Annotated in this window: 194 protein-coding genes, 2 tRNA genes, 2 pseudogenes and 1 riboswitch (1 of these 199 running past the window's edge); of the genes and pseudogenes, 56 read left to right on the top strand and 142 right to left on the bottom strand. The window is 71.9% G+C overall.

The annotated features are described in order from the left end of the window. From ACZ4WQ_RS34395 to ACZ4WQ_RS34385, 3 genes are all read left to right on the top strand, one after another. Positions 1–1529, top strand: partial view of a transketolase family protein gene (locus ACZ4WQ_RS34395; protein ID WP_468022709.1) — the 3' portion only. The gene continues 553 nt to the left of window position 1, outside the view; the window shows 1529 of its 2082 coding nt (coding positions 554–2082); the start codon falls outside the window, past its left edge; its stop codon occupies positions 1527–1529. Positions 1530–1629: 100 nt separating this feature from the next. Further along, positions 1630–1908 carry an HPr family phosphocarrier protein gene (locus ACZ4WQ_RS34390; RefSeq protein ID WP_358848737.1) on the top strand — a complete coding sequence of 93 codons (279 nt, stop codon included), beginning with the start codon at positions 1630–1632 and terminating at the stop codon, positions 1906–1908. A gap of 95 nt (positions 1909–2003) precedes the next feature. Next, positions 2004–2681 carry an HAD family hydrolase gene (locus ACZ4WQ_RS34385; protein WP_385345907.1) on the top strand — a complete coding sequence of 226 codons (678 nt, stop codon included), beginning with the start codon at positions 2004–2006 and terminating at the stop codon, positions 2679–2681. Positions 2682–2726: 45 nt separating this feature from the next. Here the strand turns inward: ACZ4WQ_RS34385 and ACZ4WQ_RS34380 are convergent. From ACZ4WQ_RS34380 to ACZ4WQ_RS34360, 5 genes and pseudogenes are all read right to left on the bottom strand, one after another. Beyond that, positions 2727–2861: pseudogene (locus tag ACZ4WQ_RS34380) on the bottom strand (3-oxoadipyl-CoA thiolase); the annotation flags it as partial. A gap of 35 nt (positions 2862–2896) precedes the next feature. After that, complete coding sequence (locus tag ACZ4WQ_RS34375) at positions 2897–3325, bottom strand: universal stress protein (protein ID WP_311730525.1); 429 nt, start codon at positions 3323–3325, stop codon at positions 2897–2899. Positions 3326–3399: 74 nt separating this feature from the next. After that, positions 3400–4437 carry a TIGR03571 family LLM class oxidoreductase gene (locus tag ACZ4WQ_RS34370; RefSeq protein ID WP_311730526.1) on the bottom strand — a complete coding sequence of 346 codons (1038 nt, stop codon included), beginning with the start codon at positions 4435–4437 and terminating at the stop codon, positions 3400–3402. Between the two features lie 68 nt (positions 4438–4505). Next, positions 4506–5330 (bottom strand): aldo/keto reductase, encoded by an 825-nt coding sequence (locus ACZ4WQ_RS34365; RefSeq protein ID WP_468022690.1) that lies wholly within the window; start codon positions 5328–5330, stop codon positions 4506–4508. Between the two features lie 60 nt (positions 5331–5390). Further along, positions 5391–6608: an MFS transporter gene (locus tag ACZ4WQ_RS34360; RefSeq protein ID WP_311730528.1), complete on the bottom strand. Its 1218-nt coding sequence runs from the start codon at positions 6606–6608 to the stop codon at positions 5391–5393. Positions 6609–6768: 160 nt separating this feature from the next. On the opposite strand from ACZ4WQ_RS34360, the gene ACZ4WQ_RS34355 reads away from it, so the two are divergent. From ACZ4WQ_RS34355 to ACZ4WQ_RS34345, 3 genes and pseudogenes are all read left to right on the top strand, one after another. Next, positions 6769–7239: a MarR family winged helix-turn-helix transcriptional regulator gene (locus tag ACZ4WQ_RS34355; RefSeq protein ID WP_398375580.1), complete on the top strand. Its 471-nt coding sequence runs from the start codon at positions 6769–6771 to the stop codon at positions 7237–7239. A 203-nt stretch (positions 7240–7442) separates the two neighbouring features. Then, entirely contained in the window at positions 7443–7871 is a 429-nt protein-coding gene (locus tag ACZ4WQ_RS34350) for a hypothetical protein (protein WP_398375578.1), read from the top strand. Positions 7872–7938: 67 nt separating this feature from the next. Continuing rightward, positions 7939–8225 (top strand): annotated as a pseudogene (locus tag ACZ4WQ_RS34345) (transposase family protein); the annotation flags it as partial. 14 nt (positions 8226–8239) lie between these two features. On the opposite strand, the gene ACZ4WQ_RS34340 reads toward ACZ4WQ_RS34345, so the two are convergent. The 4 genes from ACZ4WQ_RS34340 to ACZ4WQ_RS34325 all read right to left on the bottom strand — a co-directional run bounded on the left by ACZ4WQ_RS34340 (position 8240) and on the right by ACZ4WQ_RS34325 (position 13005). Continuing rightward, on the bottom strand, positions 8240–8482 hold the full coding sequence (locus ACZ4WQ_RS34340; RefSeq protein WP_398375576.1) for a DUF5302 domain-containing protein: 243 nt from the start codon (positions 8480–8482) through the stop codon (positions 8240–8242). A gap of 159 nt (positions 8483–8641) precedes the next feature. Next, the gene (locus ACZ4WQ_RS34335) at positions 8642–10057 is read right to left on the bottom strand and encodes a DEAD/DEAH box helicase (protein WP_398375574.1); all 1416 of its coding nucleotides are present in this window, start codon (positions 10055–10057) and stop codon (positions 8642–8644) included. Positions 10058–10268: 211 nt separating this feature from the next. Beyond that, on the bottom strand, positions 10269–11381 hold the full coding sequence (locus tag ACZ4WQ_RS34330; protein WP_398375572.1) for a hypothetical protein: 1113 nt from the start codon (positions 11379–11381) through the stop codon (positions 10269–10271). 112 nt (positions 11382–11493) lie between these two features. Beyond that, positions 11494–13005: a hypothetical protein gene (locus tag ACZ4WQ_RS34325; protein WP_398375570.1), complete on the bottom strand. Its 1512-nt coding sequence runs from the start codon at positions 13003–13005 to the stop codon at positions 11494–11496. On the opposite strand from ACZ4WQ_RS34325, the gene ACZ4WQ_RS34320 reads away from it, so the two are divergent. After that, complete coding sequence (locus ACZ4WQ_RS34320) at positions 13000–13248, top strand: hypothetical protein (RefSeq protein ID WP_398375569.1); 249 nt, start codon at positions 13000–13002, stop codon at positions 13246–13248. The genes ACZ4WQ_RS34325 and ACZ4WQ_RS34320 overlap by 6 nt on opposite strands. A 7-nt stretch (positions 13249–13255) precedes the next feature. On the opposite strand, the gene ACZ4WQ_RS34315 is transcribed toward ACZ4WQ_RS34320, so the two are convergent. From ACZ4WQ_RS34315 to ACZ4WQ_RS34260, 12 genes are all read right to left on the bottom strand, one after another. Beyond that, positions 13256–13459 carry a hypothetical protein gene (locus tag ACZ4WQ_RS34315; protein WP_398375634.1) on the bottom strand — a complete coding sequence of 68 codons (204 nt, stop codon included), beginning with the start codon at positions 13457–13459 and terminating at the stop codon, positions 13256–13258. 264 nt (positions 13460–13723) lie between these two features. Beyond that, positions 13724–13897: a transposase gene (locus tag ACZ4WQ_RS34310; protein ID WP_385345927.1), complete on the bottom strand. Its 174-nt coding sequence runs from the start codon at positions 13895–13897 to the stop codon at positions 13724–13726. 165 nt (positions 13898–14062) lie between these two features. Then, positions 14063–14320, bottom strand: coding sequence for a hypothetical protein (locus tag ACZ4WQ_RS34305; RefSeq protein ID WP_385345928.1), 258 nt, complete (start codon positions 14318–14320; stop codon positions 14063–14065). Beyond that, on the bottom strand, positions 14317–19530 hold the full coding sequence (locus ACZ4WQ_RS34300) for a DUF6531 domain-containing protein (RefSeq protein WP_398375566.1): 5214 nt from the start codon (positions 19528–19530) through the stop codon (positions 14317–14319). The genes ACZ4WQ_RS34305 and ACZ4WQ_RS34300 overlap by 4 nt, the downstream gene beginning before the upstream one ends. 1004 nt (positions 19531–20534) lie before the next feature. After that, entirely contained in the window at positions 20535–21611 is a 1077-nt protein-coding gene (locus tag ACZ4WQ_RS34295; RefSeq protein WP_398375564.1) for a class I SAM-dependent methyltransferase, read from the bottom strand. A gap of 224 nt (positions 21612–21835) precedes the next feature. Continuing rightward, positions 21836–23098: a glycosyltransferase gene (locus ACZ4WQ_RS34290; RefSeq protein ID WP_398375633.1), complete on the bottom strand. Its 1263-nt coding sequence runs from the start codon at positions 23096–23098 to the stop codon at positions 21836–21838. A gap of 41 nt (positions 23099–23139) precedes the next feature. Beyond that, complete coding sequence (locus tag ACZ4WQ_RS34285) at positions 23140–23997, bottom strand: alpha/beta fold hydrolase (RefSeq protein WP_398375562.1); 858 nt, start codon at positions 23995–23997, stop codon at positions 23140–23142. A 3-nt stretch (positions 23998–24000) separates the two neighbouring features. Then, positions 24001–24321: an acyl carrier protein gene (locus ACZ4WQ_RS34280; RefSeq protein WP_398375561.1), complete on the bottom strand. Its 321-nt coding sequence runs from the start codon at positions 24319–24321 to the stop codon at positions 24001–24003. A 28-nt stretch (positions 24322–24349) separates the two neighbouring features. Continuing rightward, positions 24350–29164: a beta-ketoacyl synthase N-terminal-like domain-containing protein gene (locus ACZ4WQ_RS34275; RefSeq protein WP_398375559.1), complete on the bottom strand. Its 4815-nt coding sequence runs from the start codon at positions 29162–29164 to the stop codon at positions 24350–24352. 3 nt (positions 29165–29167) lie between these two features. Then, positions 29168–36664, bottom strand: a complete 7497-nt coding sequence (locus ACZ4WQ_RS34270; protein ID WP_398375557.1) for an SDR family oxidoreductase — start codon at positions 36662–36664, stop codon at positions 29168–29170. 226 nt (positions 36665–36890) lie between these two features. Further along, positions 36891–37262 (bottom strand): recombinase family protein, encoded by a 372-nt coding sequence (locus tag ACZ4WQ_RS34265; protein ID WP_398375555.1) that lies wholly within the window; start codon positions 37260–37262, stop codon positions 36891–36893. 78 nt (positions 37263–37340) lie between these two features. After that, positions 37341–37763 carry a secondary thiamine-phosphate synthase enzyme YjbQ gene (locus ACZ4WQ_RS34260; protein ID WP_361193353.1) on the bottom strand — a complete coding sequence of 141 codons (423 nt, stop codon included), beginning with the start codon at positions 37761–37763 and terminating at the stop codon, positions 37341–37343. 101 nt (positions 37764–37864) lie between these two features. Between ACZ4WQ_RS34260 and ACZ4WQ_RS34255 the strand changes: the two genes are divergently transcribed. The 4 genes from ACZ4WQ_RS34255 to ACZ4WQ_RS34240 all read left to right on the top strand — a co-directional run bounded on the left by ACZ4WQ_RS34255 (position 37865) and on the right by ACZ4WQ_RS34240 (position 40732). After that, complete coding sequence (locus tag ACZ4WQ_RS34255; protein WP_352135045.1) at positions 37865–37948, top strand: putative leader peptide; 84 nt, start codon at positions 37865–37867, stop codon at positions 37946–37948. A 107-nt stretch (positions 37949–38055) separates the two neighbouring features. Beyond that, a complete protein-coding gene (locus tag ACZ4WQ_RS34250; RefSeq protein ID WP_358848964.1) occupies positions 38056–38865 on the top strand; it encodes an ABC transporter permease in 810 nt (269 codons plus the stop codon). Next, positions 38838–39629: an ABC transporter ATP-binding protein gene (locus ACZ4WQ_RS34245; RefSeq protein WP_398375552.1), complete on the top strand. Its 792-nt coding sequence runs from the start codon at positions 38838–38840 to the stop codon at positions 39627–39629. Before ACZ4WQ_RS34250 ends, ACZ4WQ_RS34245 begins: the two co-directional genes overlap by 28 nt. A gap of 68 nt (positions 39630–39697) precedes the next feature. Next, positions 39698–40732 carry an ABC transporter substrate-binding protein gene (locus tag ACZ4WQ_RS34240; RefSeq protein WP_398375550.1) on the top strand — a complete coding sequence of 345 codons (1035 nt, stop codon included), beginning with the start codon at positions 39698–39700 and terminating at the stop codon, positions 40730–40732. 363 nt (positions 40733–41095) lie between these two features. Here the strand turns inward: ACZ4WQ_RS34240 and ACZ4WQ_RS34235 are convergent, their stop codons facing one another. The 6 genes from ACZ4WQ_RS34235 to ACZ4WQ_RS34210 all read right to left on the bottom strand — a co-directional run bounded on the left by ACZ4WQ_RS34235 (position 41096) and on the right by ACZ4WQ_RS34210 (position 45070). Beyond that, the gene (locus ACZ4WQ_RS34235) at positions 41096–41386 is read right to left on the bottom strand and encodes a hypothetical protein (protein WP_398375548.1); all 291 of its coding nucleotides are present in this window, start codon (positions 41384–41386) and stop codon (positions 41096–41098) included. A gap of 64 nt (positions 41387–41450) precedes the next feature. Further along, positions 41451–42116, bottom strand: a complete 666-nt coding sequence (locus tag ACZ4WQ_RS34230) for a response regulator (protein WP_014174854.1) — start codon at positions 42114–42116, stop codon at positions 41451–41453. Then, complete coding sequence (locus ACZ4WQ_RS34225; RefSeq protein WP_398375546.1) at positions 42113–43285, bottom strand: sensor histidine kinase; 1173 nt, start codon at positions 43283–43285, stop codon at positions 42113–42115. Before ACZ4WQ_RS34225 ends, ACZ4WQ_RS34230 begins: the two co-directional genes overlap by 4 nt. Before the next feature lie 38 nt (positions 43286–43323). Then, the gene (locus tag ACZ4WQ_RS34220) at positions 43324–43914 is read right to left on the bottom strand and encodes a hypothetical protein (RefSeq protein ID WP_398375544.1); all 591 of its coding nucleotides are present in this window, start codon (positions 43912–43914) and stop codon (positions 43324–43326) included. Between the two features lie 75 nt (positions 43915–43989). Then, positions 43990–44205, bottom strand: coding sequence for a DUF397 domain-containing protein (locus tag ACZ4WQ_RS34215; RefSeq protein ID WP_398375542.1), 216 nt, complete (start codon positions 44203–44205; stop codon positions 43990–43992). Between the two features lies 1 nt (position 44206). Then, complete coding sequence (locus tag ACZ4WQ_RS34210; RefSeq protein ID WP_398375540.1) at positions 44207–45070, bottom strand: helix-turn-helix domain-containing protein; 864 nt, start codon at positions 45068–45070, stop codon at positions 44207–44209. A 236-nt stretch (positions 45071–45306) separates the two neighbouring features. Here ACZ4WQ_RS34210 and ACZ4WQ_RS34205 point away from each other — a divergent pair, with 236 nt between their 5' ends. Together ACZ4WQ_RS34205 and ACZ4WQ_RS34200 are read left to right on the top strand one after the other, a co-directional pair. Further along, positions 45307–45630 (top strand): hypothetical protein, encoded by a 324-nt coding sequence (locus ACZ4WQ_RS34205; RefSeq protein ID WP_398375538.1) that lies wholly within the window; start codon positions 45307–45309, stop codon positions 45628–45630. Between the two features lie 301 nt (positions 45631–45931). Next, positions 45932–48082 (top strand): ATP-binding protein, encoded by a 2151-nt coding sequence (locus tag ACZ4WQ_RS34200; RefSeq protein WP_398375536.1) that lies wholly within the window; start codon positions 45932–45934, stop codon positions 48080–48082. Here the strand turns inward: ACZ4WQ_RS34200 and ACZ4WQ_RS34195 are convergent. Together ACZ4WQ_RS34195 and ACZ4WQ_RS34190 are read right to left on the bottom strand one after the other, a co-directional pair. Then, positions 47977–48510: a transcriptional regulator gene (locus ACZ4WQ_RS34195; RefSeq protein ID WP_398375534.1), complete on the bottom strand. Its 534-nt coding sequence runs from the start codon at positions 48508–48510 to the stop codon at positions 47977–47979. The two genes, ACZ4WQ_RS34200 and ACZ4WQ_RS34195, sit on opposite strands and share 106 nt — an antisense overlap. Beyond that, positions 48507–49760, bottom strand: a complete 1254-nt coding sequence (locus tag ACZ4WQ_RS34190) for a hypothetical protein (protein WP_311730682.1) — start codon at positions 49758–49760, stop codon at positions 48507–48509. The genes ACZ4WQ_RS34195 and ACZ4WQ_RS34190 overlap by 4 nt, the downstream gene beginning before the upstream one ends. A gap of 283 nt (positions 49761–50043) precedes the next feature. Between ACZ4WQ_RS34190 and ACZ4WQ_RS34185 the strand changes: the two genes are divergently transcribed. Continuing rightward, positions 50044–53184: an AfsR/SARP family transcriptional regulator gene (locus tag ACZ4WQ_RS34185; RefSeq protein ID WP_398375532.1), complete on the top strand. Its 3141-nt coding sequence runs from the start codon at positions 50044–50046 to the stop codon at positions 53182–53184. 320 nt (positions 53185–53504) lie between these two features. Here the strand turns inward: ACZ4WQ_RS34185 and ACZ4WQ_RS34180 are convergent, their stop codons facing one another. Continuing rightward, positions 53505–54437: a hypothetical protein gene (locus ACZ4WQ_RS34180; RefSeq protein ID WP_398375531.1), complete on the bottom strand. Its 933-nt coding sequence runs from the start codon at positions 54435–54437 to the stop codon at positions 53505–53507. Between the two features lie 96 nt (positions 54438–54533). Between ACZ4WQ_RS34180 and ACZ4WQ_RS34175 the strand changes: the two genes are divergently transcribed. Beyond that, the gene (locus ACZ4WQ_RS34175; protein WP_398375631.1) at positions 54534–55670 is read left to right on the top strand and encodes an NAD(P)-binding domain-containing protein; all 1137 of its coding nucleotides are present in this window, start codon (positions 54534–54536) and stop codon (positions 55668–55670) included. A gap of 9 nt (positions 55671–55679) precedes the next feature. Here ACZ4WQ_RS34175 and ACZ4WQ_RS34170 read toward each other — a convergent pair whose 3' ends face one another. The 11 genes from ACZ4WQ_RS34170 to ACZ4WQ_RS34120 all read right to left on the bottom strand — a co-directional run bounded on the left by ACZ4WQ_RS34170 (position 55680) and on the right by ACZ4WQ_RS34120 (position 68063). Beyond that, positions 55680–56711, bottom strand: coding sequence for a LacI family DNA-binding transcriptional regulator (locus tag ACZ4WQ_RS34170; protein ID WP_358848967.1), 1032 nt, complete (start codon positions 56709–56711; stop codon positions 55680–55682). Positions 56712–56858: 147 nt separating this feature from the next. Then, complete coding sequence (locus tag ACZ4WQ_RS34165; protein WP_385346371.1) at positions 56859–57746, bottom strand: oxygenase MpaB family protein; 888 nt, start codon at positions 57744–57746, stop codon at positions 56859–56861. A 24-nt stretch (positions 57747–57770) separates the two neighbouring features. Then, positions 57771–58715 (bottom strand): 4-hydroxybenzoate octaprenyltransferase, encoded by a 945-nt coding sequence (locus tag ACZ4WQ_RS34160; RefSeq protein WP_398375529.1) that lies wholly within the window; start codon positions 58713–58715, stop codon positions 57771–57773. Positions 58716–58763: 48 nt separating this feature from the next. Next, positions 58764–60338 (bottom strand): glycoside hydrolase family 28 protein, encoded by a 1575-nt coding sequence (locus tag ACZ4WQ_RS34155; protein ID WP_398375528.1) that lies wholly within the window; start codon positions 60336–60338, stop codon positions 58764–58766. A gap of 190 nt (positions 60339–60528) precedes the next feature. Continuing rightward, positions 60529–61551, bottom strand: coding sequence for a LacI family DNA-binding transcriptional regulator (locus ACZ4WQ_RS34150; protein WP_361193315.1), 1023 nt, complete (start codon positions 61549–61551; stop codon positions 60529–60531). After that, positions 61551–62975, bottom strand: a complete 1425-nt coding sequence (locus tag ACZ4WQ_RS34145) for an L-fucose/L-arabinose isomerase family protein (RefSeq protein ID WP_361193313.1) — start codon at positions 62973–62975, stop codon at positions 61551–61553. Before ACZ4WQ_RS34145 ends, ACZ4WQ_RS34150 begins: the two co-directional genes overlap by 1 nt. Before the next feature lie 80 nt (positions 62976–63055). Continuing rightward, a complete protein-coding gene (locus ACZ4WQ_RS34140) occupies positions 63056–63376 on the bottom strand; it encodes an L-rhamnose mutarotase (protein ID WP_311730673.1) in 321 nt (106 codons plus the stop codon). An 11-nt stretch (positions 63377–63387) separates the two neighbouring features. After that, on the bottom strand, positions 63388–64479 hold the full coding sequence (rhaS, locus tag ACZ4WQ_RS34135) for a rhamnose ABC transporter substrate-binding protein (RefSeq protein WP_311730672.1): 1092 nt from the start codon (positions 64477–64479) through the stop codon (positions 63388–63390). A gap of 37 nt (positions 64480–64516) precedes the next feature. After that, the gene (locus ACZ4WQ_RS34130) at positions 64517–65506 is read right to left on the bottom strand and encodes an ABC transporter permease (RefSeq protein ID WP_311730671.1); all 990 of its coding nucleotides are present in this window, start codon (positions 65504–65506) and stop codon (positions 64517–64519) included. Continuing rightward, on the bottom strand, positions 65503–66537 hold the full coding sequence (locus ACZ4WQ_RS34125) for an ABC transporter permease (protein ID WP_358847401.1): 1035 nt from the start codon (positions 66535–66537) through the stop codon (positions 65503–65505). Before ACZ4WQ_RS34125 ends, ACZ4WQ_RS34130 begins: the two co-directional genes overlap by 4 nt. Further along, positions 66534–68063, bottom strand: coding sequence for a sugar ABC transporter ATP-binding protein (locus ACZ4WQ_RS34120; RefSeq protein ID WP_468022689.1), 1530 nt, complete (start codon positions 68061–68063; stop codon positions 66534–66536). The genes ACZ4WQ_RS34125 and ACZ4WQ_RS34120 overlap by 4 nt, the downstream gene beginning before the upstream one ends. Positions 68064–68375: 312 nt before the next feature. On the opposite strand from ACZ4WQ_RS34120, the gene rhaI reads away from it, so the two are divergent. From rhaI to ACZ4WQ_RS34070, 10 genes are all read left to right on the top strand, one after another. Then, complete coding sequence (rhaI, locus tag ACZ4WQ_RS34115; protein WP_311730668.1) at positions 68376–69536, top strand: L-rhamnose isomerase; 1161 nt, start codon at positions 68376–68378, stop codon at positions 69534–69536. Positions 69537–70257: 721 nt separating this feature from the next. Then, positions 70258–72303, top strand: a complete 2046-nt coding sequence (locus ACZ4WQ_RS34110; RefSeq protein WP_468022688.1) for a bifunctional aldolase/short-chain dehydrogenase — start codon at positions 70258–70260, stop codon at positions 72301–72303. A gap of 190 nt (positions 72304–72493) precedes the next feature. Continuing rightward, complete coding sequence (locus ACZ4WQ_RS34105; RefSeq protein WP_385346382.1) at positions 72494–74029, top strand: rhamnulokinase; 1536 nt, start codon at positions 72494–72496, stop codon at positions 74027–74029. Continuing rightward, positions 74020–74772: a (Fe-S)-binding protein gene (locus ACZ4WQ_RS34100; protein WP_311730664.1), complete on the top strand. Its 753-nt coding sequence runs from the start codon at positions 74020–74022 to the stop codon at positions 74770–74772. Before ACZ4WQ_RS34105 ends, ACZ4WQ_RS34100 begins: the two co-directional genes overlap by 10 nt. Beyond that, the gene (locus ACZ4WQ_RS34095; RefSeq protein WP_468022687.1) at positions 74769–76265 is read left to right on the top strand and encodes a lactate utilization protein B; all 1497 of its coding nucleotides are present in this window, start codon (positions 74769–74771) and stop codon (positions 76263–76265) included. The genes ACZ4WQ_RS34100 and ACZ4WQ_RS34095 overlap by 4 nt, the downstream gene beginning before the upstream one ends. Then, on the top strand, positions 76262–76915 hold the full coding sequence (locus ACZ4WQ_RS34090; RefSeq protein WP_468022686.1) for a LutC/YkgG family protein: 654 nt from the start codon (positions 76262–76264) through the stop codon (positions 76913–76915). The genes ACZ4WQ_RS34095 and ACZ4WQ_RS34090 overlap by 4 nt, the downstream gene beginning before the upstream one ends. A 152-nt stretch (positions 76916–77067) precedes the next feature. Continuing rightward, the gene (locus tag ACZ4WQ_RS34085; RefSeq protein ID WP_311730661.1) at positions 77068–77259 is read left to right on the top strand and encodes a hypothetical protein; all 192 of its coding nucleotides are present in this window, start codon (positions 77068–77070) and stop codon (positions 77257–77259) included. 206 nt (positions 77260–77465) lie between these two features. Next, a complete protein-coding gene (locus ACZ4WQ_RS34080; RefSeq protein WP_468022685.1) occupies positions 77466–79052 on the top strand; it encodes a penicillin-binding transpeptidase domain-containing protein in 1587 nt (528 codons plus the stop codon). Between the two features lie 256 nt (positions 79053–79308). Next, positions 79309–80520, top strand: a complete 1212-nt coding sequence (locus ACZ4WQ_RS34075) for an ROK family transcriptional regulator (RefSeq protein WP_311730659.1) — start codon at positions 79309–79311, stop codon at positions 80518–80520. Positions 80521–80722: 202 nt separating this feature from the next. Then, complete coding sequence (locus ACZ4WQ_RS34070) at positions 80723–83638, top strand: glycoside hydrolase family 2 TIM barrel-domain containing protein (RefSeq protein WP_398375515.1); 2916 nt, start codon at positions 80723–80725, stop codon at positions 83636–83638. Between the two features lie 141 nt (positions 83639–83779). On the opposite strand, the gene ACZ4WQ_RS34065 is transcribed toward ACZ4WQ_RS34070, so the two are convergent. The 5 genes from ACZ4WQ_RS34065 to ACZ4WQ_RS34045 form a co-directional block, all read right to left on the bottom strand. Continuing rightward, a complete protein-coding gene (locus ACZ4WQ_RS34065) occupies positions 83780–84235 on the bottom strand; it encodes a peroxiredoxin (protein WP_311730657.1) in 456 nt (151 codons plus the stop codon). Positions 84236–84263: 28 nt separating this feature from the next. Then, complete coding sequence (locus ACZ4WQ_RS34060; RefSeq protein WP_398375514.1) at positions 84264–86489, bottom strand: hypothetical protein; 2226 nt, start codon at positions 86487–86489, stop codon at positions 84264–84266. 57 nt (positions 86490–86546) lie between these two features. Further along, entirely contained in the window at positions 86547–87374 is an 828-nt protein-coding gene (locus ACZ4WQ_RS34055; protein WP_385346395.1) for a MerR family transcriptional regulator, read from the bottom strand. Positions 87375–87526: 152 nt separating this feature from the next. Next, a complete protein-coding gene (locus ACZ4WQ_RS34050; protein WP_358847484.1) occupies positions 87527–88372 on the bottom strand; it encodes a glycoside hydrolase family 16 protein in 846 nt (281 codons plus the stop codon). A gap of 209 nt (positions 88373–88581) precedes the next feature. Further along, a complete protein-coding gene (locus ACZ4WQ_RS34045; protein WP_398375512.1) occupies positions 88582–88998 on the bottom strand; it encodes an ankyrin repeat domain-containing protein in 417 nt (138 codons plus the stop codon). A 152-nt stretch (positions 88999–89150) separates the two neighbouring features. Here ACZ4WQ_RS34045 and ACZ4WQ_RS34040 point away from each other — a divergent pair, with 152 nt between their 5' ends. Further along, positions 89151–89345: a hypothetical protein gene (locus ACZ4WQ_RS34040; protein WP_311725888.1), complete on the top strand. Its 195-nt coding sequence runs from the start codon at positions 89151–89153 to the stop codon at positions 89343–89345. A gap of 1 nt (position 89346) precedes the next feature. Next, the gene (locus tag ACZ4WQ_RS34035; RefSeq protein WP_398375511.1) at positions 89347–91092 is read left to right on the top strand and encodes a hypothetical protein; all 1746 of its coding nucleotides are present in this window, start codon (positions 89347–89349) and stop codon (positions 91090–91092) included. Here ACZ4WQ_RS34035 and ACZ4WQ_RS34030 read toward each other — a convergent pair. Beyond that, positions 91080–92600, bottom strand: coding sequence for an SCO1417 family PLP biosynthesis transcription factor (locus ACZ4WQ_RS34030; RefSeq protein ID WP_385346400.1), 1521 nt, complete (start codon positions 92598–92600; stop codon positions 91080–91082). The genes ACZ4WQ_RS34035 and ACZ4WQ_RS34030 overlap by 13 nt on opposite strands. Positions 92601–92720: 120 nt before the next feature. Between ACZ4WQ_RS34030 and yczE the strand changes: the two genes are divergently transcribed. Both yczE and ACZ4WQ_RS34020 read left to right on the top strand, forming a co-directional pair. Then, a complete protein-coding gene (yczE, locus tag ACZ4WQ_RS34025) occupies positions 92721–93455 on the top strand; it encodes a membrane protein YczE (RefSeq protein ID WP_468022684.1) in 735 nt (244 codons plus the stop codon). Between the two features lie 256 nt (positions 93456–93711). Continuing rightward, the gene (locus tag ACZ4WQ_RS34020; RefSeq protein ID WP_065966324.1) at positions 93712–94086 is read left to right on the top strand and encodes an RNA polymerase-binding protein RbpA; all 375 of its coding nucleotides are present in this window, start codon (positions 93712–93714) and stop codon (positions 94084–94086) included. A gap of 136 nt (positions 94087–94222) precedes the next feature. Here the strand turns inward: ACZ4WQ_RS34020 and fxsA are convergent, their stop codons facing one another. The 5 genes from fxsA to ACZ4WQ_RS33995 all read right to left on the bottom strand — a co-directional run bounded on the left by fxsA (position 94223) and on the right by ACZ4WQ_RS33995 (position 100487). Continuing rightward, on the bottom strand, positions 94223–94771 hold the full coding sequence (gene fxsA, locus ACZ4WQ_RS34015) for an FxsA family membrane protein (protein WP_358847482.1): 549 nt from the start codon (positions 94769–94771) through the stop codon (positions 94223–94225). Between the two features lie 80 nt (positions 94772–94851). Then, the gene (locus ACZ4WQ_RS34010) at positions 94852–95622 is read right to left on the bottom strand and encodes a polyprenol monophosphomannose synthase (RefSeq protein WP_352134926.1); all 771 of its coding nucleotides are present in this window, start codon (positions 95620–95622) and stop codon (positions 94852–94854) included. Between the two features lie 274 nt (positions 95623–95896). Further along, positions 95897–97684, bottom strand: coding sequence for an apolipoprotein N-acyltransferase (gene lnt / locus ACZ4WQ_RS34005; RefSeq protein WP_398375509.1), 1788 nt, complete (start codon positions 97682–97684; stop codon positions 95897–95899). Positions 97685–98243: 559 nt separating this feature from the next. Further along, positions 98244–99896: an amidohydrolase gene (locus ACZ4WQ_RS34000; protein WP_311725884.1), complete on the bottom strand. Its 1653-nt coding sequence runs from the start codon at positions 99894–99896 to the stop codon at positions 98244–98246. Positions 99897–100046: 150 nt separating this feature from the next. Further along, complete coding sequence (locus ACZ4WQ_RS33995; protein ID WP_311725883.1) at positions 100047–100487, bottom strand: Lrp/AsnC family transcriptional regulator; 441 nt, start codon at positions 100485–100487, stop codon at positions 100047–100049. A 334-nt stretch (positions 100488–100821) separates the two neighbouring features. On the opposite strand from ACZ4WQ_RS33995, the gene ACZ4WQ_RS33990 reads away from it, so the two are divergent. Next, entirely contained in the window at positions 100822–101199 is a 378-nt protein-coding gene (locus ACZ4WQ_RS33990; protein ID WP_311725882.1) for a hypothetical protein, read from the top strand. Between the two features lie 143 nt (positions 101200–101342). Here ACZ4WQ_RS33990 and ACZ4WQ_RS33985 read toward each other — a convergent pair whose 3' ends face one another. Beyond that, positions 101343–102515, bottom strand: coding sequence for an acyl-CoA dehydrogenase family protein (locus ACZ4WQ_RS33985; RefSeq protein ID WP_311725880.1), 1173 nt, complete (start codon positions 102513–102515; stop codon positions 101343–101345). Between the two features lie 360 nt (positions 102516–102875). Between ACZ4WQ_RS33985 and ACZ4WQ_RS33980 the strand changes: the two genes are divergently transcribed. Continuing rightward, the gene (locus ACZ4WQ_RS33980; RefSeq protein ID WP_358847479.1) at positions 102876–104138 is read left to right on the top strand and encodes a glycoside hydrolase family 18 protein; all 1263 of its coding nucleotides are present in this window, start codon (positions 102876–102878) and stop codon (positions 104136–104138) included. 171 nt (positions 104139–104309) lie between these two features. Then, entirely contained in the window at positions 104310–105470 is a 1161-nt protein-coding gene (locus ACZ4WQ_RS33975; RefSeq protein WP_398898384.1) for a PP2C family protein-serine/threonine phosphatase, read from the top strand. On the opposite strand, the gene ACZ4WQ_RS33970 is transcribed toward ACZ4WQ_RS33975, so the two are convergent. Beyond that, positions 105467–106060, bottom strand: a complete 594-nt coding sequence (locus ACZ4WQ_RS33970; protein ID WP_311725877.1) for a sigma-70 family RNA polymerase sigma factor — start codon at positions 106058–106060, stop codon at positions 105467–105469. The two genes, ACZ4WQ_RS33975 and ACZ4WQ_RS33970, sit on opposite strands and share 4 nt — an antisense overlap. 34 nt (positions 106061–106094) lie before the next feature. Here ACZ4WQ_RS33970 and ACZ4WQ_RS33965 point away from each other — a divergent pair, with 34 nt between their 5' ends. Then, positions 106095–106271: a zf-HC2 domain-containing protein gene (locus ACZ4WQ_RS33965; protein WP_311725876.1), complete on the top strand. Its 177-nt coding sequence runs from the start codon at positions 106095–106097 to the stop codon at positions 106269–106271. Positions 106272–106436: 165 nt separating this feature from the next. Here ACZ4WQ_RS33965 and ACZ4WQ_RS33960 read toward each other — a convergent pair whose 3' ends face one another. Continuing rightward, complete coding sequence (locus tag ACZ4WQ_RS33960) at positions 106437–107108, bottom strand: hypothetical protein (RefSeq protein WP_311725875.1); 672 nt, start codon at positions 107106–107108, stop codon at positions 106437–106439. A 173-nt stretch (positions 107109–107281) separates the two neighbouring features. Here ACZ4WQ_RS33960 and ACZ4WQ_RS33955 point away from each other — a divergent pair, with 173 nt between their 5' ends. The 3 genes from ACZ4WQ_RS33955 to ACZ4WQ_RS33945 all read left to right on the top strand — a co-directional run bounded on the left by ACZ4WQ_RS33955 (position 107282) and on the right by ACZ4WQ_RS33945 (position 110570). After that, positions 107282–108592 carry a GAF domain-containing protein gene (locus ACZ4WQ_RS33955; protein ID WP_311725874.1) on the top strand — a complete coding sequence of 437 codons (1311 nt, stop codon included), beginning with the start codon at positions 107282–107284 and terminating at the stop codon, positions 108590–108592. Positions 108593–108672: 80 nt separating this feature from the next. Further along, a complete protein-coding gene (gene adh / locus ACZ4WQ_RS33950; protein ID WP_361193032.1) occupies positions 108673–110196 on the top strand; it encodes an aldehyde dehydrogenase in 1524 nt (507 codons plus the stop codon). Next, positions 110196–110570: a DUF779 domain-containing protein gene (locus tag ACZ4WQ_RS33945; protein ID WP_311725872.1), complete on the top strand. Its 375-nt coding sequence runs from the start codon at positions 110196–110198 to the stop codon at positions 110568–110570. Before adh ends, ACZ4WQ_RS33945 begins: the two co-directional genes overlap by 1 nt. Positions 110571–110617: 47 nt before the next feature. Here the strand turns inward: ACZ4WQ_RS33945 and ACZ4WQ_RS33940 are convergent, their stop codons facing one another. The 4 genes from ACZ4WQ_RS33940 to ACZ4WQ_RS33925 form a co-directional block, all read right to left on the bottom strand. Then, positions 110618–112828: a putative bifunctional diguanylate cyclase/phosphodiesterase gene (locus ACZ4WQ_RS33940; protein ID WP_311725871.1), complete on the bottom strand. Its 2211-nt coding sequence runs from the start codon at positions 112826–112828 to the stop codon at positions 110618–110620. 314 nt (positions 112829–113142) lie between these two features. Beyond that, a complete protein-coding gene (locus tag ACZ4WQ_RS33935; protein WP_311725870.1) occupies positions 113143–113571 on the bottom strand; it encodes a DUF2267 domain-containing protein in 429 nt (142 codons plus the stop codon). 91 nt (positions 113572–113662) lie between these two features. Beyond that, positions 113663–114163, bottom strand: a complete 501-nt coding sequence (locus ACZ4WQ_RS33930; RefSeq protein WP_311725869.1) for an Hsp20/alpha crystallin family protein — start codon at positions 114161–114163, stop codon at positions 113663–113665. A 176-nt stretch (positions 114164–114339) separates the two neighbouring features. After that, positions 114340–115728, bottom strand: a complete 1389-nt coding sequence (locus ACZ4WQ_RS33925; protein WP_361193027.1) for a peptidase C39 family protein — start codon at positions 115726–115728, stop codon at positions 114340–114342. A 229-nt stretch (positions 115729–115957) separates the two neighbouring features. On the opposite strand from ACZ4WQ_RS33925, the gene ACZ4WQ_RS33920 reads away from it, so the two are divergent. Both ACZ4WQ_RS33920 and ACZ4WQ_RS33915 read left to right on the top strand, forming a co-directional pair. Continuing rightward, a complete protein-coding gene (locus ACZ4WQ_RS33920) occupies positions 115958–116608 on the top strand; it encodes a uridine kinase family protein (protein ID WP_311725867.1) in 651 nt (216 codons plus the stop codon). A gap of 450 nt (positions 116609–117058) precedes the next feature. Beyond that, positions 117059–118957, top strand: a complete 1899-nt coding sequence (locus ACZ4WQ_RS33915) for an AAA family ATPase (RefSeq protein ID WP_311725866.1) — start codon at positions 117059–117061, stop codon at positions 118955–118957. A gap of 162 nt (positions 118958–119119) precedes the next feature. Here the strand turns inward: ACZ4WQ_RS33915 and ACZ4WQ_RS33910 are convergent, their stop codons facing one another. From ACZ4WQ_RS33910 to ACZ4WQ_RS33860, 11 genes are all read right to left on the bottom strand, one after another. After that, positions 119120–120238 (bottom strand): hemolysin family protein, encoded by a 1119-nt coding sequence (locus ACZ4WQ_RS33910; protein ID WP_468022683.1) that lies wholly within the window; start codon positions 120236–120238, stop codon positions 119120–119122. Beyond that, complete coding sequence (locus ACZ4WQ_RS33905) at positions 120235–121632, bottom strand: hemolysin family protein (RefSeq protein ID WP_358847486.1); 1398 nt, start codon at positions 121630–121632, stop codon at positions 120235–120237. Before ACZ4WQ_RS33905 ends, ACZ4WQ_RS33910 begins: the two co-directional genes overlap by 4 nt. A 228-nt stretch (positions 121633–121860) precedes the next feature. Beyond that, complete coding sequence (locus ACZ4WQ_RS33900; protein ID WP_385351649.1) at positions 121861–122361, bottom strand: PH domain-containing protein; 501 nt, start codon at positions 122359–122361, stop codon at positions 121861–121863. Between the two features lie 74 nt (positions 122362–122435). After that, positions 122436–123284: an ATP phosphoribosyltransferase gene (gene hisG / locus ACZ4WQ_RS33895; RefSeq protein WP_311725863.1), complete on the bottom strand. Its 849-nt coding sequence runs from the start codon at positions 123282–123284 to the stop codon at positions 122436–122438. A gap of 59 nt (positions 123285–123343) precedes the next feature. Next, positions 123344–123616: a phosphoribosyl-ATP diphosphatase gene (locus ACZ4WQ_RS33890; RefSeq protein ID WP_311725862.1), complete on the bottom strand. Its 273-nt coding sequence runs from the start codon at positions 123614–123616 to the stop codon at positions 123344–123346. Positions 123617–123856: 240 nt separating this feature from the next. Next, complete coding sequence (ribH, locus tag ACZ4WQ_RS33885) at positions 123857–124330, bottom strand: 6,7-dimethyl-8-ribityllumazine synthase (protein ID WP_352129088.1); 474 nt, start codon at positions 124328–124330, stop codon at positions 123857–123859. Positions 124331–124402: 72 nt separating this feature from the next. Continuing rightward, the gene (locus ACZ4WQ_RS33880) at positions 124403–125722 is read right to left on the bottom strand and encodes a bifunctional 3,4-dihydroxy-2-butanone-4-phosphate synthase/GTP cyclohydrolase II (protein WP_311725913.1); all 1320 of its coding nucleotides are present in this window, start codon (positions 125720–125722) and stop codon (positions 124403–124405) included. Positions 125723–125784: 62 nt separating this feature from the next. Then, positions 125785–126414: a riboflavin synthase gene (locus ACZ4WQ_RS33875; RefSeq protein ID WP_358847467.1), complete on the bottom strand. Its 630-nt coding sequence runs from the start codon at positions 126412–126414 to the stop codon at positions 125785–125787. Beyond that, positions 126415–127524 (bottom strand): bifunctional diaminohydroxyphosphoribosylaminopyrimidine deaminase/5-amino-6-(5-phosphoribosylamino)uracil reductase RibD, encoded by a 1110-nt coding sequence (ribD, locus tag ACZ4WQ_RS33870; RefSeq protein ID WP_398375495.1) that lies wholly within the window; start codon positions 127522–127524, stop codon positions 126415–126417. 146 nt (positions 127525–127670) lie between these two features. Next, a riboswitch (FMN riboswitch) is annotated at positions 127671–127801 on the bottom strand. An 81-nt stretch (positions 127802–127882) separates the two neighbouring features. Then, complete coding sequence (locus ACZ4WQ_RS33865) at positions 127883–129202, bottom strand: alginate lyase family protein (RefSeq protein WP_311725858.1); 1320 nt, start codon at positions 129200–129202, stop codon at positions 127883–127885. Between the two features lie 198 nt (positions 129203–129400). After that, positions 129401–130606, bottom strand: a complete 1206-nt coding sequence (locus tag ACZ4WQ_RS33860; protein ID WP_398375493.1) for an ROK family transcriptional regulator — start codon at positions 130604–130606, stop codon at positions 129401–129403. Between the two features lie 108 nt (positions 130607–130714). On the opposite strand from ACZ4WQ_RS33860, the gene ACZ4WQ_RS33855 reads away from it, so the two are divergent. The 3 genes from ACZ4WQ_RS33855 to ACZ4WQ_RS33845 all read left to right on the top strand — a co-directional run bounded on the left by ACZ4WQ_RS33855 (position 130715) and on the right by ACZ4WQ_RS33845 (position 134511). After that, a complete protein-coding gene (locus ACZ4WQ_RS33855; protein ID WP_398375491.1) occupies positions 130715–131944 on the top strand; it encodes an MFS transporter in 1230 nt (409 codons plus the stop codon). Positions 131945–132175: 231 nt separating this feature from the next. Further along, positions 132176–132880: an ArsR/SmtB family transcription factor gene (locus tag ACZ4WQ_RS33850; protein ID WP_385346549.1), complete on the top strand. Its 705-nt coding sequence runs from the start codon at positions 132176–132178 to the stop codon at positions 132878–132880. 227 nt (positions 132881–133107) lie between these two features. Continuing rightward, complete coding sequence (locus tag ACZ4WQ_RS33845) at positions 133108–134511, top strand: uracil-xanthine permease family protein (protein ID WP_311725853.1); 1404 nt, start codon at positions 133108–133110, stop codon at positions 134509–134511. Between the two features lies 1 nt (position 134512). Here the strand turns inward: ACZ4WQ_RS33845 and ACZ4WQ_RS33840 are convergent, their stop codons facing one another. After that, positions 134513–135358 (bottom strand): helix-turn-helix transcriptional regulator, encoded by an 846-nt coding sequence (locus tag ACZ4WQ_RS33840; protein WP_358847455.1) that lies wholly within the window; start codon positions 135356–135358, stop codon positions 134513–134515. A 130-nt stretch (positions 135359–135488) separates the two neighbouring features. Here ACZ4WQ_RS33840 and ACZ4WQ_RS33835 point away from each other — a divergent pair, with 130 nt between their 5' ends. Continuing rightward, a complete protein-coding gene (locus tag ACZ4WQ_RS33835) occupies positions 135489–136352 on the top strand; it encodes an NAD-dependent epimerase/dehydratase family protein (protein WP_311725851.1) in 864 nt (287 codons plus the stop codon). 80 nt (positions 136353–136432) lie between these two features. Then, complete coding sequence (locus tag ACZ4WQ_RS33830; protein ID WP_398375488.1) at positions 136433–137182, top strand: DUF5995 family protein; 750 nt, start codon at positions 136433–136435, stop codon at positions 137180–137182. Here the strand turns inward: ACZ4WQ_RS33830 and ACZ4WQ_RS33825 are convergent. Next, positions 137143–138846, bottom strand: a complete 1704-nt coding sequence (locus ACZ4WQ_RS33825; RefSeq protein WP_385346552.1) for a flavin monoamine oxidase family protein — start codon at positions 138844–138846, stop codon at positions 137143–137145. The genes ACZ4WQ_RS33830 and ACZ4WQ_RS33825 overlap by 40 nt on opposite strands. 76 nt (positions 138847–138922) lie before the next feature. Further along, complete coding sequence (locus ACZ4WQ_RS33820; RefSeq protein WP_398375485.1) at positions 138923–139732, bottom strand: carbon-nitrogen hydrolase family protein; 810 nt, start codon at positions 139730–139732, stop codon at positions 138923–138925. Positions 139733–139985: 253 nt separating this feature from the next. Here ACZ4WQ_RS33820 and ACZ4WQ_RS33815 point away from each other — a divergent pair, with 253 nt between their 5' ends. Continuing rightward, the gene (locus tag ACZ4WQ_RS33815) at positions 139986–140495 is read left to right on the top strand and encodes a hypothetical protein (RefSeq protein ID WP_311725846.1); all 510 of its coding nucleotides are present in this window, start codon (positions 139986–139988) and stop codon (positions 140493–140495) included. Here the strand turns inward: ACZ4WQ_RS33815 and ACZ4WQ_RS33810 are convergent. Further along, on the bottom strand, positions 140492–140947 hold the full coding sequence (locus ACZ4WQ_RS33810) for an Lrp/AsnC family transcriptional regulator (RefSeq protein WP_311725845.1): 456 nt from the start codon (positions 140945–140947) through the stop codon (positions 140492–140494). The genes ACZ4WQ_RS33815 and ACZ4WQ_RS33810 overlap by 4 nt on opposite strands. A gap of 10 nt (positions 140948–140957) precedes the next feature. Continuing rightward, positions 140958–142445: an amino acid permease gene (locus ACZ4WQ_RS33805; protein ID WP_398375483.1), complete on the bottom strand. Its 1488-nt coding sequence runs from the start codon at positions 142443–142445 to the stop codon at positions 140958–140960. A gap of 262 nt (positions 142446–142707) precedes the next feature. Between ACZ4WQ_RS33805 and ACZ4WQ_RS33800 the strand changes: the two genes are divergently transcribed. Further along, positions 142708–142914: a hypothetical protein gene (locus tag ACZ4WQ_RS33800; RefSeq protein WP_311725843.1), complete on the top strand. Its 207-nt coding sequence runs from the start codon at positions 142708–142710 to the stop codon at positions 142912–142914. Then, on the top strand, positions 142911–143744 hold the full coding sequence (locus ACZ4WQ_RS33795) for a DUF2637 domain-containing protein (protein ID WP_398375481.1): 834 nt from the start codon (positions 142911–142913) through the stop codon (positions 143742–143744). Before ACZ4WQ_RS33800 ends, ACZ4WQ_RS33795 begins: the two co-directional genes overlap by 4 nt. Positions 143745–143823: 79 nt before the next feature. Here ACZ4WQ_RS33795 and ACZ4WQ_RS33790 read toward each other — a convergent pair whose 3' ends face one another. The 3 genes from ACZ4WQ_RS33790 to rpe all read right to left on the bottom strand — a co-directional run bounded on the left by ACZ4WQ_RS33790 (position 143824) and on the right by rpe (position 147251). After that, a complete protein-coding gene (locus tag ACZ4WQ_RS33790) occupies positions 143824–145263 on the bottom strand; it encodes a GuaB1 family IMP dehydrogenase-related protein (protein ID WP_311725841.1) in 1440 nt (479 codons plus the stop codon). Between the two features lie 182 nt (positions 145264–145445). Continuing rightward, positions 145446–146435: a sugar-binding transcriptional regulator gene (locus ACZ4WQ_RS33785; protein ID WP_311725840.1), complete on the bottom strand. Its 990-nt coding sequence runs from the start codon at positions 146433–146435 to the stop codon at positions 145446–145448. Between the two features lie 114 nt (positions 146436–146549). Further along, positions 146550–147251, bottom strand: a complete 702-nt coding sequence (gene rpe, locus ACZ4WQ_RS33780) for a ribulose-phosphate 3-epimerase (protein ID WP_358846292.1) — start codon at positions 147249–147251, stop codon at positions 146550–146552. A gap of 124 nt (positions 147252–147375) precedes the next feature. Here rpe and ACZ4WQ_RS33775 point away from each other — a divergent pair, with 124 nt between their 5' ends. After that, positions 147376–148266: a serine hydrolase gene (locus ACZ4WQ_RS33775; protein WP_398375478.1), complete on the top strand. Its 891-nt coding sequence runs from the start codon at positions 147376–147378 to the stop codon at positions 148264–148266. A gap of 17 nt (positions 148267–148283) precedes the next feature. Here ACZ4WQ_RS33775 and ACZ4WQ_RS33770 read toward each other — a convergent pair whose 3' ends face one another. The 3 genes from ACZ4WQ_RS33770 to fmt form a co-directional block, all read right to left on the bottom strand. Then, the gene (locus ACZ4WQ_RS33770; protein WP_398375476.1) at positions 148284–149741 is read right to left on the bottom strand and encodes an RsmB/NOP family class I SAM-dependent RNA methyltransferase; all 1458 of its coding nucleotides are present in this window, start codon (positions 149739–149741) and stop codon (positions 148284–148286) included. Positions 149742–149809: 68 nt separating this feature from the next. Then, the gene (locus ACZ4WQ_RS33765) at positions 149810–151738 is read right to left on the bottom strand and encodes an ABC transporter ATP-binding protein (RefSeq protein WP_398375474.1); all 1929 of its coding nucleotides are present in this window, start codon (positions 151736–151738) and stop codon (positions 149810–149812) included. A gap of 294 nt (positions 151739–152032) precedes the next feature. Beyond that, a complete protein-coding gene (gene fmt, locus ACZ4WQ_RS33760) occupies positions 152033–152965 on the bottom strand; it encodes a methionyl-tRNA formyltransferase (RefSeq protein ID WP_398375473.1) in 933 nt (310 codons plus the stop codon). 240 nt (positions 152966–153205) lie between these two features. Here fmt and ACZ4WQ_RS33755 point away from each other — a divergent pair, with 240 nt between their 5' ends. Then, a complete protein-coding gene (locus ACZ4WQ_RS33755) occupies positions 153206–153739 on the top strand; it encodes a hypothetical protein (protein WP_398375471.1) in 534 nt (177 codons plus the stop codon). A gap of 18 nt (positions 153740–153757) precedes the next feature. On the opposite strand, the gene ACZ4WQ_RS33750 is transcribed toward ACZ4WQ_RS33755, so the two are convergent. The 14 genes from ACZ4WQ_RS33750 to pyrR form a co-directional block, all read right to left on the bottom strand. Beyond that, positions 153758–155926: a primosomal protein N' gene (locus ACZ4WQ_RS33750; protein ID WP_311725833.1), complete on the bottom strand. Its 2169-nt coding sequence runs from the start codon at positions 155924–155926 to the stop codon at positions 153758–153760. 87 nt (positions 155927–156013) lie between these two features. Further along, positions 156014–157237: a methionine adenosyltransferase gene (metK, locus tag ACZ4WQ_RS33745; protein ID WP_358846298.1), complete on the bottom strand. Its 1224-nt coding sequence runs from the start codon at positions 157235–157237 to the stop codon at positions 156014–156016. Between the two features lie 251 nt (positions 157238–157488). Further along, positions 157489–158697, bottom strand: coding sequence for a bifunctional phosphopantothenoylcysteine decarboxylase/phosphopantothenate--cysteine ligase CoaBC (gene coaBC, locus ACZ4WQ_RS33740; RefSeq protein WP_385346571.1), 1209 nt, complete (start codon positions 158695–158697; stop codon positions 157489–157491). Between the two features lie 112 nt (positions 158698–158809). Then, positions 158810–159082, bottom strand: a complete 273-nt coding sequence (gene rpoZ, locus ACZ4WQ_RS33735; protein ID WP_005319902.1) for a DNA-directed RNA polymerase subunit omega — start codon at positions 159080–159082, stop codon at positions 158810–158812. Positions 159083–159169: 87 nt separating this feature from the next. Beyond that, positions 159170–159763, bottom strand: coding sequence for a guanylate kinase (gene gmk, locus ACZ4WQ_RS33730; RefSeq protein ID WP_385346573.1), 594 nt, complete (start codon positions 159761–159763; stop codon positions 159170–159172). Positions 159764–159801: 38 nt separating this feature from the next. Then, positions 159802–160125 carry an integration host factor gene (locus ACZ4WQ_RS33725; protein WP_065966208.1) on the bottom strand — a complete coding sequence of 108 codons (324 nt, stop codon included), beginning with the start codon at positions 160123–160125 and terminating at the stop codon, positions 159802–159804. Positions 160126–160329: 204 nt separating this feature from the next. Further along, positions 160330–161178, bottom strand: a complete 849-nt coding sequence (gene pyrF / locus ACZ4WQ_RS33720) for an orotidine-5'-phosphate decarboxylase (protein WP_311725829.1) — start codon at positions 161176–161178, stop codon at positions 160330–160332. Next, the gene (locus ACZ4WQ_RS33715; RefSeq protein WP_398375467.1) at positions 161175–162320 is read right to left on the bottom strand and encodes a quinone-dependent dihydroorotate dehydrogenase; all 1146 of its coding nucleotides are present in this window, start codon (positions 162318–162320) and stop codon (positions 161175–161177) included. Before ACZ4WQ_RS33715 ends, pyrF begins: the two co-directional genes overlap by 4 nt. An 83-nt stretch (positions 162321–162403) precedes the next feature. Next, a complete protein-coding gene (carB, locus tag ACZ4WQ_RS33710) occupies positions 162404–165715 on the bottom strand; it encodes a carbamoyl-phosphate synthase large subunit (protein ID WP_385346578.1) in 3312 nt (1103 codons plus the stop codon). Then, positions 165708–166847 carry a glutamine-hydrolyzing carbamoyl-phosphate synthase small subunit gene (gene carA / locus ACZ4WQ_RS33705; RefSeq protein WP_385346580.1) on the bottom strand — a complete coding sequence of 380 codons (1140 nt, stop codon included), beginning with the start codon at positions 166845–166847 and terminating at the stop codon, positions 165708–165710. Before carA ends, carB begins: the two co-directional genes overlap by 8 nt. Further along, complete coding sequence (locus ACZ4WQ_RS33700) at positions 166844–167473, bottom strand: PH-like domain-containing protein (protein WP_398375463.1); 630 nt, start codon at positions 167471–167473, stop codon at positions 166844–166846. Before ACZ4WQ_RS33700 ends, carA begins: the two co-directional genes overlap by 4 nt. Continuing rightward, on the bottom strand, positions 167470–168765 hold the full coding sequence (locus ACZ4WQ_RS33695; RefSeq protein WP_385346584.1) for a dihydroorotase: 1296 nt from the start codon (positions 168763–168765) through the stop codon (positions 167470–167472). The genes ACZ4WQ_RS33700 and ACZ4WQ_RS33695 overlap by 4 nt, the downstream gene beginning before the upstream one ends. 2 nt (positions 168766–168767) lie before the next feature. Next, complete coding sequence (locus ACZ4WQ_RS33690) at positions 168768–169745, bottom strand: aspartate carbamoyltransferase catalytic subunit (protein ID WP_311725822.1); 978 nt, start codon at positions 169743–169745, stop codon at positions 168768–168770. 167 nt (positions 169746–169912) lie between these two features. Beyond that, the gene (gene pyrR / locus ACZ4WQ_RS33685) at positions 169913–170506 is read right to left on the bottom strand and encodes a bifunctional pyr operon transcriptional regulator/uracil phosphoribosyltransferase PyrR (RefSeq protein WP_352129130.1); all 594 of its coding nucleotides are present in this window, start codon (positions 170504–170506) and stop codon (positions 169913–169915) included. Positions 170507–170702: 196 nt separating this feature from the next. On the opposite strand from pyrR, the gene bldD reads away from it, so the two are divergent. Beyond that, entirely contained in the window at positions 170703–171203 is a 501-nt protein-coding gene (gene bldD / locus ACZ4WQ_RS33680) for a transcriptional regulator BldD (RefSeq protein WP_014056259.1), read from the top strand. 138 nt (positions 171204–171341) lie between these two features. Here the strand turns inward: bldD and nusB are convergent, their stop codons facing one another. From nusB to rpsD, 15 genes are all read right to left on the bottom strand, one after another. After that, entirely contained in the window at positions 171342–171794 is a 453-nt protein-coding gene (nusB, locus tag ACZ4WQ_RS33675) for a transcription antitermination factor NusB (RefSeq protein ID WP_311725819.1), read from the bottom strand. A gap of 2 nt (positions 171795–171796) precedes the next feature. Then, positions 171797–172363 (bottom strand): elongation factor P, encoded by a 567-nt coding sequence (efp, locus tag ACZ4WQ_RS33670; protein WP_311725818.1) that lies wholly within the window; start codon positions 172361–172363, stop codon positions 171797–171799. Positions 172364–172422: 59 nt separating this feature from the next. Beyond that, the gene (locus ACZ4WQ_RS33665; protein WP_311725817.1) at positions 172423–173538 is read right to left on the bottom strand and encodes an aminopeptidase P family protein; all 1116 of its coding nucleotides are present in this window, start codon (positions 173536–173538) and stop codon (positions 172423–172425) included. A 91-nt stretch (positions 173539–173629) separates the two neighbouring features. Further along, the gene (locus ACZ4WQ_RS33660) at positions 173630–174562 is read right to left on the bottom strand and encodes a Pro-rich N-terminal domain-containing protein (protein WP_398375461.1); all 933 of its coding nucleotides are present in this window, start codon (positions 174560–174562) and stop codon (positions 173630–173632) included. Positions 174563–174712: 150 nt separating this feature from the next. Beyond that, positions 174713–175153 carry a type II 3-dehydroquinate dehydratase gene (gene aroQ, locus ACZ4WQ_RS33655; protein WP_311725815.1) on the bottom strand — a complete coding sequence of 147 codons (441 nt, stop codon included), beginning with the start codon at positions 175151–175153 and terminating at the stop codon, positions 174713–174715. Next, positions 175150–176244 (bottom strand): 3-dehydroquinate synthase, encoded by a 1095-nt coding sequence (aroB, locus tag ACZ4WQ_RS33650; RefSeq protein WP_398375459.1) that lies wholly within the window; start codon positions 176242–176244, stop codon positions 175150–175152. Before aroB ends, aroQ begins: the two co-directional genes overlap by 4 nt. Continuing rightward, positions 176241–176723: a shikimate kinase gene (locus ACZ4WQ_RS33645; protein WP_358846311.1), complete on the bottom strand. Its 483-nt coding sequence runs from the start codon at positions 176721–176723 to the stop codon at positions 176241–176243. The genes aroB and ACZ4WQ_RS33645 overlap by 4 nt, the downstream gene beginning before the upstream one ends. 44 nt (positions 176724–176767) lie before the next feature. Next, the gene (gene aroC, locus ACZ4WQ_RS33640) at positions 176768–177952 is read right to left on the bottom strand and encodes a chorismate synthase (RefSeq protein WP_311725812.1); all 1185 of its coding nucleotides are present in this window, start codon (positions 177950–177952) and stop codon (positions 176768–176770) included. 128 nt (positions 177953–178080) lie between these two features. Further along, a complete protein-coding gene (locus tag ACZ4WQ_RS33635; protein ID WP_398375457.1) occupies positions 178081–178929 on the bottom strand; it encodes a shikimate dehydrogenase in 849 nt (282 codons plus the stop codon). Positions 178930–178935: 6 nt separating this feature from the next. After that, on the bottom strand, positions 178936–180804 hold the full coding sequence (gene mltG, locus ACZ4WQ_RS33630; protein WP_398375455.1) for an endolytic transglycosylase MltG: 1869 nt from the start codon (positions 180802–180804) through the stop codon (positions 178936–178938). Between the two features lie 96 nt (positions 180805–180900). Beyond that, positions 180901–181374 carry a Holliday junction resolvase RuvX gene (ruvX, locus tag ACZ4WQ_RS33625; RefSeq protein WP_311725910.1) on the bottom strand — a complete coding sequence of 158 codons (474 nt, stop codon included), beginning with the start codon at positions 181372–181374 and terminating at the stop codon, positions 180901–180903. Beyond that, positions 181371–184055, bottom strand: coding sequence for an alanine--tRNA ligase (alaS, locus tag ACZ4WQ_RS33620; protein ID WP_398375454.1), 2685 nt, complete (start codon positions 184053–184055; stop codon positions 181371–181373). Before alaS ends, ruvX begins: the two co-directional genes overlap by 4 nt. Further along, positions 184055–184384 carry a DUF6167 family protein gene (locus tag ACZ4WQ_RS33615; protein WP_398375452.1) on the bottom strand — a complete coding sequence of 110 codons (330 nt, stop codon included), beginning with the start codon at positions 184382–184384 and terminating at the stop codon, positions 184055–184057. The genes alaS and ACZ4WQ_RS33615 overlap by 1 nt, the downstream gene beginning before the upstream one ends. A gap of 9 nt (positions 184385–184393) precedes the next feature. Continuing rightward, positions 184394–184825: a DUF948 domain-containing protein gene (locus tag ACZ4WQ_RS33610; RefSeq protein ID WP_311725909.1), complete on the bottom strand. Its 432-nt coding sequence runs from the start codon at positions 184823–184825 to the stop codon at positions 184394–184396. A gap of 241 nt (positions 184826–185066) precedes the next feature. Then, complete coding sequence (gene rpsD / locus ACZ4WQ_RS33605) at positions 185067–185681, bottom strand: 30S ribosomal protein S4 (protein WP_311725807.1); 615 nt, start codon at positions 185679–185681, stop codon at positions 185067–185069. Positions 185682–185737: 56 nt separating this feature from the next. On the opposite strand from rpsD, the gene ACZ4WQ_RS33600 reads away from it, so the two are divergent. Further along, positions 185738–186610, top strand: a complete 873-nt coding sequence (locus tag ACZ4WQ_RS33600) for a DUF2470 domain-containing protein (protein WP_398375451.1) — start codon at positions 185738–185740, stop codon at positions 186608–186610. Positions 186611–186619: 9 nt separating this feature from the next. Here ACZ4WQ_RS33600 and ACZ4WQ_RS33595 read toward each other — a convergent pair whose 3' ends face one another. From ACZ4WQ_RS33595 to ACZ4WQ_RS33580, 4 genes are all read right to left on the bottom strand, one after another. Then, positions 186620–188059 (bottom strand): replication-associated recombination protein A, encoded by a 1440-nt coding sequence (locus ACZ4WQ_RS33595; RefSeq protein WP_385346604.1) that lies wholly within the window; start codon positions 188057–188059, stop codon positions 186620–186622. A gap of 56 nt (positions 188060–188115) precedes the next feature. Beyond that, on the bottom strand, positions 188116–188778 hold the full coding sequence (locus tag ACZ4WQ_RS33590; protein ID WP_398375450.1) for a vitamin K epoxide reductase family protein: 663 nt from the start codon (positions 188776–188778) through the stop codon (positions 188116–188118). Between the two features lie 312 nt (positions 188779–189090). Further along, a complete protein-coding gene (hisS, locus tag ACZ4WQ_RS33585; protein WP_311725803.1) occupies positions 189091–190353 on the bottom strand; it encodes a histidine--tRNA ligase in 1263 nt (420 codons plus the stop codon). Positions 190354–190366: 13 nt separating this feature from the next. Next, positions 190367–191083 (bottom strand): MBL fold metallo-hydrolase, encoded by a 717-nt coding sequence (locus tag ACZ4WQ_RS33580; RefSeq protein ID WP_311725802.1) that lies wholly within the window; start codon positions 191081–191083, stop codon positions 190367–190369. A gap of 146 nt (positions 191084–191229) precedes the next feature. On the opposite strand from ACZ4WQ_RS33580, the gene ACZ4WQ_RS33575 reads away from it, so the two are divergent. Next, positions 191230–192105, top strand: coding sequence for a peptidylprolyl isomerase (locus ACZ4WQ_RS33575; protein WP_385346610.1), 876 nt, complete (start codon positions 191230–191232; stop codon positions 192103–192105). Positions 192106–192313: 208 nt separating this feature from the next. Further along, positions 192314–193543 carry a DUF349 domain-containing protein gene (locus ACZ4WQ_RS33570; protein ID WP_385346612.1) on the top strand — a complete coding sequence of 410 codons (1230 nt, stop codon included), beginning with the start codon at positions 192314–192316 and terminating at the stop codon, positions 193541–193543. Positions 193544–193680: 137 nt separating this feature from the next. Here ACZ4WQ_RS33570 and ACZ4WQ_RS33565 read toward each other — a convergent pair whose 3' ends face one another. From ACZ4WQ_RS33565 to pgsA, 15 genes are all read right to left on the bottom strand, one after another. After that, positions 193681–196182: a RelA/SpoT family protein gene (locus ACZ4WQ_RS33565; RefSeq protein ID WP_385345616.1), complete on the bottom strand. Its 2502-nt coding sequence runs from the start codon at positions 196180–196182 to the stop codon at positions 193681–193683. A 165-nt stretch (positions 196183–196347) separates the two neighbouring features. Beyond that, positions 196348–196929, bottom strand: coding sequence for an adenine phosphoribosyltransferase (locus tag ACZ4WQ_RS33560; RefSeq protein ID WP_352129150.1), 582 nt, complete (start codon positions 196927–196929; stop codon positions 196348–196350). After that, on the bottom strand, positions 196926–198059 hold the full coding sequence (gene secF / locus ACZ4WQ_RS33555) for a protein translocase subunit SecF (RefSeq protein ID WP_385345614.1): 1134 nt from the start codon (positions 198057–198059) through the stop codon (positions 196926–196928). The genes ACZ4WQ_RS33560 and secF overlap by 4 nt, the downstream gene beginning before the upstream one ends. A 1-nt stretch (position 198060) precedes the next feature. After that, entirely contained in the window at positions 198061–199875 is a 1815-nt protein-coding gene (secD, locus tag ACZ4WQ_RS33550; RefSeq protein WP_468022682.1) for a protein translocase subunit SecD, read from the bottom strand. A gap of 148 nt (positions 199876–200023) precedes the next feature. Beyond that, complete coding sequence (gene yajC / locus ACZ4WQ_RS33545) at positions 200024–200503, bottom strand: preprotein translocase subunit YajC (protein WP_311725908.1); 480 nt, start codon at positions 200501–200503, stop codon at positions 200024–200026. Positions 200504–200694: 191 nt separating this feature from the next. After that, a complete protein-coding gene (gene ruvB, locus ACZ4WQ_RS33540) occupies positions 200695–201771 on the bottom strand; it encodes a Holliday junction branch migration DNA helicase RuvB (RefSeq protein ID WP_311725795.1) in 1077 nt (358 codons plus the stop codon). Positions 201772–201850: 79 nt separating this feature from the next. Continuing rightward, positions 201851–202462, bottom strand: coding sequence for a Holliday junction branch migration protein RuvA (gene ruvA, locus ACZ4WQ_RS33535; protein ID WP_398375449.1), 612 nt, complete (start codon positions 202460–202462; stop codon positions 201851–201853). Further along, positions 202459–202992 (bottom strand): crossover junction endodeoxyribonuclease RuvC, encoded by a 534-nt coding sequence (gene ruvC / locus ACZ4WQ_RS33530; protein ID WP_311725906.1) that lies wholly within the window; start codon positions 202990–202992, stop codon positions 202459–202461. Before ruvC ends, ruvA begins: the two co-directional genes overlap by 4 nt. A 130-nt stretch (positions 202993–203122) precedes the next feature. Beyond that, positions 203123–203875 (bottom strand): YebC/PmpR family DNA-binding transcriptional regulator, encoded by a 753-nt coding sequence (locus tag ACZ4WQ_RS33525; RefSeq protein WP_311725793.1) that lies wholly within the window; start codon positions 203873–203875, stop codon positions 203123–203125. Between the two features lie 62 nt (positions 203876–203937). Beyond that, on the bottom strand, positions 203938–204519 hold the full coding sequence (pdxT, locus tag ACZ4WQ_RS33520; protein ID WP_311725792.1) for a pyridoxal 5'-phosphate synthase glutaminase subunit PdxT: 582 nt from the start codon (positions 204517–204519) through the stop codon (positions 203938–203940). Between the two features lie 89 nt (positions 204520–204608). Further along, a complete protein-coding gene (gene pdxS, locus ACZ4WQ_RS33515; RefSeq protein ID WP_311725791.1) occupies positions 204609–205523 on the bottom strand; it encodes a pyridoxal 5'-phosphate synthase lyase subunit PdxS in 915 nt (304 codons plus the stop codon). A 111-nt stretch (positions 205524–205634) separates the two neighbouring features. After that, positions 205635–206174 (bottom strand): hypothetical protein, encoded by a 540-nt coding sequence (locus ACZ4WQ_RS33510; RefSeq protein WP_311725790.1) that lies wholly within the window; start codon positions 206172–206174, stop codon positions 205635–205637. Between the two features lie 63 nt (positions 206175–206237). Continuing rightward, complete coding sequence (locus ACZ4WQ_RS33505; RefSeq protein ID WP_385345608.1) at positions 206238–207398, bottom strand: glycosyltransferase family 4 protein; 1161 nt, start codon at positions 207396–207398, stop codon at positions 206238–206240. Continuing rightward, a complete protein-coding gene (locus ACZ4WQ_RS33500; protein WP_398375447.1) occupies positions 207395–208333 on the bottom strand; it encodes a phosphatidylinositol mannoside acyltransferase in 939 nt (312 codons plus the stop codon). The genes ACZ4WQ_RS33505 and ACZ4WQ_RS33500 overlap by 4 nt, the downstream gene beginning before the upstream one ends. Continuing rightward, a complete protein-coding gene (gene pgsA, locus ACZ4WQ_RS33495) occupies positions 208330–208998 on the bottom strand; it encodes a phosphatidylinositol phosphate synthase (protein WP_311725787.1) in 669 nt (222 codons plus the stop codon). The genes ACZ4WQ_RS33500 and pgsA overlap by 4 nt, the downstream gene beginning before the upstream one ends. Positions 208999–209201: 203 nt before the next feature. Between pgsA and ACZ4WQ_RS33490 the strand changes: the two genes are divergently transcribed. Continuing rightward, the gene (locus tag ACZ4WQ_RS33490) at positions 209202–211403 is read left to right on the top strand and encodes an elongation factor G-like protein EF-G2 (protein WP_398375445.1); all 2202 of its coding nucleotides are present in this window, start codon (positions 209202–209204) and stop codon (positions 211401–211403) included. Positions 211404–211552: 149 nt separating this feature from the next. Beyond that, a complete protein-coding gene (locus ACZ4WQ_RS33485) occupies positions 211553–213208 on the top strand; it encodes a hypothetical protein (RefSeq protein WP_311725785.1) in 1656 nt (551 codons plus the stop codon). A gap of 67 nt (positions 213209–213275) precedes the next feature. Here ACZ4WQ_RS33485 and ACZ4WQ_RS33480 read toward each other — a convergent pair whose 3' ends face one another. From ACZ4WQ_RS33480 to ACZ4WQ_RS33465, 4 genes are all read right to left on the bottom strand, one after another. Further along, the gene (locus tag ACZ4WQ_RS33480; protein ID WP_311725784.1) at positions 213276–213836 is read right to left on the bottom strand and encodes an HIT family protein; all 561 of its coding nucleotides are present in this window, start codon (positions 213834–213836) and stop codon (positions 213276–213278) included. Between the two features lie 90 nt (positions 213837–213926). Then, complete coding sequence (thrS, locus tag ACZ4WQ_RS33475; protein WP_398375443.1) at positions 213927–215906, bottom strand: threonine--tRNA ligase; 1980 nt, start codon at positions 215904–215906, stop codon at positions 213927–213929. A gap of 164 nt (positions 215907–216070) precedes the next feature. After that, positions 216071–217315: a hypothetical protein gene (locus tag ACZ4WQ_RS33470; protein WP_311725782.1), complete on the bottom strand. Its 1245-nt coding sequence runs from the start codon at positions 217313–217315 to the stop codon at positions 216071–216073. Further along, on the bottom strand, positions 217315–217893 hold the full coding sequence (locus ACZ4WQ_RS33465) for a DUF4365 domain-containing protein (RefSeq protein ID WP_311725781.1): 579 nt from the start codon (positions 217891–217893) through the stop codon (positions 217315–217317). The genes ACZ4WQ_RS33470 and ACZ4WQ_RS33465 overlap by 1 nt, the downstream gene beginning before the upstream one ends. A gap of 210 nt (positions 217894–218103) precedes the next feature. Between ACZ4WQ_RS33465 and ACZ4WQ_RS33460 the strand changes: the two genes are divergently transcribed. After that, positions 218104–218829: a 3'-5' exonuclease gene (locus ACZ4WQ_RS33460; RefSeq protein WP_311725780.1), complete on the top strand. Its 726-nt coding sequence runs from the start codon at positions 218104–218106 to the stop codon at positions 218827–218829. Positions 218830–218903: 74 nt separating this feature from the next. On the opposite strand, the gene ACZ4WQ_RS33455 is transcribed toward ACZ4WQ_RS33460, so the two are convergent. The 9 genes from ACZ4WQ_RS33455 to ACZ4WQ_RS33415 all read right to left on the bottom strand — a co-directional run bounded on the left by ACZ4WQ_RS33455 (position 218904) and on the right by ACZ4WQ_RS33415 (position 226975). Continuing rightward, a tRNA-Val gene (locus tag ACZ4WQ_RS33455) sits at positions 218904–218975 on the bottom strand. A gap of 65 nt (positions 218976–219040) precedes the next feature. Continuing rightward, a complete protein-coding gene (locus tag ACZ4WQ_RS33450; RefSeq protein WP_398375440.1) occupies positions 219041–219508 on the bottom strand; it encodes an SRPBCC family protein in 468 nt (155 codons plus the stop codon). Between the two features lie 67 nt (positions 219509–219575). Further along, on the bottom strand, positions 219576–222308 hold the full coding sequence (locus ACZ4WQ_RS33445; protein ID WP_398375438.1) for an exo-rhamnogalacturonan lyase family protein: 2733 nt from the start codon (positions 222306–222308) through the stop codon (positions 219576–219578). 71 nt (positions 222309–222379) lie between these two features. Next, positions 222380–222997 carry a DUF624 domain-containing protein gene (locus ACZ4WQ_RS33440; RefSeq protein ID WP_311725777.1) on the bottom strand — a complete coding sequence of 206 codons (618 nt, stop codon included), beginning with the start codon at positions 222995–222997 and terminating at the stop codon, positions 222380–222382. An 11-nt stretch (positions 222998–223008) separates the two neighbouring features. Beyond that, positions 223009–223866 (bottom strand): carbohydrate ABC transporter permease, encoded by an 858-nt coding sequence (locus ACZ4WQ_RS33435; RefSeq protein WP_311725776.1) that lies wholly within the window; start codon positions 223864–223866, stop codon positions 223009–223011. Next, entirely contained in the window at positions 223863–224864 is a 1002-nt protein-coding gene (locus ACZ4WQ_RS33430) for a carbohydrate ABC transporter permease (RefSeq protein WP_311725775.1), read from the bottom strand. The genes ACZ4WQ_RS33435 and ACZ4WQ_RS33430 overlap by 4 nt, the downstream gene beginning before the upstream one ends. A gap of 11 nt (positions 224865–224875) precedes the next feature. Further along, positions 224876–226153 carry an ABC transporter substrate-binding protein gene (locus ACZ4WQ_RS33425; protein ID WP_311725774.1) on the bottom strand — a complete coding sequence of 426 codons (1278 nt, stop codon included), beginning with the start codon at positions 226151–226153 and terminating at the stop codon, positions 224876–224878. Positions 226154–226375: 222 nt separating this feature from the next. Further along, positions 226376–226447: transfer RNA gene (locus ACZ4WQ_RS33420), tRNA-Val, on the bottom strand. Positions 226448–226519: 72 nt separating this feature from the next. Beyond that, the gene (locus tag ACZ4WQ_RS33415) at positions 226520–226975 is read right to left on the bottom strand and encodes a TIGR02611 family protein (RefSeq protein WP_311725773.1); all 456 of its coding nucleotides are present in this window, start codon (positions 226973–226975) and stop codon (positions 226520–226522) included. A 190-nt stretch (positions 226976–227165) separates the two neighbouring features. Here ACZ4WQ_RS33415 and ACZ4WQ_RS33410 point away from each other — a divergent pair, with 190 nt between their 5' ends. Beyond that, the gene (locus ACZ4WQ_RS33410) at positions 227166–227579 is read left to right on the top strand and encodes an SsgA family sporulation/cell division regulator (RefSeq protein ID WP_003959770.1); all 414 of its coding nucleotides are present in this window, start codon (positions 227166–227168) and stop codon (positions 227577–227579) included. Positions 227580–227792: the final 213 nt, after the last annotated feature.

The following is a 227792-nucleotide window of genomic DNA, read 5'->3' as shown; positions in this document are numbered from 1 at the left end:
GCCGCCACCGCCTGGACAACCTGGTGGTGATCTGGGACGACAACAGCATCCAGATCGAGGGTTCCACGGGCCTGACCACCCGGGAGGACACCGTCGCCCGCTTCACCGCCCAGGGCTGGTTCGTACAGACGGTGGGTCTCGCCGCCGACGGTGACATCGACACCGACGCCCTCGACACCGCGCTGACCATGGCCCGCGCGCACACCGGCCGGCCCAGCCTCATCGCCCTGAAGTCGCAGATCGCCTTCCCCGCCCCGAACGCGACCAACACAGCCGCGTCGCACGGCGCCCCCCTGGGCGTGGCCGAAGTGGCCGCGCTCAAGGCGCTGTTGGGCATCGTCGACGATCCGTTCACCGTTCCGGCGGAGGTGTTGCGGCACACCAGGCGTGCCGTCTCCCGAGGGGCCGAACTGCACCGCGCCTGGAACACGGCGCTCGCCGAGTGGGCGGCCGCGCACCCCGAGCGTGCCCGGGCACGCGCACACGCCATCCGGCCCATCGACACCGCCGGGGCCGCCGACGCCCTCCCCGTGTTCGAGCCGGGAACCCTCGTCGCACCGCGGGACGCCTCCGGCAAAGTCATCCAGTCCCTGGCCGACGCGCTGCCACGGCTGTGGGGCGGTTCGGCCGACCTCGGCGACAGCAACCGCACGACCATCACCTCCGGTGGTTCGTTCCTGCCGGCCGACGAGCCGACCGACGAGGGCAGCGGGCGGGGCCTCCACGGCCGCAATATCCACTGGGGCGTTCGCGAGCACGCGATGGCCGCCGCGCTGAACGGCATCTCCCTCGTCGGCTACGACACCCCGTTCGCCGGCACCTTCCTGGTGTTCAGCGACTACCAGCGGCCCTCCTTGCGGCTTGCCGCCCTCATGAGCCTCCCGGTGGTCCACATCTGGACGCATGACTCCGTGGCCCTCGGCGCGGACGGCCCCACCCATCAGCCGGTGGAACACCTCGCCGGGCTGCGGGCCATGCCCGGTCTGTCGGTGGTCCGCCCGGCCGATGCCACCGAGACCGCGGCCGCCTGGCTGAGCGCACTCGGCCGCCCCGGGCCGGTCGGACTGGTACTGGCCCGTCAGGCGCTGCCCGTACTGCCGACACCGGCCGACGAGGTGCGCGAGGGAGTGGCCCGCGGTGCCTATGTGGTGGCCGACACCGACGGCGCCGTGGATGTGGTGCTCCTGGCCAGCGGCAGTGAGGTGCCACTCGCCCTGGAGGCCCGGAACGCGCTCGCCCAGCGGGACGTGGCGGCGAGGGTCGTTTCCGTTCCGTGCAAGGAATGGTTCACCGAACAGGACGCCGCCTACCGTGACGCGGTACTCCCACCGTCCGTCCGGGCCCGTGTCGTCGTCCAGGCCGCGTGTGCCTTCGGCTGGCACGACCTGCTCGGCGAGTACGGCCGCACCGTGACCGTCGACGGCTTCGGAACCTCCGCACCCGCGGCACAGGCGATGGCCGCGGTCGGCATGACCGAAGGCGCCGTCGTAGCGGCCGCCCTGGAATCCCTCTCCGCCGCGAGGTCCTGAAACGCCGTCGGCGTCCAAGGCCCGAGCGGTAAGGGTGGCCGCCCTGCGCGCGGCCACGCCCAGCAGTCCGACTCCCCCCCCAGACAAAGGAGCACTCACGATGCCCCAGCGTGTCGTCACCATCGGTTCCCGCAGCGGGCTGCACGCCCGACCCGCGACCGCGTTCGTCCAAACCGCCGCCAAGCAGCCGGTCAAGGTGACCATCGCCCGCGACGGCCGGGACCCCGTCGACGCGCGCAGTCTCCTGTCCGTACTGGCACTGGGAGCCGCCCACGGCGACTCGGTGGTGCTGGCCGCCGAGGGGGACGGCGCGGAGGCGGCCCTGGAGGAGCTGGCCGTCCTGCTCACCCGTGACCACGACGCCCAGAAGGAGGGCTGACACCCGATCCCGTCGCCCACTGCCCCCGCCCCGCAGCCGCCGACAGCGACAGCAGGGCGGGGCACCGTCGATATCCCCCGCGAAGCGAGGTCATCGTGAACACGCGCCCACGCCGTGCCCTGCGTGACACCCGGCTCGTCATCTTCGACTGCGACGGAGTTCTGGTGGACACCGAACGCATAGGCCCCGCGATTGTGGCGGAGATGGCCACAGAGGCCGGCTGGCCCCTCACACCCGCGCAGGTACGGCGGCGGTTCCTCGGCAGGCCCGAGTCGTATCTGTACGAGCAGGTCCGCGCCCACGCCACCGTCCCCCTCGGTCCCGACTGGCTCGGCGTCTACCGGAACCGGGTCCGCGACGCGTTCGCCGCCCGACCGCACACCATGCCCGGTGTCCGAGAACTGCTGGACTACCTCGACCTGCGCCAACTCCCCTACTGCGTGGCTTCCAGCGGCAGCCACGAGCGCATCGAACACTCCCTGACGGCCACCGGCCTCATCGAACGGTTCACCGGCAAGGTGTTCAGCGCCGATGACGTCCCCCGCGGCAAACCCGCCCCGGACCTCTTCCTCCACGCGGCCCGCAGCCTGGGCTGCCCCCCTGCCCACTGCCTCGTCGTCGAGGACAGCCCGGCCGGCGTGGACGCCGCGCTCGCGGCAGGCATGCCCGCCGTCGGCTACAGCGGCGGTCCCACCGAACCCGGCGTCCTCTCACACGCCACGCTCGGCGTCATCCCGGACCTCACGCACCTCATGGTCACCGCGGCCGGCTGACGAGCAATCGCCTCAACGCAAGCGTTCCACCGACACCCTTCAGGCTCAGCGTTCCAGGACCAGCGCCATGCCCTGGCCCACCCCGATACACAGCGAGGCGAGACCGATACCCGAACCGGCGGCCGCGAGCTGATGGGCCACCGCGCCGGCGAGGCGGGCACCCGAGGCGCCGAGGGGGTGTGGTGCCGAGGGGTGCGCACCCGGCGCTGAGCCCGCTACTCCTTGACGCCGTCGGGCACCAGGAGAACAGGGATGTCGCTGATGTGTGTCACCGCGTCGCTCACCCGCGGTGTGAACCAAGCGGTGAACATGTTCCGCCGATGAGGGGCGATCACCAGCAGGTCCGCCCCGACCTGCCGCACGGTCTCGGTGATGATGCCGGGCACCTCACTGACCGTGCCGGCCGCGAGGTGGCCTTCGGAGCGGAGGCCGGCGTCGACAACCGACGCGACCGCGGTGTCGAGCACCTGCTGCGCCACGTCGGTGTCCTCCAAACGCACAGCGGCGTAGCGCTCGATGTCCATGACGGCGATGTGGAGAACGTGCACGACGCCACCTGAGGCCTGCGCCAGGCGAGTCGCTGTGCGCAGGGCGACGGCACCGCCTGTGCTGGAATCGAAGGCAACCACGATGTTCTGGAACATGAGTCAGTCCTTTGAAGGCTGAGATCTTTTCGGTGTGGGACAAGGGGACGCGACGGCGCCTCCCGGATGGCCGGTCAAAGCGTGGCGACAGCGTCCGAACCGGTCGCGGCCGACACCCCGGCGGAAGGGAAGTGAGGCAGTACCGTTTCGGCGAGTTCCTGGAGAATCTCCTCGACGGGACGGTCACCGGGGCGCAGGTTGAAGGAGACGTGGCTGACACCGAGCCCGCCCATCTCCCGCAGGTGGTCGACCAGAGCCTCGGATCCGGTACGCAAGCCGAGCCGGATCGGGGTCGCGGCGACGGCCGGATCCTCGGCGAGGTCCAGTTGCATCGGGGTGAGGTACGGCTTGGGGGCCCCGGCGGTGAGCTGCTGCCACTCGCGGGTCTTCAGTCGCAACGCGCCCAAAGGCCGGGGGTAGTTGAGGGACGCGTCCGCGTTCCGCGAGATCCACTCCGCGGACTGCTGGGCGTGCCCGGCGATGGCGATGGGGATGGACCGACCCGTCGGCTTGGGCAGCACCTCGAGGTTGCGATCGGCGCCGAGCCCGATGTCGGGCAGGCTGATGCCCTGCCCGCTCGGCCGGGTGGCCCAGGCAGCGCGCAGGATCTCCACGTTCTTGCGGAACGTGGCACCGCGGGCCGCGAAGTCCGCACCGAACAGGGGATACTCCACCGGCCGGTCGCCGCTGGCCAGCCCAAGGATGAACCGACCGCCGGAGAGGACATCGACCGTGGCCGCCGCCTTCGCGACGAGCAGCGGCTGCCTCAGCGGCAGCACGATGGCGGCGGTCCCGAGCACGGCCCGCTCGGTGACTGCCGCCAGATGCCCCAGATGCGTGAACGCCTCGAAGACGGAGCCGGCGTCGCCGAACTGCTCGGGGTCGTACAAGGGAACATCCCGGACCCACAGGCTCGCAAAGCCCAAGGTGTCGGCGAGGCGGGCGAGTTCGGCGTGACGGGTCAGGTCAGGGACACCGAACGGGCGGCCGGCAGCCCGGTCGGCACGCAGGCGCGTGTTGCCCCAGTCGTTGTCGAGGGGGAGCTCAAGTCCCAGAGTCGGCAGACCCGCGGGGTTCACGAGCCGCTCCAGGGCCGTGGGAGTGGGAGACATCAGAGGGACTCCTTTCAACGTCGGTAAGGACGGTGCGGATCCGTCCCGCACGGGTCGGTCGGGACGGGCTAGTTGAGGGTGTCCGGGTCCGGACCGGTGCGCAGACCACGGTCGAGGGCGTTGATGGCGGCCATCTCGTCGTCCGACAGAGCGAAGTCGTAGACGTCGAGGTTTTCGCGAATGCGGGCGGGCGTCACAGACTTGGGGATGACGATGGAGCCGAGCTGCAGGTGCCAGCGCAGCACGACCTGTGCGGGCGACTTGCCGTGCCGGGCGGCGATGGTGGTGATCGGCTCATCGCCCAGGACGGCGCCCTGCGCGAGCGGACTCCACGCCTCCGTGGCGATGCCGAGTTCCGCGTGCAGGGCGCGCAGCTCGTTCTGCTGGAGGCCGGGGTGCAGCTCGATCTGGTTGACGACCGGCACCAGGTCGGCGCCTTCCAGCAGGCGCCTCAGGTGCGCCGGCTGGAAGTTGGACACGCCCGCGGCCCTGATCCGTCCGTCGGCAGCCAGCTTCTCGATGGCCTTCCACGACTCCCGGTACAGGTCACGGGCCGGGGTCGGCCAGTGGATCAGGTAGAGGTCGACGTAGTCCAGGCCCAGCTTGTCCAGGCTGGCGTCGAAGGCCTTGAGCGTGGCGTCGTATCCCTGGTCGGCGTTCCACAGCTTGGTGGTGACGAACAGGTCTTCGCGAGCGATGCCGGAGCCGGCGAGGGCCTTGCCGACTCCCGATTCGTTGCCGTAGATCGAGGCGGTGTCGACGGAGCGGTAGCCGGCCTCGAGGGCGGTCGTGACGGCTGCGGCCGTCTCGGCGTCGGGGACCTGGAAGACGCCGAAGCCGAGCTGGGGGATCTCGACGCCGTTGTTGAGGGTGACGGTGCTGGGGGTGCTCATGGTGTGTTGCTCACTCGGTTCGTGGTGTTCGGGTTCTGGTCAGGCCGGGCCGACCCGGGGTCAGTGGCCGATCGGGACGCTGGTCTGCCGAGCCGGTGTGGAGCCGGCCACGACGTTGCCGGCGGCCGGGCGCCGCCTGCGACGGTCGAGGAAGGCGGCGAGGAAGGACAGCAGCAGGGCGCTGCCGGAGAGCAGGGCGCCGACCCAGTTCGGCGAGGTGTAGCCGAGCCCTGCCGAGATCACCACGCCACCGAGCCAGGCGGCCAGTGCGTTGCCCAGGTTGAAGGCGCCGATGTTGGCGGCGGAGGCCAGGGTCGGGGCGGCCGAGGCCTGGTCGAGGACCCACTTCTGGAGCGGCGGCACCGTGGCGAACCCGAGCGCGCCGATCAGGGTGAGGGTGATCGCGGCGAGGACCTTGTTGTGGGCGGTGGCGGTGAACAGCAGCAGCACTGCGGCCAGGGCCGCCAAGGTGGTGAAGAGCATCGGCATCAGGGCACGGTCGGCGAACTTGCCGCCGAGCAGGTTGCCGAGGAACATGCCGACGCCGAACAGGACGAGCAGCCAGGTCACAGCGGCCTCGGGGTAGCCGGCCACCTGGGTCATCATCGGGGTGATGTAGGTGATCGCCGCGAAGACACCGCCGTAGCCGAGGACGGTCATCGCCATGGCGAGCCAGACCTGCACGTTCTTGAAGGCCGCGAATTCGGCGCGGACGTTTCCGGCCTTGGGTCTGCCCTGCTCGGGGACGAGCTTGGCGACGCCGAGGAGGCCGATGATGCCGAGGGCGGCGACGACGGTGAAGGTGACGCGCCAGCCGACGACCTGCCCGATGTAGGTGCCGCCGGGGACGCCGATGACGTTGGCCACCGTCAGGCCCATGAACATCAGGGAGATTGCGGAGGCCTTCTTCTCGGGAGCCACCAGGTCGGCGGCGACCACGGAGCCGATGCCGAAGAACGCTCCGTGGGCGAGCGAGGCGACGATCCGGCCGATCAGCATGACTCCGAAGCTGGGCGCGAGGGCCGAGAGGGCATTGCCCACGACGAACAGGCCCATGAGGAACATGAGCATCTTCCGGCGGGACACCCTGGTGCCGAGCACGGTGAGCAGCGGGGCACCGATGACGACGCCGAGGGCGTAGCCGGACACCAGCAGGCCGGCGGTGGGGATGCTGACGCCGAAGTCGTGTGCGACCTGGGGCAGCACGCCCATGATCACGAATTCGGTGGTGCCGATCCCGAAGGCCCCGATGGCCAGGGCCAGGAGCGCGAGAGGCATGGGGAGAGATACCTTCCAAGCGATTGCATTAGACGCTTACAGTCGCCCACAATAGTTGCAGACGCGGGATACATGCAAACGATGGATGATGTAGATTGAATTTGCCATCGTGTGCAACTATTGATAGCGCGAGGCAGGCCCGCCGACGAAGGAGGCTCCCGTGACTGCCACCGACCCAGCCCTTTCCGCTCTGGCCCAGGGCTGGTACGCCCTCTCCCTGCTGCACGGCAAGATCGAGACGCACCTCGAACGCGCCCTGGGAACCGATCACGGCCTGAGCGCCCGCGAGTACTCGCTACTCGACGTGCTCAGCCGACAGCACGACGGAGACGGCGGGCATCTGCAGATGAAACAGGTCGCCGACGCCGTCGTCCTCAGCCAGAGCGCCACCACCCGCCTGGTCACCCGCCTCGAGGACCGCGGACTGCTGTCCCGCTACCTGTGCCCCACCGACCGCCGCGGGATCTACACCAACGTCACCGACGCCGGTATGGAGCTGCTGGAGGCGGCCCGTCCCGCACACGACACCGCCCTGCGTGCGGCACTCGCGGAGGCAGCCCGGGATGCAAGGCTGGAGCCGCTGGTCCGGGCGGTGCGGTCACTGCCCACGCGGGTCGCCGTCGCCGCCTGAAAGGGGCGCGTCCCGCGTCACCGGCCGGAGGCTCGTCGGGACGAATCCTCCCGAAGCGGACCGCATCGACGAGCGTTGCGGTGTTTCAAGGGCAGTCACGTACTCCGAGGCCGGCGCGGGCAGCCAAGCCCGCCTGAGCGGAGGGATTTCCCACGGAGTTCATCTTCAAGGACGAGGCCTTCACGTTCGAGACGCTCCGTGCCGTGGGATTCGCCGGGGACGCCGGTGCCGACATCGGCGAGGTCATCGTGACCACGGCACAGATCCCCGAGGGGGATGAGGACGCCTGGACCGCCGTCTGGAAGTCGACCGCCGAGCGCACTGCGAAGCGGGGTGAGGATTCGCTTGCGGCCGGCGACCCGGTCAGCGCGCGCGAAGCGTTCCTGCGCGCGTCGAGCTACTACCGGTCGGCCGAGTTCTACCGCCGTCAGGATCCACTCCATGACCCCCTGTTCGTGTCCGCCAACCTCCGCAAAGACAGCCCTCAGCGTAGACGCACACTTGCCGGGCGAGAGGGGCCACTGACCAGCCGGGCGGGCGAGACACGGCCCACGGCTTCTTCATCCGGGACGAAGATGTCGTGGGTTCAAACCCCGCCACCCCGACAGTGCAGTACCAGGTCAGGGGCCTGATCCGCTCAGCGGGTCGGGCTCCTGAGTGGTTTCTGGGGGGCTGTTAACACCGTGCCCACAAGCTCGTTACAAGCACCGCCGACACGGAGTAAACGTGCAGATGGTGACCGACCCGGTCGGGCGGCTGCTGTGGATCTCGCCGACGATACCCGGCCGCGCGCACGATCTCACTGCGGCCCGCGCCCACCGGATCATCCGGATCTGCGAACGCCAGGGCGTTCCCATCCTCGCCGACCACGCCTACATGGGAGCTGGCCCGCGGGTGACGACACCCCTGACCGCAGGTCCCGGTGCAGTCCGAATCGAATGTCGTCAATCTCCGCGGCCGTGCTCACTCTGGAGCGGCAATGCTGAAAGAGCTCATTGACTCAGCCGCCGCTCTTGCGCCGGAACGACCGCTGGCTCGCAGCCGGGCCGTTCGCCCTACGGACCTTCGACGCCTCAACGTTCGCAGTGAGGTCAGCGGCGTCCGCCTGCGCACCGCGCTTGCGCGCCAGGGCCTCCCGGAACTTGCGTTTCAGGTCGTAGTGGCCGTCGCTGTCGGGCACCAGAGCGGACGTCTCGGGGTCGGTCGGCTCCGAACCTTCTTTGGATTCAGACTCTGCGGTCATGGCGACCTCCTGGGTTCGGGCAGTGGGAAGCACAGCTTGTCATGCCGGGCACACCACGAGGGCGTTCATCTCGTAGGAGTACGCGCAGGAGGGTTTCGGGCCGGGCTGGGGGTTCTCCGTTCCGGGGTCGGATGTATTCGATGATCAGGGCAGCGGCTCTCAGCCGCCGCGACGCACCCGGGCCGCCTTGCGGGCTTCGGCGAGCTTGCGGGCCTCGCCCGCCTTTCGGGACTTGCCGCCGGCGCCGCGGGAGGTGTCCTTGCTGGTGCCCAGGCCGCGGAAGGGAGCGTTGGTGTTCTTGGGCCGGGGCGCGGCGGGCCCGCCGTCGAGCGGGGTGCCGGAGGGGGCCTTGGCCCCGGTGATCCGGCTCAGCTCCGCCTCGCCCGAGCGCACCTTGGTGATGGTCGGCTCGATGCCGGCCTCTGCCATCAGCCGGCTCATCTCGCGGCGCTGGCCCGCCAGCACCAACGTGACGACGCTGCCGGACTCACCGGCCCGGGCGGTACGGCCCGCGCGGTGCACATAGTCCTTGGGGTCGGTGGGCGGGTCGACGTTGACCACGAGATCGAGGTCGTCGACGTGCAGGCCACGGGCCGCGACATTGGTCGCCACCAGGACGGTGATCTGGCCGTTCTTGAACTGCGCCAGGGTCCGTGTGCGCTGCGGCTGGGACTTGCCGCTGTGCAGGGCCGCGGCGGGCACTCCGCTGGCTCGCAGATGCCGGGTGAGCTGGTCGACCGCGTGCTTGGTGTCCAGGAACAGCAGTACGCGGCCGTCACGGGCGGCGATCTCCGTGGTGACGGCGTACCGGTCGGGGCCGTGGACGACCAGAACATGGTGGTCCATCGTCGTGACTGCGCCCGCGGACGGGTCGACCGAGTGGACGACGGGGTCGTGGAGGTAGCGGCGGACCAGGTGGTCGACGTCGCGGTCCAAAGTGGCCGAGAACAGCATCCGCTGACCGTCGGGGTGTACCTGGTCGAGCACCTCGGTCACCTGCGGCAGGAAGCCCATGTCGCACATCTGGTCAGCCTCGTCGAGGACGGTGATCCCTACCCGTCCCAGGCGGCAGGCCCTGCGCTCGATGAGGTCGTGCAGACGGCCGGGGGTGGCGACGACCACCTCGGCTCCATGGCGCAGCGCAGCGGCCTGCCGGCCGATCGACATGCCGCCGACGACCGTGGCCATCCGCAGCCGCAGTGCCTCCGCGTACGGCGCAAGCGCCTCGGTGACCTGTTGGGCCAGCTCTCGGGTTGGCACCAGGATCAGAGCCAGGGGCTGCTTCGGTTCCGCGCGCCGCCCAGCCGTCCGTGCGAGCAGCGGTAGGCCGAAAGCGAGCGTCTTGCCCGATCCGGTGCGCCCGCGCCCCAGGACATCGCGTCCCGCGAGGGCGTTGGGCAGCGTGGCTGCTTGGATCGGGAAGGGCTCGCGCACACCGAGTTCGCTGAGCGTTCGCAGCACCTCGGCTGGTAGTTCCAGGGCGGCGAAGGAAGCGACCGGGGGCACCGCTGGCGCAGTGGCCATGAGCGGGGCGAGATCGCTGTGCGAGGTGCCGGGGAGGTCAGGGTGATTCATGAAGAGCCTTCCGCATGCGAACGTACCGAGGAAGGCCCGGTAGGAATGAGCAGTCGATGAAACAAGAGGAACCGGACAAGCAGGATCGCCAACCGTCTCGAGCACGCAAAAGCATCAGGCTAACACGAAGTGACAGCCTCGCGTCCCGAGATCGCGGCCCGGCGGTCTCGGCCTCAGCCGGGTGCCGTCTGCCCGCTGCTTCCCCCGGCTGTCAGCCTCTGCGGGGTTGCGCCCTCGACAGCCGCCTTGTCGTCTCTTCCAGAAGGCCGAGTGAGATCTTCTCGCCGGATCCACGTACGGTGAACGGTGGCTCTTCGGGATTCTTGCCGGGCAGTTCGACGGAACGCTTCTGATCCCGTTCCAGCCAGAGCTTGATCAGGTTGATGACGCCGCTTCCGGCACCGCGTGTGCTCAGGATGAGCACCCATTCCGTCAATGCACCCTTCTGCTCGGCAAGAGGTACGGCGCGTTCTTCGGTGACCAGTCCCGCGACAGCGTCCGTATCCTCCATGAACTCTTCGCAAGGCACGCAAAGCTCAGCAAGTTGGCTCCGCAGTCGCTGAGCTTCGGCTTCCGCATGCCGGAGCCTTCGTTCCAGGCCAGCGCGGGACGCCGTCGTCTGTGACTGCTGTCGCTTCGGCTCCGTCGCGCGTGGGATCAGCCATCCGATGCGCTGGTAGGCCACAATCCACCGGACGTAGGGACAGGTGTAGCAGAGGCACTCGGGTTCTGGGCTCGGCCAGCCCTGTGAGAGCATCCGCCGCATGTGGCCCTGTTCGCGGTGATCAAGAGCAGTCGGGGTCGACGCGCAGTACTCCTCGAACTCCTTGGTCATCTCCTCAACTCGCTCGGCGCGGCACAGGCGAGGTCCGCCTTCAGGTTTCCACTGCAACTCGGGAGCGATGACATCGGTGATGTGGCCACAGGCCAGAGTCACCTTCCAGAACGCACTGGCATGCGGCTCGTCATGGCGGATCAAGGCCCACGTATGAGGATCCATCCCTCCGCGAGGCTCCACAGGGTCCGCGGGAAAAGTAACTTCCCTGCGCTCGCCCCACTCCACGATGTCCCGGTACTGCGCGGGCGGAGCGTCATCATGGACGCAGAGCATCTGCCTCTTCTGCAGCCGCTCGTACTCGGGGCCGCGCCATTGCCGGTCAATCGGCAAGCTCTCCTCGCCGAGTGTCAGGACTTCGTCGATGCACCCGCAGTCCAACTGGACACGCCACCGGTAGCACTGCCCCGCCTCTGGCACCAACAGTGCGCCCAACGTCGGCGGAAGTCGTTCACGTAACTTGGCGTTGGACTCCTCGAACTCGCGCAAGGCTTGCTTGCGCGGCCTCGCCCTTCCTGGCAACGACCGCCTCACCGCGACAGTCGCCGAGCCAGAGATCGCTTCGGGACTATCGTCGCCCCCAGTTGGGTGAATGGGCATGTCAGAAGTCCCCCCAGCCTGAGTGGGACTCCGGCCCGTACGGGCTCCATCCCGTCAGGTACAGCCTCAAATCATCCGGTTTCGGCTCACGTGGAGTTGGCATCCCAGGAAGCCGCAGCAGCGGATCGATCGCTTCAATATGGCTCCGTGCCCAGGCCAGCCACTCCCTCGCCGAGGCGACTTCCGACTCCTCGGACCCCACCGCCTTGGCGATGCGCCTTTCCAGCGCCTCGCAGTACTGGTGCAAGACCGCGACTTCCCGCAACTGTGCAGCCTGTTCGCCGAGTACACGAGCCAGCTGGGCCTGAACGGCTCGCTGTTTCGCCGCAGCCATGGCTTCTTGCCAGCGGGCCTTGCGCTCCTCTTTCGCCCGCTCCTCGTCCACCTTGCGCTGCGCGTCCTCGACCGCGCGAGACTCGACCTCCTGGAGTACCGCGCCAAGGACGTCTTCAAGCGCCCAGCGCTTGCGGTCGGCCCATTGCCTCCGGCGAGCGGAACGGCTATAGCCGAGTTCGAGCATCAGCTTCTCGCTGCGCTCCGGATCCATAGCCTGTGGACTCTCCTGCTTAATCGTCACGGTGTACGTGAAGCCGTCGACGACCAGGTCCAGTTCGCCTTCGCGGCGCGAATAGCTCGGGGGCACGTAACGCCCGTTGTAGGAGTATCCGCGGCTGCGGTAGCGATCAGGAACGGGGCGCTCCTCCACCCTGTGTCCCCGCCGTACGGCTTCAGCAGCAAGCCCCTGGAGCACCCGGAGGGCACGGCGGCGCGGTTCCGTCGGCATCACGAGCCGACCCTCATCATCGCGCATTGCGGCCACGACCCGGTGCGGTGAGCGCAACTCAACGGGTACCGGGACCTGGGGCGTGTCTTCCGGCATCTGCCGACCGGAGTTGGGATGGAGGCCGTCGAGAAGCGAGATCTGCAGGTCCCGGGTGCAGTTGAACATGCGGGACTTCTCGACGCGCTTGCCGGACGGGACGAGTCCGTGTCGCTTCGCGAAATCGATGACGCGTCGCCACTCCACCACCTGGGCTTCGTCGGGTGCGTGGATGATGACCTGCCGCTCCGCGACAAGCTGTGCGATGAGCTGAGTCGCCTTCGCCCGCCGCGCTACGGGGATGGGCCTCTCGACGTACGACGCCACGCCCTTCGCCGTCTTCTTGGCGCCCTTGCGCGTGCCGCGTCTGGTCGCTGCAGCCCGCTGCTCGGTCTCACGCTTCACCTTCGTGGTACGACTCTGCGACTCCCGAGTCGACGACGTGGTCTGCTTATCCTCAGCCGTGTGCCCTGGATGGTCCGGGTGGTGACCGTGCTTGAGGTAGAACTTCCCAGCCTCGGTCACCTCTGCCGACGAACCTCCACGGCTACGGCGTACCACCAGCAGTCCGCGGTCGCGCAGCGCGTAGGCAGAGCGCCTGTCGCTCAGCTCCTGCGCGCTCAGCTTCTCGCCTGCGGCCAGGCGACCGAGAAGCGCTCGTTGCCGATCATTCAAAGGGGACCAGCGATGCATGGCATCAGCTCACACGCTCCCGCCCAGGCAGGCAATCACTCGTTCGGGTCAAGCCACCTCAACGGCAAGCCATCGCATTGCCTCACCGATGCCCTGGCCATCGACGAGGACGTGGTGTGGGCGGTCGATGTCACCGACGGCATCGCCGCTTTGCTGGTCAACCTGCTACTCAACCACGGACCGCGGCTGATCCGTCGCACTGGCAGCCCGAGATCCTTCCGGACACCCGTTCAGGAGTCGTAGCGCTCGGTTACCACAATCGTCGTCCCCGCGAGCACCGTTCCGACTGGCGTCTCGGCCCAAAGTCCCGGTCGACCAGGTCCGGCGGGCGGGGCGCCGACGGATTGGGCACCGTGGTACGGCGCCGCTGGCCCCGGATGACGCCTTCCAGGCCCAGCTCGCGCATCAGCCGCTCCACCGTGCCGCGGGCCACCACCACACCCTTGCACCGCAGGGCCCGGGAGATCCCGCCGGACCTCGTAGGTGCCGCCCGATTCGGTGTGGATCTCCTCGATCAGCGGCATGAGCTGCTCGTCGCGCAGCCGGCGGGCCGGCTTCGGCCGCTTCTTGCGGGCGTAGTGAGCAGACTCGGACAGTTCCAGCATCCGGCAGGTGAACCCGACCCGAGGCCCTTGTCCCGAAGGTGTTCGATCACCTGGTCGGCCTCGTCCGGGGACGGTCTTGCGGAGTTGTTTCAGTTCCTCCAGCTCGGCGGTGGTCAGCCGGTCATCACGTTCCCCGGCGTCGGCCTCGGCCTGGTCCTCCAGCCACGCAGGGCTTCCTTGTGGATGCCGAGGTCCTTCGCGACATGCGCGATGGGGCGGCCGGTGGCGCGGACCTCGCGGACGGGCCGCTCGCGCAGCTCGTCCGGATATTTACGTGGTGCTGGCACAGCTCGTGGTTCTCCGTACACGCAACCGGGGTCAGCTCATTCCGCTCTGCGGGAGCGGACAGGCGTCGAAGACATCGAGAAGGCCCACAATGGAGTTCGGGGGCTGGCTGTCTCGACCAGCCCGAGCGCGACCTATACAGGATGCATGAAGTGCTGGTGCACGACTCATTCGTTTCCGTCAGTGTTATCCAACAAAGCTCTCCGTGCTTCCTCTAGAGACTCCGCCATCTCTTCTTCGTCCACATACGGGAGCCCCTCCCCTGGACGGTACAGGGCCAGGGGTTCACTCAAGATCTCGTAGACGTCTGAGTCCAGGAAGTAGTCGATTGCGACCGCTTCGATCCGACTCACGACCTGCATCGACCTGTCCTGGCCGGACAGAAATACATTGATCAGCTCTAGGAGAGATTCCCGTGGATTCACGGCAAAGTTACCTGCTTCGGGATCATCACTGTGACGACATGATGGGGGTTGTTCGCGCTGACGACGACGAATGGTTTTCCTGGAAGTGAGGGGGCTCTCACCTGAATGGTACCCCTTATCGGATCGAACTTGATCTTTGTCCCCTTGTTCAGAATGTGGTCCACCACATCCAACGTCGTCGGTGGACGGCCAGGCCCACTTCCGGCGACACGTTCGGAAGCATGTGCTGAGAGCGTTCGGCCACCCGGAGTGGTCAGTCTTGGGACGTGGAGGCCGATTTCCTGCCGGTGGGAGAAGACGCGGTCATAGGGAACCAACTCCCCCCGAGGCGCCGAAGGCGAGGGCTCCGGAACCATGTATGGAGGCTTCTTGGGTGCGAGGCCGTCTGGATCTACCCAGTTGTGGGGGTTGTGGACGTAGGTGGTGGGGTTGGGCGCGGGTGCCAGACCGAGGGGGTCGGGGGTGAGGTAGCGGGCGGTTTCGGGGTCGTAGTGGCGGTGGAGGTTGTAGTGGTGGCCGGTTTCCAGGTCGTGGTACTGGCCGGGAAAGCGGAGGGGGGTGTAGGCGGTGGCGTCGGGGTTCCAGGTGGTGGTGCCCCAGAGCGTGGTGCGGGACTGCCAGGCGATGTGGCCGGTGTCGTCGAGGAGGTGGGTGGGGGCGCCGATCAGGTCGGTGATGATCGCGTAGAAGCGGGTGTCGATCTCTTCCTGTGGAGTCTCGGCGCCGGGGGCGTACTGGGTGGTCTGCGTGAGAGGGGTCAGCCCGCTTTCGTCGTGGTCCCAGGTGAGCGTCTGGGTGCCGGGCCAGTTTGTTGAGGTGGTGGTCTGCTCGATGAGGGTGGTTTCGTGCCAGGCGAATCTGACTTCCTCAGCCACCGAGCCGTCTGGGGCGAAACGTTGTTTCGCTGTGCGGCGGCCGAGGGGGTCGTAGTGGTAGCACCAGGTGGTGCCGTCGGGTGTGACCACGTGGGTGAGGTGGTCTTGGGAGTCCCAGATGTAGCGCCAGGTGTCGGGCTTCCTCGACAGGCGGGGCTTCTGGCGCAGCGTGATGCGCCCGGCGGCGTCGTGTTCGTAGCGGGTGGTGCCCGCGGTCCGGATGCGGGTACCGGTGTAGGTGCGAGCGCCGGTCGAGGCCGCGCCGGGGTGGGTTTCGGGCCAGGTGGCGTGGGTCTGGTTGCCCGCGGGGTCGTAGGAGTAGAACTCCTGCCAGGTGGCGGCTTGTACATGCGTGACGCGGCCGGCCGGGTCCAGGGTGTAGCGGCTGGGGCCGGTGGTGGTGTCCTCGCAGGCGGTGAGGTAGCCGTCTTGGCGCCAGGTGTAGGTGCGCCGCAACAGGGGCGCCTCATGCGGGCCTGCGGTGCAGGACTGGCCGATGAGGCGGTTGGCCGGGTCCCATGCCTGGGTCAGGGACAGCCCCCCGGTCCACCTCCGTTGGGTGACGCGTCCTGATCCGTCGTGGGTGGCGGTCAGTCCCCTGCCCGCGGTGGTCAAGGTGGTGCGGTTGCCTGCCCCGTCGTAGGTGTACGTGGTTCGGGCGCCTGCCGGTGAGCGGCGGGAGGCCGGCTGCCCCGCTGCGTCGTAGGTCAGATGCAAGGTGTGGCCGTCCACGGTTTCGGACAGCATGCGGCCCGCAGGATCGTAGGTGCGGGAGAGACTCGTGCCGGGGCCGGTGGCTCGGAGAAGTTCCCCGGCCGGGCCCCAGCGAAAGTTCGAGACCCTCCCAGCCACGTCCTGGGCCACCATGCGGCCCAGCGCGTCGTAGGTGTAGCCGGTGGCGTGGCCCAGCGGGTCGGTACGCGAGATGAGTTGGCCCGCCGTGTCGTGCTGGTAGGCCACCGTACGGCCGTCGAAATCTGTCTCCGATAGCAGCCGTCCGGCCGGGTCGTAGGCGTAATCCCACGTCAGGCCCTGGGGGTTGGTGACCTGGGTCAGTCGGGCCTCGGCGTCGTAGGTGAAGGTATAGCGGGCCCCGTCCGGGTCGGTGCGAGCGGTGAGCAGGTCGAGATGGGTGTACTCACAGCGCGTCACCCCACCGATCGGGTCCGTATGGGACAGGCAGTTGCCCTCGCCGTCATATGTCCAGGACTCCGCAGCCCCGTCCGGGCCGGTGCGGCGCAGGAGTTTGCCTTCCGGACTCCATATGTAGTGGGTCACCGCGCCCAGTGGGTCGGTCTCGGCCACGATGCGGCCGAACGCGTCCCGCTGGTAGAAGGTGGTGGCTCCCAGCGGGTCGGTGATTTCGATGGGGAGCCCGGCCCCGTCGCAGCGCACCCGGGTCGTCGCGTCCAGCGGGTCGGTGACGGCGAGCAGGCCCCCGCGCGCGTCGTAGAGGTAGCGGGTGGTGGCGGTGAGCGGGTCGGTGAGCGTGGTTCGGTTGCCCGCCGCGTCGAAGGTCTGCCGCCACACCGCGCCGCCCGGATCGGTGATCTGTACCGGGTTGCCCTGTGCGTCGAGCACCGCGCTGATCTCGCTGCCGTCCGGGCGGAGCACGGCCGTCAGATGCCCGCGCTCGTCGTAGCGCCAGCCGGTGGTGCGGCCCAGCGGATCGGTCTCGGCGACCGTACGGCCGTCCTGGTCGTACACGGTGCGGCTGACCGCGCCGACTGCGTCGATCTCCCCGACGACCTGGTGCGCCTGGTCGATCAGATAGCGGGTGACCGCACCGTCCGGCGAGGTCAGGGTGGTGACCTTCAGGCCGGGGAAGTCCGGGTCCACTCCGTCGTAGCCGATGCGGAAGGTGAAGTGGCCGCCCTCGCCGCCCTCGGCGATGACCCGGTCCTGCTGGTCGTAGGTGTAGGAATACCAGCAGTTGTTGGTGTCGGTCCAGGACGTGACCCGTCCGGCCTGGTCGTAGGTGAAACGCAACGGTAAGCCCGAGGGGCCCGTGGTTTCGGTGAGATGGCCGTCGGTGTAGCCGTAGTCCATCACCCGGACCTCACCGGCGTGCAGGCCGGTGATCCGCTCGCCGTCCGACGTCAGCCGCACCCGATAACCACCGCTGTGGCGGATCTCGGCGGGTGTGCCGGAAGCGTCGTAGGTGAAGGTGATGCGGTTGCCGTTGCGGTCGGCGATCTCCCGCAGAAGCGCCAGTGCCTCATTGCGGTACGGGGTGAAGGTGCGGACGAGCCCGGCCTCTGGGTCGCTGACGGTGTACGTACCGCCGTCCGCCGTCCGTGCCAGCGGCCACCGCGGCCCCTCCGCGGGCATGACCTCGGTGCCGCCCGGCACCGGATGCGGATAGGCCAGCAGCAGACCGTCCTCGGTGAAGAACACCACGCCCTGCTCGTCGAACTCCAGTCGCTGGTCGGCCGTTGAGGCCCAGGTCGGGCCGAACCACCGCCCGGCGCGGTATCCGGAGTCGACCCGGCGGGAGAACACCAGCGGCAGCACACCCGGCAGCGCCACATCCGTCTGCGGCAGGAACATTCGCCCAGTCGCCAGATCCACCGGATCCGTACGGCCATGCCGCACCCGGTCCCACGTACGCGAGAACAGACCCCGGCCACGGCCCCGGAGGGCGCCGCGCGCCCACTGCATCGCCTCACGCGCCGCCAGCCTGGCGCCGATACGTGAGGCGATCGGGGCCACGGCGCGCGGGGCGAGGCTCATCAGCAGGGTCTCTGCCAGCCCCCCGCCCATGGCGAGTTCCAGCGGCAGCGCGTACGGCAGGGCGAACAGCGCGATGGTGAGGAGGAGGGGAAGGCCGACCTCAAGGAGCTTTTCCAGGAGGAAGTCGTCGGTGCCGAGGATGCGGTAGCGCGTCAGGGGGGCCTCGCCGTCGGCGATCGCCGACCAGCGGGACAGCAGCAGGATGCCGACGACGAGGGAGCCCGCGCACAAGGCGATGCGGAACTGGACCTGGGCGAGGGCCTCGCCCAGGGGCGAGGCGCCCGCAGTCCGGTAGCCGCCTACGGCCGAGATCAGGCGCCACAGGGCCAGGGCCAGCCCGGCCAGGCCAACACCGATCAGGATGTGCAGCCCGGCGCCTTTGGTGAAGTACTCCTGCAGACCCTTGGCGGACGGGAAGGAGCCCACCGCCAGATACATCAGGGAGGGGACGGCCAGCAGCAGGCTGAGCACCAGAAGTGCCTTCTCGCGCCGCGGCCAGCGGGGGCGCTGCGCCCGGGCCCGGCGCCACAGCTGCCATAAGGTCACACCACGCCATGCCTCCGGGCTGTTTGTCGCGTCCATACGTCGGGTCTGCCGGGCGACCGACTCGCGCAGCGGGTCCAGCTTCTCCGCGCGGGTACGGGGGTGGGCCGTGGCGTACAGCAGCGCTCTGCGCTGTCGGGCGTAGCCCAGGGCGATGATCCACGTAGCCGGGAGGTGCAGCAGGGCGTACCCGAAGAGAGCTTCGGGGGCGGTCCGGCCCTGGCATTCGGTGGCCAGGGCGACATCGGGCTCGCGCCGCCGGCCCAGGCGGGACCGGTGCAGATCCCAAATCCACGCGAGGGCAAGGCAACCCAGGATGATCCACAGGCCCCAGTCCGCGGCCAGCCTCTCGCGCCACTCCATCGCGGTGTGGTTGCGCGGGAAAGCCGCGGCGTAATTGTTCACCCAGTGGATCGCCACCGCCCCGGCCATCGGCACCAGCGCCGCGGCCCGGGTCAGTGCGCGGGCACCACACCACAACAAGCCCACCGCCAGCCCGCCGAGCACGCTGGTGAAGATGTGTACCTCGTAGGGGAGTACCGGCCCACCGACGCCGGTGGTGCCGGTCGGTGAGGGAAACCAGCTGCCGACGATCTGTCCGGGACCGGGAACGTACGGGTGGTCGGTCAAGCCCTTCGCGATCAGCCAGCCCCCCTCGTCCAAGGGAAGGGCCTTACCCCCGGCCTCGGCATACATCAGAAGCTGTTCCAGCAGACCGAACCCCGCTCCGGCAGCGCCGCCCAGCACCACGAAGTCCGCCAGCCCCCACTGCATCCGCCCGCGCAGCGCCCACCCCGCGACCACCAGCGGTGCGACCTTGATCAGCTCCTCCACCACCGGAGCCGTCGTCCATGACACCACATCCATGACGCCCGCCAGCGAACTCTCCCTCGCGGTCGCCAACTGACGTGCCACCACGAGTTCCAGCAGCATCGAGAGCACACCGCAGCCATACACACCCACCCCGAAGACGAGCAGCACCGTCGGCCACCGCACCGTCCGCACCGGCCAGGACAGCAACAACAGCTGCAACACAGCCCATACCGACGCAGCAGCCATCCAGAACGCCACGCCCCGCAACCCCCTCCAACGCCGCTGCAGACCCGTCACGCTAAGTCGAACCGCCGTCACGCACAAGAGGCTTTTGGGTGCGCCGCACACGGACCCTCGATTTTCGTGTTCGACAGGGCAGGCGAGACGGCCTTTCCGTCGCAGCAGGCAGCCAGGACTCGGCGGTCCGACCCAACCCGGCACACCCACCGAGGACAGCCCCACAGCGCTCAGTTCAGCCAAGTAGCGCGCTCAACCGCTCGGGGCGGTGAAGACGAGGCCGCTGTCCAGCCAGTCTGTTTCCGGTGTTTGGGATCGAGTGTTCATCGCTGAAACTCATGCGGCGCACAGGGACTCGTTGACCATGCCATGCAGGATCCGTGTGCGCACGGCGTGGACGCGTTGCAGCGTCTTGTGAGGCAGCCGGCCGGCACGCCGACTCCGCGGCCGCACGGCCAGGCTGCGGCTCCCCCAAGTCGACGGCCGCGGAGGACGTGGCCACGCTCATCGAGTCGGCCTCCGCGTCCTACCGGGCTCTCGAAGCCTGGCAGGACCCGCGCGTGCTGCCGCTGGTCCGGACGACTGTCGCCGAGATCGCCTCGGCTGCTGCACAGTTGGCGGCCGCCGAAGAGGCGGCACACGGCACCTTCCTGCCCGAAGTCGTCTCCACGCCCGCACTTCCCGAGTGCCATCGACCGTCTCATACAAAGCCGTCGGGGAATCGACGGCATGCTGTCCAGCGGCCTCCGCGCCGACCGGAAACTGATCGCCCGGCTCACCCACGCGGGCTCATGGCGCGGCGGCCTGTACGAAAGCTGGCGTTGGCCCTCGCCTGGTACGCCGCGTACCAGGAGTCGGCCGTACAGTCGTGGCCGCATCAGGGCTATCCGAGAAACGACAAGCGAACCTGACGGTTGGGATTATCCCTATTCGTATCCGCCAACCTCCGCAACCTGACGCCGCCCCCGCCGCGCCGTCGTTCTCGACGGCCCGGCGGGGCCTTCCGGCCCTTGTCAGTCGCGCCGGGCGACCACTCGGTAGGCGTTGGACAGATGGCGCCGGCCGGCCAGTGGCCTGATCAGGAAGTGGTCCAGCGCGGCGGTCGCCAGCAGGGCGGGGACGCCCGCCAGCACGATGGCCGTGCGCAGCAGCCGACGTGCCCGCCCCGGTGGGCGCGCCAGCCAGGGCTGGTCCTCGGGTGGGGCGATGGCGTTGAGCAGCAGCCATACCGCGCCGAGGAGATCGACCGGGTCGTGCGGCCGGGCGTGTTCCTCGGCGACGACGGTGAAGCCGAGCCCGGTCAGTTCCTTGCGCAGGTTGGCCACCGGCACGAAGTGGAGGTGCTGTGGCTGGAGCCATGGCAGCCACCAGCGGCCCAGCAGCCGGGAGAAGCGGCTCTCCGGGTCGGGCACGTCGATCAGCAGATGTCCGCCCGGGCGCAGCGCGCACCGCGCCGCGCGCAGCTCGCCCCGGGGGTCCGTGCTGTGCTCGAGATAGTGGAACATGCTCACCACGTCGTAGCCGTCGGCCAGTTCCGCCGCCTGCTCGACGAAGCTGCCCCGGATGCCCCGCGTCACCCGGCCCGCCCGCTCGGCCAGTTCCACCCCGGCGCTCAGGTCAAGCCCGTCGAAGAGGGTGCCGGGGAACACCGCGCGGGCCGTCTCGCAGAAGTGGCCGTGGCCGGTGCCGACGTCCAGCCATTTCCCTGGCGCCTTCGCGAACGGGCGCAGCGCCTCGGCGCGCCTGAGGTACGTCTTCGGTCGGCCGGCGAAGAGGCCCGCCATGTCCTTCTCGCCCAGGCCGTCGTAGAAGTCCCGGTAGTAGAACTCCAGGCCCTCGCCGCTCAGCCGCGGGTTCTGGAACACATGGCCGCACTCCCTGCACCGGTCCAGGCGGAAGTCGCCCGGCTTGTGCTGCATGAGGTCGGTGGTGCGCAGCCGCTCCTCGAGCCGGGCCGAGCCGCACCACGGGCAGTCGGCCCGGCGCGGTTCGAAGAAGCGGCCGGTGCCCCGCGCGAGATCCGCCGCATAGCGCGGGCGCAGCGCGGCAACGGCCGCGGCGCGGTCGTCATTCTTCAGGGGCTCGGTCATCCCCCGGCCACCGATGGTGGGAGTCCCCCCAGCGGTGGCCGGGGAATCCCCTGTCGGGGCGCCTGAGTCCCTGTCAACGGCGGCGCCCCCCTTCGGCTCCGCCCCGGCTGCCTCTCCGGGGGTACCTGCCAGCGGTAGCTGGGGACGCCCGCGGCCGGGGCCGGGCGCGTCGCTCGCCGGGCCTGGCGCGGTGGGTGGTTCGGCGCCGCTGTTCATCTCTCCTCCTATGGGGGTTGCGAAGGTGGCCGGGCGGCAGCCCGTGCCGCCAGTTGTTCGAGGTGGTCGGCGGCCGCCGCGGCGCCGCCGGCCGCGCGGAAGGACGCCTTGACACGCTCGGCCGCCGTGCGATGGCCCGGTTCGTACAGGACGGTGTCCAGCGCCTCGCCGAGCCCGGCGGCCGTGACCCGGCCGAACCGCACCCGCACGCCCGCCCCGGCGGCCACCACCTGCCCGGCGACGACGGGCTGGTCGTCGCGGATGGGCGCCATCACGAGCGGTACGCCGTGCCACAGCGCCTCGCACACGGTGTTGTGCCCGGCATGGCACACCACGGCGGCGACCCGCGCCAGCAGCGGAAGCTGAGGTACCCCGCGCACCACCAGCACATCGTCGTCCCGCGGTGCGCCGGGCGCGGTGTCCAGCGCGCCCACGGGGTCGACGAGCACCGTCTGGAGGCGGCCGGCGCGGGCGCGCACGGCCTCCCGGCAGACGGCGAGGAAGCGCGCCCCGGCGTTGGCGCTGACGGTGCCCAGGGTGACCAGGACCGCCGGGCGGGCCGGGTCCAGCCAGTCCCAGGGGAACGCCGGCGCGCCTGGGCGGGCGGCGATCGACGGGCCCACGAAGCGGATCCGCTCCGCGGCCCTCACGGGTCGGCCCGCCAGCTCCTCGGTGGTGAAGGCCAGCACGAGATGCGGCGAGAAGCGGGGATCCGCGGTGCCGGCCGGGTCGCCGATCCGGACCCGCAACTCCTCCAGCAGCCCCTCCAGCCACGCGCCGACCCTCGGCATGCCGTCCAGCGCGCCGGCGAACTCGGCCGAGGTGGTGGCGGAGGTGGCCCACCGTACGCCCAACTGCTCGGCGACCAGCCCACCCGCGACGGCCTGCTGGTCGGCGACCACCACATCCGGCCGGAACTCCTCGACCGCCGCGCGCACCCCCGGGGCCATCGCCTCGGCGAGCGGCACCAGAAAGCGCTCCCACAGGAACTTCAGCGCGCCGGGCCCCCGCACATCCGCGGGGCGTGCGGCGCCGCCTTCGCCCAGTGACGGCCCGGCGCAGCGGAAGACCGTCGCCCCGTCCACGGCCGACCGCCCTATGGCCTCCGGCGTCCCGGCCCAGGCCACCTGGTGGCCGCGGGCGGTGAGTTCGGCCCCGACGCCGAGCGTGGGGTTGATGTGTCCGGTGAGCGGCGGTACGACGAACAGGAAGCGGCGCCCGGCGCGCGGCTCGTCGCATTCGCGGGCGCCGCCCGCAGAGCGGTCGCTCATGGGGCCGTTGATCATGGGGCTGTCGCTCATGGGGCCGTCGCTCATGGGGCGGCCTCCACCCGGCGAGAGCCGCTACCGGAGGCCGCCCTCCCGGGATCGTGGATCCAGCCCAGGACGTGATCGAGCACCAGGGCGGGCACCTCGACCAGGACGGAGTGCTCATGGCCGGGCACGATGACGGTCCGGCAGCCGGGCAGCAGCGACTCCAGCCACGGCGCCTGGGCGGCCATATCCGAATCGGCGCCGTAGAGCGCGAGCACCGGACCGGACACGGCACGGATCCGGTCCTCGTCCAGCACCGCGCTCGACGGGATGTCCCGGCCGATGGTGGTGGTCCGCGCCAGGCGGGCCGCCGATCGCGCCAGCCACGCGGTGTGCCTGCCGCGGTGGGCGTCGATCCAGGCCAGGGCGTCGGCCTCGTGCTCCGACAGCTGGGTCTCGGTGTCGCCGAGCATCCTGTCGAGTTTGGCCGCCCACGCGGGGGTGGCCGGTTCGGACTCGATCAGCGACAGGCCGGCCACCCGTTCCGGGTGGCGGACCGCGTACTGGAAGGCGACCGTTCCGCCGAAGCAGTTGCCGACCAGGTGCACCGGGCCGTGGATCCCCAGCCGGTCCAGCAGCCGCTCCAGGTCTCCCACGAAGGTGTCCAGCCGGTAGCCGCGGGCCGGGCGCTCGCTGCGGCCGTGGCCCCGCTGGTCGTACATGACCACGTCGATCCCGGCCGCGGCCAGCCCGGGGCCCACGGTGAAGTAGTAGGAGGCCAGACTGTCGGTGAGCAGGCCGTGCAGCAGCACGGCAGTGGGCGCCGCGCGGCCGCCACCGGGCCCGGCGCGTCCGGGGCCGAGCCGCTGCACATGGAGCCTGACGCCGTCCGGCCCGCCGGTGTGGACCATGGCCATCGGTCAGCTCCCCTCGGCGGTTTTCAAGCAGCCGACGACGTACTCGACCAGGTGGCCCACGCGGAGGTCGATGATCTCGTCGAGCTCAAGACCGGCCACGAACTCGGCGAGGTTGACCTGCGGTCCGTACCGGTCCTGCAGACTTCCCGCCAGGGTGACCAGGTCGATGCTCTCCAGGTCGAGATCCTCCATGAACCGGCTCTCCGAGGCGATCTCGAGATCATCCAGGCCGTACTCGTCAAGCATGTTCTTGAGCATTCCGGAGATGTCCGTGAGGACGGTCTTCTCGTCGTCCGCCGCAGTGGTGTGCTTGGCGGTGCTCATCGTGTCTCCTCGGCCATGGTTGATCTCCTCACTCGTCGTCCGCCGGGCCGGTGGTCCAGGCCACGACGTAGTCCCTGGGCGGCAGCCCGGGCGGGTTGGCCGTACGCGCGCTGTGCACCCGGTAGCGGCGCGGCCGCCCGGCGGCCGTGGCCACCTCGACCAGGAGCCGCTCCGGGTCCGCCGCGTCGAGCACGGCGACGTCCGGCGCGCGGACGGCGCCCTCCGCGCCCTCCGCCTTGGTGACGGCACACTTGACGGCCCGGAGGGTGGTGGCTTCCCATCCGGTGGTCGGTTGTCCGGTGGTCGGTTGTCCGGCGATCTCCTGTCCGGTGATCTCCTCGATATGGATGCCGGGGCCCGGCCCGGAGTCCTCGCGTCCTGGCGGGCGCGGCACGACCAGGGCCACCCCGGCCTCGGCCCGGCTCGCCAGCGTGACGTCCAGCGCGGGCAGCGTCCGGCCGTGCGCCCCGAGGACGTACGGGCGGCCGCGTGCGTCCTCGTGCACCTGGATCTCGGCCGGGAAGACCGGCCCCTCTCCGCGCGCCCAGAGCCACTGCCGCACCGCGTCCTTGGCGGCGATCCGGCCCAGCAGCCACTGCCTGCGGCTGCGCGGGGCCTGTCGCTCGTACGCCCTGCGCTCGGCGCCGCCCAGGTGGTTGCGCATGATCAGGTCACGGGACGCCAGGTCGGGCCAGCGCTCGTGGAGCAGCACCCAGCCGCCGGGACGCGGCTGGGAGAGCGCGTTGAGTTCCGGGAAGCGCTCCACCGGCCGGGTGCTCGGATGGTTGTCGAAGCGGCGGTCCTGCCAGCCGTCGATCCGGGCCCACACCTGTCCGTCGACGAGCAGCTGGACATCCGCCTCGAGCATGGTGTCGGTGACCGAGACGACTTCGATCGCGCACTCCACCGGGGTGCCGGGACGCGGATGTGGTCCGAAGAGGCGGATGTGCCGCATGCCGACGGGGAAGACCATGGTCCGCTCGGTGCGGGTCGTCGTGAGCCAGTAGCCGAGGAGCTGGCCCACATTGTCCAGCAGCGCGCCGGGTGCGGCCGGTGTGGTGATCGTGCCGCGTACGCGCGAGGCGCCGATCGCGGTGATCTCGCTGACGCCCTGGAACGCCGGGCCGTGGAACATCAAGCGCTCGCTGTAGAGCTCGGCCGCGGTGTGTGCGGGGGCGTGTTCGGCGGCCGGGTCGGCGGGCCAGGAGGCGGGGCGGGGGCGGGGATGGCGGGGCGCGAGCTCCACCGTGCCCTGGGCGCTGCGGCCGAAGTCCACGGCGAGCCGGTCCGGGCCGTCGGGCGACGGGGTCACGGTGATGGGCACCTCGACGGGCGGCGCAGCGGTCACCCACCGGCCGAACCGGGCGCCGTGCACCGCGACCGCCCGCCGGCCGGGGGCCGCCTGCTCCGCCGCGTCCATGAGGTGGCCGACGATCGTGGTCGCCGGGACGACCGGCCACCGGTCCGACTCGTCGGGCCAACCGGGCCGTTGCCGGAAGAAGAAGTGGTCGCGCAGGTACGGCATGGTCTCGGTGGACACATGCAGCACGGTGCGCCAGGTTTCCGGCGGGGGTGGGGTGGCGGACCGCGACGGCTGAGGCGCCGCTGGCAACGGTGGTGGTGTCGGGGTCGGCGGGCCGCCCGCGCGGCCCGCGACGGCGATCAGCTCGGTGGCGGCACCGGCCGTCTCCCGCAGCAGCGCGCCGAGCTCCGCCGCCACCGGAAATCGCCCCGCCACCGTGTCCAGCGCGGACACGGCGTCCGCCCGGACGGACCGCTGCGGACCGGCGGCGTCGGAGGCCAACTCGCGGCGCAGCTCGGCGAGGTGGCGCTCGTCCAGGGAGATCAGCGCCCCGCCGAGGTCGAGCCGTACCGGCTTCGGCGCGGTGGCGGGCGGTGCGGTGGCGCAGGGCGCGGTGGCGCAGGGCGCGGTGGCGGGGCGTGGCAGGGACGGGTCCACCTGGGCCCCGTTCACCCACAGGGCGGTGGCCACCCGGCGCAGTTGGGCGACGCCGTCGCGGTGCGGCGAGTCGGCCGCCACCGCGAGGTGTTCCGCCCCTTGGAGCGTGTCGCCGATGAGCGAGGCCAGCTGCCCCGGGCCGACCTGTACAAAAGCCCGGAAGCCCGCCTCGTGGAGCGCCTTGGTCAGCAGCCGGAATCGGACCGGCTCCAGCAGATGCCGGACGAACAGCTCACGCACCCCGGCCGCGTCGGGCGGATACGGTGCCGCGGTCGTCCCCGACCAGATGGGCACGCTCGGCGGGAACAGTTCGAACCGCTCCGCGGCCGCTCTGATCGGCCCCAGGTACGGCGCCAGCATCGGGGTGTGGAAGCCCGACTGGAACGGAAGGACGTTCCCGATCACCCCCTCGCCACGCAACCGCCGTACGAACGCCTCGACGTCGGCCCGCGGCCCGCACACCATCGACTGGCTCGGCGCGTTGTCGTGCGAGAGCACGACCCGGCCGTCCGTGCCGCCCATGCCCTCCGCGAGCGCGGCCAGCACCCGCCCGGTGGAGGCGCCCAGCACGCCGAAGGCCAGCCCGGGCACGCGCAGCGCGTCGGGGTCGAACGAGCCCAGGAACTCGTCGGCCGCGGCGCCGGAGTGCAGACCGGCCGAGACCATCGCGGTCCACTCGCCGACGCTGTGCCCGGCCACCGCGTCCGGCACCACCCCCATCCGCCGCAACGCCCGGTCCAGCAGCCGGCCGACGGCGAAGACACCGACACTGTGCCGGCCGATGTCACCGACCAGGGCCCGGCCGTCGGCCACCGCGGCGGGGGACAGCCCGAAGTACTCGGCCACGCCGTCCACCCGTGGCGCGAACTCGGCCTCCAGCCCCGGAAAGACGAAGACGATCCGGCCAGCCCCGTCCACTGCGTGCTCGCCCAGCAGCGGAGCGGGGGCGAACCAGACGTCGCCGCGGCCACGCCACGGACAGCCTTTGGCCACGACGCGTCGCGCCAGCGCCAGCCGCTTGGCGGTCGGCCCGACGATCCCGAGCCTCGCCCGGCCCGCCGCGGGCGCGGTGGCCCGCAACGCCGAGTCATCCGCCGCCAGCAACGCGGCCAGCTGCTCCGGCGTCTCGGCCCCCAGCGCGAGCACCCGCTCCGGCTCGGTGACCTGGACCCCGGACGCGGTGGGGGCGGCGGGTGCCGCGGTGCTTGGCGCGTGAGGTCCGGTGGGCGTGGCCGCCCCCGGTACGGCGGAGTACGTGAACGCAGGCTGCGCGGCCGTGGCGTCCGGCATACCGGCGACGGCGCCGGACGTGGCCGCGCCCGTGCGCGCGGCGGGGCCGACGGCGTCGGGCGCGTCGACACCCGGTCCGGCGGCCACCGCCAGGGCCGTGGTCGGCGGCCGGGGCCGTGGGCCTGCCGGAAGCGGCTGAGCGGCCCCCAAGGGGGCCTGCTCCAGCACCACGTGTGCGTTGATTCCGCCGAACCCGAACGCGTTGACCGCCGCGCGGCGCACCTCCGTGTTGCGCCTGGTCTCCCATGGCTCGGCTGTGGCGATGGGTCGGAAGCGGGTTGTGGCCAGGGCTGGGTGGGGGTTGTCGCAGTGCAGGGTGGGTGGCAGCAGTCCGTGGTGGATGGCCAGGGCGGCCTTGACCAGGCCTGCCACGCCGGCTGCCGGCATGGTGTGGCCGATCATCGACTTCACCGACCCGATCACGGCGCGGTCGGCGGTGGCGTCGCCGGTCGGGGGGCCGAAGACGTCTGCCACCGTGGCCAGTTCGGCTGTGTCTCCGGCGGGCGTGGCGGTGCCGTGTGCTTCCAGCAGTCCGAGCGAGCCGGGCGCGCGCGGATCGAGCCCGGCCGCCCGCCATGCCTGTCGTACCGCACGTGTCTGGCCGCCCGGGTCCGGGGCGGCCAGGCCTGCTGCGCGGCCGTCGCTGGCCACGCCGGTGCCTTTGATGACGGCGTACACCCGGTCGCCGTCCCGTCGCGCGTCGGCCAGCCGTTTGAGCATCACGACGCCGGTGCCCTCGCCGATCAGGATGCCGTCGGCCTCGCGGTGGAAGGGGCGGATGCGTTCGCTCGGCGAGAGCGCGCGCAGTTGCGCGAAGACGCTCCACAGGGTGATGTCGTGGCAGTGGTGCACCCCGCCGGCCAGCACCGCGTCGCACCGGCCGGAGGCCAGTTCACCCACCGCTTGGTCGATGGCGACGAGCGAGGACGCGCAGGCGGCGTCCACGGTGTAGGCGGGGCCGCGCAGATCGAGCCGGTTGGCGACCCGTGAGGCGGCGAGGTTGGGCACCAGGCCGATGGCGGCCTCGGGGCGGTCGGGGCCCAGGCGCTCGGTGAACGCGGTCCGTACTCGCTCCAACTGGTCGGCGCCGAGGCCGGGCAGCAGCTCGCCGAGCGTGCGCACCAGCTGGTGGGCGGTGCGTACCCGCTGATCGAGACGGACCAGACCCGGCGTGGAATAGCCGCCGCGGCCCAGCACCACCCCGACCCGCCCCCGGTCGGGCAGCCGCTCCTCGCCCCCCGCGTCGGCGACGGCCGCGGCCGCGACATGCAGCGCGATCAGCTGATCGGGCTCAGTGCCCGCAACGGAGGCGGGCATGATCCCGAAACGAGTGACCTCCACCTCCGCGAGCTCGTCGACGAACCCGCCACGGCGGCAGTACACCCGGTCGGCAGCCGCCGGGCCGCGCCCGCTCCCGGGGGCGTAGAACTCGGCGTCCCACCGCTGCGCCGGGACCTCGGTGATCGCGTTTACGCCGGTCACGAGGTTGCGCCAGTACGTCTCCAGATCCGGCGCGCCGGGCAGCAGTACGGCCATCCCGACGATCGCCACGGGCGGCCTGCGGCCGCCGCCTTCGCCGCCGTCATATGTCATGGGTCACCAGCCCGACGCCGTGTAGACGACGGCCCGGTCGGACTCCTCGCCCCAGGCGAGTTCGCGCAGCAGCGCCAGCGCTCCTTCGTCGGGGTCGATGAGTTCGACGCCACGCCGCGCGTATTCGCGGGCGAGCGCGGGGCTGACCATCCCGGCGTGTGCGCCGGTGGGCGCCCAGGGGCCCCAGTGGACGGTCAGGGCCCGGCGGCCGGTGCGGGCCGCCCACCGCGCGCCGATGGCCTCCAGCGCGTCGTTGGCCGCCGCGTAGTCGGCCTGGCCCCGGTTACCGAGGACGGCGGAGACGCTGCCGAAGAGCACCACGAAGGACGGCTCTGCGTGTCCTCCCTGTCCTGTCCGCCCTCCGAGTCCCCCGCCGTCCCCGCGCTCGCCCGCCGGCCCGGCCGTCGACAGCTTCTCCAGTGCGTCCAGGAGCGTACGCGCGCCGCCCGCCTTGGTGTCGAACACCCGCTGGAAGGACTCGGCGGACTTCTCCTCGATCAGCCGGTCCTCGATCACCCCCGCCGCGTAGACGACACCGTCCAGCCGGCCGTGGTCGGCGTGGATCTCCTTGACAGCCTGGCGCACCGCGTCGGGGTCCCGGAAGTCGACCGACCGGTAGCGGGCCCGGGCCCCGAGATCGGTCAGCTCCCGCAGCGTGGCGGCCACTTCACGCCGCGCCAGGATCCCGGCCGCCTCCCGCTGGATCTCGGCGGGCCCGCGGCCGCCCCGGGCGGCGAGCGCCGCACGCAGGGCGGCCTCGTCCCGGGCTCCGGCGGTGGCCGGGTCCTCAGGCCCGGCGGGTACGGGGGTGCGGCCGAGCAGTTCGATACGGCAGCCGGTGGCGACCGCGAGAGCCGCCGCGCACCGCGCGGTGATCCCCCGCGCCCCGCCGACCAGCACGATCACCGAATCGCGGCCCAGCCCGAGGGCCGCCGCCTCGGCCGCCCCGTCCCCGGCGGGCCCCGCGCCCGAGGCGCCGAGGACGCCCAAGTCGCTCTCCACGAGCTCCAACCCATCGCGTCCGTCGGCGGTGCGCAGCACGACGGGCGGGTGGTCGGGGGCGAACACCTCGTCCAACAGCGCGTCGGCGACGGCGTCGGGAGAGGCCGCGGCGGGGAGGTCCACGACCGTGGCGGCCGTCTGCGGATACTCCCTGGCGACGGTGCGGAACAGGCCGTGGAGTCCGGCCGTTCCGACGTCGAGCGGCTCCGCTCGCCGCGCGGCCAGCAGCCACCGCGGCCCGCCCGCCAGCGCTGCCCGCAGTACGGGGAACGCCGCGGGCAGCACGGGCGCGCCGGACCCGGCGGACGGCGGGAGCAGGATCACCCCGTCAGGGGGCACCTCGTCGCGGTAGCCGGGGGACGGTCCGTCGCCCTCGGTGAGAAGCGGGTCGCCCGCGAGGGCCACGGCCTCGGCCCCGTACGTCCGCAGCCGCCCGCCGACCGCCTCGGCCACGGCCTCGTCACCGCCCAGCAGCACGAACCGCTTGCCGGACAGGACACCCGAGGGCTCGCCGACCGCCCCACCCGGGGCGAGCGGTACGGCCCGCATCCGCATCCGCTTCGGCGCCACGCCCCTGACGGAGTCCGTGGTCCCGGCTGTGCGGCCGATGGACCTCGGAGCGGTGTCCACGGGCGGCTCGCCGAACGAGGCCGTGGCGGCGGCCGGTTCGGCGGTCTCATCGCGCGCGGTGCCGGGGGCACCGGTCGCCGCCGGGCTCCCCGGCGCCGCTCCGGCGGTCAGCCGGGGGGTGAGCCAGGCGGTGACCGCGGCGGTGGTACGGGCCTTCGTCAGCTCCTCCAGCTCCTCGTCCGCGAGCGCGGCGGCGCCGTCGCCGCCGGTGCCGCCCACACCCAGGCGCCCCGCCAACTCGCCCGCGATCTCGGCCCGTTTGATCGAGTCGATGCTCAGATCGGCCTCAAGGTCGAGATCCGGCTCGATCATGTCGACCGGGTATCCGGTGCGTTCGCTGATGATCTGCGCGACCATCCGCGCCACCTCCGCCTCGGTGACCGCCACCGGCTCGGTGAGTCGGGGCGTCGGCATCCGTGTCGGCGTCGGTTCGCCCGCCGGTGGCGGCGGAAGGGCCGCGGTCGCCTCCACGGCCCCGGGCGCCACGGCCGTCACAGGCGTGCCTGTCACCGTCGCGATTGGGCCCGCAGGCGCGGCAGGCCTGGCGTCCGGCGTGGCTCCGAGGTGGGTGAGGAGCACATCGCGCTGGGCCGCGACCATCTCCCGGCTGGTTCTCAGGAATTCCAGGATCAGTGCGTCCCGGTCCGTTTGGGTCACCGTCGTCTCCTTGACACGTCGGGCCGGTGCCAGCGCGCCGGGCAGGAGTTCACCTGTGGCGGTGCGGACCAGGTGTCCGTCCACCGTCCAGCCGGGCCGCTTCGGCGGCGTGGCGCGGCCGGCGTCCATGGCGTCACGGCCGCGGAACATCCAGCCGGTGCGCACCGGCAGTCCGGCGACGGCGAGTTGGGCCAGGGTGTCAAGGAAGCCGTACAGTCCGCGCGGACCGGCGCCGCCGACGTGGCCGCCGGTGCGGCGTCCTTCGAAGGCGATGGCGTGGTGCGGGCGGTCGCCGAGGATCTCCGAGACCAGGTGGGTGAGGACGGTGCCGGGCCCTGCTTCGACGAAGATCCTGGCCCCTGCCTCGTACATGGCTTCGATCTGCTCGGCGAAGCGGACCGGCGCGCCGATCTGGGCGCTCAGTTCCGCGCGGATGGCGTCCGGCTCTGCGGGGTGTGGGGCGGCGGTGCGGTTCGCCCAGACCGGGTACTCGGGCGGACGTATCGGCTGCCGGGCGAGCGCGGTGGCGAACCGGTGGCCGGCGGTGGCCACCAGCGGGCTGTGGAAGGCACAGGCCACCGGGAGTCGCTTCACCCGATACCCGGCCTCCCGCAGCAGTCCGACCGCGGTGTCCACCTCCCGCCGTGGCCCCGAGATCGCGGTCTGGCGGGGGGCGTTGTGGTTGGCGGCCACCACCTGGCCGGCGAGACCGGCGCGCCGCAGGACGTGCTCGACGTCCTCGTGGCCGGCGGTCACCGCCGCCATGGTGCCCGGCTCCGGCCCAGAGGCCTGCGCGGCGTCCCAGATCGCGGACGCCCGCTCGGCGCTCAAGTCCAGCAGCGCGGGCGGATCGAGCACGCCCGCCGCGCACAGCGCGACCAACTCCCCGTAGCTGTGCCCGGCGGCCATGTCGGGGCGGACTCCGGCCGCGGTGAGCAGCGAGTGCGCGGCCAGGCCGACGACGCCCAGCGCCGGCTGGGCCACCCGGGTGTCGGTGATCCTGGCCCGCTGCGCGTCCCGTTCCGGCTCGTCGAACGCGGCCGGCGGATGGAGCACGGCGGCGTGGGACCGGGCCAGCCGCGCGTGACCGTGGAGTTCAGGGAAAGCGACAAACAGGTCCGCGAACATGCCAGGCCGCTGACTGCCCTGCCCCGGGAAGAGAAACGCAACCTTGCCAGAACCAGAACCAGAACCAGAACCAGGACCGGGGACGGAGCCGGGGACGGGACCGGGGCCGGGGGCGGGGCCTCGCCCCGCGCCGCCGTCAGTGGATGGGACATCACCGTCCTGCGTGTCGGCGCCACTGGCCGGGCCGCCACCGCCGTCCACGCCCCCAGGGCCACCACCGCCCTCCGCGTCGGCCGGCCCGGCTGGGCCGTCACCGTCCTCGGGATCGCCTGGATTCTCCTGGCTGGTCAGACCCTCCCGGTCTGCCGCGTACCGACCTGCTGGGCCGTCACCGCCCTGCGGATCGGCTGGACTCTCCAGACCGGTCGCGTCGGCCGGCCCGGCCAGGTAGATCCCCGTGGCCGGGTCGTGTTCCCCCGCCAGCACCCGGCGCAGCAGCGCCGCCGGTCCGGTCGGCCCGTCCGGGGCCGTGGCCACCACGGCGGCCCACACCGGGCCCTGACTGGTGTCGGAGCGGGTGGCGGCGGCGAGGGCGAGGTCGCGCAGCCGCCAGGGCGACCCCGCCGCCTCGTTGTCCTCGGCAAGCGCCAGCGCCTCCTCGACGGCGCGCAGAGCCGCCGCCCGGTCGGTGCCGCGGAAGGTGAACAGCTCAGCGGGCCAGGCGTCCAGGGCATGGGCCGGGGGCGGACCGGCGTCATGCGCGGCCAGAACCACGTGGAAGTTGGTGCCGCCGAAGCCGAACGCGCTCAGAGCGGCGATCCGCTCGGCGGGCGGGGCCACCCAGGGCCCGGCCTCGGTGTGGAAGGCGAAGGGGCTGCTCTTCGCGTCCCAGGAGGCGCCCGGGCGGCGCAGCTGCGAGGTGGGCGGTTTGACGCCGGTGTGCAGGGCCAGCGCGGTCTTGACCAGACCCGCCAGACCCGCCGCGCATTTCGTATGCCCGATCTGCGACTTGACCGAGCCCAGCGCGCAACCGCCCGCCGCGGCCCCGGCGGCGGTGAACACCTCGGTGAGGACCGCCAGCTCAGTCCGGTCGCCGACCACCGTGCCGGTGCCGTGCGCCTCGAGGAGACCGACATCCGCGGGGGAGATCCGGGCGTTGCGGTAGGCACGCTCCAGAGCGGCACGCTGACCCTCGGGCCGCGGCGCGGTCAGGCCTAGTGACCGCCCGTCGCTCGAACTGCCCACACCCTTGATCACCCCGTACACGCGGTCGCCGTCGCGCTCGGCATCCGCCAACCGCTTGAGCACCACACACGCGACACCCTCACCAAGCGCGATACCGTCCGCCGAGGCGTCAAAGGTCCGCGAGCGGCCCGTCGGGGACAACGCGTGCACGGAGGAGAAGAGCACGTAATCGTTGACCCCGTTGTGCAGGTCGGCCCCGCCGCACAGCACCAGGTCGCTGCTGCCGCTGACCAACTCCTTGCAGGCCACATCCACAGCGGCCAGAGAGGAAGCACAGGCCGCGTCCACCGTGTAGTTGGCACCACCGAGATCGAGCCGGTTGGCGATCCGCCCCGCGATGACATTGGCCAGCATCCCCGGAAAGGAATCCTCGGTCAGCTCCGGCAACTGCTCCGCCAACCCCTCGGGCACCGAACCGAAGTAGGACGGCAGCGTGGCCCGCAACGCCTGGGCACTGGACAGATCACTGCCCGCCTCGGCGCCGAAGACCACCGATGTACGGGAGCGGTCGAAGACCCGCGCACCCACGCTGCCGCGCTCCTCGCCGGGCACCGCCTGATATCCGGCGTCCTCCAGCGCCCGCCGCGCCGCCTCCAACGCCAGCAGCTGCACCGGCTCGATGCTGCCCAGAGACGCCGGCGGGATGCCGTAGCGCAGGGGGTCGAAAGGGATCGGGGGCAGAAAGCCACCCCACTTGGAGGCAGACGCGCCATCGTGCGCCGTGGCGGCGCCCTCGCCGGGAGAGTAGTGGACGGCGGGATCCCAGCGCTCGACCGGCACTTCGGTCACCGCGTCGACACCACCGACCACATGAGCCCAGAACGTGGCAAGATCCGGCGCGCGCGGAAACATGCACGCCATGCCGACCACGGCCACCTCCAGCGGCGCCGGAGCCTCCCCCTCCACCGCCCCGGGCGTCGCCACGCCCAAGCGCTCGCGCAGCACGGCCGCGGCACGGCGGAAGAAGTCCGCGGCGGCCGCGGCCACACAGTGGTGCAGGGCGGCGACGGTCGTGGTGGCCGAGCGCAACACCGCCACATCCCCCGCCATAAACATGCCATCCTCGTATTGGCGCTCCTCGCCGACCACCGCCAACTCGCCACCCGGACCGCGCTCCACACCCTTGCCCGCGATCCGCAACCGGCCGACATTCAGCCGCTCCAGCCGCTCCCACACCTCCCGCTCCGGAACACCCTCCCCACGCAACCGCTCCCTGACAGCACCGAACTCCTCCGTGAACGGGCTGGGAACACAGCGAGTGGCATGCCCCGGAGCCGTCTCCAACAACGCGGTACCCCTCGCCGCCACCACCTGACGCTGGAACAACGGTTGGACAGCACCGCAGGTCACCGCCTCCTCCGTGAACAGATACGCGGTGCCCATCAGCAGGCCCACAAGGACACCGCGCCGGGTCAGCGGCGCCGCGAGAGCGGCCACCATCGCCGCGGACCGCTCATCGTGAACACCACCCGCGAAGAAGACCTCGACCGGGACCGCGGTCCTGGGATGTTCCTCGTCGTCACCACCCGCCCCGTCCTGGTCAACCTCGTCCAGGAAGTCCTCGATCACCGCGATCTGGGCCTCCCACAGCGGAAAGCTGTGGCGCGGGCCGACATGCCCACCACACTCCGAGCCCTCGAAGACGAACCGACGGGCACCGGACCGCAGAAACTGCCCCAGCAGACCCGGCGAAGGAACATGCAGAAAAGTGGCGATCCCCGCCCTCTCCAGCGCCTCGGCCTGGGCGGGTCGCCCGCCCGCGATGATCGCGTGGCTGGGGCGGACCTCCCGCACGGCCTCAAGCTGGGCCTGCCTGATCTCCTCCGGCGCGAACCCGAGCACCCCCACCCCCCACGACCGCCCCTCCAGCACGGCCGCCGCCTCCACCAGCATGGCCCGCGCCCGCTCACTCCCGGCAAGCGCCAGCGCCAGAAACGGCACAGCCCCCTCAGCAGCCACCGCCGACGCGAACCCGGCCCGATCGCTCACCCGGGTCATCGGCCCCTGCACCACCGGCAGCCGACTACCAAGCGCCCCGCACATCGCCGAACCCGGGCACAACGCGGCCGCGGCGCGGTCGTCGCGTACGGCATCCCGCACAGCCCCGGCCACAGCACGTACCGCCCGGCCGACATCGCCATACCGCTCCGCGAAACGCGCCGCCAGAAAACCGTCCTGACCCACCGGCAGCGGCCGGGCATGCGGATCACGCCCCCGGCGGCGCAACACACGACAGCCATCGACCACGACGGTCTCCGAACCGTCCAGAGAACGAAGCACCGCAGCCAACTCCCCGGACACCCCCGACTCGGCGAGCAGCGCCAACTGGGTATCCAGCACCACGCCCACAGCCCCGCCGACCACCGCCGCCGCAGCCGTATGGTGACCGATCCCACCCCCCGCCCACACCGGCACGGACACCCCCGGCTCCGCGAGCAACTGCTGCAGCAGCACGAAGCTGCCGAGCACCCCGACCCGGCCACCACCCTCCCCACCCCGAGCGATCAAGCCCTGCGCCCCGGCCCCTACCGCATGCAACGCCTCCTCCAGGTCCGTGACCTCGACGAGAACGCGACGGCAGCCCGCGCAGTCGGCCACCGCCCAGGGCGAGTCCACCGCGAGCACCACCGTGCCCGGACCCGCACCGTCACCAGCCCGTAGCGCCAACAAGTCCGCGGGCGCCAGCCGGCAACCGGGCCCGATCCGCACCCCGTACCGCCCGTCAGGGGCCCAGCCCCGCAGACACTCCAGCGCCTCCCGGGCCCACCGGTCCCCGGCCCCCAGGTCCAGCACCCCGAACCCCCCGGCGCGGCCGACCGCCGCAGCGAGCCTGGCGTCCGGTCGCCCAAAGGGAGTGACACCGATGACAAGGTCGCCGGGCCAGGCAGTAGAACTCATGACTTCTCCGCAAGAATTGTCGGAGCTGGGTAAAGGGAGATCGTTTTCCGGCGGGTGCGTCGAAGGTACGGCTTCGGAATTCCGCCGGGTTGCGACGCGAAGGATGAATTACACGACGCCTCTGATGGAACCTCAAGAGCGAAGCTACTGAGGGGTCGGTGATCGGACCGACCGGCGGATCGTCGCCCGGACAGCTCGAGGTGTACTCGAAGGCTGGTTGACTTCCCTACAGGAGCGTCCCGTCCGATATGGGTGCGTCCTGCCGGTGTCGGAGTGCCGGGCGGCCCGCCGGTGTTCCGCCGTTTGCCGCGAGGCATTGCTGATAAACCCCAAATCCATCGCGCACCGCGGCCACGTCCACGACGTTGCGGCCGAGCCGGTCCACGGCTGCGGCCACCAACCCGTCGTACGGACCCCGCTCATCGCGAAGCCACGGGCCCGGCTTCGGCCGGGTCATCGGGTCGGTGGTGCCCGACACCTCCCAGTCGTCGGCCCAGCCGACGATATGGCCCCCGACGGATGCGGCAGCGGTCAGCCCGTACTCGGGCTGCCGCTCCGGAGACGACGTGGCGAGCTTCACCCGCGACAGTCGTCGCACACCGAGCAGGCACCTCCCTCAACCGCCGTAGGGCCGTTCGATCATGTTCAGCTCCGTACCGCGCAAGAACGATCTTGCTCAGCCCAGGAAGCTGAGCCGCACCTGGCGGTCGGGGTTGTCCTTGTTGGTGTCGACGAGACACACGGACTGCCAGGTGCCGAGCGCCATCCTGCCGCCGATGACCGGGAGCGTGGCGTGCGGCGGGACGAGCGCGGGGAGCACATGGTCCCGGCCGTGGCCGGGGCTGCCGTGGCGGTGGCGCCAGCGGTCGTCGGCAGGCAGCAGGTCGCTCAGTGCGGCCAGCAGGTCGGTGTCGCTGCCCGCGCCCGTCTCCAGGACGGCGATGCCGGCGGTCGCATGGGGGACGAACACATTGAGCAGCCCGTCCCGGCCCTGACTCACCTCCCTCACAAACGCCTCGCAGTCCGCGGTGAGGTCGGCGACCCTCTCGGTGGAGCCGGTGGTGATCCGAAGGATGTGGGTGCGGAAGGTCTGGGTCATGGCCCCATCCTCGTACGTCCGCCCGTAAAACCGCCGCAACAAAGGTCCGAGTGGCAAGACACCGTTGACCGGCTCCGGGCGCCCTCGCTACGTTCGTGGGCATGTCTATGTCAGCCTTGCTCACCACGCGCGGTCACATCGACCTGCTGCGGGTGGCCTCCGCCGCGTGTCCCGGCGACTGCTGATCTTTTCACTGCTTCGCGCGTAAGCACGTCCGCGCCGGCACGTCTCAGCGCTCACTCCGCTTCCCCTCCCCCCACTTCACCTCACCTTCCGCTTTCGTGGAGCCTCCATGTCCCCGGTTCTCGAACCGGTCGTTCCGCTGTCCGCGCGCCGCCGCGCCGTGCCCCGGTGGCTGCGCCGTACGACCGGCCCCCTCGTCCTGCTCATCGTCTGGCAGGTGTGCAGCGCCACCGGTGTGCTGTCCCCCGACACCCTCGCCTCCCCCGGCACCATCGCCCGCACCGCCTCCGGCCTGATCGGGGACGGCACGCTGCCGCACGCCATGCTGGTGTCGGTGCAGCGGGTGCTGGTCGGGCTGCTGATCGGCGCGGTGGCCGGGGTGTCGCTCGCCCTCGTCTCCGGGTTGTCCCGGCTCGGCGAGGACCTGGTCGACGCCACGGTGCAGATGCTGCGCACCATCCCGTGGGTCGGGATGATCCCCCTGTTCATCATCTGGCTGGGCATCGGCGAGGCGCCGAAGATCGCCCTGATCGCGCTCGGTGTGACCTTCCATCTGTATCTCAACGTCTACGCGGGCATCCGCGGGGTCGACGCCCAGCTGATCGAGGCCGGAACCTCGCTGGGGCTGGGCCGCTGGGGGCTGATCCGCCATGTGGTGCTGCCCGGGGCCCTGCCCGGGGCGATGACCGGGCTGCGGTACTCGCTGGCCACCGCCTGGCTGGCGCTGGTCTTCGGCGAGACGATCAACGCCGACGACGGGATCGGCTTTCTGCTCAACCGCGCGCGGGAGTTCTTCCAGACCGACGTGATCGTGGTCTGCCTGATCGTCTACGCGGCGCTCGGCCTGCTCGCCGACTTCGTCGTCCGTACTCTCGAGAGGCTGCTGCTGCAATGGCGACCGACCTTCACGGGCACATAGGCCCGGTCGAGAAGGCCCTGGGGGACACCCCCGACCCCGCTGCCCCCGCCGCCGTACGGGTCCATGGGCTGACCCGCACCTTCGACGGCCGGGCGGTCATCGACCGGCTGGAACTGACCGTGCGCCCCGGCGAGTTCGTCGCCCTGCTGGGCCACAGCGGCTGTGGCAAGTCCACCCTGCTGCGCATCCTCGCCGGACTGGACCGGGAGATCGAGGGCGAGGTGCTGGTGCCGCGCGCCAAGGCGGTCGCGTTCCAGGCGCCGCGCCTGATGCCGTGGAAGCGGGTCTGGCGCAATGTGCTGCTCGGGCTGGACGGCCGCCCCGGGCGGGCGGTCGCCGAGCGGGCGCTGGAGGAGGTCGGTCTCGGCCACCGGTCGACGGCCTGGCCCAAGACGCTGTCCGGCGGCGAGGCCCAGCGTGCCTCGCTGGCCCGCGCGCTGGTGCGCGAGCCCGATCTGCTGCTGCTCGACGAGCCTTTCGGCGCCCTGGACGCGCTCACCCGCATCAAGGCGCAGCAGCTGGTCGCCGAGTTGTGGCAGCGGCGCGGCTGCGCGGTGCTGCTGGTGACGCACGACGTCGAGGAGGCGCTGCTGCTGGCCGACCGGGTGCTGGTGATGGACCACGGCGTGATCGCCCACGAGCGGCGGACCGGCCTGGAGCGGCCGCGCGACATCGCCGACCCGCGCTTCGCGGAGCTGCGCGCCGAACTCCTGGGCCGGCTGGGCGTGTCCGCGCCCGCGGTGTCCACCGGCAAGGCCGTATGACACGCCCGCATCACCACATCGACACCCCCCGCACCGTCCGAACCACCCTCACGAACGGATCTGCCGATATGAGACGGCGTATCGCCCCGGCCCTGCTGCTCCCCTTCGCCCTCCTCCTGGCCGCCTGCACGGCCGCGTCGTCCGCCGACGGCTCGGCTGGCGCGGGCTCGAACACCGACGGCAAGGGCGAGGTCACCTTGCGGGTCGGCGATCAGAAGGGCAACGACGAGGCGGTGTTGCGCGCCGCCGGTGAGCTGGACGACCTGCCGTACAAGATCCGCTGGTCGACGTTCACCTCCGGGCCGCCGATCCTGGAGGCGGTGAGCGCCGGGGCGGTGGACATCGGCGGCGTGGGCAACACCCCACCGGTCTTCGCCGCGGCCGCCAAATCCAAGATCAAGGTGGTGGCCGCCAAGCACGGCACGGCCGACGGCGAGGCGATCCTGGTGAAGAAGGGGTCGCCGCTGAAGGAGGTCGCCGACCTCAAGGGCAGGTCGGTGGCGGTGGCGCAGGGCAGCTCGGCGCACTATCAGCTCGTCGCCTCGCTCGCGAAGGCCGGGCTGTCGATCAAGGACGTCAAGGCCACCTTCCTCCAGCCCGCCGACGCGCTCGCGGCCTTCACCCGCGGCAAGGTGGACGCCTGGGCCGTCTGGGACCCGTACACCTCGCAGGCTCTGCGCTCGGCGGACGCCCGCGTCCTCACCACCGGCCAGGGCGTGGTCAACGGGCTCAACTTCCAGGTCGCGGGCCCCGCCTCGATCGCCGACAAGAAGAAGGAGCGGGCCATCGGTGACTATCTCAAGCGGCTGCGCCGCGCCCAGGACTGGGTCTACAAGCACCCGGAGGCGTGGGCCGAGGTCTGGGCGAAGGAGACCGGCCTGCCGTACGAGGTGGCGCTGGACTCGGTGAAGCGGACCAATGGCACCCGGGTGTATGTGGCGGTCGACAAGTCCGCCGTGGCCTCGGAACAGAAGATCGCGGACACCTTCGCCAGGCTGAAGCTGACCCCGCGCCGCTTCGACTTCGCCGATTACGTCGACACGCGATTCAACGGCGGCCTGCCGCCCTCGACGACCGCACCGCGCAGTTATGGAAGGGGCTGAGCCGACAAAATGAGAATTCGGAATTCACCCGCCAAAGAAAGGCCATAGCTTTATCCGGGAAGAATTCTGTTAACGTGCCGTCATGAAGTCGCAGCCCGTGGCGGAGAGGCACGACGATCCCTCTCGGCGTGCCCGTCGCCGTGTCCGTACCCACGGCCCGGAAAGCCCCGTCTTCGTCGATTCCTCGGGTCGCCGGGCCCGCCTGCTGCGGCGGGCCGGTGTGGTCGCGGGAATCGCGCTCCTCGGATACGCCACGATGCTCGCGGTGGCTTTCATGGGCGCCACCCCCTTCGCCCCCGAGACGCTGATCCCGGGCAGCGCGGCGACTTCCAGGGAAAAGGAACAGTCCAATAAGGGCCGTTCTCACAAGGGGAATTCGGCGTCCGCCACGCCCTCCCCGCGTCCGTCGGCCTCCGCGGGCGGCGCCCCCGCCGTCGCGCCCGCGCCCCGGCCGTCGCCCTCCAGCAAGAAGCCCACGTCCACCGCGAGCGGGCGGGCCTCCTCCTCGGCCAAAGCCTCGGCCACGGCCACCACGACCACGTCCCGCCACACCTCTGGGCCGTCCGCCACATCCTCGGCCCCGTCGTCGGCGTCGTCCTCTGAGCCGCCGAAGGCGACCCCCTCCGCGTCCTCCTCGCCCAGCCCCGCCGCCACGGACACCTCCGAGGACGGCGCGACGAGCGAGCCGGGGGCCGTCGGCTGACGTTCCGGCGCGGTTTTAGTCGGTGAAACGGCCTGGGATCACCATCCCTGTCTCGTAGGCGGCGATCACGGCTTGGACGCGGTCGCGGAGTCCGAGCTTGGTGAGGATGTTACTGACATGCGTTTTCACGGTGTGCTCGCTCACCACCAGGGCCGCTGCGATCTCCGCGTTGGACAGGCCGCAACCGAGCAGCCGCAATGTCTCTCGCTCGCGCGCAGTGAGCACGTCCAGTCGTTCGGTCCGCGGTGGTGGCACCACCGCGCCGGAGGTGAAGGCGGCGATCAGGGTGCGGGTGACGGAGGGGGCGAGCAGCGAGTCGCCGGCCGCGACCATGCGGACGGCGTGCACGAGGTCGTCGCGCCGCACATCCTTGAGCAGGAAGCCGCTCGCGCCCGCGCGCAGGGCGTCGAAGAGGTAGCCGTCCTGCCCGAACGTGGTCAGCATGATCACCCGGCAGGCCGTCTCGGCGCAGATGATCCGGGCTGCCTCGATACCGTCCATCCCCGGCATCCGGATGTCGAGCAGGACGACATCGGGGCGGTGCGCGCGGGCGGCGCCGACCGCCTCGAACCCGTCGCCGCTCTCCGCGACGACCTCGATGCCGGGCTGTGCGGCCAGGATCATGGCGAAGCCGGCGCGGACCAGCTCCTGATCGTCGGCCACCACGACGCGGATAGTCATGGTGCCGCTCCGATTTCCGGGGCGGCCACGGGCAGCCGCGCTCTCACTTCGAATCCTGGGAGTCGGTCCGCCCGAGGGCCCGCCGTCGCGGTCCCGCCGCAGGCGGCGGCCCGCTCGCGGATGCCGATCAGGCCGTTCCCGCCGGACGGCAGGTTCGTTCCCGCGCCACGGCCGTTGTCGGTCACGAGGATCTCCAGGTCGTTGTCACGCCAGCGCAGGCGTACCTCGGCGCGGTCCGCTCTGGCGTGCTTGACGACGTTGGTCAGGGCCTCCTGCACGATCCGGTAGGCCGCGACTCCGCAGTCGGCGGGCAGTGGACGTGGCTCGCCTTCGGTGGTGCAGCGCACTTCCACGCCGGCTCGGGCGACTTTCCGGGTGAGCTCGGGCAGGTCGTGAACCGTCGGCTGCGGAGCTCGTGTGCCCTCCTCGTCCCTGAGCACGCCGAGCATCCGGCGCAACTGGTCCAAGGCGTCGCGACCGGTGCCGGCGATCGCGCCGAACGCGGCCGCGGCGCGGGCGGGGGCCGTGTCCAGCGCGACCGGGCCCGCCTCGGCCTGGACGACCATGAGGCTGATCGAGTGGGCCAGTACGTCATGCATGTCCCGGGCGATGCGCGCGCGTTCGCGCTCGGCGGCGCGTTCTTCGGCTGCCCGGCGTTCGCTTTCGAGGCGGACAGCGCGTTCTGCGAGAACGGCTGCCTGGGCACGGGACCCGGCCGAGGCCCGGCCGAGCGCATAGGCGGCGACGTACAGCACGACGCCGCGGGTCGCGGTGTCCAGCGAGCCGACTGTGGCGAGGCCGACCGCACACATTCCCAGGAACACGGGTATCCGGACCCGGGACGGGCAGGCGGACGCCACCCCGTACAACGCGATGAGGACCGCGTACCACAGCGGCTGTGGAGCGACCGGGTCGGTCAAGTCGTAGAGGAGGGAGAAGGCGGCGCAGACCAGCAGGACCGCCACCGGAGCGCGCCGCCGCGCCGCCAGCGGGAGTGACGCCCCGGCCGCCGCGACATAGCCCCACCAGTGCCAGGGGCGCCCACTGTCGCTGTGCCGGAACAGCAGGGGTGAGAGCTGGGCGGCGCCGACGACGATGGCGAGCCCCGCGTCCGACCATGACGAATCCACCAGACGGCGAAGCGGTGGGAAGACGGGCAGCGCGGACACGAGGGTGGATTCTCCCACGGGAGGTGTTCGGCCGGACCTCAGGCATGCGCCGTGGCGCCACGGGCGACGCGGCGGGCGAACGGCGCCAGTCCGGCGAACAGCAACACGCCCGCGACCGGCAGCAGATCGAGCCCGGCCGGCAATACCAGCGCTCCGGTCACGACGAGCGCCGCCTGCCAGGCCGGAACGGCACGGGCCACCGCGAGCTGGCAGAACACGACAACCAGGCCGAGAAAGAACAGCACTGGTCCGACCGTGTAGACGACGATGTCCACCCCGGGGACCTTGATGACGTCGGAGAACATCGCCCGCATGTCGTCGTGGTCGGTGGCCAATGCCCCGATGACGATGTCGACGGCGATCTGGACCACGGTGCAGGCGGTGCCGGCGAGGGCGACGGCGACCGTCCCTGTGGCAAACCTGCCGCCGCCTGCCAGTCGTCGCAGGTTCAGAAACACCGGGACGAACAGCAGCAACGCGGCGAGGAAGGCCAGGTGACCGGTCATCCAGGCGAGACCGGGGCCGCGCTCGCCATCCAGACCGTCCAGGATGCGGATGACCGCGTAGACGATGACCAGGAGCGGGGCGGCGATAAAAGCGAAGGGTTTACTCATGCCGACGATCATCATTGCGACGGGTGTTGCCGCACATCGCCGACGTGACCCATCTCCGTTCTCCCCCGGACGACGGAGCGAGGTGGGTCCCTACCGCCCCGGTACGCCAGTGATGAACGCGGCCCAGGCGGCGGCGGAGACGACCAGGGCGGGGCCGGTCACGCCCTCCTTGGAGTCACGGATCGCGACTTGGGCGGTACGGGGGAGGTGGGCGATCTCGACGCAGGCGGTGCCCTCGTTCTGGCTGTAGGAGGACTTGAACCACGCGTCCTCCGAAGCGACATCGGATGCTATGTGATGTGTCATGTCAGATCTCCCTCGCTAGTCGTTGCAGAAATGCAGGTGTCTCACCGGGGGCGAGCGCCCCCGCCCGCAAAGCGTCGAGCCTGCGGGAGAAGGACCAGACCGTGGTGTCCTTGTCGCTGATATCCGACCCGTCGGCCCTGTCGATCTGGACGACCGTCGGCAGCGGCGTGCCGAACTCCATCAGGCTGAAGTTGGAGGCCGACCGATAGGCGGCGGTGGCCATCGGCAGGATCTGGACCGTCACATTGTCGAGTTGGGAGAGCTTCAAGATCTCCTCGTACTGCTCGCGCATCACCTCCGGGCTGCCGACCACCCGCCGCAGGGCCGCCTCATCTTGGATGACCCACAGCTCCAACGGCTCACTTTTACGCGTCAGTGCCCGTTTGCGCTCCATGCGGACCTGAATGTTTCGCTCCACGAATTCGGTCGTCGTCTCGTGGACCGGTTTGGCGGCCTGGAACATCTCCCGGGCGTAGCGCTCGGTCTGGAGGAGGCCCAGCACCACGTTCGGCTGCCAGGCCCGGACACTACGGGCACCGCTCTCCAGCCCGATGTACATTCCCATCCCGGACGGCAGGACACTGCGGAAGAGCGACCACCAGCCCCGGTTAAGCGAGTCCCGGTGGATGTCCGTGAGGAAGTCCACGTCCTCCTCGTCCTCCACCCCGTATCGGTCCAACAGCGCCCGCAGGTCAGCTGCCTTGGGCAGCGCCGAGAGGCCGTTCTCCACGCGGTAGAGCTTCGTCGTGGAGAACGTCAACCCGTCCACCGCCTCCGCGAGGGTGAATCCGGCTTTATCTCTCAACCGCTTGAGCTCCCAGCCGAGTTGCATGCGACGGACCGTCGGTCCCGTTGGTGCTGCCACGAGTATGCCTCCCGGTGGGTCGAGCTTTCCATGCTCTGGTGCGGGGTCTGAGTCTGGCACCGAAAGTCGCTCTCCAGGAGCTACCGGCCCACTCGGTCACATATGCCATCTAGGGCGGAAATTATCTGTCACCTTGCGCACTATCTCTTATGCACCCGAAGCTGTTTCCGCTATCGCTTCATCACCTGCCGTAGCGGACACCAGCCCACCAGCACCTCGCACACCGTGGAGCCGCCATGCCTGCATCCCGTCCCCGCCTGCTCCCCTGGCCCGGAGCGAACGGACAGCCCTGCTACCTCGTCACCGACGGCGGCGCCAACAGCCGCCTGTCGAAGCTGGCCGACGAGATGGAGGAGGTCCAGCTCAACACCGGCAGCGATCTCCTCAAGCACGCGCGCGAGCTGCTGCGCACCCGCCATGTGTCCGCCCGGGAGCTCCGGTTTCTCTCCCACCGGCTGGCCGAGGCGCTGTACGACGCGCTGCGCGTCGCCGAGAGCCGTGGGATGCGGATCCCGACAGCCGACGCCGGGCGGGAAGATCCGGCCGCAGGCCGCGGTTAGATCAACGTCACCGACGACGGGGCGCAATCCGGTGTCGGACCTCGGCGTTTCGGCCAGCACCGGGCGCGGGGCGTCCCCCGCGCTCCAGGGGTGGATGTATCCCACACGCTGTGCGCGGCGCGCTGCCATGCGGAATCCGACCCGTCTGAAACACGTGTGCCGATGACGCCGCTCCTGTCGTTGGCCTCTGTGCGCCCGATCATTCGCAAGACGGCCGTCTTCCCTCACCATGGATATCGGTCGCATACACGGAAAGGATGTCGTGCGGAATCCGTTACTCACGCCTTCGGAGGGGGATTCAATGCGGGGGCAAGAGCACGGTCACAACGAGCTGAGCGGCACGGTGCACGGACCCGCGGTCCAGGCAGGGACGGTGTACGGCGGCATCCACATTCGCGCCGAGGCCGGCGCGGAGCGAGCCGACCATGGGCGAACACCGCAAACCCCCTGGCAGCTGCCGCCATTGGTGCGCCTCACCGACCGCACGGCTGAGCTGGCAGCGCTGGAGCAGCACCGCGCCCGCAGTGCCCGCGAAGGCTGTCTCACGCTTGCCGCGGTCAGCGGTCTTGGCGGGGTCGGCAAGACGGCGGTCGCCCTGACCTGGCTGCACACGCTGCGCCCGCACTTTCCCGACGGCCAGCTCTACGCGGACCTGGGCGCGCAGTCCCCGAGCGGTCCCGCGGCTCCCGATGAGGTGGTGGGCCGATTTCTGCGTGCACTCGGCGTCCCGGCCAGGCAGATGCCGACGGCCCTCGCCGACCGAGCGGCGCTGTACCGTTCCCTGACGGCGAGCAGACGGCTTGTCGTACTGCTCGACGACGCCGCCACCGCCGCCCAGGTCCGGCCGCTGCTGCCGGGGGGCCAGAGCATCACGGCCGTGACCAGCCGCCGGCGGATGCCGGGCCTGACCGTGGACGGCTGCCACTCACTTCATCTCGAGCCCCTGGCCACGGAGGCGGCGGTCGAGTTGTTGGAGGTCACCCTCGCCGACGGCCGGGTGGCCGCCCAGCCCGACGAAGCCCGCGCCCTGGTCGAACTGTGCGCCGGGCTGCCGCTGGCGGTACGTGTCGCCGGCGCCCGGCTCGCGGCGCGCCCGCGGCGTCAGATCACGACGATGGTCCGCGCCCTCACCGAGGAGCGCGGCCGTTTGGAGGCGTTGGCCATCGAAGGCGACCACAACGTACGGGCGGCGCTCGACCTGTCGTATCAGGGGCTGTCGCCTGATGCCGCACGCCTGTACCGGCTTCTCGGGCTGCACCCGGGACCGGAGTTCGGATCCACGGTGGCCGAAGCGGCACTGGTCAGGGATGCGACAGAGGTGCTCGACGCGCTCCACGACGCGAATCTGCTGATCGACGCCGGGGAGGAACGCTACCGGTTCCACGATCTGGTGCGGCTGCACGCCACGGCGAAGGCCGAGGAGGAGGAGTCACCCGAGGAGCGCGCCGCGGCGTTGCGCCGCATGGTCGACCACTATCTCGCCACCGCCACCCGCGCCGAGGAGATCGTCGACCCTCAGCATCGCACGATGCCCCGCGGCTACGGTCCCGGCCCGGTGATCACGGCGGACCTCGGCGACGATGCCGAGGGTGCGCTGGACTGGTTGGAGAGTGAGCTGCCCAATCTGATGACCGTGATCCACCGCGCGCGCCCCGCGGGCTTCCCGGCCGTCGCCTGGCAGCTCGCGGACGCCCTGTGGCCGCTGTTCCTGCGGCGCAAGTTCTACGACCAGTGGCGCGCCGCGCACCGGGAAGGGCTGGTGGCGGCCGAGGAGTTGGGCGACACGGCCGCACAGTGCCGGATGCTCACCTCCGGCGGGGTGGGTGAGCTCGGTCTGGAAAGCCATGAACGCGCCCTTGAGATGTTCGAGCGAGCGGCGCGGACGTTCCGCGCCGCCGACAACTCGCTCGGCTACGCTCGCACCCTCAACTATCAGGGGCTGGCGCACCAAAGACTCGGCCGCCTCGACCAGGCGGCCGAGCTCTTCGAGCGTGCCGCCGCGGAGTTGCCGGCGTGCGGCGACCGACGGGCCGGCGGTCTGGCCCGGCTCAACCTGGCCGATGTCGCGCTCGCGCAGGGGCTGCTCGAGAAGGCGACCACCGACGCCGAGGCCGCCTGCGCGACGCTGCGCGAGGCGGGCGACGCGTACAACGCGGCACGCGCGGCCACACTGCTCGGCCGCGCGTACCTCGCCCGGGACCTGCTCGACCCGGCGGAAGGCCTGCTCTCCACAGCGCTCACGACACTGCGTGGCATGGCCGCCGACTACGAGACGGCCCGCACCCTGGAGAGCCTGGCCCGGCTCGCCGAGCGGCGCGGGTTGCCGGACCTCGCCCGGGGCCACTATCAGGAGGCACTTGATCTGTACGGATCGGTGGGCCGCGCGGAGTCGGAGGCCGCCCAGGCGGTACAGGCACGGCTCGCCCAGTGGGAGCACCGCGCCGAGGGCTGAACCCCCGGCAGCGGCAGCCGCACCACCACCGATGCCAGTGCCGTGACCGGCAGTCCGGCCACCAGCCAGGTGTGGGCCAGGGAAGCCCAGAGGCCCCAGGGTGGCACCGGCGAGGGCCGTCGGGCCCGGAGGGCGAGCGTATGGCCGCCGGGCCCGAGCCACAGCCGGCACCGGGGGCCGTGGTGCACCGCGACCACCAGCGCGCCCGGGTGGCGGGCCCGCAGCTCGGCGAGCCCGGCCTGTCCCTCGCCGGTGGCCAGCAGCACATCGGCGAGCGTCGACCACGTGCCCGGGGCCGGGAGCTCCACCCGTAGATGCTCGTCCACGATCTCGGCGCCCGATTCCGGGTGCTTCAGCACGCCTCGGATGCGGCGCACCGCCTCCTGCCCCTCGGCCTGCTCGGACACCACCATTCTCAGCGCGGTCATGACACAACGCTGCCGGGCTCGTCGTAGTGCACCGCGAACGGCAGCCGCGCGGGCTCCGCGACCGGCCGGGCCGCGGGAGCCCGCAGCCGCAGCTTGCGGTACATCAGCGCACGCATCTTCCGGGCGAACCGCCCCGGCTCCGAGCTGATCCGCGCGGCGACCCCCTGGTGGCGGTCCGACCGGTAGGTCACGGAGCTACGGTGGAGCTGCCTGATGAGCGGCCGGTCGTCCTGTATCCGGGGCGCGAACGAACTCAACTCGGCGAGTGGCGACGCGGGATCCACATGCGCGTCGGGGACACTGGCCAGCAGCACGGGAGCGCCTGTCATCGCACCGTACAACGAGACGGAGCCGTGGTCGCCCACGATGTAGTCCGCCGCGACAAGCGCCCCGACCCAGTCGGCGTACTGGCTGATCACGGTGAGCCCCAGCCGGACGAGGCCGGCCAGCCAGCTTTGGATCGACCATTCGCCGTGGGCGTTCCATACGTGCGGATGCAACAGCACGGCGACCCGGTACTCCTCGCGCGGCAGCTCGCCGACCAGCCGCGCCAGCAGTTCCTCCCGCCGTCCGAGCAGCGAGTCGGGTCCCCAGGTGGAGCAGGCCAGGACCAGCCGCTGATGGGCCCGGACGCGCAGGGCCTCTCGGTACAGCGCCCGCGAGGGAAGGCTCGCGGTGATGCGGTCGAAGCAGGGGTCGCCCACCACCTCCGCGGCAGGCAGTGCCTCGGGGCATTCGCGGCCGAGTCGGGTCAGCTCCTCCTGATGCGCCAGCACAAGCGTCTCGGGAACCAGCGCACCGTCCCGGACGAGCCGCTGCCTGCTGAGGCCGTACACCCCTCGCTGCGCCACCCGGTGGCCCCGGTTCGCCCCAGGGACGATCTTGTTGTGCCCGGCGCCGTGCGGGAGCACGATCACGGGAGCGTGCAGTTCGTGGAGGCTGCCGTGGCCCGCGGCCAGCGCGAGGTCGAACGGCGTCTGCACCGCCTGGCTCCACGGCAGCACCAGCCCCTTGAGCCCGTTCAGGAAGGCTGCCACACCGTTGCTGAACACGTCGGGCGCCGCGGTGAACACCACTTGCACTCGGGAGTCGCCCTCCAGCAGCCGGACCGCGTCGAGCAGCCGCCGCCCGGCGGTCACGGTGTGCACCACCGCCAGGACCCTCCTGCGGATCCGGCATGTGGCCCAGCGCTCGACGTCCAGGCGCACCGGCACGTGAGGCCCGTGCACTCCTTGTAAAACCACGTTCATCGAGGTCAATCCCCCCGGTTCCCTACTCCGGACCGGTTGTTCGGTCCCGTCGGCGGCGACGTTCCTCTGTCGCCACAACGTCGCTGCCCTCCGGGGTGGATGGCCGACTTGCAGGAATCCTGCACTCCACGTGTGGGAAATGACCATGGCGCATGTGCGCCCCGTCGCGCACCCGTGCGCCTCTGTCCGCTACCCCCGGGTGGACGGCAACAGTAAATTGAGTGTCACGCGAAGGTGCGGGCGCTGCCGGAGGCGGCAGGAAGTAGCACACCCATCGGGGGCGATGGTGGAACTTCTTGCTCTGGGACCCCTTGAACTATGGCATCACGATCGACAACACGCACTCGGCTCGGTGAAAGAACGGTGCGTGCTGGCCGTACTGATCCATGCCCGGGGTGAGCCGGTCACGGCCGAAACGCTGATGGACCGGGTCTGGGACGGACACCCGCCCCGGACGGCCCTGGACACGCTGCACAGCTATCTGTCACGGCTGCGCGGACGCCTCAACAGGGCCGTCGGCGATCTCGCCGAGGTGAAACGCCCCTCCCCCGGGCTCTACCAGCTCCGGGCCGCCCCGGACGCCATCGACCTGCTGCGCTTCCAGAAGCTCCGTACGGAAGCGAGGGCGGCCGCTGAGCGGAGTGAGCGGGGGCGGGCCATTCGCCTGCTCCGCACCACTGAAGCCCTGTGGCGTGGTGAACCGTTGACGGAGTTCGGCTGCGCCTGGGCGGCCTCGGCCCGCGCCCGGCTCATCGAGGACCACCGCCTGGTGCGGGAGGAACGAATCCGCCTGGAGCTGGAGTTGGGGCGGCACGCGGATCTCGTGGGCGAACTCCAGGAACTCGCCGCACAGAATCCTCTCGCGCAGAAGGTGATCTGCTCCCTCATGCTGGCGCTCTACCGCTGCGGACGGCACGACGAGTCGCTCGCCCTGTACCTGACCACACGCCGGCTTCTGAAGAACGGGCAGGGAATCGAGCCAGGATTGGAGCTCCGGGAGCTCCATGAGCGCATCCTCAAGCAAGATCGTGCCCTCTTGGAGACACACCGCGATACCGAAGCGGATACCGCCGCGGCCCCCAACAATCTTCCGCGCGTCACCCGGGATTTCACGGGACGCGCAGCCGAACTGCGCATCCTGCTCGCGGACCAGGCCTCCTCGGACAGCGGCACGGCCTCCCTGCCCCTCACCGTCATCCACGGCATGCCCGGGGTCGGCAAGACCGCGCTGGCCCTTCGCGCGGGGTACGAGTTGCGTACAACCTACCCCGACGGGATGTTCTACCTCGATCTGCACGCGTACAGCGACCGCCCGCCGCACGACCCCGCGGAGGCGCTGGCGGCCCTGCTCCAGGCATCCGAATCGCCCGGGCCGCTCCCCGATTCCATCGACGAGCGGGCTGCCAAATGGCGACAGTGGACGGCGCGCCGCCGCGTGCTCGTGATCCTCGACAACGCCCGGGACTCCGCGCAGGTGTTGCCCCTGCTGCCCGGCGCTCCCACCTGCCGGGTGATCGTGACCAGCCGGAACCGGCTCGCCGGGCTGGACGGTGCCACCTCGCTGTTCCTGGACGTGCTGTCGCAGGCGGAGGCCGCCGCCCTCTTCACCCGCATCGCGGGCCGTGCCCGCCTGTCCGTCGACGCCACGGCGCTCAGAGACGTCGTCGCGGCCTGCGGCTGCCACCCCCTCGCCCTCCAGTGGCTCGCCAGCCGGTTCCGGCACCGGGACTCCTGGGACCTCCACCACCTCCTCGACCGGCTGACCCAGGCCGCGGACCCCCTGGAGGAATTCGACGACGCGGTCGCGTCGGCCTTTCGGTTCTCCTACGCCGAGCTCAGCGGTCCGGCACAACGGCTGTTCCGCCTCCTCGCCCTGCACCCGGGCCCCGACATCACCCTCCACGCCGCGATCGCGCTCACCGGGCCGGACGCCGCGCCGGTCCGCAAGAGCTTGGAGGCGCTGTTGGACGGCCACCTGCTGGAAGAGCCCATCCGCGACCGCTACCGGTTCCATGACCTCGGCCGCGCCTTCGGCCTCCAGATCTGCTCCGAGGTGGAGTCGGAAGCCGTCCGCCGCCAAGCGGTCGACCGGCTCTTCGACTACTACCTCACCGCCACCCACCGTGCCGCCCACCTCGCCCATCCGTCCCGTCACCCACTGCCCCTGCCACCGGAGCGGGAGTACACGGACGCGCCCCGGTTCACCGACGCGGACGAGGCGACGGTGTGGCTCTCCCTGGAACGCGCCAACCTCCTGGCCGTCGCCCGCGTGTCCGCCGCCGAGTCACCGAGCCATGCCGCGCTCTTCCCGCACGCCCTGGCCACCTCGCTCAAGCTGTGGGGCACCTGGGGCATCGCCTCCGAGCTCTACGACGCGGCGGTGTCCGCCCTCCGCTCACGAGGCGACCGGGCGGCGCTCGCCCGAACCCTCGTGGAGCGCGCGGAGGTGTCGGCGCAGCGACAGCACGACGAAGCCCAGCAGTGCGCGACGGAAGCCCTCGCTCTCTTCCAGGAGTTCGACGATCCACACGGCTGCGCCGACGCCCTCCTCCAGCAGGGTCGCGCCCACCTGGCCGGGGGCCGCGGAGATATCGCCCTGCGCACGCTCGACGAGGCATTGGCGGTGTACCGGACGGTCGGCGATCGGTCGGGAGAGGCGGAATGCCTCAACGTGCAGGGGGCGGCGCTGTATTACGCGGGTCGCTACGGCGACGCCCTCCAGAATGTCCGGGCCATGCTCTCCCTGTACGAGGCGCTTCAGGACGAGGCCGGGCAGGTGAAGGCTCTCAACAATTTGGGGGAATACGAATTCCACCAGGGCCGCTACGACGAAGCCCGCCACTACTACGAGCGCTCATTGGCACTCGCCCAGCGGCGAGGCGCCCGCCAGGAATTGGCCATCCTGGACACCAACCTGGGCGCCGTCTTCCAGGCGACCGGGCGGACGGATCGAGCGCTCGCCTGCTTTCAGCGCGCACTCGACAGCCACCGGGCCGGCCACGACGCCCTGGGCGAGGTGAACGTGCTGATCAGCATGGGCACGGCGTACGCCGCGACAAAACGCGGACGCGAGGCCCTGCTGCACTTCACCATGGCCGAAGAAGTGGCGCGCGGCATCGACAACGCTTACGAGCGCCAGCGCGCATTGCTCGGGATGGCCGATGTCCAGCGGGAGTCGGGCCGGCTCGGCGATGCCCTGACACTCTTCGAACAAGCCCTGGACATCGCCCGAACCGCCGACTTCCCCCTCGGCTCCGCACACGCGCTCGCCGGGCTCACACGCACCGCCCTGCTGTTGGGCCACGTCGAACGGGCCCGCCGGTATGGCGATCAGGCGATCGCTCTGTACCGAAGTCTCGAAGCCGAGACGGAGGCGGAAACACTCCGGTCTCTCCTCGCGAACCAGGGCTTGACCGGCTCCTGAAGGCATACAGGAGCCGGTTTCACCGGGCCGGAAGCCAGGTCAGGCACTCATGCGGCCACCAGGCGGCTGCCCGCTCCGGGCGGCGTCACCCACATCCACTGCGACTCTCTGGCCTGCACAGTCGTCGACTGGCCGGCCGGGCTCGCGCCATCCACGCTCAGCGCGATGGCTCCTATGGCGAGCGCGGCAACAACAGCGGCTGCGGCTGCGACGGATTTGAGAGTGCGATGCACCAAGACCTCTGTAAAAGTTGGGGATTTGACACTCGGTCACATGACCGGCGGTCCTTGATCGACTCTACACCTTCACCCCGAAGCCGATCACCCAAGCGCCTTTCGCACATTGCTCCGCAACACATCCAGATCGTCGCGGACCGCCTGGTAGTTGCCCTTGTTCCGCTCGATGTCGGCACGCTGACGCTTGGCAAGGGCGGCCCACCACACGCCGAGGGTGTTCTGCTCTCGCTTGCACTCGACGTCGGCAACGGCCGTGGCCACCTCCCGCCGGGTGTGCCGGGTGTTGCCGTCCTTGTCTCGCATCCACCCCTTGTCGCTGTACGCGGCCATCGGATCCGCGAACCGCTTGCCGCCCTTGTCCACGACGCACGCCGACCAGGTGGCGAGAGCCCGGCGCACCCGCTGGTCCTTCCCCACCGCCTTCCGCAGGGCGGCATCGTGCCCGGAGGGAAAGGTCCACATGCGTCTGGAGTCCGCGACACCCTTGAGCAGTTGCCCGTTGGCCTTGTCCGAGCATCCCCGCTCGCGGGACTTGCCCTCGCTCGGTATGGCTCCGTTACCGGACATGCCGTACAGGGCCGCGAACTCCGCTTGGGTCATCGCCCGTCCGGTCGGCTCCAAGGACTTACGGGGCCTCGGCTCCCAGCCGTAGCCCCAGCGCTTGGCGTGGTCGAGGTCGAATGCGCCCAGCGATGTCGGCATGGCGCTGACGACGAGCGTCACTCCCGGGGTGGAAGGGGTCAGAGGCTTGGGGTCGGCGGGGAAGTCGGTGAATCCGAGGCGGATCATGCACCGCTGGGCCAGAAGGCGCTGCGCCTTGCCGAACCTCCTGCTCTCCTCGGTGTCGAGCCGGTAACTGTCGAGCGGGAGGTCCGGCAGGTCCTTCTCCTCCTTGACCTCCGGCACCCCCTTCACACCGGGGGGCCCGGGCACGTCCCCGCCGGAGCCGCAGCCCGCCACCGCCACCGCCACCGCGGCCAGCAGGGCGGCGGCCCATCGCCGCGTATGACTCGACACCCGCGCAACCATCGAACACCCTCCCCGTAGCCCCCGCCCAAGGGGTCGGACCCTACCGTCCCGTCGCGTCGGCGACGAAGGCGGCCCGGCGGGAAGATCCGGCCGCATGCCGTAGTTAGTAGAAGCGTGAACGACATGGCTGCGGTGCGCGAGGTGGACGTCGTGGTGATCGGCGCCGGGCAGGCCGGGCTGTCCAGCGCCTATCACCTGCGGCGGGCCGGGTACGAGCCGGGCACCGGCTTTGTGGCGCTCGACCACTCCCCCGGCCCGGGTGGCGCCTGGCAGTTCCGCTGGCCCTCGCTGACGTACGGCAAGGTGCACGGGATGTACGACCTGCCGGGCATGCGGCTGACCGGCGCGGACGACGGCCGGCCGTCGTCCGAGGTCATCACGGAGTACTTCACCCGCTATGAGTCCGCTTTCGATCTGCGGATCGTCCGCCCGGCCGATGTCGCGGCGGTACGCGAGGGGGACGGCGGGCGGCTCCGGGTGGAGAGCTCGGCCGGCGTGTGGTCCACGCGCGCGCTGATCAACGCGACCGGCACCTGGGACCGCCCGTTCTGGCCCCGCTACCCCGGGCAGGCCACGTTCCGCGGGCGGCAGCTGCACACCGCCCAGTACCCGGGACCGGAGGCGTTCGCGGGGCAGCGGGTGATCGTCGTCGGGGGCGGGGCCTCCGGTGTGCAGCACCTACTCGAGATCGCCGAGGTGGCCGCGGAGACCACCTGGGTGACGCGCCGGCCGCCCGTCTTCCGCTCCGGGCCTTTTGGTGAGGAGCAGGGGCGGGCGGCCGTGGCGATGGTGGAGGAGCGGGTGCGGCGCGGGCTGCCGCCGCTGAGCGTGGTGTCCGTGACCGGGCTGCCCATGACCGAGGCGATGGAGCGGGCCCGTGAGAAGGGGGTGCTGGACCGGCAGCCGATGTTCGAGCGGATCACCCCGGACGGGGCGGTCTGGGCGGACGGCCGGTCCGTGCATGCCGACGTGATCCTGTGGGCCACGGGCTTTCGCGCCGCCATCGACCACCTCGCCCCGCTGAGGCTGCGGGAGCCGGGAGGCGGGATCGCGGTCGAGGGAACGAGGGCGCTCCGTGACCCCCGTGTCCACCTGGTCGGCTACGGCCCGTCGGCCAGCACGGTCGGCGCCAACCGGGCCGGGCGGGCCGCCGTACACGAGATCCGGGAGCTGCTCGCGGCCGCTCCCGGGAGCGCCCCCGCACTGGTCTCGTCGGTCTGAGAGGGCGCCCTACGCCCCGCGGCCGGGGCGGCCGTGGACCGCGAAGGTCGAGTCGCGGACCACCAGCTCCGGCTGGAGGACGATGCGCCGGTGCCGGTGGGCGTCCGCGTCCTCGCCGGTCTCGTCGATCAGCAGTTCCGCCGCCGTACGCCCCATCCGGAACGCGGGCTGACGTACGGACGTCAGCGGCACCGCTGCCGCCGAGGCGAACTCGATGTCGTCGTAGCCCACCAGCGCCACATCGCCCGGCACCGAGACCCCGGCCGAGAAGAGCGCCTGGAGCACCCCCAGGGCCAGCAGGTCGTTGGCGCAGAAGACGGCCGTCGGCCGCGGCGACATCCCCAGCAGCCGCGCCCCCGCGTCGCGCCCCGCCGCCACATCGAGCCGCTCGGCCTCGATGTGGACCAGCTCCTCCCGCTCCATGTCCTCCTCGGCGAGCGCCGTGAGCATGCCCTCGTACCGGTGCTGGCACTGGGGCAGCTGCATCGGGCCGCTGACGTAGGCCAGGGCGCGGTGTCCCTGCGCGAGCAGATGACGGCCGGCGAGGGCGCCGCCCTCGACGTCGTCCACGGACACCGAACAGGCCTCGTCGTCCGGGACCTCACGGTCCACGAACACGTAAGGGATGTCGTGGCGGCGGAAGTTCCGCAGATTGCGCCCGGTGGCGTCGGCAGGGGTCACCAGGACCCCGCGCACCCGCTGTTCGGCGAACAGGGAGAGGTAGTCGGCCTCCTCGTCGGAGCTCTGGGCGCTGTTGCACACCATCACCCCCAGCCCCTCCTCGCGCGCCGCCCGCTCCGCACCGCTCGCCACATCCACGAAGAACGGATTGGCCATGTCCAGCACCAGCAGCGAAATGATCCGGCTGCGCCCCGCCCGCAACTGCCGCGCCGACTCGCTGCGCACATACCCCAGCCGCTCGATCGCGGCGTGCACCCGGTCGCGGGTGGCCTCGGCGACCATTTCCGGCCGGTTGATCACATTGGAGACCGTGCCGACCGATACGCCCGCCTGCCGCGCGACGTCCTTGATCCCTACCATGCGTCCCACGACCTTCGACCCGCCCGCCTTTCCGCGGCCGGTAGCGGCCGCGGGACCCATGCTATGGCGTCCGGGGCGGGTTCTTCCCGCACCACCCCAGGGGGCGGGGGCGGAAGCCCGGCCGCGCCCGGTGTCTCGACGTCATCCCTACCGCGCCTCCGCCAGCCGCCCCCGTGCGGCGGCCTGGATCCGGGAGGGCCCGAGCCCCCACTGGAGGGTGCGTCCGACGGCCGTCGCCAGGGGCCGGTCCCAGCCGGTGCGGACGGGGGCCGGGCGGTGGATGCCGAGTTCGGTGCGGGCCCAGTCGGGGAGGAGTCCGACCGAGGCGTTCGTGAGCAGGCCTACGACCAGCCGCTCCCGTCGTGTGCGTCCGAAGCGGCGGAGGAACAGTACCGAGTCCAACGCGGCCGGGGTGGCGTGGAGTTGGGGGCGGAGGCGGGCCAGGTAGCGCTCGGCTTCGAGGGACGTGCGCGGTACGTTCCGTGCGCCCAACGCCTCGGCCATGGGGGCGGCTTGGCGGTAATAGGCGTCGCACTCGGCGGGGGTCAGCCGGAGCGGCCGGGGTGCGTAGGTCTGGTGGCCGGCGAGGAAGCTGCGTACCTCGGCGGTGTGCACCCAGGTGAGCAGGTCGGGGTCGTCCGCGCGGTACGGCCGGCCGTCGGGGGCGGTGCCGTGCACCCGGGTGTGGATCCGCCGGACGAGGTCGATCACCTCGCGGGCGGCGGCCGAGGAGCCGAAGGTGGTCGTGGTGATGAACCGTACGGTTCCGTTCAGCCGCCCGACCGGATCGGCGCGGAAGTCGGAGTGCTGGTCGACCCCCGCCATGGCCAGCGGATGCAGCGACTGGAGCATGAGCGCGGCGAACCCGCCGGTGAGCATCCCGGTGGCCTGCCCGTGCACCCGCCACACCGGGTCCCCCGGCGCGATCCCGAACAGCCCGGGATCACCGGGCGGCCCCGCGTACCGCTCCAGCTTGAGATCCCCGCCGTGCATGGTCGCCGTGAGTTCCGCCGCGATCCGTTCCCGCAGTCCCACCAGCACCTCCAGGATCCGTGTCCCTCAGCCGAGGGTACCGATCCGCCCGGCGAGCACGGCCACGAGGATGAGCAGTCCGCACAGGGGGTTGGTGGCGAACGCCCGCCCGCAGGCTCCGACGTCCGCCGGGTCGGCCCGCCATACCTGCCATCCCAACTGCCCCGCGACCACGCACAGTCCGGGCCAGTACAGCGGCCCGAGCCCGGCCACGACGCCGAACCAGGCGAGCAGCACCACACACCCCGCGTACACGCCGCCCACCAGCACCCGGCTACGGCACCCCAGCAGCACGGCGGCCGACCGCACCCCGGCCCGCACATCGGCTTCCCGGTCCTGGCAGGCGTAGATCACGTCCGTCCCCACGGCCCAGCAGATCAGCGCCCCGTACAGCACCCCGCCCCCGAGCCCGAGCCCTCCGGTGAGCAGGCCGTACACCAGCGGCAACGTCCAGTTGATGGTGATCCCCAGCCACACATGCGGCCAGTGGGTGACCCGCTTCATATACGGATACACCGCCGCGAGGGGCGCCCCGGCCGCCGCCCACACCACGGCCTCCACGCTCCAGAACCCCATCACCAGCGGAGCGGCGGCCCCCACCACGACACACAGCACCAGTGCCCGCCCGGCCGCCAGCCGCCCGGAGGCGACGGGCCGCCCCGCCGTACGCGGCACCTGCGCGTCGAACCGCGCGTCCAGCACATCGTTGAGCCCGCAGGCGGCTCCTCTCGACAGCACCCCGTAGACCAGGAGCAGCAGCCCGAGCAGGCCCCCGTCCCGGGGCCCGGCGATCGCTCCCAGGGCGATCCATCCGGGCACCACCAGCAGCCAGGCCCCCACCGGCCGGTCCAGCCGCAGTAACTCCAGATACGGCCGCACCCCGGCGGGGGCCCGCCCCACCAACCGGGCGGCACGGCCTTGGGCCGGGACGTGAGTCGAGACGTGGGCCGGGGCTTGTGAGGCGACGGTCATACCGATTCATGTCCCTTTCCAGGGGGATTGCACGCCGATCGGCCCAACCTAACGCCGGCCAGGGCGAGTTACCCGCCTTTCCAGGGAGACACGCTCCGCGGTCGTCACGACCCGCGGCAACTCCTGGGCGCAGCCCTCCGTGGAGCCGCTCGCGCTCACGCGCAGCGCGCGCCCCGAGGTGTCGGCGCTGTCGCTCAGGCAGTAGCCACTGACGCTCTGGAACATGACGTCGGCGGGGCTGTCGCCGCCGCGCTGGGCGGTGAAGTGGTCGAACTTCAGCCCGCTGCCGGTGTTGGCGATGACCGCCGGGCGGCCGTCGTCGGCGGCGAACCGCACCGAGCTGTCGGTGAAGGTGACGCGGTCCGCGTTGTGGAGGTACCAGCCGAAGGCCGGACGGGTGCCGATGCTCTTGGGGTTGTACTCCTTGGCGTCGTTGCTGGGCACGCCGGTGGACATGGTGTCGTTGCCGCCGGGGACGGTCAGATCGACCTTGTTGAAGGTGATGTCCGTGATGTGGTTCGCGCCCGACTCACCCCACAGGGTGGGGCTGAAGGAGGGGCTGTTGCCCGTTCCGGTGATGTTGTCGTACGTGACGTTGCTGATGTGGCCGACGCCCGGGTTGTTGCCGCAGCGCTTTCTCGTCCCGATCTTCAGCATGATGGGCGAGTGGACGCCGGTCATCGTGATGTCGCGGTAGTGGACGTCCGAGATGTTGGAGCCGTCCATGGACACCATGCCGAGGCCGGACTTGTCGGCACCGGTGATGGCGATGTCCCGGAAGTCGTAGTCGGTGAAGTCGCCGCAGGTCTCGGAGCCGAACATCAGGGCGTTGCAGCACTTCGCGGACAGCTTGCTGTCCCGCACCTTCACATGGCCGTTGGGGAGCTTGGCGCCGAGGGCGTAGTCGCTCTTGAAGACGAGCGCGTCGTCGTTGGCGGCGATATCGGCGTCTGTGACGGTGACATTGGTGGTGCTGATGATGTTCCAGCCGTCGCGGTCGCTCGCGGTGTCGATGGTGAGGTGGTCGGAGGTCACGTCGTCGCAGCCGTTGATGAGGGCCGCGAAGTGGCCGCCGCGCCGCAGGGTGATGCCGCTGAGGGTCAGGCCCTTGCAGCGGGTCAGCGAGATGATCTTGTCGGCCTCGCCGGAGTCGGGGTTGCCGGTGATGAGGTTTCCGGCGCCGTCGATGGTGCCGGAGCCGGTGAAGCCGATGTTGGTGAGCTTGTCGCCGTAGAACATCGCGTTGTGGAAGTGGCTGTGTCCGTAGTCCTGGTAGTCGTCGTTCGGGTTGGCCTCCGGCTTGTCGTAGGTGTCCGCGCTGGACCCCAGGATGGTGGCCCCGGAGTCCAGCTGGAGGGTCACATCGCTCTTCAGGTGGACCGTGTTCTTGGACTTGTACTGCCCGGAGGGGAATTCCACGATCCCGCCGCCGGCGGCGTTGGCGGCGTTGATGGCCTTCTCGATCGCGCCGGTGTCGTTCGTCGAGCCGTCGGCCTTCGCGCCGTAGTCCTTGACGTCGAAGGTGGCGGCCCGGCCGGCGGCCGGGGCGGCCAGTGTGGGGGCCTGTGTCAGCCCGAAGACGATCGCGAGCACGAACACCGCTAACGCGGCGATTCTCTTCACCGTTCTCTCTCCTTCGCGTATCGGCCTTGATCGCTCATAGCGGCAGATCCGATGTATCCGAAGGCTGAACCATGATCCCTGCTATCCAGTGAGCCAAAGACGGTGGCGCGGTGCGGATAGATCGGATCTCTCACTCGGAATGTAACAGGCGCAGAGGAGCTGTCAATGGGCCGGGCGCAGCCACGCGCGTTCAGCGCAGCCGCGCCAGGCTCGATCCCCGGACCACGAGTTCGGGCTGGAGCACGATCCGCTGATGCCGGTGTGCGCCCGCCGCCTGCCCCGTCTCCTCGATCAGCAACTCCGCCGCCGTACGCCCCATCCGGAACGCGGGCTGCCGTACGGACGTCAGGGGCACCGCGGCCGCCGCCGCGAACTCGATGTCGTCGTAGCCCACCAGCGCCACATCCCCCGGCACCGACACCCCGGCTCCGTACAGCGCCTGCAACACCCCCAGCGCCAGCAGATCGTTGGCGCAGAAGACGGCCGTCGGCCGCGGCGACATCCCCAGCAGCCGCGCCCCCGCGTCCCGCCCCGCCGCCACATCCAGCCGCTCGACCTCCACATGGCGCAGCGCCGTCTCGCCCAGGCCTGTCTCGCGCAGGGCTTGCAGCGCGCCGGTGCGGCGGTCGTGGCACTGGGCGAGCTGCATGGGGCCGCTGACATACGCGATGGAGCGGTGGCCCTGGTCGAGGAGGTGGCGGGCGGCGAGGGCGCCGCCGGTGACATCGTCGACCGAGACCGAGCAGCCCTCCGCGCTGGGCACCAGCCGGTCGACGAAGACGAACGGGATGCCGTGCCGCCGGAACGACTCCAGGTTCCGTCCGCTGATGTCCGCCGGGGTGACCAGGACGCCGCGCACCCGCTGCTCGGAGAAGAGCCCCAGATACTCGGCCTCCTCCTCGGGGCTCTGGGCGCTGTTGCACACCATCACCCCCAGCCCCGCCTCGCGCGCCGCCCGCTCCGCACCGCTCGCCACATCCACGAAGAACGGGTTCGCCATGTCCAGCACCAGCAGCGAAATGATCCGGCTGCGCCCCGCCCGCAACTGCCGCGCCGACTCGCTGCGCACATACCCCAGCCGCTCGATGGTGGCGAGCACCCGGGCCCGGGTTTCCTCCGACACCGACTCCGGACGGTTGATGACGTTGGAGACGGTGCCGACGGAGACCCCGGCCTGGCGGGCCACCTCCTTGATGCCCACCGGCCGTGCCATCAAGCGGCGACTTCCACAAGCTCCAGGCCGGTGAGATCGGCCAGGGCGCGCAGCTCGGGCAGCAGCCGGCCGGTGGCCAGCGCCCAGTGGTGGGCGACGCCGCTCGCGCTCCAGGCGTCGGTCCACTCCCCCGGGTCACAGCCGAAGTCGACGCGGGAGGTGGTGTTGCCGATCCTCAGCAGCGGGCCGCCGACCACCTCGCCCTCGGAGGCGATGATCTTGTAGCGGCCGTCCCGGGTCTGCCCCAGGCCGACCAGCGTGACCGGGCCGTGCCGCACATCGAACTCGACGGACACGCCCCAGCCGCGTTTACCGTGGTAGACACCGAGGCCCCGCAGCAGCGGCTTGCGCTCGCTGATGGCCAGGTGGCCGGGCCCGTCGTGGCCCATCTCCACCACCGCGTCCCGGAAGTTGAGCGCCTGGAGCTCGGTGAACGAGCCGCCCGCGCCGAACCGGTCGCAGATCAGCATGGCCAGCGAGGTGCGCAGCTCGTACTCGCCCGCCGCCGGAACACCGCGCGCGGTGAGCAGCGAGGAGCCGAGGATCATGCCCGCGCCCAGCTTCTCGTGGATCTCGCCGTCCAGGCCCCGGTGGTAGTACGCGAGCGAGTCCAGGTCGAAGTCGGCCACCAGCCGGTCCAGGCCGACCGCCACCCGCGCCGCCCAGGTCAGGTCCTCCTCGACGACCGAGTCGGCGAGCTCGAAGACCTCGCGGGTCTCGGCCAGCTTCGCCGCCACCTCGTCGTCCTTCACCTGCTGGACCCGCACCCGCAGATCGTCGAACTCCAGGACCTCGACATGGCCGCCGAGGTTGCCGGTGACCATGGTGAGGTCGGTGGACACGTCGTACATCCCGGGATACAGGTGTCCCATCAGCCCGTGCCGCCCGTGGCGCAGCACGGACCGCACCCCGGCGGCCCGTATCCAGCGGCCGATGCGCGCCCAGGCCCGCTCGTCCTCCAGATATCCGGACACCGAGCGGAAGGGGACCCCGACCCGTTCGAAGGCGCCCGCCATCTCCGGCAGCGGACACGCGCCGCAGTAGGCGAGCCAGGCCCCGGTGTCGAAGGAGTCGTGGTCCATGGACTCGGTGGGCTGGAGGTTGATCAGCAGCACGGGGGCGCCGCTGCGCTGGGCGATCGGCACCAGCATGGTGGCCGTCATATAGGTGGTGAGGAAGCCGACGATCAGGTCGCAGTCCGCCGCGCGGAGCTTCTCGGCGGCCTCCGCGCCCTCCTGGGCGTCCGAGATGAAGCCCACGTCGACGACTTCGGCGTCGAACTCCCGCATGCGCTCGGTCACTCGGGCCGCGGAGCGGCGCAGCTGCGGGAGCAGATCGGGGAACTGGGGCCAGTACGCCCCGAGTCCGCCCGCGACCAGCCCGATCCTCGGCTTGCGCGCGACGGCGGGGAGACGTGCGGTCATGGTGGTTCTCTCACGTTCCTTTCCTGGTGCGATCGGGGGGGGCGGGCCGGGGTGTTTCCCCCGTCCCGCCCCTCCCGGGGCTACGCGAGGTGGAAGACCTCCGTCAGGGGCTTCATCGCCTCGTCCGGCTTCGCGCCGTCCAGCGCCTCGAAGAATTCCGCCATCTCCGCCTGCCACCGGGCGTTGACATCCGTCTGCGCCATGGCCGCCTGCGCGGCCGCGAAGTCGTCCGTCTCCAGATAGCCGACCAGCAGGCCGTCCTCGCGCAGGAAGAGCGAGTAGTTGTGCCAGCCGGTGGCGGAGAGGGCGTCGAGCATCTCGGGCCACACGGCCGCGTGGCGCTCACGGTATTCGTCGAGCCGGTCCTGGCGGACCTTCAGCAGAAAGCAGACGCGCTGCATGCCGGGCCGCCTCAGAAGTCGAAGTCGTCGATGTTGCCCTTGTCGAAGACGGTGGGCGGGCCGAGGATGACCTCGCCGTCCTTGCCGATGGTGTACTCGCCGAGCTCGCCGGCCTTGAACTTCTCCCCCTCCGCGCCGGTGATCTGCCCGGACGCCAGCGCCGCGGCCGCGTACGAGCCGAGGTAGCCGAGCTTCTTCGGGTCCCACAGGGAGAACTGCTCGACGGTGCCGTCCTTGACGTACTTGCGCATCTGGTTGGGCGTGCCGAGGCCGTTGATGACGACCTTGCCCTTGTACGAGGAGTCGCTGATGTACCGCGCGGCGGCCGCGATGCCGACCGTCGTGGGCGAGATGATGCCCTTCAGGTTCGGGTAGGCCTTGAGCAGGCCCTGGGTCTCCTGGAAGGACTTCTGGTCGTCGTCGTCCCCGTAGGCCGTCTTGACCAGCTTCATGTTCTTGTACTTGGGCTTCTTCAGCTCGTCCTTCATGAACTCGATCCAGGTGTTCTGGTTGGTCGCGTTCTGAGTGGCCGAGAGAATCGCGATCTCGCCCTTGTAGTCGAGCTGTTCGGCGATGTGCTGGACCTGGCTGCGGCCGATCTCCTCCGAGCTGGCCTGGTTGATGAACAGCTGGCGGCATTCCTTGGCGGTGTCCGAGTCGTAGGCCACCACCTTGATGTCCTTCTTCATGGCCTGCTTGAGCGGGCCGCACACCGCGTTGGGGTCGTTGGCGGCGATCAGGATGGCGTCCTGGCGCTGCTGGATGAGGGTGTTGATGTACGACACCTGGGAGGAGGCGCTGGCGTCGGAGGGGCCGACCTCCTTGCCCTTGCCGCCGAACTCGTCGGCGGCCTTGATGCCCGCGTCGTCGACGATCTTCTCGTACGGGTTGTTGATCTGCTTGGGCAGGAAGGCGAGCTTGAGCCCCTTCTTCAGCGGGGCGTCGGGGTTGGCCTTCGCGTCTGTGGCCTTGGCGTCGCCACCGTTGTTGTCGGAGGAGTCCTTCTTGGTGGTGCCGCCGCACCCCGCGAGGGTGACGGCCAGGGCACAGGCCGCGGCGACAGAGGCCGCGGCGCGGCGCCGGGAAGACGTGCGAAGGAACATGGGGAAACCTTTCGGGGAAGTGTGACGTGGTGCGTCGTCAGCTCGAGGCGGTGGCGGCGGCTCTCCGGTGGCGCCACTCGCTGACGGTCGAGATCAGACGGGGGGTGAGGACGGAGGCCACCAGCAGCAGCCCGGTGACGATCACCTGGACCTCGTTGGCCACATCGTTGAGGGTCAGCAGGTTCTTCAGGATGCCGATGAGCAGCACCCCGGCGACCGCGCCGAACAGGGTGCCCTTCCCGCCGTCGAAGTCGATGCCGCCGAGCAGCACGGAGGCGATGACCAGCATCTCGAAGCCCTGGCCGTTGTCCGCCCGGGCGCTGCCGTAGCGGAGGGTGAACACCACGCCCGCGAAGGCCGAGACCAGCCCGGTGACCACGAACAGGAGGAGCTTGATGCGCTTGACGCGGATACCGGCGAAATACGCGGCGTCCTCCTGGGCGCCGATGGCGAACAGCGACCGGCCAAGACCCGTGGCGTGGAGCACCACGGCGGCCACGACGGCCAGCACGATGAACAGCGCCACCGGATAGGTGATGAAGGTGCCGGGGATGGTGGTGGTGTCCACCGCCCACTTGGCGTAGGTCTCGGGGAAGTCGGTGATGGCGTTGGAGCCGAGCACCACGGAGGCCAGCCCCCGGTAGAGGGCGAGCGTGCCGATGGTGACGGCGAGCGAGGGCAGCCCGACCTTGGTGACCAGCCAGCCGTTCAGCAGGCCACCGGCCACGCCGACCAGCAGCACCACGGGCACGATCGTCTCGAACGCCCAGCCGGAGTCCCACAGCTGCCCGGTCAGGGCGCTGCTCAGCCCCAGCATCGAGGCCACCGACAGATCCACCTGCCCGGCCACCACCAGCAGCGTCATCGGCAGCGCCATCAGCGCCACCTCGGCGATGTCGTTGAAGGCGAAGGCCAGGTTGTCACGGGCGGCGAAACCCTCGGTGGTGCCCAGCCCCGTGACGAAGACCGCCACCAGCAGCACACCGACCGCGGTGTCCCAGCGCAGCGCTCCGCGCAGCGGGCTCATCGGGCGCTCCTCTTCCTCAGCGCACGGGTCATGCGCACATTGACGATCCGGTCCACGCTGATCGCCGCCAGCAGCAGGGCGCCGGCGATGGCGTCCTCCCAGAACGAGTCGACCTTCAGCACGGACAGGGCGCTGCCGATGGTGGTGAGCAGCAGCGCGCCCAGCGCCGCGCCCCACACCGTGCCGACACCGCCGACGATGGCCACGCCGCCGACCACGACCGCGCTGACCACCGTCAGCTCCCAGCCGTGCGCGTTGTCCGCGACCACGGTGCCGAAGCGGGCCAGCCACAGCGCGCCCGCGAAACCGGCCACGGCGCCCGAGAAGACGTACGCGCCCAGCACCCGGCGGCGGATCGCCACCCCGGCCAGCCGGGCGGCCTCCGGGCTGGAGCCGATGGCGTACAGCTCGCGCCCGCTGCGGAAGCTGCGCAGGAAGTACGCGGTCGCGGCGAGCACGGCGAAGGAGATCAGCGGCAGATACGGGATACCGAGGACGCTGCCGCTGCCGAGGTCGAGCACCGGCTGCGGCACATCGGCGGCGTTGATCTGCTCGCCCTCGGCCCACCAGTAGTCGACACCCTGGATGATGTAGAGCATCCCGAGGGTCACCACCAGCGCGGGCACCTTGCCGAAGCTGACCAGCGCGCCGCTGACCAGGCCGCAGAGCGCGCCGACCGCGATGCCGAGCAGGGCCACCAGCAGCGGGCCGTGGTCCGTGCCGGACACGAACTTCCCGCAGGCGAAGGCGGAGAGCCCCACCACGGAGCCCACCGACAGGTCGATGTTGCGGGTGACCACCACCACGGACTGCCCCACCGCGAGCAGTACCAGGATCGCGGCGTTGAGCAGCAGGTCCTTGACGCCCTGGCTGTTGAGGAAGCGGGGCTCGGCGATCCAGGTGAACAGCACCAGGAGCACCAGGGCCCCGGCGATGCTGATCTCGCGGGCGCGGAAGACCGTGTCGACCAGCGACCGCGCCGACCGCCCCGCCTCGGCCTGAGCCGTGGGTTTCTCGATGGTGGCCGTCATGCCGCAGCCCTTCCCTTGCCGGTACGGCCGGTCGCCGCGGCCATGACGGATTCCTCGGTGGCCTCGGCGCGCGGGATCTCCGCGACCACGCGGCCCTCGTGCATCACCAGGACCCGGTCGGCCATGCCCAGCACCTCGGGCAGATCGGAGGAGATCATCAGCACCGCGAGCCCCTCGGCGGCCAGCGACGACAGCAGCCGGTGCACCTCGGCCTTGGTGCCGACGTCGATGCCGCGCGTCGGCTCGTCGACGATCAGCACCGAGGGATCGGTGGCCAGCCACTTCGCCAGCACGACCTTCTGCTGATTGCCGCCGGACAACACGCCGACGTGGTCGCTCAGCTTGCCGTACTTGAGCTGGAGCCGGGTGGCCCAGTCGGTGGCCCGGCCGCGCTCCAGGGCCCGCTTGACGAGCCCTCCGCTACGGATCCGGTCCAATCCCGTGAGGCCGATGTTGCGCTCGATGGACATCTCCATGACCAGCCCGCGCTGGCGCCGGTCCTCGGGTACGAGCGCGAGCCCGGCGGCCATCGCGGCGTTCGGCGAACCGGGCCGCAGCGGTGTGCCCGCCACCCGCACCTCGCCCGCGTCCGCCCGGTCCACCCCGAACACGGCCTGCGCCACCTCGGTGCGGCCCGCGCCCACCAGCCCGGCCAGCGCGACGATCTCGCCCCGGCGCACCTCGAAGGACACATCCCGGAACACGCCCTCGCGGGTCAGCCGGTGCACGGACAGCGCCGTCTCGCCGACCCGCGTGTCCTGCTTGGGATACAGCTCGTCCAGGTCCCGGCCCACCATCCGGCGCACCAGGTCGTCCTCGGTCAGGCCCTCCAGCGGCTCGGAGGCCACCCAGCGGCCGTCCCGCAACGTGGTCACCCGCTGGCACAGCCGGAAGATCTCCTCCAGCCGGTGCGAGATGAACAGCACGGCCGCGCCCTCGGCGCGCAGCGCCTCCACGACCGAGAAGAGCCGGGCGGTCTCGCTGCCGGTGAGGGCGGCGGTCGGCTCGTCCATGATCAGCACCCGGGCGTCGAAGGAGAGCGCCTTCGCGATCTCCACGATCTGCTGGTCGGCGATGGAGAGCCCGCGCGCGGGCCGGTCGGGGTCCAGCGCCACGCCGAGCCGGCTCATCAGCGCGGCCGTCGCGGAGCGCACCCCCTTGTGGTCGATCCGGCCGAGCCGCCGCCGGGGCTGACGGCCCATGAAGATGTTCTCGGCGATCGACAGGTCGGGGAAGAGCGTGGGCTCCTGGTAGATGACGGCGATGCCCACGTCACGGGCGTCCGCGGGGCCGTGGAAGACCACCGGTTCACCGTCGAGCAGCACCTGCCCGGCGTCGGGGCGGTGCACCCCGGCGAGCATCTTGATGAGCGTCGACTTGCCGGCACCGTTCTCGCCGGCGAGGGCGTGCGCCTCGCCGGGGAACAGCTCGAGCGAGACGTCCCGCAGGGCCCGGACGGCGCCGAAGGATTTGTTCACCCCCTTGAGGGCGAGGACCGGAACTCCGGTCGAAACAGCCTGGCTCACGGTGTCGGTGTCTCCTTGCTTCCCTGCGAGGGTGGCCTTCCGGCCCGGGGAAAATGAAATGTTTCAAAGTCAGTGCCGGGAAGCTAGCCCGGCGATTTGCGACCGTCAAGGGGGTATGCGCCAGGTAAATCAAGTCGTTGCCGTCCCTCTTGACGCACCGCACACCGTGGACCTACGGTCCAGTAGCTTCAGCATTGAATCGTTTTTCCACGTCAGCGACCCCACCCCAGGGGTCGCACCGCTTCTTGACGCCCGGCCGTCCACACGGCTAGCGTCTGTTGAATCGTTTCATAGTTGCCTTCGAGGAGACGCATGTCTGACCTTTCGGCCGTGAAGGCGGCCCTCAAGACCCAGGCCGTCGAGACGCCGTCATGGGCGTACGGCAACTCTGGAACCCGCTTCAAGGTCTTCGCCCAGCCCGGTGTTCCGCGCACCCCCCAGGAGAAGCTCGACGACGCCGCCCAGGTGCACGCCTTCACCGGCGTGGCCCCCACCGTCGCCCTGCACATCCCCTGGGACAAGGTGGACGACTACGCGGCGCTCGCCAAGCACGCCGAGGAGCGCGGCCTGAAGCTCGGCGCCATCAACTCCAACGTCTTCCAGGACGACGACTACAAGCTCGGCTCGGTCACCAACCCCGACCCCGAGATCCGCGGCAAGGCGCTCGCCCACCTCCTGGAGTGCGTCGACATCATGGACGCCACGGGCTCCCGCGACCTGAAGCTCTGGTTCTCCGACGGCACCAACTACCCCGGCCAGGACGACATCGCCGCCCGCCAGGACCGCCTCGCGGAGGCCCTCCAGGCCGTCTACGAGCGGCTGGGCGAAGACCAGCGGCTGCTGCTGGAGTACAAGTTCTTCGAGCCCGCCTTCTACACCACCGACGTCCCCGACTGGGGCACGGCCTACGCCCACTGCCTCAAGCTCGGCCCCAAGGCTCAGGTCTGCGTGGACACCGGCCACCACGCGCCCGGCACCAACATCGAGTTCATCGTGGCGCTGCTGCTGCGGGAGGGGAAGCTCGGCGCGTTCGACTTCAACTCCCGCTTCTACGCGGACGACGACCTCATGGTCGGCGCGGCGGACCCCTTCCAGCTTTTCCGCATCATGTACGAGGTGGTCCGCGGCGGCGGCCTCGACTCGGGCGTCGCGTTCATGCTGGACCAGTGCCACAACATCGAGCCGAAGATCCCGGCGATCATCCGCTCGGTGATGAACGTGCAGGAAGCGACGGCGAAGGCCCTCCTCGTCGACCGGGACGCGCTGGCCGCCGCCCAGGCCTCCGGCGATGTCCTCGGCTCCAACGCGGTGCTGATGGACGCGTACAACACCGACGTGCGGCCGCTACTCGCGGAGGTCCGCGAGGAGTTGGGGATCGACCCCGATCCCATGGCCGCGTACAAGGCCTCCGGGTGGGCGGAGCGGATCGTGGCGGAGCGGGTGGGTGGGACGCAGGCGGGCTGGGGCGCGTAGCGCCTGGCGGCGGGCTTTGTTCCCCACCCCGCCCCTTCCCGAACCATGGGGCTCCGCCCCCTGGACCCCGGCCATCACCGGGGCGCCGTCCCGGCCAGGCACGGGGGCTCCGCCCCACGGCCCCGGCGGGCGGTGGCAGGAGGGCTCCGGCCGACGGCCAGGGCTCCGAACCGCCGCTGGGGAGCCGCCGCCAACGGGCCGGGCGGGCCGAGCGCGGGGACGGGCACCCAGCCACCGCCGGGAGAACCCCAGGCGGGTCCATGTGGCGGGGCTGTGCCCCTGGACCCCGGCCATCACCGGGGCGCCGTCCCGGCCAGGCACGGGGGCTCCGCCCCACGGCCCTGGCTGGGAGAGCCCCAGGCGGAGCCGGGGCGCGCCGCACCGGAGGCCTGGTTGCCCGGACCCGCCACTGGCGGGCAGTGGCACGAGAGCTCCGGCCAGGACCGCCAGGCCCGGCGGTGGCTCCGCGCCATCCCGCGGAACCACCACCGGGAGAACCCAGGCGGGACCGGGGCACGCCGCACCGGAGGCCTGGTTGCCCGGACCCGCCACTGGCGGGCGGCGGCACGAGAGCTCCGGCCGGGACCGGGGGCTTCGGGCCGTCCCTGGGAGCCACCGCGGGGAGAACCCCAGGCGGGGCGGGCGCGGACCTGGCCGGGAATGTACGACCCCGCCGTGGCGGGGATCGGCCGACTTCATCAACCACACGAAGAGGAAGAACATGACCGCAGAACTGCACCCCGAAGCGGCCACCCTGCTGGAGCGATCGCACCGCCTCGGGGCGGACCCCCGGAACACCAACTACGCGGGCGGGAACACCTCCGCCAAGGGCACCGCGACCGACCCGGTGACCGGGCAGGATGTCGACCTCATGTGGGTGAAGGGCTCCGGGGGCGACCTGGGGACCCTGACCGAGGCCGGGCTCGCCGCGCTGCGGCTGGACCGGTTGCGGGCGCTGACCGAGGTCTACCCAGGGGTGGATCGCGAGGACGAGATGGTCGCCGCGTTCGACTTCTGCCTGCACGGCAAGGGCGGCGCCGCGCCGTCCATCGACACCGCCATGCACGGCCTGGTCAACGCCGCCCATGTCGACCATCTGCACCCTGACTCCGGCATCGCGCTCGCGTGTGCCGCCGACGGCGAGGCGCTCACCAAGGAGTGTTTCGGCAACCAGGTCGTATGGGTTCCCTGGCGCCGCCCCGGGTTCCAGCTCGGCCTGGACATCGCCGCCATCAAGAAGGCCAACCCCGAGGCCATCGGCTGCATCCTCGGCGGTCATGGCATCACCGCCTGGGGCGACACCTCCGACGAGTGCGAGGCCAACTCGCTCCGTATCATCCGCACCGCCGAGCAGTTCCTCGCCGAGCGCGGCAAGGCGGACCCCTTCGGCCCCGCCATCTCCGGCTACGAGCCCCTGCCCGAGGCCGAGCGCCGCGCCCGCGCCGCCGCGCTCGCCCCCGTCCTCCGTGGCCTCGCCTCCACGGACCGCCCGCAGGTCGGCCACTACAACGACAGCGCCCCCGTCCTCGACTTCGTCTCCCGCGCCGAACACCCACGGCTGGCCGCGCTCGGCACCTCGTGCCCGGACCACTTCCTCCGTACCAAGGTCCGCCCCCTGGTCCTGGACCTCCCGCCCACGGCCCCCCTCGACGAGACGATCGCCCGTCTCAAGGAACTGCACGCCGCCTACCGCACGGACTACCAGGCGTACTACGAGCGGCACGCCACTCCCGACTCCCCCGCGATGCGCGGCGCCGACCCGGCGATCGTGCTCATCCCGGGTGTCGGGATGTTCAGCTACGGCAAGGACAAGCAGACGGCCCGGGTGGCGGGCGAGTTCTACGTCAACGCGATCAATGTGATGCGGGGCGCCGAGGCCGTATCGACGTACTCCCCCATCAAGGAGTCGGAGAAGTTCCGCATCGAGTACTGGGCGCTGGAGGAGGCCAAGCTTCAGCGGATGCCGAAGCCCAAGCCCCTGGCGACCCGTATCGCCCTGGTCACCGGCGCCGGCTCGGGCATCGGCAAGGCCATCGCGCAACGTCTGGTGGCCGAGGGCGCCTGCGTGGTCGTCGCGGACATCAACGCGGAGAACGCCGCGGCCGTAGCAGCCGACCTGGGCGGCCCCGACAAGGCCGTCCCCGTCACCGTCGACATCACCTCCGAAGACGAAATCGCCGCAGCCTTCCAAGAAGCGCTCCTGGCCTTCGGAGGCGTGGACCTCCTCGTCAACAACGCGGGGATCTCCATCTCCAAGCCTCTCCTCGAAACCACCGCCAAGGACTGGGACCTCCAGCACGACATCATGGCGCGCGGCAGCTTCCTCTCCTCCCGCGAAGCGGCCCGGGTCATGATCGACCAGGGCATGGGGGGCGACGTCATCTACATCGCCTCCAAGAACTCCGTCTTCGCGGGGCCGAACAACATCGCCTACTCCGCCACCAAGGCCGACCAGGCCCACCAGGTGCGCCTCCTGGCAGCCGAACTGGGCGCACACGGCATCCGGGTCAACGGAGTCAACCCCGACGGAGTCGTACAGGGCTCAGGAATCTTCGCGGGCGGCTGGGGCGCACAGCGCGCGGCCACATACGGCATCCCCGAGGAAGAGCTGGGCAAGTTCTACGCCCAGCGCACCCTGCTGAAGCGCGAGGTCCTGCCCGAGCACGTGGCGAACGCGGTCTTCGCGCTCACCGGGGGCGATCTGACGCACACCACCGGTCTGCACGTCCCGGTCGACGCCGGGGTCGCGGCGGCCTTCCTGCGCTGACACGCACGTGAGGGGGGCGGGGGTGCAGGGGTGGTGCCCTGGACGCTTACGCATATGTGTGGCGCCAAGTTCCGGCCCACCCCACGCTTCCGGGCACCGGCGCCGTAAATATGCGGTCCAGGGTGACAGCCCCTTAAGGCCCCGCCCCCGCCCCGTACCGAGCACCGCAACAACACCACACGAGGATCCCGTGCCACCCACTCCGCCCAAACAGAGCTTCGCCGCCGTAGACCTGGGCGCGTCCAGCGGCCGCGTCATGGTCGGCACGGTCGCCCCCGGCGCCCTCTCGCTCCAGGAGGTGCACCGCTTCCCCAACCACCCGGTCCGCATAGGCGGCACCCTGCACTGGGACATCCTCGCCCTCTACCAGGGCGTCCTGGACGGCCTGCGCGCCGCGGCCGAGGCCGCCCGGGCCGCGAACACCCGCCTGACCAGCGTCGGCATCGACAGCTGGGCCGTCGACTACGGCCTCCTCGGCGCCGACGGCGCGCTGCTGGGCAACCCCGTCCACTACCGCGACACCCGCACCGACGGTGCGGCCGAACAGGTCGCCGCCGTCCTCCCGCCCGAGGACCTGTACGCGGCCACCGGCCTCCAGCACCTCCCCTTCAACACCATCTACCAGCTGACCGCCGCCCAGGGCAGCTCGGCCCTCGCCGCCGCGCACCGCCTGCTCCTCATCCCGGACCTCATCTCGTACTGGCTGACGGGCGAGGCGGGCACCGAGCTGACCAACGCCTCCACCACCCAGCTGATCGACCCCCGCACCCGCGACTGGTCCCGGGCCGTCGCCGCCGTCGCCGACACCCTCGGCATCGACCTGTCGCTCTTCCCGCCTCTCCGCCACCCCGGCGACCCGGCGGGAGAGCTGCGCCCGGAGATCCTGTCCGCGACCGGCCTCGAAGGCCCCGTCCCCGTCACCGCCGTGGGCTCCCACGACACCGCCTCCGCCGTCGTCGGCGTCCCCGCCACCACGCCCGACTTCGCGTACATCGCCACCGGCACCTGGTCCCTGGCCGGGCTGGAGCTGAACGCCCCGGTCCTCACCGAGGCGAGCCGGCGCGCCAACTTCACCAACGAACTCGGCGTGGACGGCACGGTCCGCTATCTGCGCAACATCATGGGCCTGTGGATGCTCCAGGAGTGCCTGCGCACCTGGGAGTCCGAAGGCAGTCCCCAGGACCTGCGAACGCTCCTCGACGAGGCAGCCCGAGCAGCACCCCTCCGCTCCGTGGTCGACGCCGGAGCCCCCGAGTTCATCGCCCCGGACCGGATGCCCGACCGGATCGCGGAGGCCTGCCGCCGCACCGGCCGGCCGGTCCCCCGGACCCCCGCCGAGACCACCCGCTGTGTCCTGGACTCCCTCGCCCTGGCCCACCGCCGCGCGATCGAGGACGCCCAGCGCCTGTCCGGCCGTACCGTGCGTACCGTGCACATCGTCGGCGGCGGCGCGCACAACGCGCTGCTGTGCCGGCTGACCGCGGACGCCTGCGGGCTGCCGGTGGTCGCGGGCCCGGCGGAGGCCGCGGCGCTCGGCAATGTCCTGGTCCAGGCCCGGACCGCGGGCGTGGTCACCGGCGGCCTGCCCGAGTTGCGTGCGCTGCTTCACAGCACCCAGCCGCTGAGGCAGTATGAGCCTTCGGGTGATCAAGCGGCGTGGTCCCGGGCGGCCGCCCTCGTCGAGGGCGGGCGGGCCGAGGGCCAGGAGGAGGAACCGTGCGCGTAGCGCTCTTCATCACCTGCGTCAACGACACGCTCTATCCCCGCACCGGGCACGCCGTCGTCACCCTCCTCGAACGGCTGGGTGTCGAGGTCGGCTTCCCGCCGGGGCAGAGCTGCTGCGGGCAGGCGCAGTTCAACACCGGCTACCGCCACCAGACCGAGCCCTTGGTGCGCCGCTACGCCACCGCGTTCCAGGACTACGACTACGTGGTCACCCCCTCCGGCTCGTGCGCCGCCATGGTGCGCGACAACTACCCGAGGATCGGGGCGAAGGCGGCCGCCGAGGGCCGTGGCCAGGAGCTGACCGAGCTGGCGGCCGCGGCGGTGCCCAAGACGTACGAACTCACCGAGTTCATCACCGACGTCCTCAAGGTGACCGACGTGGGCGCGTACTACCCGCACACCGTGACGTACCACCCCACCTGCCACGGCCTGCGGATGCTGCGCCTGGGCGACCGGCCGCGCAGGCTGCTGTCGGCCGTCGAGGGTCTTGAGCTGGTCGAGTTGCCGGGCGCGGAGGAGTGCTGCGGCTTCGGCGGCACGTTCGCCGTGAAGAACACGGCGGTCTCGGCCGCGATGGGCGCCGACAAGGCGCGCAACATCACCGCGACCGGGGCCGAAGCGGTGTGCACGGTCGACAACTCGTGTCAGATGCACATCGGCGGGACGCTCGCCCGGCAGGGCTCGACGGTCCGCCCGATCCATATCGCCGAGATCCTGGCGAGCACGGAAGGAGACGTCTGGTGACCGGCACCTATCTGGGCATGCCCGCCTTCCCCGACGCGGCCGCGGTCTCGACGAAGAACACGCAGCTGCGCGCCAATCTGCGGCACGCCACGCACACCATCCGCGCCAAGCGCGCCAAGGCCGTCGCGGAGCTGGACGACTGGGGCGGGCTGCGCGCCGCGGGTGCGGCGATCAAGGACCGTACGCTGCGCCATCTCGACCACTACCTGGAGCAGTTGGAGAGCGCCGTGACCGCGGCGGGCGGCCAGGTGCACTGGGCGGCGGACGCGGACGAGGCGAACCGGATCGTCACCGAGCTGGTCCGGGCCACCGGCGAGCGCGAGGTCGTCAAGGTCAAGTCGATGGCCACGCAGGAGATCGGGCTGAACGACGCGCTCGCCACGGCGGGCATCCGCGCGTACGAGACCGATCTGGCCGAGCTGATCGTGCAGCTCGGCGACGATCTGCCGTCACACATCCTGGTGCCCGCGATCCACCGCAACCGCACCGAGATCCGGGACATCTTCACCGACCAGATGGCCCGCTGGGGCCGCCCCGCGCCGGAGGGGCTGACGGACGCCCCGGCCGATCTGGCGGAGGCGGCGCGGCTGCATCTGCGCGAGAAGTTCCTGAACGCGAAGGTCGGGATCTCGGGCGCCAACTTCATGGTGGCGGAGTCCGGCACGCTGGTCGTGGTCGAGTCCGAGGGCAACGGCCGGATGTGTCTCACGCTGCCCGAGACGCTGATCTCCGTCGTCGGCATCGAGAAGGTGGTGCCGACGTGGCAGGACCTGGAGGTGTTCCTCCAGGTGCTCCCGCGCTCCTCGACGGCGGAGCGGATGAACCCGTACACGTCCACCTGGACGGGCACCACCGACGGCGACGGCCCGCGCGTCTTCCATCTGGTGCTGCTCGACAACGGGCGCACGGACACGCTCGCGGACACCGTGGGGCGGCAGGCGCTGCGCTGCATCCGCTGCTCGGCGTGTCTCAATGTGTGCCCGGTGTACGAGCGGGCGGGCGGCCATGCCTACGGGTCGGCGTACCCGGGGCCGATCGGGGCGATCCTCACGCCGCAGCTGCGTGGCACCCAGAGCGAGCTTGACGCCTCGCTGCCGTACGCCTCGTCGCTGTGCGGCGCGTGTTACGAGGTGTGTCCGGTGGCGATCGACATCCCGGAGATCCTGGTCCATCTGCGCGAACGGGTGGTCGAGGGCGGCCCGGTGTCGGTGCACGGGACGCGGACGGTCATCAAACCGGCGAAGGGCCACGCCGCGGAGCGGGCCGCGATGCGGGCGGCGCGCTGGGCCCTGGACCACCCGGGTGTGCTGCGCGCCGGGCAGCGCCTGGCCTCCCGTACCCGCCGCTTCCATCCGCGCCGGCTGCCGGGGCCGGGGCGGGCGTGGACGGACACCCGGGAGCTGCCGGAGGTGCCGGCCGAGCCGTTCCGGGACTGGTGGCGCAGAACACGCGGCGACGAGGGCACGAGCGGCGAGGGGAAGAGGACAACGTGAGCAGCCGAGACCTGGTGCTGGCCCGTGTCCGCCGCGCGCTGGCGGACGTCCCCCGGGCCGAGCGCCCCTCCGACGCCCCCGTGGACCGCGGCTATCTGCGGGCGCACGGGGACCGGACCACTGCGCAGACCGTGGATCTGCTCGCGGAGAACCTGGCCGACTACCGGGCGATCGTGCACCGTACGGACCCGAAGGGGCTCCCGGGCCTGATCGCCCGGCTGCTGGACGGACGCGGCGCGACCAGCGTGGTCCTGCCGCCCGGGCTGCCCGACGCGTGGCTGTCGGCCGTCGACGCGCAGCGGGTGGAGCGGATCGCGGACACGCCGGAGCTGACCCCGCACGATCTGGACGCGGTCTCCAGTGTGGTCACGGGCTGCGCGGTGGCGGTGGCGGAGACGGGGACGGTGGTGCTGGACGCGGGCCCGGACCAGGGGCGCCGTCGCATCACGCTGGTGCCCGACCACCACATCTGTGTCATCCGGGTGCCCGAGCAGGTCGTGGACTCGGTACCGCAGGCCCTTGAGCGGCTCGATCCGGCGCGCCCGCTGACCTGGATCTCGGGTCCGTCCGCGACGAGCGACATCGAGCTGGACCGGGTGGAGGGGGTGCACGGCCCGCGGACACTGGAGGTCGTGCTGGTCGAGAGCTGAAACCACACGAGCAGACCGCACGAGTGAGCCACACGTTCACACCACAAGAGGATGCGCGGCGGATGCGGCCTTGCTCACATACCCGCGGTAACAGCGCTCTTGAGCGGTTTGCACCGGTGCCGTTGTCAGTGGCTGCCCGTACTCTGATCCCCATGCGTCCGACTCCTACTCACCACGAACCCGCTTTACTCACCACCTCGACCGACCAGGCGAACGAGGCGATCCGGGTGTTTCTGCTCGCGCGCGCCGGCCGGGCGCTGGGCCCCCAGGAGCGGGCCGAATACGGTCGGTTGCTGAAGGACTACACCCGGGCGCTGCGGGGAGAGGTCGGGCAGGCGGCGTGAGCCGCTGCGGCGCGCCGGGAGCGTGTCGCGGGTCACGCCCTGCGCTAGTGGCCTGAAGTACCCCTTGTGATGGAGCATCACCGTCCATAGGTTGTGAACTCGTTGTGCGCCCTGCCGCTTGACGCGGGGGTGGAGCGGCAGGGCGCCAACTCATCACGGGGGATCATGGGGGGAATGACCACGCCATGCGCACAGCGGGAAGAGTCATGCTCGGTGTGACAGCCGTCGCGGTCGTGGGCGTCGCGGGCCTCGGCGCGTACAACCTGTACACCGGGCTCACCGGGGGCAACGAAAGTCCGGGCCACGACGGCCCGGTGACCGCGTCCGAAGTGCGGACGACCGCCCATGACTTCCTCGCCGCCTGGGCGGACCGGAACGATCTACGGGCCTCGCAGCTCACCAACGACGCCGCGGCCGCCGTGGCCGCGCTGAGCGGCTACCGCAAGGACGGCCATGTGTCGAAGCTGACACTCAAGGCGGGCCGGGCGCAGGGCACTCAGGTGCCGTTCGACGTCACGGCCGACATCTCATACCAGGGCACCCGCTCCACCTGGACCTATGCCTCGGAGCTGACGGTGGTGCGCGGCAGGACGACCGGCCGCCCGCTCGTCGACTGGACACCCGCCGTGCTGCACCCGAAGCTGACGGCCGAGCGCCCGGCCCTGCGGACGGGCCTCGCCGAGACGGTGTCGGTCAAGGTGGTGGACCGCGACGGCCAGGAGCTGACGGAGGACCACTACCCCTCACTCGGCCCGGTGCTGACCCAACTCCGCAAGAGATACGGCGCCGCCACGGGGGCCAGCGGCCGGATCGAGGTGTGGGCGGCGGGCGCGAGCGGCAAGCCCGCGACCACGCTCCATGTGGTGTCCAAGGGCAAGCGGGGCACCCTGCACACCACGCTCGACGCGCGGGTGCAGAGCCGCGCCGAGGAGGCGGTCGCGAAGCGCACGGGCGCCTCGGTGGTCGCGCTCAAGCCCAGCACGGGCGAGGTGCTCGCGGTGGCCAACTCCGACCGTACGGAGTTCAATCCGGCCTTCCAGGGCGCCACCGCGCCCGGGTCGACGTTCAAGATCGTCACATCGGCGGCGCTGCTGGAGTCCGGTGAGGTCACGCCGGGCCGGGCGGTGCCCTGCCCCAAGACGATCTCGTACCAGCAGGGCATGACCTTCCACAACGTCGAGGACAGCGAGAATCCGGCCGCCACCTTCGCGCAGGACTTCGCCGCCTCCTGCAACACCGCCTTCGTCTCGCTGGCCGGCGATCTGTCCGACGGCGCCGTCGCGGACGAGGCGCGGGAAGTGTTCGGGATCGGGCTCTCCTGGCATGTGGGGGTGGAGACCTTCGACGGCTCGGTCCCGACGGGCGGCGGGGACGACAAGGCCGCCGCGCTGATCGGGCAGGGCAAGGTGCAGATGAATCCGCTCACCGTGGCCTCGGTGGCGGCCACCGCCCAAACCGGCACGTTCCGGCAGCCGGTCATCGTGCCGCGGTCCCTGATCAGCGAGAAGAAGGCGACAGCGGAGCGCAGTCTGAGCCCGGCGGCGGTCCAGCAGCTCAAGAGCATGATGCGGCTCACCGCCACGAGCGGCACGGCGGCCCGCGCGATGGCCGGGCTCACCGGGGACGTCGGGGCGAAGACGGGCTCCGCCGAGATCGACGGGCAGCCGACCACGAACGCGTGGTTCACGGCGTACCGGAACGACATGGCGGCGGCGGCCGTGGTAACGCAGGGCGGCCACGGTGGCGACGCGGCGGGCCCGGTCGTCCGGGACGTCCTCGCGTCCCACGGCTGACGGCGCCTGCGGCGGGCCTTTCCCCACGAGGGCAAGCACAGCCAGCCCGTCCGGCGCTTGAGGACACGCCCGCAGGGCGTCCCGGGGGTCTGGGGGCTTGCCCCCGGTTCGGGAAGGGGCGGGTAGGGGAAAGGCCACCCGGCCGGGGCCGACGCTTCGTACAGGGGTTGCGCGAAGGGGTTGTCCTGATGCGGCGCGCGGCCTAATGTGGCGCCGCGTCATACGGGCCGCACCACCGAGCACGGAGGACCCGGCGTTGAAGCGCACGTCCCGCGACATCCGCACCGCGAACCGCTATGACGTGCTGCGCCACATCATCGCCGAATCCCCCGTCTCCCGGCAGCAGCTGGCCGCCGCGACCGGCCTGAGCCTGGCCACGGTGGCCACTCTCGTGGGCGAGCTGCTGGACTTCGGCATGCTGGTGGAGGTCGGTTTCGAGGACTCGGACGGCGGCCGGCCGCGCGGTCTGGTCGCCGTCAACGCCTCCGGCGGCGCGCTGATCGGGGTGGACGTGGCCGAGACCTATGTTCATGTCGAGCTGTTCGACCTGGCCCTGACCGTGCTGGCCCGCGCCGACGAGGAGCTGCGCCCGGACGAGCGGGACGCGGCGCGGCTCGTGGAGCGCATCGCCGCCGCGGTGGCCGGTGTCGTGGAGCGGTCGGCGGTGGCGGCGGACCGGGTGCTGGGGGTCGGGGTCAGCATGCCGGGGCAGGTGGACCGCGAGGGCGGGGTGTCCGTCTACGCCGCCAACTGGAACTGGCACGACGTCCCGCTGCTGGGCCTGCTGGCCGAACACCTCCCCTACCCGCTCCACCTCGACAACCCGCTGCGCGCCAGCACCGTCGCCGAGCAGTGGTTCGGCGCGGCGCGCGGGCGCGGTGACGCGGTGGTGGTCAACCTGGGTACGGGCGTGGGGGCCGGGCTCGCGCTGGGCGGCGCGCTGCACCGGGGGGTGACCAACAGCGCGGGCGAGTGGGGGCACACCACCCTGGTCCTGGACGGTCGGCCGTGCCACTGCGGCAACCACGGGTGCGTGGAGACATACGTGGGCGCCCCCGCCATCATGCGCACCCTGCGCGAGCTGAGCCCCGGCAGCCCGCTGCTGCGCCCGGACGACCAGACCGCCACCATCGAGGCGCTCGGCCGGGCGCTGGCCGACGGCGATCCGGTGGCCGTTCAGGTGGTCCGGGAGACCGCCCGCTATCTCGGGGCGGCCCTGGCCGATCTGGTCAATCTGCTCAACCCGGAGGTGATCGTGCTCAGCAGCTGGGTGGCGGCCGCGCTGGGTGAGCCGCTGCTGGCCGAGGTGCGCGAGGCGGTGGCGCGGCGCGCGCTGCGCCGCCCGTTCGAGAGCGTCGAGATCGTGCTGTGCCCGATCCCGTCCAACCCCGTGAGCCTCGGGGCCGCGACGTTCGCCCTGGAGAGCTCGCTGGCGGCCATGCGGTCGAAGCACCTCCGCACGTCCTGACGCCCGCACCCCACCCCCCACACCTCGGCAAGCGCTTGCAACAGACTTCGTCCAACCCCTTGCAAAAGTCTCTCGCCCCTCGTTAACGTCCCGTGCTGGCGGCCCGGGCCAAGCGCTCGGGCCGACGCGCGCTCGGGCCTCTGGGGCGCGCGCCGACCGATCCCCTCCCACGCAGATCCCTCACCGCAGACCGAGGAGACCGATGAGCACCACCCCCGACGCCCAACTGCCGTACTACGAGGACGTGTCCCCGGGCAGCGGAGGGCTGCCGCCCCGCGCCTGGGCCCCCGGGTCCGACGCCGCGCGGCTGAGCCTGGGCGGCGACTGGGCCTTCCGGCTGTCGCCGACCGCCACCGCCGAGGACGAGTCCTTCGCCCGCCCCGACTACGACGCCTCCGGCTGGGGCACGCTCGCCGTGCCGGGCCACTGGGTACTCCAGGGCCATGGCGCGCCCATCTACACCAATGTGCTGTACCCGTTCCCGGTCGACCCGCCCCGCGTGCCGAACGAGAACCCGACCGGCGACCACCGCCGCGTCTTCGACCTGCCCGAGGACTGGCCCGCCGAGGGCGGGGCCGTGCTGCGGTTCGAGGGTGTGGAGTCCTGCGCCCGGGTCTGGCTGAACGGGCAGGAGCTGGGCGTCTTCAAGGGCAGCCGGCTGCCGCACGAGTTCGCGGTGGGCGAGCTGCTGCGACCGCGCGGCAATGTGCTGGCCGTGCGTGTCCACCAGTGGTCCTCGGGCAGTTACCTGGAGGACCAGGACCAGTGGTGGCTGCCCGGGATCTTCCGCGAGGTGACCCTGGAGCACCGTCCCGCCGACGCGGTCACCGACTTCTTCGTGCACGCATCGTACGACCACGCCTCGGGCGAGGGCACGCTGCGGGTCGACGCCGAGCCCGGCGGCCGGGTCACCGTGCCGGAGCTGGGCCTCGACCTGGCCACCGGCGAGAGCGCGACCGTGGCCGTCGAGCCGTGGACGGCCGAGACCCCGCGGCTGTACGACGCCACGCTCGCCACCGGCGGCGAGCGGGTGGCGCTGCGGGTGGGCTTCCGTACGGTCGTCGTCGAGGACGGCGTGATCAAGGTCAACGGCAAGCGGGTGCTGTTCCGCGGGGTCAACCGGCATGAGTTCCACCCCGAGACCGGCCGCACGGTGGACCTGGACACCATGCGCCAGGACCTGGTGCTGATGAAGCGGCACAACATCAACGCCGTACGCACCAGCCACTACCCGCCGCACCCCGCCCTCCTCGACCTGTGCGACGAGCTGGGCCTGTGGGTGATCGACGAGTGCGACCTGGAGACCCACGGCTTCGTCGACCTCGGCTGGCGCGGCAATCCGGTCGACGACGACCGCTGGACCCCGGCGCTGGTGGACCGGGCCCGCCGGATGGTCGAGCGCGACAAGAACCACGCGTCGGTGGTGATGTGGTCGCTGGGCAACGAGTGCGGCACCGGCCGCGGGCTGACCGCCATGGCCGACTGGATCCGCGAGCGCGACCCCTCGCGCGTGATCCACTACGAGGGCGACATGTCCTGCGCCGACACGGACGTCTACTCGCGGATGTACGCCTCGCACGAGGAGGTCGGCCAGATCGGGCAGCGGACCGAGGCCCCCTGGGCGGACGCCGAGCTGGACGCCAAGCGCCGCGGGCTCCCCTTCGTCCTCTGCGAGTACGCGCACGCCATGGGCAACGGGCCGGGCGGACTCAGCGACTACCAGCGCCTGTTCGAGGCGCACGAGCGCTGCCAGGGCGGCTTCGTCTGGGAGTGGATCGACCACGGCATCGCCAAGCGCACCGCCGAGGGCGAGCTCTTCTACGGGTACGGCGGGGACTTCGGCGAGGAGCTGCACGACGGCAACTTCGTCTGCGACGGCCTGATCTTCCCCGACCGCACCCCGTCCCCCGGTCTGATCGAGTACAAGAAGGTCATCGAACCGGTCCGGATCGAGGGCGACGGCGCGGCGGGCACGGTCCGGGTGACCAACACCCACGACTTCGCCGACCTCTCCCACCTGGCGTTCTCCTGGGCCTACGAGGTCGAGGGGATGGCGTTCGAGAGCGGCGAGCTGGCGGTTCCGCCGCTGGCCCCGGGCGAGTTCGCCGACCTCAAGCTGCCCGACCGGCCGGCGGCGGACGCCGGCGGCGAGGCGCTGTGGACCGTACGGGCGCGACTCGCGGCCGACACCGCGTGGGCGGAGGCGGGCCACGAGGTGGCGTGGGGGCAGATCCCGGCCACCTCACCCACCACGGGAACCGCTGTCGCGGAAGCCGCGCTCGCGCCGCGCCGCGAGGACGGCGCGATCGTGCTGGGCCCGGGCAGCTTCGACCCGGCCACCGGCGCGCTGGTCTCCCTGGGGGGCCTCGCGGTCACCGGGCCCCGGCTCGACCTGTGGCGCGCGCCCACCGACAACGACAACGGCGCGTCCTGGCAGCCCGACGAGCGCTACGGCCTGATCTGGCGTCAGCTCGGCCTGCACCGGCTCCACCACCGCGTCGACGCGGTGGAGTCGGCGGACGACGCGCTGACCGTGCGCACCCGCGTCGCCCCCGCGGCCACCGACGTCGGCTTCGAGGCCGTCTACCGCTGGACCGCCGACGCGGACCGGCTGCGCCTGAACGTCTCCGTCACCCCGCTGGGCGAGTGGACCTGCCCGCTGCCGCGCCTGGGCGTACGGCTCGGCGTCCCCGCGTCGCTGGGCCGGGCCGAGTGGTTCGGCGGCGGCCCCGGCGAGGCGTACCCGGACACCCACGCCGCCTCCCGGATCGGCCGGTGGGCGCTGTCGGTCGACGACATGCAGACGCCGTACGTCCGGCCGCAGGAGAACGGCGCCCGCGCCGACGTCCGCTGGGCGCGGCTGACCGGCGAGGACGGGGCCGGGATCGCGGTCGAGGGCGCGCCGCCGTTCTGGTTCACGGCGCGGCGCTGGACGACGGAGCAGCTGGACGCGGCCGAGCACACGCCGGACCTGTCCCCCTCGGCGGACACGGTGTGGGTCAACCTCGACCACGGCCAGCAGGGCATCGGCAGCCAGTCGTGCGGGCCCGGGGTGCTCCCGCAGTACCGCCTCGACGCCGCGCCCGCGGAGTTCTCCTTCACCTTCTCGAGCATCTAGGAGGGGCCGGCGCCGCACGACGGAGGGGGTCACGCGGCGCCGCGCACCGTGCCGGCACGTGGTTTCCCCGGCGTCGGGCACATGCGCAGGGGGCGCGCGGGTCATCACCCGCGCGCCCCCTGGGCGTCTGTCCACGTCCCGTTACGCCGCCCTGTTCCGCAGCGCCTCGAGCGCCTTGTCCGCGTGCACGCTCATCCGGAACTCGCTCTTGACGATCTCCAGCACCCGCCGGTCGGTGTCGATCACGAAGGTGACCCGCTTGGTGGGGACGGCCGAGATGCCACGCCTGACCCCGAACCGCTCCCGTACGGTCCCCTCCGGATCGGACAGCAGCGGATAGCCGAAGGAGTGCGTACGGGCGAACTCCGCCTGCTTGTCCACCGAGTCCGCGCTCACCCCGACCGGCTGGGCGCCGAGCGCCTTGAACTCCCCCGCGATGTCCCGGAAGTGACAGGCCTCTTTCGTGCAGCCGGGGGTGAAGGCCGCGGGATAGAAGAACAGCACCACGGGGCCGTTCTCGAGCAGCCCGCTCAGTGTGCGGGCGGCGCCGGTCTCGTCCGGCAGTTCGAAGTCCTCGACGACATCACCGATATCCATGGAGCGAGGCTACTCGGCGGCCGGAAAGCTACTCGCCCAGGGCGGCCCGCAGGGCGGCCCTGCGCTGTCGGTCGGTGCTGACCCGGTGAAGGTCGAACCCGCTCAGGGGCGGGCGGCGTTCGGCGGTCAGCGACTCACGCAGCCGGTCCACGACGGCGGCGGGGAGGCTGCCGCCGCCGAGGTCGCGCAGCAGGTCGATCGCCGTCCCGGGGTCACGGGCGGAGTCGACGGCCGCGAGCAGGGCCTCGGTCAGCTCCTCGCGGTCGACCACCCCTTCGGGCCCCACGGCCCCGGGGATGGCCAGCAGGGCGCGCGCGGCGGGCAGGAAGGTCTTCAGGGACTCCAGCAGCGGCGCGATCCGCTCGGCCAGGGGCGCGGCGCCCGCGCCCAGCCGGGAGGCCACGCCGACCGCCGACGCCCGGATCACGGGGTACTGGCTCTCCAGGCCCTGGGCCAGGACCGGGATCAGCTCGTCCGCCGCCGACTCGCCGGCGATCGCCCTGACGGCGGACGCGGCCGTCAGACAGTCGTCCAGGCCCCACTCCTCGCCGGGCACCAGCAGCTCCCGCAGTCGGGGCAGCAGCGGCTCGCCGGCCGGCCCGAGCCGCCCGGCCCGGTCCATCGCGTCGCGCTGACTGTAGAGGATGTCGTCGAGGCCGGGGCGGATCGCCTCGACCAACTGCGCGATGTCGCCGGTGAGCCGGTGCAGGGCCTCGGCGGCGGGCATGCGGTCGTAGACGGAGGCGTCCTCGGCTGCCTCGCGCAGCCGGTCCGCTGCCTCGGCAGCGGCCTCGGTGCCCGCCGCGGCGGCGGCCACCGCGTCCGGGGCGTACTGGCGCTCCTTGGGCAGCAGGGTGTACAGCTCCGGGAGGGCAGGGGCCGCCTGTGGTCCCCAGGACGCCAGCAGGGTGCACAGATACCAGGGCGCGCTGTAGTTCCGGCTGTCCGGATGGCGGATCAGGTCGCGGGCGGCGTCCAGGAGCCGGGGGTCGAAGGGCACCGACGGCTTGTCGTGGCGGCTCGAGGGCGAGATGCCGGCGGCGGTCTCCAGGGCCTCCTTGCGGTGCGGCAGATCGCGGGCGAGCAGCGGCACGGCCCTGGGGTCGCCCAGGTCGACGAGCGCCGCGAGGGCGTTGTCGGCCACTTCATCGGCGTCCTCGGCGTCGAACTCGTCCTCCGCCTCGGCGACCCGCTCGCCCGAGGCGTGGGTCAGCAGCGCGTCTGCGGCGGGGCGGCCCTCCTCGCCCAGGCGCCGCAGCTGCTCGATGGCCGTCCCGGCCACGACCAGGTCCTGATGCGTCACCAGGGACGCCAGGCGCGGGGCCAGCAGCGCCGGGGCGGCACGGAACTGGACGCACAGCGGCTCGATGGCGGCCAGCGCCCGGCGGCCGCGCGTACCGGCGCCGGGGCCCTCGGCTGCCAGGACGGCGTCCAGCAGACGGAGGGCCACGGGGAGCTCTCCGCGGTCGGCGAGCAGCTGGAGCAGCAGCTCGAAGGACTGGTCGTCGGGGTCGGTGTCCTTCCAGTCGACGGAGTCCATGTCGAACCACCGCTCGACCGGCTCGGCCTCGCTGCCCTGCCGCGCCCAAGTGATGGCGGCGGCCTCCAGCTCGTCCGTCCAGGAGGCCCCGTCGCGCACCAGGTTGAGGGCGGCCACCAGCCGGATCTCGGGGTCCCGGTCGGGGCCGAGCTCGCCCGCGGCGATCTCCGCCGCGACGTCCGGGCCGGCGATGCGGCAGGCCGACAGCAGGGCGGAGCACAGCGCGGGATCGGACTCCTCCGCCCAGCGGGCCCGTATCGCCTCTGCGGTCTCGGGGGACCGGCCGGAGCGCAGGACGATGCGGATCAGCCAGCGCTTGATGTCCTGGTCGTCGTGCGCGAGGAGGGGCAGCAGCAGCGGCACCTGCGCGGCGACGGCGGCCGTGAGTTCGTCCTGGTCGTTGCGGGGCTGGTCCTCGCCGCGTGCGACGCTGTGCAGGAGCTCGAGCAGCGCCTCCTGGTGGATCCCGGCCGCGCAGGCCCGGGCCAGGTACGGGACGACCTGCGCGGTCGCGGGGTAGGCGGGGACGCGGGAGCGCAGCGCCCCCCAGAAGGACCCGAGCGCGTCCTCGCGGACATTCTCGTCGTCCGCCGAGACCAGGGAGCGCAGCGTCCCGGCGGGGTCGGCGGCGGTGCCGCGGGAGAAGCCGATGGCGGGCCAGACCTCGTCGTCCAGCCCGGCGAGGATCGTTTCCGGTGCGTGCTGTGCCGTCATGCCTGCGATCTTGGCATGTCCGGAGGCCCGGTCCGACCGGGCCTCCGGACCGGGGCCTCAGCCGGTCTGGACGATCGGCTCCTGAAGCTCGGTCACCCACTGGGCGCGGTCATCGGGGCAGTGGAGGGAGACTTCGCGCGGGTATCCCGCCGAGCGGTAGCCGTTGGCGTCGATCCACCGCCCCAGCGCCTGGGCGGTGGGCACCACGTCGTCCATGGGGCCCCGGTGCACGACGGTGGCGGCGCGCTCGACGCCGGGCAGTTGGACGATCCGGACCTCCTCCCCCGCGCTCACCTGGGCGCCGACCGGAAACCCGGCGTGCACGGTGATCGCCCCGCCGCCCTCCGGCGCGTCCTCGTAGTAGGCGAGCCCGGGGCCCGTGGGAGTCACCCCCGCGGCGTCCAGCAGAGCGCACAGCCGGCCGAACAGCGGGCCGACGGCGGGGCCGATCTCCCCCGGCTCGAAGCTCGCCGCGGTGGCGGTCAGCTCGGCCAGGCGGAGCGGCGGCAGGCTCTTGATCACAATGTCTTCGGTGGGCATGCGTCCCTCGTTCTCAATGGTCCGGAGCCTCGCCTCCACCTGGGCCAGCCGGGCCGCCGCCTCCGCGACGGCCGATTCCAGCTCCATGCGGCGCAGCCGCAGCATCCCGCGCAGCTCCTCGGTGCCGATGTCGTCGTCGAGGAGCGCTTTGACCTGCTGGAGTGTGAAGCCCAGGTCCTTGAGCGCGATGACGCGGTTGAGCCGGGCGAGCTGCCCGGCTTCGTAGTGGCGGTACCCGCTGGCCGGGTCGGTGTGGACGGGGCGCAGCAGCCCGATGGCGTCGTAGTGACGCAACATGCGGACCGACACCCGTCCGTGCTTGGCGAACTCTCCGATGCTGAACATGACGCCTTCCAGTCCAGGGCCTCACACGGTGAGAGGGTCAAGCGTACGGAGGCGGAGGTTCCGTCGGCTCTCCGCGGAAGGGCGTCGGAAAGGCGTCGGCGCCCGGCCGTGGCCGGGCGCCGACGTCACCGCGTCACCGTGTCCCTGGGGCGTCAGTTGCCGCCGGTGACCTTGACGTAGTCGACCACCAGCTGCTGCGGGAAGGTGGTCGAGCCGTCCGGGTCGCCGGGCCAGTAGCCGCCGACCGCGAGGTTGAGGATGAGGTAGAAGGAGTGGTCGAACACCCAGCGGTTGCCGTTCAGATCGGCCGGGGTGCGGGTCTGGTAGACATTGCCGTCCACGGACCAGGTGATCTTGTTGGGCGACCAGTCGACCGCGAAGGTGTGGAAGCCGTCGGCGAACTTCTGCCCGTTCGGCAGGGTGTAGCCGGCGCCTATGCCGCCCGAGCCGGAGTAGCCGGGGCCGTGGATGGTGCCGTGCACGGTGCTGGGCTCGTAGCCGACGTTCTCCATGACGTCGATCTCGCCGCAGTTGGGCCATCCGGCGCTGCCGATGTCACTGCCGAGCATCCAGAAGGCCGGCCACATGCCCTGCCCCCGGGGCACCTTGATGCGGGCCTCGACATGGCCGTATGTGGAGGTGAAGGTGCGTGCGGTGGAGAGCCGGGCGGAGGTGTACTCGCACCGGCCGTACCAGCAGTTGTAGTTGGCCGGGTTCTCCTTGCGGGCGGTGATCACCAGGTTGCCCTGACCGTCGAGCGCGGCGTTCTTGGTGCCGTCCGTGTAGTACTGGCGCTCGTGGTTGTTGACGTTGTCGCCCGTCTCGTAGCCCCATTTGGAGCCGTCGACGGCGCCGCCCGCCGGCCCGTCGAAGTTGTCGGTGAAGGTGGCGGCGACGGCCGCCGGGCGGGCCTCGGCGGCGGGGGCCGGCCAGGGGGCGGCCGCGAGGGCGGCCGCCGTGAGCAGGCCGGTCATGGCGATGCGCAGGGTTTTCCTCATGAAGCGATGGCCTTCCTGTGTGGGGGGCGGGCGCGTGCGGTGGCCCGTCGGGAAGGGTGCGCGGTGAGGACATCATGCCGAGCCTTGTTCAAGGCATGTCAATAGTCTGGACCATTCGCTTCAAAGAATTCGAGACGTTACGGCGTCCGCGACGCCTCACACGGACAGAAGTCGAACGAACAGGGGCGGGCAGACCCCGGGCCTTCGGCTCACTCGGCCACGCCGAACAGCGCGAGCAGATCCCGCCGCCCGGACATGCGCGCCGCCTCGACCGCCGAGGGTGAGCCCGCCCGCGGATCGGCGCCATGGGCGAGCAGCACCCGGAGCACCTCCTCCTCACCTTTGGACGCGGCGCCCGCGATCGGCGTCTGGCCGCGCCCGCTGGGGCGGTTGGGGTCGGCGCCGCGGCGCAACAGGGCGGAGACGGTCGCGGCGTGCCCGTGGCAGGCCGCGAGCATGAGGAGCGAGTCCCCCTTGTCGTTGGTCAGGTTGGCCGGGACACCCGCGTCCACATAGGCGGCGAGCGTGTCGGTGTCACCGCGCCGGGCCAGGTCGAAGACCTTGGCGGCGAGCTGCAGCACCTCCGGGTCGTGGGCCGGCTCGGCCTCGCGGTTCTGGTCGCTCATGACGCCTCGCCTCCGGCTTCACAGGACGCCGACCGCGTCCAGACCAGTGAATACACCGATAATCCACCCATTTGCACCTTTTGCCGAGTGGGTACCTGAAGTAATCCTGGAAGTACTCATGGTGACCGTCCCCCATCAGCCAGGAGACCGTGATGATCCTGTCCATTTCCGGCGTCCTACTGCTCGGTGTCGTCGTCTTCGTGTTCTTCCGCAAGGACGGCCTCAAGGCGACGCACGCCGTCATCTGCGCCCTTTTCGGCTTCTACCTCGCGAGCACCGCGATCGCCCCGAGCATCAAGGCCGGCGGCACCAGCCTGGCCAACCTGCTGGGCGGGATCAAGTTCTGACGTGCGCAGGCAACCGCTCCCCCGAGTCCTCACCGGCGGCGGCCCGCTCGCCCGGGCCCGGGCCCGCGTCCGCGCCGGCGGGCTCGGGCTCGGCCAGGGCCGGGGATTTCCCCTGCTCACCGGCGCCGCCCGGGTCCGCGGGTTCGCCCGGGCCGCCGGTGACGGCGCCGCCGATGTGCTGCACCCGCTGATCGCGCTCTGCCGCGGGCTGCGCGCCTTGGCCGCCGGCGGCCGGCGCAGATGGGCGCAGACCCCGAAGGAGCGCCGCGGGCCCGCGCTCTTTCTTTCGGCCACCTGCGTGCTGGGCATCGCCCTCCTGCCGTACGGCCCGACGCTGTCGGCCGTGGGCCTGATGGGGGCGGCGTTCTGGGCCGGGCGGAAGGGCCCGGTGCGGGATCAGGGGCCCGGCGAGGCCGGCCAGGAGCGTCTGCGGATCCTGTACGAGGCCCTGGTGCCGTACTTCTCGGCGCCCGAGGACCCCAGCCCGCTGTACGCGCACGGCGGGGACTGGGCCGGCGCCTTCGACTCCTTCGAGTTCGACGAGAACGGCCGGCCGACCCGGCTGAGGCTGCGCTACCCCGCGTACTTCGCCGACGGCGACGCGGAGGCCCGCGCCCGCGTCGAGCAGCTGCTGTACGCCAAGTCGGGGCGCGGCCGGGAGTACTTCTTCGAGTGGGACGAGGAGGCCAACCACCTGACGCTGACCGTGCTGCCCGCCCTGTCCACCGCGATCGGCGCACAGCGCTTCGTGACCACGCCAGGCGAGACCGTGCTCGGCTTCACCGACGCCTCCTCGGTGCAGCGCACGCTGCCCGTCACGGAGTCGGCCGACGACCCGGCGGACGAGGTCCGCCGGGACGCCCCGCCGGTGGTGTGGCGCACCGGGCCGCGGTCGACCGAGCCGCATCTGCTGGCGCTCGGCGCGCCCGGGAGCGGCACCACGACCCTGCTGCGATCCCTCGCGCTCCAGGCGCTGTGCCACGGTCAGGTGCTGGTGGTCGACGGCAGCGGCACCAGCGAGTACGCGTTCCTGGGCGGCCGGGCCGGGGTGCTGGGCATCGAGTGCGGGCTCGCCGGGACGCTGGCCACGCTGGAGTGGGCGGCGCACGAGACGGAGCGGCGGCTGATCGCGGCGAACCGCGCCCGCCAGCTGGGCCACCCGCCGCCGCGGGACATCCTCCGCCCGCTGTGGCTGATCCTCGACCGGCCGACCGTGCTCAGCCATCTCGCCGCGGCCGAGGGCCGCCGCGATCCGCAGGAGCTGCTCCAGGTGCCGCTGCGGCACGGGCGGGCGGCCCAGGTGCGGGTGGTGGTGGCCGACCACCTCGACGTCGCGGACGCGCTCGACGAGGCCGTGCGGACCCACACCCGGGCCCGGGTCGTGCTGGGGCCCGCCTCCGCCGAGCAGATCCGCGCCGTGCTCGGCGCGCCGCCGCACACCACGCCGACGCCCGAGGTGCCCCCGGGCCGCGGCTACGCACGGCTCGGCGCGGGCCCGGTGCACCGGCTCCAGGTGCCGGCCACCCCCGATCCGTACGACGAGGCGACGACCGAGGAGCAGCGGCAGACGGTGCTCGGGCTGCTGCCGGAACCGGAGGCGCCGCAGGAGGCCGCGCCCCAGGCCCCACCGGAGGCATCAGAACGGGTCGAGGCGCCGGGGCGGGTCGACATGGCGAAGGCGAAGGCGATCCGGCCCGCCGGCGAGCGTGCGGACGGCGAGGAGCCGCTGCCGGTTCAGGCCACGTAGCCGCGCGGGACCTGGGACTCGACCACGGCGCCGCTCGTGACCAGGTCCACCGCGGCCGCGAGGCGGGCGGCCGCCTTCTCCGCGACCGCGCCGCCGACCGTGAACGGAAGCCGCACATACCCCTCGAAGGCGCCGTCGACCCCGAAGCGGGGCCCGGAGGGGACCCGCACCCCGAGCCGCTCGCCCGCCTCCGCGATGCGCGACCCGGACAGCCCGCCGGTGCGGACCCACAGCGTGAGCCCGCCATGCGGCACCGCGAACTCCCAGTCGGGCAGGTGGCGCCGGACGGCGGCGACGAGCGCGTCGCGGTTCTCCCGCGCCTGCGCGCGGCGCAGCTCGGTCGCCTCGTCCCAGCCGCCGGTGGCCAGCAGCCAGCCCACGGCGAGCTGTTCGACGACCGGGGTGCCCATGTCCGCGTAGGCGCGGGCGGCGACCAGTCTGCGGATGACGTCGGGGGCGGCGCGCACCCAGCCGATGCGCAGCCCGCCCCAGAAGGACTTGCTCGCCGAGCCGACGGTGACCACGGTGCTGCCGCCGGGGTCGAACGCGGAGACCGGCCGGGGCGGCTCCACCTCGTCGTCCAGGTGCAGCTCGGCCATGGTCTCGTCGACGACGAGCACGGTCCCGGCCGAGCGCGCCGCGTCCACGAGCTGCCGGCGCTGCTCGTCGGTGGCCAGCGCGCCGATGGGGTTGTGGAAGTCGGCGACGACATAGGCCATGCTCGGCGCGGCCTCGCGCAGCGTCTGCCGCCAGGCCGCCAGGTCCCAGCCCGCGAGCCCGGGGGCCATGGCCACGGGGACCAGCCGGGTGCCGGCCTCGCGCAGGAGCTGGAGGATGTTCGCGTACGAGGGCGACTCGACGGCGACCCGCTCGCCGTGGCGGACGACCAGCCGGCAGATGGCGGCCACGGCGCCCATGGCCCCGGTGGTCACCATGATCTGCTCGGGCATGGTCGGTATGCCGCGGGCGGTGTAGCGGTCCGCGATCGCCTGACGGAGCGCGGGCAGCCCGGCGGGGTAGTCGCCGTGGGTGAGGGCGTACGGCGGGAGCTCCTCCAGGGCGCCGCGCATGGCACGGGTCAGCCAGGGCTCGGGGGCGGGCAGGGCCGCACAGCCCAGGTCGATCACGGAGCGCGCGAGCTCCGGCGGCAGCGGGTCGAGACCGCGGGTGGGCAGCGGGCTCCCGGCGGGCATCGCGGTCCAGCTGCCGGATCCGCGCCGGGACTCCAGAAAGCCCTCGTGGCGCAGCGCCTCGTAGGCGGCGGCCACGGTGGTCCGGCTGACCCCCAGGGCCGTCGCCAGCTCGCGCTCGGCGGGCAGCCGCGCCGCGACCGGGACCCGGCCCTCGAGCACGAGCAGCCGTACGCGGTCGGCGAGGGAGCGGTAGGCGGGCACGCGCCGGCCGCCGGTCACCGAGACGACGGCCGCGGCCTCGGCGTCGCGGGTGTGCTCCGGCCCGAGCAGACGGGCCAGCTGGGGTGCTCCCACCGCGGATGTCCACGGACTCATCAGCTGCGGTCCACCTTTCAGGAATTGGCCATTGAACTGGCCTGGTACCGGGCTACAGAGTGACATGCGACAGTCCACTGCCTCCACCGGCCAGGCCACTTCAGCTCCAAGGAGCAATTTTTGTCCGCTTTGTTCGGGTCGCCGCGGCCCTCCAAGTCCTCGACAGTCCCCTCCCCCGGCCGCCGGCTCACCCGTCGCCTGGTCCACCTCTACGCCGGACTCGTGCTGTACGGCGTGAGCATGGCGCTCCAGCTGCGCGCCGCGCTGGGACTCGACCCCTGGGACGTGTTCCACCAGGGCATCACCGAGCGCACCCCGCTGTCCTTCGGCACGGTGACCATCGTGGTCGGCGCCGCCGTGCTGCTGCTGTGGATTCCGCTGCGGCAGCGCCCCGGCCTTGGCACGGTGTCCAATGTGGTGGTGATCGGCCTGGTGGTGGATCTCACACTGTGGCTGATTCCGGAGCTTCACGCCCTGGCGCTGAGGATCCCCCTGCTGGTGTTCTCCGTGGTGCTCAACGGCGTCGCGACCGGCCTCTACATCTCGGCGCGCTTCGGGCCCGGCCCGCGGGACGGACTGATGACCGGGCTGCACCGGCGCACCGGCCGCTCGGTGCGGCTGGTGCGGACCGCGATCGAGGTGACGGTGCTGGCGGTGGGGTTCGCGCTGGGCGGATCCGTGGGGGTCGGCACCGTGGTGTACGCGCTGTCCATAGGGCCGCTCGCGCAGTATTTCCTGCGGTTCTTCGCGCTTCCCTCGCCCGAAGGCGAGCAGTCACCGGTCGTCGCGCAGGGCGAAACAGGAACAACGCAGACAACACCGACAACACAGAATCCGATTCATGACCGGATTTAGCCCTCGCGGGTGCGGAGGGGTAGTGTACGCCCTCGGCCCACAAGGCGGACCGTTACTGCGCGCTAAAGCACTAGAAACGCTGGGTGACATCTGCTGCCAGATGTGACAAACCGGGCGCCTGTGGGTAGAACAACGGGGCGGCACGACGGGCGACGCATGTCCCAGCACGGGAATCTTCACCGCCGACCGGACGTTGACCGGATGACGACGACAGCGACACCTGTCCTGTGGGCGACAAGCCCGGGAGGCACGATTCATGAGTGAGCGAGCTCTTCGCGGCACGCGACTCGTGGTGACCAGCTACGAGACCGACCGCGGCATCGATCTGGCCCCGCGCCAGGCGGTGGAGTACGCATGCCAGAACGGACATCGATTCGAGATGCCGTTCTCGGTGGAGGCGGAGATCCCGCCGGAGTGGGAGTGCAAGGCCTGTGGCGCCGTGGCACTCCTGGTGGATGGCGACGGTCCTGAGGAGAAGAAGGGCAAGCCCGCGCGCACACACTGGGACATGCTCATGGAGCGGCGCACACGCGAGGAGCTCGAGGAGGTGCTGGCCGAGCGGCTGGCCGTGCTGCGATCGGGCGCCATGAACATCGCCGTGCATCCGCGCGACACCCGTAAGTCTGCTTGATCACAAGGCAGTACCGACAAACAACAGCAGCGACAACATCAAGGGCCGGGGCCACTGCCGAGCAGTGGCCCCGGCCCTTGTCGACCCCTCAGGGGCCCGGTGGGCCCTGCGCGGCCGACCGGGACCGGCCGGCCGGTCAGTCCCTGCTCGCCGAGTGCGGGTCCTCGTCGTCCCGTATGACCTCGCCCTGGATGACCTTGCCCTCGGGGCGGCGCATCCGGTCCTGCCCGAAGCCGCCGCCCATCGGCCCCGGGACATAACCGACCCGGCGGCTGAGCATCGCCTCCGCGCGCTTGCGCAGCAGCGCGCGCGTGGGCGGGAACAGACACACCAGCGCGGCCACGTCCGAGATCAGGCCCGGCATCATCAGCAGCAGCCCGCCGAGCATCGTGAAGCTGCTGCCCCCCGAACCCGCCGCCGGATCCTGCGGCGCGGCGCCCGGCTGCATGGACCGCGAGAGGTTCTGCCAGGCCCGGCGGCCGGCGCGCTTGATCACGGCCGCCCCGACCACCACACCGGCGAGCAACAGCAGAAACACCGTGAACCCGCCGGCGGCCTCCGCCACCACGGTCAGCAGCCAGATCTCGAGCACCAGCCAGGCCGCGATCCCCAGCGGCAGGAAGGTGCGGGTGCGCGAACGCTTGGGGCGGGTCGGGTCGGTCTGTGGCGACGGGCCGGTCATCATGCTCCCAGTGTGCCCGGCCCGGCCGCGAAGCCGGGCCCCGGGGCCGAAGATCTCTGCGGAATCCGTCGCGGACCGCCCGGCTACGAGGGGTCGCGCCCCAGCAGCTTGTTCGCCCGCGAGCTCACGCCCCAGGTGGCGACCCGCCAGAACGCCTCGGTGACGATGTCACGGCTCATCTTGCTGTCGCCCCGCTCCCGTTCGACGAACGTCACCGGGACCTCGATGACATGGAAGCCCGCCTTGACCGCGCGCCAGGCCATGTCGATCTGGAAGCAGTAGCCCTGGGAGGCGACGGCGTCCATGCCGAGGCCCTCCAGGGTCTCCTTGCGGAAGGCGCGGAAGCCCGCCGTCACATCGCGGATCGGCACATCCAGCAGGATCCGGGAGTAGGTGCTGGCGCCGCGCGAGAGGTACTCCCGCCGCTTGGGCCAGTTGACGATGCGGCCTCCCGGCACCCAGCGCGAACCGATCACCAGGTCGGCGCCCTTGAGCGCGGTCAGCAGCCGAGGCAGCTCCTCCGGCTGGTGCGAGCCGTCGGCGTCCATCTCGACCAGCACGCCGTAGTCGTGCTCGATGCCCCAGCGGAACCCGGCCAGATAGGCGGCGCCCAGGCCCTCCTTGCCCTGGCGGTGCAGCACATGGACGTGCTCGTCCTCGACCGCGATCTCGTCCGCGACCTTGCCGGTGCCGTCCGGGCTGTTGTCGTCGGCGACGAGCACATGCGCCTCGGGCACGGATTCCCGTACACGGGCGACGATCGGCCTGATGTTCTCCGCCTCGTTATAGGTCGGAATGATCACCAGAACCTTGCCGAGCGGACCGTACTTCCGCCGCCCGCCGCCGTCGGTCACGGCGTCGTCCTTCTGACCGCTCCGCCCGCGAGGCGAATCCGCGGCGTCCGAGGTCTGGCGCGGCTCGTCGGCCTCGCGTGCGTCGCTCACGGCACCGTCTTGTTCGCTTCTCCGCCCGCGAGGCGAATCTGCGGCGTCCGAGGTCTGGCGCGGCTCGTCGGCCTCGCGTGCGTCGCTCACGGCGCCATCTTGTTCGCTTCTCCGCCCGCGAGGCGAATCTGCGGCGTCCGAGGTCTGGCGCGGCTCGTCGGCCTCGCGTGCGTCGCTCACGGTTCTACTGCCCTTTCTCGTCCGTACGTCCCCGACGGCCGATCATGATCGCAGCCGCGCAGGAGAGAACGCCCACCATAGCGAGCACCCACTCGGGGGTCGCACCGACGCGGTCGGCGACAGTGGTGCCATCGCGCAGCGGGATGCGCGCGGTGAGCACGTCTTGTGTGAATTCTTTCGTCCGCTGCTCGATCGTGCCATCGGGGGCGACGACCGCGCTGATGCCGCTGGTGGCCGCGGTGACCACCGCGCGGCCGTGCTCGATGGCCCGCAGCCGGGACATGGCCAGCTGCTGTTCGGGCTGGCCGGTCCGGCCGTACGTGGCGTTGTTGGTCTGCACGACGATCATGCGGGCGCCCGCGTTGACCGTGTCACGGACGATCCCGTCGTACGCGACCTCGAAGCAGATCACATCGCCCAGCCGGGCCGGGCCGACCTTCAGCACCCCGGTGTGGTCACCGGGGTAGAAGTCGCGCGGGACCCGCTTGAAGCGGGTGATGACCTTGGACAGCTGCTCGCGGAACGGGACGTACTCGCCGAAGGGCACCGGGTGCTGCTTGGTGTACGAGGCGCCGGGGCCGCTCCTGGGGTCCCAGACGATGCCCTGGTTCAGCACATACCCCGGCTTGGTGGGGTGGTCGACCAGGGCGCCGACGAGGACGGGCACATTGATGGCCTTCACCGCCTCGTCGATCCGGGCGTACGCCTCCCGATACTCGAAGGGGTCGAGATCGGAGGCGTTTTCCGGCCAGATCACCAGGTCCGGCTTTTTGATCCGGCCCGCCTTGACGTCCTTGGCCAGATCGAGAGTGGCGTCGACATGGTTGTTGAGGATCTTCATGGGGCGGCCCAGGAAGTCCATGCCGGGCTGCTGCACATTGCCCTGGACAATCGCGATGTCCACGGAGTCGTCGGCGGCGGTGGGGATCGGCACCGCGAACCCGGCCACCGTCACGGCCGCGGCCACCGCGACCGACCCGCCGGCCACCAGCGCGGCGCGCGGCCGCGGGGCGCCGCCGCGCAGGGCGTACAGGGCCAGGGCCGCGGCGGCCAGCAGCGTGCCCGTCAGGGCCACGGCAAAGCTGACCAGCGGCGCCCCGCCGAGCGCGGCGAGCGGGGTGTAGGGCGACCCGGTGTTGGCGAAGGCCAGCCGGCCCCAGGTGAAGCCGCCGAAGGGCACCCGTCCGCGGGCCCACTCCTCGGCGATCCACAGACAGGCCGCCCACAGGGGCCGCAGCCAGGGCAGCGGGAGCCGGGAGATCAGGGCGAGCCCCGCGCCCAGCGGGAGGAAGTAGAGCGCCTGAAGGACCGAGAGGCCGACCGTGGCGTCCCAGCCGACCACGTGCAGCCACTTGAGCAGGAGCACGAAGAACGGCAGCGCCATGGCGAAGCCCGTCCAGGCGCCCTGGCGGGCCGTACGGCCGTGGGTGAGCAGGCTCAGGGCGGCCACGGAGACCACGGACAGCGGCCACAGCCCGTACGGCGGGAAGGCGAGGCCGAGGGCGAGCCCGCACACGGCCGCGACGGCGCTGCGGGGCGCCTCGCGGCGGGCGAGCCGGGCCAGCCGACGCACCCGGCCGGGGCGGCCCTCTTCAGGACCGCTCGCTTCAGGACGGCTCGCTTCAGGACGGCCGCGCTCGGGGCGTGCCGTGGCCCGGGCCTCGGCATCGCGCGCCGGGACCCCGGAGGTGCCCGCGGGAGCCGCGGCGGCGGTCTCCGGCTGCTCCCCCGGTCGGTCCTCGGCCGCGCCCCCGGGGCCGGCCTCGGCGTTGGTTTCGGTACCCGAATGCACGTGCTGCCTTCCTGCAAATCGTGCTGTGGTGAGGTGACCGTATAACGCGGGGCTCGAAGATGTGTCCTGAGGTCCGGAACGCTCAGGCGGGCAGCGCGGTTCCCGCGGGCGTCATGAACGCGCCACCCGGGCGCAAGGAAGACGCCAGGAGGCTGTAAGGGGTGCGGATTCGGGGCCCGGCGCCCTTCGGGCCGGCCTGGGACCCGCTGGCTGCGAGTCGACCGAGAGCCGTTGTCTACTGAGCGTCCGGGCCCCTCCCGGGTCGCACCTGCCGACCCGGTGGTCCCTCCCTCGCCCCCGTGCGCTGGACCTGGCTCCCAGCGGCGGCGCCCGGTCCGGCGCGCCACCCCATGGCCCAGCGGCGTTCGACGACTGCGTGGAGATTCCCCGGTCGGACGTCCTGTGGTGGACTCGGCCGAACCTACCGGCCGCCGACCACACCCTGTCAACACCGGCACGACCTGCGTTGTTTCCTCAAATGAGCAGGTCAGTACGGACGGTGTTCAACCCCCGCGACAAGCCGCGGGGGCATCGTTCGGCGGTACGGCGCGGCCGTCCGTCACTCGTCCGGGCGGAGGTACACGGTGCGCCCGGCGACCACCGTACGCACGCAGACGGGGAGTTGGCCGCCGGGTGTGAGGTCGGGCAGCCCGGGGGTCCCGGAGCGCGGGTCGGTCGACCAGTCGGCGACCCGCGTGTCGGGCACCTGTACGACAAGCTCACCGGTGCGCCAGACCGCGTAGTCGGCGGGCGCGCCGGGCACCAGGACGCCCGCGTCGTCCCGCCCGAGCGCCCGCCAGCCGCCGCGCGTGTGCGCGGTGAACGCGGCACGGGCGGAGACCCGGTGCTCGGGGGTGCGGTGGAAGGCGGCGGCGCGGACGGTGCCCCAGGGGTCGAGCGGGGTGACCGGGCTGTCGGAGCCGAGCGCCAGGGGCACGCCGGCGCGCAGCAGCGCGGCGAAGGGGTTGAGGGTGCGGGCCCGCTCGGCGCCGAGCCGCTGCGCGTACATGCCCGCCTCGCCGCCCCAGACGGCGTCGAAGGCGGGCTGGACGGACGCGGTGAGGCCGAGCTCGGCGAAGGCGGCGATGGTGGCGGGGGTGAGCATCTCGGCGTGCTCGACGCGGTGCCGGGCGGCGCGTACGCGGGCGAGGCCGACCTTGTCGGCGGCCGCCCGTACCCCCTCCACGACGGTGGTCACGGCGGCGTCGCCGATGGCGTGGAAGCCGGCCTGGAGCCCGGCCTCGGTGCAGGCGACGACATGGGCGGCGACGGCGGCCGCGTCCAGGTGGGCGGTGCCGGTGTGTGCCGCGTCGGCGTACGGCTCGTGCAGATGCGCGGTGTGCGAGCCGAGCGAGCCGTCGACGAAGAGGTCGCCCGCCGCGCCGAGGGCGCCGAGGTCGCGCACCTTGTCCAGGTCGGCGGCGCTCGCGGCGGCCTCGGCCCAGTAGCCGAAGACGCGCGGGCCAGGCTCCTCGGCGGCCAGCCGCACCAGCCCGGCCAGGTCGTCCTCGCCGGAGATGTCGGGGCCCGCGCACTCGTGCACCGAGCCGATGCCGAGGGAGGCGGCGCGGGCCAGGGCGGCGCGCTGGGCGTCGGCGCGCTGCCGGGCGGTCACCCCGGCGCGGGAGGCGGCGCGCACGGCGTGGTGGGCGGCGCCGGTCAGCGGGGCGGCAGCGTCGTCGACGGCGTGGTAGCCGGCCAGCCCGGAGACGCCGGGGACCAGGTCGAGCAGGGCGGTGGTGACGACGGCGGAGTGCACGTCGATACGGGTGAGGTAGAGCGGCCGGCCGCCGGCGGCCTCGTCGAGCTCGGCGCGCGTCGGGGGCCGCCCCTCGGGCCAGCCGCTGGCGTCCCAGCCGTGGCCGAGGAGGATCCGGTCGTCGGGGTGGGCCCGGGCGTGGGCGCGGACGCGGTCGAGCGCGTCCGCGAGCGTGCGGGCGCCCGCGAGGTCGAGGCCGGTGAGGGCCAGGCCGGTGGCGGTGGTGTGCACATGCGCGTCGGTGAACGCCGGGGTGACCAGCGCCCCCTCGAGGTGGATCACCTCGTCGACGCCGTCGGCGAAGCCGTCCGCCGCGCCCTCCGAGCCGACCCAGGCCACGGTCCCCCGCTCGACCACCATGGCGGTGGCGAACGGGTCGGCGGGGCTGTGGACGTCGCCGCCGCGCAGCAGCACGGTGCGGCCTTCGGCCTGGGCGGGGGTGGGGTCGTTCACGGCGGGCTGCCTCGCGGGGTCGGTTCGGTCGGTCGTGCGGTACGCCCCTCAAGTCTCGCCCTTCGCAGGGGCCGCCCCGCACCAGGGTCGGTCTTCGCGCCACGGGTTCGCGCGCGGTTCAGCGGTTCAGCGGTTCACCGGTTCAGCGGTTCACACGCGGGGCGGGCGCGCCTCGTAGGGCGTGGACAGCACGACGGTGGTCCGGGTGGAGACCCCGGACAGCGAGCGGATCCGGCTGAGCAGGTTCTCCAGCTCCAGGGGTGTGGCGACGCGCACCTTGAGGATGTAGTTCTCGTCGCCCGCCACGCTGTGGCACGCCTCGATCTCGGGCACGTCGGCGAGCCGTTCGGCGATGTCGTCGGGCGCGCTGGGGTCGAAGGGTTTGACGGAGATGAACGCGGTGATCGGCAGACCGACGGCCTCGGGGTCCACCACGGCCGCGTAGCCGCGGATCACCCCCCGCTGTTCGAGCCGCCGGACGCGCTGATGCACCGCGGATGTCGACAGGCCGGTGGCCTTGCCCAAGTCGGTGTAGCTCATCCGCCCGTCCTTGACGAGCAGTTCCACGATCTGTCTGTCCAGCTCCTCCACAGCCGATCACCTTAGCCCCTCCGGCAGGAGCGCCCGCGGCGTCGCGGACCGATCGCTCTCTCCCCCGGCTACCGCCGGGAGGTGCCCCCTACTGCCGGAGGGTCTTATGTGGTCGCGGGCGGTGCGGCCCGGTCGGCATATTCAGCGGACATAAGCCCATGTTCGCAGCATCTGCACCGGGCATGTGACGAACACCACATACATTCGCCGGGGTCCCAGGGAGTGCCGCGATTACCCGCGTAGTGCGGCGGGAAATGCTTGCTGTGGTCGAGGCCGACGCGCCCGACCAGGCCGAGGCCGACGTGCCCGGCCAGCCCACCCGAGGGGGAAACTCATGCCCTATTTGGAGCGCCTCGAAGAAGGCGACATCGATATGGACGAGACCTACGAGATCTTCCGGGTTATTTGCCCGGACTGCGCTCGCCCGATCGCCCTGTTGGCGGACGAGGACGTGCTCCCGGAGCACGCGCTGTGCCCGTCCCCGTGGAACCCGTTCGGACTCACCGTGTGCCCCGGCACGGGGCGGGGGGTGGCTGACGCCTCCGCCGCCGACGCTTCGCTGGACGCGTCGGAGCAGGACGCGGCGCTGCTGCTGACACTCCCGGAGACCCTGGACTGGCGGATGCAGCCGTTCTCGCACATCGGCGGCCCCGGGTCGCAGCCGATCCGGATGCCGGGCCTGCGCCGCCGCCGGCCGTCGTCCCGGGTCTGAGGCCCGCGGTTCACCCCTGAGCCGTGTCCGCGAAGTCCCGCCGCTCGCTCTGAGGGGGCCCGGCACGCCGCGCCCCCCACTGACAAGAGCATTCGCCATGGGCTCGGGATCGATCACCTCACCGCGCCGTCACCGGCGCCGCTTCAGCGACCCTCGGGACCCGCGAGATGGCGGGCGACGACCACGCGCTGGATCTGGTTGGTGCCCTCCACGATCTGGAGCACTTTGGCCTCCCGCATGTAGCGCTCGACCGGGAAGTCCGCGGTGTAGCCGTAGCCGCCCAGCAGTTGGACGGCGTCCGTGGTGACCTTCATGGCGGTGTCGGTGCAGAACAGCTTGGCCATCGCCGCCTGCTTGGAGAAGGGCCTGCCCGCGTCGCGCAGCCGCGCGGCCGCGAGGTAGAGGGCGCGCCCGGCCTCGATCTGGGTGGCCATGTCGGCGAGCATGAAACGCAGCCCCTGGAAGTCGGCCACGGGCCGGCCGAACTGCTGCCGCTGCGTGGCGTAGGCGAGCGCCTCGTCCAGCGCCGCCTGGGCGACGCCGGTCGCGCACGCCGCGATGCCGAGGCGGCCCGCGTCGAGGGCGGAGAGGGCGATGGCGAAGCCCTGGCCCTCGTCGCCGACGCGGCGGGCGTCGGGCACCTGGACGCCTTCGAGGTGGATCTGGGCGGTGGGCGAGCCCTTCATACCCATCTTGCGCTCGGGCGCGGCGGCGGAGAGCCCGGGGGCGTCGCCGGGGACGAGAAACGCGGTGATGCCGCGGGTGCGGTCGGAACCGGTGCGGGCCATGACGGTGTAGAAGTCGGCGATGCCGCCATGGGTGATCCAGGCCTTGGTGCCGGTCAGGGTCCAGGTGTCGCCCTCGCGCACGGCGCGGGTGGTGAGCGCGGCCGCGTCGGAGCCGGAGGAGGGCTCGGACAGGCAGTACGCGCCCAGCAGGCCGCCGCCCAGCATCGCGGGCAGATGCTCGGCGATCTGCTCCTTGGCGCCGTAGTGGGCGAGCGCGTGGCAGGCGAGGGTGTGCACGCTGACGCCGAGGCCGACGGTGAGCCGGGCCGCGGCCAGCTCCTCCAGGACCTGGAGATAGACCTCGTACGGCTGCTCGCCGCCGCCGAACTCCTCGGGGTACACCAGCCCCAGCAGCCCGGACCGCGACAACAGGGTGAACAGCTCGCGCGGGAAGCGCCCGGCGGCCTCCTCTTCGGCGGCCTGCGGCCTGATCTCCCGCTCGATCACCTCGCGAACCAGCGCGATCAGGTCGCGGGCTTCGTCGGTGGGCAGCTCACGCTCCACCGGCTGCGGTCCGTGGTCGGTCATGGCGGCGCTCTCCTCTCCCTCTTCCGTCCCCTGTCGGGGGCTGCTGCGGCGGCGGGGCGCCGGGGGTGAGGGCGGCGCCGCCGGGGGTGCTGCCGGGCGGTCAGGGCCGCTCCCGTCGGGTCTCGAACGGGGCGTGACCTGCGCCGTGGCGGTTGGAGTATGCCCGATCGAGGGCCCCGCGTCACCGATGGATGGATCTTCAACGAAGTTCCTCGGGCGGCGAGCGTATTGGTCCAAACCATTGACCGCACTGGTCTAGTCCTTCTACGGTGTGCCCACCGTGCCCTACGCGTTCATGTCAAGTCATGGGCAGGTCGTCCGGACAGCACCTTTTCCCCTCACCCCCACGGAGGAGAATCCATGCGCAGACCTCGCGGACTTCGCGGACTGCTCGCCGCCCTCGCGGCACTGTGTACGGCGGTACTGACCGCCACGATGCTCGCCGGCCCGGCCGCCGCCGGCGAGCCCCTCACGAAGGCCGGGACGAAGGCCGCGAAGGCCGACGCGAAGGTCGCTGCGGGCAACAAGGTGATCGGCTACTTCACCGAATGGGGCATCTACCAGCGCAACTACCACGTCAAGAACATCGAGACCTCCGGCTCCGCCGCCAAGCTCACCCACATCAACTACGCCTTCGGCAATGTCACCGGCGGCAAGTGCGCCATCGGCGACGCGTATGCCGACTACGACAAGGCGTACGACGCGGGGAGCAGCGTCGACGGCGTCGCCGACACCTGGGACGCGGGCGCGCTGCGCGGCAACTTCAACCAGCTGCGCAAGCTCAAGAAGCTGCACCCGAACCTGAAGGTGCTCTGGTCCTTCGGCGGCTGGACCTGGTCGTCCGGGTTCGCCGAGGCCGCCAGGAACCCCGCCGCCTTCGCCCAGTCCTGCTACGACCTGGTCGAGGACCCGCGCTGGGCCGATGTCTTCGACGGGATCGACATCGACTGGGAGTACCCCAACGCATGCGGCAACACCTGTGACACCAGCGGCAAGGACGCCTTCAAGAACCTGATGGCCGCGCTGCGCGCCAAGTTCGGCGGCAACAACCTGGTGACGGCCGCCATCACCGCGGACGCCTCCTCCGGCGGCAAGATAGAGGCCGCCGACTACGCCGGCGCCGCGCAGTACGTCGACTGGTACAACCCGATGACCTACGACTTCTTCGGCGCGTGGGCGGCCCAGGGCCCGACCGCCCCGCACTCGCCCCTCACCTCCTACAGCGGCATCCCGCAGCAGGGCTTCAACAGCGACGCCGCGATCACCAAGCTCAAGGGCCTCGGCATCCCGGCCTCGAAGCTGCTGCTCGGCATCGGCTTCTACGGACGCGGCTGGACCGGCGTCTCCCAGTCCGCCCCGGGCGGGACGGCCACGGGCGCGGCACCCGGCACCTACGAGGCGGGCATCGAGGACTACAAGGTGCTCAAGAACTCGTGCCCGGCCACCGGCACGGTCGGCGGGACCGCGTACGCGCACTGCGGCAGCCAGTGGTGGAGCTATGACACCCCCGCCACCATCGCCGGGAAGATGTCCTACAAGAACCAGCAGGGCCTGGGCGGCACCTTCTTCTGGGAGCTCAGCGGCGACACGTCGAACGGTGAGCTGATCAAGGCCATCAGCTGACCTTCACCGCCCGACCCACCGGCCGACACCGCTCGGCACCGGTCGGCCGGCGCTCCCGGCGGGGAGCGAGAGGTGGGGGGCCGGATATGTCCGGTCCTCCACCTCTATGGCTATTTTGCGGCGCATCGTGCGAACCTGGACACCGTTCCAAATCTGGAGGCGGAGGTTCCGGTGCCCTGGCGGGAGCGCATACGCGCGCATTCGAGCCGTATCTTCCCCTTGCTGCTGGTCTATCTGGCGCTGGTCGTCCTCATCGACTCCATCACCCCCCGCTCGTTCCGGCTGGACATCTTCGCCGGGCTGGCCCCCCTCATCGCCGCCGCCGTCTGCACCTACGGCCAGACGCTGGTGCTCGGCCTGCTCGACCTCGCCGTCATGATCGTCACCCACGGCGTCATCCCGGACACCATGGTCACCATCAACCGCGTCGCCTCCATCCTCGGCAACATCATCATGGTCGGCGCGAGCATCGCCGTCGCCCGGCTGCTGCGGGACCGCGAAGAGCTGCTGACGCAGGTCCGCGCCACCGGAGAGGCGGCACAGCGCGCCCTGCTGCGCGAGCTTCCGCTGCACAGCGGTGATGTGGTCGTGGACGGCTTCTACGTCTCCTCACAGCGGGGCGCCCTGGTGGGCGGCGACATCTACGAGGTCGTCGACACCCCTTACGGGCCCCGGGTGCTGATCGGCGATGTGCAGGGCAAGGGGCTGCGCACGCTCGGGGCGGGGGCGGCGGTGCTGACCGCGTTCCGGGAGGCCGCGTATCACGTGCGGAGTCTGAGCGGCGGGGTGGCCGCCATGGAGGTGGGGCTGCGGCGCTACAACTCCGCGCACGAGCGGGAGCGGAACGGAACCGAGGAGGAACGGTTTGTGACGGCCCTGGTGTTCGGAATCGAGCTGCCGGACCCCGCACCCGCCCCGGACGCCCCCGCCCACACCCCGGACCCCGTGGACGACGTACGGCTGGTGCTGATCGACTGCGGGCACGTCCAGCCGTATCTGCTCCACGCCGACGGCACGGTCCGCGAGCTGGACTCCGAGGAGCCCGGCCTGCCGCTCGGCCTCGGCGACCTGACCGGCACGCCGCGCCCGGTCCAGCGGATCCCCATCCAGCCCGACACCCGGGTGTTCGCCTGCACGGACGGGGTGACCGAGGCGCGCTGCTCCGCCGGGGACTTCTACCCCCTGGCCGACCGCCTCAGCGGCTGGGCCTCGCTGCCCACCCCGGAGCTGCTGGAGCGGCTGAGAAAGGACCTGGACGTCCATACGAAGGGGCGGTTCCAGGACGACGCGGCAGTGATCGTCCTGGAACACGCCCCCGCACCGCCCGGCTAGCCGCAGCCCACCGGTTCGGGTGCGATGGCGGCGCGCTCGGCCGTCGCCAGTTGCTCGATCAGCGCCTCGCGGGCGCGGGCCACGCGGGACCGGACCGTGCCCACGGGGCAGCCGACAACGAGCGCTGCCTCGGCGTAGGGCAGGCCCAGCAGCTGGGTGAGGACGAACGCCTCGCGCCGCTCGTACGGCAGCAGGGCGAGCAGCTGGGACAGCGCCACCGACTCGTCGAAGCCGGTGTGCGGCTGCGCCCGGCACTGGGCCCGCTCGGCCGCCGTCTGCCAGTCGTCGGTGTCCGACAGCCGCGGCCTGGCCGCGTTGCGGCGCAGCCGGTCCACGACCGCTCGGCGGGCGATCGACAGCAGCCAGGTACGCGCCGAGGATCTGCCCTCGAAGCGGGGCAGCCCGCGCAGCGCGCGCAGATAGGTCTCCTGTACGAGGTCGTCGGCCGAGTGCGGGTCGTCGCTCAGCCGGTGGACGTAGCGCCACACATCGCGCCGGGTGGCGCGCACGAAGCGGTCCACGGCCTCGAGGTCGCCGCCGCGGGCGGCGAGCGCCCAGGCCGTCAGGGTCTCGTCGTCGCGGTCAGGCATCGCCGTACCCCGCGCCATCGGGGACCATGAAGGGGTGGTCTGTGCTCAGTTCCGGGTCGCCGTGTCGGCCCGTGTCGACGGCGAGGCGCCGCCGCCGGAGGTCCCCGACGCGGTGCTCGACGCCCATCTGCTGGAGTGCCCGGAGTGCCGCCGCTGGGGTGAGCGGGCGCGGCGGCTGCGGGAGCTCGCGGCCCGTCTCGACGGCGCGTGAACGCCGGGATACGGAGAGGACGGAGAGGGCAGACAGGGGGGCCGGGCGCCGCCGTGGGGCGGCGTCCGGGGTGCGGGCAGGGGTCATCGCCTGCGGTCCTTCCTGAAGTCCGGGCGGCCCGAGGGCCGTCCGGTGACGTGGTGGGCCTGAGGGGGCCGCCGTCCGTCAGCGGACGGCGGCCCCGGGCGGCGGACCACGGGTGGCGATGACATGGGCGAGCAGCAGCCGTCGCAGCCGCTGGGAGCCGCCGCGGCGGGCGGCGCGGACGCGGGGCCGCGCGGGCACGCGGGGCGCGCCGTACAGCAGGGTCAGCAGGGGCGCGAACAGCCCGGCGGCCAGGGTGCGCACCAGCCGGAACGCGGCCTGTTCGCCGCCGGAGAGCCACATGCCGCACAGCAGGGCGGCCACCAGGTGCGCGGACCACATGCCGAGCGCGCCGTATCCCTGGCCTCCGGGCAGGGGCGCCGAGGCCATGGCCTCGTGGGCGTGGGCCATGGGGTGGGCGTGCCCGGACATCGGCATGGACATGGGCGCGTCCGTCGGCGCCGCGCCGTACGGTGCCCCCGCCCCCGCCCCGGGCAGGGCGCCCTGCGCGAGGCCGAACGCGACGTGGAGCGCGGTCTGCGCGCCCACGGTCGCGGCGACCACCGCCAGCGGTCCGCGCTCGCGCCCCGCCAGACACCAGGTCGCCCCGCCGACGAGCGGCACGGCGGCCCCGATCACCCACCACGGGACCGCGGCCCCGGACATCAGCGCGTGCCCGAGCGCCGCGAGCAGCACACAGACCGCTGCGAACACCGCGGCTCGCAGCGCCCGCAGTACGTGGCCCGCTTCCATGACGCGCTCATGCTCCCATTCGCGCACCGCCCGGCGCCGCCAGGGGCGCGGAAGTTGAGCAAGTTGCGCATGGACCGGCTCCGTCCCGGCTCTTGCGGGTCGGCGTGCGCGCGGGAGAGTGTGAGGAACCCGACCGTCCGTGAGCCCCTCCGCGACCTCGAGGGAGGACACCTGTGGTCAACCCCTGGCTGGCGATGGCGTCGGGCGCGGATCCGGCGGAGCGCGTCCGCGCGGTGTGCCGCGCCCATGAGGAGTTTCTGACCGAGGGGGCGGTCTCGCCGGCCGTCCGCCCTGTGGTGGCGGACTCCTGGCGGCGTTCGGCCAGTGCGCGGGTGGCCCAGGACGGCCTGGCGCCGATCGATCTGGCGGACGCCGAGTTGGAGGCGTACCGCGCGGACCACCCGCTGGCCCGGGTGATGCCGCTGTTCCGCGAGCTGCTGGGCACCTTCGCCCATGACGGCGCGCATCTGCTGGCGGTCTGCGACGAGCAGGGCCGGATGCTGTGGGTGGAGGGGCACGCGGGCGTACGGCATCAGGCCGAGCGGATGAACTTCGTGGCCGGGGCGCGCTGGGACGAGCGGCACGCGGGCACCAACGCGCCGGGCACGGCGCTCACCGTCGACCACGCGGTGCAGATCTTCGCGGCCGAGCACTACCACCGCGCGGTGCAGCCCTGGACCTGTGCGGCCGCCCCGGTGCACGACCCGCACACCGGGCGGCTGTTGGGCGCGGTGGACATCACCGGCGGCGACCATCTGGCGGCCCCGCACAGCCTGGCCCTGGTCCAGGCGACCGCGCGGGCCGCCGAGGGCCGGCTGGCGGCCGAGGCGCCGCGCCCGTCGGGCCCGCGGGTGCGGCTGACGGCGCTGGGGCGGGACGAGGCGCTGCTGGTGACCGACGGGCGGCGGCTGCGGCTGGGGCCGCGGCACAGCGAGATCATGGTGCTGCTGGCCGCCCACCCGGAGGGCCTGAGCGGCGACCGGCTGGCCCTGGAGCTGTACGGGGACCAGGCCGACCGGCGCTCCCCGGTGACCCTGCGCGCGGAGCTGTCGCGGCTGCGCCGCCTGGTGGGGTCGCTGCTGGGCTCGCGCCCCTACCGGCTGTGCGCGCCCGTGCGGGCCGATGTGGCGGCCGTGGCGGAGGAGTTGGCGGCCGGTAACACGCATGCGGCGGTGCGCGCGTACGCGGGGCCGCTGCTGCCGCTGTCGGAGGCGCCCGGGGTGTGCCGGATGCGCCGGATCGTGGAGGACGATGTCCGCCGCGCCGTGTTGGCCTGCGGCGACCCGGAGTTGCTGCGGTGGTGGACCAGGGCGCCGTGGGGCGAGGACGACCTGGAGGCGGGCGAGGCCCTGCTGGCGGCCCTTCCGGCGCACGCTCCGGGCCGGGCGTCGCTGCTGCCCCGGGTGCGGCGGCTGCGCGCGGCGTACGGGCTCGATCCCGGCGTGCGCCCCGGCGCAACGTCCGCGCAACGTACCGGCCTCTAGCGTCGCCGCCGACGTACTCCTGACGAATGACGTACACCTGACGAATACTGTCGTAAACGACAAACACGGGAGGGCCGCCCATGCCGCGTTACGCAAGCCCGGGATCCGAGGGCTCGATCGTCAGCTACCAACCGCGCTACGACCACTGGATCGGCGGCGAATACGTGCCGCCCCAGCGGGGCCAGTACTTCGAGAACCCGACCCCGGTCAACGGACAGACCTTCACCGAGATCGCCCGGGGCACCGCCGAGGACGTCGAGCGGGCCCTGGACGCCGCCCACGCCGCGGCCCCCGCCTGGGGCCGTACCTCGCCCGCCGAGCGCGCCTCGGTGCTGCTGAGGATCGCCGACCGCATGGAGGAGAATCTCGAGGCGCTGGCGGTCGCCGAGACCTGGGAGAACGGCAAGCCGGTGCGCGAGACGCTGGCCGCCGACATCCCGCTGGCCATCGACCACTTCCGCTACTTCGCGGGGGCCATCCGGGCCCAGGAGGGCAGCCTCTCGCAGCTCGACGACGACACCGTCGCGTACCACTTCCACGAGCCGCTGGGCGTGGTCGCCCAGATCATCCCGTGGAACTTCCCGATCCTGATGGCCACCTGGAAGCTCGCCCCGGCGCTGGCCGCGGGCAACGCGGTGGTCCTCAAGCCCGCCGAGCAGACCCCGGCCTCCATCCACCTGTGGCTGAGCCTGGTCGCCGATCTGCTGCCGCCGGGCGTGCTCAACATCGTCAACGGCTTCGGCGTCGAGGCCGGAAAGCCGCTGGCCTCCAGCGCCCGCGTGGCCAAGGTCGCCTTCACCGGCGAGACCACCACCGGGCGGCTGATCATGCAGTACGCGAGCGAGCACCTGAAGCCGGTGACACTGGAGCTCGGCGGCAAGAGCCCGAACATCTTCTTCGACGACGTCTCGGCCGCCGACGACGACTTCCTGGACAAGGCCCTGGAAGGGTTCACCATGTTCGCCCTCAACCAGGGCGAGGTGTGCACCTGTCCCTCGCGCGCCCTGGTCCAGCAGGGCCACTACCGGGACTTCATGGACGCGGCCGTGGCCCGTACGGAGAAGATCACCCAGGGCCATCCGCTGGACACCGACACCATGCTGGGCGCGCAGGCCTCCAACGACCAGTTGGAGAAGATCCTGTCCTACCTGGACATCGGCCGGCAGGAGGGCGCCCGGGTGCTGACCGGCGGCGACCGCGCCGACCTGGGCGGCGAGCTGTCGGGCGGCTACTACGTCCAGCCCACGGTGTTCGAGGGCACCAACCAGATGCGGGTCTTCCAGGAGGAGATCTTCGGCCCGGTGGTGGCCGTGACCCCGTTCGGCGACTTCGACGACGCGATCAGGATCGCCAACGACACGCTGTACGGGCTGGGCGCGGGCGTATGGACCCGCGACGGCACGACCGCCTACCGCGCCGGGCGCGCCATCCAGGCGGGCCGGGTGTGGACCAACTGCTACCACGCCTACCCGGCGCACGCGGCGTTCGGCGGCTACAAGCAGTCCGGCATCGGCCGCGAGACCCACAAGATGATGCTGGACCACTATCAGCAGACGAAGAACCTGCTGGTGAGCTACTCCCCCAAGAAGCTCGGATTCTTCTGATGGCCGAGGCCAAGGCCGAGGTGTCCCGGGTCGCGCTGACCCCGGCCGCGGCGGAGCTGATCCGGCGGCTGAGCGAGGAGCACGGACCGCTGATGTTCCACCAGTCGGGCGGCTGCTGCGACGGCAGCGCGCCGATGTGCTACCCGCTGGGGGAGTTCCGTACGGGCGCGGCGGATGTGCTGCTGGGGTCGCTGACGGTGGAGGGCGTCGCGGAGCCGGTCGGGTTCTGGATGTCGGCCGACCAGTTCGAGCGGTGGCGGCATACGCATCTGACGGTGGATGTGGTGCCGGGCCGGGGCAGCGGCTTCTCCCTGGAGGCGCCGGAGGGCGTCCGCTTCCTGATCCGCTCCCGGCTGCTGGACGCGCCGGGGTGAGACCGTGCGCCCGCGGCGGGGGCCCGTACAAGCCCCCGCCGCGGGCGTCAGCTCGCGTCGGCGAGGGCGAGGGTGTGGAGGCGCTCGGGCGGGCCGGGGCGGGCGTAGTACCAGCCCTGGGCGGTGTCACAGCCCAGGCCGCGCAGACACTCGGCCTGCACCGCGGTCTCCACGCCCTCCACCGTCACCGCCAGGTCGAGGGTGTGGGCGAGTGAGACGATCCCCTCCACGATCTTGACGTCGACGGGGTCGATCGGGGCCCGCTGCATGCCCCGGGTGAAGGAGCGGTCGAGCTTGAGCGTGGAGACCGGCAGCCGGCGCAGATACGAGAGGTTGGAGTAGCCGGTGCCGAAGTCGTCCAGGGCGATGTCCACGCCCAGGTCGGCGAGTTGGCGCAGCGGGCGCAGCGCGTCCTCGTCCACGCCGATCAGGTCGTTCTCCGTCACCTCCAGGCACAGCGCGCTCGGGCACAGCCCCGCGTTCTCCAGGACGGCCACGGTGTCGGAGACCAGGCTGGGGTGGCTCAGCTGGCAGGGCGAGAGGTTGACGTTGACCCGCAGCGGGTCCGTGTCGTCCTCGGCGGCGTCCTGCCAGTCGCGGGCCTGCCGGGCGGCCTGCTCCAGCACCCAGCGGCCCAGCGGGACGATCAGCCCGGTGTCCTCGGCGAGCGGGATGAACTGGTCGGGGCCGAGGACGCCGTGCTTGGGGTGGAGCCAGCGGACGAGCGCCTCGGCGCCGCGCACGGTGCCGTCGGCCAGCCGCACCAGGGGCTGGTACTCGATGAAGAACTCGCCCCGCTCCAGGGCGGCGGGCAGGCCGTTGGTCAGGCTGTGCCGCGCGATGACCCGGGCGTTGGAGTCGGCGTCGGCGAGTTCGTAGCGATTGCCGCCGGCCGCCTTGGCCCGGTACATCGTGATGTCCGCGCTGCGCAGCACCTCCGCCCGGCCGATCTCGCCGGCCGGCCCGTCCACGACGCCGATGCTGGCCCGTACCAGCAGCTCGCGGCCGTCGACGCGGACCGGCTCCTCGAGAGCGGCGAGCATCCGGCGGGCCAGGGCGGTGCCGTCCTGCTGTGCGGTGGGGCCGGTGACCAGGGCGAGGAACTCGTCGCCGCCCACGCGCGCGATCAGCTCGTCGGGGGAGGCGGCGCAGTCCTGGAGGCGGTCGGCGACGGCCTTGAGCAGCCGGTCGCCCGCGATGTGTCCGAGGCTGTCGTTGACCGACTTGAAGCCGTCCAGGTCCAGGTAGCAGACGCCGAAGCGCTCGGCGCCGGCCTCGCCGGCCAGCACCTTGTCCAGGCGCTCCAGGAACAGGGTGCGGTTGGGCAGCCCGGTCAGCTCGTCATGCGTGGCCTCGTAGCGCAGCCGCTCGCGCAGCAGCCGGTGCTCGGTGACGTCCTCGGCGAGGGTGAGCTGGTACTGCGGGGCGCCGGCGGAGTCGCGGAGCAGGGTGACCGTCAGATTGGTCCACAGCACGCTGCCGTCGTCGCGGTAGTGGGGCTTCTCGATGCGGAAGTGGTCGCGCCGGCCGGTCACCAGCTCGCGGTAGGTCTCGTGGACTCCGGGCGCGTCGTCGGGGTGGACGAACTCGTTGACGTTGCGGCCGGGGCGGAAGAAGTCCATGCCGCCGAACATCCGGGCCATGGCGTCGTTCACGACCAGGATCTCGCCGTCCAGGCCGCAGATGCCGACGCCGATGACCGCGCCCTCGAACACCGCCTGGAACTTGGCCTCGCTGGCGTGCAGCGCCCTCTCGGCCGCGGTGCGGGCGGCCTCCGCGGCGCGCGAGACGGCCTCGTGCTGATCGCGCTCGCGCTCTCTGAGCTCGCGGACGAAGCCGGCGGCGAGGGCGTGCTGGAGCCGGGTGCAGCGGGCCCGTGCCTCGTCCTCGGCCATGGGTTCGGTCATGGGCCCGGCCGTCGCCGCGGCGGGCGGGCAGTAGGGCACCAGATGGCTGTCGATGGCGCCCAGGATCGCCGGGAGCGCCTCGGGCTCGGTGCACTGCACGTCCACCAGCGCGGCCCCGACCTCGTACGCCGGCGCGGTGTCGAAGGGCTCGGAGCGGAGCGCCGCGCTCAGCCGGGCGGCCAGCGGCACCAGGCGCTCCTCGAACTCGGCCGGGGTCATGGCCGTCGCCGTCACCGGGTGGACGGCGCGGCTCCAGACCTCCGCGAACCGCCTGACCCGGGCCTCCTCGGCCGCCGCACTCTCCGCCGTGCTCTCCTCAGGTCTCGGCCCGCCGCCCGGCCCGGAAGTCATATCGCGGGCCCCGCCGCGGCGCGGCCGCCATGAGCCGCCGCGTCCTCGCCTGCGCCGTCGTCGCCCTTCGGCCGCCAGTACACGTCCTGCACTTCCTCGCCCTCTTCCGGCTTCCGGGGCCGCCCTCGGGGTCGTCCGCGTCCTCGGGGAAGTGGAGCATGACGAATAGCGGCAGGGCAACCCGCTGCTGAGCCGAGATTACTGATCGGCCGTCCGATGCGGAGCGGGAAGTGGAAATCACTAGTCCACTTCTCGGTCTTTTTCGGCGCCAGGAACGGAAAAGCCGGGAGAACCCGGGCAATTATCCGGGCGCGCTAAGGTATGACGGACGCCAGCGACGATGGCAACCGCGCCTTCAGATCATTCCACTCGCCTTCGCTGACATGGCGTTCAAGGGCTTGCAGAACGGTGCGCACCAATTGCTCGGTGTCACCTTCGATCGCGTACGGGAAGTCCGCGCGGACCCGTCTCAAGAATTCCTCGCTGTTCATCTTCACCGGTGTGTGCGCGGGCCGCCACCCGTCGTAGTACACGCCCCGCAGCAGGGTCGGGAGCTGCGCGCCGAACTGCACGGCCTCGTCGACCGGGAGCCGGTCCCGCAGATGGTGCAGCACCGCGCGCAGCGCCGCGTACGACTGCTTGCGGCGCTCCTTGGGCCAGCCGTACACCTCTTCGATCTCTTTCAGAAGCCGATTCGCCTTGTCGACCATGGTGTCGAACGAGGAAAAGCCTGTGGCAACCATCTTGTCGTCCTTCCGCGTCCGCCCGCCGACCGCGGCGGAACACACCCGAAGGGGGCGGTCCCGCCGCGGGACAGAGCCTCCTTCGGCGGGGTCAGCCGCCCCTGCTCTCGCCGACCTCGGTGATTTCGATGTGGCGGGGCTTGGTGGTCTCCGCCTTGGGGACGCCGATCGTCAACACGCCGTCGGACATGCTCGCCTTGACGCCTTCGGTGTTCACTTCGCCCGCCAGCCGCATCCGGTACTCGAAGCGGCCGGTGCGACGCGTGCTGCGGCGCAGAACGCCCTTGCTCTCCCGCTCCTTGATCTCCCCCGAGACGCCCAGTTCCTGCCCGCTCACCTCGACGTCGACGTCCCTGCGGCTGACGCCCGGCAGCTCGATCTGGACGTGATATGCCTCGTCGGTCTCGGACACATCGGCGGACGGCGTCCAGGCCGCCAGACCGGCGCCCGGTACCGCGCCGCCGACCGTGGATTCGAGGAGCCCGCCCATCTGGTTGAGCAACTCGTCGAACTCGGCCAGGGGACTGCGCGCCCAGCCGCGCTGGCGCTCCATCGCGCCCTCGTTTCGTGTTCTCCGGACGGGCATGCTCATCGCCCACCACCTCCGTCCTGTCGGTGATCCGCGGATGCGTTGTCCCCTGTCCAGGATGGGCAGCCGGAGGGCCGCCCGCACCTCGGATCATGGCCGGGGCGGGGCGTGAGCGGGTCGGGGAAGGACCGGAGGGAGGGGGCGGGGCGGCGCCCGGGGGCCGAGCGCCGCCCGTGCGCTCAGCGGATGCCCAGCTCCCGCAGGACGCGGCTCTGACTCGCGGTCGGCTTGGCCGGGAAGTACAGGTAGCACACGCCGCCGGTGCCGGAGGCCACCTTGCCCTGGGCGTTGTAGCGCTTGGTGCGCAGCCAGATGTTCTCGAACTCGCGCCGCTTGTAGACGTGGCGGACCGCCGCGTTGTCGGCCGAGGCCGGGTCGTTGGCGATGACGTCGCCTTCGGCGGTGAAGCCGATCACGGTCATCAGGTGGCCCGCGGTGCCGTATCCGGCCCCGGTCAGCTCCTCCTTGAGGAACGACTGGGAGGTGATCAGCGGAATGCCGGCGGCGATCAGCTTCTCGGCGTCGTTCAGCGAGCCGAGCCGGGTGACCACTCCCTGGAGATCGCGGTAGGTGGCGGCGTAGGCGGCGTTGAACGGCCAGTTGCCGCAGCCCTGGTACTGGTAGTCGAAGGTGTGCCGAGCGGCGTGGCAGACCTGCGGGTCGGCGTAGTCGGGGTTGACCCAGGCCAGGTCCCCGGCGGTGGGCTTGCGGCCCCAGTACTCGATGATCATCTGGGACGAGGTGGGGCTGCACCACGCCTCGCCGCCGTTGTCGTACTCCGGGTACTGGCCCTTGTGGATCTCCTGCGAGTAGCGCGGCACGGTCAGCTCACGCCCCCCGGCCAGGCCCGGGGTGGAGGCGGGCACCTCGAAGCGGTCGGGGACGTCCGAGCCCATCGCGCCGACGCGCCACACCGTGGGCGTCAGTTTGCTGCCGGGCTTGCGGTAGAGGGTGAGCCGCACCCGGTACGAGACGAGCCGCAGCCCGCTCGCCGCGTCGTCGACGGAGAAGGTGTCGGTCCACACCGAGCTCTTGCCGTCGCTCTGGTCGTCGACCGAGGTCCGGCGGATGGACTCGGCGCCGTCCCCGGACGCCCAGCGGCCCATCACATACCAGGGAGTGTCGGTGCCGTCGGTGTACGTGCCCTTCAGCTCGGCCAGGATCCAGGTGCCGGCCGGGGTGCGGGCGTTCCAGGACACGATCGCCTCGGTGGCCGGAGTGGCCAGGGTGTGCGCCGGGGAGGTCCAGGTCGCGTACTCCCAGGACGCCGTGATGCCGGTGTGCGGATCGGTGTAGTCGGCGGTGCCCGCGGGGCGGGAGATGACCACGCCGGGGCGGGCTCCGGCCTCGACGCGGATGCCGTCACCCGCTCCCGCCCGCCAGTCGGCGAGGCTGCTCCAGCCGTGGTAGCCGACGGCCGGGGCGGCGGCCTTCCGGGCCGGCCGGGCCGCCGGGCGCACCGGCTCCGCGGCCGCGGTGCCGGTGGACAGGGCGGCCGCGCCGGTGACGGCGAAGGCGGCGGCGAGCACGGTGCGGCGAGGTGTGAATCCGTCTCCGGATCTGGTCATACGGGGTTCCCCCAGTCGTCGTCCGGGTGGGCCGTGGGTGCGCGACAGTCGCACAACTATGGCCGCTGCGAGTGGTGTCAGGCCAGTGATTCCCGGCTGGGCGCCTCATCAATATTGGTGTGGACCATTGGAGTGAGGGCGGGGCGAATCGCGAGGTGAGGGCAGCGCGGGAACGGGGCGGGAACGGCGGCGCGGCAGGCCCGGGGCCGCGGCCGTAAGGTGGTCGGCGATGGATCTGTACCGCCCCGCCGCACCGCCCGCCCCGCCCGGCCCCCCGGCCGCCGCCCCGGAGCCGCCCGATCAGCTCGCCGCGCTGGCCGCGCGGCTGCGCGCGCTGCCGCCCTCGTGCGGGCCCGTACGGCTGGTCGCGGTGGACGGGCACGCCGGGTCCGGCAAGACCACATTCGCCGGGCGGCTGGCGGCGGCGCTCGGCGGCGCCCCCGTGCTGCACACCGACGACCTCGCCACCCACGACGAGCTGTTCGCCTGGACCGGGCGGCTGCGCGCGCAGATCCTCGACCCCCTCGCCCGCGGCGCCGCCGCCCACTACGCGCCGTACGACTGGGTGGAGCGCCGCTTCACGGCCGCCTCTCGGCGGCTCGACCCGGCCCCCGTGGTGCTCGTCGAGGGCGTGGGCAGCGGGCGCCGCGCCCTGCGCCCGCACCTTGCGCGCCTGCTGTGGATGGAACTGCCCGAGGCGGAGTCCTGGCGGCGGGGACAGCTGCGGGACGGACCGGAGATGTCCACATTCTGGGACGGCTGGCTTCTCGCCGAGCGCGCGCATTTCGCCGCCGACCCCTCACGTCCCCATGCCGAAATCCTGGTGATGCAGCGAAACGAGGGGTACGAGTTGCTCACGGGGCCCGCCGAGGCGCCCTGAACCACCCCCCGGCATCACTCTGTGTGACGATGCGCGGCCGACCGCGCCCGCGCGGCGCTCCCGGCGCACGACGCGCACCCCAACTCGGCTTGACCTAGGGCCCATACAGGTCTTACGTTCTCAATGTGCGACTCGTGCGAGTCGCCCCACAACGCGAAGCCCCCGGTTGTTCCCCCGTGATCGGGGGCTTCGTCCTGTCCGGGAGGGCTCACGGAGATCCTTCCGGAGTCCCTTTCCACCACTTTTGTCCTCGGACCCCCTCACCCTGGGTGACCAGCGTCTTCCGGCCTTTCGCGCCCCGTCCGCGCCCCCGCGCACGCCGCCCGGCCAGGCAAGTTGGACACGAACAGCCGTGCGGCACCCTCGGCCCGTGCGGCCTGCGCAGGTACGATGCGAAGCGGGGCAGCCGCCCCTGCGGCAACCACGGGGGCAGGGTTTGTGGGGGACGTGATGGATTTCGGCACGCAGGGTTCGCACGCCCCGGCCGATCTCGCCTGGCTGCGTGCCGTCGACGCCTACACGATGGGCGCGTACGCGCAGGCGGAGGACGAGTTCCGGGTCGCGGTGCGGCACGATCCCGGAATGGCCGACGCCTGGCTCGGTCTGCACGCGCTGCGGGCCGACACCACCACCGCGCTGCTGCGGATGTACCGGCACCGCGACCGCTTCGGCGAACAGCGCGCCCACCACCGCCGCACCCTGAACTCCTGGTACTGGCTGGGCTGGTGGGTCCAGCCCGTCCTGGAGACCAGCCGGGACCTGCTGCTCGCACACGCCTCCCACTGGCTCGACGGCCGCCACGTCCCCGAGCTGGACCGGGCCCTGGCCGGCTGCCCGCCCGTGGAGGCCGATCCGCAGGCGCGCTTTCTGCACGCCTGCCGGGCCTATCTGGTCAAGGACTGGGAGCAGCTGGTGCGGCACACCGAGCCGCTGCTGGACGATCCGTTACTGGGCATCGAGGCGGGGCTGTTCGGCGGCATGGCCCGGGTGCGTCTCGAGATGTTCGGCCAGGCGGAACCGCTGCTCGCCGCCGCCCTGATGCGCTGCCGCAGCGAACAGCCGCAGCGCAAGGAGCTGCGCTACTGGCTGGCCCGCGCCCATGAGGGCACCGGCCGCAGCGCCGCGGCGCTCCCCCTCTACCGCGCGGTGCACCGCATCGACCCGACCTTCATGGACACCTCGGCCCGGCTCGCGGCCATAGCGGAGGGCGACGGCCTCGACGAGACCGCCGACCTCGCCGCCGTCTCGCTGGCCGGGCTCGGCAGCCAGGACGCCGCCGAGGGCCGCGACGCCGCCACCGACCCCGACCCCCTGGTCACGGCCGACCCGCCGGACGGCCGCGAGCTGCGCGCCACCGGCCCGGACCCGGAAGGCCCCCCGCTGGTCGGCGCCCCCGTGGTCGCCGCCGACGGCCCGCGCGAGCGAGCCGGCGCGACCCCGCAGCCCGGCCCCTCCGACCCCGTCCTGCTGGAGAACGCGCTTCAGGAGCTGGAGCGCATGGTGGGCCTGGAGCCCGTCAAGCGGCAGGTGCGGGCGCTGTCCGCCCAGCTCCACATGGCCCGGCTGCGCGCCGGACAGGGCCTCCCGGTCCAGCCGCCCAAGCGCCACTTCGTCTTCTCCGGCCCCTCCGGCACCGGCAAGACCACCGTCGCCCGCATCCTCGGCCGCGTGTTCTACGCGCTCGGACTGCTGGGCGGCGACCATCTCGTCGAGGCCGGGCGCGCCGACCTGGTCGGCGAGTACCTCGGCCAGACGGCCGTGAAGGCCAACGAGCTGATCGACTCCGCGCTCGGCGGGGTGCTGTTCGTGGACGAGGCGTACTCCCTCTCCAACTCCGGCTACAGCAAGGGCGACGCGTACGGCGACGAGGCGCTCCAGGTGCTGCTCAAGCGCGCCGAGGACAACCGCGACCGCCTCGTGGTGATCCTCGCCGGCTACCCCGAGGGCATGGACCGGCTGCTGGCCGCGAACCCCGGCCTCGGCTCGCGCTTCACCACCCGCGTCGACTTCCCCAGCTACCGCCCGCTCGAGCTCACCCGGATCGGCGAGGTCCTGGCCGCGGAGAACGGCGACAAGTGGGACGAGGAGGCCGTGGAGGAGCTGCGGTCCATCAGCGGACACGTGGTGGAGCAGGGCTGGATCGACGAGCTGGGCAACGGGCGGTTTCTGCGGACGCTGTACGAGAAGAGTTGCGCGTACCGGGATCTGCGGTTGTCCGGGTGGACGGGGACGCCTACGCGCGAGGATCTCGCGACGCTGCGGCTGCCGGATCTGATGCAGGCGTACGGCGAGGTCCTCTCCGGCCGCGGCCCCATGTACCGCGACCCCGAGGACCCACCCCTGGAGTAGCGCCGGAGGGGCTGATTTTCAGCCCGTCCGGCGCTTGAGGACACGCCCGAAGGGCGTGAGGGGGTCCGGGGGCCTGCCCCCGGTTTCGGGAAGGGGCGGGTCGGGGACACAGCATCGATATGCGGCTCCGCCGCGCGGCCGCCGCAGGCGCAAACGCAACGGTCAGCCGACCATCGCGCGCTCCTCCTCCGAAGCCGACGGCGCCGAAGGCGCCACCTCGCCCCGCGGCTCGGCCACCCGATCCCGTGCCCCACCCCGGTGAGAGGGGTCCCGCACCTCGCCCACCAGCATCTCCAGCACGTCCTCCAGGGCGACGAGCCCCAGCACCTTCCCGGACGCGTCGGCGACAGCCGCCAGGTGGGAGGCCGACCGCCGCATCTGGGTCAGCGCGTCGTCCAGCGGCAGCTCGGCCCGCAGGGTGCCGATGGGACGCCACACATGCTGGGGTACGGCCCGGTCCGGGGCCTCCAGGTCCAGGACGTCCTTCACATGGAGATAGCCCATGAACGCGCCGCCCGCCTCGCGCACCGGGAACCGGGAGTAGCCGGTCCGTACGGTGAGCTCCTCGATCTGCCGGGGCGTGACCGAGGGGTCGACGGTGACCAGGCCCGCCGGGTCGAACAGGACGTCCGTGACGGGGCGGCTGCCGAGCTCCAGGGCGTCGGCGAGCCGCTCGTGCTCGCCGGGGTCGAGCAGCCCGGCCTGCCGGGAGTCCTCGACGAGGTGGGTGAGCTGCTCGCTGGTGAAGACCGCCTCGATCTCGTCCTTGGGCTCCACGCGGAACAGCCGCAGCACCTGCCGGGCGCAGGCGCCGAGGAGGGCGGTGACCGGCCGGCAGAGGCGGGCGAAGGTGACCAGGCCGGGGGCGAGCCAGAGGGCGGTCTTCTCGGGGGCCGCCATGGCCAGGTTCTTCGGCACCATCTCGCCGATGACCAGGTGCAGACAGACCACGACCGCGAGGGCGATGGCGTAACCGAAGGGGTGGACCAGCTGCTCGGGCAGGTGGACGGCGTGGAAGACCGGCTCCAGCAGGTGCGCGACGGTGGGCTCGGCGACCGCGCCGAGCGTCAGCGAGCAGATGGTGATGCCGAACTGCGCGGCCGCCATCATCTGCGGCAGGTTCTCCAGGCCGGTGAGCACCGTACGGGCGCGGGCCGAGCCCTCGGCCGCGCGGGGCTCGATCTGGCTGCGGCGGACGGAGACGAGAGCGAACTCGGCGCCGACGAAGAAGCCGTTGGCGAGGACCAGGAGAGCGGCGAAGAGAAGTTGGACCAGGCTCATCGTTCCGCCCCCCGCGCGGCGCCGCCGACGGCACCGCTTCCGTTGACTGTGCCAGTGCCAGTGCCGACGCCGACGGCCGCCGGGGCCTCGGTGCGTATGATCCGCACCCTCTCGGCCCGGTGGTGTCCGACCTGCCGGACCGACAGTTTCCAGCCGGGCAGCTCGGCGGTGTCGCCGACGGCCGGGATCCGTGCGAGGAGGTCGGCGACCAGGCCGGCCACCGTCTCGTACGGCCCGTCCGGCGCCTCCAGGCCGATCCGGCGCAGGGTGTCGACGCGGCAGCCGCCGTCGGCCTCCCAGGTGGGGCGGCCGTCCTCGGCGGCGGTCGGCACCAGGTCCGGGGTGTCCGCGGCCTCGTCGTCGTGCTCGTCGCGCACCTCTCCGACCAGCTCCTCGACGATGTCCTCCAGGGTGACCACGCCGGCCGTGCCACCGTACTCGTCGACGACGACGGCTATCGGCTGTTCGCTGCGCAGCCGCTCCAGGAGGGGCTGCACGGGCAGGGTCTCGGGGACCAGCACCGGGGACTGGGCGATCCGTGCCACGGAGGTGCGCAACCGCTCCTGCGAGGGCACCGCGAGGGCGTCCTTGAGGTGCACCATGCCGACCACCTCGTCGAGGCGCTCGCGGTAGACGGGGAAGCGGGACAGCCCGGTGGCGCGGGTGAGGTTGAGCACGTCCTCCGCGGTCGCGGAGGACTGGAGGGCGCTGACCCGCACGCGGGGCGTCATCACATGCTGCGCGGTCAGGTCGCCGAGGGAGAGGGTGCGCACGAACAGGTCCGCGGTGTCCTGTTCGATGGCGCCCGCCTGCGCGGAGTGGCGGGCGAGGGAGACCAGCTCGCCGGGGGTGCGGGCGGAGGCCAGCTCCTCGGTGGGCTCCACGCCCAGCGCCCGCACCAGCCGGTTGGCGACCGTGTTGAGCATGGCGATGAGCGGGCGGAAGAAGCGGGCGAAGGCGTGCTGCGGCCCGGCGACGAACCGCGCGACCTGGAGCGGCCGGGAGACCGCCCAGTTCTTGGGGACCAGCTCACCGATGATCATCTGGACGGCCGAGGCGATCAGCATGCCCACCACCACGGCGATGCCGGAGACCGCGCCGTGCGGCAGCCCGGTGGCACTCAGGGGAGGGGTCAGCAGCGCGCCGAGCGCGGGCTCGGCGAGCATGCCGACCACCAGGGAGGTGATGGTGATGCCCAGCTGGGTGCCGGAGAGCTGGAAGGACAGCTCGCGCAGGGCCTCGACGACGGTGCGGGCCCGGCGGTCGCCCTCGGCGGCGGCGCGCTCGGCGTCCGGCCGCTCGACGGTGACCAGGCCGAATTCGGCCGCCACGAAGAAGCCGTTGGCGAGGATCAGAACGAGTGCTGCCGCGAGCAGCAGGAGGGACAGGGTGATACTCATGCCGCCGCCCACGAGTGAGGGGCGGCGCAGGTACTACAGGACGATCCGTCCATCTCTGGAGGGAGTCACTCCTCGGGTCGCAGGGGCCTGCCGGGGTGGGCACAACGGTGCACGGACAGGTGGTAAGGGCCGGGGCACCATCGGCGCCCCCGCAACAGAGTAATCAAGGATCCCGCGTTCCGGGCAGGCCCCGGCGGCCGGAGAGGGCCGATCGGGCGGCCTTCAGCCGTCTTCGGGGTCCCGGTTCCCGCCCGACCGGCCGGTGCCGTGCTCCTCGGCGAGTGCGCGCAGAACGCGCGCGTCGCCGATGGCGCGGGCCTTGGCGATACCGGGCTGGATGCCCATCACGGGCAGGCTGGTGCCGTCGGAGAGGTCCAGGAAGACCCACGGGTCACCGGGCCGCAGATTGACCCGCAGCACCTCCGCCCACGCCAGCCGGCGCTTGGTGGTGAGATTGACGACGGTCACCCCGCCGGAGTCGGCGACCACCTTGGGCCGGCTGAGCAGCGCCAGCACACCGAAGAACAGCAGGCCGGTGAAGATGAAGCTGAGCCTCTCCCCCGGGTTCAGCCCCTCCAGGACCAGTCCGATCGCCGTGAGGAGGACGACCAGGACGGCTCCGGTGGTCAGCAGGACGGCCCGGGTGCGGGTCGGCCGGAAGGTGACGGGGAGGGCGGGGAGCCCGGCAGGGGGCTGCGCGGGCGCCGAATCGGAGGCGGACACGTGGTGTGGGGTCTCTCCGTGAGAGGAACGGTGGGTCTGGTGGGAGGGCGGGCCGCTGAAGGGCGCGCCGGACGTCAGAGGCGGCAGGCGTGGATGCCGGTGGTCAGAATGGCCCGCGCCCCCAGGTCGTACAGCTCGTCCATGATCCGCTGGGCGTCCTTGGTCGGGACCATCGAGCGGACCGCGACCCAGCCCTCGTGGTGCAGCGGGGAGACGGTGGGCGACTCGAGGCCGGGGGTGAGCGCCACGGCCCGCTCCACCTGCTCGACCCGGATGTCGTAGTCCATCATCACGTAGCGCCGGGCCACCAGCACGCCCTGCATCCGGCGGAGGAACTGCTGGACCTTGGGGTCGTCGACGGGGGCGCCGGTGCGGCGGATGACGATCGCCTCGGACTTCAGGATCGGCTCGCCGATGATCTCCAGACCGGCGTTGCGCAGGGTGGTGCCGGTCTCCACGACATCCGCGATGACCTCGGCCACGCCGAGCTGGATGGCGGTCTCGACGGCGCCGTCGAGGTGCACGACGGCGGCGTCGACGCCGTTGTCCGCGAGGTGCTTGGTGACCAGGCCCGAGAAGGAGGTGGCGACGGTCATCCCGCCGAACTCGCTGACGTCCTTCGCCGTGCCGGGCCGGGTGGCGTAGCGGAAGGTGGACCCGGCGAAGCCGAGCTGCATGATCTCCTCGGCCTGGGAGCCGGAGTCGAGCAGCAGGTCACGGCCGGTGATGCCGATGTCGAGGCGGCCGGAGCCCACGTACACGGCGATGTCGCGGGGGCGCAGGAAGAAGAACTCGACCTCGTTCTCGGAGTCGACGAGCACCAGCTCCCTGCGGTCCTTGCGCTGCCGGTAGCCGGCCTCATGGAGCATCGCCGACGCAGGCTCGGACAGTGAACCCTTGTTGGGGACGGCGATGCGCAGCATGAGAACTTCTTCCTTACGTGGGCGAGACGTGGGCGAGGGGCGGGACGGGGCGGGACGGCTCAGAGGTGGGCGTAGACGTCGTCGAGGGTCAGGCCCCGGGCGATCATCATCACCTGGAGGTGGTAGAGGAGCTGTGAGATCTCCTCGGCGGCCGCCGCGTCGCTCTCGTACTCGGCGGCCATCCACACCTCGGCGGCCTCCTCCACGACCTTCTTGCCGATGGCGTGCACGCCCGACTGAAGCAGCTCGGCGGTGCGGGAGGTGGCGGGATCGGCCGTGAGGGCCTTCTGCTGAAGCTCGGCGAAGAGCTCCTCGAACGTCTTCTTGGGCATGATGCCCGTCATCCTACTGGGGGCGCCGGGCGCGGCTCTGCGCGAGGGCTAGGGTCTGTCGTCAAAGGGGGCGTCCGGCCGCGAGCGGCGTCTGGTGCAGGGGGCACCGCCCAGCGGTAGCTGGGGGAGCCTCGCAAGGCGGAGCGTCGCCCTCGTACTGGGCGTACTTGGGCGATGCGACAACGCGGCGAGGTGCCGTGCCAGGCGTCGGGAGCAGGGCGCCCCCTTTGACGACAGGCCCTAGGCAACCGACCGCAGGGTGACTGCGGTGGCGACGGCCGCGGTGACCGCCTCGTGGCCCTTGTCCTCGTTCGACCCCGGGAGCCCGGCCCGGTCCAGCGCCTGCTCCTCGGTGTCGCAGGTGAGCACGCCGAAGCCGATGGGCACCCCGGTGTCCACGCTGACCTGGGTGAGGCCCTGTGTGACGCCCTGGCACACATAGTCGAAGTGGGGGGTGCCGCCGCGGATCACGACGCCGAGGGCCACGACCGCGTCGTAGCCGCGGTCGGCGAGCACCTTGGCGGCCACCGGCAGCTCCCAGCTGCCCGGCACGCGCAGCAGGGCCGGCTCGGCGATGCCCAGCTCGCGCAGGGCGCGCAGCGCCCCGTCGACCAGCCCGTCCATCACCTGGGCGTGCCACTGGGCGGCCACCACGGCCACGCGCAGGTCTCCGCTGTTCTCCACGGACAGCTCGGGGGCTCCCTTACCGCTCACGTCTACATCTCTCCTTGGTGCTGGTGTTGCTTTTGGTGCGGGGTGATCTGGTGGTGCGATCCCAGGGGATGGCTACTGGTTGCCGCAGGCGGACATCGGCTGGGGGTGGCCGTTCTCCAGCCACGGCAGGTCGTGGCCCATCCGGTCGCGCTTGGTGCGCAGATAGCGCAGGTTGTGCTCGCCCGCCTGGACGGGCATCGGCTCGCGGCCGACGACCCGCAGCCCGTGCTGGACCAGCGCCGCGGTCTTCTCCGGGTTGTTGGTCATCAGGCGCAGGGAGCGGACGCCGAGGTCGGTGAGGATGCGGGCGCCGGCGGCGTAGTCGCGGGCGTCGGCGGGCAGGCCGAGTTCGAGGTTGGCGTCGAGGGTGTCGCGGCCCAGCTCCTGGAGCTCGTACGCGCGCAGCTTGGACAGCAGTCCGATGCCGCGGCCCTCGTGGCCGCGCAGATAGACCACCACGCCGCGGCCCTCGGCGGTGACCCGCTGGAGGGAGGCGTGCAGCTGGGGGCCGCAGTCGCAGCGCTGCGAGCCGAAGACATCGCCGGTCAGGCACTCGGAGTGGACGCGGACCAGGACGTCCTCGCCGTCGCCGATGTCGCCCTGGACGAGGGCGATGTGCTCGACGCCGTCGACGGTCGAGCGGTAGCCGTACGCCTGGAAGTCGCCGAAGGCGGTGGGCAGCCGGGTCTCGGCCTCGCGCCGCACGGTGGGCTCGGTGGCCCGGCGGTAGGCGATCAGCTCCTCGATGGAGATGATCGCCAGCCCGTGTTCGCGGGCGAAGGAGACCAGCTCGGGCAGGCGCAGCATGGTGCCGTCCGCGCCCGCGATCTCGCAGATCGCGGCGGCCGGGCGGAGCCCCGCCAGCCGGGCGAGGTCGACACCGGCCTCGGTGTGGCCGTCGCGGGTCAGCACGCCTCCGGCGCGGGCGCGCAGCGGGAAGATGTGCCCGGGGCGGGCGAAGTCGCCGGGGGCGCTGTGCGGGTCGGCCAGCAGGCGCAGGGTGGTGGACCGGTCGGCGGCGGAGATGCCGGTGCCGACGCCGTGTTCGGCGGTGGCGTCGACCGAGACGGTGAAGGCGGTGCGCATGGACTCGGAGTTCTGCTCCACCATCTGCGGCAGCTCGAGCCGGTCGAGGTCGGTGCCCTCGAGGGTGGCGCAGATCAGCCCGCGGCACTCGCGCATCATGAAGGCGACGATCTCGGGGGTGGCCTTCTCGGCGGCGACGATGAGGTCGCCCTCGTTCTCCCGGTCCTCGTCGTCCACGACCACGACGGGGCGTCCGGCGGCGATCTCGGCGATGGCCCGCTCGACGGAGTCGAGTGAGACCTCGTCGGGCCACTCGGCGGCGTTGGGCTCGGTGCGCACGCTCGGCAGGGTCTGTACGGGGGTCATGTGTCGCTTCCTGGTGTTCCTGCTGTCCGTGGGCTCCTGTGCGTCGCCGACGGCGGGGGCGGTCATGCGAGGGTCTCCTCGTCCGTGGCGTCCAGCGGGCGGCCGTCCTTGCCCAGCAGCCGCTCGACGTACTTGGCGAGCACGTCCACTTCGAGGTTGACCGGGTCGCCGGCCTGCTTGACGCCCAGGGTGGTGAGGTCGAGGGTCGTCGGGATGAGGCTGACGGTGAAGTAGTCGGGCCCCGCGTCGACGACGGTCAGGCTGATGCCGTCGACCGTGATGGAGCCCTTCTCGACCACATAGCGGCTCAGCTCGGCGGGGAGCGAGACCTTGACGATCTCCCAGTGCTCGGAGGGCTTGCGCTCGACGATGGTGCCGGTGCCGTCGACGTGGCCCTGCACCAGATGGCCGCCCAGGCGCCCGCCGAGCGCCATGGGGCGCTCCAGGTTGACGCGGGAGCCGACGGCGAGGGCGCCGAGGCTGGAGCGGTTCAGGGTCTCGGCCATGACGTCGGCGGAGAACCGGCCGTCCTCGGTGTCGACGACGGTGAGGCAGACGCCGTTGACGGCGATGGAGTCGCCGTGCTTGGCGCCTTCGGTGACGACGGGGCCGCTGACCAGGAAGCGGGACGCGTCGCCGAGGTTCTCGACGGCGACGATCTCGCCCAGTTCTTCGACGATTCCGGTGAACACTCAGCTCTCCTCGGGGGCGACGGGGACGGTGGGTACGGCGGGTACGGCGGTGACGCGCAGGTCGGGCCCGAGCCTGGTGACGTCGGTCAGCTCCAGGCGAAGCGCCTGCGTGATGGTGGTAATTCCCGCGTCGGCGAGGGCGTGGGTGCCCGCGCCGAGCAGTACGGGGGCGAGATAGCCGACGACCTTGTCGACGGCGCGGGCGGCGAGGAACGCCCCGGCAAGCGTCGGGCCGCCCTCCAACAGGACCGAGCGGACACCGCGCGCGTACAACTCCTCGAGCAGCGCGGGGATGTCCAGGCCCGGCCCGGCCGCGGCGCGCGGCAGCCGGACGGCCTCGGCGCCCGGCGGCACGGCGGGGGCGTCCTCGGCGACGGCGACCAGGGTGGGCGCGGCGCCGTCGAGGACCCGGGCGCCCGGGGCGATGGTGCCCTTGCTGTCGAGTACGACGCGCAGCGGCTGCCGGGCGCCGTCCCGGCCGCGCACCGCGAGGTGCGGGTCGTCGGCGCGCAGGGTGCCGGAGCCGACCACCACCGCGTCGGCCTCGGCGCGCAGCCGGTGCACATCGGCGCGGGACTCGGCCGAGGTGATCCAGCGGCTGGTGCCGTCGGCGGCGGCGCTGCGCCCGTCCAGGGTCGCGGCGTACTTCCACAGCACGAAGGGGCGGCCGAGCCGCGTCGAGGCCAGCCAGGCCTCGTTGCCCGCGGCGGCCTGGTCGGCGAGCAGGCCGCTCTCCACGTCGGCCCCGGCGGCGGCGAGGGTGGCGGCCCCGCCGGCGGCCTGGTCGTTGGGGTCGGCGACCGCGTACACGACGCGGGCGATTCCGGCGTCCAGCAGCGCCTGGGCGCAGGGGCCGGTGCGACCGGTGTGGTTGCAGGGTTCGAGGGTGACGACGGCGGTGCCGCCGCGGGCCCGCTCACCGGCGGCGCGCAGGGCGTGGATCTCCGCGTGCGGGCCGCCGGCCCCCTGGTGCCAGCCCTCGCCGGCGGTACGGCCGTCGGCGTCGAGGATCACGCAGCCGACGACGGGGTTGGGGCTGGTGTGGCCGAGGCCCCGGGCGGCGAGCGCCACGGCACGGCGCATCGCTTCGGCTTCGGCTGCGGTGGCCACCGGGTCCTCCTGCCTCTTCGGGCACGGACTCCGGGGCTGTCGAGATGACAGAAGCGGAAAGACGGCACCGGGGAACGCCTGGGCCGGGAAACGGTCCGCCACAAGGGGCGGGCCGCCGACGGCGGCGCACCGGTGCTCTGCTCCCGCCGCGCACTGCCTCCCATCCGGACTTTCACCGTCGGTCCAGGAATTTCACCTGGTCAACCGGCCGCTGGAGGCGGACGGGTCGCGGACTGTAACCGCCGGCTCGGATTTTCACCGACCCCGGAGTGCGCTGACGTCACTGGTACGGCCCCAGTGTGCCACGGGACGTCGGCACAGCTGGAGCCGTAGGAGTGTGGCTTGCCTCACCCGCCGGTCAGCCGGTAGTGGCGATGCTGTCGAGCTGCTCGACGGCGGGCCGCAGCGCCCACAGGTCGCCGCCGGGCGGCGCCTGGAGCGCGGGGAGCGCCGCCTTGGCCCTGCGGTCGCCCGCGTCGGCCGCCGCGTGCACGATGTCGCTGGCCGCGTAGGCGCGGAAGTCCAGCTCCGGGTACGGCCAGGGCCGCGCCCCGGTGGCCGCCGGGAGCAGCACGTCCACGGCCTTGAAGAGATTCGCCCCGCCCGGTCCCGTGTAGTGCCACAGGTCCACGCCGACGTGCTTGCCGACGGCCGCGAGCCGCGTGAAGGCGACGAGGTTGAAGGTGGAGTAGTGGAAGCTGCGGGTGCGGGACAGCTCGCCGGGCTGGGTGCCGTCCGCCGCGATCTGGGCGTCCACGCGCTTGGTCCGGGCCTCGCGGACGACCTGGCGGGCGAGGTCGCGGTCGCCGACCGCCGCGGCGATGGCGGCGACCTGCATGTCGAAGAAGGTGCCGTGGTTGTTCTCGGCGGCGCCCTCCTCCTTGCCGAAGTCGCTGTTCACCAGCCAGTCCAGGAACTGCTTGTTCCAGGTGCGGAAGCCCGTGTGGTCCTGGCGGGACCAGCCGGGGGCGCCGGTGTCGAGGATGGCGGCGGCGTCCAGGAGGCTGGTGAAGCCCTGGGAGAAGTCGATGATGCCGATGGCGCGGCCGTCGTACTTGCAGGGGATGAACTGGGCGTGGTTCAGGCTGGGGTTCATCCGGGTCGCCGGGGTGACGAACCAGGTGCGCAGGATCTCGGCGGCGTGCTCGGCGTAGCCGCGCTTGCCGGTGTAGTACCAGGCCAGGGAGAGCTCGTAGGCGGACTCGAAGACCTTGCCCACCTCGGGACGGTCCGTCATCTTGTCCACATCGGGGTTCCGCTGGCCATCCTTCTGAACGTAGGGGCAGCCGTACGGATTGTCCTCGGTCTTCGGCTGGGTGGGCCACCAGTACGGGGCCTGGCTGAAGTAGTCGTGCTTGTCGCCGCTGGGCGGCACCTGGTCCTTGTCGGTGACCGTCCAGGGGCCCTGGGTCATCCACTGGTCGGCCTGGGCGGTCAGATCGCGTACGGTCCGCTTCAGCCGGGCGTCCCCGGCCTGGAGCTTCGCCTTGGTCAGGGCCAGGCGTGGGCCGTCGAGCACCACGGTTTCGGGTACCGGGGCCGGGTGGCGGGCGGGCTCGGCGCCATGCGCGGAGGGGGCGGCGGGGATGGCCAACACCGCGAATACCGCGGCAAGGGCGACGGAGAGGGCGACAGCGGCGCGGGCGATCGGCCCACGCCCTGGAGGAGTTGCTCCCATCGAGGACCCCAATCAGCTATCTGAACAGGATTCAGGATCGCGATCGTGGGTCAGGCTATGTCGGGGCCATGCTCACGACAAGAGACCGCGCACAACTCCGCCCGGTGGAGAACCGCCCGCTCCGGGTACGGCCACGGGCGCCGAACAGCCGGCTCCCGGTACGGCTACGGGGCGCCGAACAACTCGCTCCCGGTGCGGCTACGGGGCGCCGAACAGCTGGTTCTGGGTGGCGTCCATGGCGGTCAGGACCGCGCCGCGCAGCACTCCGCCGCCGCCCACCACCCCGGCCCGCACCTGGGTGCGCAGCGGCGACATCCGCCGGAGCCGGTCCTCCACACGCCGCGCCAGGGCAGGGCCCCCGGCCCGGCCCACCTCTCCGCCGAGCACCACACAGCCCGGGTCGAGCACCGCGCACACCGCGGCCGCCCCAACCGCGATCCGGCCCGCGAGCGCTTCCAGGAACGGCTCGCCCCGCTCCCCCGCGTCCACCGCGGCCCGTACGGCCGCCTCCGCCGCCGGCGCGTCGTCCGCCGCGTCGGCCGACAGGCCCAGCTCACGGGCGAGTTCACAGACCGCCGGGCTGCTCGCGAGCGAGTGGAAGCCGCCGTCGCAGGCGGTCGCCGAGGGCAGCCCCGACGTTCCTGGCACCGGCATGAAGCCGATCTCCCCCGTGCCGCCCGAGGCCCCGCGCCGCAGCACCCGGTCGAGCACGACGGCCGCGCCGACGCCATGGCCGAGCCACAGCAGCACAAAGGTGTCCCGGTCGCGGACCACACCGAGCCGCTGCTCGGCGACCGCGGCCAGGTTGACCTCGTTCTCCAGCAGCACCGGCGCCCCGAGGCCGGCGTGCAGGGCCGCGCTCAGCTCACGGTGCCAGCCGGGCAGGGAGTCGGTGACGGCCAGCTCGCCGGTCGCCGGGTCGACGAGCCCCGGGGCGCCGATGCCGATGTGGTGCAGCCGCTCGGCCCCCGCCTCCCGGGCCGTGCGCCGCACCAGATCCACCGTCGCCTCGGCGGCCCGCGCGGGCTCCACGTCGGCGGCGACCGGCAGTGTGGCCTCGGAGACGGTGTGGCCCAGCAGGTCGGCCACGCACACCGCGACGCTCCGCGCGCGGACGTCCACGCCCGCCACATACGCGCTGTCCGCGACGATGCCGTACACCCGGGCGTTGGGCCCCCGCCGCTCGGCGCCCGCCTCCCCCACCACCGCGATCAGCCCGGCGCTCCGCAACCGCTCGACCAGGTCCGCGATGGTGGGCCGGGACAGCCCGGTCATGGACTTGAGCTGACCGGCGGTCAGCGGCCCCTCATCCTTGAGGAGGTGCAGGGCGAGGCGGTCGTTGATGGCCCGCGCCGTACTCGGGGAGGCGGTACGGCCCGCCAGGGACACGCGCGTCGACGTCATGGCGGGATCCTTTCAGAGGCACCGCTCATCTGGACCCTATCTATCAGGGACCCTTCCTGATAGTTTCCGTGGGCGAAACGCGTCTCCGGGAGGGTGGGCAGCAGGGGCATGGACGACGACGGTACGGAGGCGCAGACTCCGCAACAGCGCGAGGTCCGGCGGGCGCGGGTGGCCGTGGCGGCCGTGTTCGCCGTCCACGGCGCGGTCACCGGCAACTTCGCCACCCGCGTGCCCTGGATCCAGGAGCATCTGGACCTCGGCGCGGGCCTGCTCGGCCTCGCGCTGGTCTTCCCCGCGCTCGGGGCCTCCGTCGCGATGCCCCTGGCCGGGCGGATCAGCCACCGCTTCGGCGCCCGCGCCGCGCTGCGCGCCCTGATCGCGCTGTGGTGCCTGTCGCTGGTGCTGCCGCCGATGGCGCCCGGCCTGGTCTGGCTGTGCGGCGCGCTGTTCGTCTACGGCGCCACCGCCGGGATGGCCGACGTCGCCATGAACGCCCTCGGTGTGGAGGTCGAGAACCGCCTCGGCCGCTCCATCATGTCCGGGCTGCACGGCATGTGGAGCGTCGGAGCGCTCCTCGGCTCGGCGGCCGGCACGCTCGCCGCCCACGCCGGCACGGACGCACGGCTGCACCTCGGCCTCGCGGCTGCCGTGCTCACCCTGATCGGCGCGGTCGTCTGCCGCTGGGTGCTCGATCTGCGCAGCGCCCCCGAAGAGCACCCGCCGCCCCGCTTCGCCCTGCCGCCCCGCTCCGCGCTGATCATCGGCGCAGTCGGCTTCTGCGCGGTGTTCGCGGAGGGCGCGAGCCTGGACTGGTCGGCGGTCTATCTGCGGGACGTCCTGGACTCCTCCCCCGGCCTCGCCGCCGTCTGCACCACGGCCTTCTCCTGCACGATGGCCGCGGCCCGGCTCGTCGGCGACGCGGTGGTGGGCCGCTTCGGCGCGGTGCGGACCGTACGCGCGGGCGGTGTCCTGTCCACGGCCGGCGGCGTGCTGGTGGTGACGGCCACCGGGCCCGCCCTGGCCATCACCGGATTCGGCCTGCTCGGCCTGGGCGTCGCGGTGGTCGTCCCGCTCGCCTTCGCGGCGGCGGCGCGCAGCGGGCCGGCTCCCAGCCAGGCCATCGCGGGCGTCGCGACCATCACGTACACATCGGGGCTGATCGCTCCGGCCGCGATGGGGTCGATCGCGGACGCGACCTCGCTGACGGCGTCGTTCGGTGTGGTGACGGTGCTGGCGCTGGGGCTGGTGATGGGGGCGGGGGTGCTGCGCGGGCCGGCGCGCGAGGGGGCGGCGGGCGGCCACGCGGACGCGGCGGCGTCCAGCGCGACGCGTCGCTGACGCGGCGGTTTTCCCCTACCCGCCCCTTCCCGCAACTGGGGGCAAGCCCCCAGACCCCGGACGCCCTTCGGGCGTGTCCTCAATCGCCGGACGGGCTGACTGTCCGGCGACTGAGGACCGGGGTCCGGAGCGGAGCCCCGATTGCGGGAAGGGGCGGGTAGGGGACAGGGCCCGCCGCAGGCGCGCGATCGTTCGGGCGGGGCCGAAGTGTCGGGGGCGGATGATGGGCGTATGTCGCAGCCCCACCCCCGCGGACCCCAGCTCGCCCGCCTCGCCTCGCTGCTCGCCGACGAGACCCGCGCGTCGTTCTGTCTGGCGCTGCTCGACGGGCGCGCCTGGACCGCCGGGGAGCTGGCGCGGCTCGCCGGGGTGGCCGCGTCGACCGCGAGCGAGCATCTGAGCAGGCTCGTCGAGGGCGGCCTGCTGGCGGAGGAGCGGCAGGGCAGGCATCGCTATGTACGGCTGGCGGGGCCGCAGGTCGCCCAGCTGATCGAGGACCTGTCCGGCCATGCCGCGCCGCCGCCCGCGCCCCGTACGCTGCGCGCGGCCAGCGCCGGTGAGGCCATGGCGCGGGCCCGCACCTGCTACGACCATCTCGCCGGGCGGCTGGGCACGGCGATCACCGACGCGATGGTGGAGCACGGGCTGCTGCGGGGGGCGGAGGGGTTCGCGCTGACCGACGTCGGCCTGGTCTGGTTCCGGCGGCTCGGCGTGGACCTGTCGGCGGCCTCGCGCGGGCGCCGGCCGATGGCGCGCAGCTGTCTGGACTGGACCGAGCGCAGACCGCATCTGGCGGGCGTGGCGGGCGCCGCGCTGTGCCGGCATGCGCTGGACGCGGGGTGGTGTGCGCGGATCGGCAGCCAGCGGGCGCTGCGGGTGAGCGAGGAGGGGCGGCGGGCGCTGCGCGACCTGCTGGGCGTGCGGCTCCCCGAATGACCGGCCTGACCAGCCTGACCGGCCTGACCGGACGGAGCGCGCGCCTCGCGGGCCGGGTGGATCGCCTGGGGGCGAGGACACGCTGGTCCGGGGCCTGATCTACCATTTCCCGGCCGAGCCCGGGCCGCCCGGGGCAGGCCACCCACAGCAGCCCATAGTGGAATGAAACACACTTTCGACCCACTAACATTGCTGCGATCCCCCCTGAGCGATGAACTGGAGCAACCATGGGCCTCGGCGTGCGCTGGACCCTGCACGGCGACGGGCGCACCCCCGCCCCCGGAGCCGTCGTCAAGCCGGATGAGCGGCTGTCCTGGCCCAGGACGGTCGGGCTGGGCGCCCAGCATGTCGTGGCGATGTTCGGCGCGAGCTTCGTGGCTCCGGTGCTGATGGGCCTTGACCCCAATCTCGCGATCATGATGTCCGGGGTCGCGACCATCCTGTTCCTGCTGGCGACCCGTGGCCGGGTGCCCAGCTATCTGGGGTGCAGCCTCTCCTTCGTCGGGGTGGCCGCCGTGATCAGGGCGCAGGGCGGCGGCAGCGCCGCCATCACCGGCGCGATCCTGGTGGTCGGCGGGGTGCTGTTCCTGAGCGGCCTGGCGGTGCGGAAGTTCGGCGCGCGCATCATCCACGCGGCGATGCCGCCGGTGGTCACGGGCGCGGTGGTCATGCTGATCGGCTTCAACCTGGCGCCGGTGACCGCGAAGACGTACTGGCCGGCCGATCAGTGGGTGGCGCTGCTGACCATGCTCTTCACCGGCCTCGCCGTGGTCTGTCTGCGCGGCTTCTGGTCGCGGGTCGCGATCTTCCTGGGCCTGGTCTTCGGGTATGTGATCTCCTGGCTGTTCGACCGCGTCTTCGGCAGGATCCACTCGCTGGACGGCAGCGGGCGGATCACCGACCACTGGCGGCTCGACCTGTCCGCGGTGGGCAAGGCGGACTGGATCGGCGTGCCCTCGGTGCACGCGCCCAGCTTCCAGTGGTCGGCCGTGCTGGTCGCCCTGCCGGTCGTCATCGCGCTGATCGCCGAGAACGCCGGGCATGTGAAGGCCGTCGGCGAGATGACCGGCGACCCGCTCGACGACACCCTCGGCACCGCCATCGCCGCGGACGGCGCGGCCACCATGCTCTCCACCGCGGTCGGCGGCCCGGCCAACACCACGTACTCCGAGAACATCGGCGTCATGGCGGCCTCCCGCGTCTATTCCACCGCCGCCTACTGGGCCGCGGCCGGCTTCGCGCTGCTCTTCGGGCTGTGCCCCAAGTTCGGGGCGATCGTCGCGGCGATCCCCGGCGGTGTGCTGGGCGGGATCACGGTCATCCTGTACGGCATGATCGGGCTGCTCGGCGCCCAGATCTGGGTGCACAACAAGGTGGACCTGCGCAATCCGCTCAACCTGGTGCCGGTCGCGGCCGGTGTGGTCATCGGCGTCGGCGGGGTCGGTCTCAAGATCAGCGACAACTTCGAGCTCAGCGGGATCGCGCTGGGCACGGTGGTCGTGCTCAGCGGCTACCACCTGCTGCGCGCGCTGGCCCCGGCTCATATGAAGCAGGAGGAGCCGCTGCTGGACGCGGGCACCAGCGCGTACGACGACGACGCCACGGAGGCCGGGAAGCCCGCGAAGCCCTGAGCTACCCGGGCGGCGCGAGGTCCTGAAGCCCCACCACCCGCAGCAGCTCCAGCCGCTCGTACGACTCGGTGCCCGGGCGGGCCGAGTGGACGATGAGCCGCTGGGCGTGCTCGGAGCTCAGCAGCACCTCGCACTCCAGCTCCAGCAGCCCCACCACCGGGTGCAGAAAGCGCTTGACCGCCGAGCGCCGCACCGCGACCTCGTGCGCCTCCCACAGCGCGGCGAATTCCGGGCTGGCCGCCCGCAGCTCGGCGACGAGCGCCGCCGGTGCGGGATCGTCGGGTCGGGCGGCCAGCACGGCCCGCAGATTCGCGACATGGTTCCGCGCGTGCTCCGCCTGATCCTCGGGCGGGCAGAGCCCGCGGGCGTCCGGGTCGGTGAAGTACCGGCGGATCATATTGCGCTGCCCCGGCGGCCGGGCGCTGATGTCGCCGGACAGGGCGGCGGCCATCGCGTTCTGCGCCAGCACCTCGCCCCAGTCGTTGATCACCAGCGCCGGGGTGTCGTACAGCCGGTCCAGGATCCGCAGCAGACCGGGCCGCACATGCCCGGAGGCGGACCGGTCGCGCGGCGGCTCCTCCCCCACCAGGTGGAAGAGATGGTCGCGCTCGTCGTCGGTGAGCCGCAGCGCGCGGGCCAGCGCGGTCAGCATCTGCCGGGACGGGCGCGGGCCGCGGGCCTGCTCCAGGCGGGTGTAGTAGTCGGTGGACATGCCGGTGAGCTGGGCCACCTCCTCCCGGCGCAGCCCGGGGGTGCGGCGGCGCGCCCCGGGCCCGAGCCCGACGTCGGCGGGTGCGAGCCGGGTGCGGCAGCGGCGGAGGAAGTCGGCGAGCTGGGTGCGGTCCACCTCTCAAGGGTCGCCGGTCACGGGCTTCCCATCCAGGGTCTGCCGATCCCTGGATCGGCGGTGCTCTCCCGGCCCGCTCCGGACTCCCTCAGGGTCGTAGCCGACGAACACCGATCAAAGGAGTCAGGACATGCTGACGTTGGTGACCGGAGCGACCGGCCGGGTGGGACAGCGGTTCGTGCCGCGGCTGCTGCGGTGGGGCGCGCCCGGGGACGAGGTGCGGGTGCTGGTGCGCGACGCGGCGAAGGGCGCGCCCTTCGCCGCGCTGGGCGCGCAGGTGTCGGTCGGCGATGTGCGCGAGGAGCAGGACGTGCGCAAGGCCCTGGCCGGGGTGGACGCGGTGGTCAATGTGGCGGCGGCCTTCCGGGGGGCGACGGACGACGAGGCGTGGGCGGTCAACCGCGACGCGGCCCTCGGCCTCGCCCGCGCCGCCCTGGAGGCGGGTGCCTCACGCTTCGTCCAGGTCAGCACCAATCTGGTCTACGGCCTCGGGCGCGGCCGGCCGCTGGTGGAGGACGACGAGTCGGTGCCGGGCGGGGAGATGTGGGGCGCGTACCCCGCGTCCAAGGCCGAGGCCGAGCAGGGGCTGCTGGAGCTGCACCGCGAGCGCGGGCTCGACGTCCGGATCGGCAGCCTGCCCTTCGTCTACGGCGAGGACGATCCGCATCTGGCGGAGTCGCTGCGGTGGGCGGGGCAGTGGGCGGGCCATCAGCGGCTTCAGATGGCGCATCACGCGGATGTGGCGCGGGGGCTGTTGCGGCTGCTGACCGCGCCGGGGGTGGCCGGGCGGAAGTACAACATCGTCGACGACGCGCCCGTCACGGCGGTGGATCTGCACCACGTCAACGGCGTGCCAGTGCCGGAGGGCATGGCGGACCGCACCGACCCCGACCCCTGGTTCGGGGTGTGCTCCAACGCCCGGCTCCGCGCCGAGCTGGGCTGGCGCCCCCTGTACCCGACGCTGTGGACGGCCGTCGACGCGGGGGCGCTCTGACGGGAACCCGTTAGTCCGTTCCGGGGAAGCGAACGGCGTACGGCCGGTCGGGCCGCGGCTCGGCTGCGACGCTTGCGCCCATGACGACGTCGGCCAAGCGGCGCGCGCCGCGGACCGTGGAGGGTGTCGTGGCGCGGATGCGCGCGCTCGGCGCCGCGCTGCCGCCCCGGGACGGGGTGGCGGTCTTCAACCGGGTGTATCTGGCGGTCACCGAGGAGGTCGGCCGCCGGCTCGCGGACGGGTACTTCCAGGACCCGGCCGCCACCGAGGACCTGGATGTGCGCTTCGCCGCCCGCTATCTGGCGGCGGTCGACGCGGTGGCGGCGGGGCGGCGGCCGCCCGCCTGCTGGCGGCCGCTGTTCCAGCTGCGGCGCCATCCGGGAATCCGCCCGCTCCAGTTCGCGCTGGCCGGGATGAACGCGCACATCGGCCATGATCTGGCCCTGGCGCTGGTGGACACCTGCCGGGCCCGAGGGGTGGAACCGGAGGACCTGGAGGGCGACTTCGACCGGGTCGGCACCCTGCTCACCGGGCTCGAGGAGCGGATCCGCGAGGATCTGATGCCCGGCCCCGATCTGCTGGACGTGGCCGATCCGCTGACCCATCTGGTGGGGTCGTGGAGCCTGGACAAGGCGCGGGGCGCCGCGTGGGCGGCGTACCGCGCCCTGTGGGGGCTGCGCGCACTGCCGGAGCTGACCGAGGAGTTCGTGGAGCGCGTCGACGAGAGCGTCGGGCTGGTGGGGCGGTTTCTGCTCACCCCGCTGCCCGGCGCCACCACGGACGAACCGGCTCAGTCCTCGGGGAGCTCGACGGGCGCGATCTCGTCGTAGACATCGCCCGGGCCCGGGTTCTTCGGGTCCGTCCGCCCGCCGAAGTGGGTCATCACGCCCCACACCGCGTTGAGCGCGGTCTGCACGGCGCCCTCGGCCCACCCCGCGGTCCAGGAGATGTCGTCGCCCGCGAGGAAGACGCCGCGCCGGTCGGCCGGGAGGCGGTCCTGCATGAAGTGGGTGAACAGGCGGCGCTGGTAGCGGTAGTGGCCGGGCAGATTGGCCTTGAACGCGCCCATGAAGTAGGGCTCGTTCTCCCAGGAGACGGTGACCGGGCTGCCGATGATGTGCTTGCGGATGTCGACCTTCGGATAGATCTCCGACAGCGACTTGAGCATGACCTCCATGCGCTCGTTGGCGGACAGCGGCAGCCACTTGAGGCTGTCGTCGCACCAGGTGTACGAGAGGCAGATGACGGCGGGCCGGTCCGGTCCGTCGTCCAGCAGGTAGGTGCCGCGGGTCATCCGGTCGGTGAGCGTCATGCTCATCACGTCCCGGCCGGTGACCTCGTCCTTGTCCAGCCAGAAGGGGCGGTCCACCGGCACGAACAGCTTGCTGGACTCCATGTAGTGGGTGCGCTCCATCGCCGTCCAGTGGTCGATGGGGAAGAGCGAGTCATCGCACTCGATCTTGGAGAGCAGCATCCAGGACTGCGCGGTGAAGACCACCGCCCGGTACGAGCGGATGTCGCCGGCCGCGTCGGTGACGACGATACGGTCGCCCGCCGCGCGGTGCAGCCGGGTGACGGCCGGGCGCGGCCGGCCGCCGTGCAGGGAGGCCAGCGAGGTGCCCGGCGTCCAGTGCACGAGCTTGCGCGGCTCGCGCTCCCACAGCCGCACCGGGAGTTGCTGGCTGCCTCCGACGATGCCGCGGTGGTCGTCGTCCGCGCCGGTGTAGACGACGCGCAGGATCTCCAGGATGGAGTTGGGGAAGTCGGTGTCCCAGCCGCCGGTGCCGAAGCCGACCTGGCCGAAGATCTCGCGGTGCCGGAAGGAGGCGAAGGCCGGGGAGTCGCAGAGGAAGCCGTAGAAGGTCTGGTTGTCGAGCGCCGCGACGAGGCGGGACCAGATCTCCCGGATCCGCGGGACGTCGCGCTCGCGCAGGGCGCGCTGCATGGCGGAGAAGTCGGCGCCCTCCTCCAGGCAGGCGTTCCAGGCGTCCATCACCTGGTGGTAGACCTCGGGCAGGTCGTCCAGGGTGCGGGCGTAGTGGGACTCGCCCTTCAGGTCGACGACGGTCGAGGGAGTGTCGGGCGCGAGGGGGTTGGGGAAGGGCCGGGTGGTGAGGCCCGCCAGGTCGATGTAGTGCTGGAGGGCGGTCGAGCTGGGCGGGAAGCGCATCGCGCCCATCTCGGCGGTCAGCGCCGGGTCGCAGCCCTCGAAGCCGACGGTGCGCAGCCGCCCGCCGATCCGGTCGGCCTCGTAGACGACCGGCTTGAGGCCCATCTTCATCAGCTCGTACGCGGCGACGATGCCGGACAGCCCGCCGCCGACGACCGCGACCTCGGCGCCGTGCTCGGTCGCGGGGATCTGGCCGAGGCCCGCGGGGTGGGCGAGGTAGTCGTCGTAGGCGTAGGGGAAGTCCGGGCCGAACATGGTCAGCGGCGGGTCGGGCTGCCGCTCGTCCTGCTGGACGTGGACGGCGGTGGGCACCATGGACGTCATCGGGTACGGACTCCTTGCGGGGCGGGCGGGCGAGGGGGCGCGCGGTGCGAAGCGGGCGGGGTCAGGTCGGGTCGGGTCAGGGGGTGTACAGCTCGGGCCTGCGGTCGCCCAGATACGGGTTCGCGGTGCGCGAGGCGGCGAGCAGCTCCGGGTCCACCTCGCCGAAGGCCAGCTCCTCGCCGTGCCCGGCGCGGGCCTTGACCGTGCCGTCGGGCCCGGCCAGACAGCTCAGCCCGATGAAGTCGAAGTCGCCCTCGGGCCCGGTGCGGTTGACGTACGCGATGTAGAGCTGGCTCTCGAAGGCGCGCACCGGGACCAGGGATTCGGCCACGAACTGGAACGGGTGCATCTGCGCGGTGGGCACCAGCAGCAGATCGGTCCCGGCCAGGGCGTGGGCCCGGACGTTCTCGGGGAACTCCACGTCGTAGCAGATCATGATCCCCAGGCGTACGCCGCCGAGTTCGGCCTGGACGACGGGGGTGTCGCCGGGGGTGAACCAGGCGCGCTCGAAGTCGCCGAAGAGGTGGGTCTTGCGGTAGTTGGCGAGTTGCGCGCCGTCGGGGCCGACCAGCCGCGCGGAGTTGAAGACCGCGCCGCCCCCATCAGCCGCCTCCCCCGCCCGCTCCGGGTAGCCGTAGAGGACGGCCAGGCCGTGGGTGGCGGCGATCCGGGCCACCGCCCGGCCGCCGGGCCCGTCGGCCGGCTCGGCCAGCCGCCGCACGCCGTCCCCGATCGCGTACCCGGTGAGGAACAGCTCCGGGGCGATCAGCAGCCCGGCCCCGGCCGCCGCGGCGCGCCCGGCCGCCGCGGCGAGGACCTTGAGGTTGTGGGCGGTCTCGCCGGGGTGGCCTGAGCTCTGGAGCAGGGCGGTGCGCAGCGGGGGCATGGGCAGACCTCGGGTGGGAGAGAGGGAGAGACGCGGCCGGGAGAGAAACCGGAAGGGGAGGAGCGACGTATCGGCACAAAGACGGTACGTCGGCCCGAGATCGGCGGACAAGGCACGACCGTTGCGCATCCAGCGTCGATTCGTTACGTCTTCCGGCCCGGTCGCGGCGATTCGTTGCGCCGCTCGGATCGGGCAGGTTCATCCTCGAAGCCCACCTGGTGCCGCCGTCACGGGATGGCCCAAGCTGGCCCCCATGGATTGGTTGCCACTGCTCTCCACCCTGGCCGGGGCCGCGATCGGCATCGTCGCTACTCTCATCGCCGATCGGAATCGGTGGAAGCACGAGGATGTCAAAGAGGCTCGTCGGCTGCGGCTCGACATCTACACGCAGTACACCACCACCGTGAAGGTCCTCGGTGAGACCCTGCGGGCCTTGGCCGAGCGGGAGCACCCTTCCGACGACGAGCGGGCGCTTGCGCTGCGCCAAGCCTTTCGGGATTCAGACATAGCCATCGCATCCGAACAGATGTGGCTCATCGCGCCCCAACCCGTCGTCAAGGCCTCCAACAGCGTGTTCCACTGCCTGCGACGCATCTGCGACGGCTACATCGACGGCAGTGCTGTCAGCAGTCCAGAGGATCGCGCCCGCTGGGAGGCGCGCGGCAAAGCAGCCGCCAAGATGCGCAAGCTCATGCGTGAAGATCTCGGCTTCGGCCCACTCACCGAACGCCACAGCCCCCCTCTCAACGACGACAACAGCTAGGCCGGAGCTCCTGAGCCGAAGCGGCGGAGGAGGGGCGAGAGGACCAGGACGGACTTGGTGCGTTCCACGAAGGGCTCGCCCGCGATCCGCTCCAGGACGCGTTCGAAGTGGCGCATGTCGGAGGCGAAGACCTGGACGATGGCGTCCGCGTCGCCGGTGACGGTCGACGCGGCGACCACCTCGGGGTAGCGGTTCAGGCCGCGGTGGATGTCCTCGGGCGAGGTGTTGCGGCGGCAGTAGAGCTCGATGAAGCCCTCGGTCTCCCAGCCGAGGGCGGCCGGGTCGACCCGTACGGTGAAGCCGGTGATGGCCCCCTCGGCCCGCAGCCGGTCCACCCGCCGCTTGACGGCGGGGGCGGAGAGGCCGACCTCCTCCCCGATGTCGGCGTAGCTGCGGCGGGCGTCCTCGGCGAGGGCGTGGACGATACGTTCGTCCAGATCGTTCAGTCGCACTGCGGGGATGTCACTTTTCTGCCGTGGCCAGTCGGGAGCGGCGCATGCCGTATGCGAAGTACAGCACAAGGCCGACGGCCATCCAGACGCCGAAGACCGTCCAGGTCACCCGGTCCAGGCTGCTCATCATCCACAGGCACAGCCCGAAGCCGATCAGCGGGAACAGCGGCGACAGCGGCACCCGGAAGGTGCGCGGCATCGCGGGCCGGGTCCGGCGCAGCACGATCACGGCCACGTTGACCAGGGCGAACGCGAAGAGGGTGCCGATGCTGGTGGCGTCGGCGAGCTGGCCGAGCGGGATCGCGGCGGCCAGGACCCCGCAGAAGAGGGAGACGATCACGGTGTTGGCGCGCGGCACCCCGCTGGCCGGGTGGATCCGGGAGAACACCTTCGGCACCAGCCCGTCCCGGGACATCGCGAAGAGGATGCGGGTCTGGCCGTAGAGCACCGTCAGCACCACGGAGGCGATGGCCACGACCGCGCCCCCCGCCAGCAGCACGGCCCAGAAGCTCTGCCCGGTCACATCCCTCATGATCCCGGCGAGCGCGGCCTCCGAGCCCGCGAACCGCTTCCAGGGCAGCGCGCCCACCGCCACCGCCGCGACCAGGCAGTACAGGGCGGTGACGATGACGAGCGAGAGCATGATCGCGCGCGGCAGGTCGCGCTGCGGGTTCCTGGCCTCCTCGCCGGCCGTGGAGGCGGCGTCGAAGCCGATGTACGAGAAGAAGAGGGTGGCCCCGGCCGCGCTGACGCCCGCCATGCCCAGCGGCATGAACGGCGTGTAGTTCCCGGCCCGGACACCGGTGAAGGCGACGGCGCAGAACAGCACCAGGGCGGCGATCTTCACCGCGACCATGATCGCGTTGGCCCGGGCGCTCTCCTTGGCCCCGCCCAGCAGAAACGCCATGGCCAGCAGGACAACCAGCAGCGCGGGCAGGTTGAAGAGACCGCCGTCGCCGGGCGGGGCGGCCAGCGCGCCGGGGATGGTGACGCCGAGGGTGCCGTCGAGGAGCTCGTTCAGATACTGGCCCCAGCCGACCGCGACGGCGGCCACCGAGACCCCGTACTCCAGGATCAGACACCAGCCGCAGACCCAGGCGACCAGCTCGCCGAGGGTGGCGTAGGCGTACGAGTACGAGGACCCGGAGACCGGGATCGTGCCCGCCAGCTCGGCGTACGACAGGGCGGAGAACAGCGCGGTCAGCCCCGCGATCGCGAAGGAGACCACCACCGCGGGCCCGGCGTCCGGCACGGCCTCGCCGAGCACCACGAAGATGCCGGTGCCCAGCGTCGCACCGATGCTGATCATGGTCAGCTGCCACATGCCGAGCGAGCGCCGCAGCTTCCCGCCCTCGCCCTGGCCCCCCTCGGCGACCAGCAGTTCGACGGGCTTGCGCCGCAGCAGCCCGGAGCCGAGCCCTCCGGAACCCCGACCCGGGGCACGGAGCCCCGGCCCGGATCGCTCGGCGGTGGGCGGGGCTGCGCCGTGGTCCAGCAATTGAGGGGCTCCTTGTCGCTGCCGGTCGGGTCGGTCGGATGGCGGTGACCGGCGGCGCGCACACGGCGCACACACGGGTGTGTCACGCAGGGCCCATGGGCACACAGACCCGGCCGTAATGCCCCATTGTTGCGCATACACGTACGAACGTTGCGCCCGGGGTGGCTGTACGGCGAATCGTTGCGGGAGGCCGGGCCGCGCTGACGCGCGTTTCACCCGAATGCCACGATACGGCACCAATTTGGCCCTCGTTGGTGGGAACGTGACCCCAGACAGCCTTCAGAGCGCCGATCATGACCCCCAAGACCCGGACGGCGCGTGCCGTCCGGGAGGCCACGGGGACGCGGACGAGCGGCCTCCGCTCGAGTACTGCGCCCGGGTGTGGGAGGACTTCCTGCGGACGCTGAACCGCATCGAGACCGACTTCGTCCACCGCTGCGGCACCACGGACCCGGGCGTACAGGCATGACGTACACCGAGCCGAGGCCGGGCGGCTACGGCCCCCCTCCCCACGCCGGCCACCGGCCCGCTCCCGGCGAGCGGTTCGACATGGCCCCCGACGACCCGCTGAGCTTCCCGCTGCCGGACCCGGAGACGATCGAGAGCCGGTGGGACCTGGAGGGAGACCTGGCCCGGCTGCTCCAGACCTCGGCCCCCGCCTCCTCCCCGTTCGACTCGCCTTTCGACTCCTCTCTCGGCTCCGGTCTCGGCCCAGGTCTCGGCCCAGGTCTCGGCTCAGGTCTCGACGAGCCGCCCGAGAGGACCACCGGCAGCTTCCCCGCCGCCCGCTCCCCCGCGCACGTCCGCGGCCGCGGGCGGCGGCGCCGGGTCCGCTTCCGGCTGCCGACCATGCCCTGGCTCCAGCTGATCAGCCTGATCTTCGCGGCGCTCACCACGGTGATCGTGGCCATGCTCAGCGTGCTGGGCGGGATGATCTCCTACGGCCCGCTGCGCTATCTGGCCGCCCCCAGCACCTCGGAGTCCATGGCGGCCTGGTGGCCGCTGCTGGTCTACGGGCCCTGGCTGGTCGCCTCGCTGTCGGTGCTGCGCGCCGCGCTGCACCGCCGGGGCGCGGCGCACTCCTGGGCGGTGGTGGTGCTCTTCTCCACCATCGCGGTCTTCCTCTGCGTCGCGCACGCGCCCAAGGACCCGCCCAGCATGGCCGTCGCCGGGCTGCCGCCCGTGGCCGCGCTGGTCTCCTTCCACCAGCTGGTGCGGCAGATCACCCTGACCAGCCCGCCGCGTCACGCCCTTCCCCGCACCCGCGGCGCCGATCAGCGCGACAAGCCCCGCGTATGAACGCGGCCACGCGCCGTGGCCGGGCATGGCCGTGGCCCTCGCTCGGCCGAGCGAGGGCCACGCGACATCACCGGACCCGTCAGTCCCAGCTGGCGTGGAGCGGCTTTCCCTCCGCGTAGCCGGCGGCGCTCTGCACGCCGATCACGGCCCGCTCGTGGAACTCCTCCACCGTGCCCGCGCCCGCGTAGGTGCAGGAGCTGCGCACGCCCGCGACGATCGAGTCGATCAGGTCCTCGACGCCGGGCCGGGCCGGGTCCAGGAACATCCGGGAGGTGGAGATGCCCTCCTCGAACAGGCCCTTGCGGGCCCGGTCGTACGCCGACTCCTCGCTGGTGCGGTTGCGCACGGCGCGGGCGGAGGCCATGCCGAAGCTCTCCTTGTACGGCCGGCCGTCGGCGGTCTGCTGAAGGTCGCCCGGCGACTCGTACGTCCCGGCGAACCACGAGCCGATCATCACATTGGACGCGCCGGCGGCCAGCGCCATCGCGACATCCCGCGGGTGCCGGACACCGCCGTCGGCCCACACGTGCTTGCCGAACTTCCGCGCCTCCGCGGCGCATTCGAGCACCGCGGAGAACTGCGGCCGCCCCACGCCCGTCATCATGCGGGTGGTGCACATCGCGCCCGGGCCGACGCCCACCTTCACGATGTCGGCACCCGCCTCGATCAGGTCGCGCACGCCCTCGGCCGCGACCACGTTGCCCGCGACCACCGGCACGCCCGGGTCCAGCGCCCGGACCGCCTTCAGCGCGCTGATCATCGACTCCTGGTGGCCATGGGCCGTGTCCACCACCAGCGTGTCCACACCCGCCGCGAGCAGCGCCTTGGCGCGCCCCTGCACATCGCCGTTGACCCCGACGGCGGCGGCGATCCGCAGCCTGCCGTCCGCGTCCACCGCGGGCCGGTAGAGCGTGGCGCGCAGCGCGCCCTTGCGGGTCATGATGCCGACCAGCTGCCCGTCCGCGTCCACCGCGGGGGCGAGCTTGCGGTGTGCGCCGTCGAGGCGGTTGAAGGCCTCGCGCGGGTCGATGTCCGCGTCGAGCACCAGCAGCTCGCGGGACATCACCTCGCTCAGCTGGGTGAAGCGGTCCACACCGGCCAGATCGGACTCGGTGACCACTCCCACCGGGCGGCCGTTCTCCACGACCACACCGGCGCCGTGGGCCCGCTTGGGCAGCAGCGACAGCGCGTCGGCGACCGTCCCCGCCGGGCTGAGCACGATCGGGGTGTCCAGGACGTGGTGGCGCCGCTTGACCCAGCCGACGACGTCGGCGACCACGTCCAGCGGGATGTCCTGCGGGATGACGACCATGCCACCGCGGCGGGCGATGGTCTCGGCCATCCGGCGCCCGGCGATCGCGGTCATGTTGGCCACCACGATCGGGATGGTGGTGCCGCTGCCGTCGGGCGTGGACAGGTCCACGTCCTGGCGCGAGCCGACCGCGGAGCGGCTGGGCACCATGAAGACGTCGTCGTACGTCAGGTCGTAGGGCGGCTGCTGGTCATTGAGGAAACGCACGCTCGGAACTTCCCAGTCATTCGGAATTGGCCCTCGACGAAGGAAGCCGAGGAAAACGCACGTACCTCATTCTCCCATGCCGGTCCCGGTACGGGGGCGGGACGATCATCCAGAACGGCCGGGAAGCCGCTGGTCCGATCGTCCAACGCCGCCCACGCCGCGCGCGTACTTACGGGCCCGCGCTACGGCCCGTCGGGGTCTGCCCGGTCCAGCGCGGGGCGCGGGCCTGGGCCGGTCTCCAGCAGCAGGTGGTCGGCGGCGGCGGTGTCCGTGACCAGGCTGGTGACCAGGCCGGAGCGGAGCACCGCGCCGATCGCCGGGGCCTTGCGGCGGCCGCCCGCGATGGCCACGACCTCCGGGATCCGCCGCAGCCGGTCGGCCTCCACCGTGATGCACCGCTCGCCCAGGTCGCGGCCGATGCGCCGGCCCTCGGCGTCGAAGAGGTGCGCCGACATCTCGGCGGCGGCGCCGAGGCCCGCGTAGTGCGCCCGCTCCTGCTCGGTCAGCATGTCGTACACCGTCGAGATCCCGGCCTCCCAGGAGCCGATGGAGACGGCGGCGACGGTGACCTTGTCGAAGTACTCGAAGGCGCGGGCGATGCCGGGCTGGCCGCGCAGCGCGTCGGCGGTGGCGGTGTCGGGCAGCAGCATGGGCGCGTAGATGGGGTGCGCCTCGCCGCCGGAGACGGCGGCGGCGCGCCGGACCGCCTCGACCGAGCCGCGCTCGGCGGTGCCCGCGTCATAGACGCCGGTGAGCTGGACGACGGTGCACGGGGGCAGCCGGTGCAGCGCCGCGGCCATGTGGATCGTGGAGCGGCCCCAGGCCAGGCCCAGCACATCGCCCTCGGTCACCAGCTCGCCGAGCAGGTCAGCGGCGACCTCGCCGAGGTTCTCCGGGTCCGGGGTGTCGGCCTCGGCGTCGGCCGGGGACTCGACGACGACCGCGTGGCGCAGCCCGTACCGGGCGCGCAGCGCGTCGGAGCGCTCCGCGTCCAGCTCTGCGGGCACCCGGATCTCGATGCGCACCAGATCGCGCTCGAGCGCGGTCTCGAGCACCCGCGCCACCTTGAAGCGGCTGACGCCGAACTCCTCGGCAATCTGGATCTTGGACTTGCCCTCGAGGTAGAAGCGGCGCGCCATGGCGGCCGCCTGCACCAGTTCGGCGGGTCCCATCCGCGTGCCTGAACGGCCCGTCGACACCGCGGTCTCCTCACTGCTTCCTATGTTCTGGACTCACCGTTCATCCTGTCAGAAACGGCGGACTTGATCTGCCCTTTACCCATGAGTTCACCGGGCGGTCGTGGGCCCGTCTTCCGCGCGCCGCGCCGCCGAGGTGGCCCCCTGGGCCAGATCCCGCAGCTCACGCACCGCCTTGGCGGGGTCATCGGCCCCGTAGACCGCGGATCCCGCCACAAACACATCGGCGCCTGCCTCGGCACACCGCTCGATCGTCGAGGCGGACACCCCGCCGTCCACCTGAAGCCACATCTCCAGGCCGTGCTTGGAGATCAGCTCGCGGGTGCGGCGGATCTTCGGCAACATGATGTCCAGGAACGCCTGCCCGCCGAAGCCCGGCTCAACCGTCATCACCAGGACCATGTCCAGCTCGGGCAGCAGGTCCTCGAAGGGGTCGATGGGGGTGGCGGGCTTGAGCGCCATCGACGCCCGGGCGCCCTTGGCCCGGATCTCCCGGGCCAGCCGTACGGGGGCGGCGGCCGCCTCGGCGTGGAAGGTCACCGAGCCCGCGCCGGCCTCGACGTACTGCGGGGCCCAGCGGTCGGGGTCCTCGATCATCAGATGGCAGTCCAGCGGCGTGTCCGTCGCCTTGCCGAGCGCCTCGACCACCGGCACGCCGAGAGTCAGGTTGGGGACGAAGTGGTTGTCCATCACATCGACGTGGAGCCAGTCGGCTCCCTCGACGGCCTTCGCTTCCTCCGCCAGGCGGGCGAAGTCGGCGGACAGGATGCTGGGGCTGATCTGGAGGGCCATGGCACCAGCCTGCCACGGCCGCCACCGGTCCATGGACCCGGGTTGATCACGAAGCCGCACCGACAGCCCTCCGGTCGCCCCGGTCCGGCAGCGGAGCGATCGGCAGCGGATTGAGAAGACTCGCATGACCCGACATCTGAAGCGACACCCCGTATCCGCGGCATCGGGCCGGCCGTGGCCCCTCCGGGGCGCGCTGTCCGTGGCCCTGGCCGTAGGGCTGCTGGTGGCCCCGGCCACCGGGGCGGGGGCGGCCACGGCCGCGCCACCGCCGCCGGTCTGCGCCTCCGCCCGGGCGGGGCTCGCCACCAAGCTCTCCACGGACATCGCCACGGCCCTGCGCGGCAGACCCGGCACGGTTGCGATCGCCCTGCGCGACCCCGCCACGGACACCATCTGCACACTGCGCGCGGACCAGGCCTTCGACTCCGCGAGCGCGGTCAAGGTGACCGTCCTGGCCGCCCTGCTGTGGGACGCGGAGAAACACGGCCGGCAGCTCACCCGGTGCGAGACCGACCTGGCCACCGCCATGATCACCAAGTCGGACAACGCCGCCACCAGCACGCTGTGGCGGCAGCTGGGCGCCGACGGGATCAGCGCGTTTCTGCGGGCAGCGGGGATGCCCCGGACCGTCCCCGGCGCCGAGAACCACTGGGGCCTGACCCAGATCACCGCGCGCGACGAGATGCGGCTCCTGGACCTGGTGACCACGCCCAACGCGGTGCTGAGCGACCACGCCCGCGCCTACATCCTGGAGCTCATGGGCGAGGTCGTCCCGTCCCAGCGCTGGGGCACCCCGGCCGGCGCCCCGGACACCGTGCGGGTCCATGTGAAGAACGGCTGGCTGTCCCGCGCCACCCACGGCTGGCGGGTGCACAGCCTCGGCGCCTTCACCCGCGACGGCCACGCCTACACCATCACGGTACTGACCCAGGACAACCGCACCATGAGCGCCGGAGTCGCCACCATCGAGGCCATCTCCCGCGTGGTGCACCGGGACCTCGACCCGGCGGGCTGAAGGTTTCCGAGGCCTCGTCAGGCGGTGCGCCGCAGCAGGGCCAGATACATCGCGTCCGTGCCGTGGCGGTGCGGCCACAGCTGGACGTCCGGGCCGTCGCCGAGCTCGGGCACCCCCGGCATCAGCGGCCGGGCGTCGATCCACTCGGCGGCGGGCGCGGGGCCGCCGCGGCCCTTGAGGACGTCGTCCACCACGGTCCGTGTCTCGGCGAGATGCGGGGAGCAGGTGGCGTAGCCGACCACGCCGCCCACGCGCACCGCGGCCAGCGCCTGGCGCAGCAGCTCCCGCTGGAGCGGCGCGAAGCCGGCCAGGTCCTCGGGGCTGCGGCGCCAGCGCGCCTCCGGGCGGCGGCGCAGCGCGCCGAGCCCGGTGCAGGGCACGTCGACCAGGGCCCGGTCGAAGGTGCCGGGACGCCACGGCGGTCTGGTGCCGTCCGCCGCGATCACCTGGTACGGGCCGGGGTTGCCCGCCAGCGCCCGCTCCACCAGGCCCGCCCGGTGCGGCTGCTTCTCCGAGGCGAGCAGCGCCGCGCCCCGCTCCGCGGCCAGCGCGCCGAGCAGCGCCGCCTTGCCGCCGGGGCCCGCGCAGCCGTCCAGCCACCGCTCGTCCGGCCCCTCCAGCGGCGCGCCCGCCAGCGCGAGGGCCACCAGCTGGCTGCCCTCGTCCTGCACCCCGGCGCGCCCCTCGCGGACCGCGTCCAGCGCCCCCGGCTCGCCACCCTCGGTGAGCCGCACGGCGTACGGGGACCAGCGGCCCGGCAGCGCGGAGCCCTCCCCGACGGCCGCCATCAGCTCCTCCGCCGTGCTGCGGCCCGGCCGGGCGACGAGGGTGACCTCGGGCCGTTCGTTGTCGGCCTCCAGCAGGTCCTCGACCCCGGCGCTGCCGCCGCCCAGCGCGTCCCACAGGGCGGAGACGATCCACCGCGGATGCGAGTGGACGACCGCAAGATGCTCCTCGGGGTCCTCGTCGTACGGCGGGGCGACCTTCTCCAGCCAGCCGTCGAGGTCATCGGCCGCGATCTTGCGCAGTACGGCGTTGACGAACTTCGCCCGCCCGTCGCCGAGCACCACCCGCGCCAGCTCGACGGTCGCCGAGACCGCCGCGTGGGTGGGGATGCGGGTGCCCAGCAGCTGGTGCGCGCCGAGGCTGAGCACGTCCAGCACGGGCGGGTCCACCTCGCGCAGCGGCCGGTCCACGCACTCCGCGATGATCGCGTCGTAGGTGCCCTGGCGGCGCAGCGTGCCGTAGACCAGCTCGGTCGCCAGCGCGGCGTCCCGCGCGTCGAAGGGCTTGGCCTCCGTGCTCTCCTGACGGGCCCTGCGCAGCAGGGGCGGCAGGACGAGGTTCGCGTACGCGTCGCGCTCGTCGACGGCCCGCAGCGCCTCGAAGGCGAGAACCCGCACGGGGTCCTTCTTCGGGCGCCGGTAGGGCTTGCCGGAGTTGCTGCGGTGGGAACGGCCGGGCTGGGGACTCACGGGAAATGTGCTCCGGGGAAGGATGGGGCTCTGCGGAGTCCCAGCCTACGGGGCGCGCAGGGCCACGCTCAGTTCAGTGCCCCGTCGGCCGCCTGGGCCAGGTCCGCCTCGCCCAGGTCCGCCTCGCCCACGGGTGACGGCTGCTCGAACTGGGTGCGGTACAGCTCCTCGTAGCGCCCGCCGGACGCGAGCAGCGCGGTGTGCGTGCCGCGCTCCACGATCCGCCCGTTCTCGACGACCAGGATGAGGTCCGCGGCCCGGACGGTGGACAGCCGGTGGGCGATGACCACGGCGGTCCGCCCGTCCAGCGCCTCGGCGAGCGCCTCCTGGACGGCCGCCTCGGAGGTGGAGTCCAGGTGGGCGGTGGCCTCGTCGAGGATCACCACGCGGGGGCGGGCCAGCAGCAGCCGGGCGATGGTCAGCCGCTGGCGCTCACCGCCGGAGAGCCGGTAGCCGCGCTCGCCGACCACGGTGTCCAGGCCGTCGGGCAGGGCCGCGATCAGCCCGTCGAGGCGGGCCCGGCGCAGCACGTCCCACAGCTCCTCCTCCGTGGCCTCGGGCCGGGCCAGCAGCAGGTTGGCGCGGATCGAGTCGTGGAAGAGGTGCCCGTCCTGGGTGACCATGCCGAGCGTCCTGCGGACCGACTCGGCCGTCAGGTCGCGGACGTCCACGCCGGACAGCCGCACGGCGCCGCCGTCGGCGTCGTAGAGCCGGGGCAGCAGCTGCGCGATGGTCGACTTCCCGGCGCCCGAGGAGCCCACCAGCGCGACCATCTGCCCGGGTTCGGCGCGGAAGGACACCTCGTGCAGCACCTGTTCGCCACCGCGGGTGTCCAGGGTCGCGACCTCTTCCAGGGAGGCCAGGGAGACCTTGTCCGCCGAGGGATAGCCGAAGTTCACGCGGTCGAACTCGACCGACACCGGCCCCTCGGGCACCGGCCGGGCGTCCGGCTTCTCGGCGATCAGCGGCTCGAGGTCCAGCACCTCGAAGACCCGCTCGAAGCTGACCAGGGCGCTCATCACCTCCACCCGGGCGCCGGCCAGCGCGGTCAGCGGCGCGTACAGGCGGGTGAGCAGCAGGGCGAGGGCGACGACCGCGCCGGGGTCGAGCTCGCGGCGCAGCGCGTAGTAGCCGCCGAGGCCGTAGACGAGGGCCAGGGCCAGGGCGGAGACGAGGGTGAGGGCGGTGACGAAGGAGGTCTGGACCATCGCGGTGCGCACCCCGATGTCGCGCACCCGCCGGGCGCGCGCCGCGAACTCGGCGGACTCCTCGTCGGGCCGGCCGAAGAGTTTCACGAGCGTGGCGCCGGGCGCGGAGAACCGCTCGGTCATCTGGGTGCCCATGGTGGCGTTGTGGTCCGCGGCCTCGCGCCGCAGCCGCGCCAGCTTGCCGCCGACGCGCCGGGCGGGCAGCAGGAACATCGGCAGGAGCAGCAGGGCCAGCAGGGTGATCTGCCAGGAGATGCCGAGCATCACGGCGAGCGTGAGCAGCAGGGTGACGAGATTGCCGACGACTCCGGAGAGGGTGTCGCTGAACGCCCGCTGGGCGCCGATGACGTCGTTGTTCAGCCGGCTGACCAGGGCGCCGGTGCGGGTGCGGGTGAAGAAGGCGACGGGCAGCCGCTGGACGTGGTCGTACACGGCGGTGCGCAGGTCGAGGATGAGCCCCTCGCCGATGTTCGCGGACAGCCAGCGGGTGACCAGCCCGAGCCCGGCCTCCGCCACGGCGATGACGGCGATGAGGCCGGCGAGTCCGAGGACGAGGCCCTGGCCGGAGCGGTGCACGATCGCGTCGACGACCCGGCCGGCGAGCAGTGGGGTGGCGACCGCGAGCACCGCCGTGACGACGCTGCTCACCAAAAAGAAGACGATCCGGCGGCGGTGGGGGCCGGCGAAGCCGGCGATGCGCCGCAGGGTGTCGCGGGAGAAGGGGCGCCGGTCGTCGTTGGCGCTCGCGGTCCGGTAGAGGGAGTGCATGGCGGTGGCTTCCATGTCCATCGCGCACCTCCGTGGGTCTCGGGGTGCCGTCGCGGGATCGCGGCTGTTCCGGGCCGGCGGCACACCCAGGACCGTAGAACCTCAACCATTGTTGAGGTCAACTCGCCCCCCACCCCGCGCGCGGCGGCCCGGGACGCGGGGACGCGCGCTGGGCCGTGTCCGGCTGATCTCGACGCCTGCGGCGGGCTCGCCCCACCCCGCCCCTTCCCGGCGCCTGCCGATGTGCGGCTCCGCCGCGCGGGGTGGGGAACCAGCACCGATGTGCGGCTCCGCCGCGTGGCCCTCGGACACCCGCTACGCGCCGAGGCGCTCGCCCTCGGCGATGCGTACGCCGCGGGCCCAGTCCGCCCCGGGCATCGGCCGCTTGCCCTGCGGGCGCACCCAGGACAGCTGCACCGCGTGGCTGCCCGTGCCGGCGTACACGGCCTTCTTGGTCACCTCGAGCTCGCCGGGCGCCAGGTCCGTGCGGTCCGTCACCAGCGCCACCGCGTTCACCTTCAGCCGCTCCCCGCGGAAGGTGGTCCACGCCCCCGGCGCGGGGGCGCAGGCCCGCGCCAGCCGGTCGACGCGCAGCGCGGGCGCGGTCCAGTCGATCTCGGCGTCCTCGACGTTGATCTTCGGGGCGAGCGAGACGCCCTCGGTGGGCTGCGGCTCGGCGCGCAGGGTGCCGTCCTCGATGCCGTCCATGGTGGCGGCCAGCAGCCCCGACCCGGCCAGCGAGAGCCTGGTCAGCAGGTCGCCGCTGGTGTCCGTGGGCCGTACGTCCTCGGTCACCAGCCCGTAGACCGGGCCGGAGTCCAGGCCCTCCTCGATCAGGAAGGTCGACGCGCCGGTCACCTCGTCGCCCGCCAGCACCGCGTGCTGCACGGGCGCCGCGCCGCGCCAGGCGGGCAGCAGGGAGAAGTGCAGATTGACCCAGCCGTGCGCGGGGATCTCCAGCGCCGCCTTGGGCAGCAGCGCGCCGTAGGCGACCACCGGGCAGCAGTCCGGCGCGATCTCGCGAAGCCGGTCCAGGAACTCCGGGTCGCGCGGCTTGGCCGGCTTGAGCACCTCGATCCCCGCCTCCGCCGCGCGCTCGGCGACCGGGCTCGCCACCAGCCGGCGGCCGCGTCCGGCGGGCGCGTCCGGCCGGGTGACGACGGCCACCACCTCGTGCCGGTCGGACGCGATCAGCGCTTCCAGGGCGGGCAGGGCGACCTCGGGAGTACCGGCGAAGACGAGCCTCATGGGTGGCGAACTACCTCTCACGCGCAGCGGGAACAGCGCACCAGTCTAGGGCGACCCGCCGACAGGGGGCGTACGTGAGCGAGGGCGCACGCCCCCGGACCGTGACCGACGGGCGGGTATCGCGTTGGTCAAGGCAGTCAAGACAGATTGACCGCGTCGGGCCGCTGCGGCGGCCCGGCGCGCTTCCCCCTTCCCGTCTGCTGTCTTCGAGTACCTACGCCGGATTCGAGAGGCTTGTTCATGGCCGACCACGCAACCCACGACGCCCAGGCACGGGCCAGCCTGCACCTCCTGGTCCGGGACATCGAGCGGGTCCGCCGACAGGTGGACGCGCTGCGGACCCTCACCGCCCAGCTCGGCAACGTCTACCGTCCGCGGCGCACCGGCCCGTCCGCGGGCTTCGTCGTCTACGGACGCGCCCCGGCGCCCACCGTGCGCCTGGCCCAGGAGCTGCGGGACAGCGTCGAGACCCTGGTCACGGCCGCCGTGGACTTCGACCGTTCGCTCGGCTTCTCGTGGGACGCGGTGGGCTCGGCGCTCGGCGTCACCAAGCAGGCGGTGCACCGGCGTTACGGCGCGCGCCGGGCCGCCGCCGCGCAGAGCGCCGCCCCCGAGGGCGCCGAGGCGTCCGTGCGCACCGCGGAGCCGGGCGCCGTGTCCGCGGTCCCGTCGGTGCCGTCGGTGCCCGCCGCGCGCTCGATGCCCCCGCAGCCCGCCCCGGCGCTGCGCGAGGAGCCCCGCCCGAGCGCCCTGCCCAACCCGCGCAACGGCTGAGGCGCCCGCCTTCGCCCGTCAGCCGATGTCGAGCGGGTCGATCCGTACCACCGGGTGCTTCTCGCCCCGGGCCAGCCGCTGCGCCTTCGCCGCCTTGACCGCCGCCGCGAGCGCACTGCCCTGACCGGGGCGCACGCGCAGCAGCGCCCGCTGCCACTCCTCCCCCGGCGGCGGCTGACCGGGACGGCGCGGGCGGCCGGGCTCCGTCGGGGGCAGCGCTACGGGGCCGAGAGTCTCGGTGCCCTCCGGCAGCCGAGCCGCGGCGATCAGCTCGTCCACCGCCTCGGCGGGGCCGGCGACCGAGGCCATCCGGGACACTGGCGGAAAGCCCAGCTGGGCCCGCTCGGCCAGCTCCCGCGCCGCGTAACCGGCCGGGTCCCAACGCACCAGCGCCTGGACGGGCCGCTGTGTGGGCTCGGCGATCACCACGACCAGCCCGCCGTCCTCATGGCCGCGCACCAGGGCCGCCGCGTCCAGCCAGCGGCGCAGCGCCTCTTCCCCGGCCCGCAGGTCGGGGCGGCCGAGCAGGGCCCAGCCGTCGAGCAGCAGGGCCGCGGCGTAACCCCCCTCGGCGACCGGCTCGGCGCCGGGCGTCGCGACCACGAGCGCCGGGCGGCCCGGGACCGCGTCGAGGACATGATCCCGGCCCGAGGTGCGCACCGCGACCTCCGGAAAGGCTCGGCCCAGCTCCTCGGCCGTGCGCCGGGCCCCGACGATGCTGGCCCGCAGCCGCACGCCCCCGCACTCGGGGCAGCGCCACCCGCCCTCGGGCCGCCCGCACCACGCGCAGTTGAGCGTGTCCGCGTCCCGGGCCTCCAGCGGGCCCGAGCAGTGCGCGCAGCGCGCGGGCTCCCGGCAGCGCTCGCAGGCCAGCCGGGGTACGTACCCCCGGCGCGGCACCTGCACCAGCACCGGGCCCCGGGTCAGCCCCTCGCGCACGGTCCGCCAAGCGAGGGTCGGCAGCCGGGCGGCGCGCGCCTGCGCGTCCCGCGCCGTCTCGCCCTCGTCGACCGTACGGATCAGCGGGGCCGCGGCCCTGACCTGCTCGCGGTCGGCCTCCAGGGGGCGCGCCCAGCCGTTCTCCACCAGCTGGGCGGCCTCCACGGTGCGGCCGAGGTCGCCCAGCAGAAAGCCCGTCCGCTCCTGGACGGCGCGCAGCAGCAGTACGTCGCGGGCGTGCGGCTGCGGCGCCTGGGTATCGCTGTGGCTGTGGTCGCCGTCGTCCCAGATCCCCACCAGCCCCAGGCCCTTGACGGGCGCGAACATGGCCGCCCGGGTGCCCACCACGGCCCGCACCGAGCCCCGGCTGACGGCCAGCCAGCGCCGGTAGCGCTCCTCGGGCCCGAGATCCGCGGTCAGCAGCACATGCCGCCCCGGCCCGCCGAGCACCTCGGTGAGCGCCTCGTCGACCCGCGCGGCCGTCCGCCCGTCGGGGACGACGACCAGCGCGCCGCGCCCCGAGGCGAGGGTGGCGGCCACCGCGACGGCCCACTCGCGCGGCCAGTGCGGGCCCGGCAGCGCGGTCCACACCGCCCGCGGCGCCCCGCCGCCCGCGAGCGCCTCCAGAAACCCGGGCCCGGCCGGATAGCGCTCCCAGCTCCCCGCCGCGGGCGGGACGGGCGGCGGCAGCGGCGGCGGGGACGGCTCGCCCTCGGCCCGTACGTTCCGCTTGGGCACGGCCAGTTGCAGTATGTCGGCGAGCGATCCCGCGTACCGGTCGGCGACGGCCCGGCACAGCGCGAGCAGCCCGGGCTCCAGCACCGGCTCCGGCGACACCACCTGCGCGATGGCCGCCAGCGGCCCCCGGTAGTCGGACTCGGCGACCCGCTCGATGATGTACCCGTCGAGCAGCCCCCCGCCCTCCCGGCGCCCCTCGCGCACCTTCCCCGTACCGGCGCCGAACCGCACCCGCACCCGCACCCCGGGCCGCGCCTCGGCGTCCATCTCGGCGGGCACCGCGTAGTCCCACAGCTGGTCGAGATGGACCGGCCCCTTGTCCACCAGCACCTTGGCGACCGGCAGCTCCCGCGCCAGCGCCGCCCCCCGCCACGTCCGCGGCTTGGCCTTCGGCACCTTGGCCTTACGCACGGTCTCGCGAATGAGCGCGAGCTGCTCGCCGCCCTGCGGATCCGCCCCGGGGGCCCGCCCCGCCGGATCCCGCTCCGGCCGCCCGTTGTCGCTGCTCACAGCTTCAGTCTTAGCAGACAGCACGGACACCGGCCCTGGCGTCCCGTGGGGCGCCAGGGCCGGTGTCCGAATTCGGTGCGCGGGTGCTTACAGCCCCGTGGCCGCGCGCAGCGCGTCCACGCGGTCGGTGCGCTCCCAGGTGAAGTCCTCCAGCTCGCGGCCGAAGTGGCCGTACGCCGCTGTCTGGGCGTAGATCGGGCGCAGCAGGTCCAGGTCGCGGATGATCGCGGCCGGGCGGAGGTCGAAGACCTCGGAGATGGCCTGCTCGATCTTCTCGGCGTCGACCGTGGCCGTGCCGAAGGTCTCGACGAACAGGCCGACCGGCTCGGCCTTGCCGATCGCGTAGGCCACCTGCACCTCGCAGCGCGAGGCCAGGCCGGCCGCCACGACGTTCTTCGCGACCCAGCGCATCGCGTACGCGGCGGAGCGGTCGACCTTGGACGGGTCCTTGCCGGAGAAGGCGCCGCCGCCGTGGCGGGCCATGCCGCCGTAGGTGTCGATGATGATCTTGCGGCCCGTCAGGCCGGCGTCACCCATCGGACCGCCGATCTCGAACCGCCCGGTCGGGTTGACCAGCAGGCGGTAACCCTCGGTGTCCAGCTTGATGCCGTCCTCGACGAGCGCGTTGAGAACGTGCTCGACCACGAACTCCCGGATGTCCGGTGCCAGCAGCGAGTCCAGGTCGATGTCGGAGGCGTGCTGCGAGGAGACGACCACGGTGTCCAGGCGGACCGCCTTGTTGCCGTCGTACTCGATGGTGACCTGCGTCTTGCCGTCCGGGCGCAGGTAGGGGATGGTCCCGTTCTTGCGGACATCGGACAGGCGGCGGGAGAGCCGGTGGGCCAGGGAGATCGGGAGCGGCATCAGCTCGGGCGTCTCGTCGCAGGCGTAGCCGAACATCAGGCCCTGGTCGCCCGCGCCCTGCTTGTCCAGCTCATCGATGTCGTCACCTGCGGCGGCACCTTCGACCCGGGCCTCGTAAGCCGAGTCCACACCCTGCGCGATGTCCGGGGACTGGGAGCCGATCGACACCGAGACGCCGCACGAGGCTCCGTCGAAGCCCTTCTTCGACGAGTCGTAGCCGATCTCGAGGATCTTGTTGCGCACGAGCGTGGCGATCGGTGCGTACGCCTTGGTCGTCACCTCGCCGGCCACATGCACCAGGCCGGTGGTGATCAGTGTCTCGACGGCGACCCGGGAGGTCGGGTCCTCCTTCAGGAGCGCGTCGAGAATGGTGTCGCTGATCTGGTCAGCGATCTTGTCGGGGTGACCCTCGGTCACTGACTCCGAGGTGAACAGGCGGCGGGACACATCGCTCCCTGGGGTTGCAGCGGCTGCTGGCTGATCATGGTTGGGACCGCCCGGGAGCTGCGCCCGATGCGGTTCCTCGGCCAGTTTATCCGGCGCCCTGGCCGGTCGAGCATCCCCGTCCACAGGACGGGCAGGCCGTGACCTGGAACATACCTCTCCCCGACCGGAAAATCAGCCTTGCCGGTGAGGCAGGAAAGTGTCATTCCCACTGATGGCCCGAAAATGACCGAAGACGACCCGAACCGGATCACTCAGCCGAGACGCCCGGCGACCAGGTCCCAGACGGTGTCGGCCAGGATCTCCTTGGGCCCGTACGGCACCGGGGTCTCGGTGCCGTCGGCCGCCAGGACCACGGCCTCGTTCGCCTCCGAGCCGAAGGTCTTGTGCTCCCCCACCTCGTTGACGACCAGCAGGTCGCACCCCTTGCGGGCGAGCTTGGCGCGCCCGTTGGCGAGCACGTCGTCGGTCTCGGCGGCGAAGCCCACGATGATCTGTCCGGGCCGGGCGCGGTCGGCGGAGATCTCCGCGAGCACGTCCGGGTTGCGGACCAGGACGATCGGCTCAGGCTCCTGCCCGTCCCGCTTCTTGATCTTGCCTTCGGCGTACTTCGCGGGCCGGAAATCGGCGACGGCCGCGGCCATCACCACGGCGTCGGCGTCCGCGGCGGCCTTGACCACTGCCTCGCGCAGCTGCACCGCGGTGCCCACCCGCACCACATCGGCCCCGGCCGGGTCGGGCAGCTCGCTGTTGGCCGAGACCAAAGTCACCCGGGCGCCGCGGGCGACGGCGGCCCTGGCCAGGGCGTAGCCCTGCTTGCCGGAGGAGCGGTTGCCCAGGAAGCGCACCGGGTCCAGGGGCTCGCGGGTGCCCCCGGCGCTCACCACGACATGGCGACCGGCCAGGTCCTGGCGCCTCTCCTCGGCGCCGCGGGCGAGCACCCGGCGGCAGACCTCGAAGATCTCGCCGGGCTCGGGCAGCCGGCCCTTGCCGGTGTCCACGCCGGTCAGCCGCCCGACGGCGGGCTCGATGACGACGGCCCCGCGGCGGCGCAGCGTGGCCACGTTCTCCTGGGTGGCCGGGTGCTCCCACATCTCGGTGTGCATGGCGGGCGCGAAGACCACAGGACATCGGGCGGTGAGCAGGGTGTTGGTGAGCAGGTCGTCGGCCAGGCCGTGGGCGGCCTTGGCGAGCAGGTCGGCGGTGGCGGGGGCGACCACGACCAGGTCCGCGGACTGGCCGATGCGCACATGCGGGACCTCGTGGACGGAGTCCCAGACCTCGGTGGCCACGGGGTTGCCGGACAGGGCGGACCAGGTCGCGGCCCCGACGAAGTGCAGGGCCGAGTCGGTCGGCACGACCCGCACCTCATGCCCGGACTCGGTGAGGCGGCGCAGCAGCTCGCACGCCTTGTAGGCGGCGATCCCGCCGCTGACCCCCAGGACGACCTTGGGCTTGTCCATCGCTCGCCTCTCCGCGCGCTCCGTCTCCGTCGCGCGCTGCCCGTCGCGTACGTACCCATGACACACCACGGGCCCGGCGGGGATGCCGCCGGGCCCGTGGTGGGAGTTCCGACTACTGAGCCGGGCCCTCGATGGCCTCGGAGGTCAGCAGACCGGCGTTGATCTCGCGGAGCGCGATCGACAGCGGCTTCTCGTGGACGTGGGTGTCCACCAGCGGGCCGACGTACTCGAGCAGGCCCTCGCCGAGCTGCGAGTAGTACGCGTTGATCTGGCGGGCGCGCTTGGCCGCGTAGATCACCAGGCTGTACTTGGAGTCGGTGGCCTCGAGCAGCTCATCAATCGGCGGGTTGATGATGCCCTCGGGCGCGGTGATGGAAGAGGACACTCTCTGCCTTCCGAGTGGGTGGTGAAGAAATGAGATATTCGATCGTGGCGGTCGGTGCTCTGTGCTTGGCACCCTGACCAGGAAAGATCAAACGACTCGCATCAAGGTTAGCAGCTCTTGCGCCACGTCCTCGACGGAGGTATTGACCAAGGTCACATCGAACTCGGGCTCGGCGGCCAGCTCGGTCTTCGCGGCCTCGAGCCGTCGTTCGATCACCTCGGGCGGCTCGGTGCCCCGGCCGGTGAGCCGGCGGACCAGCTCCTCCCAGCTCGGCGGGGCCAGAAAGACCAGCTGCGCGTCCGTCATGGACTCGCGGACCTGACGGGCGCCCTGCAGGTCGATCTCCAGCAGCACCGGCTCACCCGCGGCGAGGCGGTCCTGGACCGCCTCGCGCGGAGTGCCGTAGCGGTTGCCCGCGAACTCGGCCCACTCCAGCAACTCGCCGTTGGCGATGAGCTTGTCGAACTCCCCGTCGTCCACGAAGAAGTACTGGACGCCGTGGCGCTCGCCGGGGCGCGGCTTGCGTGTGGTGGCCGAGACCGAGAGCCACACCTCGGGGTGTGCTTTGCGCATATGAGCGACGACCGTGCTCTTACCGACCCCGGAAGGGCCGGAGAGCACGGTCAGCCGCGGACGTGCGTCCGGGGGTACGGGGGTCGCCCCCCTGGAGTGTGCTGCCATGCAGCGATTATCCAGGTTCCCGGGAGTGCCTGGAAACGTCAGTTGGCGGCGCCGCCGAACTCACGCTCAAGCGATGCGATCTGGTTGGAGCCCAGACCGCGGACACGACGGCTCTCGGAAATGCCGAGCCGTTCCATGATCTGCTTGGCGCGGACCTTGCCGACGCCAGGCAGGGACTCCAGGAGAGCGGACACCTTCATCTTGCCGATGACATCGTTCTCCTGGCCCTGCTTGATGACCTCGTGCAGGGAAGCGCCGGAGTGCTTGAGTCGATTCTTGACCTCGGCGCGCTCCCGGCGAGCCGCGGCGGCCTTTTCGAGCGCGGCTGCGCGCTGTTCAGGGGTAAGGGGCGGAAGAGCCACGCCTACGTCACCTCGGATGTCGAACTGTCGGATACGGACCGGTGAGGAACCTAGTCGCCCCTCACCTGGGGAGCAACGCGCAACGCAGCTGCGCGCTGGCTCTGGTCGGAGACTAGCGGCCGATCCCGCTCCAGTCAGCGAGAACAGACGAAAAGTCCTGGTCAGACTCGCTCGACTTGGACATTTGGGGGCAAAATAACCCGCTTATTCGGCCACAGCACGCACTTGATCAGCCATTCGGAGCGCGGCCGACGCGAGCGAAGCCGGGTCCGGACCGTGCCGGAGCACCCCTCGGCTGACGCTGGGAACCACATTCCGCACCGCCGCGCCGAAGACCCCCGGCAGGTCCTCGGGGGTCGCGCCCTGGGCCCCGATGCCCGGAGCGAGCAGCGGCCCGCCGATCGCCAGATCCGCGCCCGCCTTCGCCGCGGTGTCCTTGAGCGTCGCGCCGACGACCGCGCCGTACGAGCCGAGGCGGCCCGCGCGCGCCTCCTCGGCGTTCTCCTCCCTGAGGTGGTCCAGCACCGTGGCGGCGACCGTCGCCCCGCCGGGCCGCACCGCGTGCTGCACCTCGGCGCCCTCCGGGTTGGAGGTCAGCGCCAGCACGAACACCCCGGCCCCGCTCGCCCGCGCCGCGTCCAGCGCGGGGCGCAGCGAGCCGAACCCCAGATACGGGCTGACGGTGACCGCGTCCGAGAACAGCGGGCTGCCGGGGTCCAGGTACGCCGAGGCGTACGCGGCCATCGTGGAGCCGATGTCGCCGCGCTTGGCGTCCATCAGCACCAGCGCCCCGGCGGCCCGGGCGTCCGCGACGGCCCGCTCGAGCACCGCGATGCCGCGCGAGCCGAAGCGCTCGAAGAACGCGGACTGCGGCTTGAGGACCGCGACCCGCTCGGCGAGGGCGTCCACGACCGTGCGGGTGAACCGCTCCAGGCCCGCGATGTCGTCCCCGAGCCCCCAGTCGGCGAGCAGCGAGGCGTGCGGGTCGATGCCGACGCACAGCGGGCCGCGCGCGTCCATGGCGCGGCGCAGGCGCGCACCGAAGGGGGTCATGCGTTCTCCTTGTCGGCCTTGTGAGGTTCATCGGCCTCGCGGGCCTCGGCGCCGACCGCGTCGGCGAGGGTGGCGTACGGGCTGGCCGCGAGGCGGGCGGCCAGGCCGCGGTGGATGCGGCGGCTCCAGAACGGGCCCTCGTAGATGAAGGCGCTGTAGCCCTGGATCAGCGTGGCCCCGGCCAGGATCCGCTCCCAGGCGTCGTCGGCGGTCTCGATGCCGCCCACCCCCACCAGCGTGATCCGGTCGCCGACCCGGGCGTACAGGCGGCGCAGCACCTCCAGGGAGCAGGCCCTCAGGGGCGCGCCCGACAGGCCGCCGGTCTCGGCGGTGAGCGCCGGACCGGAGGCGAGGCCGAGGCTGTCGCGGGCGATGGTGGTGTTGGTGGCGATGATGCCGTCCAGGCCCAGCTCGACCGCGAGGTCGGCGACCGCGTCCACGTCCTCGTCGGCGAGGTCGGGGGCGATCTTGACGAGGAGCGGCACCCAGCGGCCGGCGACCGTGCGGTCCGCGGCCTCGCGTACGGCGCTCAGCAGGGGCCGCAGATGGTCGACGGCCTGGAGGTCGCGCAGCCCGGGGGTGTTGGGCGAGGACACGTTGACGACGAGGTAGTCGGCGTGGGTGGCGAGCCGCTCGGTGGAGGTCACATAGTCGGCGACGGCCTCCGCCTCCGGGACGACCTTGGTCTTGCCGATGTTGACGCCGACCGTGGTCCGGAAGGCGGGGCGGCCGGCCCGGCGGGCCGCGAGCCGGGCGGCCACGGCCGCCGAGCCCTCGTTGTTGAAGCCCATGCGGTTGATCAGCGCACGGTCCGCGACCAGGCGGAACAGCCGCTTCTTGGGGTTGCCGGGCTGCGGCTGGGCGGTGACGGTGCCGATCTCGACATGGTCGAAGCCGAGCATGGCCATGCCGTCGATGCCGACGGCGTTCTTGTCGAAGCCGGCCGCGAGCCCGAACGGCCCGTGCATGCGCAGGCCGAGCGCCTCGGTGCGCAGCGCCCGGTGGCGCGGTGCGAGGAGGGCCGCGACGAAGGTCCGCAGGACCGGGACGCGGGCGGCGAGCCGGATCCAGCCGAAGGCCAGGTGGTGCGCCCGCTCCGGGTCCATATGGCGGAAGACGAGACGGAAGAAGAGCTGGTACATGGCGGGCTTTCTGCGACGGTGAGGGCCAGGGGCGGATACGGGGCGGACGGGCGCCGGGGCGGGTGCCCCGGCGCCCTGCGCCGCTACCGCGCGCGGGCCGCGGTCAGATGCTCCGCGTGCTCCTGAAGGGACCGGACGCCGACCGTGCCCCGGCCGAGCGCCTCGATGCCCTGGACGGCGGCCGCGAGGGCCTGGACCGTGGTCAGGCAGGGGATGGCGCGGGCGACGGCCGCCGTGCGGATGTCGTAGCCGTCCAGCCGGCCGCCGGTGCCGTAGGGGGTGTTGACGATCAGGTCGACCTCGCCGTCGTGGATGAGCTGGACGATGGTCTTCTCGCCGTTCGGCCCCTCGCCCTCGCTCTGCTTGCGCACCACGGTCGCGTTGATGCCGTTGCGCTTGAGCACCTCGGCGGTGCCGGAGGTGGCCAGCAGCTCGAAGCCGAGGGCGACCAGCTCGCGCGCCGGGAAGATCATCGAGCGCTTGTCGCGGTTGGCGACGGACACGAACGCGCGGCCCTTGTTGGGCAGCGCCCCGTACGCCCCGGCCTGCGACTTGGCGTACGCCGCGCCGAAGACCGAGTCGATGCCCATGACCTCGCCGGTGGAGCGCATCTCCGGGCCGAGGACGGTGTCCACGCCGCGCCCGGACGCGTCGCGGAACCGGCTCCACGGCATCACGGCCTCCTTGACGGAGATCGGCGCGTCCAGCGGGAGCGTGCCGCCGTCGCCGCTGCTCGGCAGCAGGCCCTCGGCGCGCAGCTCGGCGATGGTCGCGCCCAGCGAGATGCGGGCGGCAGCCTTGGCGAGCGGCACGGCGGTGGCCTTGGAGGTGAAGGGGACCGTACGGGAGGCGCGCGGGTTCGCCTCCAGGACGTACAGGATGTCCCCGGCCATCGCGAACTGGATGTTGATCAGACCGCGCACCCCGACGCCGCGCGCGATGGCCTCGGTGGAGGCCCGCAGCCGCTTGATGTCGAAGCCGCCGAGGGTGATCGGGGGCAGCGCGCAGGCCGAGTCACCGGAGTGGATACCGGCCTCCTCGATGTGCTCCATGACGCCGCCGAGGTAGAGCTCGTGGCCGTCGTAGAGCGCGTCCACGTCGATCTCGATGGCGTCGTCGAGGAAGCGGTCGATGAGGACCGGGTGCTCGGAGATCAGCCCGGCGTGCCGCTCCAGGTAGGCGGCCAGGGAGGGCTCGTCGTAGACGATCTCCATGCCGCGCCCGCCGAGCACGTACGAGGGGCGGACCATGACCGGGTAGCCGATCTCGGCGGCGATGCCCTTGGCCTCCGCGAAGGAGAAGGCGGTGCCGTACTTGGGCGCGGGCAGCCCGGCCTCGGTCAGCACCCGGCCGAAGGCGCCGCGCTCCTCGGCGAGGTTGATCGCCTCGGGCGAGGTGCCGACGACCGGCACGCCGTTGTCCTTGAGCGCCTGGGCCAGGCCCAGCGGGGTCTGGCCGCCGAGCTGGACGATGACGCCCGCGACGGGGCCCGCCTGCTGCTCGGCGTGGACGATCTCCAGGACGTCCTCCAGGGTGAGCGGCTCGAAGTAGAGCCGGTCGGAGGTGTCGTAGTCGGTGGAGACGGTCTCCGGGTTGCAGTTGACCATGACGGTCTCGTAGCCCGCGTCGTGCAGCGCGAAGGAGGCGTGCACACACGAGTAGTCGAACTCGATGCCCTGGCCGATCCGGTTGGGGCCCGAGCCCAGGATGATCACGGCGGGCTTGTCGCGGGGCGCGACCTCGGACTCCTCGTCGTAGGAGGAGTAGAAGTACGGGGTCCTGGCGGCGAACTCGGCGGCGCAGGTGTCGACGGTCTTGTAGACGGGCCGCACCCCCAGCGCGTGCCGCACCTCGCGGACGACGTCCTCGCGCAGCGAGCGGATGGCCGCGATCTGGGCGTCGGAGAAGCCGTGCCGCTTGGCCTCGGCGAGCAGCTCCGGCTCCAGCTTCTCGACGGCCGCCAGTTCGTCGGCGATCTCCTTGATCAGGAAGAGCTGGTCGACGAACCACGGGTCGATCTTCGTGGCCTCGAAGACCTCCTCAGGGGTGGCCCCGGCGCGGATGGCCTGCATCACGGTGTTGATCCGGCCGTCGGTGGGGACCTCGGCCCGGACCAGCAGCTCCGCCTTGTCGCCCGGGTCGCCGGTGAAGTCGAACTGGCTGCCCTTCTTCTCCAGCGAGCGCAGCGCCTTCTGGAGCGCCTCGGTGAAGTTGCGGCCGATGGCCATGGCCTCGCCGACCGACTTCATGGTGGTGGTGAGGCGGGCGTCGGCGGCCGGGAACTTCTCGAAGGCGAAGCGCGGCACCTTGACGACGACATAGTCGAGCGTGGGCTCGAAGGAGGCCGGGGTCTCCCGCGTGATGTCGTTGGGGATCTCGTCGAGGGTGTAGCCGACGGCGAGCTTGGCCGCGATCTTGGCGATGGGGAAGCCGGTCGCCTTGGAGGCGAGCGCCGAGGACCGGGAGACCCGCGGGTTCATCTCGATGACGATGACCCGGCCGTCGTCGGGGTTGACCGCGAACTGGATGTTGCAGCCGCCGGTGTCGACGCCGACCTCGCGGATGACGGCGATGCCGATGTCGCGGAGCACCTGGTACTCGCGGTCGGTCAGCGTCATCGCGGGCGCGACGGTGATCGAGTCGCCGGTGTGCACGCCCATGGGGTCGAAGTTCTCGATGGAGCAGACGACCACGACGTTGTCGTGCTTGTCGCGCATCAGCTCCAGCTCGTACTCCTTCCAGCCGAGGATGGACTCCTCGAGGAGCACCTCGGTGGTGGGCGAGAGCGCCAGGCCCTGGCCGGCGATGCGGCGCAGCTCCTCCTCGTCATGGGCGAAGCCGGAGCCGGCGCCGCCCATGGTGAAGGAGGGGCGTACAACGACGGGGTAGCCGCCGAGCGTCTCGACGCCCGCGAGGATGTCGTCCATGGAGTGGCAGATGACCGAGCGGGCGGACTCGCCGTGGCCGATCTTGGTGCGGACGGCCTCCACGACCTCCTTGAAGAGGTCGCGGTCCTCGCCCTTGTGGATGGCCTCGACATTGGCGCCGATCAGTTCGACGCCGTACTTCTCGAGGGTGCCCGCCTCATGGAGGGAGATCGCGGTGTTGAGGGCCGTCTGCCCGCCGAGGGTGGGCAGCAGCGCGTCGGGGCGCTCCTTGGCGATGATCTTCTCGACGAACTCCGGGGTGATCGGCTCGACATACGTGGCGTCGGCGATCTCCGGGTCGGTCATGATCGTCGCCGGGTTGGAGTTGACCAGGACGACCCGCAGCCCCTCCGCCTTGAGGACGCGGCAGGCCTGGGTGCCGGAGTAGTCGAATTCGGCGGCCTGGCCGATGACGATCGGGCCGGAGCCGATGACCAGAACGGACTGGATGTCGGTGCGCTTAGGCACGCTGGCCCTCCATCAGGGAGACAAAGCGGTCGAACAGGTAGGCAGCGTCGTGCGGGCCGGCGGCGGCCTCGGGGTGGTACTGGACGCTGAACGCGGGGCGGTCGAGCAGTTTGAGGCCCTCGACCACGTTGTCGTTGAGGCACACGTGGGAGACCTCGACCCGGCCGTAGGGGGTGTCGGAGGGCCCGTCCAGCGGGGCGTCCACGGCGAAGCCGTGGTTGTGCGCGGTGACCTCGACCTTGCCGGTCGTGCGGTCCTGTACGGGCTGGTTGATCCCACGGTGGCCGTACTTCAGCTTGTAGGTGCCGAAGCCCAGCGCGCGGCCGAGGATCTGGTTGCCGAAGCAGATGCCGAACAGCGGCGTGCCGCGCTCCAGGACCGCCCGCATCACGGAGACCGGGTGGTCGGCGGTGGCCGGGTCGCCCGGCCCGTTGGAGAAGAACACCCCGTCCGGGCTGACGGCGTAGACGTCCTCGACCGTGGCGGTCGCGGGCAGCACATGCACCTCGATGCCGCGCTCGGCCATCCGGTGCGGGGTCATGCCCTTGATGCCCAGGTCGACCGCGGCGACGGTGAAGCGCTTGGTGCCGATCGCGGGGACGACATAACGCTCCGTGGTGGCGACCTCACCGCTGAGGTCCGCGCCCTTCATCTCCGGCACGGCCCGCACCTTGGCCAGCAGCGCCGCCTCGTCGGCCACCGCCTCGCCGGAGAAGATGCCGACCCGCATGGCGCCGCGCTCGCGCAGATGGCGGGTGAGCGCGCGGGTGTCGATGCCGCTGATGCCGACCACGCCCTGGGTCGCCAGCTCCTCGTCCAGGGAGCGGCGCGAGCGCCAGTTGGAGGGCACCCGGGCGGGGTCGCGGACCACATAGCCCGCGACCCAGATCCGCTTGGACTCCGGGTCCTCGTCGTTGACGCCGGTGTTGCCGACGTGCGGGGCGGTCATGACCACGACCTGCCGGTGGTACGAGGGGTCGGTCAGGGTCTCCTGGTAGCCGGTCATGCCGGTGGAGAACACCGCCTCGCCGAAGGTCTCCCCCACGGCCCCGTAGGCCCGGCCGCGGAAGGTGCGGCCGTCCTCCAGGACGAGGACTGCTGGGGTTCTGGCACCCCTGGTGGAGGTGGTCATCGTGCGCCTTCCATGTCGTGCGAGGTGGCGGCCGCGTCGCTGGGGCCGCCGGAAAGTTCGGTGAGGGCGTCCACCCACGCGGTGTGTTCGGCCGCGCGGTCGGAGCGGAAGCCGGAGTCGATCAGGCGGTCGCCCAGCTGCCAGGTGATCACCAGCAGGCCGCCCTCGGCGAGGACCTTGCCGGCGATGCCCTTGTCGAGCCGGGCACCGCGGAGGCTGCCGGCCGGGATGTAGAAGTCGCGCGCCCCGGGGCGTACGACGGCCAGGCCCTCCTCGGTCAGGGTGAGCTCGACGCGGCTGCGGGTGCCCAGGCCCTGGGCGACGATCCGGTCGAGCCACTGCCCGGCGGTGGTCGAGCCGTGGTAGCGGCCGGCCAGGGACAGCCGGGCGGGCCCGAGCTCGGCGGGGGCCGGGGGCTGCGGCAGCTCGGGCAGATCGCCCTGGAGCGTGCCCCGCCACTTCCACCCCTCGCGCATCAGCCAGTAGACGAGCGCGATGAAGAGCAGCAGACCCACGACCCAGCCGATGCGCGCGGCCCAGTCCGTCACGTCCTGCGACTTCTGCTCGGCCGCCAGGCGCACCAGGTGGCCCGCCGCCGGATCGACCGGATTGATCAGAGGTTTCACGCCAGTTTCCCGTCCACGACCGTCGCCCGGCCCCGCAGGAAGGTGTACGTCACACGGCCCGGCAGTTCACGGCCCTCGTAGGGAGTGTTGCGGCTGCGCGAGGCGAAGCCCGCGGGGTTCACCACACCACGGTATGCGGAGTCGAGCAGCGTGAGGTTGGCGGGCTCCCCGGGGGCGATGGGGCGCCCGTGGCCCGCCAGCCGGCCGATGGCCGAGGGGCGGTGCGACATCCGGTCGGCCACGCCCGCCCAGTCCAGCAGGCCGGTGTCGACCATGGTGTGCTGGACGACGGAGAGCGCGGTCTCCAGGCCGACCATGCCCATGGCCGCCGCGCCCCACTCGCAGTCCTTGTCCTCGTGCGGGTGCGGGGCGTGGTCGGTGGCGACGCAGTCGATGGTGCCGTCGGCGAGCGCCTCGCGCAGCGCCATGACGTCGGTCTCGGTGCGCAGCGGCGGGTTCACCTTGTAGACGGGGTCGTAGGAGCGTACGAGCTCGTCGGTGAGCAGCAGGTGGTGCGGGGTGACCTCGGCGGTGACGTTCCAGCCCTTGGACTTGGCCCAGCGGACGATCTCGACCGAGCCCGCGGTGGACAGATGGCAGATGTGCACCCGGGAGCCGACGTGGGCGGCGAGCAGCACATCGCGGGCGATGATCGACTCCTCGGCGACGGCCGGCCAGCCGCCGAGGCCGAGCTCGGCGGAGACCACGCCCTCGTTCATCTGGGCGCCCTCGGTCAGCCGCGGCTCCTGCGCGTGCTGGGCGATGACCCCGTCGAAGGCCTTCACATACTCCAGGGCGCGGCGCATGATCACGGCGTCGTCCACGCACTTGCCGTCGTCGGAGAAGACCCGCACGCCCGCGGCGGAGTCGTGCATGGCGCCCAGCTCGGCGAGTTTCTTGCCCTCCAGGCCGACGGTGACGGCGCCGACGGGCTGTACGTCGCAGTAGCCGGACTCCTTGCCGAGCCGCCACACCTGCTCCACGACGCCCGCGGTGTCGGCGACCGGGAAGGTGTTGGCCATGGCGTGGACGGCGGTGAAGCCGCCCGAGGCGGCCGCGCGGGTGCCGGTGAGGACGGTCTCGGAGTCCTCGCGGCCGGGCTCGCGCAGATGGGTGTGGAGGTCGACCAGGCCGGGCAGCAGGATCTGCCCTGTGGCGTCGATCACGGTGGCGTCGCCCGCGTCGATGCCGGTGCCGACGGCGGCGATCCGTTCGCCCTCGATGAGCACGTCACGCGCCTCGCCGCCGAGGACCTTCGCGCCGCGGAGGAGGGTCTTGTCGGTGTCGCTCATGGTTACTTGCTCTCCTCGGTGGCGGTGCGGGACGTGGCGACGGCGGGCTCGTTCCCGCCGAGCAGCAGATACAGGACGGCCATGCGGATCGAGACGCCGTTGGCGACCTGCTCGACGGCGGTGCAGCGGTCGGAGTCCGCGACCTCGGCGGTGATCTCCATGCCGCGGTTCATGGGGCCGGGGTGCATGACGATGGCGTGCTCGGGCATGCGGGCCATCCGGTCGCCGTCAAGCCCGTACCGGCGCGCGTACTCGCGCTCGGTGGGGAAGAAGGCGTCGTTCATGCGCTCGCGCTGGACGCGCAGCATCATCACGGCGTCGGACTTGCCGACCACCGCGTCGAGGTCGTACGAGACCTCGCACGGCCAGCTCTCGACGGCGAAGGGCACCAGGGTCGGCGGGGCGACCAGGGTCACCTCGGCGCCCAGGGTGGACAGCAGATGGACGTTGGAGCGGGCGACCCGGCTGTGCAGGATGTCGCCGACGATGGTGATCCGGCGGCCCGCCAGGTCCTGGCCGCTGCCCGAGGTCAGATGGCGGCGCATGGTGAAGGCGTCGAGCAGCGCCTGGGTGGGGTGCTCATGGGTGCCGTCCCCGGCGTTGACGACCGAGCCGCCGATCCAGCCGGAGGTGGCCAGCCGGTGCGGGGCGCCGGAGTCGTGGTGGCGGATGACCACGGCGTCGGCGCCCATGGCCTCCAGGGTGAGCGCGGTGTCCTTCAGGGACTCGCCCTTGGAGACCGAGGAGCCCTTGGCGGAGAAGTTGATGACGTCGGCGGACAGCCGCTTGGCGGCCGCCTCGAACGAGATGCGGGTGCGGGTGGAGTCCTCGAAGAAGAGGTTGACGACGGTACGGCCGCGCAGGGTCGGCAGTTTCTTGATCGGCCGGTCGGCGATTCGGGCCAGTTCCTCGGCGGTGTCGAGGATCAGGACGGCGTCGTCGCGCGTGAGATCGGCGGCCGAGATGAGGTGGCGCTTCATCCGGTTGCTCCGTGGGTGAGGGAGATGTTCAGGCGTGCGGCGGGCGCGCGGGACGGCGTCGTGGCCGGCGTACCGGGCCCCGGACGGTCCACCGGGGCTCCGGTGGGTCCGGCGGGTCCATCGGCGGCCGTGGGGCCGACTCCGTGCCGCGGCGGCTCCGGGCGGGGCTACTGCCCGTCCGCGGGGGCGGTCCCGCGCACGCCGAGGAGCACGCTGTCGCGGCCGTCCTCCTCGGTGAGCTGGACCTTGACCGTCTCCCGCAGCGACGTGGGGAGGTTCTTGCCGACGTAGTCGGCGCGGATCGGCAGCTCGCGGTGGCCGCGGTCGACCAGGACCGCGAGCTGGACGGCGCGGGGCCGGCCGATGTCGCCCAGGGCGTCGAGCGCGGCGCGGATGGTGCGGCCCGAGAAGAGCACATCGTCGACCAGGACCACCAGGCGGCCGTCGATGCCGTCGCCGGGGATGTCGGTGCGGGCGAGCGCTCGGGCCGGGCGCAGCCTCAGGTCGTCGCGGTACATGGTGATGTCGAGCGAGCCGACGGGAACCTGGCCGGGGGCCCTGCCGGTGATCTCCTCGAGCCGGGTGGCCAGCCGCCGGGCGAGGTGCACACCCCGGGTCGGGATGCCGAGCAGCACCACGTCGTCGGCGCCCTTGGCGCGCTCGACGATCTCGTGGGCGATGCGGGTCAGAACGCGGGCGATGTCCGGTGCCTCGAGCACGGAGCGCGCCGCGTCGGCCGCGTTGGTGGTACGTGCGTCCATACGAAACGGACCTCCTTCTCCGCCTCACGGGACGGACCTTAAAGGACGTCGGATTTGCGCCATTCACATTAGCAGGGGTGGGCCGGCGGCCCGGCATCACCCCTGGCGGTGGCCCCTGCGCACCGTTCGGCTTGACGAATGGAGATTACGCTGCGTAACCTCACAGTGAGTTACCAGTCTTCGTCCGGGGAGCTTTATGTCCAGCGAATACGCCAAACAGCTCGGAGCCAAGCTCCGTGCCATCCGCACCCAGCAGGGCCTCTCCCTTCACGGTGTCGAGGAGAAGTCCCAGGGCCGCTGGAAGGCCGTCGTGGTCGGCTCGTACGAGCGCGGGGACCGTGCCGTGACCGTGCAGCGCCTCGCCGAGTTGGCCGACTTCTACGGCGTCCCGGTCCAGGAGCTTCTCCCGGGCACCAGCCCGGCCGGGGCCGCAGAGCCTCCGCCCAAGCTGGTGCTGGACCTCGAGCGGCTGGCCCATGTGCCGGTCGAGAAGGCGGGCCCGCTCCAGCGATATGCCGCCACGATCCAGAGCCAGCGCGGTGATTACAACGGCAAGGTGCTGTCGATCCGCCAGGACGACCTGCGCACCCTCGCCGTGATCTACGACCAGTCGCCTTCGGTGCTCACCGAGCAGCTGATCAGCTGGGGTGTGCTGGGCGCGGATGCGCGCCGGGCCGTCCAGCACGAGGACGTCTGACGCCGCGCGCGGCCTCTTGGGAGTTGTCGGCAGAGCCATCAGATAACGTCAACGACCAGCAGAAACGTGCCGCCGGGGGCGGTGGGACCATCCGGTTCCACCGCCCCCGGCGGCTTGGTGCGCTCTGTGCGTGTGCGCTCAGGCCTCCGAGGAGGACTCCTGCTCGCCCCTGCGCAGGCTCGGCTTCAGCTCCTTGAAGCGGCCCAGGAGCCCGTTGACGAAGGCCGGCGAGTCATCGGTGGAGAACTCCTTGGCGAGCTGCACCGCCTCGTCGATCACCACCGCGTCCGGGGTCTCGTCCTCCCACACCAGTTCGTAGGCGCCGAGCCGCAGGATGTTCCGGTCGACGACCGGCATCCGGTCCAGCGTCCAACCCACCGCGTAGGTGGAGATCAGCTCGTCGATCCGGGCCGTGTACTGGGCGTACCCCTCGACGAGCTGCATCGTGTATTCGCTGACCGGCGGCTGCCGGTCGTCGGTCCGGGCGTGCCGGATCCAGTCCGCGAGGACCGTCTGCACGGAGGTGCCACGCTGATCGGCCTCGAAAAGGATCTGGAAGGCACGCTTGCGGGCCTTGTTGCGGGCGGCCACGGTTAGTTGTTCACCCGACCGAGGTACTCACCGGAACGGGTGTCGACCTTGATCTTCTCACCGGTGGTGATGAACAGCGGGACACCGATCTCATAGCCGGTCTCCAGCTTGGCGGGCTTGGTGCCGCCGGTGGAGCGGTCGCCCTGGACGCCCGGCTCGGTGTACTCGATCACCAGCTCGACCGCGGCCGGCAGCTCGATGTACAGCGGGTTGCCCTCGTACATCGCCACGACGGCCTCGAAGCCCTCGAGCAGATAGCGGGCGTTGTCGCCGACCACCTCGGGGCTGATGTAGATCTGATCGAAGGTGTCCATGTCCATGAACACGAAGCTCTCGCCGTCCTTGTACGAGAACTGCATGCCGCGCTTGTCGACAACTGCCGTCTCGACCTTCACGCCGGCGTTGAAGGTCTTGTCGACCACCTTGCCGGACAGCACGTTCTTGAGCTTGGTGCGGACGAAAGCAGGGCCCTTGCCGGGCTTGACGTGCTGGAACTCGACGACGGACCAGAGCTGGCCCCCGTCGAGCTTGAGCACCAGGCCATTCTTGAGGTCGTTCGTGGATGCCACGGTTGCGGGATCTCCTGGACTACAGCTGGTGGAAACCAGAAAGATGCGACGCTCCACAGTCAGAGCGCGAGCAGCTCCTTGGTCGTAATGGTGAGTAGCTCGGGTCCGCCGTCCGCCTCGGAGCGGACGACGAGCGTGTCATCGATCCGGACACCGCCCCGGCCCGGGAGGTGGACCCCCGGTTCGACAGTGACCGGCACACAAGCGTCCAGTTTACCCATGGCCGCGGGTGCCAGCCGAGGGTCCTCGTCGATTTCCAGGCCCACGCCGTGTCCCATCCGCCGTGCCAGCCCCTCGCCGAACCCCGCGAACTCCAGCACCTGCCGGGTCGCCCGGTCCACATCCCGGCAGGCCGCGCCCGGCACCAGCGCCTCCCGTCCGGCCCGCTGCGCCGCGAACACCGCGTCGTACAGCTCCACCTGCCAGGTGGCGGGCGACGGGCCGATCACGAAGGTGCGCCCCACCTCACAGCGGTAGCCGCGGTAGTCGGCGCCCAGGCCGATGGTGAGAAAGTCGCCCTCCTCGACCCGCCGGTCGGTGGGCGTGTGCCCGGCCCGGCCCGAGTTCGGACCGGTGGCCACGACCGTGGGGAAGGCAGGGCCGTCCGCGCCGTGGTCCACCAGCCTGCGCTCCAGCTCCAGCGCCAGATGCCGCTCGGTCCGGCCGACCAGGATCGACTCCAGCAGCTCGCCCAGCGCCTGGTCGGCGAGCTCGGCGGCGATCCGCAGACAGGAGATCTCCTCCTCGTCCTTGACCAGCCTCAGCTGCTCCACGGCCCGGCCCAGATCCGCCAGGCGCAGTGGCGGGACGGCCGCGGCGAGCGCCCGGTGGCGGGCCACGGTCAGATGGTGCTCCTCGACGGCCAGCGACTCGGCGCCGTCCGCGGCGGCCAGGTCGGCGGCGGCCACGGCCGGGTCCCCGCTCTCGCCGGGCAGCACCAGAATCCGCAGGTCCTCGGGGTGGGGTGAGCCGCCGGGGAGCGGCTCCCAGGACGGCGTCAGCGGCGCCACCAGCACATCCTGGACCGGCCCCAGCAGCAGCACGGCGCCGGGCGGCACGGCGGCGCCGCACAGATAGCGCACATTGGCGGGCCGGGAGACCAGCGCGGCCTCACTGCCCGCCGCCGCGCACTGATCGCGCAGTCGGGCACGTCGGGCCGCGTACGCCTGGGACATGCTCCGAGCGTAGGCGGTGCCGCCCCGGGCGGCCGTTCGGACGGGTCCCCGCGGGTGAGCGGCCCTTCCCGGCCCTGCCGGCCGGGCGCGCCTACCAGCTGGGCGGGGAGGCGATGCTGCGGGCGACGACCTCGTCGAGCATCCGGGCCGTGGTCTCCACGTCGTAGGTGGAGTTGTCGATGATCGGCAGGCCCGAGCCGTACCAGCCGGCCATCCGGCCGTGGATCCTGGCCACTTCCTCGTCGCTCAGCCGGCGGTTGCCGCTGCGCGCCGCGTTCCGCTCCAGGACGACCTCAAGGCCCGGCAGCACCACGACGGGCAGCAGGCCGGGGCCGACATGGCGCTTCCAGCCGCCGAGGCCCACGACCGGGCGGTCCGGGAAGACGGCGTCGTCCAGGATGCAGGAGATGCCGTTGGCCAGAAAGTTACGGGCGGCGAAGCCGCACGTGCGGCGGGCGAGACGATACTGCGCCTCGGAGTTCTCGTTCCACCCCGACTGCGGGTTGGCGAATCCGGACCTGACCCACTCGCGGACGTCGTCCAGGCTGATGTGCGCGGTCGGCACCCGCCGGCGGTCGGCCCAGTGGCGCGCGACGGTCGTCTTGCCCGCTCCGGCCGGGCCGATCAGCAGCACCGCCACCGCCGCCTGCGAGGCGTCGGCCACCGCCGCGCCGCCCGTCGGCGGGTGCGGCAGCGGCACCGGGCCGCCGGGCGGGAGCTGGATGTGGCCGGTGGCCCCGGACGGGTCCATGGGCGGCGGGGCCGGGGTCGGGTGGAGCGGGGCCGGCGGAATGGGCGGAACAGGGTGGGCAGGGTGGGAGCCAGGGGGCTGGGCAGGGTGGGAGCCAGGGGGGTGGGAGCCAGGGGGCTGGACAGGGTGCTGGGCCGGGTGGGGGCCAGGGTGCTGGGCCGGCGGGGGGCCCGGGTGGGGGCTCGTGCCCTGGGGCCAGCCGGCGCCGCCCGCGCCCGGCCCGTGCCCGGGCTGATGGGGGGGCGGCAGCGGAGCTCCCACTGAGTGCTGCATCCGGTGGCACTCCGTCTCGTGCAGGCGGTCTGGTACTGGCAACTGTCGCGTGGTGAGGCGGCGGTGAGGCCGGTCCAACCGAACGGTACCCGCCCCGGCCGCCGCTGTGTGAACGGCCGGGGAATACCGTGTGTGCCCAGCCCAGCGCCGTCAACCGGCCAGTTCGTCCGCCAATGCACGCAAAGCGAGGCGATACGAACCGATTCCGAACCCCGCGACGGTGCCGCTGGCGACGGCCGCGATGACAGAGTTGTGACGGAACTCCTCCCGCGCGTGCGGGTTGGAGATGTGCACCTCGACCAGCGGCGCGGTGCGCTGCGCCGCCGCGTCCCGCATGCCGTACGAGTAGTGCGTGAAGGCACCGGGGTTGATGACGACCGGGATCGAACCGTCGGCCGCCTCGTGCAGCCAGCGGATCAGCTCCCCCTCGTCGTTGGTCTCCCGTACGTCCACGTCGAAGCCGAGTTCGGCGCCGAGCTTCGCGCACTCCTCCACCAGACCGGCGTAGGAGGTGGCGCCGTAGACATCCGGCTCACGGCTGCCGAGCCGCCCCAGGTTCGGGCCGTTGAGGACGAGCACCTTCCGGGTCACGCGGACACCTCTCCGTAGGCCGCGAGCAGCACGGCCGGGTCCGGGCCCTCCAGCACCGCGGGCTTGGCCAGACCGTCGAGGACGATGAAGCGCAGCAGGTCGCCGCGGGACTTCTTGTCGACCTTCATGGTCTCCAGCAGCCGGGGCCACTGGTCGCCGCGGTAGGTCAGCGGCAGGCCGACGGAGCCCAGGACCGCGCGGTGCCGGTCGGCCGTGGCATCGTCCAGCCGCCCCGCGAGACGGCCCAGTTCGGCGGCGAAGACCATGCCGACGGAGACCGCCGCGCCGTGCCGCCACTTGTAGCGCTCGTTCTTCTCGATGGCGTGGGCGAGGGTGTGGCCGTAGTTGAGGATCTCCCGCAGCCCGGCCTCCCTGAGGTCGGAGGAGACGACCTCGGCCTTGACCCGGATGGAGCGCTCGATGAGCTCGGCGGTGTGCGGCCCCGCGGGGGTGCGGGCGGCCTCCGGGTCCGCCTCGATCAGCTCCAGGATCGCCGGGTCGGCGATGAAGCCCGCCTTGATGATCTCGGCGAGGCCGCTGACGTAGTCGTTGACCGGCAGCGAGTCGAGCGCGGCCAGGTCGCACAGCACCCCGGTCGGCGGGTGGAAGGCGCCCACCAGGTTCTTTCCCTCGGCGGTGTTGATGCCGGTCTTGCCGCCGACCGCCGCGTCCACCATGCCGAGCACGGTCGTCGGGACGGCGATCCAGCGCACCCCGCGCAGCCAGGTCGCGGCGACGAAGCCCGCGAGGTCGGTGGAGGCGCCCCCGCCGACGCCGATGATCACGTCGCTGCGGGTGAACCCGGTCTGGCCGAGCGCCTTCCAGCAGTACGCGGCGACCTCGGCGGTCTTGGCCTCCTCCGCGTTGGGCAGCTGGATCGCGATGGGCTCATAGCCCTCGCCCAGGAGGTCCTGGCGGATGGCCTCGCCGGTTTCGGCCAGCGACTCCGGGTGCAGCACGGCGACGCGCTTGGCTGCCGTGCCGATGAGGCCGGGCAGCTCGCCGAGCAGCCGGTGGCCGACCAGGACCTCGTACGGCTCGCTGCCCGCGGTGCCGCCGACCTGGATACGGGTGGGGGTGTCGGTGCTCATGCGTCCTTCAGCTCCAGTGCGTCGAGGACCGCGTCGGCGACGTCCTCGGGGGTGCGGCCCTCGGTCGACACGACCGCGCGGGCCACCTCGGTGTACAGCGGACGGCGCTCCTCCATCAGCTCCCGCCAGCGCTGCCGCGGATTGACGGCGAGCAGCGGGCGCGGCGCGTCGAGGCCGGTGCGCTTGACCGCCTCGGCGACGCCCATCTCCAGGAAGGCGACCGGCAGGTCGGCCAGCAGGGCGCGGGTTCCGTCGTCCAGGATCGCGCCGCCGCCGAGGGCCAGTACGCCGCGGTGCTCGGCGACCGCGGCGCGCACCGCCTGCCGCTCCAGCTCACGGAAGTGCGGCTCGCCCTCGTCGATGAAGATCTCGGAGATGGGCTTGCCCGCCGCCTCGACGATGTCGGTGTCGGTGTCCCGGAAGCCGGTGCCGAGCCGCTCGGCGAGCACCCGCCCAACTGTGGTCTTCCCCACACCCATGGGCCCGACCAGCACGATCGCCGGACCGTTCGCCCCCCGGCCGGTCACTTGACGGCCAGGTTGTCGAGGAAGCCCCGCACATTGCGGCGGGTCTCGGTGACCGAGTCGCCGCCGAACTTCTCCGCGACCGCGTCCGCGAGGACCAGCGCCACCATCGCCTCCGCGACGATGCCGGCGGCCGGCACCGCGCACACATCGGACCGCTGGTGGTGGGCCTTGGTCGGCTCGCCGGTCGCGACGTCGATGGTGGCCAGGGCCCGCGGCACGGTCGCGATCGGCTTCATCGCGGCGCGCACCCGCAGCAGCTCGCCCGTGGTCAGACCGCCCTCGGTGCCACCGGAGCGGCCGGTGGCCCGCCGGACGCCGTCCTCGCCCGGCACGATCTCGTCGTGCGCCTCGGAGCCGGGCACCCGGGCCAGCTCGAAGCCGTCGCCGACCTCCACGCCCTTGATGGCCTGGATGCCCATCAGCGCGGCGGCCAGGCGGGCGTCGAGCCGCCGGTCCCAGTGGACATGCGAGCCGAGGCCCACCGGCACGCCGTACGCCAGCACCTCGACGACGCCGCCGAGGGTGTCGCCGTCCTTGTGGGCCTGGTCGATCTCGGCGACCATCGCGTCGCTCGTGTCCGCGTCCAGGCAGCGCACCGGGTCGGCGTCCAGCCGCTCCACGTCCGCGGGGGTCGGGTACACGCCGTACGGGGCCTTGGCCGCGGCCAGCTCCACGACATGCGAGACGATCTCGATGCCCGTCGTCTCCTTCAGGTACGAGCGGGCGACCGTGCCGAGCGCGACGCGCGCGGCGGTCTCGCGGGCGCTGGCCCGCTCCAGGATCGGCCGGGCCTCGTCGAAGCCGTACTTCTGCATGCCGGCCAGGTCCGCGTGGCCGGGGCGGGGCCGGGTCAGCGGCGCGTTCCGGGCGAGCCCGGCGAGCACCTCCGGATCCACCGGGTCGGCCGCCATGACCTGCTCCCACTTCGGCCACTCGGTGTTCCCGACCATGATCGCGACGGGGGAGCCGAGGGTCAGCCCATGGCGGACCCCGCCGAGGAAGGTGACCTCGTCACGCTCGAACTTCATCCGGGCGCCGCGGCCGTAGCCGAGCCGCCGGCGGGCGAGGGCGTCCGCGACCATGTCGGTGGTGATCGGCACACCGGCGGGCAGCCCCTCCAGCGTCGCCACGAGTGCGGGGCCGTGCGACTCCCCCGCGGTCAGCCAGCGCAACCTGCTCAACGGTGCTCCTCATGCTCGCGCCTCGACGTACGGCGGCATGGCCTCGGGGAGCGCGCGGCCCCGGGCCCGCCACCTCCGATCCTCCCACGTCCGAGAAGCCCTACGAGCGCCGGTCCAACAGGCGGGACTCAGCTCGCCCGCCCGGCGAGGGCCGCCTCGCCCGCTTCGCGCATCGCGGTCAGGGGGGCCGGGGCCAGGCCCGTCATCAGCTCGACCTGGAGCACCGCCTGGTGCACCAGCAGGTCCAGACCGCTGACCACCGCGCCGCCGCGCGCCGCCCAGGCGGCGGCGAGCCGCGTCGGCCACGGGTCGTACAGCACGTCGAAGAGGGCACCGGGGCGGTCGGGCACGGCTGCGGCCAGCTCGTCCGTGGTGCCCGCGGGGGTGGTGGCGATCACCAGGGGCGCGCGGAACGCCTCGGCCGCGTCGGCCCAGTCCGCCGTGCGGACCGCCACCCCCAGCCGCTCGCCCCACTGCCGCATCTCCGCGGCCCGCGCCTCGCTGCGGACATACGCGGTGACCTCGCCCTCGCAGACGCGGGACAGCGCGGCCAGCGCCGAGGAGGCGGTGGCCCCGGCGCCCAGCACCGCGGCGCCCGCCACCCGCTCCACGCCGCGCTCGCGCAGCGCCGCCACCATGCCCGGGATATCGGTGTTGTCGCCGGTCCGGCGGCCGTCGTCGGTGAAGACGACCGTGTTGACCGCCTCGACCGACGCCGCCGTGTCGCTGATCCCGTCGAGCAGCGGGATGACCGCGCGCTTGAGCGGCATGGTCAGGGACAGCCCCGCCCAGGGGCGGGCTCCCGCCGTCTCCTCCAGCCGCTCGAAGAAGCCGGGCAGCGCGGCCTCGTCCACCTCGTGGCGGTCGTAGGCCCAACCGGCCAGGCCCAGCTTCTCGTAGGCGGCGCGGTGGAGCACCGGGGACAGGGAGTGGGCGATCGGCGAGCCGAGCACCGCGGCCCTGCGGTTTTCCGACATCTTTCCTCAGCTGTTCTTGCGCTGCCGGTTGAACTCGTCGACGAGCTTCTGGTGATCGGCGTACGTCTTGGTGAACTTGGTCGTCTTGCCGTCGAGCGAGATGAAGTAGAACCAGCCGCTCTTGGTGGGCTTGGTCGCCGCCACCAGCGCGTCCTCCCCGGGGTTCCCGATCGGACCCGGCGTCAGCCCCCGGTAGAAGTACGTGTTGTAGGGGTTGTCGTAGTTCTTGATCTCTTGCAGCGAGATATCGATCTTGCTCTGGTTCTTGATGTAGTTGTACGTCGAGTCGAATTCCAGCTTGCCATTGGTCTGGGTGTTGCCGGGTTCGAGGCGGTTGTAGATCACCTCGGCCATCTGGCGGAAGTCGTCATGGGTGACGCCCTCCGCCTGGACCAGGCTGGCGACGGTGAGGAGTTCGAGCGGCGACTTCAGGCCCAGGTCCTTGGCCTTGCCCTCGATGTCGAAGTTGGCGTAGTTCTTCTTCGCCTGGGCGACCATCTGCCGCAGGACGTCCTTGGGCTTGGCGTCCTTGCCGACGCTGTAGCGGGACGGGTAGAGGAACCCTTCCAGCGGATCCTTGATCTTGGAGTTGTCGTCGGCCCAGTCCGGCAGCCCGAGGTTCTTGGCCTCCTTGGCCGCGATGTCCTTGGTCGTGCCCGCCTTGAGGCCGATCTTCTTGTCGATCGCGGCGTAGACCTGCGCGTTGCGCATGCCCTCGGTGACGATCAGGCCGTTGCTGCTCGCCGGGTCGATCATCAGCTTCACGGCCGCCGCCGCGGACATCTGCTTGCGCAGCGTGTACGAGCCGGGCTGGATGCTGCCGCCCTTCGGGTTCGCGTCGGCGGCCTCGATGAACGCGCCGGTGCTCTTCACGACGCCCTTGTCCTTGAGGATGTTCCCCATGGCGGTCACGCTCGCCTCTGCGGGGATCTCGACCGTGATCTCACCGCTGCCGTCGCCCGAGTAGTCCGGCGCCGGGCCGAAGCGGCTCTGCCAGAACTGGTAGGCGAAGTAACCGCCTCCGCCGACGACGCCGACCAGCACCACGGTCACGAACAGGCAGGCCACACCGCTGCGGCGCTTGGGGGGCTTGTTGCGGCCCTCCCGGCCGCCGCGCGACTCGTCCTCATCCTCGTCGTAGTCGTCGTCGTACTCGTCGTCGCCGCGGTCGTCACGGCCGGCCCGGCCGCCGCGGTCGGGCCGGTCGTCGCGGCGGGTGTCGCCCGCGCCGTCGTCGTCCCGGAAGAACGGGTGGTCGTCGTCGGGCTCGTCGGGTTGGTCGTGCTCGGCCTGTCTGGCCTGCGGGACCTGGGCCGCGACGGGCTCCTGGGGGGCCTGCTGTTGTCCGCCGTAAGGGTCGCCGGGCGCGGCGTGGCCGCCCTCCCAGCCGCCGTTGCCGTACTGCTGCTGCGGCTGCTGGGCCTGCTGCGGGTAGCTGCCGGTGTCGTGGCCGTCCCAGTGCGGCTGGTGGGGCTGCTGAGGCTGTTGTTGTTGCTGTTGCTGGGGATCCTGCGGGTAGCCCTGAGGGTACTGCTGGTGCGCGTACGGGTCGTGGCCATACGGATCCTGAGCGGCGTACGGGTCCTGGGCGTAGCCCTGCTGTCCGTAGCCGTCCTGCCCGTACCCCTGCTGCGGATACTGCCCCTGCTGGCCACCCTGCTGCTGGCCGCCCTGGCCGTAAGGGTCCTGGCCGTAGCCGTCGTAGCCGTCGTGGCCGTATGAGCCGTGCTGGGCGTGCGGCTCCTGCGCGTAGGTCCCCTGGGCGTACTGATCATGACCGGCCACCGTCTGGTGCCCGCCCCATCCCTGGTCCCCGTACAGCGGGTCCTCAGGATCCCACGGCTGGGAGCCGGTACCCCGGCGGTAGTCAGTCATCAAACCCCTAGCGACGCACGTCGGCAGCCGAGGAGTCGCCCGTTCTCACGCCAGGCGACGGCTGCCTTGGCCGCGCGGAACGTTACCGTATCGCGATCAGATGACCACTTCGACGGCCTCGCCCGGCGCCCGCCCGGAGACACGCTCGGTCTCCAGTGCGCTTTGCAGAATGACCACCGCGGCCGCCTGATCAACGACCGCGCGGCCCTTCTTCGATGTCACGCCGGAAGCCCGCAGACCCTGGGCCGCTGTGACCGTCGTCATACGCTCGTCGACCAGCCGCACCGGGACCGGCGCGACGCGGCGCGCCAGCTCCCGCGCGAAGGTGCGCACCTTGGCCGCGGCCGGCCCCTCCCGCCCGCTGAGCGAGCGGGGAAGGCCGACCACCACCTCGATCGGCTCGTACTCCTCGACGATGGCCACCAGCCGCTTGTGGGCGGCCGGGATGTCCCGCCCCGGCACGGTCTCCACCGGGGTGGCGAGGATCCCGTCGGGGTCGCACGAGGCGACCCCGACCCGGGCGTCCCCGACGTCGATCGCGATGCGCCTGCCGCGTCGCACGGCGCTCAGGCCGCTTCCGCGACGAGCCGCTCGACGGCGGCGGCGGCCTCGTCGACGGCCTCGGGGTTCTGGCCGCCGCCCTGGGCGACGTCCGGCTTGCCGCCGCCTCCGCCGCCGAGGGTCTTGGCGGCGGCGCGGACCAGGTCGCCGGCCTTGATGCCGCGCTCGCGGGCGGCCTCGTTGGTGGCGATGACGGTCACCGGGCGGCCGCCTGCGACGGAGAACAGGGCGACGACAGCCGGGCGGTCACCAGCCCCCGACGATTGACCCAGCCGTCCGCGCACGTCCAGCACCAGCTTGCGCAGGTCGTCGGCGGCCGTGCCGTCCGGCACCCGGCCGGTGACCAGGGCCACGCCCCGGACGTCCTTGGCGCCCGCGGCCAGCCCGGCGGCGGCCTGGAGAACCTTCTCGGCGCGGAACCGCTCGATCTCCTTCTCGGCCTCCTTGAGCTTGGCCAGCATCCCGGAGATCTTCTCCGGCAGCTCCTCAGGCCGACCCTTGACCAGGTCGGTGAGCTGGGAGACGACGGTGTGCTCGCGAGCCAGGAAGTTGTACGCGTCCACGCCGACCAGGGCCTCGACCCGGCGCACGCCGGAGCCGATCGAGGACTCGCCGAGCAGCTTCACCAGACCCAGCTGGGCGGTGTTGTGCACATGCGTGCCACCGCACAGCTCCTTGGAGAAGTCGCCGATGGTCACCACGCGCACCCGGTCGCCGTACTTCTCGCCGAACTCGGCGATGGCGCCCTGCTTCTTGGCCTCCTCCATGCTCATCACCTCGGCGGTGACATCGAGCTCGCGGGAGAGCACCTCGTTGATCTTCTGCTCGACGTCGGTGAGGACCGCGCCGGGCACGGCGGCCGGCGAGCCGAAGTCGAAGCGGAAGCGGCCGGGCGAGTTCTCCGAACCCGCCTGGGCGGCGGTCGGGCCCAGGGCGTCGCGCAGCGCCTGGTGGGTGAGGTGGGTGGCGCTGTGGGCGCGGGCGATGGCGCGCCGACGCTTGACGTCGATCTGGGCGTACGCCCCGGCGCCCAGGGTCACCTCGCCCACCTGGACGGTGCCCTTGTGCACGCTGACCCCGGGCACCGGCTGCTGGACGTCCCGCACCTCGACGACGGCGCCGGAGTCCAGCCGGATCCGGCCGGAGTCGGCGAGCTGGCCGCCGCCCTCGGCGTAGAACGGGGTGCGGTCGAGCACGACCTCCACCTCGTCGCCCTCGGTGGCGGCGGGCGAGGGCACGCCGTCGACCAGCAGGCCGACGACGGTGGACTCGCCCTCGGTGTCGGTGTAGCCGGTGAAGACGGTCGAGCCGGCGGTGTCGGCGACCTCGCGGTAGGCGGACAGGTCGGCGTGGCCGGTCTTCTTGGCCCTGGCGTCGGCCTTGGCCCGCTCCCGCTGCTCCTTCATCAGGCGGCGGAAGCCGTCCTCGTCCACCGAGAGGCCCTGCTCGGCTGCCATCTCGAGGGTGAGGTCGATCGGGAAGCCCCAGGTGTCGTGGAGCAGGAACGCCTTGTCGCCGGAGAGCACCGTGCCGCCGGCGGCCTTGGTGTCGGTGACGGCGGTGTCGAGGATGTTGGTGCCGGCCTTCAGCGTCTTCAGGAAGGCGGCCTCCTCGGCGAGGGCCACGGTCTCGATGCGCTTGCGGTCGGTCAGCAGCTCCGGGTACTGCTGGCCCATCGACTTCAGGACGACGTCGACGAGCTCGTTGACCACCGGCTCGGTGGCACCGAGGATGCGCATGTTGCGGATGGCGCGGCGCATGATGCGGCGCAGCACATAGCCGCGGCCCTCGTTGCCGGGGGTGACGCCGTCGCCGATGAGCATCACGGAGGTGCGCATGTGGTCGGCGACCACGCGCAGCGAGACATCGGAGTCGTGGCCGGCGCCGTAGGCGACGCCGGTCAGCTCCGTGCCCTTGTCGATCACGGCGCGCAGGTTGTCGGTCTCGTACATGTTGTGGACGCCCTGGAGGATCATCGCAAGGCGTTCGAGGCCGAGACCGGTGTCGATGTTCTTGGAGGGCAGGTCGCCGAGGATCGGGAAGTCCTCCTTGCCCTCGCCCGCACCCCGCTCGTACTGCATGAAGACCAGGTTCCAGATCTCCACGTACCGCTCGTCGTTGACGGCCGGGCCGCCCTCGACGCCGAACTCGGGGCCGCGGTCGTAGTTGATCTCCGAGCAGGGGCCGCAGGGGCCGGGGACGCCCATGGACCAGAAGTTCGGGCCCATGCCCAGGCGCTGGATGCGCTCGGCGGGGACGCCGATGACGTCACGCCAGATGCGCTCGGCCTCGTCGTCCTCCTTGTAGACGGTGATCCAGAGCTTCTCGGGCTCCAAGCCGTAGCCGCCGTCCGCGACGGAGGTGGTCAGCAGCTCCCAGGCGAGCTTTATGGCGCCTTCTTTGAAGTAGTCGCCGAAGGAGAAGTTGCCGCACATCTGGAAGAACGTGCCGTGGCGGGTGGTCTTGCCGACCTCTTCGATATCCGGCGTGCGCACACACTTCTGCACGCTGACGGCGCGGTCGAAGGGCGGCTTCACCTCGCCCAGGAAGTACGGCTTGAAGGGGACCATGCCCGCGGGGACCAGCAGCAGCGTCGGGTCGTCCGCAATGAGCGACGCCGACGGCACGACGGTGTGCCCGCGCTCTTCGAAGAAGCGCAGCCAGCGGCGGCGGATTTCAGCCGACTCCATCAGTGGTCCTCATTTCCGGCTTTTGGGTGGTTGTACAAGTAATTCTGCGTGAGCTGGGCGCGTCCGCGCTGAGCGGGCAGCTGCTTCCGGTCCCGCGGGGGCGCCGCGCTCAGGCCGAGGGCGTCCTTGAGCGCCGCCTCCCGGTCGGCCATGCCCTCGCGTACGTCGAGCGCGAAGACCTTGATCCGCCGCCCCGCCAGCACCGCCCGGTCGGCGGCCTGCGCCGCCAGGCTCTCGGGGGTCAGCTGGTTCAGCTTGCGGTTGACCTTGGTGGTGGCCCACACACCGGCTGCGACCCCGGTGGTGAACCAGAACGTGCGGCGGAACATTCCGGTCTCTCAGCCCTTCGATCCACGGTTGCGGCGGCCGCCCCGGCGGGCGGACGGCAGGGTCCTGCCGACGACGACGGTGCGCGTGGTCTCGCCCTCCGGCTGCGGCTGCCCCTTGCGGCCGATCGCGCGGCGCACGCCGTAGCCGAACGCGGCGACCTTCACCAGCGGCCCGCCGAAGGCCGAGGAGACGGTCGAGGAGAGCGCGGAGGCGTTGGAGGTGACCTCCTGCACATCCGCCGCGATCGAGTCCACGCGGGCGAGCTGGGTGTTGGCGGAGCGCACGGTCGCGGACGCCTCGCTGAGCAGCGGCACGGCCTGCTCGGTGACCTCGGCCACCAGCTTGGTCGCCGCCTTGAGCGTCTGCGCGAGCCTCACCAGGGCGAGGGCGAGGAAAGACACGAGGATCGCCCAGAAGACGGCCACGAGAATCCCGGCCACCTCTCCACCGGACACGGTGCACGCTCCCTGCTGCTGCTCGTCGTGGGTAGGTCGTCCATCGGCCCGTCACTGGCGGGTGAGCCATGTCATCCGGGACGGGCGGCAGGTATCGACCTTATCGCGCCGGGCACCCCTGCCCGAACCGGTTTCCCCTCGGCCGGAAACGCCTCGCGGGCCCCCGTCGACCATGTCGAAGGGGGCCCGCGGAACGCGCTGCGTACGTCCGCGCCGTCCGGCTGGATCAGCGGGCGTAGTACTCGACGACGAGCTGCTCGTCGCAGATCACCGGGATCTCCTTGCGGTTCGGGTCCCGGTCCAGGCGGAAGGCGAGCGCCTGGAGGTTGACCTGGAGGTAGCGGGGGGTCTCGCCGTCCAGGGCGTAGCCGCCCTCGCGCGCCACCTGGAAGGGGTGCTTGTCGCGGCTGCGCTCGCGGACCATCACGACGTCGTCCGGGCGGACCCGGAAGGAGGGCTTGTCGACCTTGCGGCCGTTGACCTCGATGTGGCCGTGGACCACCATCTGGCGGGCCTGGTAGATGGTGCGGGCCAGACCGGACCGCAGGACGAGCGCGTCCAGACGGCGCTCAAGCTCGATGATCAGGGCCTCGCCCGTCTTGCCTTCGACCTTCCGAGCGCGGTCGTAGGCACGGGCCATCTGGCGCTCGCTGATGTCGTACTGAGCGCGCAGACGCTGCTTCTCGAGCAGCCGAACCTTGTAGTCACTGTTCTGCTTGCGGCCACGGCCGTGCTCGCCCGGCGGGTAGGGGCGGGTCTCGAAGTACTTGACGGCCTTCGGGGTCAGCGCGATGCCGAGCGCTCGCGACTTCTTGACCTTGGGACGCGACTGGTTGGGCACGGGGAACGAACCTCCGATATAAGTTAGGTGAGCCTTACCTTAGCCGAGGAGGACGCATGTTTCGACCTGGGATCCCCCTGCCCAGCACTGGTCAGAGCACCGAGGAGGGTCAGCCGCGTCCCAAGGAAGAAGCTCCGCGGCCATCGGCGGCGGAGCGGGTACGCACTCTCGTGGAGTCCAAGGCTACGGCGTCGCTCTCCATTCCCGGAATCGAGGCCGCCGCCACCCCCGGCGAGCACCTCGCCGACGCCCCGGCCGCGCGCGCCGTCACCCCCGACGGCGATGTGCTCCTGCTGCTGCCCAGCGGCTCGGCCGCCGCCCGCGCCGCGGCGTACGCCCAGGACGACGAGCTGACCTGCGTGATGGAGATCACGGACGTCGCCCCGGTGGCGATCCCCCACCGGATCCGCGGGCGCGCCTGGGTCGCGGGGTGGCTCACCCCCGTACGCGAGCGGCAGCGCGCGGCGAGCGCCGCGCTGCTGGCCCCGGACGGCGGGCCGGTCGGCGAGCTGCTCGGCATCGGCGAGGCGCCGGCCGGGGGCGGCGGCGGGTGGGCGCTGCTGCGGCTCGAGGTGGGCGAGGCGTGCGTGGACGACCTCTGGGGCGCGGAGGCAGTCGAGCCCGAGGCCCTCACGACGGCGGCCCCCGACCCGCTCGCCCCGCACGAGGCCGAGCTCCTCCAGCATCTGCACGCGGCGCACGACGACCAGCTGCGCCGCCTGTGCACGCTGCTCGACGACCACCCGGACCGCGCCTGCGGGGCGCGCGGCCGCGCGATCCCGGTGGCCCTGGACCGCTTCGGCCTCCGCGTCCGCTTCCCCGACGCGCCCGGCAGCCCCTTCGACGCGCGCTTCGACTTCCCGGAGCCGGTGCGCGACATCTCCGAACTCCGCCGCGCGATGCACGCGCTCTTCGAGGCGGCGGGCTAGGGCCTGTCGTCAGGATCCGCCGGACGCCCCCGAGTCGGCCTCGCCCTCCGCGCCGGCCGGTGCGGAGGGCTCCGGCGGGGCGGGCTGAGCCGGGCGTGGCGGCTCGCCGCGGAGGCGGGCGCGCACGCGCTCCACCACGTCCGCGTACCGCGCCTCCGCCCCGTAGCGCGTCGGCTCGTAGTACCGCTTGCCGTGGAGCTTGTCCGGCGCGTACTGCTGTGCCGCGATGCCCCCGGGCAGGTCGTGCGGGTACAGATAGCCCTGCGCGTGGCCGAGCTTCTCGGCGCCCTTGTAGTGGCCGTCGCGCAGATGCGGCGGGACCGGCCCGGCCAGCCCGGCCCGGACGTCGGCGAGCGCGTCGCCGATCGCGCGCGTGACCGCGTTGGACTTCGGGGCCAGCGCCAGCGCCACCGTGGCATGGCCGAGGGTCAGCGCCGCCTCGGGGAAGCCGATCAGCGCCACGGCCTGGGCCGCGGCGACGGCCGTCTGCAGAGCGGTCGGATCGGCGAGCCCGATGTCCTCGCTCGCGGAGATCATCAGCCGCCGCGCGATGAACCGGGGGTCCTCGCCCGCCTCGATCATCCGGGCCAGGTAGTGCAGCGCCGCGTCGACGTCCGAGCCGCGGATGGACTTGATGAGCGCGCTGGCGACGTCGTAGTGCTGGTCGCCGTCGCGGTCGTACGTGACCGCGGCGCGGTCGACCGCCTCCTCCAGGGTCGTGAGGGTGATCGCGGACTCGCTCTTGGCCAGCGCGGCGCCCGCGCCCGCCTCCAGCGCGGTCAGCGCACGCCGCGCGTCGCCGCCCGCGATGCGCAGCAGATGCCCCTCGGCGTCCTCGGAGAGCGTGACCGCGCCGCCGAGGCCGCGCTCGTCGGCGAGGGCTCGGCGCAGCAGCCCGCGCAGGTCGTCGTCGGTCAGCGACTCCAGGGTGAGCAGCAGCGAGCGGGACAGCAGGGGGGAGATGATCGAGAAGTACGGGTTCTCCGTCGTGGCCGCGATGAGCGTGACCCAGCGGTTCTCGACGGCGGGCAGCAGCGAGTCCTGCTGGGCCTTGCTGAAACGGTGGATCTCGTCGAGGAAGAGGACGGTCTCCCGCCCGTACGCCCCGGAGGAGCGGCGCGCGCCGTCGATGACGGCCCGCACCTCCTTCACCCCCGCCGTGATCGCCGACAGCTCGACGAAGCGCTTCTTGGTGGCCTGGCTGACGACATACGCGAGGGTCGTCTTGCCGATGCCGGGCGGGCCCCACAGGATGACCGAGGACGGCCCGGCCGGGCCGCCGCTGCCCTCGCCGACGAGCCGCCGCAGCGGAGAGCCGGGCCGCAGCAGATGCTGCTGGCCCACGACCTCGTCGAGCGTGCGCGGGCGCATGCGCACGGCCAGCGGACTGCTGGCCGGGTCCTTCTCCTGGCGTTCCTCTGCGGCGGCGGTGAACAGGTCTGGCTCCACGCGGGAAGCCTATGTCAGTCCTGACAACACTGACAGCGCCTGGCGGGAAGGGCGCCTCACCCCTGGGCGCCGGTCCAGAAGTCCCACCACCGCGTCAGGATCAGCATGCCGATGACGCCGACCCACACCACCGGCACCACCCAGTGGAACTCCAGCAGCCCGCGCCGCAGCCCGTCCGGCGCGGGCAGGAACCCGTGCTTGATGTTCTTGCCGGTGACGTAGCAGAACATCACGATGGTGGCGACCCAGGCCAGGCAGCACCACAGGCACAGCGAGCCGATGACATACAGCGACTGGTACTGGAGCCAGGTGCAGAATCCGACGCCGAATACGGTGCCCGCGTTGAAGGTCAGCCAGTACCAGCGGGGGAAGCGGGCCCCGGCCAGCAGGGACATCCCGACACAGATCACGATTCCGTAGGCGACCAGGCCGAGCATCGGGTTCGGGAAGCCGAACGCATGGGCCTGCTCGCTCTCCATGATGTTGCCGCAGGACACGATCGGGTTGAGGCTACAGCCGGGCGTGAAGCTCTTGCCCACGGCCTTGGCCTCGAGGATCTTGTTCTTGTCGATCGTGATGACCCACGCCGCGAGCAGCCCGAGCGCGCCGGCGATCACGAGCAGCAGGGCGAAGGCGCGACCGCCTCCGACCACGACCCGTGCGTCGCCGTCCTGCCGGGCCTCGTCGGAGCGCACCTCATCCACCGCTGTCGTCGCCATATCGCCGTTCCGCCATCCCACCGAGTCCATGTGTCGCCCCCGTCAAGCACGGACATTCTGCCGCATCGGGGACGTCCGGACCGCCCCTCGCCGAAATGCGGCACGGTCTCGGCCATCCTCCTCCGCCCCCCGTTCGGTGGGCATAAGCCACCTCAGCAGGGTGCGCGTGGACGGTTCCCGGACCACCACCGTCGTCTCTCCTTGACAGAGTGAATCCGCGCCCGCCGAGTTGACGGCGGGCACGGATTGGGCGCGGATTCGTCGCGGATTGGGCGCGGACTCGTCGCGGATTCGCAGGCTGACGCCGTCGGGTCAGCCGAGACGGGCGCGGACCGCCTCGACCAGGCCGTCCAGCGGAACCGCCGTCTGCTCGCCGGACCCGAGGTCCTTGAGCTGGACGACGCCCTCCGCGAGATCCCGCTCCCCCGCGATGACCGCGAGCCGCGCCCCGCTGCGGTTCGCCGCCTTCATCGCGGCCTTCACGCCCTTGCCGCCGTACGCGAAGTCCGTGGCGACCCCCGCCCGGCGCAGCCCGGTGACCGCGCCGAACAGCACCTTGCGCGCCTCCTCGCCGAGCGGCACCGCGAACACGCTGGTGGCGGCCGGCAGGTCGAGCTCGATGCCCTCGGCCTCCAGCGCCAGCACCGTACGGTCCACGCCGAGCGCCCAGCCCACCGAGGGCAGCGCGGGCCCGCCGATCATCTCCGACAGGCCGTCGTAGCGGCCGCCGCCGCCGACCGCGGACTGCGAGCCGAGCCCGTCGTGGACGAACTCGAAGGTGGTGCGGGTGTAGTAGTCCAGGCCGCGCACCAGCTTGGGGTCGTCCTCGAAGGCCACGCCCTCGGCGGTCAGCAGCTCGCGCACCTGCTCGTGGTACTGCTTGCACTCCTCGCAGAGGTGGTCGCCCAGCAGCGGCGCGCCGACCAGTTGCTTCTGCACCGCCTCGCGCTTGTCGTCCAGGACCCGCAGCGGGTTGATCTCGATCCGGCGCCGGGTGTCCTCGTCCAGCTCGAGGCCGCGCAGGAAGTCCTGGAGGGCGGCCCGGTAGGCGGGGCGGCAGGTGGCGTCGCCCAGCGAGTTCAGCAGGATCCGGAAGTTCCGCAGCCCGAGCGAGCGGTACGCGTCGTGGGCCAGGACGATCAGCTCGGCGTCGAGCGCCGGGTCCTCGGCGCCGATCGCCTCGGCGCCGACCTGCGAGAAGTGGCGGTAGCGGCCCTTCTGCGGGCGTTCGTAGCGGTAGTAGGAGCCGGAGTACCAGAGCTTGACCGGCAGGTTTCCGGCCTTGTGGAGGTTGGCCTCCAGCGCGGCGCGCAGCACGGACGCGGTGCCCTCGGGGCGCAGCGCGAGCTGGTCGCCGCCCTTGGTGGTGAGGGTGTACATCTCCTTGGTGACGATGTCGGTGGACTCGCCGACACCGCGCGCGAACAGCTCGACGTTCTCGAAGCCGGGCGTCTCGACATAGCCGTAGCCCGAGCGCTTGAGCGGCCCGGAAATGGCGTCGCGGACCGCGAGGTAGGCCGCGGAGTCCGGCGGGATCAGGTCGTAGGTGCCCCGGGGGGCCTGGAAGGTGCTCACGGAAAGTCTCTCGTCACATTCCTCGTCGCGGAGCGGGCGCCGGGGCGCCGTCTCCGAGGCCGTCGGCCACCTGTCGCAGAAACGGGTTGGTGGCGCGCTCTCGGCCGATGCTGGTCTGGGGGCCGTGGCCGGACAGCACCACGGTCGAGTCGTCGAGCGGCAGGACCACACGGCCCAGGGACTCGAGGATCTCGGCGTGGTCGCCGCCGGGCAGATCGGTGCGTCCGATGGAGCCGGCGAAGAGCAGGTCGCCCGAGAAGAAGACGGACGGGATGTCCGCCCGCTCGGGCAGCCTGAAGGTCACCGACCCCTTGGTATGGCCCGGGGCGTGCGCGACGGAGAACTCGAGACCGGCCAGGTCCAGCCGCGCGCCGTCGGTCAGCTCCTTGAGGTCGTCCGGCTCGCCCACGGTCAGCTCGCCCATGAGCGGCATCCCGATCGAGCGTCCGAAGGCCTTCTCCGGGTCGCTCATCATGTAGCGGTCGGCCGGGTGGATCCAGGCCGGTACGTCATGGGCGCCGCAGACCGGGACCACCGAGGCGACGTGGTCGATGTGGCCGTGGGTGAGGACGACGGCGACGGGCTTGAGCCGATGCTTGGCCAGTGTCTCCTCGACGCCCTGGGCCGCCTGATGGCCCGGGTCGATGATCACACACTCCTCACCGGCGGCGGGGGCGACCAGGTAGCAGTTGGTCCCCCAGGCCCCGGCGGGGAACCCGGCAATAAGCACGATCGTCCTTAAGAGTCGTCCGGCAAAGGTGGAAGTCGGCCGTTCAGAGCCTACCGGCGGCGCTCCCGCCACAGCGAACCCGTATACGGTACGGCCGAGTCATCACATACGTCAGCGACGGCATACGGCATGAGGGAGACGACCCGGTGGTCAGTAACGAGCAGCGTCGGCGGCAGCTCGCACGGGAGAAGTACCTTCGGCAGCAGCAGCGCCGGGAGACCGCCCGGCACAAGCAGCGCCGGCGCTATGTGGTGATCGCGTCCACACTGGCCGTGGTCCTGGCGGCGGGCGGGGTCGTGACCGCCGTCAGCGCGCTGTCCGGCGGCGATGGGGACAAGAAGTCCGACAAGGCGAGCGAGCCCACGATGCCCACGCCCACGCCGACCCCCACGACCAAGGCGCCGGACCCGTGCGCCAAGGGGGCCAAGGAGGCGGGCGACAAGAAGCCGAAGACCATGTCGTGGAAGAAGGAGCCGGAGCTCACTGTCGACAAGTCGGCTTCGTACGCCATGAAGCTCCAGACCACCTGCGGTGACATGACCGTCACCATGGACGCGGCCAAGGCCCCGCACACCGTGAACTCGTTCAACTTCCTGGCCGGGAAGGGCTACTTCGATCACACCAAGTGCCACCGGCTGACGAACCAGGGGATCTTCGTGCTCCAGTGCGGTGACCCGATGGGCACCGGCATGGGCGACCCGGGCTACACCATCCCGGACGAGAACCTGAAGGACGCGAGCATCAAGGGCAACACGTACCCGGCCGGCACGGTCGCGATGGCCAACCAGTACGACCCCCAGACCAAGAAGGGCAAGGACAGCGGCGGCAGCCAGTTCTTCCTGGTCTACAAGGACAGCCAGCTCCCGCCGTACTACACACCCTTCGGCACCCTCGACAAGGAAAGCATGCAGGTCCTCAAGAAGATCGCCGACGGGGGCGCGGCGGCGCCGGACCCGCAGACCGGGAACACCGCCCCGAACGCCACCGTGCTGATCAACAAGGCGACGGTCGGCACGTCCTGATCGCCTCCGGCGCGCGTACTGCGAAATTTCGGTCGCGCAGGATACGGACAGCCGGGCCACCGTTCGCCTATGTTGGCGTTGTGCAGGGAGGCTGCCTCGGCGGGCGCACCCTGCTGCGAGGCCGGTCCGGGTGGATCCCGGCCGGAAGAAACTGTGGACGATGCCGGCGGGCCGCGCGCCCGCCTCGGCATCATGTGGAGGAGGCGCTGTGAGCAGCGAGCCTTGGGGCCGCGTCGACGAGGCGGGGACCGTGTACGTGCGTACGGCCGACGGTGAGCAGGTCGTCGGGTCGTGGCAGGCGGGATCTCCTGAAGAGGCCCTCGCCTACTTCGAGCGCAAGTACGAAGGCCTGGTCGTCGAGATCGGCCTCCTCGAGCGCCGGGTCCAGACCACGGACCTGTCGGCCAAGGACGCGACGGCGGCCATCGAACACATCCGGCACCAGGTCGACGAGCACCATGTGGTCGGCGACCTGGAGGCGCTCAAGAAGCGGCTCGACAAGCTCACGAGCGATGTCGATGCGCGCCGCGAGGAGCGCCGCGCGGCCAAGGCGGTCCAGGCCGACGAGGCCCGCCGGGCCAAGGAGGCGCTGGTCACCGAGGCCGAGGAGCTGGCCGCCAGCGAGCAGTGGCGGGCCGCCGGGGAGCGGCTGCGCGCCCTGGTCGACACCTGGAAGGGCCTGCCGCGTCTGGACCGCCGCGCGGACGACGAGCTGTGGCACCGCTTCTCGCACGCCCGCTCGGCGTTCTCCAAGCGGCGCAAGGCGCACTTCGCCTCGCTGGACGCGCAGCGCGAGACGGCCCGGCAGGCCAAGGAGAAGCTGGTCGCCGAGGCCGAGTCGCTGTCCGACTCCACCGACTGGGGTCCGACCGCCGCCCGCTACCGGGAGCTGATGGCGGAGTGGAAGGCGGCGGGCCGCGCCCAGCGCGAGTCCGAGGACGACCTGTGGAACCGGTTCCGCGGCGCGCAGGACGTCTTCTTCCAGGCGCGCAGCGCGGTGTTCGCCGAGCGCGACGCCGAGCAGCGGGAGAACCTGACCCGCAAGGAGGAGCTGGTCGCCGAGGCGGAGAAGCTGCTGCCGATCTCCGACCTGAAGGCGGCGCGCTCGGCCTTCCGCTCGGTCAATGAGCGCTGGGAGGCCATCGGCCATGTGCCGCGGGACGCCCGGCCGCGGATCGAGGGCCGGCTGCACGCGGTGGAGCGCGCCATCCAGGAGGCCGAGGAGGCCGAGTGGCGGCGCACCAACCCTGAGGCGCGGGCGCGCGCCCAGGGGCTGACCGGACAGCTCCAGGACGCCGTGGACAAGCTGCGCGGGCAGATCGACGCCGCCCGCGCGGCCGGCAACAACGCCAAGGCCGACAAGCTGGCCAAGGAGCTGGAGGGCCGGCAGGCGCTGCTTGACCAGGCGCTCAAGGGCCTGGAGGAGTTCGGCGGCTGAGGCGCGCACCTCTTTGCGGCTAAGCCGCCGCCGCTCTCGCGGAGGTGGTTACTCGCCATCGGGGTTCCTCAATTGATGGCTGAGGTGCCAAACGGCAGCGGCCCCGGCGCGATGCGCCGGGGCCGCTGCCGCTTGTCTCAGCGCTGGCGCGCCGAGGTCACCCGGTACACGTCGTAGACGCCCTCGACGCCCCGGACGGCCTTCAGCACATGGCCCAGGTGCTTGGGGTCGCCCATCTCGAAGGTGAAGCGCGAGGTGGCCACCCGGTCGCGGGAGGTCTGCACGGCGGCGGACAGGATGTTGACGTGCTGGTCGGACAGCACGCGGGTGACATCCGACAGCAGCCGGGACCGGTCCAGGGCCTCGACCTGGATGGCGACCAGGAAGACCGAGGACTGGGTGGGCGCCCACTCCACGTCCAGGATCCGCTCCGGCTGCTGCGAGAGCGAGTCCACGTTGACGCAGTCGGCGCGGTGCACCGAGACGCCGCTGCCGCGGGTGACGAAGCCGATGATGGGGTCGCCGGGGACGGGCGTGCAGCAGCGGGCCAGCTTGACCCACACGTCGTCGACGCCCTTGACCACGACGCCCGGGTCGGCGCTGGAGCGCCGCTTGCCGCGGCCGCGGATCGGCGGTGTGGTCTCGGCGATGTCCTCGTTGGCGGCCTCCTCGCCGCCGAGGGCCTGCACCAGCTTGCCGACGACGCTCTGCGCCGAGACATGGCCCTCGCCGATGGCCGCGTACAGCGAGGAGATGTCGGGGTAGCGCATCTCATGGGCGAGGGTGACCAGCGAGTCGCCCGTCAGGATCCGCTGGATCGGCAGGTTCTGCTTGCGCATGGCCCGCACGATGGCGTCCTTGCCCTGCTCGATGGCCTCGTCGCGGCGCTCCTTCGAGAACCAGGCGCGGATCTTGTTGCGGGCGCGCGGGGACTTGACGAAGCCAAGCCAGTCCCGGGACGGACCGGCCCCGGCAGCCTTGGAGGTGAAGACCTCCACCAAGTCGCCGTTGTCCAGCGTCGACTCGAGCGGCACCAGCCGCCCGTTCACCCGGGCCCCTATCGTGCGGTGGCCGACCTCGGTGTGTACGGCGTACGCGAAGTCCACCGGGGTGGCCCCGGCCGGCAGCGCTATGACATCGCCCTTGGGCGTGAAGACGAAGACCTCGTTGCGGGACAGGTCGAAGCGCAGCGACTCCAGGAACTCGCCCGGGTCCTCGGTCTCCTTCTGCCAGTCCAGCAGCTGCCGCAGCCACGCCATGTCGTTGACGGCGTCGTCCTTGCCGGCCTTGCGGGGGACGTCGGTGCGCACCTTGGAGGCGCCCGCGACGGCCTCCTGCTTGTACTTCCAGTGCGCGGCGATGCCGTACTCGGCGCGGCGGTGCATGTCGAAGGTGCGGATCTGGAGCTCGACCGGCTTGCCGCTGGGCCCGATGACCGTCGTGTGCAGCGACTGGTACATGTTGAACTTGGGCATCGCGATGTAGTCCTTGAACCGCCCGGGCACCGGGTTCCACCGCGCGTGGATGGTCCCGAGCGCCGCGTAGCAGTCGCGGACGGTGTCGACGAGCACCCGGATGCCCACCAGGTCGTAGATCTCGGCGAAGTCGCGGCCCCGCACGATCATCTTCTGGTAGACCGAGTAGTAGTGCTTCGGGCGGCCGGTGACGGTCGCCTTGATGCGGGCCGCGCGCAGATCGCCCTGGACCTGGTCGGTGACGATGGCGAGGTATTCGTCGCGCTTGGGGGCCCGCTCCGCGACCAGCCGCACGATCTCGTCGTACATCTTGGGGTAGAGGATCGCGAAGGCGAGGTCCTCCAGCTCCCACTTGATCGTGTTCATGCCCAGGCGATGGGCGAGCGGGGCGTAGATCTCCAGCGTCTCGCGGGCCTTCTTCTCCTGCTTCTCCCGCTTCAGGTAGCGCATGGTGCGCATGTTGTGCAGCCGGTCGGCGAGCTTGATGACCAGGACGCGCGGGTCCTTGGCCATCGCGACGACCATCTTGCGCACGGTCTCGGCCTGGGCGGCCTCGCCGAACTTGACCTTGTCCAGCTTGGTGACGCCGTCCACGAGGAGGGCCACCTGGTCGCCGAAGTCGCGGCGCAGGGTGTCCAGGCCGTACTCGGTGTCCTCGACGGTGTCATGCAGCAGACCGGCCATCAACGTGGCCGGATCCATACCCAGCTCGGCCAGGATCGTGGTCACCGCGAGCGGGTGGGTGATGTACGGATCGCCGCTCTTGCGCTTCTGGCCGCGGTGCCAGCGCTCGGCGACCTGGTACGCGCGCTCGATCTGGCGCAGCGTCGAGGCGTCGGCCTTGGGGTCGTTCCCGCGCACGATCCGCAGCAGCGGCTCCAGGACCGGGTTGTACGGGCTGGAGCGCTGCACGCCGAGCCGGGCCAGGCGGGCGCGGACGCGGTTGGAGGAGCCCGCCCTGGGTGCGGGGCTCTGCGGGGGGCGCGGGGCCGCCGTGGCGGGCCGTGCACCCGCCGTGCGCTCGGCCGCGGGCCGTGGCTTGGATGCCGCGGGCTTCGGGGCCTCGCCGCTGTTCTTGGGCACCTCAGGGGCCGCCGTGGTCTCGGTGACGGCGGTCGGCTCTGCCGGCTGCGCGGCGGAGAGCGGCTGGGCCTCGTCTGGCAAGAGCACTCCTCGGGCGGTCCGTGCATCTCCGTGCCTCAAAGAGGCCGGGGTGCCATGGTATCGATCCCGCCACGCCACTTGCCTCCCGGCCGCCCCAAGGCACACAAAGACGAGGGTGGGGAGCCGCCGTGAGGCAGGCTCCCCACCCTCGGGTGATGGCGCGGCTCAGATCGTGATCAGGGCCTCCAGGGGCGCGCTGTCGAGCGCGGGGAGGAGGCGGCTACGACCGTCGAGGAAGCCGAGCTCCAGCAGCACCGCGACCGCGGCGACCTCGGCGCCCGCGCGGCGGATGAGCCGCAGCGACGCCTCGGCGGTGCCGCCGGTGGCGAGCACGTCGTCGATCACCAGGACCCGGTCGCCGGGCTCCAGCGCATCGGCGTGGATCTCGATCTCCGCCGTGCCGTACTCCAGCTCGTACGCCTGGCCCAGGGTCGCTCCAGGGAGCTTGCCCGCCTTGCGCACCGGTACGAAGCCGATCCCGGCGCGCACGGCGGCCGGAGCGGCCAGGATGAAGCCGCGCGCCTCCAGGCCCACGACCTTGGTGGCGCCGTGCTTGGCACACAGTTCGGCGAGCGCGTGCGTCAGCGCGCCGAAGGCGGCCGCGTCGGCCAGCAGCGGGGTGATGTCCTTGAACATCACCCCCGGCTTCGGGTAGTCCGGCACATCCAGGATCCGGCTGAGCAGCAAGCCGCGCAGTTCCTCGCCGCCCAGGCCGCCGAGCGCGGGATCCGTCGTAGCGGCGCTCATCGGCGCTTCCCCGACGGCCGGCCACGGCCCCGGCTGCGCGAGGCGGGCTGACGGCGCTGGCCGGCGCCCGCGGCCGCGGGGGTCGGCGCGTCGCCGTCCTCGACGGACGGCGGGGTGACGTCCTCCGGCGCCTGCTCGGCGTCCGAGTCGGCCTTGGCCGCGACCGAGGCACGCTTGGCGCGCACCCGCTTGGTCAGGGCCTTCATCTGCGGGTCGCGCTCCTTCAGGTCCGCCACCAGCGGGGTGGCGATGAAGATCGAGGAGTACGCACCGGCGGCGAGGCCGACGAACAGCGCCAGCGAGATGTCGTTGAGCATGCCCGCGCCGAGCGCACCGCCACCGATGAACAGCAGCGCGCCGACCGGCAGCAGCGCCACGACCGTGGTGTTGATGGAGCGCACCAGGGTCGAGTTGAGGCTGCGGTTGGCGAGCTCGCTGTAGGTGAAGCGGCTCTGCTTGGTGATGTCCTTCGACGCTTCCTTGAGACCGTCGAAGACGACGACGGTGTCATAGAGCGAGTAACCGAGGATGGTCAGCAGACCGATCACGGTGCCCGGGGTGACCTCGAACCCGACCAGCGCGTAGACGCCGACCGTGATGGTGAGGTCGTGGATCAGCGCGATCAGGGCGGCCAGCGCCATACGCCACTCGAAGGCGATGGCCAGATAGATCACCACCAGGACCATGAAGATCGCCAGACCTTGCCAGGCCTTGCCGGCGATCTCCTTGCCCCAGCTGGGGCCGACCAGCTGGGTGTCGATCTTGCTGGTCTGGACGTCCAGCTCCTTGGCGAGCTTCTCCTGGACCGGCAGAGCCTCCTTGGTGCCCAGCTCGCTGATCTGGATCCGCAGACCGCCGCGGCCGAGCTCCTGGACGACCGCGGTGTGGCCGCCGGACGCCGACTCCGCCACATGGCGAGCGTCGGAGGCCGACACGCTGGTCTTCGGGGTGGTGAAGACCGCTCCGCCGGAGAACTCGATGCCCATGTTGAGCCCGCGCACCGCCAGGCCCACGATGGCCGTGATGGTGATCAGTATCGAGACGCCGTACCAGAGCTTCCGCTTGCCGACGAAGTCGTAGCCGACCTCGCCTCGGTAGAGCTTGGCGCCGAGAGTGCCGAGTCGCGACATCTCACGCCTCCTTCGGGTCGGCGGGGGCGGGGGTGCGGCGGCCGCGGCGCAGCGGCGGCTTGACGCCCAGGCGCCGCGGGTCCAGGCCGGACCACGGGTGACCGCTCGCGAAGAACTTGCGCCCGGCCAGGATCGTCATCAGCGGCTTGGTGAACAGGAACACCACCACGACGTCCAGCAGCGTGGTGAGGCCCAGGGTGAAGGCGAAGCCCTGCACCTTGCCGACCGTCACGACGAACAGCACCGCCGCCGCGAGGAAGGACACGAAGTCCGACACCAGGATGGTGCGCCGGGCTCGCGGCCAGCCGCGCTCGACGGCCGGGCGCAGCGAGCGACCCTCGCGGATCTCGTCCCTTATGCGCTCGAAGTACACGATGAAGGAGTCGGCCGTGATACCGATCGCGACGATCGCACCACAGACGGCCGGCAGGTTCAGCGCGAAGCCGATGCCCGGGCCGAGCAGCACCATGATCGTGTACGTCAGGATGGCGGAGACCCCGAGGCTGGCCATGGCGACCAGTGCCAGGCCGCGGTAGTACACCACCAGGTAGATGACCACGAGCGCCAGGCCGATGGCGCCGGCGACCAGGCCGGCCTCCAGCTGCTCACCGCCGAGCGCGGCGGAGACGGTGGTCTCGTCCGCGATGTCGAACGACAGCGGCAGCGCGCCGTAGGACAGGACGTTGGCCAGGTCCCCGGTGTTCTGCTGGTTGAAGTCCGGACCGGAGATGGTGGCCCGGCCGCCGACGATGGACTCGTCGACCTTGGGGTCGGAGTAGACCTCGCCGTCCAGGACGATCGCGAACTGGTTCTGCGGCGGCTGCTGCGTGGCCAGCTGACCGGTCACATCGGCGAACTTCTTGCCGCCCTTGCCGGTGAAGTTCAGCTGGACGATCCAGCCCTGGCCGCTCTGGCTGTCGTAGACGGAGGAGGCGTCCTTGACGTCGGTGCCCTCGACCTTGGACGGGCCGAGGATGAACTTGCGCGAGCCGTCCCGGTCACAGGCGACGATGGAGTCGGTCGGCTTGGTGCCCGCGGCCTTCTCCCGGGCCTTGGCCCGGGCCGCCGGGGTGGAGCAGTCCAGGTCCGCGAGCTGCTTGCTCAGGTCGTCGGCGCTGGAGGAGTCGCTCTTCGGGGTCTTGGACGCCTTGGGGCTCCCCGAGGCGCTCGGGCTCTGCGAGGGAGTCGGCGTCTCGTCGGCCTTCAGCCCCTCGGAGACGGCCCGCCCCTGGCTGCTGCTGGACGCGCTCGCGCTGCTCGACGCGCTGGGGCTGTTCGAAGCGCTCGGGCTGTTGGACGCGCTCGAGCTGCCCTTGGCGGTCGGGGTGTCCGACGCCTTGCCCTTGTCGTTCTTGCCCTTGCCGGTCGGGCTCGGCGAGGGGCTGGTGGTGGGCTCGGTCTTCTTGCCGTCCGTGTAGGTCACCACGGGGCGGAAGTAGAGCTGGGCGGTGGTGCCGACCTGCGTGCGGGCCTGTTTCGCGTTCATCCCCTTGGGGATGTTCACGATGATGTGCTTGTCGCCCTGCGTCTGGACCTCGGCCTCGGACACGCCCAGACCGTTGACCCGCCGCTCGATGATGCCGACGGCGGTGTTCATGTTGTCCGCGTTGATCGCGTTGGGCTTGCCCGGCTGGTTCTTGGCCTCCAGCGTGAAGCTGGTGCCGCCCGCCAGGTCGATGCCCAGCCGTGGCGTGGTGTGACCGGAGATGAACATCCCCGCGGTGAGCGCCACGATGGCGACCAGGATCGTGACCAGGGCGCGCCCGGGCCTGCCCTGTGACCCGGAGGACCTGCGGCCCTTCTTCGGTGCTGCCACCTTCTCGTAATCTCCCTGTCCAACCGCCCGGCACCGGGTGTGCGCCGGGCGGCCACGAAGTCTTGTGGGACGAACCCCCGCCGGAGCCTAGACCGTCCGAGGACCGCGGCGCACCGAGCGGTGGCGCGCCGCGGTCCCCGGAGCGGCATTACTTGGCGTCGGAGTCGCCGTCCCGCTTGTCCTCCTTCGGCGCGTCGGCCGCGGCCGACGGCTTGCTGAGGTCGGTCTTCTTGCCCTCGTCCGCGGCCTCGGCGTCGCCGTCGGCCGTCCCGGTCTCACCCTCGGCCTCGGCCTCGGTGAGCGAGGAGGCGTCGTCGGGGACGACGGGGGTGTCGTCGTCAGTGTCGTCAGGGTCGATCCCGTGCACGATCCGGTTGTACTCGGCGTCGTCGAGGACGGCACCCACCGCGTTCTTCGCGTAGAAGGCGTGCACGCCGGGAGCGACCTCGAGGAGGACCGCGTCGTCATGGACCTCCTTGACCGTGGCGTACATGCCGCCGATGGTCCGCACGCCGGTGCCGGGTCCCATCTGGTCACGCATCTGTGCGGCCTGGCGCTGCTTGTTCTTGGCCGACCGGGTCATCAGGAACATGGCCCCGATGAGCACGATGAACGGCAGGAGAGTCATATACACGGGACGGAAATTCCTTCACATGACCGCGGGGACGCGACCTGGGCTATGGGATGGTGGTCATGCCGAGCCGGACACGGACGGCATACGGACGGCATCGGCGGAGTCTAAGCGAGCCCGCGCCTATGGAACAACGCCCGGCGCGGCCGTTGGGTTCCTGACCCGGCCAGAATCGGCTATTCGCCCGCTCAGCCCTCGAAGAGTCCGGGCTGGGCACCGCCGCCGTGCTGCGGCGCGGCCAGCCCCAGATGGGTCCAGGCCGCGGGGGTGGCCACCCGGCCCCTGGGCGTACGGGCCAGTAGCCCCTCGCGCACCAGGAAGGGCTCGGCGACCTCCTCGACCGTCTCCCGCTCCTCCCCCACCGCGACCGCCAGCGTCGACAGCCCCACCGGGCCCCCGCCGAACAGCTTGAGCAGGGCGGTCAGCACCGCGCGGTCCAGCCGGTCCAGGCCCCGGCCGTCCACGTCGTACACCTCCAGGGCGCGGGCGGCGATCTCGGCGGTGATCACGCCGTCCGCCTTGACCTGGGCGTAGTCGCGCACCCGGCGCAGCAGGCGGTTGGCGATGCGCGGGGTGCCGCGGGAGCGCCCGGCGATCTCGCCCGCGCCCGCGGGCTCGATGGCGACGTCCAGGAGCCCGGCGGAGCGGTGGATGACGCGCTCCAGCTCGGCCGGGGCGTAGAACTCCATATGGCCGGTGAAGCCGAAGCGGTCGCGCAGCGGGGGCGGCAGCAGCCCGGCCCGGGTGGTCGCGCCGACCAGGGTGAAGGGCGGCAGCTCCAGGGGGATGGCGGTGGCGCCGGGGCCCTTGCCGACGATCACGTCGACGCGGAAGTCCTCCATCGCCATGTACAGCATCTCCTCGGCGGGCCGCGACATGCGGTGGATCTCGTCGAGGAAGAGCACCTCGCCCTCGGTGAGCGAGGACAGGATCGCGGCGAGGTCGCCGGCGTGCTGGATGGCGGGCCCCGAGGTGATCCGGATGGGGGCGCCCATCTCGGCGGCGATGATCATCGAGAGGGTGGTCTTGCCGAGGCCGGGCGCGCCGGACAGCAGCACATGGTCGGCGGTGCCGCCGCGCTGCCGGGCCGCCTTGAGGACCAGGTCGAGCTGGACGCGAACCCGCTCCTGGCCGACGAACTCCCCCAGGTCCTTCGGGCGCAGCGCGGCCTCGACCGCCTGGTCCTCGCCGTCGGCGTCGGCGCCCACCAGCCGGCCGGCGAGGGCGTCGTCGGCGGCGGCCGGTGCGGTTTCGTCCCAGTTCACGGAAGTCTCGCCTCGCGATGTCGTATCGGGCAGTGCGGCCGGGCGCACGGGGCGGTCGCCCGGCCCGGTTCGAAGGCCCTCAGCGGGCCCGGTTCAGGGTCTGGAGGGCGGCCCGCAGCAGCTGCGCCACCTGCGGGGTGCCGCCCGCGGCCACGGCGGCCTCGGCCTGCGGGGCGACGGCCGCGACCGCGTCCTCGGCCTCGCGGGGCGCGTATCCGAGGCCGACGAGGGCGGCGTGCAGCTGGTCGCCCCAGCCGGGGGCGGCGGCGGCCGCGGCGGGGCGGCCCACCGGCTCGCCGAGCCGGTCCTTGAGCTCGAGCAGCAGCCGCTGCGCGCCCTTCTTGCCGATCCCGGGGACGGCGGTCAGCGCCTTCTCGTCGCCGGTGGACACGGCGAGCCGCAGCGCGTCGGGCGAGTGGACGGCCAGCATCGCCTGGGCGAGCCGGGGGCCGACCCCGCTGGCGGTCTGGAGCAGCTCGAAGACCTGGCGCTCGTCGTCGTCCGCGAAGCCGTAGAGGGTGAGGGAGTCCTCGCGGACCACGAGGGAGGTGGCGAGCCGGGCGGGCTGGCCGACGCGCAGCCCGGACAGCGTGTTCGGAGTGCACTGGAGGGCCATACCGACCCCGCCGACCTCGACGACGGCGATATCCGGGCCGACGGCCGCGACCGGGCCGGAGACGAACGCGATCATGAAATACGGCCTTTCGTGGTGCGGTGGGCGGCGACGGCCTGCTGGAGCCGGTTGGTCGCGGGCGCCCGCCAGATGTGGCAGATGGCCAGCGCCAGCGCGTCGGCGGCGTCGGCGGGTTTCGGCGGGGCGTCGAGCCGCAGCAGCCGGGTGACCATCGAGCCGACCTGCGCCTTGTCGGCGCGCCCGGATCCGGTCACGGCCGCCTTGACCTCGCTCGGCGTGTGGAGCACGACCGGCAGCCCCCGGCGGGCGGCGCAGAGCATCGCGACCGCGCTCGCCTGGGCGGTGCCCATGACCGTTCGCACATTGTGCTGGCTGAACACCCGCTCCACCGCCACGACTTCGGGCCGGTGGGCCTCCAGCCACTCCTCCAGGCCACGCTCGACGAGCACCAGTCGGTCGCCGATCTGGGCGTCCGCCGGAGTCCGTATGACACCGACCCCGAGCATGCGCAGCGGCCGCCCCGCGACCCCCTCGACCACGCCGACGCCACACCGGGTCAGCCCCGGGTCCACGCCCAGCACCCGCACCGCGCCCCTCCCCATCGCCGCTTTCGATCACCTGCTCGGAGCGTAGCGGGCGCCACTGACAAAGGGCCCCACCGACAACGACGGGCCGGTGGGGTGTGTCCCCGCCGGCCCGTGCGCCGCTGGTCTCGCCTCAGGCGTCCACCTTGGCCATGACCTCGTCGGAGACGTCGAAGTTGGCGAAGACGTTCTGCACGTCGTCGCTGTCCTCCAGCGCGTCGATCAGCCTGAAGATCTTCCGCGCCGCCTCCTCCTCCAGCTCGACCTGCATGGTGGGCACGAAGTTGGCCTCGGCGGAGTCGTAGTCGATGCCCTCCTTCTGGAGCGCGGTGCGGACCGCGACCAGGTCGGTGGCCTCGCTGATCACCTCGAAGGACTCGCCGAGGTCGTTGACCTCCTCGGCGCCCGCCTCCAGCACCGCGCCCAGCACGTCGTCCTCGGTCAGCTCACCCTTGGGGACGATCACCACGCCCTTGCGGTTGAACAGGTACGACACCGACCCCGGGTCCGCCATGGATCCGCCGTTGCGCGTCATGGCGACGCGCACGTCGGAGGCGGCGCGGTTGCGGTTGTCGGTCAGGCACTCGATGAGCACCGCGACACCGTTCGGCCCGTAGCCCTCGTACATGATCGTCTCGTATTCGGCGCCACCCGCCTCGAGCCCGGCGCCGCGCTTGACCGCGCTGTCGATGTTCTTGTTCGGCACGGACTGCTTCTTCGCCTTCTGGATGGCGTCGAAGAGGGTGGGGTTGCCGTCGGGGTCGGCGCCGCCCATGCGGGCAGCGACCTCGACGTTCTTGATGAGCTTGGCGAAGAGCTTGCCGCGCTTGGCGTCGATCACGGCCTTCTTGTGCTTCGTCGTAGCCCATTTAGAGTGGCCGGACATCCGCCTGTCTCCTTCGCTTAACCCAGTGCTGTACGAACGTCTGAGATCCTACCGGGACCGTGTCATCCGGCGGACCTCACGATGTCGACGAACAGCGCGTGTACCCGGTGATCGCCGGTCAGTTCGGGGTGGAACGACGTCGCGAGCACATTGCCCTGCCGCACGGCGACGGCGTGGTCCCCGTATGTGGCGAGCACCTCGACGCCCGCGCCCACGGACTCCACCCACGGCGCCCGGATGAAGACGCCCTCGACCGGGCCGCCCTCGACGCCCGCGACCTCGACCGCAGCCTCGAAGGACTCGTTCTGGCGACCGAAGGCATTGCGGCGCACCGTCATGTCGATGCCGCCGAAGGTCTCCTGGTCGTCCCGGCCGTCGAGGATCTTGTCCGCGACCATGATCATGCCCGCGCAGGTGCCGTACACCGGCATCCCGGCCCGCACCCGCTCGCGCAGCGGCTCCAGCATCCCGAAGATGACGGCGAGCTTGGACATGGTGGTGGACTCCCCACCGGGGATCACCAGGCCGCTGACCTCAGCGAGCTCCTCGGCCCGGCGAACCGGCCGGGCCTCGGTGCCGGCCGCGGCGAGCGCGGCGAGGTGTTCGCGGACATCGCCCTGAAGGGCGAGCACTCCGATGGACATGGAACCTCTCGGGACGGAGCGGGAAAGGGGCAGACGGCCCGCGCGGGCCGTCCACCGGCAAGCGGTCGGTGCGGTTACCAGCCGGTCCTTTACCAGCCGCGGTTGGCGTAGCGCTCGCCCTCGGGGAGGGTGTCGCAGTTGATGCCGACCATGGCCTCACCCAGGTTGCGGGACACCTCAGCGACGACCTTCGGGTCGTCGTAGAAGGTGGTGGCCTTGACGATCGCGGCGGCGCGCTTGGCCGGGTCGCCGGACTTGAAGATGCCGGAGCCCACGAAGACGCCCTCGGCGCCGAGCTGACGCATCAGAGCGGCGTCGGCCGGGGTGGCCACACCACCGGCGGAGAACAGCACCACCGGCAGCTTGCCGAGCTCGGCGACCTCCTTGACCAGCTCGTACGGGGCGCGCAGCTCCTTGGCCGCGGCGTACAGCTCGTGGTTGTCCAGGCCCTTGAGCCGGGCGATCTCGCCCTTGATCTGCCGCAGGTGGCGGACCGCCTCGACGACGTTGCCGGTGCCGGCCTCGCCCTTCGAACGGATCATCGCCGCACCCTCGGCGATCCGGCGCAGCGCCTCGCCCAGGTTGGTGGCGCCACAGACGAACGGCGTGGTGAAGGACCACTTGTCGCTGTGGTTGACCTCGTCGGCGGGGGTGAGGACCTCGGACTCGTCGATGTAGTCCACGCCCAGGGCCTGGAGCACCTGCGCCTCGACGAAGTGGCCGATCCGGGACTTGGCCATCACCGGGATGGAGACCGCGCTGATGATCCCGTCGATCATGTCCGGGTCGGACATCCGGGCCACGCCGCCGTCCTTGCGGATGTCGGCCGGAACGCGCTCGAGGGCCATGACCGCGACGGCGCCCGCGTCCTCAGCGATCTTCGCTTCCTCCGGCGTGACGACGTCCATGATCACGCCGCCCTTGAGCTGCTCGGCCATGCCGCGCTTGACGCGCGCGGTGCCGGTCTCGGGGGTCTGGGGCGTGCTGGCGGGCGTGATGGACACGTTTGACCTCACTCGATGATGAATGGTGCGATGAGCCCATCGTAGGGCCGTTCGATAGACAAAAGCCGCCCGGGTGGTCCCCGGACAAGGGCCAATCGCGGGGCGGTGGCCTCAACCGACCTGCGCCGTCAGGGCCGCCGGAGGCTCGTCGTCCATCTCGAACGCCATCGGGAAAGGGGCATGGCCCGCGAGCCGGAACCAGCGCACCTTGCGGTGCCGGCGCAGGGCCCGCGCCGCGCGCACCGCGTCATTGTGGAACCGCCGGGCCATCGGCACCCGCCGCACCGCCTCCGTCAGCTCACCCAGCGCCGCCTCGCCCCCCGGCGCCTCCCGCACCGCCTCGACCTGTCCACTCTCCGCGAACACCGCGCGCAGCGCCTGGCTCAGCTCGCTCTCGGCGACCTCGCGCTGCTCCTCCTCCGCCTGCCGCGCCGCGTGCGCGGCCTGGTACAGCACCATCGAGGCCGCCGGATCGAGCACCCCGGCGGTGGCCAGCTCCTGCGCGACCGAGGCCCGCCGCAGCAGCTGCGCGTCGAGCGCCGCGCGCGCCGCGTCCAGCCGGCTGTGCAGCCGGTCCAGCCGCCCCGCGGTCCAGCTCAGATAGACAGCGACGACGACCAGAAGGGCCACGATCCAGATCAAAGTGGTCACGCCGGGCCACGCTACCTGCTGCCCACCGCGCCCCCACTCACCGCCGGAAGCCAAAGGCTGGGGCTAACCCCGGGCCAGCCCCAGCCGGGCCCGCAACCCCGCGCGCTCGTCCGCGGCCACCGACGCCGCCCCGTCCGCCACCGTCTCGTACACCGCCAGGATGTCCGCCCCGACCGTCTCCCAGTCGAACCGGCGCACATGCCGACTGCCCCGCTCCCGCAGCTCCGCGCGCCGCCCCGGGTCGCCCAGCAACCCGATCGCGGCCCGCGCCAGCGCGTCCGCGTCCTCATTGGCGAACAGCTGCCCCGCCGCTCCCCCGTCCAGCACCTGCGCGAACGCGTCCAGGTCGCTGGCCAGCACGGGCGCGCCCGCCGACATCGCCTCGACGAGGATGATGCCGAAGCTCTCCCCGCCCGTGTTCGGCGCGACATACACATCCACGCTGCGCAGCAGCCGCGCCTTGTCCTCGTCGCTCACCATGCCCAGGAACTCCACCCGGCGGCGCATCTCCTCGGGCAGCGTGGCCACGGCCTCCTCCTCGTCACCACGCCCGGCGACCAGCAGCCGCGCCCCGGGCCGGGCGGCGAGGATCTCCGGCAGGGCCCGCATCAGGACCGGCAGGCCCTTCCTGGGCTCGTCGATGCGGCCCATGAAGCCGATCGTCTCCCCCTGCCACTCCTTCTTGGGCTCCGCGCCGGCGAAAAACCGCACATCGACGCCGTTGGGGATGACGACCGCGTCCCCGCCCAGGTGCTCGACCAGCGTCCGCCGCGCGTACTCGCTCACCGCGATCCGGGCGCTGATCTTCTCCAGCGCGGGCTGAAGGATCGGATACGCCGCGATCATCGCCCGGGAACGCGGGTTCGAGGTGTGAAAAGTCGCCACGATCGGGCCCTGCGCCGCCCAGCACGCGAGCAGCCCCAGCGAGGGCGAGGCGGGCTCATGGATGTGGATCACGTCGAACGCGCCGTCGTGCAGCCAGCGCCGCACCCGCGCCGCGGAGAGAAAGCCGAAGTTGAGCCGCGCGACCGAGCCGTTGTACGGCACCGGCACGGCCCGCCCGGCGGAGACGACATACGGCGGCAGCGGCGTCTCGTCGTCCGCCGGAGCCAGCACCGACACCTCGTGCCCGCGCCGGATCAGGTGCTCGGCCAGGTCACGGATGTGGAACTGGACGCCACCGGGGACATCCCACGAGTACGGGCAGACGATCCCGATCCTCACCGCTCCTCCGTTCCGGAGCCGTCGCCGGCGCCGGGAGCGCCACCCGGACGGGGCCCGAGATCCGCCAGCCAGAGCCGCTGAAGCATGTGCCAGTCCTGTGGGTGGTCGGCGATCCCGGCGGCGAACACGTCGGCGAGCTCCTGCGTCATGACCGCGGCCTTCTCCGCACTGGTGCCCATCGAGGGGACCTCGATCGGCGGATGCACCCGCCCCCGCATCACCGGGGACGCGTCGTACCAGAGGGTGACCGGCAGCAGCAGCGCACCCGTCCTTGCCGCCAGTATGGCGGGCCCGGCGGGCATCTTGGCCGACTCGCCGAAGAACTTCACCTCAACTCCAGACGCCGACAGATCCCGGTCGGCGACCAGACACACCAGCCCGCCCGCCCGCAGCCGCCGCGCCAGCGTCCCGAAGGCGCTCCCGCCGGTGTGCGGCAGCACCTCCATGCCCAGGCCCTCCCGGTAGGCCACGAAGCGGTCGTACAGCGCCTCGGGCTTGAGCCGCTCCGCGACGGTGGTGAACGGCACGCCCAGCTCGGTGGTGACCCACGCCCCGGCCAGGTCCCAGTTGGCCATGTGCGGCAGCGCCAGCACCACCCCGCGGCCGCTCGCCAGACCGTCCGTGAGGTTGTGCAGGCCCTCGGGGTCGAACCCGCCGCGGACGCGCCGCTCGCTCCAGGCCGGCAGCCGGAAGGACTCCATCCAGTAGCGCAGATACGAGCGCATCCCGGCCCGGGACAGCTCGGCCAGGCGCCGCGGGGAGGCACCGGGCACGACGCGCGCCAGATTGGCCTCCAGGCGCAGCACCCCCTTGCCGCGCCGCTTCCACGCCACATCGGCGATCCGCTGCCCGAGCGCCGTCGCGACCGGTTCGGGGAGCTTCTTGACCGTGCTCCAGCCGAGCCCGTACAGCGCGTCGGTCAGCTTCTCGCTCACCGCGTCTCGCCTCCCTGGACCACCGCCCGGTCCGCCGCGTCCGCCTCGGCCGCCTCACGGCGCACCGTCACCACGCGCTGGATCAAGGTCACCGCGCTGCCGACGGCCACGATCCACAGGGCGATCGGCAGCAGCACCTCGATATGCGGCACACCGAACTTGTGCAGCCCGGAGAAACCGCAGGCCACCAGCGAGATCACCAGCCGCTCGGCGCGCTCGACCAGCCCGTTGACCTTGACCGGCAGGCCAATGCTCTCGCCCCTGGCCTTGGTGTACGAGACCACCTGGCCGCTGGCCAGGCAGAAGATCGCCACCGCGCACAGCGCGTTGTCGTTCCCGCCTCCGGCATACCACAGCGCGAGACCGCCGAAGATCGCTCCGTCCGCGACCCGGTCGAGCGTGGAGTCGAGGAACGCCCCCCAGCGGCTGGAGCGCCCGAGCTGGCGCGCCATATTGCCGTCGACCAGATCCGAGAAGACGAAAAGGGTGATGACGACCGTGCCCCAGAAGAACTCCCCCCGCGGGTAGAAGACCAGGGCACCCGCGACCACACCGCCCGTCCCGGCGAGGGTCACCGCGTCGGGGCTGACCCCCAGGCGGATGAGCAGGGCGGCGAACGGGGTGAGAACACGCGTGAAGAATGCACGCGCGTACTTGTTCAGCATGGCCTTCCCGGGGGGTCGAAACGGACCGGGTGGTCAACGGGCCACCGGCTGGCCCATCGTAGCCACGCCCCAAGGGGCCACCGCGCACGCATCGGGATGCGCGGGGCCGACGCCCCGGCGACGCCCGGATGTGCGACGTATGGACGCACCATGGCCTCGGTGGAAAGCTCGAAGTATCGCGGATCTCGACCTGGAGGCGAGACATGGGCGACAAAACGAGCACGCAATCAGGGGCCGCCGGAAGGGCGGCGACGGCCGACCGGCCCAGCTCCGTACGGAACGTGGTGCTGGTCGGCCACAGCGGATGCGGAAAGACAACACTGGTGGAAGCCCTCGCGCTGGCCACCGGAGCGATCAACCGGGCGGGCAGGGTCGAGGACGGCGGATGCCTGTCCGACTACGACGAGATCGAGCACCGGCAGCAGCGCTCGGTCCAGCTGTCCCTCGTCCCCGTCGCCTGGGACGGGGTGAAGATCAACCTTCTGGATACCCCGGGGTACGCCGACTTCGTCGGGGAGCTGAGGGCCGGTCTGCGGGCAGCGGACGCGGCCCTCTTCGTCGTCTCGGCGTCCCAGGACGCCCTGGGCATCGCGGGCGCGACCCGCATGGTGTGGGACGAGTGCGCGGCCGTCGGAATGCCGCGCGCCCTGGTCATCACGCACCTGGAGGCGGCACGCGCCTCCTTCGAGGAGATGACCGAGCTGTGCCGGGAGACCTTCGGCGGCGACGACCCCGACGCGGTGCTGCCCCTGTATCTGCCGCTGCGTGGCGAACCCGGACCGGACGGGCACGCCCCCGTCACCGGGCTGATCGGACTCCTCTCCCAGCGGGTGTACGACTACGCCTCGGGCGTACGGACCGACGCGGCGCCCGCGCCCGACCAGCTGCCGCTGGTCGAGGAGGCCCGCAACCGGCTCATCGAGGGGATCATCGCCGAGAGCGAGGACGAGACCCTCATGGACCGCTACCTCGGCGGCGAGGAGATCGACGTCAAGACGCTCATCGGGGATCTGGAGAAGGCCGTGGCCCGCGGCTCCTTCCACCCCGTGCTGGCCGCCGCGCCCGCCCTTGAGGGCTCGAAACAGGGCCTGGGCACCACCGAACTGCTCGAGCTGATCACCGGCGGCTTCCCGACCCCCCTGGAACGGGAGGCCCCCACCGTCACCACCCCGGAGGGCAAGCCCCGCCCACGGCTGGACTGCGACCCCCAGGGCCCGCTGGCCGCCGAGGTGGTCAAGACCTCCTCGGACCCGTATGTCGGCCGGATCTCCCTGGTGCGGGTCTTCTCCGGGACGCTGCGCCCGGACGAGACCGTGCATGTGTCCGGCCACGGCCTCACGGACCGCGGTCACGAGGACCATGACGTGGACGAGCGGGTGGGCGCCCTCACCACGCCCTTCGGCAAGGCACAGCGCATGCTCAACCAGGCCATCGCGGGCGATCTGGCCTGCGTCGCCAAGCTGAACCGCGCCGAGACCGGGGACACCCTCTCCGCCAGGGACCAGCCGCTGCTGATGGAGCCCTGGGAGATGCCCGACCCGCTGCTGCCCGTCGCGATCCGGGCGCACAGCAAGGCCGACGAGGACAAGCTGTCCCAGGGGCTCGGCCGGCTGGTCGCCGAGGACCCGACGATGCGCCTCGAACAGAACCAGGACACCCACCAGGTGGTGCTGTGGTGCCTGGGCGAGGCCCATATGGACGTCGCGCTGGAGCGGCTGCGCTCCCGGTACGGCGTGCAGGTGGACGCGGTGCCGTACAAGGTGTCGCTGCGCGAGACGTTCGGCGGCCGTTCCGCCGGGCGCGGGCGGCACGTCAAGCAGTCGGGCGGGCACGGACAGTACGCGATCTGCGAGATCGAGGTGGAGCCGCTGCCCGAGGGCTCCGGCATCGAATTCGTGGACAAGGTCGTCGGCGGGGCGGTGCCCCGGCAGTTCATCCCCTCCGTCGAGAAAGGCGTGCGCGCGCAGGCGGCGCGGGGCGTGGCCGCCGGCTACCCCCTGGTCGATGTGCGGGTGACCCTGCTGGACGGCAAGGCCCACTCGGTGGACTCCTCCGACGCCGCCTTCCAGACGGCGGGCGCGCTCGCGCTGCGGGAAGCCGCCGCCGACGTCCGGATCCATCTCCTGGAGCCGGTCGTCGAGGTGTCGGTCCTGGTGTCCGACGAATACGTCGGCGCGGTCATGAGCGACCTGTCGGGCCGGCGCGGCCGGGTCGTGGGCACCGAACAGTCGGGCGGCGGCCAGACGCTGATCCGGGCGGAGGTCCCCGAGATCGAGATCGGCCGGTACGCCGTCGACCTGAGATCGCTGTCGCACGGCACCGGGCGGTTCAGCCGCTCGTACGCCCGCCATGAACCGATGCCCGCGCAGCTGGCCGACCGGATCCAGGAACAGGCCGAGGCCTGAGGCACGTTCGCCGAGCGCCCGCCCCAACTCGCGTGGGGCGGGCGGCCGAGCGCGGTTGTCCACAGGCTTGCGACGCCCTGGCGACAGGGACCGCACACCCCGATACGCTGAGGTCGCAGCTCAAGCAGTATGCGCTATTGGGGGCGTTGGTGACGGCGGACGTATTCGACTTCAGCCCGGGGGCGCAGATCCCGCTCTCCGGCGCGGCAGGCCAGACCGCGGCGACGCAGGCGCTCGCCTCGGCCGCCTATCGCGACGGCCCGGCGGACAAGCTCCTCGATGCCAACTCGGAGTGGACGGTCTCCGAGGTCAAACCACCGAAGATCTCTCTGTTCGAGCCCAATCTGGGCGAGGCGTTCTCGCGCGCGGTGCAGATGCGGATGCTCGGCGGCGGCCGCGGCCAGGTGATCCAGTCCTTCGGCATGGAGCCGCAGACGGTGGTCGAGCACTGCCTGGCGGCCAACCGCATCCGCAAGACCCGGGATGCCCGGCTCACCGTGGTCATGGCGGTCTTCGGGCTGCTCTTCCTCCCCGGGGTGCTGCTGTGGCTCGGCGCCTTCCAGCTGCGGCGCACCGTCGCCGGATCCCAGGACAAGCGGATGGGGGCGCTCGGCACCATCTTTCTGGCGGCGCTCGCCGTGGTGACCCTCATCTTCCTGATCAAGCTCCCCTTCGACGGGTTCTTGGGCCTCTATCTGCGCGGCGTTATCGTCGCCCCCGTCATCGGGTGGTACGTGGCCAAGCAGATCAGTGAGCGCACGGCCAAGAACCTCCGGGAGGCCTGGAGCGGCCTGCTGTCGGGCGGCGGGATCGGCGCGAAGGTCCCCGAGACCGTGCCGAACCACCCCGGCCAGACCTCGGCCGAGGAGCTGCGCAAGGCGCTGCACAAGCTCACCGCCGAGCAGCACAGCAATGTGGTCTTCTACGCCGGCGCCAAGGGGATACTCGGCATGGGCACGCGCTGGGGCAGCTGGCAGCTCGCCGAGGATCTGGTGTCGGCCGACCCCGACAAGGAGATCGACCCGTTCCGCAGCTGGGACGTGATACGCGCGATCCATGACCAGCTGCGGATGCTGGAGCGCAGCCCCCTGCACACCGGAGGCTTCCCCACCCCCTCGGTGCGCCATTGGGTGGTCTCGGCGGTCGGCGAGGGGGCCAAGTCGGTGGCGCGCGGCGGCACCTCGGAGGGGGAGGGCTTCCAGATAAAGGGCGTCGAGCTCCAGCGGATCTGCGACGAGCAGCAGTTCGACTCCGGCGACCGGCACTACCTGGGCGTGCAGTTCGTCCTCTGGGACGGCCAGCTGGTGATCACCTTGCTGATCACGGTGACCCTCCTGCACAAGACCATGCGGATCGAGGTCACCGGCCATGCGCTGGGCCCGGTGCACCCCCTGTTCACCACCAAGCCCTCCGCGCCCTCCAAGACGGTCAGCAAGACCTTCAGGTTCTGGGAGACCAAGTCCATCCCGCTGCCCCTGGTGGACGCGAAAGAGGTGGTGCGGCTGGCCGTCCGCGCCCCCTTCACCTGGTACCCGCCGCTGCTGGACTACCTGGGCGGCAAGCTGGCCCTGCCCGAGCCTTTCGGCCTGCGCCACGCCTGGGCGGACAAGCCCTGGCGCCACCGGTTCATGGCGGACGACGCAATGCGCACCGCCACCCCGGTGCTGCGGGTGGTCCACGAGGCGGCGATCGGCGTGCTGAAGCACCACGGTGTGAACACCGAGCGCTTCGGCAACCGCTCGCTGGCGCTCAGCGGCCAGGTCCAGGACGCGGCCCCGAAGAAGGCCGACCTGTACGACGCGTAGCCGGTCACCGGCCCCGGCCCCGGCCGCACGGCCGGGGCCGGGGCCGTCACCGCGGGAAGGCCGGAGGTCAGGCCCGCGGCCAGGCGTCGGCGAGCATCCGGCGGGTGTCGGCCAGCAGTTGGGGCAGCACCTTGGTGTGGCCGACCACGGGCATGAAGTTGGTGTCCCCACCCCAGCGCGGCACCACATGCTGATGCAGATGGGCAGCGATCCCGGCGCCCGCGGAAGCCCCTTGGTTCAGCCCAATATTGAAACCGTGCGCGCCCGAGGCGGTACGCAGCGCGACCATCGCGGCCTTGGTGAACTCCGCGAGCTCGACCGTCTCCGCGGCGTCCAGCTCGGTGTAGTCGGCCACATGCCGGAAGGGGACGACCATGAGGTGTCCGCCGTTGTACGGGTACAGGTTCAGCACGGCGTAGACATGCCGGCCCCGAGCGAGGATCAGCCCGTCCTCATCGGACTTCTCCGGGATGGAGCAGAACGGGCAGCCGTCCCCGGCACCCGGGCCGGTGGGTTTGTTCTCGCCTTGGATGTACGCCATCCGGTGGGGTGTCCACAGGCGCTGGAACGCGTCGGGCGTCCCCACTCCGATCTGCTGCTCCGGCTCACTCGTCATGCGGGCCAGCATATTCGTCCAGGGCCGATGAGGATGCGGTGAGGGGCGACCCCGTTCGGGGCCGCCCCTCGAATGCGTAGCCCCACGCGTGCGGGGCCGAGATCACACCTGGATCCGGCGCTCCACGGCGTCAAGGATCTCGGCGATCGCCTCCGCCTTGGGAATCCCGTTCTTCTGCGAGCCGTCCCGGTAGCGGAAGCTGACCGCCCCGGCCGCCATGTCGTCGTCACCAGCGATGATCATGAACGGGATCTTGGCGCGCTGAGCATTGCGGATCTTCTTCTGCATCCGGTCCGAGGAAGAGTCCACCTCCACCCGCAGCCCCTTCGCCTTGGCCGCCGCCGCGAACTCCTCCAGGTACGGCACATGGCTGTCGCCGATCGGGATGCCCACCGCCTGGACCGGCGCGAGCCAGACCGGGAAGGCGCCCGCGTAGTGCTCGAGCAGCACCGCGAAGAACCGCTCGATGCTCCCGAACAGGGCCCGGTGGAGCATGATCGGCTGCTGCCGCGAGCCGTCCGCCGCCGTGTACTCCAGCTCGAACCGGGCGGGCTGGTTGAAGTCGACCTGGATGGTCGACATCTGCCAGGTGCGGCCGATCGCGTCCTTCGCCTGGACCGAGATCTTGGGCCCGTAGTAGGCCGCGCCGCCCGGGTCCATGACCAGCTCGAGGCCCTGCTTCTCAGCGGCCTGCCGCAGCAGGTCGGTGGCCTCGGCCCACTGCTCGTCCGACCCGATGAACTTGTCGCTGTCGTCCCGGGTGGACAGCTCCAGGTAGAAGTCGCTCAGGCCGTAGTCGCGGAGCAGGTCGAGCACGAAGGTGAGCAGGGAGTCCAGCTCGTCCGGCGCCTGCTCCCTGGTGCAGTAGATGTGCGAGTCGTCCTGGGTGAAGCCGCGGGCCCGGGTGAGGCCGTGCACGACGCCCGACTTCTCGTAGCGGTAGACCGTGCCGAACTCGAACAGCCGCAGCGGCAGCTCTCGGTAGGACCGCCCGCGCGCCCTGAAGATCAGGTTGTGCATCGGGCAGTTCATGGCCTTGAGGTAGTAGTCCTGCCCCTCGAACTCCATGGGGGGGAACATGCCCTCCATGTAGTGCGGCAGGTGCCCCGAGGTCTCGAACAGCTTGGCCTTGGTGATGTGCGGGGTGTTGACGAACTCGTAGCCGGCCTCTTCGTGCCGCTTCCGCGAGTACGCCTCCATCTCCCGGCGGATGATCCCGCCCTTGGGATGGAACACCGCGAGGCCCGACCCCAGCTCGTCGGGGAAGGAGAACAGGTCCAGCTCGGAGCCCAGCTTGCGGTGGTCGCGCTTCTCGGCCTCCACCAGGAAGTCCAGATACGCCTTCAGCTCGTCCTTGGTCGGCCAGGCGGTGCCGTAGATCCGCTGGAGCTGCGGGTTCTTCTCGCTGCCGCGCCAGTACGCGGCGGCGCTGCGCATCAGCTTGAACGCCGGGATGTTCCGGGTGGTGGGCAGGTGCGGCCCCCGGCACAGGTCCTTCCAGCACAGCTCGCCGCTCTTCGCGTCGAGGTTGTCGTAGATGGTCAGCTCACCGGCGCCGACCTCGGCGGACGCGCCCTCGGCGGCCTCCGCGGCCGATCCCTTGAGCCCGATCAGCTCCAGCTTGTACGGCTCGGCCGCCAGCTCCTCGCGCGCGGCCTCGTCGGTGACGGGGCGGCGGGAGAACTTCTGGCCCCGCTTGATGATCTCCTGCATCTTCTTCTCGATGCGCTTGAGATCGTCCGGGTGGAACGGGGTCTCGACGTCGAAGTCGTAGTAGAAGCCGTCCTTGATCGGCGGGCCGATGCCGAGCTTGGCCTCCGGGAAGAGCTCCTGCACGGCCTGCGCCATCACATGCGCGGTGGAGTGGCGCAGGATGTCCAGGCCGTCCTGGCTGGTGATCTCGACCGGCTCGACCTCGTCGCCCTCGGCGACCTCGTACGCCAGGTCCTTCAGCTGCCCGCCCACGCGCGCGGCCACGATCGAGCGGTCGCCGTCGAACAGGGCCGCCGCCGTCGTGCCCGTGGTCACCACGCGCTCTTCCCGCTCGGAATCGCGTTGGATGATCACACGGACGTCTGACACCGGTCTCTCCTGACTGATGGATCACTCGGAGCAGCGATTGCTGCGCAGCGTGAATCGTACCGAGCCCGGGGGCCGGACCGCGAAACGGTTACGGGGACGATCACGGCCGCGCATGGGCCCGGCCGGAGCCCGCCTTCGGGGCGCCGGGGGTCCTGGTCAGGGTGTCAGGGCTCGTCGCGCGCCTCCTCGGGCCCGCCGCACGCCTCCTCGAAGAAGGCCGCGACGCCCAAATGCTCTTGCATCGACTTCAGCAGCCGGTCCCGCTCGGCCTCGTCGACCTGCACCGGTGTGACGTCCGTGGCCCCCGTGATCCGCCGGAACCCGCCCCGGCTCTCCAGCCTGCCGCTCACCCGGATCGGCAGCCCCACCAGATGGGCGTGGACGGCGATCCGGTAGTCGTCCTCCCCCAGCGTGATCCGCACCTGGGCCACCTCGGCGCCGGCGAGCACCCGCAGCCGGACCGTGCCGGGGCCGCCGGGCCCCGTGCGGCGCAGCCGCACCACCGCGCCGGTGACCCGCACCGGCACGGGCGGCTCGGCCCGTTCGTAGCGGGCGCCGGCCTCCCGCAGGGCCGGCAGGTCGCCGGGGCTGAACTCCACCGGGTCCGGCCGGGCCGCCGAGCCGCGCGGCGGCCCGGCCCCGGGCGACCACTCCAGCGCCACCCGGGCCCCCTCCGTCCCCTCGACGAGGGCGACGACCGCCTCGGTCAGCTCACGGCTCACGCCCGCCTCGACGGCGGCGTCGAAGGCCTCCTGCCTGCCGGTGGCCCGCTGGTAGTCCACCGCGTCGCGGAGCCCGTACAGCGCGTGCAGCAGGGTCGCGGTGACGGCCCGCCCGCGCTCCACCGGCACGAAGACGGTCAGCTCGCGCCCGTCGGGGCCGGCCGGGCCGACCAGGACGCGCTCCAGGGCCGCCTCGGCCTCGCGGCGGTGCCGCGCCCCGTGGTAGCCCGCCCGCCCCCGGGCGGCGAGCGCACCGGCCAGCAGCGTGGCGCGGGCGGCGGCGCGCAGCCGCTCCTGCGCGCTCCAGGCGGGGGCGCCCGCGCGGGGCTCGGGCACCTCGCGCCGCCAGCGGATCTCGTCGCTGGGCACGGCCAGGCCGATCAGCACCTCGCGGGCGGACGGCGCGGCGCTGCGGGCCAGCGCGGTCATCGCCTCGCCGAGCAGGTCGGCGCTGTCGGGGAACTCCCGGCTCTGCGGCACCAGCAGGCTGGTGCCGCCGGCCGGGTCGCCCGGCGGGGTCCACCGCCCGTACCGCCCCGCCGCTCCCCCGCGCCGCCGCCAGCCGTGGCGGGCCAGCAGTGCGCCGAGCACGGCGGGGTCCACCTCGTCCGGGGACGGGACGGGCGGGGTGGCTGGGAAGGGCGGGGTGGCTGGGGTGGGTACGGGCTCGCGTCGGTACCGGTCCATCAGGGTCTCCCTCCCGCCCCGACCCGGGCCATGATCTCGCAGAGCGCGCGGTCGTCGAAGACCCGCGAGGTCGGGATCCGCACGGTGGTCCGGCGGCTGCCCGTGACAGGGTGGCCGGCCAGATTGGTCCAGTAGCAGCAGTGGCGCAGGGCGAGCCGGTCGTGGCTTGCGCGTACCCAGTCGTCGCGGGCGCGGGGCACGATCATCACGACGAGGATCTTGTGGACCGACACCGGGGTGCGGGCCAGCTTGATCAGGTGATCGTTGTCGAGCGTGAAGGAGAAGGTCGGCCCGGGCGGGCGGGGCGCGAGCTGGTAGGTGGCCTTGAGCTGCACCTTGATCGTCACTTCGTCGTCGACGGTGTGGCCGCGCGCGCTGTGGCTGAGGTGCCAGTCGATGCCGTGGTCGGGGAAGGGCTGCGCCAGGGAGCAGCCGGCCGCCGCGGCGACCGCGTGCAGATAGCCCACCTGAAGGGTCTCCATGCAGGCGGTGGTGGCGAGGGAGCCTCGCGGCGGGGCGATCCGCTCGGGCAGCAGACTGCTCGCCGACGCGGCCGGGTCGGGCTGCGCGAGCGCCATGTCGTCGAGCGCCTTCCGGTGTTGCCGGTCAGTTCCGCAGGGCTCGGTCATCCCCCGGCTACGACAGGGGCGTTATAGCCCATACATGTGTGTTGTCTCCGCGTCAGGCCGTGTGCAAACGGCGGCGGTTCGAGCCGTTGTCCTCGGGTATCACCAGGTGGGGCGGGGTTGTAGGTGCCATTTGGTGAGCGAGCACGAGGAGTTGAGGCCATGCCGTCCTGGTTCGAGGGGCCTCTCGCCGCATTCGACACGGAGACCACGGGAATCGACGTCGAGCAGGACCGGATCGTGTCCGCCGCGCTGGTGGTCCAGCGTGGGGCCGGAAGCCTGCCGGAGACACGGCGCTGGCTGGTGAGCCCGGGCATACCGGTGCCCGAAGCGGCGAGCGCGATACACGGGTTGACCGACGCCCATCTCCAGCGGCACGGCAGGTGGCCCGCCCCGGTGGTGGACGAGGTGGCGCGGGCGCTCGCCGAGCAGGCCGCGCGGGGCACCCCGGTGGTGGTGATGAACGCCCCGTTCGATCTGACCTTGCTGGACCGGGAGTTGCGGCGGCATCGCAACTCGAGCCTGTCCTCGTATGTCTCGCTGCGCTCGCTGGCCATCCTCGACCCCCGGGTGCTGGACAAGCACCTCGACCGGTACCGCAAGGGCCGCCGCACCCTCACCGACCTGTGTGCGCATTACGGTGTGGAGTTGACGGGCGCCCACGACGCGGCCGCGGACGCCACGGCCGCCCTGGACGTGGTGCGGGCGGTGGGCCGCCGCTTCACCTCCCGCCTGGGGACGATGACGCCCACCGAACTGCACGACCGGCAGACGGTGTGGTACGCGGCGCAGGCTCGCGGGCTCCAGGCGTGGTTCGCGCTCAACGGCTCCGAGGAGACCTGTGACCCGGCCTGGCCGCTGCGGCCGGAGCTGCCCGCCGCGGCGTAGGTGTCCGGTGTCCGCGGACGCGCCCCCAGATGCGTCGAGGCCGGGCCGCCTGCTGGCGGCCCGGCCTCGTGAGGTGGGCGATACTGGGTTCGAACCAGTGACCTCTTCGGTGTGAACGAAGCGCTCTCCCACTGAGCTAATCGCCCCGGTGTCCCGGCGGGGTACTCCCCGGTGGAACGACCTGAACAATACAGGTCGTGGTGGGTTTCGTTCAAACCGAATGAGCGCCGGGCGGCCGCGCGGCCAGCCGCGCCCGCAGCCCCCGCCGCCCGCCGCGCATCATCAGCGCGTGGTTGAGGCGGAAGAGCGGGCGGCCGGGGAGCGCGAAGAGGCGCAGCAGCGGCTTGCGGACCACCACATCCTGCTCGAAGCGGGCGCGTGCGCCGCTGCCGCGGGCGGTCACGGTCCAGCGCGCCCACCCCTCCAGATCGCCGGAGAACGTCATCTCCAGCACCCCGGCCGCCGGGTCCTGGCGCGCCCCGCGGACGGTGATGACCAGGTCGTACGGGATCATGGACCGGAAGCGGGCGGTGCCGGTCCGCTCGTCGCTCCTGACCGCCTCCCGGACCTGTGGCCACCACCCGGGGTAGTCGTCGCCCGCCGCGAGCAGCCGGTAGACGGCGGCGGGCGGGGCGTCGAGGTCCCAGTGGCTCCGGAAGCGGTAACGGCACCAGTCCATCCCACCAGTCTGCGGCGGATCCGGCCCGGGAGCGGCCCGCCGGGCCGACGGGCCGCTCCGGTTCCGGTCAGCCCGGCAGCTTGTCCCCGATCAGCGCGAGGTTCTGGATGGCGGCCAGCCCGTACTGGGCGGTGGAGTTGGTGGACACCCAGGTGGCCTCGACACCGGGCTCCAGCACCGCGGGTCCCTCCACCTTGGCCGTCTTCCAGTCGGTCGTGGCGTCGGGGTAGCCGTCCCCCTGGGAGAACTTCTGCCAGGCGCGCTTGATCAGGGCCTCGTCCTTCGCTTGCACCCCGGCGTACGCGTCGAGCCGCGAGTGGCCCTGGAAGAGCAGCAGTGAGCCGAAGTCCGTGCCGTAGCGGGCCTTCTGCTCGGCCTTGGTGGCGTTGAAGTAGCGGCAGTAGTCCAGCCAGGCCTCCTTGAACTTCGGGAGGTCGACGAGGTCGATCAGCTCGGCGCACATCTCGACCAGGCCGAAGACGGCGGACAGATGCGAGACGCTGACCTTCGCCTCGGTCTCGACGGCGTACTTGCCGGTGGCGAGGTCGTAGAGCCCGGAGCCCTGCACGAAGCCGTTGGGCTGGGCGGCGATGGTCTCCATGGTGCTGCGCAGCCTGGCCTCGGCCTTCTCCGCCTTGGGGCCGCGCCGCTCCCATTCGGTGAGCCACGCCCCGGCGAGCCCGCTCCAGTCGGTGCCGAAGCCGATGGACAGGGCGTGTGGGTCCGGCTCGTAGTCGGGGTCGGTGCGGACCTTGCGCTGCGGGTCGAGGACGAGGAAGGTCTCGTCGGAGTCGACGAGGGCGCTCATCAGGTCGCCGACGCGCTCGTCGCCGGTGAGGTAGTAGTAGGGGCGCCGGTAGACGGCGGTGGAGATGCGCTGCTGCTTGGCGCTGTCCGCGAAGTGCTGTACGCCGTGGCGGGTGCCGAGGCCGGCCCATGTCCCGAGGTGGTAGACGTCCACTTCGCCGGTGTGGCGGGTCATGGCTTCCGCGAACCGGAAGATGTCGGCGCGGCCGGAGCGCAGATAGGCGTACCAGAGCCACAGGTCGGGGGACAGCTCGGAGTTGTCCCAGGCGTAGCCGCCGACGTCGTACCGCCACTGGTGCCGGTCCTCGTCGTAGGTGTGCATGATGTCGCCGTAATCCCAGAACCCGTACCAGCGGCGCTGTTCGACCTGGCCCTTGTGGTAGGTGAAGAGGAAGTCCAGGTGGTCCTCGATGTTCGCCTTGGCGGCGGTCGAGCGGTCCACGGGGGCGAACAGGCCGCCGAAGACCTTGGCGCGGGCCAGGTCGGCGGGGGCGGCGGCCAGTTGCGGCGGGGTGCGCACGGCGGCGGCCTGGGCGACGAGGGCCTCGGCGCCGGGGGTGGTCTCGTTGGCCCAGAACATCAGCTCGCTGGTGCGCGCGATGCCGTACGGGGTGCCGAACTCCGGCTCGTAGTCCTCGTAGGTGATGTTGAGGCCTTCGAGCTGCTCGGGGTAGGTGTCCTGGCCCAGGCCGTCGTGGTAGAAGCGCAGGTCCATCGGCTGGGCCTCGGGCGACCACAGCCACAGGGTGACCTCGGCCTCGTCGCCCGCGGCGCCCCGGATGTCGAGCTGGGCGGGGAACTTCTCCCAGAAGTCGCGCAGCCCGAAGGACAGTCCGCCGCTGACGCCGCCCACATAGCCGAAGCCGCCCGCCCGGCCGCCCCCGCCCGCGGGGATCCAGCCGTGGCCCGGCTTGGTGCGCTTGCGCAGCGCGAAGCCGTCGGCGGACAGCTGGGAGAGGGTGTAGTCGCCCCAGGTGGGGATGAGGTGCAGCCGGGTGGTCACCCGCTGGTCCCAGGTGGCCGGGTCGGGCAGCTTCTCGCCCTTGAACTGGGCCTTGCGGACGGCGGCGCCGGGGTCGCGGCGCAGCCCGGTGATGCCCTTGACCGCCTCGGTCAGAAACCCCTTGCCCTCGCCCGCGATCCGGATGTGCCGGTCGTACGCCTCGTCGCGCATGGGTACGGAGAAGCGCACGCCCAGGCCGCGGATGAAGTCCTTCTCCTGGTCGCCGTCGAAGGTGATGGTGTGGACCATGCGGAAGGAGTCGGCGCCCGCGTAGAAGTAGAGCCGGACGCTGAAGGGGAGCCAGCGGCGGCCGCCCTTGCGGTGCTTGCCGTCGATGCGGACGACGGCGCGGACGGGGCCCTTCTGCTCGACCTCGGCGCCGCTGATCTCGCCGTCGAACCGCTCCCACTTGGCGCTGCCGTGGTCGCCGTCGTCGATGTCGCCCTGGCGGAGCAGGACCAGCCGGCCGTCGCGGGCGATCTCGGTGCCGCCGCGGGTGACGGAGCGTACGAGCTCCCCGCCGTCCTTGCCGACCACGACCTTGATCACCCCGGTGTCCACGGTGATCCTGCCGCCGCTCTCGGCGACGGTGACCTTCTTGGCGGGCGCCGCGGGCTCGCCGGCCGTGAGGCGGTACGTCTTGGCGCCGTCGAGCCCGTCCGCCGCCGCGTGTGCGGTCCACTTGAGCGAGCCGTCCGGCCAGTAGGCGGTGGCCCAGGTCTGTAGGGGCACGTCCTTGCCGTCGGCCGTGGCCAGCGCGAACTTCTGGTCCGCGGGCCGGGCCCCCTTCGGCCACGGCACGCCGAAGGTGCTGCCCGCGGCCGCGCCGAGGCCGCCGTCCTCCAGCCAGGTGATGTCCACGGAATCGTCAGCCGCCTTGTCGGCGGCCGCGGCCTGCTGGGCGTTGCCGGCCAGCAGCCAGGAGAACGGGGCCGCGGCGCCGGCGACGGCGGCGGCCTTGAGGACGTTGCGTCGGGGGATCGGAGACATGCGCAACCTTTCAACGGGGGTCAGGTGCATCACATGGGTGGCTCGCTAGGGGGCCCTGTGGCGGGCCACCGTCAGGCTCGGGCGCGCCGCTCCACCGCGACGGCACAGGCCGCGAGGGCTCCGACCGCGGGTGCGGCCAGCGGCAGCAGTTGCCAGGTGGCGACGGTGACCACCGCGAGCCCGCCGACGAGCAGCAGCGACCCGCCCAGGTCGGCGCCGAGGCCGCGGCGCACAGCGGCCCGGGCCACGGCGGGCCAGCCGAGGCCGGGCCGCCATTGGGCCGCGGTGCGCAGTCCGAGCACGATCGCCGTGAGCGTCCCCGTCACGCTCACGGCGATCAGTACGGGCCCTCCGGGCAGCGCCCCGGAGCGGGCCACGCGCAGATCGAAGGCGAGCAGCGCGAGCGCCGCCCACCACAGGAGGGAGAACCGCCAGCCGCTGCGCGTCGCCTCCCGCAGCCCGGAGAGGAAGTCCCGCCAGGTGGAGCGCTCGCCGTCCAGGTGGCGGCGCAGATGCGCGCAGCCGGCCGCGAAGGCGGGCAGCAGGGTGACCACGGGCAGCGCGGCGAGCACCACCCACACCCCGGTCAGCAGACTCTCGGCGAACACGGAGAAGAGGAACAGCCGCGATTCCCGCCGCGACGCCGCCCGCCCGCCCCGCGTCCGGGGGCTGGTCTCCCGTACGTCCATGGGGCCGCCCCTCAGCCCTTGAGCCCGGAGGTCGCCGCGCCCTCGACCAGATAGCGCTGGAAGGCGAGGAAGAACAGCAGCACGGGCGCCAGGGCCACCAGCGACATGGCGACCATGCCGCCGTAGTCGGCGACGGTGTCCTGGTCGATGAACATCTTCAGCCCGAGCGAGACCGTGTACTTGTCCGTGGTGTTCAGATACAGCAGGGGTCCGATGAAGTCGTTCCAGGACCAGATGAAGCTGAAGATCGCGCTCGTGATCAGGGCCGGGCGGCACAGCGGGAGCACGATGTTCCAGTAGATGCGCAGATGGCCGCAGCCGTCGATACGGGCCGCCTCGTCCAGCTCCGTGGGGAGGTTGCGCATGAACTGCATCATCAGGAAGACGAAGAAGGCGTCCACGGCCAGGTATTTGCCGAGCAGCAACGGCCAGAAGGTGTTGATCAGGTCGAGCTTCTGGAACAGCACGTACTGCGGAATGATCAGCACCTGGAAGGGCAGCAGCAGCGTGGCGATCATGACCGTGAACAGCGCGTTGCGCCCGGCGAAGCGGATCCTGGCGAAGGCGTAGGCCGCCAGGGAGCAGGAGAACAGCACCCCGATCACCGAACCCACCGAGATGAACAGCGAGTTGTAGAAGAAGCTGGTGATCGGGATGTCGGCGATGCCCTCCGACAGCCGCCGGTAGTTGTCGGTGATGGGGTCGGTGGGCAGCAGCTCCAGGCTGCCGACGATCTTGTCGCCGGGCTTGAACGAGGCGCCGATCACCCACACCACGGGGTAGAGGATCACGGCCAGCAGCGCGAGCGCCCCCACATGCCAGCCCACGGACCGCACCCTGCGCCGGGCCGTACTGGTCAACGCACTCACCGGGCATCCTCCTCGTAGTGCACCCAGCCGCGCTGAGTCTTGAACAGCACCACCGTCACCAGACCGATGCCGAGCATCAGCATCCACGCCATCGCGGAGGCGTAGCCCATGCGCATATTGCGGAAGCCCTGCTCGTACAGGTACCAGGTGTAGACCAGCAGCGAGTCGGCCGGACCGCCCGCCCCGGAGCCTCCGGTGCCGCCGATGACCACCGCCGAGGTGAAGACCTGGAACGAGTGGATGATCTCCAGCAGCAGATTGAAGAAGAGCACCGGGGAAATCATCGGCAGGGTGATGGAACGGAACCGGCGCCAGGGCCCCGCGCCGTCCATCTCCGCGGCCTCGTACAGCTCGCGGGGCACCTGCTTGAGCCCGGCCAGGAAGATCACCATCGGGGCGCCGAACTGCCAGACGGTCAGCGTGATGAGCGTGGGCAGCATCCAGTCCGGGTCACCGATCCAGCCGCCCACGTCCCAGCCGAAGAGACTCATCGACTTGTCGACGATCGCATCGTCCTGGAAGATCGACCGCCACACGATGCCGATGCTGACGCTGGCGCCGATCAGGGACGGGGCGTAGAAGGCCGAGCGGTAAAAGCCCTGCCCTTTACGGGGCTTGACCAGCAGCATCGCCACGCCGAGCGCGATCAGCAGCTTCAGCGGGGTGCCGATCAGGACGTACTTCAGGGTGACGTCGACCGAGTTCCACCACCGGTCGTCGTCGAACATCTCCTGGAAGTTCTTCAGCCCGACCCACTTGGGCGAGTCGAAGAGGTTGTAGTCGGTGAACGCCAGGTAGAGCGAGACGAGCATCGGGCCGAGGGTGAGCAGCAGGATCCCGATGCACCACGGCGTCAGGAAGAGATACCCGGCCAGCGTCTCCCGGCGCGCCCGCCGCCGCGCGAGGGCGGCGGGCGCGGGCGGCGGGGCCTCGGCCTTCCGCGGCGCGGATCCCTTCCGGCCGAGGTCGTCCGCCACGGAGGTCTTGGTAGGGGTCACGGAAGATCTCCTCAGGAGCCGAGCGCGGTCTTCGCCTCGCTGAAGAACTGGTCCACGGCGTCGTCCACCGAGGTCTTGCCCTGGTTGACCTGGCCGTAGATACGCAGGAAGGCGGCCTCGGCGACATCCGCGCCGGCCGGGTGCGGGGTGATCGGCTCCAGCTTGTCGGTGACGCTCTCCTCGTACTGGGCGATCTTGGCGTTCACTCCGGTGGGCTTGAACGCGTCGTACTGCGCGTTGGTGGGCAGCACCCCGCGGTTGTAGCCCATGATCTTGCCGACCTCGGGGTCATGGGTCATGAAGTCGATGAACTGCGCGACTTCCTTGGGGTGCTTGGTGCGGTTGGAGCCGCTCAGCATCAGCGAGGAGAGGTACTGTCCGGTCCGCTTCCCGTCCAGGGTCGGGATCGGGCCGAGGTCGAGTTCGGTCTTGGTCTCGGCGGCGAAGCGGACCAGGAAGTTGTCCCAGGTGAACTCGGCGGCGGCGAGGTCGCCGCTGATCGTGGCCTTCGGCTTGACCTGCTCGCTCTTCTTGGCCGGGACCAGCACGCCGTCCTTGTTCTTCGCGTACCAGTCGCCCCACCACTTCTTGAGGTCGTCCTCGGTGAAGCCGAGCTTCTTGTCCTCGGTGAAGAAGGCCTTGCCCTCCTGGCGCAGATACAGGTCGTAGAGGTACATCACCCCGGCGTTGTCACTGGCGCCGTAGAGGTCCCCCTTGTCCTGGCTGACCTTCTCGGCGGCGGAGAAGAACTCGTCCCAGGTCCACCCGTCCTTGGGGGTCACCCCGATCTTCTTGAACTCGGCGGGGTTGTAGAACATGGCAAAGGTGTTGACGCCGACCGGCACACCGTAGAGCTTGCCGTCGACCTCACCGGCCTTCTCCAGGCCGGACCGGAAGTCCTTCATGCTCAGGTTTCCGGCTTTCACCTGCTGATTCAGGTCCAGCAGAATGTTCTTCTCGCCGTACTTGCGCAGGAAAGCGACCGAGTTCTGGAAGACATCGGGCGGGTTTCCGCCCGCGGCCTGGGTGTTGAACTTGCTCCAGAAGTCGGCGTACTCGGCGAAATCCGTCTTCACCTCGATATTCGGATATTTCTTCTCGAACAGCGCGACCGTCTTCTGGATCAGTTCGGCGCGGTCCTTCGCGCCCCACCAGGAGTAGCGGATGGTCACCTTGCCATCGCCCGAGCCACTGCTCCCGCCGCATCCCGAGGCCAGCAGCCCCAGCCCGAGCAGACCCACCGCGGCCGCTCGCAACCCTCTGCCGCCCCGCACCCATCGAGCACCCATGAGACGCCCCTCCCGGGCATGTCATCCGACCGCCCAACGAGCCTTGAAACGTTTTAGGCAAGCGCTTGCCGGGCTAAGTTATGAAGGTAGGTCCGGAGACGTCAACGGTTCGGACAGGATCGATTCGAAGCGCTTCACCCGAGCGACCCGATCAGGTCGTCACCGCGGGTGACAACGCCGAGGGCCCGGAGGCATCAAAGCCTCCGGGCCCTCGGTCCAGGGTGGGCGATACTGGGTTCGAACCAGTGACCTCTTCGGTGTGAACGAAGCGCTCTCCCACTGAGCTAATCGCCCTGGCGCACGCCCAACCCTAGCGCATGCCGGACGGTGCCCTTCACCAACCGCACCGGCCTCACCAGGGGCGACTCACTCCTTGATCTTCCACGGCATGACCAGCCCGAACTTCCACACGTACACGGTCACCGCCGCCGCGCAGATCACCACCCCGATCGTGGTCAGAATCAGATTGCGCTTGCGCACCCGGGGATCCAGGGCGCGCTGCGCCGCCTCCGTGACCTTCCGCTTGGTCCAGCGCAGCACCAGCTGGGCCCAGACGAACTCGGTCGCCCAGATCGCCATGCCGGCGAAGATCACCAGCCATCCCGGGCCGGGCAGCGGCAGCATGATGATGCCTATGATCACGACCGCGAGCCCGACGATGAACACCCCGACCTGCCAGCTCAGATGCAGCGCCCGGGACTTCTGGATGAACTGCGGCGCCCGCGAGCCGAAACCCGGCCCACCAGAGGCGCTCTCCCCCGCTGCGGCCTGCGAGGCCGCCGATTTGGCGACTTCCTGCCGCTCGTCACTCTCCGCGTTCATGTGACCCAACTTACCTGATCGAAAAGAGTCACCGGAATGGCGGTACCCGCCGCCCGGAGACTCCGCTGCTAGAGCTACTGGAAGGACCACAAAACGGTCAGAGGGGTTTACAACGGCACCGTAGGTGGCATGTCGATTTCGCCGACGTGCGAATCCCCGAGCGCACACTGAGCGAAAGGCCCTGGCGCTTATGAACACCACGGTCAGCTGCGAGCTGCACCTGCGCCTCGTTGTGTCGAGCGAGTCCTCACTGCCTGTACCCGCGGGCCTGCGGTACGACACGGCCGATCCCTACGCCGTGCACGCCACCTTCCACACCGGAGCCGAAGAGACGGTCGAATGGGTGTTCGCCCGCGACCTGCTCGCCGAGGGCCTGCACCGGCCCACCGGCACCGGCGACGTCCGCGTGTGGCCGTCCCGCAGCCATGGGCAGGGCGTCGTCTGCATCGCCCTGAGCTCCCCAGAGGGAGAGGCACTGCTCGAAGCCCCGGCGCGGGCCCTGGAGTCGTTCCTGAAGCGGACCGACGCCGCGGTGCCACCCGGCACCGAGCACCGCCACTTCGATCTCGACACCGAGCTCTCCCACATCCTGGCGGAGAGCTGAGCCCCGGCGAGAGCTGAGCGCGGCCGTCCGACTCGGGGAGACGGCGCGAGCCCGGCCGCGACAGGAAGACAGCGACATATCGACAACGGCATACGGCAGGCGGCGGTGGCGGCGGCCCGGGGGGGGGCCCCGCGGAGGGCCCCCCCAATAATGCCCCCCCCCGGCGGGATGGCCCCAAAGAAGGGGGGGAAGGTACTGGGGGGGGCCAGCAGC

This window comes from Streptomyces sp. NPDC028305 (assembly GCF_055569495.1).
This window is presented reverse-complemented; position numbering and strand designations above follow the sequence as displayed.

Excerpts from the sequence above, each read along its gene's own strand:
- ACZ4WQ_RS34110 (WP_468022688.1), top strand. The coding sequence starts at position 70,258 with ATGACCGCAGAACTGCACCCCGAAGCGGCCACCCTGCTGGAGCGATCG.
- carA (WP_385346580.1), bottom strand. The coding sequence starts at position 166,847 with ATGACCACCTCCACCAGGGGTGCCAGAACCCCAGCAGTCCTCGTCCTG.
- coaBC (WP_385346571.1), bottom strand. The coding sequence starts at position 158,697 with ATGGACAAGCCCAAGGTCGTCCTGGGGGTCAGCGGCGGGATCGCCGCC.
- ACZ4WQ_RS33910 (WP_468022683.1), bottom strand. The coding sequence starts at position 120,238 with ATGAGCCTGGTCCAACTTCTCTTCGCCGCTCTCCTGGTCCTCGCCAAC.
- ACZ4WQ_RS34190 (WP_311730682.1), bottom strand. The coding sequence starts at position 49,760 with ATGAACGTGGTTTTACAAGGAGTGCACGGGCCTCACGTGCCGGTGCGC.
- ACZ4WQ_RS34020 (WP_065966324.1), top strand. The coding sequence starts at position 93,712 with ATGAGTGAGCGAGCTCTTCGCGGCACGCGACTCGTGGTGACCAGCTAC.
- rpe (WP_358846292.1), bottom strand. The coding sequence starts at position 147,251 with ATGGCCCTCCAGATCAGCCCCAGCATCCTGTCCGCCGACTTCGCCCGC.
- ACZ4WQ_RS34285 (WP_398375562.1), bottom strand. The coding sequence starts at position 23,997 with ATGGCCATGGTCCACACCGGCGGGCCGGACGGCGTCAGGCTCCATGTG.
- ACZ4WQ_RS33695 (WP_385346584.1), bottom strand. The coding sequence starts at position 168,765 with ATGAGCGACACCGACAAGACCCTCCTCCGCGGCGCGAAGGTCCTCGGC.
- ACZ4WQ_RS34215 (WP_398375542.1), bottom strand. The coding sequence starts at position 44,205 with ATGACACATCACATAGCATCCGATGTCGCTTCGGAGGACGCGTGGTTC.
- ACZ4WQ_RS34295 (WP_398375564.1), bottom strand. The coding sequence starts at position 21,611 with ATGACCGAGCCCCTGAAGAATGACGACCGCGCCGCGGCCGTTGCCGCG.
- ACZ4WQ_RS34340 (WP_398375576.1), bottom strand. The coding sequence starts at position 8,482 with ATGACCGCAGAGTCTGAATCCAAAGAAGGTTCGGAGCCGACCGACCCC.
- ACZ4WQ_RS33945 (WP_311725872.1), top strand. The coding sequence starts at position 110,196 with ATGGCCGAGGCCAAGGCCGAGGTGTCCCGGGTCGCGCTGACCCCGGCC.
- ACZ4WQ_RS33410 (WP_003959770.1), top strand. The coding sequence starts at position 227,166 with ATGAACACCACGGTCAGCTGCGAGCTGCACCTGCGCCTCGTTGTGTCG.
- bldD (WP_014056259.1), top strand. The coding sequence starts at position 170,703 with ATGTCCAGCGAATACGCCAAACAGCTCGGAGCCAAGCTCCGTGCCATC.
- ACZ4WQ_RS34145 (WP_361193313.1), bottom strand. The coding sequence starts at position 62,975 with ATGACCGCACGTCTCCCCGCCGTCGCGCGCAAGCCGAGGATCGGGCTG.
- ACZ4WQ_RS33590 (WP_398375450.1), bottom strand. The coding sequence starts at position 188,778 with ATGGCGACGACAGCGGTGGATGAGGTGCGCTCCGACGAGGCCCGGCAG.
- ACZ4WQ_RS33970 (WP_311725877.1), bottom strand. The coding sequence starts at position 106,060 with ATGCCTGACCGCGACGACGAGACCCTGACGGCCTGGGCGCTCGCCGCC.
- ACZ4WQ_RS33865 (WP_311725858.1), bottom strand. The coding sequence starts at position 129,202 with ATGGGAGCAACTCCTCCAGGGCGTGGGCCGATCGCCCGCGCCGCTGTC.
- ACZ4WQ_RS34085 (WP_311730661.1), top strand. The coding sequence starts at position 77,068 with ATGCGTCCGACTCCTACTCACCACGAACCCGCTTTACTCACCACCTCG.
- ACZ4WQ_RS33920 (WP_311725867.1), top strand. The coding sequence starts at position 115,958 with ATGGATCTGTACCGCCCCGCCGCACCGCCCGCCCCGCCCGGCCCCCCG.
- pyrR (WP_352129130.1), bottom strand. The coding sequence starts at position 170,506 with ATGGACGCACGTACCACCAACGCGGCCGACGCGGCGCGCTCCGTGCTC.
- ACZ4WQ_RS33860 (WP_398375493.1), bottom strand. The coding sequence starts at position 130,606 with ATGACGTCGACGCGCGTGTCCCTGGCGGGCCGTACCGCCTCCCCGAGT.
- ACZ4WQ_RS34335 (WP_398375574.1), bottom strand. The coding sequence starts at position 10,057 with ATGAATCACCCTGACCTCCCCGGCACCTCGCACAGCGATCTCGCCCCG.
- ACZ4WQ_RS33830 (WP_398375488.1), top strand. The coding sequence starts at position 136,433 with ATGACGACGTCGGCCAAGCGGCGCGCGCCGCGGACCGTGGAGGGTGTC.
- ACZ4WQ_RS33890 (WP_311725862.1), bottom strand. The coding sequence starts at position 123,616 with ATGCCCAAGAAGACGTTCGAGGAGCTCTTCGCCGAGCTTCAGCAGAAG.
- ACZ4WQ_RS33980 (WP_358847479.1), top strand. The coding sequence starts at position 102,876 with ATGCGCAGACCTCGCGGACTTCGCGGACTGCTCGCCGCCCTCGCGGCA.
- ACZ4WQ_RS34245 (WP_398375552.1), top strand. The coding sequence starts at position 38,838 with ATGGCGACCGACCTTCACGGGCACATAGGCCCGGTCGAGAAGGCCCTG.
- ACZ4WQ_RS33850 (WP_385346549.1), top strand. The coding sequence starts at position 132,176 with ATGTCGCAGCCCCACCCCCGCGGACCCCAGCTCGCCCGCCTCGCCTCG.
- ACZ4WQ_RS33795 (WP_398375481.1), top strand. The coding sequence starts at position 142,911 with ATGACGTACACCGAGCCGAGGCCGGGCGGCTACGGCCCCCCTCCCCAC.
- ACZ4WQ_RS33480 (WP_311725784.1), bottom strand. The coding sequence starts at position 213,836 with ATGCTGGCCCGCATGACGAGTGAGCCGGAGCAGCAGATCGGAGTGGGG.
- ACZ4WQ_RS33635 (WP_398375457.1), bottom strand. The coding sequence starts at position 178,929 with ATGTCGGAAAACCGCAGGGCCGCGGTGCTCGGCTCGCCGATCGCCCAC.
- ACZ4WQ_RS34240 (WP_398375550.1), top strand. The coding sequence starts at position 39,698 with ATGAGACGGCGTATCGCCCCGGCCCTGCTGCTCCCCTTCGCCCTCCTC.
- ACZ4WQ_RS34360 (WP_311730528.1), bottom strand. The coding sequence starts at position 6,608 with ATGCCTCTCGCGCTCCTGGCCCTGGCCATCGGGGCCTTCGGGATCGGC.
- secF (WP_385345614.1), bottom strand. The coding sequence starts at position 198,059 with ATGTCGCGACTCGGCACTCTCGGCGCCAAGCTCTACCGAGGCGAGGTC.
- ACZ4WQ_RS33815 (WP_311725846.1), top strand. The coding sequence starts at position 139,986 with ATGGATTGGTTGCCACTGCTCTCCACCCTGGCCGGGGCCGCGATCGGC.
- ACZ4WQ_RS34325 (WP_398375570.1), bottom strand. The coding sequence starts at position 13,005 with ATGCATCGCTGGTCCCCTTTGAATGATCGGCAACGAGCGCTTCTCGGT.
- ACZ4WQ_RS34195 (WP_398375534.1), bottom strand. The coding sequence starts at position 48,510 with ATGACCGCGCTGAGAATGGTGGTGTCCGAGCAGGCCGAGGGGCAGGAG.
- ACZ4WQ_RS34140 (WP_311730673.1), bottom strand. The coding sequence starts at position 63,376 with ATGCAGCGCGTCTGCTTTCTGCTGAAGGTCCGCCAGGACCGGCTCGAC.
- ACZ4WQ_RS34290 (WP_398375633.1), bottom strand. The coding sequence starts at position 23,098 with ATGAGCGACCGCTCTGCGGGCGGCGCCCGCGAATGCGACGAGCCGCGC.
- adh (WP_361193032.1), top strand. The coding sequence starts at position 108,673 with ATGCCGCGTTACGCAAGCCCGGGATCCGAGGGCTCGATCGTCAGCTAC.
- rhaS (WP_311730672.1), bottom strand. The coding sequence starts at position 64,479 with ATGTTCCTTCGCACGTCTTCCCGGCGCCGCGCCGCGGCCTCTGTCGCC.
- pdxT (WP_311725792.1), bottom strand. The coding sequence starts at position 204,519 with ATGTCCATCGGAGTGCTCGCCCTTCAGGGCGATGTCCGCGAACACCTC.
- ACZ4WQ_RS34045 (WP_398375512.1), bottom strand. The coding sequence starts at position 88,998 with ATGAGCGACCAGAACCGCGAGGCCGAGCCGGCCCACGACCCGGAGGTG.
- ACZ4WQ_RS33615 (WP_398375452.1), bottom strand. The coding sequence starts at position 184,384 with ATGTTCCGCCGCACGTTCTGGTTCACCACCGGGGTCGCAGCCGGTGTG.
- ACZ4WQ_RS34255 (WP_352135045.1), top strand. The coding sequence starts at position 37,865 with ATGTCTATGTCAGCCTTGCTCACCACGCGCGGTCACATCGACCTGCTG.
- ACZ4WQ_RS33425 (WP_311725774.1), bottom strand. The coding sequence starts at position 226,153 with ATGGGTGCTCGATGGGTGCGGGGCGGCAGAGGGTTGCGAGCGGCCGCG.
- ACZ4WQ_RS33825 (WP_385346552.1), bottom strand. The coding sequence starts at position 138,846 with ATGACGTCCATGGTGCCCACCGCCGTCCACGTCCAGCAGGACGAGCGG.
- ACZ4WQ_RS33935 (WP_311725870.1), bottom strand. The coding sequence starts at position 113,571 with ATGGTTGCCACAGGCTTTTCCTCGTTCGACACCATGGTCGACAAGGCG.
- ACZ4WQ_RS33600 (WP_398375451.1), top strand. The coding sequence starts at position 185,738 with ATGTTTCGACCTGGGATCCCCCTGCCCAGCACTGGTCAGAGCACCGAG.
- ACZ4WQ_RS33845 (WP_311725853.1), top strand. The coding sequence starts at position 133,108 with ATGGGCCTCGGCGTGCGCTGGACCCTGCACGGCGACGGGCGCACCCCC.
- ACZ4WQ_RS34125 (WP_358847401.1), bottom strand. The coding sequence starts at position 66,537 with ATGACGGCCACCATCGAGAAACCCACGGCTCAGGCCGAGGCGGGGCGG.
- ACZ4WQ_RS34130 (WP_311730671.1), bottom strand. The coding sequence starts at position 65,506 with ATGAGCCCGCTGCGCGGAGCGCTGCGCTGGGACACCGCGGTCGGTGTG.
- alaS (WP_398375454.1), bottom strand. The coding sequence starts at position 184,055 with ATGGAGTCGGCTGAAATCCGCCGCCGCTGGCTGCGCTTCTTCGAAGAG.
- ACZ4WQ_RS33755 (WP_398375471.1), top strand. The coding sequence starts at position 153,206 with ATGGCCGACCACGCAACCCACGACGCCCAGGCACGGGCCAGCCTGCAC.
- ACZ4WQ_RS33990 (WP_311725882.1), top strand. The coding sequence starts at position 100,822 with ATGCCCTATTTGGAGCGCCTCGAAGAAGGCGACATCGATATGGACGAG.
- fxsA (WP_358847482.1), bottom strand. The coding sequence starts at position 94,771 with ATGATGACCGGCCCGTCGCCACAGACCGACCCGACCCGCCCCAAGCGT.
- ACZ4WQ_RS33645 (WP_358846311.1), bottom strand. The coding sequence starts at position 176,723 with ATGGGTGTGGGGAAGACCACAGTTGGGCGGGTGCTCGCCGAGCGGCTC.
- ACZ4WQ_RS34160 (WP_398375529.1), bottom strand. The coding sequence starts at position 58,715 with ATGACCGTCGCCTCACAAGCCCCGGCCCACGTCTCGACTCACGTCCCG.
- ACZ4WQ_RS33465 (WP_311725781.1), bottom strand. The coding sequence starts at position 217,893 with ATGGCGCTCGCGCAGCCCGACCCGGCCGCGTCGGCGAGCAGTCTGCTG.
- rhaI (WP_311730668.1), top strand. The coding sequence starts at position 68,376 with ATGTCTGACCTTTCGGCCGTGAAGGCGGCCCTCAAGACCCAGGCCGTC.
- ACZ4WQ_RS34230 (WP_014174854.1), bottom strand. The coding sequence starts at position 42,116 with ATGACTATCCGCGTCGTGGTGGCCGACGATCAGGAGCTGGTCCGCGCC.
- ACZ4WQ_RS34275 (WP_398375559.1), bottom strand. The coding sequence starts at position 29,164 with ATGACATATGACGGCGGCGAAGGCGGCGGCCGCAGGCCGCCCGTGGCG.
- ACZ4WQ_RS33855 (WP_398375491.1), top strand. The coding sequence starts at position 130,715 with ATGGACGACGACGGTACGGAGGCGCAGACTCCGCAACAGCGCGAGGTC.
- ACZ4WQ_RS33775 (WP_398375478.1), top strand. The coding sequence starts at position 147,376 with ATGACCCGACATCTGAAGCGACACCCCGTATCCGCGGCATCGGGCCGG.
- ACZ4WQ_RS33415 (WP_311725773.1), bottom strand. The coding sequence starts at position 226,975 with ATGAACGCGGAGAGTGACGAGCGGCAGGAAGTCGCCAAATCGGCGGCC.
- ACZ4WQ_RS34200 (WP_398375536.1), top strand. The coding sequence starts at position 45,932 with ATGCGGGGGCAAGAGCACGGTCACAACGAGCTGAGCGGCACGGTGCAC.
- ACZ4WQ_RS34060 (WP_398375514.1), bottom strand. The coding sequence starts at position 86,489 with ATGACGGCACAGCACGCACCGGAAACGATCCTCGCCGGGCTGGACGAC.
- ACZ4WQ_RS34270 (WP_398375557.1), bottom strand. The coding sequence starts at position 36,664 with ATGAGTTCTACTGCCTGGCCCGGCGACCTTGTCATCGGTGTCACTCCC.
- fmt (WP_398375473.1), bottom strand. The coding sequence starts at position 152,965 with ATGAGGCTCGTCTTCGCCGGTACTCCCGAGGTCGCCCTGCCCGCCCTG.
- ACZ4WQ_RS33470 (WP_311725782.1), bottom strand. The coding sequence starts at position 217,315 with ATGGACCGGTACCGACGCGAGCCCGTACCCACCCCAGCCACCCCGCCC.
- ACZ4WQ_RS33915 (WP_311725866.1), top strand. The coding sequence starts at position 117,059 with ATGGATTTCGGCACGCAGGGTTCGCACGCCCCGGCCGATCTCGCCTGG.
- ACZ4WQ_RS33765 (WP_398375474.1), bottom strand. The coding sequence starts at position 151,738 with ATGGACATGGAAGCCACCGCCATGCACTCCCTCTACCGGACCGCGAGC.
- gmk (WP_385346573.1), bottom strand. The coding sequence starts at position 159,763 with ATGGCAGCACACTCCAGGGGGGCGACCCCCGTACCCCCGGACGCACGT.
- ACZ4WQ_RS33660 (WP_398375461.1), bottom strand. The coding sequence starts at position 174,562 with ATGCAGCACTCAGTGGGAGCTCCGCTGCCGCCCCCCCATCAGCCCGGG.
- ACZ4WQ_RS34070 (WP_398375515.1), top strand. The coding sequence starts at position 80,723 with ATGAGCACCACCCCCGACGCCCAACTGCCGTACTACGAGGACGTGTCC.
- ACZ4WQ_RS33785 (WP_311725840.1), bottom strand. The coding sequence starts at position 146,435 with ATGGGACCCGCCGAACTGGTGCAGGCGGCCGCCATGGCGCGCCGCTTC.
- ACZ4WQ_RS34030 (WP_385346400.1), bottom strand. The coding sequence starts at position 92,600 with ATGAGTCCGTGGACATCCGCGGTGGGAGCACCCCAGCTGGCCCGTCTG.
- ACZ4WQ_RS33835 (WP_311725851.1), top strand. The coding sequence starts at position 135,489 with ATGCTGACGTTGGTGACCGGAGCGACCGGCCGGGTGGGACAGCGGTTC.
- ACZ4WQ_RS34250 (WP_358848964.1), top strand. The coding sequence starts at position 38,056 with ATGTCCCCGGTTCTCGAACCGGTCGTTCCGCTGTCCGCGCGCCGCCGC.
- ACZ4WQ_RS33560 (WP_352129150.1), bottom strand. The coding sequence starts at position 196,929 with ATGAGCGCCGCTACGACGGATCCCGCGCTCGGCGGCCTGGGCGGCGAG.
- ACZ4WQ_RS33440 (WP_311725777.1), bottom strand. The coding sequence starts at position 222,997 with ATGGACGTACGGGAGACCAGCCCCCGGACGCGGGGCGGGCGGGCGGCG.
- ACZ4WQ_RS34150 (WP_361193315.1), bottom strand. The coding sequence starts at position 61,551 with ATGGCACGGCCGGTGGGCATCAAGGAGGTGGCCCGCCAGGCCGGGGTC.
- ACZ4WQ_RS33490 (WP_398375445.1), top strand. The coding sequence starts at position 209,202 with ATGGGCGACAAAACGAGCACGCAATCAGGGGCCGCCGGAAGGGCGGCG.
- ACZ4WQ_RS33525 (WP_311725793.1), bottom strand. The coding sequence starts at position 203,875 with ATGTCCGGCCACTCTAAATGGGCTACGACGAAGCACAAGAAGGCCGTG.
- mltG (WP_398375455.1), bottom strand. The coding sequence starts at position 180,804 with ATGACTGACTACCGCCGGGGTACCGGCTCCCAGCCGTGGGATCCTGAG.
- ACZ4WQ_RS33880 (WP_311725913.1), bottom strand. The coding sequence starts at position 125,722 with ATGACCCCCGTACAGACCCTGCCGAGCGTGCGCACCGAGCCCAACGCC.
- ACZ4WQ_RS34055 (WP_385346395.1), bottom strand. The coding sequence starts at position 87,374 with ATGTTCAGCATCGGAGAGTTCGCCAAGCACGGACGGGTGTCGGTCCGC.
- ACZ4WQ_RS34205 (WP_398375538.1), top strand. The coding sequence starts at position 45,307 with ATGCCTGCATCCCGTCCCCGCCTGCTCCCCTGGCCCGGAGCGAACGGA.
- aroB (WP_398375459.1), bottom strand. The coding sequence starts at position 176,244 with ATGAGCACCGACACCCCCACCCGTATCCAGGTCGGCGGCACCGCGGGC.
- ACZ4WQ_RS33445 (WP_398375438.1), bottom strand. The coding sequence starts at position 222,308 with ATGTCTCCGATCCCCCGACGCAACGTCCTCAAGGCCGCCGCCGTCGCC.
- ACZ4WQ_RS33450 (WP_398375440.1), bottom strand. The coding sequence starts at position 219,508 with ATGGACTGGTGCCGTTACCGCTTCCGGAGCCACTGGGACCTCGACGCC.
- ACZ4WQ_RS34065 (WP_311730657.1), bottom strand. The coding sequence starts at position 84,235 with ATGGATATCGGTGATGTCGTCGAGGACTTCGAACTGCCGGACGAGACC.
- ACZ4WQ_RS34320 (WP_398375569.1), top strand. The coding sequence starts at position 13,000 with ATGCATGGCATCAGCTCACACGCTCCCGCCCAGGCAGGCAATCACTCG.
- ACZ4WQ_RS33820 (WP_398375485.1), bottom strand. The coding sequence starts at position 139,732 with ATGCCCCCGCTGCGCACCGCCCTGCTCCAGAGCTCAGGCCACCCCGGC.
- pgsA (WP_311725787.1), bottom strand. The coding sequence starts at position 208,998 with ATGCTGAACAAGTACGCGCGTGCATTCTTCACGCGTGTTCTCACCCCG.
- ACZ4WQ_RS34390 (WP_358848737.1), top strand. The coding sequence starts at position 1,630 with ATGCCCCAGCGTGTCGTCACCATCGGTTCCCGCAGCGGGCTGCACGCC.
- yajC (WP_311725908.1), bottom strand. The coding sequence starts at position 200,503 with ATGACTCTCCTGCCGTTCATCGTGCTCATCGGGGCCATGTTCCTGATG.
- ruvA (WP_398375449.1), bottom strand. The coding sequence starts at position 202,462 with ATGATCGCGTTCGTCTCCGGCCCGGTCGCGGCCGTCGGCCCGGATATC.
- ACZ4WQ_RS34080 (WP_468022685.1), top strand. The coding sequence starts at position 77,466 with ATGCTCGGTGTGACAGCCGTCGCGGTCGTGGGCGTCGCGGGCCTCGGC.
- hisG (WP_311725863.1), bottom strand. The coding sequence starts at position 123,284 with ATGCTGCGCATCGCCGTCCCCAACAAGGGTTCACTGTCCGAGCCTGCG.
- ACZ4WQ_RS34370 (WP_311730526.1), bottom strand. The coding sequence starts at position 4,437 with ATGTCTCCCACTCCCACGGCCCTGGAGCGGCTCGTGAACCCCGCGGGT.
- ACZ4WQ_RS34300 (WP_398375566.1), bottom strand. The coding sequence starts at position 19,530 with ATGGCTGCTGCGTCGGTATGGGCTGTGTTGCAGCTGTTGTTGCTGTCC.
- ACZ4WQ_RS34220 (WP_398375544.1), bottom strand. The coding sequence starts at position 43,914 with ATGATGATCGTCGGCATGAGTAAACCCTTCGCTTTTATCGCCGCCCCG.
- ACZ4WQ_RS33960 (WP_311725875.1), bottom strand. The coding sequence starts at position 107,108 with ATGGAAGCGGGCCACGTACTGCGGGCGCTGCGAGCCGCGGTGTTCGCA.
- ACZ4WQ_RS34040 (WP_311725888.1), top strand. The coding sequence starts at position 89,151 with ATGATCCTGTCCATTTCCGGCGTCCTACTGCTCGGTGTCGTCGTCTTC.
- ACZ4WQ_RS34375 (WP_311730525.1), bottom strand. The coding sequence starts at position 3,325 with ATGTTCCAGAACATCGTGGTTGCCTTCGATTCCAGCACAGGCGGTGCC.
- ACZ4WQ_RS33930 (WP_311725869.1), bottom strand. The coding sequence starts at position 114,163 with ATGAGCATGCCCGTCCGGAGAACACGAAACGAGGGCGCGATGGAGCGC.
- ACZ4WQ_RS33715 (WP_398375467.1), bottom strand. The coding sequence starts at position 162,320 with ATGTACCAGCTCTTCTTCCGTCTCGTCTTCCGCCATATGGACCCGGAG.
- ACZ4WQ_RS34050 (WP_358847484.1), bottom strand. The coding sequence starts at position 88,372 with ATGAGGAAAACCCTGCGCATCGCCATGACCGGCCTGCTCACGGCGGCC.
- ACZ4WQ_RS33690 (WP_311725822.1), bottom strand. The coding sequence starts at position 169,745 with ATGAAGCGCCACCTCATCTCGGCCGCCGATCTCACGCGCGACGACGCC.
- ACZ4WQ_RS33925 (WP_361193027.1), bottom strand. The coding sequence starts at position 115,728 with ATGACCAGATCCGGAGACGGATTCACACCTCGCCGCACCGTGCTCGCC.
- pyrF (WP_311725829.1), bottom strand. The coding sequence starts at position 161,178 with ATGACCCCCTTCGGTGCGCGCCTGCGCCGCGCCATGGACGCGCGCGGC.
- ACZ4WQ_RS33665 (WP_311725817.1), bottom strand. The coding sequence starts at position 173,538 with ATGTCCCAGGCGTACGCGGCCCGACGTGCCCGACTGCGCGATCAGTGC.
- ACZ4WQ_RS33940 (WP_311725871.1), bottom strand. The coding sequence starts at position 112,828 with ATGACTTCCGGGCCGGGCGGCGGGCCGAGACCTGAGGAGAGCACGGCG.
- ACZ4WQ_RS34365 (WP_468022690.1), bottom strand. The coding sequence starts at position 5,330 with ATGAGCACCCCCAGCACCGTCACCCTCAACAACGGCGTCGAGATCCCC.
- ACZ4WQ_RS33460 (WP_311725780.1), top strand. The coding sequence starts at position 218,104 with ATGCCGTCCTGGTTCGAGGGGCCTCTCGCCGCATTCGACACGGAGACC.
- ACZ4WQ_RS34280 (WP_398375561.1), bottom strand. The coding sequence starts at position 24,321 with ATGAGCACCGCCAAGCACACCACTGCGGCGGACGACGAGAAGACCGTC.
- ACZ4WQ_RS34185 (WP_398375532.1), top strand. The coding sequence starts at position 50,044 with ATGGTGGAACTTCTTGCTCTGGGACCCCTTGAACTATGGCATCACGAT.
- ACZ4WQ_RS34260 (WP_361193353.1), bottom strand. The coding sequence starts at position 37,763 with ATGACCCAGACCTTCCGCACCCACATCCTTCGGATCACCACCGGCTCC.
- ACZ4WQ_RS33985 (WP_311725880.1), bottom strand. The coding sequence starts at position 102,515 with ATGACCGACCACGGACCGCAGCCGGTGGAGCGTGAGCTGCCCACCGAC.
- ACZ4WQ_RS34170 (WP_358848967.1), bottom strand. The coding sequence starts at position 56,711 with ATGGTAGGGATCAAGGACGTCGCGCGGCAGGCGGGCGTATCGGTCGGC.